Source organism: Holophagaceae bacterium, from assembly GCA_016720465.1.
GTDB lineage: Bacteria > Acidobacteriota > Holophagae > Holophagales > Holophagaceae > JANXPB01.
In genome coordinates, this window is sequence record JADKKO010000004.1 from 634388 (window position 1) to 859850 (window position 225463).

Sequence of the window (225463 nt, forward strand, 5' to 3'; positions counted from 1 at the left end):
TGGAGGCCCGCATCGTGCAGGACGCGGACCGCCTCGAAGCCATCGGCGCCATCGGCCTGGCGCGGGTCTTCGCCACCGGCGCGAGCTTCGGCGCGTCCCTCTGGCATCCCGGGGATCCCTGGGCCGAAAGGCGGGACCTGGATGACAAGGCCTTCAGCCTGGACCATTTCGAGCGGAAGCTCCTGAAACTTGCGGCAGGCATGAACACGCCCTCCGCGAAAGCCCTGGCCGCCAGCCGCCAGCAGATCCTCCTGGGCTTTCTCGCGGCGCTGCGCGAAGAACTGGGGTGAACGCGGCGCAGGATCGTCCCTGGCAACGGGGGGCCGTTTTCCTCCAGCCAAGGCCCTGGCTGCGCCTGGACTTGCAAGCATTGATGGGCAGGAATTGCACCACGACCTAGACTTGGAATGTGGACTCCTACCTATTCACGTTGCGCCGCCCTTTCGTGGCGGATCACTTCCACGATCTGCCGGGATTCGTGGAGGCGCGCCATGGCCACAATTGGGACATCGAAGCCACGGTCCTCATGGACGAGGGGGCCGGCCGCCAAGCCGAAGCAGCGTTTGAGGCTGCGTTGGACATTTGGGTCGCTGAAGTGGATTACACGCTCTTGAATGAGCAGCCCCGGCTCCAAGGCCTCAATCCCACGGCGGAATCGCTCGCGCGGTGGGCCTATCGGCATCTCCAGGAGAATGGCCTGGCGGTCGAAAGCGTCCGCATCCGCGAAAAGGCGAACTACTGGGCAGGCTGCCGGGGGGCCGCGTGAGGACCGGCGGAAGGGTGATTTTCCTGCTGATGGGTCTCCTGGCCTGCGGCAAGAAGGAACCTCCGCCCGCCGCGCCGCCGAAACCAGCCGCCGCCTTGAAACCGTGGACCTGCCAAGTCCTCAACGGCGTCCTGGTGGTGCAGGGGGAAGTGGATGGCCCCATGGACCTGGTGCTGGAGGGTCGCTCCATCCGCGAAACGCACCATGCGTCCTTCGGTCCCGTGCGCTGGGAGATGTTCCGGCCTCCGACGGGGGAAGTCGCGCACCTGCGGACGGCCGAAGGGCAGGTGTTGGCCCGCTGGCGTTTCGGGGCCGCGCCGCGCGTGGCCCCGGCCATGGAGCCGCGCCCTTCCCGGCCGCGGCCCCCGGAGCCTTCAAGGCCGCCCGAGGACGCATTGGACACGCTGCGTCACCAATTGGCGATGTCGGCAACGGCTGCGCCCGCCGAAGCGGCGGTGGTGGTGCCCGTATTGAAAGCCGAGTTGTCGCCCCCTACGAGGCGCCGCAGCCTGCCCGAACCGTCCAGGCCAGGACAGCCCATCGCCGTCGATGTCCGCGCCTGGCCCCAACCCCAACCGCTTCCCATTCCCTCTCCATGGCCCGCGCCACGGTCCGCGCCCGCCGCGGCCCTTCCGGGCGCGCCGCTCTGGGCCGGGGCGGGAGAAGGCTTCAACCTCGTCCGTGGACCCCGGGCGATCCAATCCGGTCAGCGGCGCATGGTGTTGAGTTTCGATGGTGGTTCCTCGGATGAAAGCGCCGAGGAGATCCTGGACACGCTGAAAGCGCGGAACGTGCGCACCACGATTTTCCTCACGGGGGTCTTCATCCAGAAATTCCCGGACCTGGTCCGGCGCATGGAGCAGGAAGGCCATGACCTGGGCAACCACACCATGAACCACCCCCATTTCGCGCCGGGCATGAGGCGCGACGCGAAGTGGACCAAGGAGAAATTCCTGGACGAACTGCTTTCCGCCGACCGCGCGCTCTACCAGGTGCTCGGACGTCCCATGGATCCGTATTGGCGCGCGCCCTACGGCGAACAGACCCGGGAACTGCGCGAATGGGCCGAGGAAATCGGATTCCGCCACGTGGGCTGGAGCGAAGGCGCCGACACGCTGGATTGGGCCACCTCCACCGAAAAGAGCATCTACCGCAGCGGAGATGCAGTGCTGGCACGGCTCCACGCCAGGCTTTCCAAGCGCGATTCCGATGGCCTGATCGTGCTCATGCACCTGGGCAGCGGACGGGCGGAAACGGACCGGCCCTCGAAGAAGCTCGGGGCCTTCATGGACCGAGCTAGGGCGGAAGGCTGGCAGTTCGTGAAGGTGGGCGACTACCTGGAAGACCTGCGCAAACCCGCCTGGAACCCCGACTCGCGGTTGGCGGTGCTCGAACAAAAAAGCCCTCGGAGCGGAGGTTCCGGCGGCCGTGCGGCGATGCGGAGATAGGCTGTCGGCCGTAGGCTCTGGGCTGTAGGGAAAACGCGGCCCTTCGGGCCGTTTCCAAATCACCTACGGCCTACCGCCCACAGCCCACAGCCTTCGGCTCAGATACACTAAATTGCGTATCCATGGAGATGATTTGAAGGGGTTGGGTCCGATCCTGGCGAAAGCGGTGGCATCAGTGTTCGCGCTGATCCTGCTGTTGTCGCTCCTGAGCTACCACCCCACGGACCCGATGCCATTCTCCTCGGGCAATCTGGGGCAGCCCGTGCACAACCTCTGCGGCACCTTCGGCGCCATCCTGGCGGGCATCATGATGACCTTGGTGGGCTCAGGCTCCTGGCTGGTGCCCGTCTACATCCTATGGGAGTGCTGGGTGCCGCCGGCCGATGGCGAAGATGCCCGGTGGCTGGCCCGCCTCGCGCCACGCCTCGCCTGGTTGTCCCTGGCCTTCGTGCTGTGGACCGCCCTCGGCGCGCTGGGTGTCCGGAAGTTTTCCCTCGGCGATGGCATGAGCCCCATGGACCTGCGATGGGGCGGCTGGCTCGGGTCGGTCCTGTTCCCGCCTTTGTACCGGCTCCTAGGTTGGGGCCTGCCCATCGTGTTGACGGTGCTGTTCCTGCTTTCGGCGCTCGTCCTTGCGCCCGCCCTCACCCGCGCCGGCGCCTCGCTGCTGGCCAGGTGGATGGGCGAAAAGGCCTGGCCTCTGCTGAAGCCGCTGCCCATGCGCGGCGCCAAGGGGGTCCACACGGGCGTGCGCGGATTCATCGGGATGGTGAAACGGCCCTTCCTGAAAAACGAAGGAGTGGAGAATCTGCCGGATTTCGATGTGCAGGATGCCCGGCAGCTGGCCTTCATCGCCGAGCAGCAGCGGCTGCTGGAAGAGCAATCCGCGGCGCTTTCGAGGGCCGAATGGGAATCCGCGGAATTCCGCCGGATGCATCCCGAGATCCCGCAGGAGCTCTCCTACCCCGTCATCCATTCCGTGAACCTGGAAGGGATGGATTTGTCGCCTTCGGACATTCTGATGACCCAATCGAATGAGCCGGTCGAGCGCCTGCCGCACCCGGTCAAACCCGCGCTGCTTCGGAACCTGCCGCCTCCCCCCACCCCGCGGAAACCGCTGGTGCAGGCCCGGACCATGACCGACAAATACGGCCGGGTCTCCGAGCAGCAGCCCCTGCCGCTGATGGAGCCCACGCCAGCCAAACCCCTGAATGGGCCCAACGGCGCGCTGCCGACCATCCACTCCATGACGGCCTCCGGGAAAGTGAAACCGGCTCTTAATTCCATCGCGGACCGCGTGGAGCTTCCGCCCCGCCGGCTCTTCGACCCCCCCGCCCTGCATCACCGGCTGGACCCGAAGGACCTGGAAGCCACGCGCGATCTCATCGGCCAGAAGCTCGCCGAATTCAAGGTGAAGGGGCTGATGGTGGGGATGCAGCCGGGTCCGGTGGTCACGGTCTACGAATTCCAGCCGGATCCTGGCGTGCCCCTGGCGAAAGTGCTGGGCATGGAGGACGACCTGGCGCTGGCGCTGAAGGCCGAAGCCGTGCGCATCGACCGCATCCCGGGCAAGAACCTCGTGGGCATCGAGGTCCCCAACACGCACCGGGAGACCATCACCTTCCGCGAGGTGCTGGATTCGCCCGCCTTCCGCGACCCCCGCAGCAAGGATGGCACGTCGCTCCTGCTGCTCGCCATGGGCAAGGACATCGCGGGCGCTCCGATCGTCGCCGATCTCACGCGCATGCCGCACCTGCTCATCGGCGGCAGCACCGGCAGCGGCAAGAGCGTCGGCGTCAACGCCATGATCTGCTCCATCCTGATGCGGGCGCTGCCCGCGGAGGTGAAACTCATCCTGGTGGACCCGAAGATGGTGGAGCTGGGCGTCTACGAGGACATCCCGCACCTCTGGGCGCCGGTGGTCACGGACATGAAGGAGGCGGGCCGGGTGCTGAAATGGGTCGTGGCGCAGATGGAGGACCGCTACCGGCGGCTGGCGCTCCTGAGCGTGCGCAACCTCGAGCAGTTCAATGCGAAGATCAACAGCGCGGGCGGCATCGTGGAGCTGGGCGACCGCACGCCGAACCCGCGCTGGCTGGACCGCCCGGCGGTGCTGGAGCCGCTGCCCTTCGTCGTCGTGGTCATCGACGAGCTGGCGGACCTGATGATGGTGGCGCGCAGCGAGGTGGAGGACAGCATCGCCCGCATCGCCCAGAAAGCCCGCGCCGTGGGCATCCATCTGATTTTGGCCACGCAGCGCCCGAGCGTGGACATCGTCACCGGCGTCATCAAGGCCAATCTGCCCTCGCGCCTGAGCTACCGCGTGAACACGAAGATCGATTCCCGCACCATCCTGGACAGCAGCGGCGGCGAACAGCTCCTCGGCAAGGGGGACGCGCTGTTCCTGGCCCCCGGGAGCGCGCGGCCCCACCGGATCCATGCGCCCTTCCTCACCGAGGAGGAAACCCTGGGCCTGGTGACCTGGCTCAAGGAGCGGGGCCGGCCGGCCTACAACCAGGCGCTCATCAGCGCCATGGAAACGGACGAGGAGCAGGTCGCCGAAGAGGGCGGCGAAGCGACCTTGAACGGCGACAGCGATATCTACCTGCGCGCCGTGGCCGTGGTGAAGCGAGAGCGCAAGGCCAGCACGAGCCTGCTCCAGCGGAAGCTCAACATCGGCTACGGCCGCGCCGCACGGCTCATCGACCGCATGGAAGATGAGGGCATCGTCGGTCCCGACCGCGGCGCCGGCAAGCCCCGCGAAGTGCTCGTGGGCGATGAATGATCCCGGGCCAGGAGCTATGGGCTGTCAGCCATGAGCCATGGGCTATCAGCTACTCTGGAGGCGCCTTCGGCGCTCCTTTAGTAAGGTCGCGGCCTGCGGCCGCATCCCCACGAAGCTCGTGGCTCATGGCTCATGGCCCATAGCTCATAGCTCATGGCTCATAGCTCATAGCTCCCAACTATTCCGTGGGCGCGGTGCTCGTGGCTTCGCCTTCGGGTTTCACGCGGCGCGGCGTACGCCAGGTGCTGCGTTCGTCCAGGGGCGCCTGGCCCTTGTAATGGCAGCCCATGCAGGTTTCCAGATTGGGATTCTTGCCGCGCCAGTAGGCCGAGGCCTCGCCACCGGTCTCGCCGCGCTTGGCCTCGGGGACCCGCGGCCAGTAATAGGCCAGGCTCGGTTTCCCGTCGGCCAGGGTCTCCAGCATGTAGAGCGGGCCGCTCTCGAAACTAGGCCGCCCCCAACGATCTTCCAGGCTGGTCATGACGGCGAAGGCGCCGGGCGGAAGCGGCTTGCCTGCGCGGTAGGCGTCGGAACCCGAAGGGGTCACCCAGACGCGGATCCAGCGATTGCCGTGGGTGGTGGAGCGGACAGGCTCCGGATGCATGGGTTCCAGGCTGCCGTAATCGAGCGCGCGCAGCGGCGCGTCCATTTCAGGATCCGTTGGTTCGGCCGCTGCAGCCACCGCCCCTTGCACAGGCGCCGTGCCGAGGGCCGGATGGGTCATCTGCCCGCCAAAGTACCCGGCGGTCAGCGAAGCGCCGCACCAAAGCAGGCCGAAGAAGAGCGCCAGCAATCCGAGCCCCTGGTGTTCCTGGCGTTTGCGGTAGGAGGCCATCAGGGTGAGCAGGCCCAGCACCACCGAGACGGATGCCGCCATCTGATGCTTCCAGATGGTGACCTGGAGCCATTGCTCGGCCGTGGGCTTGAGCAGATGCGGCGCCAGGAGCTTGCCCTGCGGAATGAGGCCCTGGTGACGGGCCCAAAGCCACCCGCTGAGCATGGCGCAGAGGAGCCCCAGCAGTCCGGTCCAGGCCAGATACCGGCAGGTGATCCACCAGGGCTTGATGCCCCGCCCCGGCCGCTGCGCGGCGATCAACGCCAAGGGGAGCAGCAGCGCGGCGCCCACGGGAACGTGGACCAGCATGGGGTGTTTCAGGGCGAGGAATTCGAGCATCAAGGGAGAGTTTGCCATCGGATGGTCCAAACGGCATCTGAAAGCTGCCACAATCCTGCCCATGCGTTCCCGTCTCATGCAGCAAGTCCAGGATTCCACGGCCCTGCGGCAGGGCTTTTTCGATGCGGAGCTGGACCATGTCCTGGCCCAGGCCGACGATATGGCCGAGCGGCTGCGGCGGGGCTGCAAGCTGCTGATCTGCGGCAACGGCGGCAGTGCGGCGGACGCCCAGCACCTGGCGGCGGAGCTTTCGGGGCGGTATTTGAAGGAACGGCGGGCCCTGGCCGGCCTCGCCCTCACCACGGACACCTCGGCGCTCACGGCCATCGGCAACGACTACGGGTTCGATTCCGTGTTTTCGCGCCAGGTGGAGGCGCTCGCCCGGCCCGGGGATTTGCTCATCGGCATCTCCACCTCGGGCAACAGCGCCAATGTCATCAAGGCCGTGGAATCCGCCAAACAGTTGGGAGTCCGCACCCTGGGCCTGCTGGGCCGGGATGGCGGCGCCCTGAAAAGCCTCGTCGACGATGCCTTGGTGGTGCCCTCCACCATCACCGCGCGCATCCAGGAAGTCCATCAGATGGTGTACCACTTCTGGTGTGAGATTCTGGACGAGCGCTTCGGGCGGTGACACGGATGATCAGGCGGCGGTTCTCCATCTTCATGCTTCTGGTTTCAGTCCTGGGATTCCCCGGTTCGGACCTCCACGCCCAGAAACCTGCGCCGGCCCAGTCCCAGATCTACCGCTGGAAGGACGCCAAAGGAAAGCTCTACATCACCACCACGCCGCCCCCGCCGGGGGCCAAGGCGCTGGATATCCCGCCCGAACAGAACACCAAGGCCCCGGAGCTTCCCAAGCCCTTGCCCAGACCGGGTCCGGTGCAACTCGCCGCGCCGCCGAACCAGCCGCTCTCGGAATCCCAGCGGGGATTCTGGGAGCTGCTCGCCCAGAGCCTCGGCGATGCGCGGGCGAAGGGCGACCGCATGGAACTGGAGGAAGCCGCGGACCGGATCTTCAATGACAGTTTCTGGGGCAACGGCCTTTGGGTGCTGCCTGTGCTCCCCTTGGCCTCGTTGCTGCTGCTGGTGCTGCTCGGCTGGCTCCTGGCTTCCAATTTGAAGGGAGCGGCGAAGGGCCTGGTGATGCTCCTTTTCGTGGTGCTGGGGTTCGGCGCCGCGCAGGTGACGCTGGCGCGCTTCGTATACAGGGCCCAGGTCCAGCGCCTGACCGGCAATCTGATGCTGCTGGAACTTAATCTCGGCGGCGGGAAGTCCCTCTCTCCGGAACACAAGGAGGCCCTGGATGCCCGGCTCCGGGACCTGAGCGACGGCACCCGTGCCACCGCCTTCCCCTGGAGGTACATCCAGGACGCGGTGGCCATGAGGCAGGCGCTGCGGCAGATGGTGGTGGATCCCTGATCGGGGCACTGGCTCCGCACCTCCCCAGGCTTCGCCAGGCTGCCCACGCGGAGCCGCTGGGGCTGTACCTGCATGTGCCCTTCTGCCGGGACCGGTGCACCTATTGTTCCTTCGCCACCACGCGGGATGAATCCCTCCAGCCGGCCACCGTGGCGCGGCTCGTGGCGCAGGTCCGGAGCTGGGGCAGCGCCCTGGAACGCCCGAAGCTGGACACGCTTTATCTCGGAGGCGGAACCCCCTCGTTGCTGGGCCTGGATGAATTGACCGCGCTCACGAAGGCCATCCGGGAAGCCTTTGATCTCTCGCCCCTGGCTGAGGCCACGCTGGAAGCCAATCCGGGAACCGTGGATCTCGCCTGGCTGCAGGGGGCTAAGGCGCTTGGATGGGACCGCATCAGCCTGGGCGTGCAGACGCTGGACGATGGATTGTTGAAACGGCTGGGCCGGATCCACGACAGCAGCGGCGCCCTGGAAGCGCTGGAACTGGCGCGGCAGGCGGGCTTCGAGCGGCGGAGCGGAGATCTGATGGTGGGCATTCCTGGCCAGGATCTTTCCCGCGTGCTGGAGGACGCCCGCCGCATGGCAGCCACCGGCCTGGAACACATGAGCATCTATCTTCTGGACCTGGACAAGAACTGTCCCCTGAAGGCGGATGTGGACGCGGGGCGCCTGGCGTTGCCCTCGGAAGACGAGGTGGCCACCGTTTTCGAGGCCCTGCAGGTCGAATTGCCCCGGCTGGGGCTCGAGCCCTACGAGATCAGCAACTACGCGAAGCCGGGGGCTGAATCCAGACACAATTCGCGCTACTGGGAACGGCGGCCATACGTGGGCATCGGTCCCAGCGCGGCGTCCCACCTGGGCGAAATCCGATGGACCGAAGCAGGCAATATCCCCGCCTGGGCGGAGGGCCGGGCCGGTGTCGACATCCAGGCACTGGACGAGGCGGAAGCGCTGGCCGAGATTCCCATGCTGGGCCTCCGGCTGCACCGCGGCGTGGACTGGAGCGCCCTCCGCGCCATCGCGGGAATGAAGAACCTGTTGCCCCTGGTCGATGCATGGGAAGCCCAGTTGGCGCCCTTCGAACGGGGCGGCCTGGTCCTCCGCGAAGGTGCGATGGCGAGGCTTTCGGAACGGGGCATGCTGCTCAGCAATGGAATCCTTTCCACATTCGTATAAGGAGTTTTCATGTCCCTTCGCAAAGACCCTCTCACTTGGCTCTATCCACCCATCGAGCCCTACAGGACGGGCCGGCTGAAGGTCTCGGATCTGCATGAGCTTTATTTCGAGGAAAGCGGGAACCCGGACGGCAAGCCCGTGATCTTTCTTCATGGCGGGCCCGGTGGCGGAACAAGCCCCAAGAACCGCTGCTACTTCGATCCCCGCCGGTACCGCATCATCCTCATGGACCAGCGCGGCTGCGGGCAGAGCGCACCCTATGCGGAGATCCGGGAGAATACCACCTGGGATCTGGTGGAGGACATCGAGGCCCTGCGCAAGCATTTAGCCATCGCCCGGTGGCAGGTTTTTGGCGGTTCCTGGGGCTCGACCCTGGCGCTCGCCTATGCGCAAAAATATCCAGGAGCGGTGTCGGAGATGGTGCTCCGCGGCATCTTCATGGTCCGGGACTATGAAATCGACTGGTTCTATCGGGGGGGCGGCGTTTCCAAAGTATTCCCCGAACTTTGGGAGGACTACCTCGCGGCCATCCCCGAGGCCGAACGCGGGGACCTGGTGGCGGCCTACGCCAAGCGGCTCTTCAGCGAGGATCCGGAGATCAACCTCCCCGCCGCCAAGGCCTGGAGCCTCTGGGAGGGCGCCACCAGCAAACTGCTTCCGGATGCGGCCTTCGCGGCGAGCTATGGACAGGACGACAGCACCCTGGCCTTCGCGCGCATCGAGTGCCACTACTTCGTGAACAAGGGATTCCTGGAACGCGAAGACCAGCTCTTGGCGGATGTCCCCAAAATCCGCCACATCCCTTGCGTCATCGTCCAGGGCCGCTACGACATGGTGTGCCCAATGCAGAACGCCTGGGATCTGCATCGCGCCTGGCCCGAATCCGAATTGATCATCGTTCCCGACGCGGGCCACAGCGCCATGGAAGCGGGCAATTCAAAGGCTCTGGTCGCCGCCACCGACCGCTTCGCGGGGTTTCATTCCTCGTAGCGCCCGTGCTAACCCGATGGGGCCGGCCAGCGTGGTGAGCAGGATGGCGCCTACGATGGCGGCCTGGACCGGAGCGCTCAAAAGGGGTGAACCGTTGAGCATCAGTTGCGTCCCCGCGGCCACGAAGATGAGGCCCACTTCGCCCCGCGGCACCATGCCCCAGCCGATGACGGAATGGCGAAGGCCTTTTCCGGCGCCATAGCCCGCGACCCACTTCCCCAGCGCACCGAGCGCTGCAAGGGCGAATGCGAAGAGCAGCGTCTTCGGCTGGAACAGCGCCCCGACATCCACCTTCGCGCCCATGAGCACGAAGAAAAGCGGGGCCAACACCGAAACGAGCGGATGCACCAGGTCCTCCAGGCTGTGGAGTTCGCGTTCTTCGAGGACCCTCACATGCGCGGGTTCCAGAATGAGCCCGGCCGCATAGGCGCCCACGATGCTTGCGAGGCCCGCGAGATTGCCCAGGTAGGCCAGCAGGAACGCGAAGCCGAGGCTGATGGGCAATAGCATCTGTTCGCTGCGGAAACGGTTGGCCAGGCGGAAGAGATGGGGCGTGGCGAAGCGCCCGAGGGTCAGCGCCACCGCAAGAAATCCCAGGGCCAAGGCCAACGTGCGCGCCAGTCCTCCCCATGGAAGGCCGCCGCCATCCGAGGCGGCCACCAGGCCCGACACCAGCACCAGCACGAGCAGGCCCAGGATGTCGTCCATGACCGCCGCGCCCACGATGATGCGGCCTTCTGCGGTTTTCGCAGCGCCCATCGAGCGGAGCACCTGGGCGCTGATGCCGATGCTGGTGGCGCAGAGGCAGGCGCCGATGAAAAGAGCCACCGCGAATGGCGTTCCCGCCGGGAGCAGCAGCACGGCGCCGCCGAGGCCCAGGGCCATGGGCGCTGCCACGCCGATGAGCGCCACCCTCAAGGACGCGACGCCGCTCCTCAACATCTGCGGCACCGTGCTTTCAAGCCCCACCGCGAACATCAGCACCACGATGCCCAGGTTGGCCAGCAAGTCCGCGGCTGCATTCGCGGTGACATCGGGGAACGCTGCGAATTGCCGGTGCAGGCCCGCCAACCCGAGGCCCACCGCCAGTTCCCCCGCCACCGCCGGGATCTTCATGCGGTTCGCCGCCTCGCCGCCCACCTTCGCCGCCAGCCACAGCAGCGCCAGCAGCCCGAGGGTGGAGGAAAGAGGATCAGCCATCAGCAGCGCGAAGGTCATGGGGCAATGATAGGAGACGGGTGTCTGAATCCGATCAATGCTGGGAAGATTTCTGGAAGAGGCACCTCATGATCCGTCCCTTCCAAGGCATGGCACCGAAACTCGGGCAGCGCATTTTCGTGGCGGAGAACGCGCTGGTGCTGGGCGACGTGGAGATTGGCGACGACAGCTCCATCTGGTTCAACTGCGTGGTGCGGGGGGATGTGAACTACGTGCGGATCGGCGCGCGCGCCAACATCCAGGACATGTGCTGCATCCATGTCACGAACCACCGGTGGCCGACGATCATCGGCGACGAGGCGAGCGTCGCCCACAATGTGATGCTCCACGGCTGCACCCTTGAAAAGGGCGTGCTGGTGGGCATGAGCACCACGATCATGGACGGCGCAGTGATCGGCGAAGGCTGCCTGGTGGCGGCCGGTTCGCTGGTGCGGGAGGGCTTCCAGGCGCCGCCCCATACCCTCGTCGCAGGCTGGCCGGCGGTCGTGAAAAAGGATCTCAGCCCGGAGCAACGCCAGCTTGTGGCGGGAATCTGGCCTCGCTACCTCCGTTACAAGGAAGCCTACTTCAAGGACGGCTGGCCCGTGGCCCAAGCGCCTGAAACCGCCAATCCGCAGCCAGGTTTCCAGGATGGGCACCCGTACCCCTGAAACGTCCCGGGCCCGGTTACTGCGGGGGCGCCCCGGCGGGTAGCTGCTCCGGAGTGGAGGCGCCCAGTTCGACCTCCTCTTCCCGGAGGGAGGTGGCATGGGGCGGGCCGAACTGGGCCCGCAGGATCACCGAGAACCGTGTCGTCCCATACTCTCCGGCTGCTTCGCGGCCTTCGAGGGCGATGGTGCCGGGACGGGGAGCGGGGCCGATGATGAGCACGGCATCTCCAGGATTCTGGGTGTTCTTCAGGGCCTTGAGGGAAGCGTCCGCCATCAGGAGTTGGATGGCTTCCGTTCCCGTGAGGGGACGGGCGCCGGACGTGCGCGACTCCAGGGCGATGGCCTCGGCCCTGGCCTGGACCTGGGCCCACTGGAACAGGAGGGCGTTGTCCCGGGCCCGGACCCGCTGGGAGAGCAGGGCGGGAATGGCGATGGCGCTGACGATGCCCACGAAGGGCAGCATCACCACCGGCAGGCAGAGGCCCACGATGCCCAGGACGAGGCCCACATTGGTCGGCATGTCGTAGGTCTCGGGGTAGCTGCGGGCCAGCCGCTTGGCCTTGCTGGTCTTCACGATGGCGACGATGCCGAGGATGATCGCGATGGGAATGCCCACGCAGGTGAGGGCCAGCACGATGGCCAGGATGCCGCAGATGCGCCCGGCCTTGGCGCCGGGGGCCGGTCCCCTCATGGGCGGCTCGTCCGGATTCAGATAAGGGTTGAAGGAGGGTGCGCTGGCCAAGGGATCTCCCGGAATGCAATGCTTCCACCCTAAGCCGTTTCAGCTAAAAACCTGATCATTTCCTTGGGAGGCCGCAGGAGGGACCTGCCTTAACGACCCCCCTTCCCGGATTCTCCGGTTTGGCTAGACTTGAGGAACCTTTTTCGGAACCCATGCAGCCTCGCCTGATCATCCGCGTCCACGCCGATCTCCGGTTGGGCCTTGGGCATGTGGCCCGGGCATTGGCCGTCGAGGAGGCCTGGCGGGCCCTGGGCGGGACCGTGACCATTGCCGCTTCCGGCGATGACCTGGCCCGCCGGGTGGGCTCCGGGCGGCATCCCTTCACCGGAGCCGAACTGCCCTGCGAGGCCTTGGATCTTGGCACCGCCTCCACTGCGCCGCTGCCGAAGGAGCTCCTGGCCAGCGCCAAGGTGGCCCTGCTGGACCTTTGGGACCTGGACCATGCCCAGATCGAAGCGTTCAGGCCCCTGAAGGTCGCGGTGATGGAGGACGACGGGGACGCGCACGAAAGCGCCGACCTGCTCTTCCAGCCCTTCCTGGAAGGCGTGGACTTCCCTGATCATCCGATGAAGCTCTTGAATGGGCGCAAAGTCAGGCCCTTCGAGGGCCAGCATGGGAATTGCCGGGTGCTCCGCGGCACCCGCTTCGCCGTGGTGGGCGGCACAGCCCTGGCGCTGAGGCCTAAGCGGCAACCCCTGCAGCCCCTGGCGGTGCACCGGCTGCTGGTGACCTTCGGCGGCAGCGATGGCGCCGGGCTGGCCCAGCGGGCTTTCAAAGTGCTGGAGCGGCTGGTGCAGGAGGACCGGTGGCGCGGGACGTGCACGATCCTGGCGCCCGTCGCGATCCCGGACCAACCCTTTGCGGGGTGTTCGATCCACAAGAGCCTGCCGAACCTGACCCAATCGCTGCCGGACTATGACGCCCTCTGGTGCAGCGCAGGCGTTACCTTGACCGAAGCCCTGTGCTTGGGGCTCCCGGTGGCCGCCTGGGGCCAGAACGAGCGGCAGCACCGCATCCTGGCGGACCTGGCCCAGGCCTCGGCCTGCTTCGACCTGGGCGTGGGGCCCGAGGCCGGCCTGGATATCACCACCAAGGCGCTCGAGCAGTGGTTGGGTCCCGAAGGCCAGGACAGCCGCAACGAGCAGAGCCGCGATGGCCGGTCCCTGGTGGATGGCCTGGGAGCCTCACGCATCGCCCAGGAATTATGGGTCTTGAGCGGTGGGCTTTAATCGCGGGCCATGGATGCCCGCGGCCTCCAGCCAGCCGACTGCCGCCCGGAGTGAAATCTCTCCTTGACCCTTGTTGTTACAAGCGATAATCTCATTTTCCTGCCTTCCCGCCGATCGGACGATTAGTGGGTTTGCCTGGATGCGTTGTCGTTGAAGGATTGTTGATTCGGAGCAGCAAATGAGCACCTATTTCCCTAAGGGCCAAGAAATCAAGCGCAAGTGGTTCCTGGTGGACGCCACCGGGCTGACCGTGGGCCGTCTTTCCTCGGCCGTGGCCGAAGTGCTTTCGGGCAAGAACAAACCCACCTGGACCCCCTTCCTGGACACCGGCGACCATGTGGTGGTGATCAATGCCGCCAAGGCCGTGCTGACGGGCAAGAAGACCACGCAGAAGATTTATCGCCGCGTCATGACCACCCGCCCGGGCGCCATGAAGGAGACCCGCGCCGACGTCATGCAGAAGACCTTCCCCAGCCGCATCATCGAGTCCGCCGTGAAGGGCATGCTGCCCAAGGGCCCCCTGGGCCGGGCCATGTACCGCAAGCTCAAAGTCTACGAAGGCCCCGACCACCAGCAGGCGGCCCAATCCCCGGAACCCATGCAGATCAAACTCTAAGCTCCAGACCCCAGAAAATTCGTCGAGGGAAACATGGCAATCAACCAGTACTACGGAACAGGCCGACGCAAAACCGCCGCTTCGCGCGTGTTCCTCCGCCCCGGCACCGGCAAGATCAGCGTCAACGGCCGCACGCTTGAGGATTTCTTCCCCAACGCCGTGCTCCGCATGATGGTGCACCAGGCGCTGGTGCTGAGCGACATGGACGGCAAGTGGGACATGCACATCACCGTGAGCGGCGGCGGTTCCGCCGGCCAGGCCTCGGCCATCCGCCTGGGCGTTTCCCGCGCGCTGCTGGTCTACAACGAGCAGTTGAAGGGCCTTCTCCGCGCCGCAGGCCTCCTGACCCGCGATCCCCGCATGAAGGAACGCAAGAAGCCCGGCCAGAAGGCCGCCCGCAGGCGCTTCCAGTACAGCAAGCGCTAATACCCTCAAAGGTCTTTTCCAACCGACGGGGAGACAGGATCTCCCCGTTCGCGTGTCACGGGTTCCGGATTTCCGGAACCGATTCGGGTCCCCTCCCAGGAGGCCGGACCTTCATCCCCAACCGCGCCCCCTCCCCAAACGACGGGCCGCGCAACGATTGAGGAGGCCATCATGGCTGCCATCCAAATGAAAGAACTGCTCGAAGCCGGCGTGCACTTCGGCCACCAGACCAAGCGCTGGAACCCGAAGATGAAGCCCTACATCTTCGGCGCCCGCAACAGCATCTACATCATCGACCTGCAGAAGACCCTGCGCCTGTGGAACACGGCCGCCAACTTCCTGACGAAGTCCGCCGCCGAGGGCAAGAGCTTCCTCTTCGTGGCCACCAAGCCCCAGGCCCAGGAGCTCATCGCGGAGCAGGCCGCCCGCTGCGGCGCCTTTTATGTGAACAACCGCTGGCTGGGCGGCATGCTCACCAACTTCTCCACCATCAAGAAATCCTTGGAAAAGCTTCGTGAGATGGAAGCCATCCTGGCGGATCCCATCCGCAGCGCGGCCATGAGCAAGAAAGAGCAGCTCACCCTCACCCGCCACAAGGACAAGCTCGTGAGCGCCTTCTCCGGCATCCGCGACATGCGCAGCCTGCCCGACGTGGTCTTCGTCATTGATCCGAACCGCGAGGACATCGCGGTCACGGAAGCCAACAAGATCGGCCTCAAGATCGTGGCCCTGGTGGACACCAACTGCGATCCCGACAAGATCGACTATGTGATCCCCGCCAACGACGACGCCATCCGCTCCATCCACCTGTTCAGCGAGCGCGTTGCCGACTCCATCCTCGAAGGCCGCCAGTCCTTCCAGGACAAGGGCGACAGCACCGCCATGAAGGAAATGATGGCGGAAAAGATGGAGCAGGAGGCCCAGTAGGGCGCCTGCGGATCCGCACCACCAGCACCTACAGGTAAATCCAGGAGATAGCATGGCGTATACAGCCCAGGACGTGAAAGCCCTTCGAGAGAAGACCGGCATCGGCATGATGGATTGCAAGAAGGCCTTGGAAGAGAGCAATGGCGACATGGAAGGCGCCATCGAGTACCTCCGCAAGAAGGGCCTCGCGGCTTCCGCCAAGAAGGCCGACCGCATCGCCAGCGAAGGCATCGTGGAGTCCTACATCCACCCCGGCGGCCGCGTCGGCGTCATCGTCGAAGTGAACTCCGAGACCGACTTCGTGGCCCGCAATGAAGCTTTCCAGCGCATGGTCAAGGAAATCGCCATGCACATCGCCGCCGCCGATCCGGCTCCGCGCTTCGTGACCAAGGAAGAAGTGACCCAGGACTTCCTGGAAACCGAAAAGCGCATCGCCACCGAGATGGCGCTGGCCACCGGCAAGCCCGCCAACATCGTGGAAAAGATCGTCGAAGGCAAGATGAACTCGATCTTCAAGGAAGTCTGCCTGCTGGAACAGCCCTTCATCATGAACGGCGACCTCACGGTGCAGCAGTACCTGTCCCAGAAGACCGCCGAAATCGGCGAGAAGCTCAGCATCCGCCGGTTCACCAAGTACGTCCTCGGCGAGGGCCTGCAGAAACGCCAGGACGACTTCGCCGCCGAAGTGGCCGCCCAGGTGGCCGCGAAGTAGTTCCGCCGCTCCAGCCAATCAAAAGGGCGGCCTTCGTGCCGCCCTTTTTTCAGCCAGTCAGTTGTAGGCTGATGAAAGTATTTTCGACCACGGTTCATCGCTCATTTCCACCGCCCGCCGCCCGCCCGGAGCTCCCCATGAAATACAAGCGCATCCTGCTCAAGCTGTCCGGCGAGGCCCTGATGGGCGAATTGAAGGGCGGCATCGACCCCGATGTGGTCCAGATGATCGCCGAGCAGGTGAAGGCCATCCGCGAATTGAATGTGGATGTGGGCCTGGTCATCGGCGGCGGCAACATCTTCCGCGGCGTGGCCGGCGCCACCAAGGGCATGGACCGCGTCACCGCCGACCACATGGGCATGCTCGCCACCATGATCAACGCCCTGGCATTGCAAGACGCCCTGGAACACAACCATGTCCAGACCCGGGTCCTCAGCGGCATGGAGATGCCGCGCATCTCGGAGAACTACATCCGCCGCCGCGCGGTCCGCCATCTCGAAAAGGGCCGCGTGGTGATCTTCGGCAGCGGCACGGGCAACCCGTATTTCAGCACCGACACCGCCGCGGCGCTCCGGGCCAACGAGATCAACGCCGAAGTGGTGATGAAGGCCACGAATGTGGATGGCGTCTACAACAGCGATCCCAAAAAGGATCCCAATGCCGTCAAGTTCGACCACGTCAGCCACCAGGAATGCCTGGAGAAGGGCCTCCAGGTCATGGACGCCGCCGCCATCGCCCTCTGCATGGACAACAAACTGCCCATCCTGGTCTTCAACATGATGAAGCCCGGCAACCTCATTTCCGCCGTCATGGGCGAGGTGGTCGGAACGCTGGTGAGCTGAGGGCGATGAGCTGTCGGCTATCAGCCATCAGCCATGGGCTTTTTGTGGAGGCGGCCGAAGGCCGCGACTTTACTGATGGCGAGCCGGAGGCGCTTCCAAATTTGCTGATGGCTGATGGCTCATAGCAGATAGCCCTTCAGTGCTTCAACCGCCAGATATCCAAGGCGAAAACAAGCACCATCAGCGAGGCCAGCAGTAGGAAGCCGCCGGTGAGGATGCGCTCTTTCACCGAGATGCTCAGATCCTTGCCCCGGATGCGCTCGAAGCCCAGCATGGCGACGTGGCCGCCGTCTAGGAAGGGGATGGGCAGGGCGTTCAACACGGCGAGGTTGATGGAGAGCAGCGCGCAGAGGGACAGGAAGTTCCGCCAGCCGGATTTGGCTGCCTGGCTGCCGATCCGGGCGATGGCGATGGGGCCGCCCAGCTCCTTGATGTTGGCCCGGAAGGTCAGCAGCCTCACATAGTCGCCGGTGATGCGCCAGGTGGCGATGGCAGTCCCTTTGGAGGCAAGCAGGAAGGCAGGACCGGCGTCCCTCACGGAGAGGGGGCGCCAGGCAATGGGTGTCCGGTCGACTTCAGGCAGGAAACCGACTTTCCCTCTCCCGCCTTCGTTGGCTGGAACCAGGTCCAGGGTTTGGGCAGCGCCGCCCCGTAGGATCTGGAAGGGCGTGTGGACCTCCGGGCGGGCCTGGATATAGGGAATGATGTCCCGTTCCCAGTCAGCATCCTTCAGGGGTTTCTCGCCGATGGCCAGGATTTCGTCGCCGACCTTCAATCCACCGCTCTCTGCCCGGGATTGAGGCACGACTTGGATCACGGTCCAGCGCGACTGGAACTGGGCCACGCGCGCCTGGTCCAGGTTCAGGGCGAAGAGCAGGACCACCGCCGTGGCCAGGTTGAAGATGATGCCGCCGGAATAGAAGAGCATCCGCTTCCAGGTGGGCTGCGACAGGAATCCGTTGGGATCGTCGGCGTTGGGGTCCTCGTCGTTGTAGCCCATCAGCTTCACGTACCCGCCCAGGGGCAGCGCCGAGAGGCGCACATCCGTCTCGCGCCACTTGAAGCCGACCAGCCTGGGGCCGAAGCCCAAGGAAAAAACTTCCACCGGAAGCTTCATCCATTTGGCCACGAGAAAATGCCCCAGCTCATGCAGGAAGATGAGTCCCCCGAGCATGATCACGGGGCCCCAAAAGCCGACGCCTGGCCAAGCAAGGCTGAAAACGATTATCGAAGGTGCGAGGTAGAGCAGACGCTTCATCAAGGATCCAGGAATCTGGATCACTTCAGCGCGATCCAGGACCTAGCATTGTCTCGCGCATTTCGATCCGCGGCCAGCACTGCCTCAAGACTGCCAGCAGCCTCCGAAGGAATCCGCGCCATGACCTCGGCATTGCAGGCCTGGATATCCCAAAAACCGATGCGGCCTTCCAGGAAGGCGGCGACGGCCACTTCGTTGGCGGCATTGAGAACCGTCGGCGCGGTGCCCCCGGCGCGGAGGGCTGCGTAGGCCAGGCCCAGGCAGGGGAATCGCTCCAGATCCGGCGCCTCGAAGGTCCACGACCGGGATTCCGCCCAGTCATAGCAGGGCACCGGGCCCGGCACATTGTCCGGGAAGAGCAGGGTGTACTGGATGGGCAGCTTCATGTCGTTGGCGGAAACCTGCAACTGGTAGGTGCCATCCCGGAAACCGACCATGGCGTGCACCTGGCTTTGGGGGTGGACGGTCACCGCGATCTGGTCCGCCGAAAGGCCGAACAGCACCGAGGCCTCGATGACTTCCAGGCCCTTGTTCATGAGCGTCGCCGAATCGATGGTGATTTTAGGGCCCATTTTCCAGGTGGGGTGGTTCAGGGCTTCATCCCGCGTGGCGGCCTGGATCCTGGCCATGGTCCATTCCCGGAACGGCCCGCCGCTGGCCGTGATGCGGACTTCCCGGATGCTTCCGGGGGCGCGGGCCTCCAGCAGCTGGTGCAGCGCGGCATGTTCGGAATCGACGGGCAGCAATTCGCCGCCCCCCGCTTCCATGGCGGCGCGCATCAGCGTTCCGCCCACCACCAGGGATTCCTTGTTGGCCACGCAGACCCGGTGGCCGGCCCGCAGCGCGGCCTCGGTGCTCTGCAAGCCCGCAGCCCCCACCACCGCCGCCACGACGGTATCCACGTCCGGGTGCAGCGCGCAGGCGAGAAGGCCTTCGGGGCCGGAATGGATCTCCGGTGAATACCCGAGGGCCGTCCGGAGCCAGGCCGCGTCCCTGGGATTGCCCACGGACACGCACGCAGGCTTGAACCGCTCGCACTGCATGCGCAGCAGTTCGCGATTGCGCCCGGCGGCGAGCGCGACGATGGACAGGCGCTCCCGGTGGGCCGCCACGACCTCGAGGGTGGAGGTTCCGATGGAACCGGTGGATCCCAGAATGGCAATGCGCCGGGTGGCCCCCGCCATCACCCGAGCCCATGCACGTAGTGCACGTAGGCGAACAGCGCGGGGGCGGCGAAGACCAGGCTGTCCACGCGGTCCAGCATCCCGCCGTGGCCGGGAATGCCCATGCCGATGTTGCTGTCCTTCACCCCGGCGCTGCGCTTCCAGGTGCTTTCCACCAGGTCCCCTAGCTGGCCCATGGTGCCGAGCAGCAGGCCCAGCGCCACCACGTCCACCGGGGACCAGTCGGGGCAGACCGTCGCCTTCATGAGCCAGGCGCCTAACACGTTGCCGAGATAGTTGCCTGCCAGGCCCTCCCAGGATTTCTTGGGGCTCACCTTGGGCGCCAATTTATGGCGGCCGAAGAGGCTGCCGATGAAATATGCCCCGGTGTCCCCGAGCCAGGTGATGACGTAGAGGGCCAGCACCATCCGCCCTCCGGTGTTGGTGACCGTGCTGGATCCCAGCATGAAAAGCCGCTGCTGGAAACCCAGGCCTAGGCCCAGGTACAGCGCGCCCATCCAGGTGATGGCCTGGCTCGGCAGGGCCTGCTCCATTTTCTGGTCGAAGAAAAGGGCGCCGAAGTGGATGAACCCGATGCCGAACGCCATCACGAGCCACAGGGGCAGCAGGTCAGGATCCAAGGGCCGATCGCCGATGGGCGCCCGGGCCGCCAGGAAGAAATGCATCAGCAGCAGCCAGGCCACCGCGGTGCCGGCGTAGAGGGAAGGATTGAATCCCATCTTCCGGCCCATGAGGGTCAGTTCGCGCACTCCCGCGAAGATCGAGACGCCCATCAGGCAGAAATACGCCAGGTTGCCCCAGGTGGTGCCGCCGCCCCAGTAAAGCAGGCTCAGGAAGAACACCGCGAAAACAAGGGCAGTGGAGATCCGCAGGACCATATTCCTGCGGTCGAAGGCGGGCCTCGCCGGGGCCGGAATCGCGGCCGGCGCCGTCATGGGGGCGGTGTGGGGGGCTTTGTATTTCGTCATGGGGTTCCCGCGATTTGATCCACCGGATGCTGGCACTGCCATTCTGACGGTACGTTCATTCTTCCGCGATGGCCAGCCCGCCGAACCGCCGTTCCCTCTGCTGGTAGGCATCGAGGGCTTCCCGAAGCTGCGCGGAACCGAAGTCCGGCCATAGGGTTTCAGTAACGTAGAACTCCGCGTAGGCGGATTGCCAGAGCAGGAAATTGGATAGTCGCAGTTCTCCGGAGGTCCGGATGAGCAGGTCCACGTCCGGCGCGCCGCCGGTCCACAGCCGGGCCTGCAGGGTCTCTTCGGTGATTGCCTCGGCCCTCAGCCCGTCCTCGACGCAACGCCGGGCCGCCTGCACCAGTTCCAGCCGGGATCCGTAGTTGAGCGCCAGATGGAAGACCAGACCCGGGTGCGCGGCGGTGGCCGCCTCCAGCCCGCGAAGATCCTCCTGGATGCCCGCGGGCATGCCCTCGATGGCGCCGATATGGTGGAACCGGATGCCCTTTTCGATGAAACGGCGGCGGAACATCCGCAGGTACATGCGCAGCAGGGCCATGAGGCTGGCCACCTCCGGACCCGGCCGTTTCCAATTCTCCGTGGAGAACGCGAACAGGCTCAAATGCCCGATCCCTTCGGCCACGGCGGCCTCCAGGATATCCTCCACGGCCTTGACGCCGGCCTTGTGTCCCTTGATGCGCGGCCACCCCCGTTGCGCCGCCCAGCGCCCGTTCCCGTCCATTATGATGGCGACGTGATGGGGAATGCTCAAATCGTGGCTCCAGCATGGGAATCATTACGTTTCTGGGTTTCATTTCCGCGGAATCATCCTAGCATGTGGCTCACGGCCGCCCGGATTCCACCGGTCCCTGTTAGTCTGTTTCCCTCAACTACAACCAAAGCCTATGGTCCAGTTCAATACACGAGCGAATGAGATTCTCCTGAAGCTGGTCTACTACGGGCCCGGCTTGTCGGGGAAGACGACGAATCTGCAGACGCTCCATGCGCTTTGCCAGGACCAGCAGCGCGGCGAGATGTTCAGCGTCAACACCCAGGAGGACCGCACCCTCTTCTTCGACCTGCTGCCCATCAACCTGGGCTACATCTACGGCAACTCCATCCATCTCCAGATCTACACGGTGCCGGGCCAGGTGCAGTACGACGCTTCGCGGCGGGTGGTGCTGGGGGGGGCCGACGGCGTGGTCTTCGTGGCCGATAGCTCCGAGTCCAAGATGCAGGACAACGTGGATTCGCTTTCGAACCTGTACCACAACCTCAATGCGAACCGCCTGAACATCAAGCAGATCCCCTTCGTGCTCCAGTACAACAAGCGCGACCTCTCGGATGCCATGCCGGTGGGGGTCATGAACCGCCGGCTGAATTTCCGCAATGTCCCGTATTTCGAGGCCGTGGCGAACCGCGGCCCGGGCGTCATGGACACCTTCCTGGCCATCACCCGCGAAACGGTGAGCAGCACCTTCAAGAAGTACCACCTGGACAAGAAGATCAAGGACTTCGATGAGATGCTGAACCTCATCGACTCCAATATCCGGTCCAACATGCGGGAGCTGCCGATTCCGCCGGACTCCCTCAGCCAGCCCGAGTCCACGGTGATGCGCCACAGCGACGTGAGCGTGTCGGACCTGGTTCCCGGCAAGGTGGTCGACGCCAGCGAGCTGCTCGAGGATGCCCTGAAATCGAACATGGAGACCGCGCGCCTCTATTCGGAGCTGAAACAGACCAAATCGACCCTGGAACAGAAGAACGCCGAGATGAACCAGCTCTACGCGCAGCTGGAGAGGGCCAACCAGGACAACCTCAAGACCCGCCGCTACCTGGAAGGCATCATCCAGGGCGTCGGCGAGGCCATCATCTCCTTCAGCTCCGACGGCAAGATCCTCACCTGGAACATGGCCGCGGAACAAATGTTCGGCCACGCCCGGGCGGACATTGTGGGCCAGACCATGCAGCTGCTCACCCCGGCATCGAAAAGCTGGGAGATCTCCCAGGCCGCCACCTTGATCAGCCAGGGGCAGTCCCTGCGCGACATGCAGACCACTCGGCTCCGCAAGAACGGCGAGGAGTTCCCGGTGAGCATTTCCTATGCTCCGGTGCTGGGCGCCGATGACCGCGTGCTGGCTTTCTCCGCCCTGGTGAAGGACCTGGGCGAACAGAAGGAGCTGGAGAAAAAGCTCGTGGATTCCCAGGGTCAATCGGGCATGGGGAGGGTCCTGCCCATCATCCTCGACGCGCTGCAGGCCCGCATGAACCCCATCGTGGTGCAAAGCCGGCTCCTGCAGGAAAGCGCGATCGATCCGGCCCAGGCGGCGCAGGCCCAAAAAATCATCCATGCCGTGGATTCCATGCAGGCCCTGATGCGGCCCATCAACCTGGTGCTGAATCCGCCCTCCCTGAAGCTGGAGGCCACCCAGCTGAACCGGCTGGTGCTGGAAGCCCAGAAGCGCGTCGAATCCGAAGCCGCGGCCGCGGGCGTGGCGCTGGATGTGAGCCTCGACCCCACCGCGCCCGACGCCAGCCTCGATGCCGAACAGATGAGGGAAGGCCTCGTGGGCCTGCTGCGGAACGCGATCTTCTCGGCGGCGAAAGCCCCCCAGAAACGGGTGCGCGTCGCCACCCGGCGGGTGGGCGAGGCCATGCAGCTCGCGGCGCAGGACTCCGGCCCGCTGTTGAGCGAGGCCGCCCAGGCGGCCGCCTTCGATCTCGGCTCGGTGCGGGACCTGGATTCCATGGGGCTCGCGGTGGCCGCGGCGGTCATCCGGCAGCATGGAGGACGCCTGGTCATGCGCAGCCAGGAGGGATCAGGCAACACCATCATGGCGGAGATCCCCCTCGTTGCAGGCGCCGGGCAGCCGGGTCCGGCCGGCTCCCAGGAATGATGCTTCGAAGCCAATTGCGATAGGAGTCACCATGAAGACCAAGCTCGCATTCTTTCTCGCAACCGGAGCCATGCTGCTGGCGCAGGCTCCGGCCTCCGACCCGATTCCCCCCGCGCCGCGCCCCGACCGCGTGGGCGAACTGGAGCGCCTGGGCGAAGGGGGCCGGGATCTCATGATCGTCGGCGTCGAGGCGCCAGGCTTCGACAAGCTGAAGGCCACGCAGCGCAAGTACGCCTACTTCCTGTACCGGGCGGCCATCGCGGGCAACGACATCGCCTATTTCCAGAACCACCGCGCCGCTTTCGAGATCAAGGAGCTGCTGGAGCAGATCTACCTCCATAGCGAGGGGATCGACGCCGCCGCCATGGCGGGGCTCGAGGAGTACCTTAAACTCGTGTGGGCCCACCATGGCCAGTACGGCCACGACAGCCATCTGAAATTCGTCCCCCGGCTGCTCACCTTCAAGCAGCTCGAAAAGGCCGCGAAGCAGGCGCAGAAGAACGGCGCGGAATTCAACCTGCGCCGCGAAAGCCTGGGCAAGCGCCTGGCGCGCCTGCGCCCCCATATCTTCGATGCCAAGGTGGAGCCCATCCAGGTGAACCAGGTCGCGGGCGCCGACCCGGTGGCTACCAGCAGCAACGGCCTCTACGATCCGGGCCTGACCTCGAAGGAGATCCAGGCCCTGCCTCCGGAACTCCAGGGCAAGCTGAACGTCCGCTTCCTGCTGAAGAAGGACAAGAAAGGCCGGAAGGCCGCCGAAGCCGAAGAATTCAAGATCGGCGGCGTCTACGGCGACCAGCTGGAGCTGGTGAACTACTGGCTGGAAAAGGCGCTCGGCTACGTGGACAACGAGCAGATCGAGGTCGTCAAGGACGGCGTGAAGAAGATCCGCTTCGAGCCCATCGCGAACCAGCGGAAAGCGCTCGTGGACTTGATCACCTATTTCCAGACCGGCGACGAGAAATCCTTCAAGGACCACAGCGTGGCCTGGCTCAAGACCAAATCCACCGTGGACTACCTCAACGGCTTCTACGAGGTCTACAAGGATCCCCGGGCCGTCATCGGCAGCTACGAAGCCAACGTGAGCTTCCGCTCGGATTCCGACAAGATCGAGAAGCTGAGCCAGAACGCCCTCTACTTCGAAGCCAAGATGCCTTGGCCGGAGCTGTGGAAGCGCGCCAAGGTGGAGCCGCCCGTGGCCTCCGTGGTGAATGTCATCGTCGAGACCGGCGACAGCGGGCCCATGAGCGCCGCGGCCTACAACCTTCCGAACTATTCCGATATCCGCAAGGAATTCGGCTCCAAGAACGTGGTGCTGCTGAACATTGAAAGCGCGCAGAGCGCCAAGGTGAAAGAGCAGATCATCCAGGCTTTCAATCTGCCTGAGGACCAGGAATTGATCACCAAATTCGGTGATCTGGCCCGCCAATGGACCGTCTACATGCACGAAGTCATCGGCCATGGATCGGGCCAGCCCGATGCGAAATTGAATGGGCAGGATCCCGCCAAGGCCATTGGTGGCGTTTATTCAGCCCTTGAGGAATGCCGCGCTGATTGCGTGGCCCTGTACCAGTTCTTCGATCCGAAAGTGGTGGAGATCGGCGCCGTGAGCGAAGCGGATCAGATGGCCGCCGCCAAGGCCATGTACCTGGGTTACCTGGGCGGCCAGCTGCGCATGAACGGTCTGGTGCAGGGCGATACCATCCGCGAAGCCCACTACCGCGGGCGCCAGTTGGTGCTCAATTACCTCACGCAGCCGGGCGCCGATTTCGGCGTGGCCCTGGCGCAGAAAGACGGCCATGCCTTCGTGCAGGTCAACGATGTGCAGAAGGCCCGCGCGGGTGTCGGGGAGATCCTCGTCAAGCTCCAGACCTTCAAGTCGAACGGCGACAAGGAGGGCGTGGAGAAACTCTTCGCGGACTTCGGCACCAAGGTGAACAAGGACTGGCAGGCGGATGCCAAGGGCCGCATGGACGCCCTGAACCTGCCCCGCGCCCGCGCCTTCGTCTTCCCGCAGCTGGTGCCGGTCGTGGACCAGAAGAACGAGCGCGACATGCTCAAGGACGTCACCCTGGAAACCAAGGAGACCTTCACCGAGCAGATGCTCCGTTTCGGCCGCTGGGCCAAGAGCCGGGAGCTCGCGCCGAAATAGGCCCGAAACCGCGAATGGCGCGAATGGGACGCGAATAAACCTGTAAACAAACGCTTAACTCTCCGCGGGGGCGACCTGCTGTGGCCGTTATTGAATTGGTCTCAATTTTTCTTTCTCCCGTACTTATCGTTTGCGGGTGGCTTGGACGGGACTTCCTCCGAACCTGGCTCACAAGGCGTGTCGAGAACGAGTTCAATCAAAAACTCGAAATTCTGCGTGCTCAGCTACGAGAAAGCGAAGAGCGTCTGAAGGCGGACCTTCACGCGAGGGAGGCAGAAGTCACAGCGCTTCGCAACGGGGCACTGACAGCTCTCGGCAGCCGTCAGATCGCGGTGGATTATAGGCGCCTTGAGGCTGTGGATCAGCTTTGGTCAGCTGTTCTTGCACTGCTTCCGGCTCGAAGTTTGATGAGAAGCATGGCCGTCATCGAGTATGAGCCAGCAGCCGAAGCTGCTGAGGCAGATTCGAAGGTTCGGGAGCTATTCAGCTCTTTCGGGAACGAAGAAGTCCTGTTGCACCTTGATACGAGTAGCGCGGGAAAGGCCCGTCCCTTTGTTTCACTGTCCATTTGGGCCACCTACACCGCGCTTAGTGCGTTGAGCCACCATGCCGTTGTTCGATGGCACACGCTTAAAAGTGGATTAGGTACAAAAGGGCTCGTCAACAACGACGCCGTTGCTAACCTCATCAAGGTCGCTCTTCCACACAAGGCCAGTCTCATTGACGATTGGGGCCCATCAGGGTGGCACTACCTTTACGAAGAACTTGAGGCCAAACTCCTACAGGAATTCCAAACTATGCTTGAAGGTAAAGAAGCTGATGCATTGAGTTTGAAGCAAACTGCCGAAATCATACGGCTTGCAAATGAGATCACTATCAGAGATTCCACCAAGGTGTAGTTGTCATGGAAAGTGAGAGTTCGTGACTGCTTGAAGGGCCGAGAATGGCAGTTCAATGGATTCGAATGGGACTCGAATGAAAATTTAGGGAAAGGACGATTTGTTAATTCGCGTTCATTCGCGTTTTTCGCGGTTCCAATTTTATTTATCCCAGGAAAACCCCCGGCTCTGCCGGGGTGACAGCAGAAGTTTGACATTCAAGGGAGTCCATCTCGGAAACTCATTCTTGTGAGCCGCCAAGCACACACAGGAGGAGAACCAAGATGGACCTGACTGAAAGTCTAAGCCACTCGAAATGGGAGTGTAAGTATCACATCGTCTTCATTCCGAAGTGTAGGAGAAAGACACTTTACGAAAAGCTGCGGCCACATCTGGGTGAGGTGTTCCGGAAGTTGGCGGAGCAGAAGGAGAGTCGAATCGAGGAAGGGCACCTGATGGCTGACCACGTTCACATGCTGATCTCGATTCCACCGAAGTATGCGGTGTCGCAGGTGATCGGGTTCATCAAAGGGAAGAGCGCGATCCATTTGGCGCGGGTGTATGGAGAGAGCAAGCGCAATTTCGTCGGGCAGCACTTTTGGGCACGAGGGTATTTCGTGTCAACGGTGGGGCGCGACGAAGCGGTGGTGCGGGATTACATCCGGCACCAAGAAAAAGAGGATCAGAGATTTGAACAACTTTCACTCTTTCGCTAAGGTCGCCACCGTAAGGTGGCTCAACGAAATGGGGCCGCGTTAGCGGCCCCACCCAGCCGCTTTGAGCGGCTCACTTGATAAAGCCCCCGGCTCTGCCGGGGGATATTTACTCTTCGCCCTTCCTCAGCTTCCCCTCCGGGTCGAACTGGTACCCCACGCTTCTTAGGGTGTGCACCCACCGCGGGTGATGCGCGTCCACTTCCATGACGCGGCGGAGGCGGACGATGAAGTTGTCCACGGTGCGCGGCGTGGGCTCGGCGTCTTCGCCCCACACGCGGTCGATGATCTCCTGGCGGCTCACCACCTGCCCGGCGCGCTCCATGAGGAGCTTCAGGATCATGCATTCCTTCACGCCCATGGTGAAAGGCCCTTGGGGCCCTTCGCCGCAGAAATTCTCGAAATCCACCCAGAAATCGCCGAATTTCTGGCGGCCGCCGAAGGTGCGGTTGCGGTACCAGGCTTCGCGGCGCAGGATGGCCCGCACGCGGGTGAGCAGTTCCCGCACCTGGAAGGGCTTGCCCAGGTAGTCGTCCCCGCCGGTTTCGAAGCCATGGACCCGGTCGTCCTCGGTGTTCTTGGCGGTGAGGAACAGGATCGGCGTGTAGTTCTTGGCCTCGCGGATGCGCTCGCAGACGCTGAACCCGTCCATGCCCGGCAGCATCACGTCGAGGATCACCAGATCATATTTTTCCGCCAGGATGCGCTTCAGGGCCTCATCCCCGCGGGTGATCCAGATGCAGGGCAGGCCCTCCATCTCCAGGTTCAGCTTGATGCCCTCGGCCAGGCTCAACTCGTCTTCCACCAGCAGGATGTTGGGGCCATCGTTCATATCGTTCTCCGAGGAGCTGACAGTAGAATAGCCTCATGAGCCCTTATCTATCTGTAGTCATCCCCATCTACAACGAGGAAGCCAACATCCCGCAGCTCTGGGAGCGGCTCGTCAAGGTCCTGGACGGGAATTTCGGCGGGGACCGGGACTGGGAGCTTATCTTCACCGATGACGGGAGCAAGGACCGTTCGCTGTCCATGCTGTTGGAGATCGCCAAGGCCGAGCCGCGCGTCAAGGTTGTGGAATTCAACCGCAACTACGGCCAGCACTCGGCTATTTTTGGAGCCCTGTCCGAGGTGGAGGGCCGGGTGGTGGTGACGCTGGATGCGGATCTGCAGAATCCCCCGGAGGAGATTCCGAAACTCGTGGCGAAGGTCGAAGAGGGCTACGACGTTGTGGGCGGGTGGCGCCAGGGACGGGAAGAGAATGATTCCATCCTCCGGCGCCTGCCCAGCAAGGTCGTGAATGCCATCACGCGCCGGACCACGGGCGTCAAGCTGCACGACTACGGCTGCATGCTGCGGGCCTACAGCCGGGAAGTGGTGGATGCGATGCTGCTGTGCAAGGAGCGCAGCAGTTTCATCCCCGCCCTGGCGAACTCCTTCGCCAAGCGCATCACCGAAGTGCCCGTGGCCCACGCGGAGCGGGCGGCCGGGGATTCGAAATACGGGCTATGGAAGCTCATCAACCTGCAATTCGACCTGTTGACCTCCTTCAGCCTGCTGCCTCTGCAGATGCTCTCCGTGCTGGGCGTCCTGGTGAGCGCCCTGGGCATGGGCTTCGGCGTGTATCTGTTGATCTACCGGGTGCTGCACCCCGACCGCACGGTGGAAGGGGTGTTCACCCTGTTCGCCATCCTGTTCATCTTCATTGGCGCCCAGTTCCTCGCCTTCGGATTGCTGGGCGAATACATCGGCCGCATCTACGTGGAAGTGCGGGACCGGCCACGGTACATGGTGAAGAAGGTGCATCAACAACAAGTCGAGGGTCGAGGGTCGAGGGTCGAGGGCTGAGGTGGGCATCATGTCAGGCCTGCGAGCCCTTGCCACGAGGACCCTGCCCATCCTGATCCAGGTCACGCCCTTGCTTGCCCAGGACAAGGTGGAGGCACCGGTCGGGAATGCTTCGCCTTCTCCGCAGCCCTACCTCTTCTATAAGCCCAAGGATTATGGTTCCGAATCCCAGTTCAATCCGCTGGCTTCGTTCATCACCTGGTCCTACGACACGCTGCAGGTGCCGGAGAGCTTCAACGATTTCAACATGTCGAAGCACTGGGAAACCGTGCGCTTCGACCTGCAGCATCCCAACAATGCCATCCAGCGCCAGGGCGGCTGGAATGCCTTCATCAACCGCCAGATCCTTCCCTACCGGGGTGGCCGCGCCGATTGGGTCCCCAATTATTCCCTGCATCTGCTGGGCGGCGGCATGGTGTACCGCAAGAACGCGGAGTGGTTCGAGGCCCATGGCGTTCCGTATCCCAAGCTCACTTCGGCCCTGATCGGAACCGCTGCAGAACTGCTTCAGGAAACGGTGGAGAAGACCTCCACCAAGCCCGACGACGAGATCGCCGATGTATATCTTTTCCGGCCCCTCGGAATGCTGCTTTTCAATTGGGATCGGTTCGCGCGCTTCGCCGCGGAAGACTTGCACCTGGCGGAATGGAACGGGCAGCCCATCTATGAGCCGGACTATGCGCGGCCTTCGGGCGCCAAGGGCCGGATCACCAATGTGAGCCAGAATTTCGTGGTGCGCCCGGTGATCGGCGGGCCCGATGCGGCGCGCCCCTTCATCTATTTCGGGCTCACGACCCTGGTGGGGCTGTCCCATTCGGTCACGAGGTCCGACAGCTTTTCATGGGGCTTCGGCGCCTCCATCCAGAAGGCCCAGGACCCCACCATCACCCATTTCAGCGCCGGTCTCTTCTACGACCGCAACGACTCGCTGCTGGCTTCGCTGATCTTCAACGGCACGGATGATCTCAAGGTGCGCCTGAACATCTATCCAGGCTTCGTGGGCACCGGAAAGTGGTGGTCGCCGGGCATCTACGTGGGCCTCGGCGGCAAGGGCCGCCTCAGCGCCGGCCTCACGCTCCGCGTGTTTCCGGTGGGCTGGGGCCGCACCCAGCATCCGACGCCGGCGATCCCGCCGCCGCGTTAGTCCCAAGTCTCAAGTCCCGAGTCGCAAGACCCAAGTCCCAAGCCCCAAGCCCGCACGAATGCTGCATCGGGCTTCCTTGAGACTTGAGTCTTGAGACTTGGGACTAATACGAGCCCTCGTCCTTCATGGGCGGATAGTCCTTCCCGAATTTGTTCTTGTGCGGCTCGAAGGGGGGGAGGTTCGCGCTCAGGGTCCACTCGCCGCGGACGCTGCCCTCGCCGATGGTGATGGGGAAGACCCTTTCGCCGGTCTCGGGATGCCAGAGCTTCAGCCGGTAGGTGCCGCTGGGGATTCCTTCGAAGGCCAGGCCCGCCTTGCCATCCAGCACTTGGGCGTAGGGGGTTTCCAGGACCCACAGGAATGCGTTCATCTTGTGGTGGACATTGCAGTACAGCTTCACCAGGCCTGGCTTGGCCAGCTTGACGGGCGGCGGCGTGTCGCCGGGCTCGTACTGGCCCGTGTCGAAGGGCACGGCGCAGCAGACGCTGAACACGTTGTGGACGATGGAGTCCTGGTTCGGAAAGGCGACCAGGCTGCCGGGCGTGGTCCAGGCCACGCGGGGGGAGAACCGCTTGCCTACCGTCCGGATGCGCAGCAAGGGGCGTTTCGACATGTTGGGCCTGGGCGCCGACAGCGGTTCCAGGATGGCGATGACATCCTTCAGGGTTTCCCGCGGTTTTCCAGTCTTATCCACCACCTTCACCGGGCCGGAGAGGCCCCCGGCCAGGAGGGGAATGGCCAGCAGCGCCAGCATGGATGACTTGAGGGGCATAGGGACTCCGTCAGGCGTCCCAGGAAGCCTACTCCAATTCATCGATCTGGCTGTAGAACCCGGCCGGCGCTTTCCCCAGGGCCGCGCGCAGGATGGCGGCATGGCTCACTTCATCGCCCATGATCCGGGCCGCGGCCTCCAACAAAGCCTTGGTCTTGAACTGCGATATCGCGGCCTGGTAGGCCCTGGCGGCCTTCATCTCCAGGAACAGGGCCAGCCGCAGCACATCGGCTTCGGATTTCAGTTCAAAGGCACTGAAGTCGTAGTCTTTCTTGGGGTCCGCAGGAGAACCGCCCAGGTTTTTAATGACAGCGCTGAGGGCTTCGCGGTGGCTTTCATGGCTGCCCTTGAAGGTGCCGCCCACGGCCAGCACGCCTTTGCTCAGCAGGCCCGAGCCGCCCGCCAGCCCGTAGGCGTAGATGGCCGTGTGCTCCAGCACCAGTGCGCCGTTGAGTATGCTCAGGTCCCCGGTGGGCCGGGCATCCCCGCCGGGGGCGGCCTCGGGTTTGCGGCAGCCCAGCAGGCCTCCGGAGGCGGTCAGCACGGCCCCTCCCATCAACGCGCTGAGGAACAAGCGGCGGTCGGACATGGTCGCTCCAGGCATGGACATCGAGGGTGAAGGTGGATTTTTAGGCACTCTGTATCGCTTAAAGGTTTGGATGCCAGGAACCCTTGGCACGTGCCACTCCTTTTGCGCATCGAAGGCAAGAACGGAAGGCCGCTAAGATTGTCCAAACCCGTTTCCCCTTCTCCGAGGTCCGCCATGAGCCGTGAAGTGCGCTGGTACCGCTCGCTCGCCTGGAAGTTCTTCCTCCGCACGAGCGTGACCATCCTGGTGATCATCGGCGTGCTGGTCTTCATCACCTCCACGGTGGCGGACCGGAAGGCGCGGGAATCCGCCGGGGCGCAGATGCTCTCCGCCAGCCAGGTGGTGGACCGCACCTTCGAGCAGCAGGGCAAGATCATGGACGCGGGGCTGGAGGTCTTCACCCAGTATTCGGCCAATCTGGCGAACATCGAAAAGGGCGATTACTCGTCCGTGCGCGACACCTTGTTGGACAACCTCTCCCGGCTCAATTCCCAGATCGCCGTGGTCATCCGCCCCTCGGGCGCCCTGCTCTCCTGCACCACCGACGGCGTCAAGCAGGACTACAACGACGTGGGGATCGTGCAGATGGCCATGTACCCGGATGAAGCCAGGAAGGCGGGCTATCCCGGCCCTTCCTACCGCGGCTTCTTCAAGATCGACGAAGGGAAATTCAAGGGCGTCTACCATGCGGTGGCCCGGTCCATCTCGACCCCCGGAGGCGCTTCCCTCGGCGTCATGCTGGTGGGCAACAGCCTCAGCGACGAGGCCGCCAAGGAGCTGCGGTTCGTGTCCCTGCCCCCGGGCCGGAAAGGCGACCTGCCGCCCCATTTCGGGTTGTTGAGCCAGTTCCAGATCCAGGGGCTCACGGTGGCGGATGCGAGCCAGCGCGATGCGCTGCAGCGGGCGATTTCCACGGGGGACGGCTTCAAGGCGGCCCAGGCCGGAGTCCTGGCCGGGCAGAGGTCCGCCACGATCCCCGTTGCCCTGGAAGGCAGGCCCTACCTCGCGGTCCTGGCGCCCTTGAAGGGAGTCAACGCTCTGGATCTCAGGATCGCAGACGTGGTGATGATGCCTCTCGAACCCTTCCTGGCGCCTTTCGTGACCATCCGCAACGTGATCCTCGCGACCGGGGCGGGCGGGCTGCTCCTCGCGATGATCTTTTCGCTGACCTCCAGCCGCGCGGTGACCTCGCCCCTGTCGGCCCTGGCCCGCGCCACGGCCCAATTGGCCGAAGGAGAAAGGCCCGAGATTCCGGCGCTCAACAGCCAGGATGAGGTGGGCTACCTCACCCAGGCCTTCCGGGCGATGCTCTCGGAGCTGAAGGCGAAGGATGAATTGCTGGCGGCCCTCGAGCACCTGGACCCGAAGGACGGTCGCCGGGGCATGGGTGCGGAGATGGAATCCGTGGCGCAGAGCCGCGTCAGCATGAGCGCCGTGGATGTGGACGCCACCATCATGCTGGCCACGACGTCCCAGGTGATGCGCGGCGAAGACCCCTCGCCCCAGCGGAAGCGGGTGACCCTGAAGGAAGGCGAGATTTTCGCAGGCCGATACCGCATCGAGAACATCCTGGGGAAGGGCGGCATGGGCATCGTGCTGAAGGCCCACGACCAGCAGTTGGACGAGGACGTGGCCCTGAAGATCATCCGGCCCGAACACGACCTTTCCACGGGCTTCCTGGAGCAGCTCAAGCAGGAGATCAAACTGGCCCGGAAGATCACCAACAAGTACGTGCTGCGCACCCATGACTTCGGCGAGTTCGAAGGCCTGCCCTTCGTTTCCATGGAATACCTGAAGGGCGTCACCTTGAAACAGCTCCTGGACGACCGGGGCAGCCTGCCCATCGGCCTGGTGCTCCGCATCGGCCGCCAGGTCTCGGAGGGCCTGGAGGCCGCGCACGGCGAGGGCGTAGTGCACCGCGACATCAAGCCGTTGAACATCCTGTTCGATGCCCGCGGCGACGCCAAGATCATGGATTTCGGCCTGGCCGCGCCGGTGGCCGCCAAGGGCTCCTCGGCCGAGGGCCAGGTCTTCGGCACGCCGCGCTACATGTCCCCGGAGCAGGTGAGGGGCGAACGGGTGGATCCCCGCACGGACCTCTACGCGCTCGGCGTGATGCTCTTCGAGCTCTCCACGGGCTTTCCGCCTTTCGAGCATGCGGTCATCACGGAGCTGCTGCGCATGCACCTGAGCACCCCGGTGCCCAGAGCCAAGGAACTGGCTCCGGACCTGCCCGAGGGCTTTTCCTTCCTCCTGGAGCGGCTCATGGCCAAACGCATCGAAGACCGGCCCGCTTCGGCGATGGAAGTGGTGGAAATCCTCAAGCTCCTAGCCGCCGGCGGTTCGGGCGAAACGAAGCGGGTGGCGTGATGGACCGCCGGGAGCTGCTGCTGGCCCTCGCTGCCGTGGCCGCCAGCGGGAGCCCCTTGCTGGCCGGGGGGAAGATCAAAAAGGGCGATTGCGCTTACAAGGGATTCAAGCTCCACGGGAAAGTCCAGATCGTGGACCATTTTCCGGACCTCAAGATCCAGATCGTCGACCATTTTCCCGACCTGAAGGTGCAGAAGGTGGAGCACTTCCCCAACGCCTGCGGCCAGTGGCAGATCGTGGAGCATTTCCCGGATTTCAAGGTGCAGATCGTCGACCATTTCCCGGATCTCAAGATCCAGTGGGTGGACCATTTCCCTGGCGTGCCCTGAATCCTAGCCTTCCTCGAAGCCCCGCTGCGCGAAGCGGCTCAGTTTTTCGTCCACATCCCGCATCTGCAGCGCCCGCGCCACGTAGCGGCCGATCGGGTCGGCCTCCAGGTTCACGGCGTCGCCGGGCTTCATGGACGCCAGGGCCGTGCGCTTCACGGTTTCCGGGATCAGGGCGACGCTGAACCAATCGCGGCCGCAGTCCACGACCGTCAGCGAGATGCCGTCCACGGCGATGCTGCCCTTGGGGGCCGTCATGGGCGCGAAAAAGGAAGGCATTGTGAACCGCCACAGCCCCTCGCCTCCGGGCCGCTCCAGCAGGGCGCCCAGGCCGTCCACGTGGCCGCTGACCAGATGCCCGTCCAGCGGATCGCCCACCCGGAGGCTCGGCTCCAGGTGCAGCGTGGCGCCGATGGACAAGCGGCCCAGGGTGGTCTTGGCCAGGGTCTCTTCGCTCAGCTCCGTTTCCCAGGCCCGCTCGTCGCAGAGCACCGAGGTCAGGCAGGCTCCGTTCACGGCGATGCTCGCCCCCAGCTCGGCGTGGTCCAGCACCTCCTGGGCGGCCGCGATGCGCAGCCGGGCCCCGCCGCTCCGGGGGCTGCGGGATTCCAGGGTGCCAAGGTGGCGGATCAGACCGGTGAACATGGGTGTCTACAGCCTAGCGCGTGGGTTCCAAGTCTCGAGTCGAAAGTCGAAAAGTCAAAAAGTCAAAAAGTCGAAAAGTTAAAGGGCTACGGCCTAGGCATCGCCGTTCTGCAGCGCGCTTTTCCGTGCGCCGTAGGCGAAATAGATGGCCAGGCCGATGGCGAGCCAGACCACGAAGCGGATCCAGGTGAGCCAGGGCAGGCCCAGGGCGAACCAGACGCAGCCGACGATCCCCGCGGGAGCCAGGACCCACATGGCGGGCATCAGGAACTTGCGGGGGGACTCGGGGCGGCGGTGGCGCAGGACCATCACCGCGACGCAGACCACCGCGAAGGCGAAGAGGGTCCCGATGTTGGTGAGTTCCACCACTTCATCGATGTTCAGCAAGGCCGCGGGGATGGCCACGATGAAGCCCGTGAGGATGGTCGCGTTGGAAGGCGTCTTGAATTTCGGATGGATCTTGCCGAACCAGGGGCCCAGGAGGCCATCGCGGCTCATGGACATGAAGATGCGCGGCTGGCCCACCTGGTAGACCAGCAGCGCCGCCGTGGTGGCGATGACGGCGCCGAAACTGATCACGGCGGCGATGGCGGCCATCCGGTGCTCGGTGAAGATGTAGGACAGCGGGTCGGCGATGCCGCCCAGCTTGGTGTAGTGCACCATCCCCGTCGTGACCAGCGCGACGGCCGCGTAGATCACGGTGCAGATGCCCAGGGACCAGAGGATGCCCAGCGGCAGGTCGCGGCCGGGGTTCCGGCATTCTTCCGCCGTGGTGCTCACCGCGTCGAATCCGATGAAGGCGAAGAAGATGATCGCCGCGCCGGCCTGGATGCCCTTGAATCCGTGGGGCACGAAGGGATGCCAGTTGGCCGGGGCGATGAACTGGATGCCGAGGCCCACCACCGTCAGCAGGATGACCACCTTGATGACCACCATGATGCTGTTGGCGCGGGCGCTTTCCTTGATGCCGATGTAGCAGAGCCAGGTGATGAGCACGGTGATGATCACCGCGAGCAGATTGATGGTGACCGGGAAGCCGCCGATGGTCGGGGCGTTCTTGAGCACGTCCCAGTGGGCGAAGGTGGCCGCCCCGTCGGCCAGCCCGGCCTTGGCATCCGCGATCACGTGCAGTTTGTCGGACAGGCCGAGTTTCTCCACGCCCGCGCCGAGCTTCAGCGCCGTGCGCGGATCCATGGCCAGCCAGCCGGGAATATCCACGTGGAAGACATTCGACAGGAAGCTCCGCGCATAGTCGCCCCAGGAAATGGCCACGGCGACATTGGAGACCGCGTATTCCAGCAGCAGGTCCCAGCCGATGATCCAGGCCATGAGTTCGCCCAAGGTCGCGTAGGCATAGGTGTAGGCCGAGCCCGAGACCGGGATCATGGAGGCCAGTTCGGCATAGGCCAGCGCCGTGAAGCCGCAGATGAGGGCCACCAGCAGGATGCTCAGCACCAGGCTGGGGCCCGCGGGCAGGCGGCCGTCGGCCATGTTGCCCGCCGCCGCGGTGCCGATGCTTGAAAAGATCCCGGCGCCGATGATGGCGCCGATGCCGAACATCGCCAGGTCGAAGGCGCCGAGATTCTTCTTGAGCTGGTGTTCGGGCTCATCGGCCGTGGCCTTGAGCTGTTCGAGGGATTTCGTGCGGAAAAAATTCATGCGGCTCATTCCTGGATTTGAATCGTTTCAAGGGGAAAGATCCAGGGTATCAGGTGGGCTTTGGGCGGTAGGCGGTAGTCTGTAGGCAGCGCCACCGACGCGGCCCCGGGCCGCACCCGCCACCCATCGCCCACAGCCCATAGCCAAGCCCATGTTCCTTTGGAAAGACCGCCGACTCCGCTTGAACCTGACCCGCCTGGGGATCCAGTACCTGGTGGCCCTGTTCCTCGTGGGCGCTTTCTCGGTGAACACCGGAAACAACCTGTTGTACGTGATCTTCTCCCTGATGCTCGGGCTGTTCCTGGTCTCGGGCTGGGTGAGCCGCGCGGCGCTCCGGGGCCTGGCCCCGGCCTCCCTGGAAGAGGGCAACCTGTTCGCGAGGGTGAGGGGCGGCCTGCGGGTCAGGTTCAAGGACAAGGCCCCGGCGCGCCTGCGGGCCCTGGAGGTGCATCTGGAAATGGAAGGCGGCCGGGTCGAGCCGGGCTTTCTCGCGGGGGGCGACAAGACCGCCGGGGAGCCGCTGCTCGTGCTTCATGCGCGTTGTGAAAAGCGCGGGTGGACCAAAATCAGCAGCCTGGAGATCCGCACCAGCTATCCCTTCGGCTTCGTCGAAAAAGCCCTTCGCTTCACCCTCGACCAATCGGTCCTCGTGTTGCCCCATCCCCGCACCAACATCCTGCCGCCGCGCGCGCCGAAAGGGGAGGTCCGCCGCAACATTCCGGTGGCCGGCGAGAGCAGCCCCGAGGGCTCCCGGCCCCTCCGCCCGGGGGACGCCCCCAGCCGCGTGCACTGGAAACGCACAGCCCAGCGGGGCCATCCCTGGGTCCGCACCTTCGAGGGCGAGCAGCCCGAAGGCCTGCACCTCCGGCTGGAATTGAAGGATTGGGCGTCCGGCCGGCCCTTCGAACGGGAATTGGAGCGGCTTTCCGGCGCCATCCTCCAGGCCAGGCTCCAGAAGCGGGATGTCAGCCTGGAGATCTTCGGCGAAGGGTTCCGCCGGGAGGCCTTCGGCCATACCGCATGCTGGCGGGCCCTGGCCGTCGCCGAGCCCGAAGGCGTGGTGAATGCCGCCCTCATCCTCAACCCCACCGGTCCACTTGCCATCCCGATCCCTGGAGGCGCCCATGCCTTTTGAAACCGCCCAAGCCCCTGAATGGACGCCTTTGCTGAAGGCCGCCTGGGAGGCCAGAGGCAGGGCCCATGCGCCCTATTCGGGTTTCCAGGTGGGGGCCGCGCTCCTCCGCAGAGGCGGAAGCGTGGTGGCCGGATGCAATGTGGAGAACGCGAGCTACCCCATGTGCACCTGCGCTGAGCGCACGGCGGTGTGCGCCGCCGTGGCGGCCGGGATGAAGGAGGGCGAGCTGGAAGCGATCGCAGTGGTGACCGGCGCCGAGGTCCTGACGCCTCCCTGCGGGGCCTGCCGGCAGGTGCTCGTGGAATTCGCGGACGATCTGCCCATCCTGCTCGACAACGGCCGCCAGAGGGTGCTGCGCCATTTGAAGGACCTGCTTCCGGATGCTTTCACAGGCCGTAATTTCACCCCCCCTGGGCAAGACTCGTCGCATCGCCAGTTGTAGTAATCCGGGAGCCTTCCTACACTGACAGTAACTTCTGCCAGGCCACCCATGTCCATCGATCGAGCCAAAGTCACCAAGGAAGCCGACAAGCTATTGGCGGCTGGCCGCATCGACAAGGCCATCGAGGAGTACCGCAAGCTTCTGGATGACAATCCCAAGGATCTGCCGCTGATGAACCGCATCGGCGATCTGTGCGTCCAGGCCAAGCGCATCGGCGAGGCCATCGACCTGTTCAAACGCCTGGGCATGACCTATGAACGGGACGGCTTCACCCAGAAGGGCATCGCGGTCCTGAAGAAGGCCACGCGCCTGGCGCCGGATGACCTGGACATGAGCGGCCGTCTGGCGGATATGTACCGCCAGGTGGGGATGATCAAGGACGCCCTGCAGGTGCATCTGTCCGTGGCGGAATTCTTCACCAAGAAAGGCCTCATCAAACGGGCCCTCGAGGAATTCGCCAAGGTCGTGGAACTGGACCCCAAGAACCTCAAGAACAAGGTGAAGCTGGCGGACCTCTACAACAAAGAAGGGATGAAGGACCGCGCCGCGGCCATCTACCTGGAAGTGGCCGAGGCCCTGGCCATCGAGCAGATGCACACCGAGGCGAACCAGATCCTCGAGCGGGCCAAGTCCATGGTCAGCACGCCGCAGGTGTTCCTGACGCAGAGCCGCCTGGCGGTGATCCAGAAGGATCTCAGTGCCGCGGCCAGCCACCTGCGGGAAGGCCTCAAGGCCAATCCACGCAGCAATGAATTGCTGGAGGCCCTGGCCGAGATCGAAATCCAGAGCAAGAATCCGGACCGGGCCCTCGAAGCCCTGGGACAGATCCCCCAATTGCCCGAGAAGGCGCTGCAGCTCTGCGAACGCGCCCTGCGCGATCTACTGAAGGCCAACCGCGGCGAGGAAGGCCTGCGGCTGTTCAAGCCCATCGGCCGCGAATTCGCGCGGCGGGGCATGGGCGACAACGCCGCCAAGGCGCTGAAGAGCGCGCTGCAGGGCCACTGGTCCAGCGAAGCCTACATCCAGCTTGCGGAGATCGCGCATCAGAGCGGGAACCGCCAGGAGCAGGGTGCCGCGCTCCAAAACGCGTACAACCTCGCCACCCAGCAGAGGGACCAGAACCTCGCCGCGCACTTGGCCGAACAGCTCAAGGCCCTGGGCATCACGCCAGGGGAAGCGCCGGATGCCCCGCCCTCTTCGCCGGGAATGCCGGCCTACGCAGGTGCCTCCGAGCACACCATGGGCGGGGGCCGGCCCACCGACACCACCGAGATGGACCCGGTCAAACAGCTGCAGATCCAGCAACTGGTCCGGGAAGCGGAAGCCTACACCCGGTCGAAGTCCACGGACCGCGCGGTGGAGGCCTACAAGAAAATCCTCGAACTGGATCCCGCCTTCGACATCGCCATCGACAAGATCGCCGAGATCCACAAGGCCTCCGGCATTCTCAGCCGGGTGCAGATGCACTACGTCCAGACCGCCCAGGTCCTGGTGGGAAAGGGATTCAGGAACAAGGCTCTCGAGTTGCTGGACCGCGCCGAACAGATGTTCCCGGGTTCCACGCGCCTCCACCGCCGGACTTTGGGCCTCGTCGATGTCGCCGCTCCGCCTCCGCCGACCGCCCCACCGGCCCCGCCCCGGGCGCCGGCCCCGCCCCGCCCCGATCCCTTTTCCGCGCCGCCTCCGCACATGGCGGATTCCATCGCTTTGGGGCCGCCTCCCAGCGAGTCGCTGGGCGGAGTCCCCTTCAGCACGCTGCTGCCCCCGGAAACCAAAGGCGCCCCGGCACCTCCTCCGGAGATGTTGATCTCGTTGGATCTGCCCGGGGGCCTGCCGGCCATCCCCGCATCGGCGGCTTTGGAACCCGGCGCGCCGCTTGCACCATTGGCTCCCGCGGGCCCCGCCGCCGTCGAATCCGCCCAATTCAATCTTCCGACTCCCACCGATTCCATGGATTTCATGGCCGATCTGGATCTGGGGGCAGCGCCATCCTTCGGCCCCATGGGCTCGTCGCCTTTCGATTTCATCCCCCCGGAACCGGAAGCGCCGGCTGCCCCTCCGGCCCCAGCCGCCGAAGCGCCCGGCACGCCGCCCGAAGCCATGTTGACCATGCCCATGCCGCTCATGCCCATGCCTGGCGAGGTTCTGGGGGTCGGCGGAGAGCCCCCGACGCTGCCTGGCTTCCCGGTCTTCGAACCCTTGCCGGGCGCCATCGCCGCCACCGGCCCGGTGGTGGATGATGAGCTCGCGTCCGTCCTTTCGGACATCGATTTCCAGATGGACTACGGCAGCCCCGAGGAGGCCAAGGAAGAGATCGTCGCGGCGCTCCAGCAGTACCAGGACCATCCGGAGCTGCTGTCCCGCCTGAACCGCGCCGACGAAGCCCTGCGCAAGATCGGCGTGGAGGCCACCTCCAAGGATGACGATGATTTCAGCCACTCCTTCTTCGACCTCACCGACGTGCTCGGCGACGCCTTGCTCGAGACCGGCGAAGGCGAGGAGATGCACGATGCCACCAACGTGGTGGAGAAGGTGCAGAGCGTGGACGAGCTGTTCTCCGCCTTCCGGGACGGCGTCGAAAAGCAGGTCCAGGGCGACGATTACGACACCCACTACAACCTGGGCATCGCCTACAAGGAAATGATGCTGCTGGAGCCGGCCGTCGAGGAATTCAAGAAGGCCATGGTCGATCCGGAGCGCACCCAGGAATGCTGCTCCATGCTCAGCATCTGCGAGCTCGAGCTGGGCAACCAGGAGGCCGCCATCGATTGGCTGAACCAGGGCATCCACGCGCCCGGCTTCCCCCCCGAGGACAGCATCGGCCTGCGCTACGACCTCGGCGAATTGCTGCTGTCCGCGGGCCGCCGGGATGAGGCCAAGATCGAGTTCACGGCTGTCCACGACATGGATCCGGACTACAGGGAAGTGGCGGCCCGGTTGGCCTGATGCCGGTTGCGAGGTAGAGGCAGCAGGCGCGATGGGCGAAGCTCTGGCCGAGCTTCACCCAGACCTCAGACCTCGTGCCGAATGCCCGAAGCGCCCCAGGGCTGCAAGGCCTGCAGCGCGGGCTGCGCGGCCTTTCCGGGGCGCTGGAGGCGCGTGAGTTCCAGGGCCTGCCCATCCCCTGCGGCGAACCAGGCGCCCCCCTTGTCCCATCGCAAGGTGCCCGGGGCGTCGCTGCTGGGTTTCAAGGAACCTGCGCCGAGGACTTTGATGGGCTGGTTTTCCAGCAGCAATTCAATGCCGGGCCAGGGCTGCAGGCCCCGGACGCGGCGATGCAGTTCCAGCGCGGGCCTGGACGGATCCAGGCGGGACATGGCCTTGGTGAGCTTGGGGGCGAGGGTGGCGCCCGCGGAGTCCTGGGCTGCGGGGCGGGCTGTGCCGTCCAGCAGGGCGGGGAGGTGCTGCTCCAGCAGCGCCGCCGCATCGCAGGCCAATTGAGCGAGCAACGAATCCGACGTGTCCTGCATCGTGATGGGCCGCCGGCTCATGGCCAGGACCGGACCTTCATCGAGCCCTTCGGTCAGCCGCATGAGGCTGACGCCGGTCTCCGGGTCCCCGGCCAGGATGGCGTGGTTCACGGGCGCGGCTCCCCGCCAGCGGGGCAGCAGGGAGAAATGCAGATTCCAGGCGCCCAGGCGGCAGGATTCCAGCATCCAGGAAGGCAGGAGGTGCCCGTAGGCCACCACGATGGCCAGTTCAATGCCCAGGGACTCCCAGAGCGATCGCGCCGCTTCCGTCTTCCACCGTTCGGGCTGGTGCACCGCGAGGCCCAATTCCTGGGCGGCCGCGGCCACGGGCGGGGGGGTGAGCGCGCGGCCTCTGCCAACGGGCCGGTCGGGGTTGGAGAAGACCGCCTGGACCGGATGCGCCGCTGCCAAAACGCGGAGGGCCGGCACGGCGGCCTGGGGCGTGCCGAGAAAGGCGATGCGGGTCACGAGGCTTTGTGCTGCTTCTGATACCGGCGCTGGATGACCTGGCGTTTCACCGGACCGAAGTACTCCACGAAGAGCCTCCCGCGCAGATGGTCGATTTCATGGCAGTAGGCGCGCGCCATCAAGTCCTCGCCCCAGATCTCGTCCCAGGTCCCGTCGGGCCGGCGGTTCTTGATTTTCACTTTTTGCGGGCGCTCCAGCACCTCATGGATGCCGGGAATGGACAGGCAGCCCTCGGGGCCGGTCTGGCTGCCTTCTGTTTGGAGGATCTCGGGATTGATCAGGACGAGCTTCTGGGATGGATCCTCCCCGCAGGAGCAGTCGATCACCGCGAGATTGAGATTCACGCCGACCTGGGGGGCCGCCAGTCCGACGCCTTCCTCGTCCAGGGCCGTCTCGAACAGGTCCGCCACCAGCTGCTCCAGCTCCGGCGACCAGGGGCCCACATCGGCGCTGTTCTTTTTCAAGCGGGGGTCGCCCCAGGTGAGTATCGGTCGGACAGCCATGCATTCCTCGATCTTTAAGTTTAGGGGGGGTTACGAAATAATCAGCGCTTTTCTGATTAGTTCGTTACCCCCCCTTATGCCGGTCCACCATGGCACCGATTGACGTTATTTCGTCATAACGGCTTAGAAGGGGAGCGAAGCTTTGATAAGCTTGAAGATTCGGGCCGATGGCCACCCGGCTCCGCAGTCCCGCGGGGTTGGCGGCTTCGGGCCCCGCACCTGGAGAGTCCCTTCATGCTCCGCAATTTCCGAAAAGCCTTCCAAGGCAACCAGACGCCCACCGCGATTTTGATGATGCTCACCTTGGTGGGCATGGTGGCCTACCTCGCACCGAGCGGCAATCCCGAGGCCCGGGACAACGTGGTGGCGCGGGCCTACGGCCGGGAGATCCTGAAAGGCGATTGGGACCTCAATACCCTCTACATCCAGCGCGGCATGGGGGAAAAGGCCCGGACGGACGAGGGGCTGGCCTACGCGCAGAGCACGGCCCTCAAGATGCTCATCGACAAGGCCATCAAGGAGGAACAGGCGGAGCGCCATCACGTGGTGGTGACGGACCAGGAAGTCCGCGAGGACCTCATCTCCACGCTCAAGCGCTATGAGTTCTTCAAGAATCCCGACGGCACGCTGCGCCCGCTGCCGGAAATCGACCGCATCCTCCAGGCCAGCCAGACTTCCCTCAAGGAGTTCGAAAAACAGTCCAAGGAGCGGTTAATCCAGCAAAAACTGAACTCCCAGTTGAGCCACGAGATGCCGGTGGATGAAGCCTGGATCAATCTGGAACACCGGGCCCGGAACGAAAAAATCAGCATCGAGGCCGTGAGCCTCCAGCCGGATCCAGCTGCGGTGGCGGATCCGGGCGATGCGAAGCTGGAAAGCTACCTCCAGGAATCCGGACCGCGGTTCCAGCAGGGGCCCCGCCGCCTGATCCAGTTCGTCTCCGTGGACATGGCTTCCTTCGGCAACACCTTGAATCCCGATGAGGCGGCGCTGAAGGCCGCCTATGAATCCAAGAAGGCCGAGTACTCCGAGCTGAAGGCCAGCCACATCCTGTTCAAGGCGAAGACGGACGAGGAATTCGCCGCGGCCACCGAGAAGGCCCAGAAGCTCCGCGAGGAGCTTGCCAAGGGCGCGGATTTCTCGAAGAAGGCCGAAACCCTGAGCGAAGATCCTTCCGCCAAGGACGCCAACGGCAATAAAGGCAACAAGGGCGACCTGGGCTGGTTCAAGTCCGGGCAGATGGTGAAGTCCTTCGAAGACGCCGCCGTGGCGCTGAAGGAAGGCGAATTCAGCCAGCCCGTGCGCACGAATTTCGGCATCCACATCATCCGGCTGGATGGGCGGCGCACCAAGTCCTTCGAGGATGTGAAGGAAACCCTGCGCAGCGAACTCGCGCAGGAGCGGTTCTCAAACCGGGCCAAGGAAAAGCTGGCCCAGTTGCGCAAGCGCACCGGCGAGCGCGGGGACCTGAACGCCGCGGCCCGGGCCCTGGACCTGCAGGTGAAGACCAGCAAACCCTTCCTGAACGAGCCGTCCGCGCAGATCGAGGGCATCGCCTTCGCCGGCATGATGGTGAACGAGGTCTTCAGGCTCAAGGTGGGCGACATTTCCAAGGTGCAGAGCGCGGGCGGCGCTTTCGTGGTCTTCAAGGTGCTCTCGGAACTGCCCAGCTCGGTGCCGCCCCTCAAGGAAATCCGCGCGAAGGTGCTGGATTCCTGGAAATCGGGGGAAGCCAAACGGCTGCTCCTGGAAACCGCCGCCGCGCAGCTCAAGGGTGGGGACCTGAAAGCCCTGGGCGAGGTGAAATCCAGTCCGGACACGACCGTGAGGGCCTACCCGGAAGCCGCGTCCATCGGCATCCGCAAAGAGCTGCTCGCCACGGCCGCCGGCCAGATCAGCGCGCCGGTGTGGGGCAACGACGGCAAGCTCTGGATCGGGAAGGTCACCGCCCGCACCCCGGCTCCGGAAATGAATTTCGCGCAGCGCCGAGCCCTCCTGGACGAACTGCAAAAACAGCTGGTCGCCAAGCAGCTCGACCACGAGGTCCAGTTCCTGGAAACCGAAGGCAGGCTGCGGCCAGGTTTCAGCTCCCTGTGGGGCCGCGTCAACGGCATCTGGATCAATCCCAAGGCGACGCCCGCGGAACAATCAGATCTCGGGGAGTGAGGCTCGAGGCTCGGCCCAAGGCCGCAAGCCTGCAGAACCCCGCCGCCCCGCTCCTCATGCCTGGCGGCCTGGCCAGGGATGGTGGCAACGCTCGTCCGCATCGAGCCCGGGCGCGGTTTTGCATTGGTCCGAGGCTTGCGGGCAGCGGTCCATCAGCAGGCAGCCGCCGGGTTCCAGATCCCGCACCCGCTCCACACCCCATCGCCGCGGATGGGAGGAGGCCTCCAGATCGGGGACCGCTTCCCAGAGGCCGCGCAGGTAGGGATGGCGGAGTTCTGAAAGCAGCGGCTGCGAAGGTCCCCTGACCATCATTTCGCCGCCGTACAGCACCAGGACCTGGTCGCACAGACGGCGCACCGCGGGCAGATCGTGGCTGACGAACAGCATCGCCACGCCTTCGGCCTTGAGTTCCAGCAGCAGCTCCAGCATGTGGCCGGCCAGGGTCGGGTCCAGCGCCGACAGCGGCTCGTCCAGCACCAGGAGGGCTGGCGAGAGCATCAGCGCCCGCGCCAAGGCCAGCCGCTGGGCCAGCCCGCCGGACCATTGGCCTGGTTTCTGGTCCAGCGCGCTTCCGGGGAACCGCACCTTCGCGGCCATTTTTTCCGCCGCCTGGCGCCGGGCCTTGGGATCTCCCCGCCGGTGGATGGCCAGCGGTTCTTCCAGGATTTCAAAGCCGGTCATGTGGGGCGGAAGGCTGGCCAGAGGATCCTGGAACAGCGCCTGGATGCGGGGCCTGCAGGGCCGGCGGGCCTTCTCGGGAATGCCCGACCAGGCTTCGCCCGAAAGCAGCACGCGGCCGGCCGTCGGCTCCAGCAAGCCGAGGATCAGATTCATCAGCGTGGTCTTGCCCGCGCCGCTCTCGCCCACGATGCCCCAGGCTTCGCCGGGCTGGACACCGAATGAGATTCCCCGCAGGTGCCAGCGCTCAGCTCGGTGCAGTGAAAGGTGTTCGACCCTTAAAAGATCCACAGGAATTCCAGCAAGAAAGATGAGGATGCTCTCAGGAGCATAGCCCTGAAAACATCCTCACGATCCATTCCTTCCCTTGATTTGATCCAGACTGCCGATCAGTACAGCAGGTAGTCCATGCCATATCCGAAGTGCACCACGCCGGGTACGGCCTTGTCCGGCTGGCGGGTGATGGTGCCGCTGAGGGCGCTTGCGTTGTAGAAGATGCGCACGTTCGTGGCGGAATCTTCCCAGAAGTAGAGGCGGTCCCCAGCATCTACCATCACGTTCATTGCGTTGAACAGGGGTATCCGCGCGGCGCTGGTTGTATCCGGATCGGCGATGGTGCCCATGAGAGCGGCGGCCCCATTGAAAGCGAAAATGTTGAAACCTGCGGGGGAACCGTTTCGGCTGGCCAAATATATGCGGTCGCTGGCCGGATCCACCCAGATCTTGCGCAGGGAGAGACCCGTGAAGGAAAGGGTGCGGGAAGGGGTTGCGCCCGTGGCCAAGGTGCTGGCGCTGTCGAATCGATAGACTTTGTCCGCCCCAATTCCGCCCTCGGAAGTGTAGAGGCGGTCGTTCACAGGGTCCAGGCAGAGCCAGACGCCCGGCGCATTGAGGAACGCGGTGGGTGTCACATTGCCGTTCAGCGTGCTGGCGGCATTCACCGCGCACACCGTTGCAGATCCAGCGATCCCAGCCACGTACAGGCGATCGTGGGCCGAATCGATGGTGACTCCCTCGAAACTGGTGAGGCCCTGAAGGGTGATGACGCGGTCCGGCGCCACATTCCCCGACACGGTGTCGGCGTTGTGCCAGACCAGGATCTTGGCGGGGTTCGTATTGGCCACGTAGATCATCTTCCGGGTCCGATCCACGGCCAGGTGGTCCACATGCATATTGTTGATCTGGGTGTTGGCTCCCTGGATCAGGCGAGGGGTGGCCACGCCGGGAACATTGAGCAGGTCATCGGTGATGCGGATGGCATTGTCTCCCCAGCTCGCGGAGAAGAACCGCACCTTGGCCAGCGCCCCGACCGTCAGGTTCAACGCTGCCGTATGGGTAAAGGTCCCGTCGGTGCCGCTGAGGACAAGGCTGAGCGGACCCGCCGCGACGCCCATGGGCACCGCGATGGTGAGGATTCCCGAGGAGGCCGAGGCGCCAATGGTCCCGCTGCCAGTGATGTTCTGGGCGTTGGCCTGGATGCCCAGGGTGATGGCCGCGGCGTGGCCGTTGGTGCGGGTGATGTTGATGGTCGCGGGCCCGCTGGCGCCCTCCACCACCGTCCCGGAGGCGGCGGCGAGGCTGAAATCCGGCACTGGCGGGGCGGCCACCGTCAGCGAAGCGGCGCTGCTCAGCACATTGCCCGCGGCGTTGCTGACGCGGACCGTGAACTGGCTGCCGCTGTCGCCGGTGGTGGTGGCGGGGGTCGTGTAGGAAGCACCCGTGGCGTATTGGATGTCGGTGCCGTTCTTGCGCCACTGGTAGGCCAAGGGCGCGTCGCCGGTGGCGGTCACCGAGAAGGTGGCCGTGGCGGGCGCGGTCACTGACTGGTTCTGGGGCTGGGCGCCGATGCTCGGGGGGACTCCCGGCGCGGGGCCGATGCTGCTCGTGGAGCCGCCGCATCCAAGCAGCAGCAAGAGCAAGGCGATGAGGGAATGGCGCATGGTTATCTCCTGGTTCAACCAAGAAAACGTACCAAACGATCCGCCAACGCCATTGGACCGGTTTTGACATTTCCCCATGGACCAGTCGGGGAAAACCCGCTCAGCGGATGCGCTCCGTCCCCAGGTAGGGCACCAGCGCTTTCGGGATCCTCACGCTGCCATCCGCCTGCTGGCCGTTTTCCAGAACCGCCACCCAGGTGCGGCCCACGGCGAGCCCGCTGCCATTCAGCGTGTGCAGGAAGGTGGCCTTCGCCTTCGCATCGGCGGGCTTGTACTTGATGTTGGCGCGCCGGGCCTGGAAGTCGCCGAACCAGCTGCAGGAGCTGATCTCGCGGTAGGTGTCCTGGCTGGGCAGCCAGACTTCGAGATCATAGGTTTTCCGAGACGAAAACCCCATGTCGCCTGTGCAGAGCAGCACGCGGCGGTAGGGCAGTTCCAGCTCTTCCAGGATGGCCTCGGCGTTGCCCGTGAGCCGCTCCAGCTCCGCTTCCGCCTGCTCGGGCGCGGTGAAGCTCACGAGCTCGACCTTGTGGAACTGGTGCTGGCGGATGAGCCCCTTCGTGTCGCGGCCATGGCTGCCCGCTTCGCTGCGGAAGCAGGGCGTCAGCGCGCAGTGGCGCAGCGGCAATTGGTCGAAGGCAAGCACCTCGTCGCGGTAGAGGTTCGTCACCGGCACTTCCGCGGTGGGGATGAGGTAGAGGCTGGATTCACCATGGGGCATCTTGAAGAGATCCGCCTCGAACTTCGGCAATTGTCCCGTCCCGTACAGGCTGTCGGCGTTCACGAGATAGGGCGGGATGACTTCGAGATACCCGCTGGCGGATTGGCGATCGAGCATGAAGGCCGCCAGGGCCCGTTCCAGTTTCGCGCCCCAGCCCATCAGCACGCTGAAGCGCGCGCCGCTCAGTTTCGCGGCGCGGTCCAGGTCGAGGATGCCGAGCTTGGTGCCTAGATCCACGTGGTCCAGGGGGTTCGCGATGTCCGGAAGCTGGCCCCAGCGCTTGATCACAACATTTCCTTCGTCACTCACACCAACCGGAACCGAGGCATCCGGAAGATTCGGGATGGTGGCAATGAAGGCGCGAAACTTGGCCTCAGCCTCTCTTTCAGCCTTTTCGAGGATCTTCAGCTTGTCGCCCATCTTCCCGTCGGGCGGCTTCTGGCACAGATTAGATGGCGCTCCGCGATCTCACCGCCGGCCCCTGCTTGGCAAGCTTGCCTACTTCTTCAGCTGCCTTGTTGCGCGCAGCCTTTAATAGCTCCGCTTCCTGGATCACACGACGCCGTTCGCTTTCAAGGATCTGGAAAGTGGCGTCGTCGAAGGCGGCGCCGCGGTGGGCGAGTCCGCTTTTCACGGCCTCCAGGTCGCGTCGGAGGAGCTGGGGATCAAGCATCTGGAATCCTGGAAAAACTCCAGTTTAGCGACCGTTACGAACTAACCAGCGCTTTTCTGGTGAGTTCGTAACGGACGCTTAGACCGGACAGCGAACGGCTTAGCGGCCTCGCCCGGAAGACCCTAACCGCCTTGCAAGGGCTTCTCCTCTGACCGAAAAAACTTCGAGCAAACTCTTCGAAGGCATCTATTGGAAGTGGCGGGCTGAAGAAATAGCCCTGATAGGCCGGGCACCCGCAACCGGCCAGGAAGTCTCGTTGCTCCGCTGTTTCAACGCCTTCCGCGATCACGCTCATTCCTAGGCTCCCGGCCAGTGTCACAACGGTTCTGGCAATTGCCGCATCGTTTGGGTCGTCAAGGATATCGCGCACGAACGACCGGTCTATCTTCAGTTGATCCACAGGGAGGCGTTTCAGGTACGACAGCGAAGAATAGCCAGTGCCGAAATCATCAATCGAAAACCTGACGCCATTTGCCTTCAATACGAACATTTTTTCGGCGATTTCGTCTACATCATGCACAAGTAGGCTTTCAGTCAGCTCCAGATCTTCCTCCAGGGCTGCCCGGGTCTTCACGGCCACCTCCATGGCCGGATCGAAGAAACGAAACGTATTGCGGCCCGCTGCCTTGGCTTTGTACATGCAAAGATCGGTTTCCTTCATCAGGTCCTCGATCGAAACCAGGGAACCAATGAAGAGGGTTGCGCCGATGCTTGCCGTGCTGCGGTAGGTGACATTGCCGATTCCGTAGCTCTGGCTGAGTGCCGAGAGGATCTTCAAAGCGACCGCCTCGGTATCGGCGGCGGCATTAAGCTCGGTGGCATCCAGGTTCGAAAGCACCACCACGAATTCGTCGCCGCCCAGCCGAGCCACGGTATCGCCCTCGCGCACGCACTTTTTCAGGCGCTTCGCGACCTCTTTCAGCAGCAGATCGCCCATGTAATGGCCGAGCGTGTCATTGAGTGTTTTGAAATCATCCAGATCGATGAACAGGAGGGCGCAATGGCAGCCGCTTCGTCCGCTGGCCGTCATGGCCTGGTTCAAGCGGTCCAGCAGGAGCGTCCGGTTGGGCAGCCCGGTGAGCTGGTCGAAATAGGCCAGCTCCTGGATCCTTCCTTCTGCTTTCTTCCGCTCGGTGATGTCGAAGTGCGTGCCGACATAATGGGTGACAGCCCCATCGTCGCCCCTTACGGCCGAGATCACGAGCCATTTGGGATACGATTCGCCGTTCTTGCGGCGGTCCCAGATTTCTCCCCGCCACCCCCCAGTGCGGTTGATGGTCTGCCACATTTCGCGGTAGAACGCTTCATCGTGATGGCCGGATTTGAGCAGCCGCGGAGTCTGGCCGACCGCTTCTTCGGCCGAATAGCCGGTGCTTTCGGTGAAGGCTTGATTGATCTGCAGGATCACACAGTTGGCATCCGTCACCATCATGCTTTGCTGAGACTCGAAGGCCACGGCCGCGATACGTAGCTGTTCTTCGGCTTGCTTGGGGGTGATGTGCGGCCGTGATCCCACGCCTGGCGTTCCATGCTCGTCATCGGCACGCGCTCAAAATGTGCATCAGGCCGCTTCCACGGCTCTCGAGAACAATGTCATTCGCGAGCTGCCCAGCCTTTCATCATCCGCCAACCGTTGCGACCGGGGTGAAGCTCCGATCCAATCGGTTTTCCGTACAGGGGATGTCGTGCAACGGACAACGTTTGGCCGTTCGTTGACAGCAAGCGGCCCTGGTGAGAAATCGGTGGGTCTCGATCAAGGGAAACGCCTCCTTCCCGCCTTCCATCCACCCAGTAGGTCTCGAAGCCATGGTAGAAAAGGGGCCAAGGACGGTCCTTCACGATCTGCCGCCGGAATACCTCCTCCGTGCCGAGCCATTTTTTGATCTGGACGGCCGATAGGCCTTCGGCTTGCAGGGTCTCATCCATGATTTTTTGGCGGCGGTCGAACTCCTCGTCCGAAATGACCATCCAGTGGTGGGCATTGCGGGGTCGCTGCCCCATGTATTGGCCGCGCTCTCCGGTGAACCGCATGCGCAGGAATCCGAACTGCTTGCCCTTGAGCGTGGCTTTGTCGTGGTCCGCGAAGAACGGAGCCAGGACCCGGTCGACAAAGACGCGGTCGTAGAAGGCGTCGAGGACGCGCCGAAGCGTCGCGTCGCCGCCAATTTCCGCATAGAAGCCAGGGTCGGCGGATCCGTCTTCGATCCTCCGGCGGGGCTGCGCGTCTGGATCCATGGGACCTCCAGGGCAAAAGGGGTGGACCGTTCTCCTTCAAACGAGGGCAGTCACGGGCAGCGGGCGGGGAATCGCTCTCAGGCAGATCACGACTGCCGCCAGGGCGGGCCAAGTCCATGGTCCTGGCAATAGGACCTCCACAATGGCGCCCCCCAAGCAAGCAAGTGAGAGGCAAGCTGTGTGCCCATGCCAAGCCCTCAATCCACGGCGGGGCGACATGGCGAGGAAGGGTGTCGCGATGGCGGCCACCAGGCACATCCCCGCCAGCCAAAGAAGCGTGAGCGGGGCCCGGCCGCTCAGCGCATGGAGCCCCCAGGCGCTGGCGCAGAGGGGAATCGTGGTCCCGACGTAGAACCTGCCAAGGCGGCGGTGGCGCGGGGTGCCCCGTGGGGTCCACCAGGTGCGGAGTCCGAGGAACAGCGCCGAGAAGGCCGAGGCCAGATGGAAGACCAGTAGAACGAGAGTCCATTTCATGGTTCAGCTGTCTCCGAAGGGCAAGCGTTTGATGGCGATGAATTCTTGGAAGGAGGAGATGAAGTCCTCCTGCGCCTTTGTCTGGATATAGCCGTTGTTCAGGCTCCGGACGCGCACGACCGCCCGGCCCGCAGCCTCTCCTCGCCATACGAGGAAGCACGCCAACAGAAGGCCCGTGCGGCCCATGCCGGCGCGGCAGTGGACCAGGACAGGCTGTCCCGAGTCGAGCCGGTCGGCGATCCACGCGCAGACTTCGGCGGCCTTCCTGGGCTGGGGGATGCCCATATCCGGAACGGGAAAATGGAGTCCGGTGAAATCTTCGGCTTCCAGAGGGAGGGCGAGGGGTTCTTCGGTCATGGAGACAAGGTGGCGGACTCCCTGCTGCCGGAGGTAATCCAGGTCGAGCTCGATGGCTTGAAGGAGGCCTGGTTGCGAAGCCCCGGCGAGCTGGCCGGGCAATACCCAATGGAAGCTCCTGGAGATCATCAACCGCCCCATTTTAAAAATTCTTTTACACGTGGATGGACTGGAGACCGGAAGAATTCATGACGTTCCGCCTGCAGCACATTCCGGCCATCTTCCAGGAATAGCGCGGTATCGCAGACCCGTTCCGCGAACGCGATGTTGTGGGTCACCAGCACAATGACGGTCTTCGGTTTGAGCCCAAGGATTTCTTGGGCCAGATTCTCAAGGGATGTATTTGGCACTCCTCCCTCGGGCTCATCCAATAGCAGCATGGGAGTGGGCATTCGGAGGGAATTCCGCAACAGGGCGGTCCAGGCCGTGGCGCAGGTTCCGGCGGATCCACCGGCGCCACCGCTCGCCCCGAATTACACTCTGGGGGGAGGGGCGAGGCGCAAGGTGGCGGTCCCGACGATTCCCGGCATCGCCCCTCGGATCTCCGCCGCTGGGGAACGAAAATGGCGTGCAAAGGGACGTCTTCCGCCTCCAGGCGCACATCCCAGTCGTGAGCGGCTGTGAGCCTTCCGGCCAAGGCCCTGAGCAGGGTGCTCTTGCCGCTCCCGCCCTTCCCCAGCACGGCGAGGACCCCGCGGGCCGGAAGCGCCACGCGATCGAGGCGCAGCACTTCACGGCCCTCAAACCGGACCCGCAGGGAATGGATGATGCCCATGGGGCTTCGATCTCAGACTTTGGTGTTCGCCGTGATCTCACGGCACTTCATGAGCACGAGGCCGAGGTTCACATCCTGGCGTGTGACGACGATGAGCACGATGGTGGGTTGCTGCTTCAGACGACCGAAGAAGTGCCAGAGGTTGGTGCTGGCGACGATGATTTCCTGGAAATAATGCTCCGCTGTCGTCACGCCCCGGATCTGCTTGAACATGTTCTCGATATTCATGACGTTGTCGCCTTGGAACAGGTCATGCGTAGCCGAGGCGACCATGTCCAGGACCGCTTGGGGGTGGCTATCCACGGTCTTCACGGCCAAGAGCATGCCGGAATCCATATCCACCAGGCCCGCGGCTACGGCCTTGGGAACTTCACTGATGCTCGCCTTGATCGCTGCTTCGGCATTCATGGTCTTGCTCCAAAAGAGGGCTCGGATCGCCGGGCCCGGATTAAACCTGGCTATGCAGTTCTTCCCCCATGAGGGACTGGAGCAAGGCGGTCCAGAGCCTCACAGGGATGCCGTGGGGTTGGCGGATCAGTTGGTCCAGGTCCGTGTCCCGACCGCGCAGCGGTTTGATGGCTTCCGTCCATTCCCGCGCGGGCGGCTCGTCCGGGAGCAGGCCACGCAGCGAATTGATGGCTTTCCTGGCCAATTCTTTGTCATGCTCCAGCAATTCCTCGCGTTGGTTGATGAGGGTGATCAGCTCCGCGAAGGCGGCGAGGTCGGCGAGGGTTTGCACCCCCAAGAGTTGCTGTTCCCGCCCGGAGGCGATGCCTGCCGCAAGGAGCTTTTGCTGCAAGGCGCGGATCTGCCGGCGGTCCCGGGCGCGCAGCAAAGGGTAGGCATCGCGTCCGACAAGCACAGCCAGGGCAGTGGATCCACCGAGGATCATCCGCTTGAGTTCAGCACCGCCGATTTCATGCGGCAGGGTGCTTTTCCCGAGGATTGACCGGACTGATTCCCGGAATTTCGCGAAAGCGAGCCTGACTTGGAGCGAATTTGCGAGTTCCGTCTGGTAGGTGAGCAGAGGTTTCGCGCCCTGGATCCCGCAGGCCACATGTTCCAGGGCGACCAGGGCCTTTCGCGCCCCGCGGAGCGAGCTATGGCAGGCATCAAGGAGATCCCACCGGTCCTTCTTCATGGCCGAATTCAGCAACGCCGTCTTCATGGAGAGATGGAATCCCGCCATTTCCAATAGATCCGAAAGCCGTACCGCATCGCCTTCCTGGGCGACCAGCGCATCGACCTGGAATGAAAAATCGTGCTCCTTCCGCTCATGGTGGTCAACCTCATCCGCTGCTGGGCGGCCGGGATCAGCTGGGCCTCCCAAATGCAATTGCTGCAGAAGCAGGCTGGACCGGTGAAGCAGATCCAGGGTCCGCGGTCCCAGTTCGGAATAGATGAGCTCATCCACCCCATTTTCAAAAACACGCAGGTCCACAGCGCTCGTTTCGTGGCAAATGGCGCGCAGCGAATCCAGCCAAACCGTGGAGCCTGAGCCGAGGGTCATGTATCGGACCGGTTGGCCTTTGGATCGGCGCCTTTTGTTGGGCCCAGTTCCCCTCCGAGGCAGATGCACCTGCGCTGGCCTGCGATCGCTTCCTGGGATGCCATATCAGTGCGCAAAGGGCACATTGTCCCGTCGCAAGGGGCGCACTGCTCCAGCAGGCCAACGATCTTGGTTTCGACCAGGACCAGGGAGCCGATCATTTCCCTGACCCGTTTCAGCTTTTCCTCGAGGAGATCCTGCAAATCCTTGCAAGAATCCGGTTCCCCCGAGTTCGCCTTCAATATGGTTTGGATCTCATCAAGGCTGAAGCCCATGCTCTGCGCTGTTTTAAGGGCGCGGATGGATTGGAGGGACTCTGGCGAATAGACTCGGTGGCCCTTCAATGTGCGGCCAACCGGAAGAATCAAGCCTTTCCGCTCGTAAAAACGGATGGCCTGATCGCTGATGCCGCAGAGCCGTGACACTTCTGCCATTCGAAGCGCTGAACGACTGCTCGGCATGAGCCTCCCTTATTACTGAGTGTGGAGATTGAATCTCCCCCTGTACCTAGCTACAGATGCAAGTGAATTTTTTGCACTCAGCTAGCCAAGCAAGCTTTCTCGCCGATCCATCGAAAACGGCGAAGCCACTGTCATTAGAAAAGTATAATTCCGATCAAACGGGTTCGCCCGCCCATGAGGTCGCGAAGGAACTACGGACTTCATCAAGCCCGCTGCCCGCGCCCAGCAGCAAGCCCAGCTTGGCCAGCGCCGCCCAGCGGGTGTGCTTGCCGGCGCTGATGCCGCCCTCGGCTCCCAGGGCCCGGCCCAGGGCGTAGGCCTCCAGGTCCACGGAGCCCGAGGCGCACTGGGTGGTGGCCACCACCGGCAGGCCGCGCTCGCGGCAGCGGCGCAGCAACCCCAGCAGATCCGCCCGTTCCATGGGCAGGTTGCCCGCGCCGTAGGTCTCGATGAGGACGCCCCGGGCGCCTTCGCCCGGCAGCTCCCAATGCATGCCGGGAAAGGGCCGGTAGACGGCGATGTCGCTGGCGAAGGCGGAGCCGTAGGCGCTCGGCATGCGCCGCTCGAATTTCCCCGCCTGGGGATGGATCGCCAGGTCCATGCCGATCTCGGCGAGCGGCGCCAGGTTCGGGCTGTCGAAGGCTTCGTAGCGGTGCACGCTCAGCTTGTCCGTGGCCACGCCCCGCAGCCACCGGGTGCCGAAGACGATGCCCACTTCGTTGACGCCCCGGGTGGCGAGATCCACCGCGTCCACCAGGTTCTCTCGCGCATCGCTGCGCACATAGGACAAGGGCCTTTGGGAGCCCGTGATCACCACGGGCTTGCCCAGGTCCGCCAGCAGGAAGCCCAGCAGCGACGCCGTGAAGGCCATCGTGTCCGTGCCATGGATCAGCACCACGCCATCGAAGGCCGCGGCGCGGCTGCGGATGTGCGCGGCCAGATCGAGGATCTGGCCCGGTTCCATGGATGCCGAGTCGCAATTGAAGGGCACTTCCACCTGCAGCTCCGCCAGGTCCCGGAGTTCCGGAACCCGCTCCAGCACATGGTCCAGGTAGGGTCCAGGCGCCAGTGAAGAAGGGTCGCCGCTGGGCGCCATGCCCAAGGTGCCGCCGGTATGCAGAAGAAGCAAGCGCGCCATCGTGATGGATCCTCATGCCGGCCTGCGGCCGGGGTCTCCTGTGATTCTAGGCAGTAAACCCGACGACGTCGCGGCCACGCCTTATTTTGAAACAGGCTCTAAAAGCCGTCACCCCACCACGTCCCGCAGTTTTGCAACCAGTTCCTTGATGGTGTAGGGCTTCTGCAGGAAGGGCCGGTTGCCAGTGGCGTCCGGGCCCTGGGAATCGCCTTCGTAGCCGGAACTGAAGATCACCGGCACTTCCGGCGCGATGCGCGCCATCTCCTCGAGCGCGGCTTCTCCGCCCATCACGGGCATGACGAAATCGAGCAGCACCGCGCGGAGTTCCGGAGCGTGCCGGCGGAAGGCTTCGATGCCCTCCTGCCCGTCGCTGGCCTCCACCACCTCGAAGCCTACCCGTTTCAGGGCCGCGGCGGCCATGGTGCGGATCGGCTCCTCATCGTCCACCACCAACACCAGGCCCGATCCGCGCCAGCCGTCCGGCAGGGCTGAAGCCTCGTCTGCCACCGCCACCGGCGCGCCGAGGGCGGGCAAGAGGACGCGGAAGGTGGTGCCCTTCCCCGGCAGGCTGTAGATCCAGATGCCGCCCTTGTGGCCGCGCACGATGCCCTGGATGGCCGCGAGGCCCAGGCCCCTGCCCGTGGCCTTGGTGGTGAAGAAGGGCTCGAAGATGTGGGCCTTGGTGGATTCATCCATGCCCTTGCCGCTGTCGGCCACATCCAGGAAGAGGTGGGGGCCTGGCTGGAGTTCCTGCCCGGCGTAGGCGCCCGCGATGTCATCCTCCTCCAGCTGCTGGAAGCCGGTGCTCACGGTGATGATGCCGCTGCCGTCGGCCATGGATTCCCCGGCGTTGGTGACCAGGTTCAGGATCACCTGCTGCAACTGGGCCCGGTCCGCGTTGATTCCCGGCAGATCCTGGCCCAGCTCGTAGCGCAGCGTGATGAGTTTCGGGAGGGCGGATTCCACCAGCGTCGCGATGCCCTTCACGGCGGTATTGAGATCCGTGGGCTCCACCACGAACCGGCCGCGCCCCGAGTAGGCGAGCATCTGGCGGGTGAGGTCCGAGGCCCGGTGGCAGGTGTCCACGACGGTCGTGGCGCAGGCCTGGAGCAGGCTTTTCTGCGGAGCCTCCTCCACGATGATGCTGGCGTTGCCGAGGATGACGGTGAGCAGATTGTTGAAATCGTGGGCGATGCCCCCCGCCATCAAGCCGAGGCTCTCCAGTTTCTGGGCCTCCAGGATCTGCCGCTCCATCCGCAGGCGGTCCTCCGCGGCCACCACGCGGTCCGTGATGTCGAAAGCCGTTCCGAGCCCGTAGACCTGGCCTCCGAGCTTCACCGCCCGGGCGATGAAATCCGTGTAGATCGTCGTCTGCCCGTCCTTGTGGAGCAGCTTCAGGGTGTAGCGGTCTGGCACCGCCTCGCCGCGGCGCCGGGCCTCGCCGCGCTGCCGCACTAGTTCCTGTTCGTCGGGATGCACCGGCGTCCAGATGGGCTGCCCCAGCAGTTCCTCGGCCCCGTAGCCCGTGATGGCTTCCATGCCCGGATTGATGTAATGGAACACATCCGTGTAAAGGAACACGCCGCAATTGATGTTGTCGGACAGGGTGCGGAATTTTTCCTCGCTGTCCTTCAGGGACTGGGCCACGGCACGGGCCTGGCTGATGTCCCGCACGATGGCCTGGATGTAGAGCGGATGCCCGGCGCTGCCCTCGATGGGCGTGCCGTTGAGCTGGATCCAGATTTCGCTGCCGTCCGGGCGCGGCACCCGAGCCTCCAGGGCGCAGGAGAGCCGCCCGCCGTTCAAGAGGTCCGCGCAATCGGATTTGCAGCGCGCCTGGTCCTCTGGATGCAGGCATTCGTAGACGGGTTTTCCCAGCAGCCCGGATTCCGCCTGGCCGAGCAGCCCGCAGAGCTCCGCAGGAACCTGCAGCCAGCGGCCCTCGAGATCCACTTGCGCGATGAGGAGCCCTGCGACATCCGCCACCCGCGCCAGGGTGGCCGCGGCCTGGTCACGCTCGAGGCCGCGCCGCCGGGCGGTCCAGGAGGACCAGAGCGCGGCCGCCGAGGCCAGTCCCACCACGATCCATGGGAGTGAATAAGCGGGCATTCCGAAGGGGGTCATAGGCAGGATCTAGATTGCCCAGTGTAGACCTTGGGGGCCCCCGCGAAATAACCAATGCGCTTCCGGCCTTTTATTCCGGTCCGTTGGGTGCCGGCCCACCCATGCAACGGCCGAGCGGGCATCATGGAAAACGATGTCTGCCTTCCCGGTATTCCGGCTGCCCCATGCCGAGGTCCTCGATCAATCCGAGAGCCTGGAGCCCTACCGCTCCGATGAATCCCACGTGGCGGGGGCGCTGCCCTTGGCTGTGGTGAAACCGAGGAGCCGGGAGGATCTCCGCGAACTCGTCCGCCTCGCCAAGGCAGAAAGCTTCGCCCTGGTCCCCCGGGGCGCAGGCACCGGCAAGGCTGGGGGCTGCGTGCCCGCGGGCCGCGCGGTGGTGGTGGACATGGGTTTATGGCCAGGGAAGATCCAGGTCTCGAACCAGAATCTGACCCTCTCCGCCCCGGCGAGCGCGTGGCTGCGGGACGTGAAATCGGCGGCGGAGGAAGCGAATCTCTTCTATCCGCCGGATCCCAATTCATGGCCCCTCTGCGCCTTCGGCGGGAGCCTGGCCACCAACGCCGGCGGGCCCAATGCCTGCAAGTACGGCATGACCCGGAACTGGGTCCTCGCGGTGGATGCCCTCATGGCCGACGGCGAAATCCACAGTTTCGGCATCGGCAGCGTGAAGGCCAATGCGGGGCCGAACCTCGCCCAGCTGCTCGTCGGCAGCGAAGGCATCTTTGGAATGATCACGGGCGCCACGGTGCGGCTCATTCCAAGGCCCGCGGAATTCCTGACGCTGCTGCTGCCGGTAACGGATTTCCACGATTTATTGGAACTGCCGGGAAGCCTTTGTGCGGCAGGATTCCTGCCGTCGGCCTTCGAGTTTTTCGACCCGGCGGTGCTGGATGAACTGCGGGAGGGCGGACCCGAAGAAGCGCGCCGCCTGCCTGGCCAGGCCCTTGCGATCCTGGAATTCGATGACCGGGGCTGCACATCGGAAGCCTTCATCTCCTCGCTCACCGATGCGCTGGGGCCGGCCTCGGAGCACCTGCAGCTTGCTTCTGATGCGCGGCAGCGGGAGCAGATCTGGAACATCCGGCGGCTGACCTCGGCCTTCCTGAAGGAACGCCATCCGAAAAAAATCAGCGAGGATATCGTGGTGCCCCGCAACCGTATCCCTGCGTTTTTCGATGGCCTCGAAAAACTGGGAATCCCCGCCGTGACCTACGGCCACCTGGGCGATGGGAATCTCCACGTGAACCTGCTGGCGGCGGGTGAAACAGAACCGGCGGAACTGGAACGGCAGTTGATGGAACTCTTCAAACTCGCTGTCGGGTTGGGCGGCGCGCTGAGCGGCGAACACGGCATCGGCCTGGCGAAGCGGGACGCTTTCCTGGCCCTGGGCGACCCGGTCCAGATCGAGCTGCTGCGCGGCCTGAAGCGCGCCTGGGACCCGGAGGGGATTTTCAATCCGGGGAAGGTGGTCTAGCTGAAGTTGAGGAGTCGAAAAGTCGAAAAGTTGAAAAGTCGGGAAGTTGAGGGCTGGGCAGCGGGGGCGTCTACACTGGAAGCTGTGATGACCGCACCTTCCGAAGCCCCGGCACAAACACTCACGCTGCTCCGCAACGCAGATACCTACGCGCCGGAGGCCTTGGGTCTGAAGGATGTCCTGATCGGCGCTGGGAAAGTGCTTTGGATCGGAAGGAGCGCATCCGATCTTGGCGCCTTCCAGGCTGATGAGGTTGATCTTGCAGGGCGTCGCCTGATCCCGGGATTGATCGATTGCCACGCCCACGTGACTGGCGGCGGCGGCGAGGCCGGTGCCCACACGCGGGTGCCCGCCGTGCCCCTCTCCCGCTTCACGCTGGGCGGCGTCACCACGGTGGTGGGTGTGCTGGGAACGGATTGCGCCACGCGCACCATGCGCGATCTGGTGGCCACCGTGAATGGCTTGCGCAACGAAGGCATGGGCGCTTACGCGTGGACCGGCGGCTATCCTGTGCCGCCGCTGACCCTCACCGGCAGCGTGCGCGACGACATCGCCTTCGTGGATTGCATCCTGGGCGTCGGGGAACTGGCCATCTCCGACCACCGCTCCAGCCAGCCCACCCTCGACGAATTCCTGCGCATCGCTTCGGACGCCCACCTGGGCGGCCTTTTCACCGGCAAAGCCGGCCTTGTCCATCTCCATCTCGGAAACGGGCCGCGGGGCCTGTCGCTGATCCGCGAGGCCCTCGCGGTGAGCGAGCTGCCGCCCCGCGTCTTCCATCCCACCCACGTGAACCGCCGCAAAGCCCTCTTCGACGAGGCGCTGGACTTGGCGCGATCCGGCTGCAGCATCGACCTCACGGCCTTCCCCGTGGAGGAAGGCGAAGACGCCTGGACCGCCGCCCAGGGGCTGCGGCGGTACCTCGACAGCGGCGCGCCCCGGGAACGGGTGAGCATCAGTTCAGACGGCGGCGGCTGCCTGCCCCGCTTCGATGGCGAGGGCCGCATCACGCGCATGGGCGTGGGCTCTCCCGGCTCCCTGATGGAGACGCTGCTGGAGCTGCTGGCTTCCGGCGAGGCCCTGGAGCGCGTGCTGCCCGCGTTCACATCCAATCCCGCGGGCCTGCTGCGGCTGCCCTCCAAGGGGCGGATCCGGGTGGGCGGCGACGCGGATCTCGTGGTCCTTGGACCCTCGGGCGCCGCGGATGTGATGATGAAGGGCGCCTGGTTCGTGCGTTCGGGCGCGGCGCTGCGGCGCGGCATGTTCGAGGAGCCGGTTCCATGAGTCCAAGCAAGGTGCCCGAGGGCGAGCAGCGCGGCTTCATCATCCCCATCGGCGGCGCCGAGGAGAAGGAGCACGACCCGCGCATCCTGAAGCGCTTCGTGGCCCTGTGCGGGGGCGGGGAGGCCGACATCGTGGTCATCCCCACCGCCAGCCGCCTCAAGGACACCGGCGCCCGCTACGAGGGCATCTTCAAGCATCTGGGCGCGGGCCGGGTCACGGCCCTGGATTTCGACACCCGGCGGGACTGTTTTGAACGGGGCCGCCTGGCGCGCATCGAGCAGGCCAGCGGCATCTTCTTCACCGGCGGCAACCAGCTGCGGCTCACCACGATCCTCGGCGGCACGCCCTTGGCCAAGCTGCTGCGCAGCCTCAACGCCCGGGGCGTGCACACCGCTGGGACTTCTGCGGGGGCGAGCTTCCTCAGCGAGCACATGATCGCCTTCGGCGAGGAGGGCGCCGTGCCCACCCTTGGCTGCGTGAGCCTGGCGCCAGGCCTGGGGCTCACGAACCGCTTCATCATCGACCAGCATTTCCGCCAGCGGGACCGGCTGGGGCGCCTCCTCTCGGCGCTCGCCTTCAACCCTTTCTCCGTGGGCCTGGGCCTGGACGAAGACACCGCCGCCTTCATCGGTCCTGACAATCTGCTGGAGGTCGAAGGCAAGGGCGGCATCACGGTGGTGGACGCCGCGAACATCGAATATTCGGGCATCGACGACACGGATCCAGGCCAGCCCATCTGCATGCTCGGCCTGACGGTCCACGTGCTGGTGTCCGGAGCCTCGTTCAACCTCAGCACCCGGGAGGCCTTTCCAGGCCCCGACGCGCGTTCCTGGACCAAAGCCAGCAACTGAATTCCGGAAACTACAACGGGCGCCCTTCGCGGGAGCGGGGTAAGATTCTGGCCACATCTCCTCTAGCGAGCCGGATAAGGAAAGTCCCATGCGCATCCTCGACCGATCCATCTACGTCGGCCCTTCGCTCTATGCCCATTTTCCGGTCATCCGCCTGGAACTGGACCTCGAGGCGCTGGAACTGTGGCCCACGGCGCGCTTGGGCAGCGGTTTCATCGACGCGCTGATCGAGGCCTTGCCGGGCCTCCAGGAGCATGGCTGCAGCTACGGCGAGCCCGGCGGTTTCGTGCGGCGCATGCGGGAGGACGAAGGCACCTGGATGGGGCATGTGCTGGAGCACGTCGCCATCGAGCTGCAGAACGTGGCGGGCGAACAGGTGACCTTCGGCAAGACCCGCGGCGCGGGCCGCGAGGGCGTCTACACGGTGGTCTACGAGTACGCCCAGAAGGAAGAGGGGGTCGAGGCCGGCGAGCTGGCCATGCGCCTCCTCTGCTCCCTCCTGCCCGAAGATATCCGGCCAGAGCGGAGCGTGCCCGAGGGCTGGGTCTGGGGCACGGCCCGGGACGAATACATCCGCTATGCCCAGCGCCGCGCCCTGGGGCCGTCCACCATGTCCCTGGTGCGCGCCGCGGAGGAGCGGGGCATTCCCTGGATGCGCCTGAACGACCAGTCCCTCGTCCAGCTCGGCCACGGCAAGTACCAGCAGCGCATCCAGGCCACGGTGACGGGGCGGACTTCGCACATCGCCGTGGAGCTGGCCGGCGACAAGGAGGAGACCAACAAGATCCTCGGCAGCCTCGGCCTGCCGGTGCCCCGCCAGGAGCTGGCCCAGACCGAGGAAGCGGCGGTCCGCGCGGCGCGGCGCATCGGTTTTCCAATCGTGACCAAACCTTACAACGGCAACCACGGCCGGGGCATCTCCATCCGCCTGACCACCGATGACGAAGTGCGGGCGGGCTTCGCCGCCGCGAAGGAACACAGCCGCTCGGTGATCGTGGAGACCTATGTGGAGGGCGACGACCACCGCTTGTTGGTGGTGAACGGCGAACTGGTGGCCGCCACGCGCCGCACACCGGGCCACGTGGTGGGGGACGGCGTCCGCACCGTCAAGGAACTGGTGGAGATCGTGAACGAGGATCCCCGGCGCGGCGTGGGCCACGAGAAGGTGCTGACGCGGCTGGTGCTGGATGCCCAGGCGGCGATGATGCTCGCCCGCCAGGGTTTCACGGAAGCCTCGGTGCCACCGGAAGGCCAGATCGTGCCCTTGCGGTCCACGGCGAACCTCAGCACGGGCGGCACCGCCACGGATGTCACCGATGTCATCCACCCGGACAACCGGGACATGGCCACCCGCGCCATCCGCGCCATCGGCCTGGACGTGGGCGGCGTGGACTTCCTCAGCCCCGACATCACCGAGAGCTACAAGACCGTGGGCGGAGCCATCTGCGAAGTCAACGCCGCGCCGGGCTTCCGCATGCACGTATCCCCCAGCGAAGGCACGCCCCGGGATGCGGCGGGCCCCGTCCTCGACATGCTCTTCCCGCTGGGCTCGCCTTCCCGGGTTCCCGTGGCGGCCCTCACGGGCACCAACGGCAAGACCACCACCGCCCGCATGCTGGCGCACATCACCAAGATGGCGGGCTACACGCCGGGGCTGACGACCACCGACGGGGTCTACATCGACGGCCAGCGCACGGTGGAAGGCGACATGACGGGTCCCGTGGCCACGCGCATGGCGCTCGCGGACCCGAACATAGACCTGGCCGTACTGGAGATCGCCCGGGGCGGGCTGCTGCGGGCGGGCATGGGCGTGCCCTTCGTGAACGTGGGGGCGGTCCTCAACGTGCAGGCGGACCACCTCGGGATGAAGGGCATCGACACGCTGGAACAGCTGGCGGAGGTGAAGCGCATCGTCGTCGAAGTCGCCAGGGACTGCGCGGTGCTCAACGCCGATGATCCCCAGGTGGTGAAGATGTCGGCCTACACGGACGCGAAGACCCTCTGCTACGTGACCATGAATCCCCAGCACACGCTGGTGCGGGAGCACATCCGCGCCGGGGGCCGCGCCTGCGCCCTGGAAGCCGGCGTCAACGGCCAGATGATCACCCTCTACGACAAGGGCAGCCATATTCCCCTGCTCTGGACGCATCTGGTGCCCGCGACCATGGAAGGCCGCGCCCTGCACAATGTGCAGAACGCCATGTTCGCCGCGGCCATGGCCTTTTCGCTCGGCCTCAAGCTGGACGCGATCCGAATGGGGCTGCGCACCTTCGACACGACGTTTTTCCAGGCGCCCGGCCGCATGAATGTGTTCGACGAGCATCCCTTCAAGGTGATCTTCGACTACGGCCACAATGCGCACGCGGTGGGCGCCATGGCGGACCTGGCCTGCGCCCTGGACGCCGCGGGGAAGCGCATCATCGTCCTGGCCGGCCCCGGCGACCGGCGGGACGAGGACCTTGTCGCCATCGCCGACACGGTGGCGGGCCGCTTCGACCACTATGTCTGCCGCCGGGACGACGGCCTGCGGGGCCGCGATGGGGACGAGGTGCCCCGCATCCTGGCCAAGGCGCTCCAGGCGAAGGGCGTTCCGTCCGAGGCCATCAGCATCATCCCCGATGAACAGGAGGCCATCGACGCCTCCCTGCGCATGGCTCAGCCCGGCGATCTGCTGCTGATCTTCGCGGACGCCCTGACCCGCTCCTGGAAGCAGATCATCAAGTTCCGCGCAGAAGGTGCCTCGCCATCAAAAACCGCGGCGGGCCCGCCCAGGCCATCTGATCACGTGGCCCAGCCGCCAGCGCCTCCGCGGGAAGACGCAGCCCACGACATGGAGGGCCTCATTAGGGACGAACGCGGCGTGCGCTTCGCCCGGGAGAGTGAAGACTGAGCGGAACGGTCCCCACTCCCTTCGAGGACAGCCGCCGCCTGACAGGTCCAAACCTCCTCTTCGGATCCTGCGGGGCCGTGCTGGAGGCGCCGCTGCCGGGGGGCGGCCGGGAGGAGGCCCATGCCAAGTGGGCGCGGCTGGTCGAAGCCATGCGCTCCCGCCTGGGGTGGCCAGGAGGGCCCGTGACCGCGCGGGTCCACGCCAGCGGCGCGACCCTGGCCTTCGCGGCGCCGGAGGACCTGCTCTTCGCGGCCACCGAGGTGAATGAATGGGCCTGGACCAGGGCCCTGGAGGAGACCACGGGAACGCTTTCCTTGAGGTTGTCCGCGCCGGGACACCCGGCGGTGTGGGACGAGGATTCGGCGGTGGCGACGATGCGGGCCATGTCCGCTGCGGAGGTCCGGCCCGGATTGATGGCGCTGCTCCGCGAAGCGCAACACCGGAACCTGCCGGCTTTTCTGGACGAGGAAACCCTCTCCATCGGGGCCGGATCCGGCCACATGGCCTGGCGGATGGACACCTTGCCCGCGCCGGCGGACGTGGCCTGGGGGCGGCTCCATGGCATCCCCACGGTCCTGGTGACGGGCTCCAACGGCAAGACCACTTCCGTGCGCCTGCTGGCGGCCATGGCCGCTTCCCAGGGATGGCGGCTGGGGCACACCTGCACCGACGGCATCTACATCGCAGGTGAACTCGTGGAAGCCGGCGACTATTCCGGGCCCGGTGGGGCCCGCGCGGTACTGAGGGATGTCCGGGTCGAGGCCGCGATCCTGGAGACCGCCCGGGGCGGCATCCTGCGGCGGGGGCTGTCGACGCGGCAGGCCGATGTGGCCCTGGTGACCAACGTCAGTCCGGAGCATTTCGGGGAGTACGGGATCCATTCCCTGGAGGACCTCGCGGATGTGAAGCTTGTGGTGGCGAAGGCGCTCGCCTCCGGCGGCCTGTTGGTCCTCAACGCGGATGACGGCGGACTCGTGGCCCGTGCGTCCACCTTGGCCTGCCCCATCGGATGGTTCTCCCTGGAGGACGGACACCCCCTGCTCCAACGGCATCGGGCCGCCAGCGGCGCCACTTGCGCTGTGCGCGATGGCCGCCTGCGCCTCCATTGGAAGGACCGATCCCACGATCTCGGAGCCGTGGCCTCCATGCCCCTGAGCGCCGGCGGCCATGCCGCCTACAACGTGTCAAACCTCGCGGGCGCGGCCCTGGCGGCGGCGGGCCTCGGCATCCCGCCTCTGGCCATCGCTGGGGTCCTGGCTGCCTTCGGCGCCTCCCGCGGGGACAATCCCGGGCGGCTGGAGATCTGGCGGTTCGGCGGCATCACGATCTTCATGGACTACGCCCACAATCCGGAAGGCCTCGAAGGCCTGTTGAAACTAGCTGCGCAGGTCCGGGGCCCGGGCCGGATCGGCCTCCTTCTGGGCCAGGCCGGCAACCGGGAGGATGGCGCCATCCGCGCGCTGGCGGCCACGGCGGCAGGATTCGACCCTGACTTCGTGGTGTTGAAGGACATCGAAGGATTTCTCCGGGGACGCGAACCGGGGGAAGTCGCAGCCTTGCTCTGGAAGGCCCTCGCCGCCGAAGGCGTGGAGGCGGAACGGCTGCGGACTGTGCTTCCGGAGGCGGAGGCCGCGCTGAGCCTCGTCGGCTGGGCCAGGGCAGGAGATGTGGTGGTGCTGCCGGTCCACGGGGCGAAGGCTCGGACTGCGGTGGCTGCCAAGTTGGACCGTCTTGAAGCCGGAGGCTGGAGGGCCGGGGATCCGGTGGGGTGTTGACCCCCTGGCGCCCATTTCGCCCATTCCCTTTTCTGCCCGTCGAGGAGTATCTTGCCTTCGACCATCCTGTTTTTTTTAGGAGAACCTCATGACGCGCACACCGCAGTTGAATTTCGTCGCCGGGCTCGTGGTTGCCGGCTGCTTCGTCTCGCTGGCTTCTCGACCCGCCTATTCCCAAGGCCTGACGCTTCCCCCCAGCGGGGACAACCAGAAGGCCTCGGTCACCCAGCACATCGGCCTGGTGAAGGTGACCGTGAGCTACAGCAGCCCGCGGGTGCACCGCGCAGGGGAAGACCGCACCGGGAAGATCTGGGGAGAACTGGTGCCCTACGGCCTCAGCGACCTGGGCTTCAACGACTGCAAGGAGTGCCCGTGGCGCGCCGGGGCCAACGAGAACACCGTCTTCAAGATCACCCATGACGTGAAGATCGAAGGCAAGCCGCTGGCGGCGGGCTCCTACGGGCTCCACATGATCCCTGGGCCCGAGACCTTCACGGTGATCTTCTCGAAGGATTCTTCCGCCTGGGGCAGCTACTGGTACACCCCGAAGGAGGATGTCCTGCGGGTGGACGTGAAGCCCGCCAAGGGCGAATTCCAGGAGTGGCTGACCTATGAATTCACCGAGCGCGAGTCCGCCAAGGCCAGGCTGGAATTGCGCTGGGAGAACCTGCGGATCCCCATCTCCATCTCCGTGGACGATCCCGACGAACTGTACTTCCAGAATCTCAGGAAAGAGATGCATGGCGCGCACGGGTTCCAGTGGGCCGACCTGATGGCCGCGGCGCAGTTCACGCTGCAATCCGGCAAGCACCTGGATGCGGGCCTGGACTGGGCCCAGAGGGCGGCGGGCGCCCCCTTCGTGGGCAACGAGAATTTCCAGACCCTCTCGACCCTGGGCCAAGTCCAGCTCCAAATGGGAAACGCGGAGGCGGCCCAGGCCACCTTCGACAAGGCCATCGCGAATCCCTCGGCCAAGCCCACGGACGCCCACCAACTGGGCCGCCAGCTGTTGCAGCAGGGGCGCAAGGCCGAGGCGTTGAAGATCTTCCAATCCAATGCGAAGAAGTTCCCGGGCCAGTGGCCCGTGAATGTGGGTCTGGCGCGGGGCTACGCCGCGGCCGGGGATACGAAAAAGGCTCTGGAACACGCCCGCATGGCGCTGGCCCAGGCGCCGGACGAACTCAACAAGAAAGCCCTGAAAGCGATGATCGACCAGCTGGAGAAGGGCACGGCTCCCCGCTAGGCCGTTGGAAAACATCAACCTTGTCAATTCGATGGTGCACCGGCATAAGGAGCCGTAACGAACTACCCAGAAAAGCACTGGTTATTTCGTAACGGCTCCTAAGGATTCCCAAGGGCCTGGCGGACTGCCGCCACGTCATTGGGGATTTCCTTCGACAGCAAGGGACGGTCCCGCAAGGCCTCGAGAGATTCTGGAATCGGGACCTGGATGCCCATGTGCTCGTAGACGGGCAGGAATTTGGCGGGGTGCGCGGTGCCCAGGAACACGCCGGTTTCGCAGAGGCCCAGGCGCTCCTCCAGCACCGCGTAGGCCACCGCCGCGTGCGGGTCCGCGAGATAGCCCATGCCCGTCAATTCGCGGATGGAGCGCTTGGTGTAGTCGTCGTTCTTGAAACCCCACCGCAGGGCCTGGCGGAGGGAATGGAGGTCGCCGCCGAAAAGGTGTTGGATGCGCTCCCAGTTGTTGGGAGCGCCCACATCCATGGCGTTGGAGAGCGTGGAAACGCTCGGCCGCGGCAGGTATTCGCCGCTGTCCAGGTAGTTGGGCACCGTGGCGTTGAGGTTGGTGGCGGCCACGAAGGCGCGGATGGGCAATCCGGTCCGCTTCGCCATGAGCCCCGCGCAGAGATTGCCGAAATTGCCCGAAGGCACCGCGATGACGACGCCATCCCGCACGTCCTGCTTGTGCAATTGGGCCATGGCCTCGGCGTAGTAGAGCATCTGGGGCAGCAGCCGGGCCACGTTGATGGAATTGGCGGAAGTGAGGCCGTGGCGGGCCGACAGGTCCGCGTCGTTGAAACAGTCCTTCACCAGCGCCTGGCAGTCGTCGAAGGAGCCATCCACGGCGAGGGCGGTGACGTTGTCCCCGAGGGTGGCGAACTGGCGCTCCTGCAGGTCCGAGACGCGGCCTTTCGGATAGAGCACCACCACGCGCACGGCGGGACGGTGCCAGAAGGCCTGGGCCACGGCGGCCCCGGTGTCGCCGCTGGTGGCGGTGAGGATGGTCAGGGGCCGCCCCGGTTCCCGGACCAGTTCCAGGATGTGGGCGAAAAACCGCGCGCCCACATCCTTGAACGCCAGCGTGGGGCCATGGAACAGCTCAAGGGCATACAGGCCGCGCCGCACCTGGGCCAAGGGAATGGGGAAGTCCAGGGCGCTGCTGATGGCCGCCGCCAGCGCATCCTGATCAAACTCTTCGCCGATGAACCGGCGGAGGATGATCTCGCTGCGTTCCACCCAACGGAGCTGCAGCAGGCTGTCCCAGTCTTCGAACACAGGCAGGGTTTCCGGCATCCAGAGGCCGCCGCCCGGAGCCAGGCCCTGCAGCACGGCTTCACGGAACGTGGCCGTGTCGCCGGGGTTTCGCGTGCTGACGAATTTCAAGGGAGCACTCGCGCGCCCAGCGGATCCACGCCGCAGAGCCGGGCTTCGGAGGCGAGTCCGGCGGCTTCGAAAGCCGCCTGGATGGCCGCCACGACTTCTTCTCCATGCTCGGTTCCCTCCGCGACCGCGAAGACCGAGGGGCCGGATCCCGAGAGCGTGCAGCCCAGGGCGCCGGCTTGCATGGCCGCTTTCTGGGCGGTGCGGAAGCCGGGCACCAGATCCGCGCGGCGGGGTTCGGCCAGCACGTCGCGCAGGCACCGGATGAAGATCTCCTGGTCCTTCGTGTGCAGCGCGTGGACGAAGGCCGCGAGGTTCTGCGCGAAGGCCAGGACCTCGGGCATCGGAAGCCTGTCCGGCATCACGCTCCGGGCGCGTTCGGTTGAAAGTTCGCAGTGGGGATGCACCACGGCGATCACCAGCTCCGCGGGCCAGGGCAGGGCGCGGGGTTTGGACCCCCCATCGCCGCCCGGCACCAGCAGCAGCAAGCCGCCGTGCAGCGAGGGCGCCACATTGTCCAGGTGCACCGAACCCGAAACCAGGGATTCGGCGCGGCCCGCCATCTGAAGCAGTTCGGATCTCGTGAATGGTTCCCCCAGGAGCATCTGGCAGGCCAGCAGGGTCGCTACGATGGAACTGGCGCTGGACCCCAGGCCGCTGGAGCGCGGGAGGTTCTTCTCGAGGGTGAAGGCCATGTCGGGGCAGGAAATCCCCTTGGCGGCCAGGCCGTCCCTCACGAAGTTGAAGGTGCGGAGCACCAGGTTTTGCGCCGGGTCCGGCGGCATGAGATGGGCATAGGGGCCCGTGGCGAGCAGGGTGGTTTTGGCGGCGGCTTTGACACTCACCACGTCGCCCCACAGGGAACCATCCAGGGGCGCCAGGGCGGCGCCCATCAAGTCGAATCCGGCGGCGAAATTGCCGATGCTGGCGGGTGCGTAGGCTCGGATGGCGCTGCTCATGGGAGCCCTTCGAAAGATGCGATCTTCAGGATATCCGCGAGCACGCCCGCTGCCGTCACCTCGCCTCCGGCGCCGTAGCCCCGGACCACCAGGGGCGTGGGCTGGTAGTGCTCCGTAAGGAAGGCCAGGGCGTTCTCGCCGCCCTTGACCGAAAAGAGCGGATGGTCCGGCCCCACGGCCTCCAGCCGGACGGAACAGCGGAAGCCATCCTCCACGGCCCGGATGCTCGCCACGTGGCGGAGCACCCGGCCCTCCTTTTTCAGGTCCGCCATGCGCTGGGCGAAGCCTTCATCCAGCGCCGGAAGCCTGGCCATGAAGGGCTCCACGCTTCCCGACGCATCGAACCCGGACGGGAGCACGCCCTCCACGTCGATGTCCGCCAGCTCCAGCTCGGCGCCCATTTCCCGGGCCAGGATCAGCAGCTTCCGCGCCACGTCGAGACCCGAAAGGTCGTCCCGGGGGTCCGGTTCGGTGAACCCCTTTTCCTTGGCGGTCCGCACGCTTTCAGAGAAGGCGGCGCCTTCATCCAGCAGGCCCAGCAGGAAGGAGAGCGATCCCGACAGCGTGCCGTCGAAGCGCAGCACCCGGTCCCCGCCCCGGAGCAGGTTCCTCAGGGTCTCGATGACCGGAAGGCCCGCTCCCACATTGGTTTCATATAAAAATTTCCGCCGCAGCATCTCCGAAGCGTGGCGCAGGGTCCGGTACGCTTCGAAGCCCGCCGTGTTGGCCTTCTTGTTGGCCGTCACCACGTGAAGCCCGGCTTCCATCAACCTTGGATAGGCTTCGGCCACCTCGTTGTCGGAGGTGCAATCCACGAACACGGGATTCGTGAACCGCGCTTGGGCGACGGCCTTGACCAGGGTTTCCAGGTCGGCGGGTCCAGCGGCGTCGGCGTCAAGGGCATCCCAGTCCGGCACTCCATCCACATTGAACGTGAATTGTCTGGAATTGGCCACGGCGCAGATTCTCAACTCGACCTTCCTCCGCGGATTGGTTTGGTGGCTCGCGATGGCTCGAAGCAGCTTGGAACCCACGTTGCCCTTTCCCCAGACCACCAATTGCAATTGCGGCAGGGAGCGGAAAAAGGCCGCGTGGACCTGGCGCAAGGCCCGGGCCTCGTCGCCCTCGCGGATGACCACGGAGATGTTGCGCTCGCTGCTGCCCTGCGCGATGGCCACGATGTTCACGCCCACCGCCGCGAGGGCTCCGAAAAAGGTCCCCGCGACGCCGAGCCGGTGTTTCATGCCGTCGCCGACGAGGGAGAGGATCGCATGGCCGGCGCGCCGCTGGATGGGATCCAGCATCCCGGCAGCGAGCTCCGCCACGAAAGCCGACTGCAAAGCCTCCAAGGCCTTGCCGCCCTCGGACTCGGCCACTGAAAAAGAGATGGCGCACTCGCTGGACCCTTGGGTGATGAGGATGACGGAGATGTTCGCCGCCGCCATGGTCTGGAAGACGCGCGCGGCGATGCCGGGCACGCCGGTCATGCCGGAGCCGCTCACATCGATCAGGGTGACGCCGCCGAGGAAGGTCAGGCCCCGCGCGCCATGGGGCGAGGGCTGGGAGCCTCCATGCACCAGCGTCCCCGGCCGCGAGGGCGCGAAGGTGTTGCGGACGCGCACGGGGATGCCCTTTTCACGGGCGGGCTGGATGGTCTTGGGGTGCAGCACCTTGGCGCCGAAATAGGAAAGTTCCATGGCCTCTTCGAAACTGGTTTCGGGCAGCGTGAAGGCTTCCGGCACCAGGCGCGGGTCGGCGCTGTAGATGCCGTCCACATCGGTCCAGATCTCCAGCAGGTGCGCGTTCGAGGCCCAGGCCGCGATGGCCGCGCTGTAGTCGGAGCCGCCCCGGCCCAGGATGGTGGTCTTGCCATCCGCATCCGATCCGAAGAACCCCGGCAACACGGAGAGCGGGGGCGGGTTTTCGCGGAATGCTCCGAAGGCCGCGGCCGTGGCCTTCCAGTCCGGCGATGCTTCCAGGGATTCGCGGCTGGTGCGGATGCAGGCCGCGGCATCCAGCAACCGGGCCCCGAGCGCCTTGGCCAGCAGCAGGCTGGAGGCCCGTTCGCCCAGGCTGTAAAGGCTTGCCATGACGCCGGGCGGGCATTCCCCCAGGAGCTTCACGCCCTGCAGGTATTGCGAAAGATCGTTTTCGAGGCCCCGAAGCTCCGCATCCAGAGGCGCCGGATCCCCAGGAAACAGCTCGGCGGCGGTGGCGCGGTGGAGCTCCGAAAACCGGGTCCGGCAGGCGTCCGTGTCCCGGCCGTCCACGGCGGCCTGGACCCCATCCCGCAGCAGGTTGGTGACGCCGCTCATGGCCGAGACCACCACCAGCACCGGACCCTCGGAGGCGGCCTGCCGCGCGATGTCCGCCACGGCGCTGATGCGGGCCGCCGAAGCCATGGAGGTGCCGCCGAATTTCATCACGCGCATAAAGGTCCCAAAACAAAAAGCCCCGCCTTGGGTGCGGGGCCGGGTCAGCAAAAAGAACGAAAGCTAGACCGGCCGCGCCTGGAAGGCCGTAGTCGTCGTCGACGTGGCGGAATCGAGCCGGACCGGGCCCAGGCCTAGGGACGGGCTGGAAGCCTTTCCGGTCTGGCTGGACGGTTTCGGTGCGAGGCGCATAGGAAAACCTTTCCCGAGTCTTTCCTTCCGGTCAACGGAAAATCTCAGCGAACTCAGCCACAATGGGTGGACCAGGAGCCTCCATGCCCTCTCCCAAACCATTGCGCCTAGGCCATCGGGGCTACTCCACGAAGCACCTGGAGAACTCCATGGAGGCTTTCCGCGCCGCGCTGGCGGCGGGGATGGACGGCTTCGAACTGGACGCGCAGCCCACGCGGGATGGCGTCTGCTGCGTGTTGCACGATGATGATCTGGCCCGCACCGCCGTGGGCGGCGGCATCCTGCGGCAGTTGAAAGCCAGCGAGCTGCCCAAGCTGAAGAATGGCGAGGACGTGCCGCGCCTGGGCGATGTGTTGGACCTGCCGGCGAAGCTCATCAACGTGGAGTTGAAGGGCGAGCCCGGCTGGAAGCAGGCCTTGGCGGCCGTGGATGCGGCGGATGCCCTGGACCGGGTCCTCTTCAGCAGTTTCGAGCCCAGCGAAGTGCTCCAGCTCTGGGCGGACTGCCACGAGGCCCGCTGCGGGTTCCTGTGGGATCTGGAAGAAGCCATGGCGCTGACGGAGGAGGAGCTGGCGGAACTGCCGGAAGCCCTCATGTTCCATCCGCCCATCGCCGCGGTGCTGGCGAGGCCGGAGCTGTGGAGACCCTACGCGCACCGCCTGGCGCTCTGGGGCATGAAATCCTTTTCAGCTGCCGAGGACCTGCCCTTCCAGCCGGCCATCCTGATCGCCGACGGGCCCTGAATCCCGATCTCCGCCCATGCCTGCCCGGCGCACGGCCAGTCGCGCGCCGGTCCAGATCCACCCAGCCCCCACAGCCATCCCCAGGACGCCCATAGGCACGGCCAGCAGGGCCGTGAGGGTGGGCAGCCACACGCCGACGGCGTCGCCGCCGCGGTAGATGAAGGTGTCGATGAAGGGCTTGGATTTGTACTTCTCTTCAGGCCCCAAAGGGATGTACAGCATCTCCCGAGCAGGTTTGTCCACGGCGTAGTGGAGGCCCCGGCGCACCACCTGCACCCAGGCCAGCACCGCGAACGTGGGCCAGATCCACAGCGCGCCGAAGCCCAGCACCGTGAGGAAGGGCACCAGGCAGAGCGCGCCCTTCATGCCCAGGCGGGTGAAGATCCGCCCGGCGAGCAGGAACTGGGCCGCCAGGGAGAGCACATTCACCCAGAGGTCGATGCGCGCGAAGGCCGCCGCGCGGGCCGCGGTGTCCTGGAACGCGCGCTCCACGATGCGCCCCTGGATCAGGTACAAGAAGGTCGAGGTAAGCGTGAACAACAGCAGGTAGAGGCAGATCAGCCGCAGGTAGGGAGAGCGCAGCAACAGCCGCAGGCCCTCCATCACGCCTGGGCCGGGCTCCCGCTGGAGCTGTTCCGCGCCTTCCAGTCCGAAGCGCCGGCCCAGCCGCTTCATGAATTGGCTCGCAACCTCCAGGCAAGCCGCGGAGAGCAGAAAGAGCGTCGCCGGCCGGGCCTGGACCTGCCAGGCGCCCAGCGGAAATCCCCGCATCAAGGCTTCGGTGAGAGCCGCCCCTGCGATGGCGCCCAAGGTCCCGCCAGCGGCGATAGGACTGAACAGCCGCTTCCCCTGGCCATCGTTGAAGATGTCCGACATGAAGGCCCAGAACACCGAGACGACGAACAGGTTGAACACGCTGAGCCAGATGTAGAAGCCGTAGCCCAGCCAGGCATTCCCGGCCTTCCAGCGGAAGAGCCCGTAAAAGACCAGCAGGTTCAAGGCGAAGAACCGGTAGACCATCGGGATGAACCGCTTGCGCGGGAACCGCGCCACCAGGGCCGCGAAGGCTGGGTTCACCAGCAGCATCGCCACCAGCGTCCCGGTCATGAGCCAGGGCAGCTTGTCGGCGCCCTTGGCGATGCCCAAGGCCTCCCGCAGGGGCCGCAGCAGGTAGAAGCTCAGCAGCAGGAAGAAGAAATAGGACCCGGCCTCCAGCAGCGCCGGGGCTTCGCCTTCTTCCAGCAGGAAGACGCGGCGCAGACTGTTCCTCAGGGCATGGCTCGAATTCATGGACATCTGGCTTCCTTGGGAGCTTGCGGAGGGCCTGGAACGATCCTACATTGTGTAACGATGTAATCCGCATTCTGTTTCATACCCATTCCAGGACAGGTTGTCCCGGCCCCCGAACCCGCTTCTTGGAGACGCCATGACCCTTTCACGCCGCACCTTCCTGGAACTCGCCGCTGCGGCGGCGGCCACTACATCCGCGGGCAGCCTGATGGGGCGCGGCCCTGCGGCCAAGCAGCCGAAAAAAATCCTCATCCTGGGGGGCACGGGCTTCCTCGGACCCGCCACCGTGGAAGCCGCGTTGGCGCGGGGCCACCAAGTCACCATCTTCCACCGCGGCAAGACGCGGCCGGGCTACTTCAAGGGCAAGGTCACCGAATTGAACGGCGATCGGGACCCGCTCAAGGGGGAGGGCCTCAAGGCCCTCGGCGACGGCGCCTGGGACGCCGTCATCGACAATTCCGGCTACTACCCGCGCATCGTCAAGGCCTCGGCCGAATTGTTGGCCCCCAAAGCCAAGCAGTACCTCTACATCTCCAGCATCAGCTGCTACAAGGAACCCAATCCCGAGAACGGCGACGAGGATGCGCCCCTGGCCACCATGGCGGATCCCGCCGCGGAGACCATGGGCAAGGACTACGCGAATTACGGCGCCCTCAAGGCCCTCTGCGAACAGGCCGCCGAGACGGCCATGCCGGGCCGGACCGCCATCATCCGGCCGGGCTACATCGTGGGCCCGGACGATCCCAGCGGACGCTTCACCTATTGGCCCGTGCGCTTCGACCGAGGCGGCGAGGTGGCCGTGCCCGGCAATGCCACCGATCCGCTCCAGCTCATCGATGTGCGCGACCTGGCCGAATGGCTCGTGAAGCTCGTGGAGGATGGCACCATGGGCCGCTTCAACGCCACGGGGCCGGACCGGCGCCTGGCCTGGGGCGATGTGGTGAAGGCCTGCCAGAAAGCCGGCGGCGCGGCGAGCGCCCCCACGTGGATAAGCCAGGCCTTCCTGGCCAAACAGGAGGGTCTGGAATTCCCCATCTGGGCGCCCTTCGAAGGGGACACCAAAGGCTTCCACACCTGGCGCAACACGCGCGCGCTCAAGGCGGGACTGCGCTTCCGTCCCGTCGGCGCCACGGTGAAGGACACGTTGGCCTGGTTCAAGACTCAGGAGAAGGTGGAGAAGGGCCGCACCAAGCTGGCGGGGCCGAGCGCCGAGGCCGAGGCCAAACTCCTGGCCGCCTGGCATGCGAGCCTGAAACAAAAGGCGGGCTGAATCCCGCTTGAATGCTGGATTCACGGGCCTTTCCGTGATGAACTATCCTGTTCTTCTCGGAGTGTTCCATGGCCAGGCAGCCCCATTTCCTGTCAATCAATGACTACTCCTCCAAGCAGATCAAGCAGCTGCTCGATATCGCCGACGAGATGAAGCGGCACCCCAAGCGCTTCAACAAGGCGCTGAAGGGCCAGGTCCTCGCGATGATCTTCGAGAAGTCCAGCACGCGCACCCGCATGAGCTTCGAAACGGGCATGTACCAGCTGGGCGGCATCGCGCAATTCCTCTCCTCCCGCGACATCCAGATCGGCCGGGGCGAGCCCATCTTCGACACCGCGCGCGTCATGAGCCGCTTCGTGCAGGGCATCATGGCCCGCACCTTCGCCCATCAGACCGTCACGGATCTCGCGAAATACGGCTCCATCCCCGTCATCAACGGCCTCACGGACCTCGAGCATCCCTGCCAGATCATGGCGGACCTGCAGACCGTGCGGGAGCACTTCGGGAAGCTGGCCGGGCTGAAGCTCGCCTACATCGGCGACGGCAACAACATGGCCCACTCGTACATGCAGGGCACCGGCAAGACCGGCATGGACTGCACCATCATCACGCCCAAGGATCCGAAATATTTCTGCAACGCCGCCATCGTCGAAGCGGCCCTGGAGGACCACGCGGCCCAGGGCACGACGCTGACCCTCACCGACAACGTGATGGAAGGCGTGGCGGGCGCGCACGTGGTCGCCACGGACACCTGGGTGAGCATGGGCATGGAGGAGGAGAAGGCCGAGCGCATCGCCGCCTTCAAGGGCTTCACCGTGGACAATGCCGTGATGGAAGCCGCCGGACAGGATGCCATTTTCATCCACTGCCTGCCGGCCTACCGCGGCTACGAAGTGCTTGAGGAAGTCATCGACGGCCCCCGCAGCCTCATCTACGACGAAGCCGAGAACCGCCTCCACGCGCAGAAGGCGATCATGTATTCGCTGATGGCGAAGTAGGGGGAGAGTCCAAAGTCCAAAGTCCAAGTCCCAAGTCCCAAGTCTCAAGTCTCAAGGCAACCCAGAGCGCGCCGCGAGGCGCGTTTTTTTTACTTGAGACTTGGGACTTGGGACATGAGACTTCATTCATTCCCCGGCTTTCCATGCCCCTGCCCTACGCCCCCGGACCCAAGCCCACGCTTCCATGGACCAACCTTCTGCGGATGCGGAAGGACACCCTGGGCTTTTTCACCGAACTCCACCGGACCTACGGGGATGTGGCGCATTTCCGCATGGGGCCTTCCCATTTCCATTTGGTGAACCACCCGGACCTCAATCGCGAGGTGCTGGTGACGCAGGCCAGGAAAGTCCGGAAGGGCCTGGGCCTGCAAAGGGCGAAGATCCTGCTGGGGGAGGGCCTGCTCACCTCCGAGGACCAAGCCCACCTCAAACAGCGGCGCATGATGCAGCCCGCCTTCCACCACAGGAAAATCGCGACCTACGCGGAGCTGATGGTGGCCCACACCCTTAGCCTGCGCGAGGCCTGGCAGGACGGGCAGGCGATCGACCTCTTCCACGAAATGACCGGCATCACCCTGGCGATCGTGGCGGAGACGCTGTTCGGGAGCGACGTGCGCGCGGAGAGCGACGAGATCGGCGAAGCCCTCACCACCGTCATCGGCGCCTTCAATGCGCTCACCAATCCCTTCGCCCAGGTCCTGCTGAAGCTGCCGCTGCCCTACACCAAGCGCATCGAAGGCGCCATCCGCCGCCTCAACGAGACCATCTACCGCGTCATCCGGGAGCGCCGCGAGTCCGGCGCCGAGGAGGGGGACCTCCTGGGCATGCTGCTTTCCGCCAGGGACGAGGATGGGGACGGCTCGCGGTTCTCTGATCTGCAGGTGCGCGACGAGACCATGACGCTCTTCCTGGCGGGCCACGAGACCACCGCCAACGCGCTCACCTGGACCTGGTATCTGCTCAGCCAGAATCCCGACGTGGAGGCGCGTTTCCACGCGGAAGTGGACGAGGTGCTGCGGGGCCGCACACCCACCTTCGAGGATGTGCCGGCCCTGAACTACACGGAGATGGTCTTCGCCGAGTCCATGCGCCTGCTGCCGCCGGTGTGGGGCTTCGGCCGGCAGGCGGTGGAGGATTTCGAACTGGGCGGCTACCGCATCAGAAAGGATTCGTTGCTGATCTTGTCCGAGTGGGTCATGCATCGGGATCCACGCTGGTGGCCGGATCCGGAGCACTTCGACCCCTTGCGCTTCACGCCGGAACAGAAGGCCGCACGCAACAAGTTCACGTATTTCCCCTTCAGCCACGGGCCGCGCAACTGCATCGGCGAGCCGTTCGCATGGATGGAGGGCGTCCTGATCCTCGCCACGCTGGCGCAGAAATGGCGCTTGAGCCTGGTGCCGGGCCATCCCGTGGTGCTAGACCCGCTGTTCACGCTGCGGCCCAAGCACGGCATGAAGATGGTGCCGCGCGCGCGAAGCTGAGCGGGCGCCTCCGCGGCCACGCCGCAAGCCGCGCCAGGCTTCGCTTTGCGAATGCGAGTGGCCGCCCGGCCCCTGGAACCGATGCTTCCTGATTCCCTTTCGGAGGCTTCCATGAACCAGGCGGTTCCGCGTTTCCAGTTCGTCCTCTCGTTTCTGGCTTTCCTGCGCCGGCGCCGGGCCATCCGCCTGGAGCCGGATACGGACCTGGAACACTACTTGTTCTGCCGCGACCTGCGCGCTTCGGGCCCGCCCCGCAGATAGCCGAGGATCATCCGGGAGGCCTCCGCCACGAAGACATCACCCTTCAGCAGCTCCGGGTGCTCCAGCACGGCGGCATGGGTCAGGGCTTCCACCGCGTGGACCAGCATGAAGGCGGCCAGATGCGGATCCATCGGCCGCAGTTCGGCCGCGCGCGCCTCCAGGAACCGTGACAGCAGGTCCCTTGCGGCGTCCTCCACGGCCCGTGTTTCCGCCAGGCCGCCGATGCCGGGCACGGTGTTCACCAGCACCCGGTGCAGGGCCGGATTCACGCGGTGGACTTCGACCATGGCCCGGACGATGGCGTTCACGGCGTCCTCCAAGGGCGCAGCCTGGACCTCCACGAACCGCCGGCGCAGAAGGTCCAGGATCTCCCGGGTATGCCGGTCGTTCAGCGCCCGGACCAGGGACTCCTTGTTGGGGAAGTACTGGTACAGGCTGCCGATGCTCACCCCGGCTTTCACCGCCACGCGGTTGGTGGTGGCGGCCTCGAAGCCTTCCTTTTCCAGAATGTGAGCAGCCGCGGTGAGGATGGCCTCCACGGTTTCCGCCGAGCGGCGCTGGCGCGGTGTTTTGCGGATCTGGGATGGGTTGGATGGGCTCATGGCGGATGCGAGTGGCAGATGTGAGTAAAAGCTCACATTCTTTTGGAGTGCTGACAAGCGCTATTTCGGGAGACCCCTATGAAAATCTTCGCTGCCCTTCTCATCGTCCCCGCGCTCATGGCCACCGAGACCGCCAAACCCGCGCCTATCGTCCTCAAGGCACCCACGGGGACTTTCCTCCTGAGCCAGACCCCCGATCTGCCCCAGGGCATCGAACAGGCCGCCGAGGGCGTCCCCTTTCTGATGCGGGGCTTCGCCGAGAAGCGCCTTTCGGATGTGAATCCGGCCTATCGCCGGGTGGTCCTGAGCCATGATGCGACGAGTGTCAGCATCCAGTTCGACGGCCGCAAGCCAGTCCGCGTGCCCCTGCAGGGCGGCACCGCCTGGACCCGCGAGGACGGCGAAACCTTCTGGGTGAATGCCACCGCCAGCCCATCGCAGATCGTGCAGACCTACAAGGCCAAGGATGGCGAGCGCACCAATGAATTCACCTTGTCTCCCAGCGGCGACTCCCTGCTGCTCAAGGTGAGCGTCCGCAGCCCCAAGCTCAGCAAGGTGCTGTATTACTCGCTGGTGTACAGCGCCGCGAAGTAGGCGGTAAAGGCCCAGGATCGTGAGCACTCCAACGAATCCACCCTAGTCTCCTGTGAGGGAAGATCCCAGTAGCTTCTTCCAGAGCTCCGCATTCAAAGAAATTCCGAAGGTAAGCGTTGTCAGCCTTCGGCCATCACCATCCAATTTGTATGAGGAAGATCCCACCTGAAGCGTGAACTCATGGTTGAGGTCATATCCCAGGCCGAAAGAATAGACGGGGCCGGAGAGTTTCTGGTCCTTTGCCCCTTCGGCGATGGAGGTCCCTACCCCGACCCAGAAGGAAATTCTGCGAATCAATCCGTCCCACAAATCGAGCTTCGAAGGGATGAAGCGATGCGCTGAAGGGTAGGCTCTAAGGGTAAGGGATCCGCACATGACACCGGGTTCCTGAGGTAGAACACGGTGGCACCGAACCGGATCTGCTCTTTTTTCCAGTCCGGATAGTTTAATTCACCAAAAAGTAAATTGATCTGCTCAGGTACATTCGTTTTGCACCAGTCGGGGTACTTGGGGCCGAGCTTGAGCCCATCCTTTACGGCAGTGAGCCTCGTCTCGGCTGCCTTGATTCGTTCTTCGGAAACGCTTTCTGTCTTGCCGTAATCCTTCTGGAATTTGAAGCCCTTGTCCAACACCGACACGCTTAAAAAATCCGTATCCGATTCAATGTTGATCGGACGAACTAATTCTTTTAACAGCGCATCAATTTCTAAAGTTAGGTTGGAGACTTGTTCCCTCAACCTTCGCCTGTTCCCCGGCCTGGATTTCCTTTCCTCCATCTGATGTTAGTTTTGCTTGCTCGTGTTTCAAAGCGGCCAAACGCAGTTGATAGTAGACGACTTGGTTGCGTGGGACCTTTGAGAAACGTGGGCTTGCAAGTAATCCCACGCGGCTTTCCAAACTTGTGAGGGGGGAATTTGTTTTCGAAGCGTCGGCCGGAAACAACGCAGCCGACATCGGCAGGGTGGTGAGGATTAGAATCGTCGGAAGGACATGGCATCTGAGCGCGCCAGCAGGAAGTCCTGGTGCCAAGGCTGAAATTTTGCACGAAGCTTTGTCTTGGTTCATAATCATACTCCATGGTTAGGGTTCTAAATATAATATTTTAATGATGTTAATATGAAATAAATTGACTTTATTATTCAAATATTTCGCCAGTTGAAATCAATGCATCGGCATTATCTATTCCACTAAAGATGAATGGCTTGCCATCGGAGAGGATGATCAACTCGGTAGCAGCCCGAACGTTGTGCATTGAGCTAGAGACAAACAGCGATCCGTTTTGCACATTCAATAAGGCAGAACTCGAGAACCCGATATTGCCTGAGAAATCTAAGCCTCCTGTCACAAGGAGCCAGCCTCCAGGAAGGGGTGCAAGCAAGGCAGAACTCCTGGGAGTACCCATTGCCCACGTGGCTGTTCGATTGGTTGCTGCTGCATCGAAGACATCCACGGTGGCCACGGGGCTACCCCCAGCATCCCTGCCACCTGCCACAACCACTTGCCCATTCATCAACTTGATCGCGTTCGTATAGCGCCTGGGTGCCGATAGGGTGGGCCCAAAGGAGACTTGAACACTACTGCCCGATTCAGCGAATAATAACGTTTTATCCGAATTAATAGGTGCTGAACGCTTTATCGGTTGAACATCATTTGCAACCATCAAGATTCGCCCATCCGTCAGCCTTACCGCAGAATTTATAGCCTCTTGATTGTAAATTGGGAAAGGAAGTACCCCTATGGACGTTACCGAATGACTTACTGGATCAAATACTTCAAAACTCAGGTTAGCGTTCGTACCGCTCATTGCGCTTGGCCATCCCCCGGCAACTAAAATGCGGCCGCTCGGCAGGAGCATAGCAATTGGACCCAACCTTTTGACTCCAAGTTGGCCCATGGTAGTCACAGTGAAAGTGACGGGGTCGATTTCAAGCACATCCCTTCCGAGGGACGCATCGGCATCGGGTCCATGTCCGCCAAACAGATAAACCTTCCCATTCAGGCCAAGCACCAAGCTGTAAGAACCGTCCATCAGCCGTGGCATTGAGCCAACGATGGCGTAAGTTCTTGTGATGGGATTAAAAACCACCATAGAGGTTTCATAGCTAGCGGGAGCATTAGGATCAAAAGCCGACCATATCTTCTGGCCCCCGAGAATAAGAACCCTACCGTCCTGAAGGAGTATTGAACGGTGGAAAATTCGTGCGGGCGCAGACCCTGAGACTAATTGCCATTGGGCCCCAATGATGGCTTGTACAGCCAAAACCGCATCTTGGCTAAGGGTCGATCCTCCAGCATTGGTCACACGAACAGAGAAGTGAGCCTGGTTGTCGGAGAGCGCTACCGAGGAAAGATTGAGTGTCATGGCTGTTGCACCTGAGATCTGGCCCCCATTCCGCAACCACTGGTAGGAAAGTGGACCCGTTCCCGTAGCTTCCACTGTGAATGACACATTGGCACCCTCAATGGCGGATTGGGTTAATGGTTGTTTTGTGATCATTGGCGCTGCAACGGCGGATAGTACTTGCACAGTTTTCATACCCGCGGCAGAAATCGAGCCTTTGTTGTCGCTCGCGATAACCAGGAGCGTGAGGGTCGACCCTGAATAACTTGCGGGTGCAATCAGGGTCAAATTGGAACCTTGAACGCTGGCGCCGGGGCTACTGCAACTGAAGGTGATGGCACCCCCATCGGGGTCTGTAGATTGGAGCGTGAACTGTGCAGCTACCCCCACTGTCACCGTTACCGGCCCATTAATCACCGGGACTTCGGGGGGGCGATTGGCCTGGGTCACCTGAACGACGATGGTGGAGGATTTGCTGGAATCCGCTTGGCTGATCGCAGTGATTATTGAGGTCCCAGCCTGGGCAGGGGCTGTGAAAGTCCCCCCTTGTGTGATGGCGCCATTGCTCGACCCCCATTGCACCGAAGTATTGGAAGTCCCGGTGACCGTGGCGGCGTAGGTGGCCGATTGTCCAGTTTGCAGGGTGGCCGGACCCTGGACCGTCAGGGTGATAAGGGGTGCCGGTTGGATAGCGGATGAAGACCCAGAGCACCCCACCTGAATACCCAGCGAACTGAGGATTCCGAGAGTTCCGAGAAAGAAGATTTTCCTTCCTGCTAGGTGGATACTTTTACGCATGCTGCCTCCTTGATCGGGATCGTTGACAGATCCTAAATTCAGTTGTGTTGATTGCCTGGATCTCCATACAGCGATGGTCATGCCAAGACTCCCTCATTGCCGAAAACCCGGTCATTGCTCTATCTGCCCGTTTTCATCGATAGCCGAGGCAGGCCCAACCCCTACGGATTTCGGAATCGTTCTGGAAACCGGAAGAGTGGTTATGCGAAATTCACGCACATTGCCGCACCAGGATGGGGTTGCATCGCTGATCGGGTTAATGCGGAGATAAAAGGAATCGGTTCCGATCGCCGAAACACGATTCCGGATTCAAGTCTTCACGCCTCCGGCAGCCAGATCCTGAAGTCCGTGCCTTGGCCCTCAGCGCTGCGCACTTCCACCGCGCCGCCGTGGCTTTTGGCAATGCCATGCACCACGGCCAGCCCTAGGCCGGTGCCTTCGCCGGGGGCCTTGGTCGTGAAGAAGGGTTCGAAGATGCGCGGCAACAGCTCGGGGGGAAGGCCACGGCCCGTGTCCTCCACCGACACGAATTGGTACGACCCCGGCGGCACACCCAGGGCCAGGGCGCGGCCATCATCCAGAAAGTCCTGCCCGGTGGAAAGCGTGATGCGTCCCTCACCTTCAATTGCGTCGCGGGCGTTCACCACGAGATTCAACAGGGCCTGCCCCATCTGCCCGGGGTCCAGGCGCAGGGATTCCAGGGAAGGCCGTGGGCTCCAGATGAGGCGCACCTGTCGGCTGCGGTCCCCTAGGGCGACGTTGAAAAGGCCCTCGGCTTCGCGCAGCAGGACGTCCAGGGTGTGCGGAATCCGCTGAAGTTCGGTGCGGCGGCTGAAGTTCATGAGCTGGGAGACTACGTCCCGACCCCGCCGCGCGGCATCGAGGATCACATCAATGGACCGCGCCTGGGTTTCAGAGAGGTCTTCTTTGCGCAACTGCAATACCTGGGCGGCCCCCAGCACCGCCATGAGCAGGTTGTTGAAATCGTGGCTCACGCCGCCCACCAGCGTGCCCAGAGCCTCCAGCTTCTGGCTTTGGTGCAGCTGGGCCTGCAACTCCCGCTCTCGCGTTAGGTCTCGGCCCAGCAGCAGCGCAGTTGCGCCACCTGGCCCAATGGGTCCAATGGGCTCGGGGATGGCGCGCACCTCGAAAATGCGCAAGTCCATGCCCGCGCCCACCCGCACTTCATCAGCCACGGGCCGGCGCTCCTCCAGAACCTTGCGGGCCAACCCTTTCCAAGGTTCGATGGATAACGCCCCGCTGCCGAACTGGGCGGCGGCCCGGGCGTTGGCGAGCACGATCGCCCCCTTCGCGTCCAGACGCAGGATCAGGTCCGGGCTGTGGTCCGCCAAAGCTTGGTACTGGGCGGCCGTGGCAGCCAGGGCTTCGAGCCTATCCCGCTCCGCCTTTTCCATGCGGCGATCGTGGATGAACAAGAAGACGAGCAGGGCCCCGGCCAGGAGCAGCAGGGCGGCGGTGCCCACCACGAAGACCCAGAATCCTTCTAAGTCGCCCGGCGACACGAACGTCCCTAACGGACCCGCCAGAAAAGCGCTGGCGGCTCCGTAAGGGCGCGCTAGGCGCGGGTCTGACATTTGAAACCCCGCCAGAGGACCAGATAGGCCACGAAGGATACAGCCGCGTTGAAGGTCCATGCGATCCGGAAATAGTGGAGTCCCGCCTTGAAAAGCTGGTTGCTCAGTGCCAGCAGTATCAAGATTGCGGGCATGTAGATGAGCAGGTGGACATGCACCCAGAACCAGGGTTCCCGGCGCAGGGGGCCACGCCGGGCGAGCAGCATGGCCGCCAGATCGGCCAGGACGCAACAGAGCACCACGAAATTGCAGGCGCTGAGCGCTGGGCCGTTGAAGACGCGCAGGGTCCCGGCGCGGACCATGAAGAAGCCCCAGAGGCCCGCCAGGCCCGCAGCGGCGATCATGAATCCTGATCGCAGCCGGGGACCCCGCAGGCCCATCGCCACAGGCCATAGCCCCAACGAAAGCCCATAGAGATTCGCGACCCGCACATTGTGGAGGTGGCTGGCGCGAAGCCCCTCGATCAGCAGGGTGGACAGCAGGGCGAGAAGGGCGGCTGCCCAAACCATCCGCAAGCTCCGGTCCAGGCGGCCCCAGCCCGCCAGCCCCGCCCCGATGGCGGCGGCGAGCGGAAGCATCGGGGCGAGGGAGACGAGGATGGTCCAGAACAAAGCCTAGTTCCGCTCAGCAATCGGGAGGACAGGGAAAACCATATTCGAAAAGGATTCCTGCGCCTGTCTGGCCGGCCTTCGCCTTCTTAGGCACTTGTGGCGGAAGAACCTTTGAGGCGGGACGCATCTCATTCCCCTGGTCATCAATCCCTACTGCGATCAGGGTGAGATGGGGCTTGATCTGGCCTGTGCTGTGGTCCTTCTTCTTCCCTGGGTAATCCTTCAGATGCAGCGCGAAGTAGAAACGGATATTCCTAGCGCCTTCCTGGGCCAAGATCTGCAACAGGTCGTTTCCTTCAAACTCGATGGAGCAGGTTCGATCATGGGGAAACAGCTCTCCTGTGTGTTTTACAATCTTATCTATGGCCGAATGGAAGTTCGTGATGAGTTGGTCCGGTTGGATCAATGGGCTCGGACGGGCCAGCTGGCTTTGTGTGATGCGAATTCCTTGGCTCAAGAGAGTCTCCTTTAGGTTCAGGGTGGTTGAGTTGTTTTGTTTAGGATGATGAATTGGGTTTCGCCGCGATTCCCAGATTTTTCATCTTGTCGTAGAAGGTGCTGAGGGGCAGATCAATGAGTTTGGCGGCCGCGGGGACACTGCCTTTTGTTTCCCTGAGCGCAGCCTGCAGCAACTGTTTTTCGGCTTCCTTGAAACTGGGGATGGCGGTGGTGCGGATCGCCAAGAAACCCATGGAGATTGGATTCGCGGGGAGCACATCGCCCGGTTCCAGGGAATCGCCATCGCTCAATACGAGCGCCCGCTCCAGGGCATGCGAGTCGCAATGGCGCAGGGATGGGACGCAGCAGATCGGGTGGGAAGGATGGGTGGGGCGCGGCCCATATCCGAAGCGAGGTTCTCAAGCATTGCCTGGGCCAGGGCCGGTATATCCTCCGCGCGTTCCCGCAAGGCCGGAAACCTGAGCTGGACTGTGTTGAGCCGGTAGTAGAGGTCCTCCCGGAACTGCCCTTTTTCGATCAGCGCATTCAAGTTCTGGTGGGTGGCGGAGATCAAGCGGAAGTCCACCCTGCGCTCTTTGGTATCCCCAAGGCGGCGCAGGCATCCCTCTTCCAGAACCTTCAAATGGCGTTCGCCTCGTCAGAACGGTGCCTGGTGGGCGACTTCCACAGGCCAGCTTTGGCTTGGCTGGCCCGGTGAAGGCGCCTTTTTCGAAGAGCTCGGCATCCAGCACTGCGTGAAATCACCGCAGTTCAGGGCTGAACCTGCGACCCGTTTTGGCGTCCCCAGCTAGCCTCCCTGTCCGGAGAGACGGGCCGGGGGGCGGGCTGTAAGGGACCAGGTGCGGGGCGCTGGTGCGTTCTGGCCCGCGGCGCGTTGCCCGGCGCTGCTCCGCAGGCGCTGGATCTGGGCAACAAGCATGGGTAATTCCACGGGTTTGGTATAGACGTGATCCGCGCCCAACTGCATGGCTTTCACCGCCATCTCCACGGTGCCGAAGCCCGTGATCAGGATGATGGGTAGACCGGGGTCACGGGCACGCAGTTTGGGCATGAGGTCCAGCGCGTCCCCATCGGGCAGCCGAAAATCCGTGAGGACCAGATCCGCCGGGAATTTTGCTGCGGTGTCGAGGGCTTGGGCTACGGTCGCCGCTTCCGCCACTTCGAAGCCGCTGCCGGAAAGGTATTCGCGGATGCCGAAACGGATGGAGGGCTCGTCATCCACCAGCAGGATGTTGGGGCGTCGCATGGGGTTACTCCCGGCCAGAGAAAATGGGAAGGCTCAATTCAAGGATGGCGCCCCCCTCCGGAGCATTCGCGCAGCGCAGAGAACCTCCGTGGGCTTCGGCAAATTTCTTGGCGATGCCCAATCCGAGCCCTGTCCCGCCTTGGCGCCGCGAGAAAAAGGGCTCGAAGGCGCGGGAAAGATCCTCTGGGGCGAAGCCGGGGCCCTGGTCCTGGAAGCGCAGCTGGATCTCGGTCACTGCATCGCGCACCTCCACCCGGATTTCGCCGCCTTTGGGGCTGTGCTGGATGGCGTTGTGCATCAGGTTGTCCAGGATCTGCCGGACCCGGCCTTGATCCCAGAAGACCTGGATGGGATTACCTGGCAGCTCAATGGTGAACTTCAGGCTCGAATCTAGGGCTGATTGCTGCAGCAATTGAAAGGCCGTTGCCAGGAAACAGTCCAGGTCGAAAGCATGAGGGCTCAGGACCACGGGCCTGCCGAGGTCCGTCAGATCGCTCAACATGTTTCGGAGCCTTTCGATTTCAACCTTCAAAACCGCAGTGGGGCTCCAGGTCCGGCCTTCCTTTCAACGAGGCCTGGACGGCTTCGAAGGTGGCGCTGATGCCAAAAAGCGGATTGCGGATTTCGTGGGCCACACCCGCCACCAGTTGGTTGATGGCTTCCTGGGCCCGCACCCGTTCAGTCACATCCACGCCTATGCTCCAGGAGGCCCAGCCAGGGATGGGGGCCAAGTCTGAAACCGATGAGAAGGCCAAAACACGCTTCTCGCCATCCTTGCGGGTCAATTCCAGTTCCCAATTCCGGTACTGGTTCCCCCGGAGGGCCCATTCCGCCATGATCTGCTCGCGGTAGCCACTGTCCGGATAGATGACGGGGAGGACGTATGGAAAATCCGGGGCTCCCCGAAGCTCCTCGAATGTCCAACCAGAGACGCTTTCGGCTTCGTGGTTCCAGTAAAGGGATCCCCCATTCTGATCGAAGGCGCAGAGCAGCACCGGCATATGTTCCAGCACGAGACGAAGGTGCTCCATGGGTCCATTCAAGGACATGAAGTCGTCACCAGGATTGGGATTTGAGGGTTCGATTTGAGTCATGGGGGTCAGCAGAGCTTAGACCAGGCAGCCAGGATCATGCCAGCGCGCAAATCCCCCCGTCTGAAGAGAATGTTCGGGCAATGTGCCGGATTTCGGAATCCGCACTCCGGGGAATTCCAGATCCCGGAATGGGGAAGCAGGCCGTAGGCAGTGGGCTGTGGGCAAGACAAAAAAGGCCCCGCGATGCGGGGCCTTTCGCTTTGGCCTGCAGCCCACAGCCCAGCGCCTACGGCCTAAAGATCAGTGCGCCCCGACCTTCGCCAATAACTGATGGCCGTTCACCATGCAGGTCTTGTGGGTGATGTGGTGCTCGAATTCGGGTCGGAATTTCTGGAGCATGGAGTCCATGGGGCCGCAGGCGGCATCGCCGAGGGGGCAGAGCGTCTTGCCTGCGATGTTGGGCGTGATGCTCGCCAGGAGGTCCAGGTCCTCCATGCGGCCGTGGCCGTGCTCGATGCGGTGCAGGATCATCTCCATCCAGTTGCAGCCCTCGCGGCAGGGTGTGCATTGGCCGCAGCTCTCGTGGGCGTAGAACCGGATCAGGCGCAGGCAGGCCTGCACCATGCAGGTGTCCTCGTCCAACATGATGATGCCGCCGGAGCCCGCCATGGAACCCGCGTCGCGCACGCTGTCGAAATCCATGAGCGTCCCGAATTCCTTCTCGCTGAAGACCGGCGCCGAGGCGCCGCCGGGGATGACGGCCTTGATCTTCTTCCCGGTGCTGGAGCCGCCCGCCAGGTCGTTCATGATGAAGTCCAAAGGCAGGCCCAGGGGCAGTTCATAGAGTCCGGGCCGCTTGACGTGGCCGCTGAGGCCGAACACGCGGGTGCCGGTGTTTTTCGGCCGGCCGATCTTGGCGAACTCGGCGCCGCCCATGCGCAGGATCGCCGGCACCGCTGCCAAAGTTTCGACGTTGTTGATGGTCGTGGGTTGTCCAAAAGCGCCTTTGACGGCGGGGAAGGGCGGTTTCACGCGGGGTTCGCCGCGGCGCCCCTCCAGCGAATTGAGCAGCGCCGTTTCCTCGCCGCAGATGTAGGCGCCGGCGCCGCGGTGGACGATGAGGTCGAAGTCCCAGCCGGTGCCCTGGATGTCCTTGCCCAGGAACCCTGCGTCCCTGGCCTCCTGGATGGCGTGCTCCATCTTTTCAATGAGCCAGAGGAATTCGCCGCGCACATAGATGAAGCCCATCTGGCACTGCATGGCCCAGGCCGCGATGAGCATGCCTTCGATGACCTGGTGCGGGTTGTACTCCATGATGGCCCGGTCCTTGTAGGTGCCCGGTTCGCCTTCGTCCGCATTGCACACCACATAGCGCGTCACCTTCCGCTCGGGGGTGTCCTTGGGCATGAAGGACCATTTCAGGCCGGCTGGGAATCCAGCGCCGCCGCGGCCTCGGATGCCGGAAGTCTTCACTTCTTCGGTGACCGCCACGGGCTCCATTTGAAGGGCCTTCTTAGCCGCCACGTAGCCCTCATGTTTCGAGACATAAACGGACATCGGCCAGTTGTTCAGGTCCCCGGCGCCCCGGAGCATCAGGTTCGGATATTTATCGGTGCCGAAGCCTTCGAAGGTGTACCGCTGGTGGTCGGGCTTGGTGCGAAAGTTCGCCATTTTGTTATCTCCGCATCCCGCCTATTTGGCCCATTCCCGGTATTCTCCGCGCTCGCAGGCCTGGAGAATTTCATTCAGCTTGGCATCGTCAATGTTCTCATCGTAGACGTCGGTGTTCACCTGCATGCAAGGCCCGCTGGCGCAGGAAGCCAGGCATTCAGCTTCTTCTACGCTCCACATCCCGTCAGGGGAAGGGCCGCCACCGGGTTTGCAGCCAGTCTTCTTACACACCTTCTCCAGGAATTCAGCGCTGCCATTCAGGGCGCAGCTGATGTTCGTGCAGACCTGCAAGTGGAATTTACCCACGGGCTTTTTTTGGTACAGAGTGTAGAAACTGGCCACCCCGAACACATGGCCTTCGGGAATGGACAGGGCCCGGGCCACGGCTTTCATGGCATCCAGGCTCACGAACCCGAAATCCCGCTGTGCGATGTACAGCGCAGGCAGCGTGGCCGCCAGTTTGTCCGGGTATTTCGCGGCGATGGCCTGGATTTCCGCCACGGCTTCAGGGCTGAATTCGGTGCGCTCGCTTTTTGGCAGGCGCTCTCCGGTTGCCAAAGCATGGTCGGCTGTCTCGGGAGGAAGAGGATGGTTCATAAGCTCGCTCGCGGTAGCGCTGGTTTGGGGGGCCCCGGGGGGGGGGGGCACGCCCTGGGTGGGGGTTGCGGGGGGGGGGGGGGGGCCAGCTCGCCACCGTTAGTTTAGCAGCCGTTGCGGAGTGGTCAGTGCTTTCCTGGCCAGTCCGTTAGGGCTGCTTATGCCGGCGAGGACGGCGTAGCGCCGTTGCGGAGTGGCCAGCGCTTTCCTGGCCAGTCCGTTAGGGCTGCTTATGCCGGCAAGGACGGCGTAGCGCCGTTGCGGAGTGGCCAGCGCTTTCCTGGCCGATCGATGTGGGAGGCCTGTGCTGATCGAGAGACGTCCCGAGCGGCGGTTCAAAACCACCGGCCGGTTTCGCCCCGGTGAAACCATCTGGGCCCTTTGCGGAGTGCCGGGATCAGCGACTTCCGTCACATTTTCTCGACCTCGCTAGTTTAATCCGCGGACCTTGGCGGCCCTGCGGCGAACCGGACGGGCCCTGGCCGGCGCTTTCCTTCTTCGGGCAATGCACCCACACTCCTCGGAAACCATCCGTTCGATCCTCGCGAGGTGCTTATGGAAGCATCCAGGAAACCATCGATCTTCAGCTTCCTCCTGATGGCGGCGCTCCTTCCCGCGATGGCCGGAAGCCCGGCTTCCGCTCCGCAGCAGAAACCCGCGCCGTCCATGCTCCTGGCCAACGTGCTGGGTCCGCACGTGGACCCGGCTAGATACCTTGTGAGCGAAAAATACGATGGCGTCCGCGCGATGTGGGATGGCAGGCTGCTCCGCTTCCGCAGCGGCCGGGAGGTCCGAGCGCCGCGTTGGTTCCTTGACCGGCTTCCGGCTCAGGCCCTGGACGGCGAACTCTGGCTGGGCCGGGGGCGCTTTGAGGAGCTGTCAGGTTTCGTGCGCAAATCGGAACCCGTGGAGGAGGAATGGCGGCAGATCAGGTATATGGTCTTCGAGCTTCCGGACGCCCCTGGCACCTTCACCGAACGGGCGCAGCGCCTCCAGGAAGTCGCGGCCGCAGCCCGCTGGCCTCAGCTCGTGGCCGTCCCGCAGAGCCCCGTCAAGGACCGCAGGACGCTGCAGGCGAGGCTCGACGAGGTCGTCCGCGGCGGCGGTGAAGGCCTGATGCTCCACCTGGCGGAGGCGCCCTACCTTACGGGCCGCAGCGACGTCCTGCTCAAGCTCAAACCCCTGATGGACACCGAGGCGGTGGTCGTCGGGCACATTGCCGGGAGGGGCAAGCACAAGGGCCTGCTTGGCGCCCTTCGCGTGGAAACGCCCGAAGGCAGGCGTTTCGACATTGGCACCGGCTTCAGTGATCAGGATCGGAAGCACCCGCCTGCCGTCAGTGCCACCATCACCTACACCTACCGCGGACTCACGCGCAGCGGGCTGCCCCGCTTCGCCAGCTACCTCCGGCTGCGGGAATCGTTCTGATCCGCGACGTCATTTTTTCGCTTCGGGCGCCTGCTTGACCGCCTCGATGGCGAGGTTGATGTCGATGTCATCGCTGAGCATGGTTCCGCCGGCATCCAGGGTCTTGTTCCATTTCACGCCGAAATCCTGGCGGTTGAGCTTGAGGCTGCCTTCGAAACCCGCGCGGAAATCCTTGAAGGGGGTGGCCATGCCGCCAAGGCTGGTGATGGGGATGGTGATGCTCTTGGTGACGCCGTGCATGGTGAAATCGCCGGTGACCTGCAAATGGCCTTTGGAGACCTCCTTGACCGAAGTGCTCTTGAAGGTGATGGCGGGGAATTTTTCGGCATCGAAAAAGTCCGCCGATCGCAGATGGCCGTCGCGGTTGGCGTTGTCCGTGTTGATGCTGGCGACGTCGATGCTCACGGACACGTTCGAATTTTCGATGCGCTGTTCATCGAGTTGGATCGTCCCGTTGAACTTCGTGAACCGTCCCGCGGTCCGGGAAATCAGGTGGCGGACCTTAAATCCGACCTCGGAATGGGAGGCATCGATCTTGTAGGTGTCGGTGGCGAAGGCCGGGGCCGCCAGCAGCAGGGCCGGCAGGACGAGGCGTAAAGGATTGAGGGCTGCGCGCATGCGTGACTCCGAAGGAGGCCAAGGGGCCAGATACAGTCTAGGTTTTAAAATAGATGTTGCAACATCTATTTTTATATCCCAATCTTCAGATACTCTTTAGGAGCCATGCGCCTGCGCGAAGAACTCAAGATCAGCAAACCCATCGAACCCGGACACGAGGTGGCCTTGGCCTTGCTGCTCACGCGGGAGTATGTTTCCAGGATCCTGGATGAGCAGGTCTTCAAGAAGGCCGAGATAACGGATCAGCAATTCAACGTGCTGCGCATCCTCAAAGGCGGTCCGAAGGAGGGCTACCTGATCGGCGAGATCAAAGGCCGCATGATCTTCCGCAACGCCGATGTGCCGCGGCTGGTGAACCGCCTGACCGGCCAGGGGCTGGTGAAACGCTGCGAGAACCCCCGGGACCGGAGGGGCAGCCGCATCCGCCTGACGCCCAAAGGGGACGCGTTCCAGGACAAGGTGAAGCCCATCCACGCCGTGGTCTGCGAACGGATCGACGGCTGCCTTTCCGATGAAGAACGCATCCAGTTGCTGGATCTGCTGGAGCGGCTGCGGGACCACTACCGGCTGATGCTTGCAGAGGGCCCTGAAGAGTAGCCGGCGCCTGCGGCATCGTGGGGGTGTCGCCTTGCTCGGCCTCATGGCGCCTCAGCGGTCGAGCTCACCCGCGATGATGCTCGCTCGCCGCGTTGCGGCTCGCCCTTCGGGCGGTGCCTGCGGCACCGTGGGCCTCGCGCTGCTCGGCCTCATCGCGCCTGAACCGGCCCAGCTTTGTCCGCCTCTTCGAACTCGGCGCCTCAGCGGTCGAGCTCGCCTGCAATGATATTCATCGCGCCGAGTTCGGCGACGGCGTCGGCGATCAGGCGGCCGCGGACCTTCTGGTCGAAGCTGCTGAAGATGGGCAGGCAGGGGGGACGGACCCGGATGCGGTAGGGGCTCTTGCCGCCATCGCTGACGATGTAGAAGCCGAGCTCGCCGTTGGCGGCCTCGGTGGCGCTGTAGATTTCGCCGACCGGCATCTCGATGCCGTGCATGACGAGCTTGAAGTGGTGGATCAGGCTCTCCATCCGGGTGTAGACCTTCTCCTTGGGGGGAAGGGCCACTTTGTAGTCGTCCACCAGAACCGGGCCCGGGCCGAACTCGCGCAGCTTGTCGAGGGCCTGGCGGATGATTCGGAGCGACTGCCTCATTTCCTCGACCCGCACCAGGTAGCGGTCGAACACATCGCCCGTGGTGCCTACGGGAATGTCGAAGTCGTACTGGTCGTAGCCGAGGTAGGGCTGGGTCTTGCGCAGGTCCTGCGGGACGCCGCAGGCCCGGAGGCAGGGGCCGGTGTAGCCCCAGGAGATGGCTTCCTCGGGCGCCAGCGCGCCGACGCCCTTGGTGCGGTCGTGCCAGATGGGGTTGCGGGTGAGCAGCCCCTCGAGTTCGTCGATCGTGGGGGGGCACTCTTCCAGGAAGCGCTCCGCCAGCGGGAAGAAGTCTTCCGGAAGATCGCGGAAGAGGCCGCCCACGCGGGTGAAGCTCGTGTGCAGGCGCTGGCCCGCGGCCATCTCGAACAGGTCGTAGACCGTCTCGCGCTGTCTGAACAAGTAGAGGAAGGCCGTGAAGGCGCCAATGTCCACGGCGTTGATGCCGATGCAGACCACATGGTCCGCCAGGCGCGCCAGCTCCGACACCAGCACGCGGATGATCTTCGCGCGCTCGGGGATCTCGATGCCCAGGAGCTTTTCCACCGCGTGGGAATAGCCGACGTTGTTCATGATCGAGGAGCAGTAGTTCAGGCGGTCCGTGAGGGTCACGAACTGGTGGTAGCTCAAGTTCTCGCCGAGTTTCTCCACGCCGCGGTGCAGGTAGCCGATTTCCGGGGTGGCGCGGGTGATGAATTCCCCCTCCAGCTCCAGCACGATGCGGAGCGTGCCATGGGTGGCCGGATGCGTCGGCCCCATGTTGACGACCATCCGGTCGCCGTCGAGCTGCTGGGCGGAGAGTGCGATGGATTCCATGGTTGCCATTGGTGTGCTCACGGGTTCGTCGTGGGAATGTGCTTCGCGTAGGGCGCGGTGCTGTCGGCCATGCAGAAGGAATCGCCGCCGTCGAGGGGGAAGTCCTTGCGCAGCGCGTGGCCCGGGAAATCCCGCCAGGTCAGCAGGCGCACCAGGTTGGGGTGGCCCTCGAAGGGGATGCCGAACAGGTCGAAGACCTCGCGCTCGAACCAGTCGGCGGTCTTGAAGGGGTGTTTGAGGCCCGGATCCGCGAGGCTCGGGACCGATTCGCCCTCCGCCACCGGGACCTTGATGCGCAGGCGTTCCTGGCTGGTCAGGTTGAGCCAGTGGTAGACGACGTCGAACCGCACCTCTCGGTCCCCCATCCGGCGCTCAGGCCAGTCCACCGCCGTGATGTCCACCAGGAGCTGGTAGCCGTCGTTGAAAATGAGGTCCACCACATCGAGAAATTTTTCCTTCACGACGACGATGGTCGAGTCGCCCCGGAATGCGTGTCGATCCGTGATGGCGCCCGGGAGCCGCTCTTCAATTTGTTCGAGGATCATGGAAACCTCAAAAGCCGTTAACCGCGAAAGGCGCTAAAAACCGCGAAAAAACCAGAAGCATGGCGTTCATTTTTAGCGTCCTTTCGCGATTTTCGCGGTTAAAAAATCGTCGCCAGACCGCGATCTCCCGCATCCAGGATCATTTCGCGGACAGCCTGGTGGGGGCTCAGTCCGCGGCTGGCCTCCAGTTCCTTCTGCCGTTCCAGGCTCTCGTAGAACCGCAAGATGTGGTCTTTGCGCATGGAAAGGGATTCCTTTTCGATCTTTTCCTGCAGCTTCATCAGGCCGTAGAGCATGCTTTCGGGGCGGGGCGGGCAGCCAGGCACGTAGACATCCACGGGCACCACCCGGTCGATGCCCTGCAGCGTGGCGTAGGTGCGGTACATGCCGCCGCTCGACGCGCAGACGCCGACGCTGATGACCCATTTGGGCTCTGCCATCTGGGCGTAGATGGTGCGGAGCACCGGCGCCAGTTTGTTGGTGACCGTGCCCAGGACCAGCATCATGTCGCTTTGCCGCGGGCTGAAGCGCATGGCTTCAGCGCCGAAGCGGGACATATCGTATTTGGAAGCCATGACGCTCATGAATTCGATGGCGCAGCAGGCGGTGCCGAAGGGCATGGGCCAGAGGCTATTCTTGCGGGCCCAGTTCACAACCGTGTCTAGCCGGGTGGTGAGCACCGCATCGTTGATGTTCAGTTCGGACGCCATCAACGCTCCCACTCGAAAGCGCCCTTGCCCCAGGCGTAGATGAAACCCACCAGCAGGGTGGCGAAGAAGGTCAGCATGGGAATGAAGGTGTTGAGGTGCGTTTTGTACTGCGCGGCCCAGGGCAGCATGAAGGCGACTTCCACATCGAACAGGATGAAGAGCATGGCCGTGAGGTAGAACTTCACCGAATACCGGTGCCGGGCGCCCTCCTGGAGGGGCGGGGCTCCGCATTCGTAGGGGATGAGCTTGTTGGCCTGGGGGTTGTTCGGCTTGAAGCGCGGCAGGATGACGCCGGACAGGATCAGCACGATGGCGGCGACCACGAGGGCCACCAGCAGGAGGATCAGGACGCCGAGAAAGGGGGAAAGGGGGCTGTGCATAGTGGTTTCCAGGACCCTTCATCCTAAGTCGTTGGGCCCAAATAAACTAGTCGATTCGATGATGGCCCGACGGAAGGGGCCGCAGCGAAACGCCCTAAACTGCACAAGTTATTTCGGCGCGGCCCCTGCCCGGGCCGGGCGCCGTGACCAAAGGCACTTTCAAGCTAGAATCAATCCAACGAGGCCTGCATGAGCGAATTGAAGACCGAAGTCAAAACCATGATCATCGAGCGCCTGAAGCTGGAAGGCATGACGCCGGATCAGATCGATGACACTGCCCCCCTTTTCGGCGAGGGATTGGGCTTGGATTCCATCGATGCGCTGGAATTGGTGCTCGGCATCGAACAGCATTTCGGCGTGAAGATCGAGGATGAAGCCGCGGGCCTGCAAGCCTTCAAGAACGTGGAGTCGCTGACGGCCTTCATCGCCGAACACCGGGCCGCGTGAGCGGGACCGGCGGCGGAATAAAAGCTGGGGCCCGAAGGACATGAACGGGGAGGCCGTCAAGGATCAACTGCCGCACCGCTACCCGTTCCTGCTGGTGGACCGGGTGCTGGAGCGGGAGCCGGGTGTGCGGGTGGTGGCGGAAAAACTGCTCACCATCAACGAGCCGTATTTCCAGGGCCACTTCCCGGACAAGGCCCTGCTGCCGGGCGTGCTGATGCTGGAGATGCTGGCCCAGGCCGGTGGCTTCCTGGAACCCGGGCCCCTGCGGGGCAAGGCGATCTTCCTGGCCCAGGTGCTTGACGCCCGCTTCAAGGGCGCGGCGTTTCCCGGCGATAAGCTTCGATTGGAAGTCAGCCCCGACGCGGGTTTCGGTGGCCTGATGCGGATCAAGGGGAGCGTCAGCTGCGACGGCCGCGTTCTGTGCACGGCCAAGCTGCTGTTGAAGAACGTCGCCAGCCCCACGGACCCGGCATGATCCGGCGCGTGGCCATCACGGGAGTGGGCTTCGTTTCGAGCCTTGCCCAGGATGCTCCTTCGACCTGGGCGAAGATGCTCGAAGGCGGCTGCGGGATAGGGCCGCTCACCAAATTGTCGATGCCAGGGGAGCCCGCGCAGCTGGCTGCCGAGGTGCGCCTGCCGTCGGGCCCTGACCGGGGCCGCAGGGTCACGTTCGGCGAACACATCGCGCTGGTGGCGCTGAGGGAAGCCCTGCGGACGACCCTGGGCCCCAAGGGATTGCATCCACGCCGCATGGGCGCTTTCCAGGGCGCCGGGACCTCGGGCCTGCCATCCGCCGAGGCCTTCGCGCAGGGCCGGATGGCGGGGCGGCGGCCGGGGGCCGCGGACGCGATCTACCAGAGCCCCACGACCATCACGGATGCGCTGGGCCGGGAGCTGGGCGCCATGGGGCCTCGAAGCACCGTCATGACAGCCTGTTCCTCCTCCCTGATGGCCATCGGGCAGGCCTGGGAGCGCATCGCCTCCGGGGAATTGGACCTCGCCGTGGCCGGCGGCGCCGAAACCCTGTGCATGACCACCTACGCGGGGTTTTCAAGCCTCAAGGCCATGGATCCTGGCCTTTGCCGGCCCTTCAGCCGGGACCGCGCGGGCCTGAACCTGGGCGAGGGCGCCGCGCAGTTCATCCTGGAACCCCTGGACCAGGCGCTGGCCCGAGGCGCTGAAATCCAGGCGGAAGTCTGCGGTTACGGAGCAAGCCTGGACGCGCATCATTCCACGGCGCCGCATCCCGAGGGCGAAGGCGCGACCATGGCCCTCCGCATGGCCATGGATTGCGCGGGCTTCAATCCGGAGGATGTGGACCTCGTGAGCGCCCACGGAACCGCCACCCCCGCCAACGACAGCTCCGAGACCGCGGCCATCCGGGCCGCCTTGGGCGGGGCCGCGGCGCGGGTTTCCGTGACCTCCACCAAGTCCCAGTTCGGCCATACCCTGGGCGCTTCCGGCGCCGTGGGCGCCTTCGCGGCGGTGATGGCGCTCAGGACGGGCAAGGTCAGCCCCACGTTGCGGCTGGAAAACCCCGACCCCGCCTGCGATCTGGATTACACGCCGCTCTTCGCGAGGGAACGCGTTGTGCGCGCGGCCCTGGTCAACGCCTTCGCCTTCGGGGGCAACAATGCCTGCCTCGCCCTCAAGCGCTGGGAGGGACGATGAAACCGCTTCCCGGAGAAGCCAGCATCGTCATCACGGGCATGGGCCTGGTGCTGCCCTGCGGCGACGGCGTTGAAGCCGCGCGCAGCTCCTGGGTTTCGGGGATTCCATGTTTCGCCGAACTGCCTCCCCATCTGGGGGCGGGACGCGGCGCCCTCTGCTCGGCCTTCAAGCCCGCAGGCATCATTCCGCCCATGCAGATGCGGCGGCTGGACCGGCCTTCCCGCTTCGCCTGGGGGGCGGTGCACCAGGCCTTGGCGGACGGCGGCGTAGACTGGACGGCGGGCGCCCTCGGGGACCGGGTGGCCATGACCGTGGGCACAGTCACCGGGGGCAGCGAGGCCGGCGAAGCCTTCATGCGGCCCTACTTCGAACGGGGGCCGGAAGGTGCCTCCCCGATGGTGTTCCCCAACTGCGTGGCCAACGCCGCCTCGGGGCACGTGGCCCTGGCCTTCGGCATCAAGGGGCCCAGCAGCACCCAGGTGGCGCGGGAGAATGCGGCCTTCATGGCCCTGGACCAGGCGACGCGGTGGCTGCGGCGCGGCGTCGCGGATGCGGTGCTGGTCATCGGCACCGATGGGCTTTTCCCCCTGCAGATGGAGTTGCTGCGCCGGGCGGGCCGCCTGGCCGTCCATGGCGACCCCATCGCGGAGGCGGGCACGGGCTACCTTCCGGGGGAAGGAGCCCAGGCTTTCCTGTTGGAGACCCGGGACCACGCCGAATCCCGTGGCGCCCGCATCCGCGCCGAGGTGGCGGCCGTGGCCTGCGCCGCCCCCGTCGAAGAGAGTTCCGAGGCCCGCGCTGCATCCCTGGCCATGGCGGTTTCAGAAGCATTGGGTTCCGAGACCCCAGCCGTGTGGATCGGCGGGAGCAACGGCTCCCGGCGCTTGGACGAACTGGAATCAGCGCTTCGGAAGCTCCACCCGGATTGGCCGGAGCCCCGGTTCCCCAAACTCATCTGGGGTGAATTCTGCGGTTCGGGGGGCCAGCTGCTCGCTGCCGGGATGCTGGAAGCGCAGGAAGGCCAAGTGCTCTTGAGCGGTCCCGGCTCTTTGGGCTGCCAGTGCGCGGCGGTGATCAGGCGGGTTAGGCTTTAGCATGGGCTTCCGCGACCCGCACGCCATCCTGCTCAACCGCTCCAGCATCCTGGTGGTGACGAGCGTCGGGGTGGCCCTGCTGACCTTGAGCTATGTGCTGGGCGTGCAGGTGGGCAAGCAGAGCGCAGCGCTGCATCTACCCGCTTCCAAAGGCGGCGGCGAGGATCTCAAGGCTTTGCCGGCGCCCATCCTGGAACAGTTGAAATCGTTCGACGGCGATCCGGAAAACGCGGCTGCCAAAACGGATTCCAAGAAAGACGCCAAGGCCGATGCCAGGCCCGAGACCAAACCGGAGCTGAAGCCGGAAGGCAAGCCGGCTCCGGCGACGCCGGCCGCAACGGCGCCGCCCACCAGCAAGTGGACCCTGCAACTGCTCGCCACCCCGGACAAGGCTGAGGCGGCCCGCCTATCGGCCAAGGCCAAGGCCGCAGGCTTTCCCGCCCAGATCGTGAAGGACAATGGCACCTACAAGGTTAGATGGAACCATGCGGGGGCCAAACCCGAAGTGGACGCCGCGGCGGTGAAAATGAAGTCGGCGGGTTTCAAGCCCTTTGCCGTGCCTGTGGAGTGAAGCGTGGATCCGACCGGACTGCACCTGCGCTGGCGCCTCTCGGTGCCCGATTCAATGGAAGAGGGGCTTGGCGACTGGCTCCAGGAATCCGGAGCGACGGCCACCTACCGTGATGCGGACCCTCCGAAATCTTTTTTCGCTTACTTTCCTCCAGGCTCTGAAGGCCCGGATCCGGCGGGCCTGGCGGCCTTTCCCGGCGTGGTTCTGGAATCCACCGAGCGATTTGGCGACGAGGATTGGATCGCCAAAAGCCGCGAGGGCTTCGGCTCCTTCGAAGTGGGTTCGCGCTTTTTCGTCAGGCCCGCCTGGGACCAAGGATCCATGCCCCTGGACCGCTTCGCCATCACCGTGAATCCAGGCCTGGCCTTTGGCACCGGCGGCCACGAGACGACGCGGCTCTGCATGGAACTCCTGGAGCAGCTCGCCCAGGAAGGCAAACTCAAAGGCCCCATCCTGGATGTCGGCGCCGGCACGGGCATCCTCGCCCTCACCGCCTACCTGTTGGGCGCGCGCGGCATCACGGCCTTCGACATCGATCCCGATTGCGGCCCGGCCATGGAGGAATTCATCGGGTTGAACGCAGGCCTGGGAGGACCCACGCCCTTCGACTACTTCGTGGGCGATCTGGAAGACGGGAGAATCCGGCCCCCCTACCACGGCCTGCTGGCCAACATCCTGCTGTTGACCATCCAGGACCTGCTGCCTCGCATGGCTGAAATCACGGAGCCCAGCGGGTGGCTCGTCGCTTCGGGCATTCTCGCGGAATGCCAGGACGAAGCCCTGGTGAGCCTGGCCGCCTACGGATTCAAGCCGCTGAAGCTGCTCACCGAAGGCGCCTGGGTGGCGATCCTGGCGGAGCGGCAGGCATGAGCGGCACGAACCCGGACCGTCCCATCGGCGTTTTCGATTCCGGCATCGGCGGCCTCACGGTGATCCATGCCCTGCGGCGCCTGCTGCCGGGCGAAGCGCTGGTGTACCTGGGCGACACGGCGCGCGTGCCCTACGGCACCAAGAGCCACGCCACCATCGAACGCTACACGCTGCAGGCCGGAGCCATCCTCCAGCGCTATGACCCGAAGCTGCTGGTCATCGCCTGCAACACCGCCTCGGCCCACGGCCTGCCGGCCTTGCAGGCCACCGCCAGGTGCCCGGTGGTGGGCGTCATCGATCCCGGCGCCGAGTCTGCCTCGAAAGCCCAGGGCCCCGTGGGCGTCATTGGCACCCTGGCCACGGTCCAGAGCGGCGCCTACGAAACCGCCATCCGCCGCCGCGCGCCCAATGCTGAGATCCACAGCCTCGCCTGCCCCCTGCTGGTGAGCCTCGCCGAGGAAGGCTGGCTCGACGATCCCATCACCACGGAAATCTGCGAACGCTACCTGAAGCAACTGCCGGACGCCGTGAAGACCATCGTGCTGGGTTGCACCCACTATCCCGTGCTGCGCCCCTCCCTGGACCGCGCCCGGCCCGGCACCACCTGGATCGACAGCGGCGATGTCACCGCCAGCGCCGTGGATGCCCTGTTGAAAAGCACCGTCGGCTATCGCACCGGAACCGCGTCCGGCCCCTTGCGCGTCCTCTTCACCGATGCCGGGACGCGTCTCAAAGAAGTGGGCTCCCGCTTTCTCGGCGAGAAGCTGGAGGATGTGGAGCTGGTGGAGCTTTGAAAGAGCGCGACTAGTTTTTCCCGCTTTCGGAACCGAAGCGGAGCACCCTGCTCCTCAAGGCGGATTTGGGCAGCGGTCCCCAGGCGCGGCCGTCGTGGCTCCGGGGGCGGTTGTCGCCGAGCACCAGATAGCCATCGCGGCAATCCCAGGCACCGGTGGCATGGTCCTCCAGCTCCACGTAGGGTTCCTGGAGCCGCAACCCGTTGATGAGGATCTCGCCGTCCTTCGCCTCCACGCGCTCGGCCGGCAGGCCCACGACGCGCTTCACGGACAGGCCTTCGGGTCCTTCCACCAGCCACTGGCCGCCGCGTTCCGGCGCGCCAGCGCACCAGGCCCGAAGCGCCCAGGCCAGCTCGCCGTTCCGCAGGGCGGGCTCCATGCTGCGGCCTGTGACGCGCACGGGATGGACCACCGCCAGGGGGCTCAAGGCCAAGGCCAGCGCAGCAACGGGGACCCACGGCCTCATTCCGGCTTTTGCCCAGGCGCCAGCAAGGCATGCAGGGCCAGCAAGGCGAAGCCCAGATCGCGGAGCATGGCCATCTTCATGTCGAAAAGCCGCTGGTCTTTGGTCTTCTGCACCTTCGACGCGCCGAAGCAGCCGCAGTCCACGGGATTCCCTCTGGCCAGGTTGAATCCGAGCCCGCCCAGGAAAGCCAGCATCATGACCAGGATCAACAGGGCCGCGCTGCGGCGGGCCACGCCAAGGACCAGGCCCAGGGCCGTGAGCGTTTCCAGCCAGGGCAGGGTGAGGGCTAGCGGCGCCACCAGCGCCATGGGCACGAGGTCGTAAGCGTAGATCGCTTGCGCGAATCCCGGCGGATCAGCGAGCTTGGAAACCGCCGCCAGGAGCATCACGACCGCGAGGGCCCCGCGCGAAAGGCGGAGCGCCAAGGGATGGAACAGCCAGGTCATGGTTGGTCCCCCTTGGCCAGGGGCAGGTTCCGGGCTTCCCAGTCCGGGTATCCATCCGTGTAGATGCGCAGGTTGCGGAAGCCCGCCAGCCACAGTTTCTGGGCCACGAGATGGCTGTCGTGGCAGTCGCCGCCCGAGCAGTAGACGACCACGGGCATCTTCAGATCCCTCGTGAAGAGGGAAAGCTGGTCGACCTTTTCCGCCAGGCCGTCTTCCCAGGCGGAAACGTTTTTCGAGCCGGGGATGTGGCCCGCCTCGTACATCGCCGTCCGCCGCGCGTCCAGGAACAGCGCGCCGTGGGCGTGGAGCCACACAGCCTCATCGCCGCTGATGGCCGCCTGCGCTTCATTCACCAGGGGCGGAAAGCGGGCCATCACCTCAGTCTTCGGATCGGAGGGCGAGGTGGAGCCCAGCGCAGCGGGTTTGGCCGCCGACATCGGATGGGCCACCAGGTCCGCAGGCTGGGCCGTTTTGGGCGGCGCGATGGCCGGCAGTGGCAAAGGCAACGCGGCCGATGGCGCCGGAAGGCTTGAAATGGCAGGTGCCGTGGGCTGCCTGAGCCGCCAGGAAAGCCGCCGCGCCGGGCCCGCCAAGGTGTTTGCGAACCATGCGCAAACGAGCGCCAGGGCCAGGTAGGCGGGCAGTTCCATCCAGGGCCTCATGCGCATCATCAAGGTCGCACGGCGATTCGCCGCCCGCGGCCATCCGTAAGCGCGACCTCGGAAAGCCGGGCCGGGCTGGGCACATTGGGGGCCAACTCATCGGCGAGTTTCCTCGCCAGTTCCAGTGGTCCCGCCAGGCCCAGCTCCGAGAGCAGCCGGCCTTGCAGCGGGGCGAGGATGCGATCCATCGCGGCTTCCAGTTCTCGGAAGTCCATCACCACGTCGAAAGCGTCCAGACCCTGCCGCGCGGTGATCACCTCCACGCGGTAGTCGTGGCCTTCCCAGGTTCCATCGGGAATTTGAAAACCACCGACAAGGGCCGCTCCACGGCGGCTTCAAACGTGAGGCTCCTGGAAGCTGGAGTGTCCATCCCCTGATTCTGACAGCCCTTCCAGGTCCGTGCGGCCCGAGCCTCACTCCAGGTAGCATCCCAAAATTCCTGGAGAGCGGTTCATACTCGTTGGAAACTCGGGTCCACGCCCATCAGCGGGACGAACGCGGAGGCACCATGAAACCGTTGGAGATCGGACTGTTCTGGCTGTTCATGGCCGGTGCCTTGGCCTTCTTCGCCTGGACCATCCGGCAGCGCATCGCCACCCTCAAGGCCGGCCTGCCCGAGAACCGCCTCGACCGTCCCATGGAGCGCCTGAAGGGCGTGCTGGTGCTGGTCTTCGGACAGAAGCGCCTGCTGCGGGATCCCTACGCGGGCTTCTACCACCTGCTCATCTTCTACGGGTTCTGCGTGCTGGCCCTGCGGTCCCTGGGGCTCATCCTGGAAGGCCTGTTCAACTGGCACATGACTGAAGCCCTCGGCGGCTTCGGCCTGGTTTACCAGGGGACCAAGGATCTGTTCGAGGTGCTGGTGCTGTTGGGCATCGGCCTCGCCATGGCCCGCCGCATCGTGGCCAAGCCCTGGCGCCTGGAGAACTCCATGGACGGCTGGGCCACCCTCAGCCTCATCGGAGGGCTGATGGCCACGGATCTGCTGGCGGATGGCGCCTTCATCGCCCTGCATGCCCCCGCATGGAAGTCCTGGGCCTTCGCCAGCAACTGGGTGGCGGGCTTCCTGGGCCAGGGCACGGGGATTCTCATCCTCTACAAGAGCATGTGGTGGCTGCACCTTGTCATCCTGTTCGGCTTCTTGAATTTCCTGCCCTACTCCAAGCATTTCCACGTGCTGACCTCGGTCTTCAATGTGTATTTCCGGGCTCTGGACCCCCACAAGAACCTCAAGCCCATGGATCTGGAAGCCGAGCATTTCGGCGCCAACCGCATCCAGGATTTCACCTGGAAGCAGATGCTCGATTTCTACACCTGCGTGGAATGCGGCCGCTGCCTGGAGAACTGCCCCACGACGCTCACTGGAAAGCCCCTGAGGCCGAAGCATTTCGGCAACGATCTGCGCCACTACCTCAGCGCCACCAAGGCCGATGAACTGGGCCAGGACAAGCCCGTGCCCGAGGGCCGCAAGCTCATCGGCGGCCCGGTGCCCGAGGGCTCCGTGTGGGATCTCAAGGCCGATCATTCCCCCTGGAGCGCGGAGCAGCTGGGCGGCGCCATCAGCACCGACACCATCTGGGCCTGCACCACCTGCGGCTACTGCGAGTGGGCGTGCCCGCTCCACATCACCTTCGTGGACAAGCTCGTGGAAATGCGGCGGAACCTCACGCTGGAAGAGAGCGATTTTCCCGCCGAGGCCCAGGTCGCCTTCAAGGGCATGGAACGCCAGGGCAATCCCTGGAACCTGCCCCAGGCAGACCGCGCCAAGTGGTCGGAAGGCCTTGAAGTTGCCACCATCGCGGAGAAACCGGATGCGGAGTACCTCTTCTGGGTGGGCTGCGCCGGCGCCTACGATGCCGCGGGCCAGCGCGTTTCGAAGTCCCTGGCGAAGCTGCTGAAAGCCGCCGACGTCTCCTTCGCCATCCTGGGCACCGAGGAATCCTGCACCTGCGAATCCGCCCGGCGCCTGGGCAACGAGTATCTCTTCCAGTCGGCCACCGAGGCCAATGTGGAAGTGCTGAAGGGCCACGGCGTGAAGAAAATCGTCACCAACTGCCCCCACTGCCTGAACACGCTGAAGAACGAGTACCCGGATTTCGGCGGGAATTTCGAAGTGGTCCATGGCACCGAGCTGGTGGCGGACCTGGTGGCGAAGGGCAGGATCAAGCTCGAGCAGAGCGTGCAGGCGGATCTCACGTACCACGATCCCTGCTACCTGAGCCGCTACAACGGCCAGGTGGACGCACCGCGCGCCATCCTCGACGCGATCCCCGGCATCAAGCTTACGGAGATGGAGAAGCACGGCGAGGCCACCCAGTGCTGCGGCGCCGGAGGCGGCCGCATGTGGCTGGAGGAGAAGCTGGGCACCCGGGTCAACCACGCGCGCCTGGAGCAGGCTGTGGAGACGAAGGCCACCACCGTGGCCGTGGCCTGCCCCTTCTGCAACGTGATGATGAACAACGCGGCCGGCGAGACCGGCCACGAATCCCTGGCGACCCAGGATGTGCTGGAGCTCGCGGCGAAGGCTCTGAAGTAGGATTGCCAGGACCTCCCTGGACCCCAGTCAGAAAAGCCCGCCCGCGAAGGGCCGCGAAAAAATAATGAAGGGCCGCGAATTTGCCTTCGCGAGGCGGATGGCCTGGTCACAAGACCCCGGAAGTCGATCCCGTCCGGATTGAAGCAGGAAGGGGTTGGGTATTCCAGGTTTCTTCGCGGTCCTTCTCCGGAGCGCAGCGGTTTCGCGGCCCTTCGCGGGCCAGATTCGGCCGCTAAGATGGAGGGACAACCAAGCTAGGATGATTCATGCTCGACCCCCGACTGTTGGAAATCCTCTGCTGCCCCGCCGATCACGAGGGCGCCCCCTGCCATGGCGACATCCAGGAATCGGCCGAAGGGCTGCTCTGCCTGAAATGCGGCCTGATCTATCCCATCGAGGACGGCATTCCGGTGATGCTCAGCGAGCACGCCAAAAAGGCCGACGCGTGAAGCTGGATCTGAACCACGCCAAGTCGCTGCTGGACCGCATCCGCGGGCTCAAGGTGGCGGTGCTGGGCGACCTGATGCTGGATGAATACCTGTTCGGCGAGGTGAGCCGCATCTCGCCGGAAGCGCCCGTGCCCATCGTGCGGATCGTGCGTGAGAAGGCGGTGCTCGGCGGGGCGGCGAACGTGGCCGCCAACCTTAAGGCCCTGGGCGCCGAGCCTCTGCTCATCGGCACGCTTCAGGCGGATGCGGCCGGCGGCCGGCTCTTGGAACTGCTGTCGCATTCCGGCATCGAGACGGCGAGCCTGGTGATGGATCCGTCGCGGCCCACCATCATCAAGACCCGCGTCATCGGCCAGACCCAGCAGATGCTGCGCATCGACCGGGAGGAGCCCCGGAGCCTGGATGCGACGGCCCTGGGGGGCCTTCTCGGCCAGATCGAGAACCAGCTTCCTGGAAGCGGAGCGCTCATTGTTTCGGACTATGCCAAGGGCATCATCGGGCCCCAGGTGATGGATTGCGTGCGCAAGCTTTGCGCCCGCCACCAGATCCCCTGGATCGTGGATCCCAAGCCGGCCCATCGCGCGCTGTACCAGGGCGCGACCTTGATGACGCCCAACCGCAAAGAAACCGCCGAACTGAGCGGGATGCCAGCCATCGGCGATGCGGAAGTCGCCGCCGCGGGCAAGGCCCTGGTGGCCGCCCTCGGCCTTTCGGGCCTGCTCATCACCCGCAGCGAGAAAGGCATGGCCCTGTTCGCCCCGGACGCCGAGCATGCGGAACCCTGGATGATTCCCACGATGGCGCAGGAAGTGTTCGACGTGAGCGGCGCCGGGGATACGGTCATCGCGGCCTTCAGCGCCGCCGTGGCCGCCGGCGCCGACTGGAAGGATGCGGCGATGCTCGCCAACGCCGCCGCCGGTGTGGTGGTCGCCAAGATGGGCACCGCCACCGTCACAGCAAAGGAATTGCTGGAGCATTACCACGACCAGGAAGCGGTGTGAGGGCGGGCTCTATGGGCTATGAGCTATGAGCCATGAGCCAACAGCTCTGAGGCACGAGTGAAAGAAGGTGCGCCAAGCGCATCCAATTCACGGATCGCCGATTGCTGATCGCCTCAGAGCCTCAACCCCGATCAGTTCCTGAGCTCCACGCTCAGCACGTAATGATCGCCCTTGGGCAGGCGGTCCTTCACCTGGAAGAAAGCCAGATCGAAAGTTTCGGTCGCGCCAGGCTTTACGGTGCCGACCTTGGTGCCCCCGTTGGCGGCGCCCAGCAGCCGTCCCTCCTTGTCGAACACGGCGATGGCGAATCCCGGTATGCGGGACCTCCTGGAAGTGTTGGTCACGTGGAGCAGGGCGCGGGTGCCATAGTCGGGACCTTGCAGGAGCTTGGTCTTGGGTTCCCGCTTGCCGATGGCGATGGACGTGACCTTGAGGCCGTCCACATCCACGTCCAGGGGCTGCGATTGGTTCCAATGGAACGGGAAAGTCCCGCTGAAGAAGCTCAACGGCTGGGGCTGCGCGGGAACCGGGGGTTCCTGCTTCGCGATTCCAGCCTCGGCTTTCACGGGCTCCGCTGGCTTCGTTTCCTGAGCGGGCTGGTTCTGGAACGCAAGCAGGAGGAGGAGGGGAAGAAGGCTCATGACAACTCCGAAAAGGCTAGCTGGCCCCGCAACCTTTGGTGCAGGCTGCGGAGCTTAAGGTTCCGGCGCGTGATTTGAGAGCGCTCAGTTCTTGCTGCCGAACAGACCACCGAAAAGGCTCTTCTTCACCGGCGCTGTTTCGTTGGCTAGGGTCGGCGCGGGGCCGATCTGGGTGATGCGGCGCAGACGCTCGAAGACCGGGCGCAGGGCCGGGACCTTGTTGGCCTCAAGCCAGTTCTCGCTGAACTGCCGGGCCACCAGGTGGTATTCCTTCACGCGGCCCAGCTCCACCATCTGGATCAATTGATCCATGGCCACGTTGGAAAGGGTCTCGGTTTCCAATTGGATCTTGAGCAGGTTCGGGTCCTTCGCCGAGGCTGGCTCGGGCTCCGGAGCGGGCATGGGCGCCGGCCTCGGCGCAGTCAGGAAGACCGTGGGGGCGGAGGCCGGGGGCGGCGGCACCAAGGCCGGCATCGGCATCATCATGGTCCTGGCCTGCGGGGACGATGTTTCCACCGGCATGTCTTCATGATGCATGAGCCTTGTGGAGGCGGAGGGCTCCGGCTCTGCGGTCTGGGCGGACATGGCCTGGTCGAGTTCCCTCGGCGAAAGCACCGAAGTGGAGCCAGGCTCCATGGAAGTGTCGAATTGAGGGGCGGGAATGCCGCCCAGGGTCAACTCGAGGGCGTCCAGGGTGGTTTCCACGTCCATGGGGGCGCCGCCCCGCATGCCCATGGAAACAGGCCGCGCCCGCTGTACGGAGGGCGTCCCGGCCATGAGCTTGTCGATGGCGTCCCGGGCGGAACTGTAGGTGGAAGTGCCATCGGGGGACATTTCCGGCTCCACCTTGGGCGCGCTGCCAACCAGGCTTTCGGGCATGGGCGGCGGTCCTCCGAGCCCCAGGGCTTCCAATTCCTCCTCCGAATGCGCCTGAAATGCCGGCATCTCCGAATACGGCCGATGTTCAGGGTGCGCCTCGGGGTTCAATACGAGGGTCCTCTCCATGGCGCTGTCGGGTTCTTCCAGATCCTGGAAGGTGAGCGTGGGAAGGTGGGTCAGCGGGCCCTCAGAGAAGGTTTCCGTGGCATCCGGAAGCAGCAGGGGCCGCTCCGCGGTGGTGGTGGCCGCATCCGCGTAGGCCGCGCGGATATCGTCCTCGGAGATGCCCGTGGTGGAACCGGCCTGGACCTCCAGGTCCTGGGCTTCGACGCCGATGGTGGCACCGCTCTGGTCGCCGAATCCGCCGATCCCGTCGAGCGAAGCCTCGTAGCCTTCGCCGAGAGGAGTCAAGGCCAGCAGACGCCGGACCTCCTCGGCGATGGGGAAGATATGGTCGCAGGTGAAGCATTTCGCCCGCCGGTGCCGGTGTTGCACGCGCGGCGGGCGGAGCGCGTAATGGGTCGCGCATTTCGGGCAGTGAACGGATTCAAGCACGGCGCACTCCGAATGGTTAGGGGGCGTTACAATCCCGGCTTTTTTTTGTTGGTTTGGGGGGGGGATATTGAAGACGGCTCAGGCCAATCTTAGGCCTAATCCCTGCCAGACTCCATCCTTTGGCTCCCGGTATCCTGAATAAAGATCGCAAGGAGGAAGGCGTGACAGGGGTGCTCATCACCGCGGAGGGCGTGGAAGGGTCCGGCAAATCGACCCAGCTCCTGCGCCTCTCGGAGCATCTCCGGCGGCTCGGCCTGCCCGTCGTGGTGTCCAAGGAGCCGGGCGGAACGGCCCTGGGCCGCGATATCCGGAGCCTGCTGCTGACGCGCCATCCCAGCGGGGAGGCCTGGTGCGCCGAAGCCGAACTGCTGCTTTTCTACGCCGACCGCGCCCAGCACCTGGCCCAGGTCATCCGGCCGGCCATCGAGGCCGGAAAAATCGTGCTGGTCGACCGCTTCGAGGACAGCACCCGGGCCTACCAGGGCGCCGCGGGCGTGTCCGAGCACATGCTGGACCGGCTCCATGAGCTGGTGCTCGGACGCCTGAAGCCCCATCTGACCCTGCTTCTCGACATGGATCCCCGTTTGAGCCTGCAGCGGGTGGAAGTCCGGAACCTCTCCATGGGCGAAGAGTTCAAGGAGACCCTTTTCGATGAACGGCAACTGGAATTCCACGCCCGGGTCCGCGCTCGGTTCCTGGCCATCGCCCTCGCCGAGCCGCTGCGCGTGGTCGTGGTCCCCGCCAGGGACTCCCCCGCCGAGGTGGAGGAAACCATCTGGCGCCGCGTGGCTCCCCTGCTCCGCAACGCGGGATTCGCGGTGGAATGATGTTTGACGGGCGACTGATCGGACACAGGGCCATCCGGGAAAACCTGCTGTCGCGCCTGCAGGCGGGGAAGCTGGCGGGATCGCTGATATTCGCGGGGCTGGATGGCATCGGCAAGCGCCGCATCGCGCTGGAGCTGGCGCAGCGGGAGCTCTGCTTCAAGGGCAGCGCGTGCGGGGCCTGCCAGGGCTGCAAAGCCTTCTGGACGGATCCGCTGCCCATCGAATTGCCGAACCTGCTGCGCATCGCGCCCGAGGGCAAGGCGGGGATCATCAAGGTCGGCGCCGTCCGCGATTCGGACCTCGTGGAGGGCGGCGTCATCGCCTGGGCTGCCATGGCTCCGCCGCCGCGGTGCCACCGCTGGATCCTGATCGAGGATGCCCACCGGCTCCACGGGGCCGCGGCCAACATGCTGCTGAAGACCCTGGAGGAACCGCCGCCGGGCACCCATGTGGTCCTGATCACCCATCGCCCCGATGCGATGCTGCAGACCATACGGTCCCGCTGCGAGCGGATCGCCTTCGCTCCGCTCTCGGGAGACGAAGCCTGGGCCGTGGCCCTCGCCAACGGCTGGGGCGAGGCAGAACGGGAAAGCTGGACGGCGCTCTCGGCGGGCTCGCTGCGGTTCCTGGAACGGGATGCCTTCGAGCGCGCCGCCGCGCAGGTCGATGCCTGGCTGCGGCTGAGTTCAGGAACCTCCTTCCGCGACGCGGCCGGGCCCCTGGTTCCGGACCGCACTTCCGAAATGGCGGTGAGCGAGCAGCTGCGCCAGCCATTGGAACTGCTCCTGGCGCTGCTCAACGATGCCGCCCGGTCCCGGTGCGGGGGAGCGCCGTCCCTGGCGCCGTGGAAGGCCGGGATCGGGAAGCTCGCTCAGTCCTCGGCGGATCTGAAGCTTTCCCAGGAGCTCGTCTACCAGGCCCTGCGCCATCTTCCCCGCAATCCCTCGCCAGAGCCCGTGCTGCGGGAGATCGGGATGACGCTGAGATAGGCCATTATTTTTTGGGGTCGCGCGGCAGTTCGCAGGTCTCGGCGCCGATGAAGCCCGCCAACCGTTCAAGCGCGGCCTCCAGGGCCTTCTTCCGGGGCCGGGTGGCCTTGACGCCGGGTTCCCACCAGAGCCCCTTCACTTCCAGCAGGCCCTGGTCCCGGTGGAATTTGGGATCCAGGCGGCCCACGATCCGCTCGCCTTCGAGGATCGGCAGGACGTAATAGCCATAGGCGCGCTTGCCGTCCGGCACGAAGGCCTCGAACCGGTAATCGAACCCGAACACGCGCAGCGCCCGGGAGCGGTCCCGGAGCACCGGGTCGAAGGGACACAGCAGCCGTGTGCGGTCCGGCGCATCCGGAAGGCGCTTCAGGCGCGCCTCCCAATCCGCCGCCGCGTAGGCGGCCCGCGGTCCGGAGCCATCGGCGCTTTCCACGCTCACAGCCGCGATGCGGCCGGCCCTGGCTTCCCGTTCGCACCAGGCCTTGACCTGGGCGATATCCAGGTCGGCCCAGAAATCCGCCAGTTCCTTCGGCGAAGCCACCGCCAGCCGCTCCAGCGCCGACGAGCAGGCCCAGTGGATGTGGGCTTCTTCATCGGGCTCGGGCTCAGCATGCGCATGGGGCAGCACCCGCTCGGTGAGATCGTAGACCTTGTGGAAATGGACCCGCTTGGCGATGGCCAGCTCGCCCGTGCGCCACAGGAAATCCAGCGCCGCCTTCTGGGGCTTCCAGCCCCACCAGGGCCCGCGTTTTTCCGGATGCTCGAAGTCCGCACTCTTCAGCGGGCCTTCCCGGGTGATGCGCTCCAGGACCTGGGCCACCACCTGCCCGCCCTCCACGCCGCGGAAATGGTACTGCCACCAGGCATTGCCCTGGATGCGCGCCCGGTCCTTCCGGAACCGCGGCTTCCAGTGGGAAAACCATTCCACCGGGATGGCCGAGGCGTCGTGGGTCCAATGCTCGAAAAGGGAGCGGTCCTGCTCCAGGGCGCGGGCGAACTGCTCCTGGCTGAACCCATCCAGGCGCGTGTGCAGCGTCAGGTTGTGGGCCCGTTCCACCACATTGATGGAGTCCATCTGCACGAAGCCCAGACGCCTGATGAGCTTCGCCAGGGAGGTCTTCGTGGCGCGCCCCTCCGGGTCGTCCAGCAGGCCCTGGGCGCCCATGAACAGGCGCCGGGCGGCATCAGGCGGGATCAATGCGGAAGGCACGGGTCAGAGCTGGGAATCGAATTCCACCCGGTCGCGCCCCAGGTTCTTCGCACGGTACAGCGCCACGTCCGCGCGCGCCAGCAGCGATCCGGCATTGGCGTCCGCATCATGGACCTGGGCCACGCCCAGGCTGACCTTCACGTAGAACGGCGTGCCGTCCGGCCGGCTCACGGGCTCGGCCTTGATCGCGTTGCGCAGGTTCTCGGCCACGCTCACGGCTTCGTGCCCATGGGTCTCCGGGAGCACCACCAGGAATTCCTCCCCGCCGATGCGGCCCACCTGGTCGCTCCCCCGCAGCCGCCCGAGCAGGATCATGCCGAAGGTCTGCAGCACGAGATCGCCCGTGGCATGGCCATAGGTGTCATTGACGGCTTTGAAGAAATCCAGGTCCGCGAGGATCACGGAGAGGGGCCGCTTGTAGCGCCGCGCCAGGTCGAAATGCTTCTCCAGGTGGCCCAGCACCGTCGCGCGGTTGCCCACGCCGGTCAGGGGGTCCACGGTGGTCTGGGTCAGGACCACTTCGTGGTAGTGGCGTTCCATGTCGTCCAGGCGCTTGAGCTTGAAGGCGTGGCTGCCGACCCGGATCACGTCGCCGTTGTTCAGCTCCGTGGGCTCGGCGCCGGCCACCAGGCGTTTTCCGTTCACGAAGGTGCCATTGGTGGAGCCCAGATCCTGGAGCGTCACCGAAACCGCCTGCCCCTCGTCCATCACCACATCGATCCTCGAGTGCAGGCGGCTCACCTCGGCCTCGGCCAGGCAGATGTCGTTTTCCGCGGAGCGGCCGATGACCATGCCCTTGGGGCGCAAGGTGATGACTTCGCCGATGGGATGCCCCACGTAGCGGATCAGCGCCCATTCCTCGAAAGGGGAATTCGAGCGCAGATAGGCCGAGCTGGCCGCCATGGTGGCGCCATCCAGGTCGAAGGTGTTGTCTTGGGTCGGGCGTTTCGGATCCATGCCGTTGTGGGGGAATACGCCAAGGGTAGCACCTCAAGGATTTCGGAGGCCCGAAGGATTGCCACCCCAGGCCGGCCTGCATCGGCCATGGATTCGGCAAAAACTTCCTGGCTTCCCAGGTCCGGAATCTGTCGTACCTTCAATTCAATTCCCAGGAGGTCCATTGGCGCCGCGTCCCCCGGAGATGCTCGAGGCTTTGTATGTGCACGCCTTCCAGTTCATGGGGGTGCTGGATGCCGGGGGAAGGGTGCTGACGACCAATCCCTCCGCCTTGGAGATCATCGGGATAGGGGAGGAAGAAGTCATCGGCCAGCCCTTCTGGGAAACGCCCTGGTGGTCCCACGATCCCAGGGCCCAGGCGGACGTGAAGGACGCCATCGCGAAGGCTTCCGCCGGGAGCTTCGTCCGCCTGGAAGCGACCCACCTTGGCGTGGACGGGAAGGTGCGGGTGGTGGATTTTTCCCTGACGCCCTTCAGGGACGGATCGGGGCAGGTCCGCTGGCTCTTCCCCGAAGGGCGGGACGTCACGGACCGCAAGCAGGCCGAGCAGGCCCTCCGGGAAAGCGAGGAGAAATTCCGCCAGATCTACCAGAGAAGCTACGACGGAATCCTGCTCCTCGACGGGGACCGGTTTGTGGACTGCAACCCGGCGGTGCTGGAGATGATGCGCTGCAGCGAGCCGGAATTGATGCGGATGCACCCCTGGGAACTCTCGCCACCCGCCCAGCCTGACGGCCGCCCCAGCCCCGAAAAGGCCCTCGAGATGATCCGCCTGGCCCATGCGAAGGGCGGCCACCGTTTCGAATGGATGCACCGGCGGACCGATGGGGAGGACTTCCCCGTGGAGGTCACCCTCACGCCCTTCCCGCTCAGCGGCCGGGAGATGCTCTACACCACCTGGCGGGACATCACCGACCGGAAGCGCGAGGAGCGGGAACGCATGGCCTTGGAGCGCCAGGTCCTGCATGCGCAGAAGCTGGAGAGCCTGGGCATCCTTGCGGGAGGCATCGCCCACGACTTCAACAACCTCATGACGGCGATGATGGGCCACCTCGACCTGGCGGCGCTCGAGCTGCCCGAAGGCCACAAGGCCCTGGGCCACATCCGGATCATGGAGGGCATCCTGGGGCGGGCCACGGACCTGACGCGGCAGATGCTCGCCTATTCAGGCAGGGGCCGCTTCATCGTAGGCCCGACGGATCTGAGCACAGTGGCCCGCGAGATGGCGACGCTGCTGTCCGCGTCCCTCTCGAAAAAGGTCGGCCTGGAGCTGGAACTGCCCGGGGATCTGCCGTCGCTGGAGGGCGATGCGGCCCAGCTTCAGCAGGTGCTGCTGAATCTGGTCACCAATGCCTCGGACGCCATCGGGGACCAGCCTGGACGCATCCGGATCGCCACCGGGCTGGCCAGGCTGGATTCCGAGGACGCCGCGGGCCTCCGCGCGGAGCTTCCGCCCAGGCCAGGGGACTATGTGTTCCTTGAAGTCAGCGACACCGGGTGCGGCATCGCTCCGGAATTCCAGACCCGGATCTTCGACCCCTTCTTCTCCACCAAGGATGCCGGGCGAGGCCTCGGGCTCTCGGCCCTGCTGGGGATCCTGCGAGCCCACCAAGGCGCGCTTGGGATGGACAGCGTCCCCGGCGAAGGCACCACCTTCCGCCTCTACTTCCCCAGCGCAGGGCGCCACGTCACCGCCAAGGCAGAGGCCGTGGAGATCCAGACCGCCTTGCCCCCGGGGCTCCGCGTGCTCCTGGTGGACGACGAGGAGAACATCCGGACCGCCACCCGCCATCTCCTGGAGAGCATGGGGTGCCAGGTGGCCGTGGCCGGCGATGGCGTCGAGGCCATCGAGAAGCTGGCCTCCAGCGAACCCTGTTCCATCGTGATCCTGGATCTCATGATGCCGAGGATGGATGGCCGGCAGACGCTCGCGGTGCTTCAGAAGGACCATCCGGACCTGCCCGTGGTCCTGTGCAGCGGCTACAGCGAGCAGGAGATCCTCGGTGAATGGAACGGGGTCTTCCTGGCGAAACCCTACACGCGCGAAAAGCTCAAGGCCGCCCTCCTGCGGGCCCTGGCGGATCGGAGCTGATCAAAGCTCCAGGCGCCGTTCCGTCTTCGGGCAAGTTTCGGGATGTCGGCCGGGCGGAGGTCCGTGGGTCAACCCACCCACCCAGCGGGCGGGGAGAGCGCGGGGGGGGGGCGGCGCCCGGGCGGCCCGGCCCGCGGCGGGGCCGGCCCCGCGGGGGCGGGGGCCCGCGGGGGGCGGGGGGGGGGGGGGGGGCCCCCCCGGCGGCGCCGCGCGCCCGGGTGAAGTGGCCATGGGCTTCTTCAGGTGGACCAATTTCGATGAGAAATCGATGGTGAATTCAAGGTTTCCTTCGCTCTCCGCGAGCTGCTTCAACAGGCCCATCGGTGAAGGGTCCACACCTGGACTTTCCGCTGCCTGCATGGCTATCGCGCTTCTTGGCATGGTGTTGGCCGCCTGCACAATGGCCGACCAGGGGACGAGGGCTTCGCCGCTGCGGGCAACCTGTGTGCGGACCTGATTCACGACCCCCAGCCAATCCATCGCGCCTCCGTGTTCGGTAGTTGCAGAGCGTGATCTGGCCGAACCTGGACATAAAAAAATTTCCGCGAACGGTAGAGGTTCGAGGGGCGAACGGCAGATGGATTCCCCAGGGATGGATACGAGCTGGATAGCCAACCCTAGCTCGGGGTCTTGGCTATCACTCCCCTTTAAACCGGAGTCCCTGCTCATGGAGATTCATTAGAAACGTACGGTCCTCCTTTTGGGCCGCGACACCTTCCGCTTTTTGCTTGCCGTCAAACCGGCGTCCTTCAGGCGTTGGTTCAGCAGAATGCGGACGCTGGCTCCCTCTGCATGTACCTGCCAAGTCAAGATCCTGAAGGGGCCGTCGATTTGGGTGGTGGGGACACGCTTTTCTTTTTTTCAGGCATGGGGTTTCTGCCGAGTTAAGGGTTGGCGAAATTAAGAGATGTTGCGCCTAACGAACAAAGTTAAACGGCCCACCGAGGGCCGGAAACCTAAAGCATGACGGTAGTCGAGCACGGTTGGGTCCGGGTTGAACGAGAGGTTAGAGTCCGACTTGAACGATGGGTTAGTTTTCGGGGGACACAGAAGGAGGTTGATCTTTTGACTGCTCTTCTTCCATTTTACGAGCTTCATCGAGTGACCTAACAGTTTGGAGCGCTTCATGGAACGAAGTGATGTCCTGGGCTCGTAGCAACCCTGGTAGAGAGGCTCCGCCAACACGATTGGAGATATATGCAGAAATAGAACCTACAAGCTCTGGTTGATTGCCAGTCAATGCATCGAAGACTGGACCACCACTGACCCCGTTGATCGCCACTCCATCAATTAGATAGCAATCGTCATTAAATAAAAAGGCACTGACAGATCCAGTGAAGAAGCAAAGTTCTGGATATGCAACGGACGGGAAACCGACCCAGGCCAAAACAACACCAACTTTCTTGATTTGTTTTACATCCATTAGAGGAAGAGGACTTTCCGGAAGAGGAAGAGTCCCGGTGGGGACTAGAATACTTGCGGAATCGCGTTTCCGATCAAGGAAGACAACGCGTTCATGGCCTTGTAGGAAGACTTCCTGACCAGAGGTGTGGTGAATTATTTTGATGGGTTGCTTCCAAGCGTGAGCTCTATCCACCACATGAGCAGCTGTGGCAATTGCCGCTAGTGACCTGTCAGCGTTATAACCAAATAAAAACCCAGTCCCTGCTCCATCTGGTGTCTCTATGCGAAGAATGTGTGGCAGTACCTTTTCGTATGCTTCGTGCCAATGCATGATCCGCACTCCTTGTGGAAGCTGACGAACAAAGTTAACCGGTCCGATCGCGAGCCGAAGATTGAAAGCATGACGGTATCAGACATGAGGTCTATGCATGAGGTCTATGCTTCCTGAACCTTCGTACAAAGGCTGTGACTCAACTCCCAGCCACATTCATGCAAGCAGGGGAAGAACAGTCGTTGCCAATATCCCCTTTTCTGGGATTCCGCCCCAGAGATGAGTTTCAAGAATTTCATCAATTATCGCCATCGCGTGACCACTTAACCGCCAGGGGGTTTTCTCGTAGAAATCTCGCTCCTTCGCCGGAACTGATTGGATCTGATCAAAGCGAAGGATAGATGGAAATCCTCCCGGGATTGGGAGCTCCTCATAAAAAAATTGTGAGAATCGAAGTCGCTGGACCATCTCCAATAATTCCGCAGAATACCTCGGAAGCTCCCCAGGCTTTACCACCGTGTAATAGGGTGCAACCTGAATGCATGGAACCGTTCGGGAATGAGGTTTTCCCTGAACCAGATTGTGCGGAATATCTTGGCCTGGGAGACCAAGAACCAATGCTGGCCGTTTTTTAACGACCCTCAAGGTGTAATGTCCATCTTCGACCGAAGGCAACATCGCGATGGGAAGATCCTGAGGTACATCAGGAGAGGTTAGTGTGTATTGTTCCGCCGTGATGAGCTTTGCAGCGAAGTGGTCGTTGGGCTCATTGGGTTTTCGCTGAACCACCAATCGGACGTGCATACCTGTGTGGAAAGGGACCAAAACCCAGACTACGCTTCCACGCATTACGCTTGGATTTGCTTCACGAATCCACCAGTATTCAGACCCTGCAAGAGCCTGCACAGAAAGTTCAGGAAAGGCCATGTTCGAGTCTGAAGTCGCTAGACCACAATTCATCACTGAAATGTACGTCCCCGTGGATGCCAACCGGGGCATGATCCTCATCATCTTCAAGCAGTTGGGTTAGTTCAGACAGCATTTCCTTTTCTCGTTCATTCAGCGAAGGCCACGGAAGATATCTCCCCCTCCGATGAGCGGCTGTCGAAACTATGGCTTCTCTTAAGTGTGCCCTTGCTTCCTCGGCCTTCCTCTGTTGGGACTTAGATTGCTCGACCAGTGCGCTCACAATAGCAAGTGACGGTAGCTGGCTTGACGATAACCCGCTAAACCTTAACTGTTCATTTGGAAGGGCCCTTAGCATGGGCTCGGTTTTGTAGACGTATTTCAGTAACCGATTCGTGTCTGTGCCGAACTCATGGACTGCGCGTCCGATTTCACGTGTAACCTCCACCGGAAGGCTGCTCGACAGTTCATCGTGCAGGGCATCCGCCGCCATTTCGAATTCAATTCGAAATGTTTTTCGTGAGCCGAATGACCGCTCTTCAATCTCCGGATCTATTACCTGTGCTTCTGTTTCAGCCCAAACAGCTCGATCCCATGGTCCAAAGTGGAAAAAAATCCAGGGGACCTCGGTGAAGGTTTGACCATCATGGGTTGCGGCGTATCCCAGGTCAGCGAGGTACATCAATTTTAGAAGATGGATGATCCCCAAGTCACCGAATCCATGATCCTCCCTCCTCGCGGAAGCTAGGGCGAATCGGATTAAATTGGCAACGCGGTCTCGCTGCATGTAGAGATGATGTCCTAAGGGATGGGCCGACTTCAAAGTTTGTCTCAAACAGAGAAAGGGCCGACAGTAAAATTATTAACGCTCCACAATCCTAAGCAATCCCTGGACCGATCCTCCTCCAGCCATGGTTTCAGGGTAAAGACAGCGCCGGAGATGCCAGGCCATCATCGCCGCCTTCAGCCGGACAGGATCCAGGCAAAGATCAGCGGGGCGATGGTCATTTCGGACATACAGGCTCCATTGGAAACGGTTGGACGGGAAGCCATCCGACTGCGCCCAAAGTTTCAGTGAGTCTGGCTTTGAAAGATTTTCATGCATTTGAAGAATTTCGATCGGCATCCCGACTAGGCGCCCGTGTCCCATCGATTCCCCGGGACAGGTTTGGAGGATCAGTGGAGGATGGAGCCACTGGGGCTTCAAGTGATACCGTTTAAATACAATTAGAGCCCCGTGTTTGCGGGGCTCTTCATTGGTAGTCCCAAGGGGAGTCGAACCCCTGCTACCGCCGTGAGAGGGCGATGTCCTAACCACTAGACGATGGGACCGCTGTGCTGCTGGTGATGCTGCCCTGGGCCGGAGCTTTGGGATCTGGCCCGGTTGCCGGGCTGGATTGGTTGGGGAGGAAGGATTTGAACCCTCACCTGACAGAATCAGAATCTGTTGTCCTACCGTTAGACCACTCCCCAGTGGGGATAACAGGATATCAGGCCAGGGGGGATTGGCAAGATTGGATCCTGCCGGCCAGGGGCCGGACCCGGCAGAATCCAGAAACCAGGGACGGCCGGGCGGGGGTGGACAGCGGCGTCCCGGCCAGGGCAGCCGCCGGCGCCTGCGGCCTTCGAGCAAGCCTGCCCGAGTGGTTCGCTACACTGGTGGACCATTGGAAGGTTGAAAAAGGAAGACGAGGGCCATGCGCTGCTTGGTGATCAAACTCGGGTCCAGCACCGTGACGTCGGCTGGGGGCGAGCCCAGCCCGGTGCTCGGCGCCTACGCGGCGCTGTGCGCGCGGCTCCAGGCCTTGGGCTGGTCGCCGGTGATCGTCACTTCCGGCGCGGTGGGCTCCGGGCGGGGCCTGCTCGGATTGACGAACAAGAAGCTGACACTCGTCGAAAAACAGGCCGCCGCCGCAGTGGGACAAAGCCGGTTGATGGAAACCTATCGCCAGCACTTCGAGGCGGCCGGGCTCACGGTGGCGCAGATCCTGTTGAGCCGGGCGGACATCTCGGAACGGGGTCGCTGCAACAATGCCCGCCACGCGCTGGAATTCCTGCTCAAGGCCAAGGTCGTGCCCCTCGTCAACGAGAACGACACGGTGGCCACCGAGGAGCTGAAGTTCGGCGACAACGATCTGTTGTCGGCGCTGGTGGCCAACCTGCTCGGGGCCGAGCGGCTGGTCATCATGACGGACACGGGCGGGCTCTACACCGCGGACCCGCGCCTCGATCCGGACGCGACGCTGGTGGCCCAGGTGGCCCAGGTGACGCCGGAGCTGCTCAGCACCGCCGGGGAATCCCGCTCGGGGGTCGGCACCGGAGGGATGGCTTCCAAGCTCATGGCCGCACGGATCGCGTCCGAAGGCGGCGTGCGCGTGACCATCGCCCACGGCCAGCACCCGGAGCGCATCCTCGATCTGCTGGACGGGGAGACGGTCGGCACCACGGTCCTGCCTGCGCCGAGCCGCCGGGTCAGCCGCAAGAGCTGGATCGCCTATGGGGTGGTGCCGAGCGGGAAGGTGATCGTCGATGAAGGCGCCGCCCACGCGATGGTGCGCGAAGGCCGCAGCCTGCTGCCGGTGGGCATCCACCGGGTGGAGGGGATGTTCGAGGCGGGCGAGGTCGTCCAGATCTGCCGGGCCGACGGGACGGAGATCGGCCGCGGCCTCGTGGCCCTGGATGCGGGCGATCTGCGGCAGGTCATCGGCTGCACGACCCCGGAGCTGCGGCAGCGGCTGGGCAGCGAAACTTCGTCCGAAGCGATCCACCGGGATGATCTGACCGTGACGGTAGTAGGTGTTTCCTAGGGCAGGCGAGAGGAGTTCGGCATGGAGCTTTGGGAAACCCCGGTCGATGCCCTGGCGAAGGCCGCCAAGGCGGCTTGGCCCGTGCTGGCCCGCACCCCGGGCGCGCAACGCGATCGCCTGCTCCGCAGGATGGCCGATGCCCTGTTGGAACACGCCGGGGACATCCAGGCTGCCAATGGCCAGGATCTGCTTGCGGGCGAGGCCGCGGGCTTAGGCGCAGCGCTGCTCGACCGCCTGGCCCTGACGCCGGAACGGTTGAGCGAAGCGGCCGAAGGCCTCCGTCAAATCGCCGGCCTGCCTGATCCCCTGGGCCAGGTGGCCGGTGGGTGGAAGCGCCCGGATGGCCTGGAAATCCGCCAGGTCACGGTGCCCCTGGGCGTGATCGGGATCATCTTCGAGGCCCGGCCCAATGTCACGGTCGATGCGGCGGGCCTGTGCCTCAAGAGCGGCAATGCCGTGGTCCTGCGGGGCGGCAAGGAAGCGATCCTGACCAACCGGGCGCTGGCGGCCGTTCTGAAACGTACGCTGGCAGACGAAGGGCTGCCGCCGCACCTGCTGCAACTGGTCGGCACGCCGGACCGGAGCGAACTCGACAAAATGCTGAGGCTGCGGGGCGATCTCGACCTCATCATCCCCCGCGGCGGCAAAGGCTTGATCGATCACGTCGTCCAGAACAGCCAGGTGCCCGTGATCGAGACCGGCGCCGGTGTCTGCCATTTGTACGTCGAAGCCTCGGCCGAGGTGCCGATGGCCGTCGCCATCGCGCTCAACGCCAAGACCCAGCGGCCTTCGGTGTGCAATGCGCTGGAGACGCTGCTCATCGCCCGTGCTGCCGTGGAGACCCACCTGGTGCCGATGCTGCAGGCTTTGCATGATGCTGGCGTGGCCCTGCGGGGCTGCCCGGAAACCGTGAAACGCTTTGCCGCCGCGGTCCCAGCGCAGGAATCCGATTGGGAAACGGAATACATGGACCTGATCCTGGCGGTGAAGATCGTCGAGGATGTGGACGAGGCGATCGACCATATCCGCCGCTACGGCACGCGGCACTCGGAGGCGATCCTGACGCATGATTTGCACACCGCCCGGAGGTTCCAGCAGGAGGTCGACGCCGCCTGCGTCTATGTGAACGCCTCGACGCGGTTCACCGACGGCGGGCAGTTCGGCTTCGGCGCCGAGATCGGCATCAGCACGCAGAAGCTGCACGCGCGCGGGCCCATGGGCTTGAAGGCCCTGACCAGCACCAAGTATCTGGTCGAGGGCGATGGGCATGTGCGCAGTTGAGGCTGCCGGTTCCCTTCGGGGCTTTCGGCGGTGGCTTGGGCTGGCATAACCCTTCAACTAGAATGGCTCCCAGGATTGTGGTTCGCGAACCGGAGACACGCCTCAATGCCATCCTCGATTTCCTTTGACGCAGCCTCGGGTTTCATCACGGTGGCCCACCATGGCACTGATGATGAAGCCTCCTTGAGGAACATCCTTTTCCAGGTCATCGGCCTCATCAAGGAACAAGGATGCTACCGCGTTCTCAGCGACTACCGCGATGCCCTGGTCCACATGCCGCCGGCCGCCATCTACGAGTATCCGAAAGAGGCCACCGAGGCCGCCAACGCGGCCGGGATCGACCCGCAAAAGATCAGGCATGCGGTCCTCATGTCCGCCCAGACGCCCAACCTGGCCGACTTCGAATTCTATGAGACCGTGTCGTTCAACCGCGGCCGCAAAGTGAAGGGATTCATAGACCGGGACCAGGCCATCGGCTGGCTGACCGAAAAGTGAAATTGCCGGACCCCGGTCACGGAACCGAGGTGTCGGCCCGGATCCAGTTGGACGACGGCTCCGTGGTAGGTAGATTTGGCCCATGCGTACCTGGACGCATGGACCCACTGCGGTCCAAGCACTGGGCTTCAGCGCCCATTCCCTTGCACGCGGAGGGATTCCATCGGAATATTCGAAGCAATCCTCCTGCAAGCCGCCACATCACTCCCAGGGAGTTCCCATGCGCCACAGGTTCGCCGCTTTCGCCTTCTCCGCCATCCCTCTACTCGCCCAGGCCCCCTGCGACTGCATCGACAAGGCGGACATCAAGGAGCGCATCAAGCGGGACAGCGCGGCCATCGAGGCCTACGGCAAGGAGATCGTCAAGATGGCCATGACGCCCTACACCACGCCGGGCCGGGTGGCCCTGCAAGGACGGGTGAACACCGCCATGAGCGCCACGAACACCCCAGGGCGCATCCCGCTCCAGGCCTCCGGGAGCACGGACAACAGCTGCAATATCACGGTGAACGCCCCCACCAAATGTCTGGAGGCGGCCATCCGCGCCCATGAGAAGGTGCACCAGGATGCCTGCAGGGCCACCTATGATCAGCACCATGTGATTTTCCGACGCAAAGCCATGGACCGTTTCGAGGCCCTGAACATGACCATGGCGGGCTACATCATGGAAGAAGTCAGTGGTTATCAGGCGGAACTCCTGTTCCTCCACAAAGAGTTAGCCCGCCTTGAGAAAGATTGCCAGCCCCCGCCCCCGCCGCCGCACGGCCGGGATTACAGTTCGCGCTCTTATACGCCCAATGAAGACCACGGCACGTCGCCATCCCCCGCGCCCGCCCCATCCCGTAATTCCGATCCCACCAAGCCAAAACCCATGGTGAAGCCCAAGCCCTTGCCGACGCCGAAGCCCATCTACTGACGCTGCCTCGAATTTCATAGCGCATTCCGCTTTCCCGTGCCTCAGGTCCCGAAATAGGAATACAGCCCCTCGGCCATGTTGTGCCGGATGGCTTCGATCTGCGGCGTGGTCTGGGGGGCGGTGCCCGTGGTCTTGTTGAGGTCCAGCAGGATGGCTTCGCCATTGTGGATCACGTAATCCAATTTGCCGTAGTCGAAGTTCAGGCGGTGCCGATGGGCGACGATGTCGGGGTGGGGGACCACGGATTCGCTGAAGACCTTGTTCCCGGATTTCACGATGGGGTCCTGGGCGCCCACCCGCGTGCAGCTGGCCCGGTCCCCGAGGAACTGGTACATGCGCACATGGAAGAGGCCGTCCTCCATCTCGGGGAGGAAGCGCTCGACCACCAGATCCGGACTATCGAAATCCTCCTCCGGCACCTCTTCGATCCGATCGAAAACCTTGTAGTCCAGGGTGGACTGGAAGGTGGCGCGCAGCCCTTTCCCATCCAGCCTGGGGATGCCTCGCACCAGCTCGGGGTGGCCGGCGTAATTGCGATCGGATTTGATGATGACCGGGCCCTGCCAATCATCCCCGCGCCGCAGCAGGCGGTCGCTGAAGGTCGACTTGCGGATGTCGCGGACCTTGCCGTTGAGTGCGATGGGGTAGCGCCCGGCAAAGGCGAGGTAGTCCTCGGGAACCACGGAGAGGTCCACATGCACGATGACCAGGTCCGCGGGCACGAATTCGCCGGTGCCGAACAAGGCGAACACCTCGTGCCCGTCCAGTTCCCAGTGGGGGGCGAGCCGGGCGATCGAGTAACCGGAGAGATCCATGTTCCGGTCGGATTCATGGAAGAGGATCGCGATCCGCTGCGGCCTCAACGGCTATCCCGCCTAGACGCTGCCACCGCCGACCCGCTCGATGCGGGCGCCGACGCCCTGCAGCTTTTTTTCAAGGCCGGCGTAGCCGCGGTCCAGGTGGTAGATGCGGTCCACGGTGGTCTCGCCCTCGGCCACCAGGCCCGCGAGCACCAGGGTCGCCGAGGCGCGCAGATCCGTCGCCATCACGGTGCAGCCGGTGAGTTTGGCAGGGCCCGCGACGATGGCCGTGCTGCCGCCGCCATCGATGCGGAGATTGGCGCCGAGCCGCTCGAGTTCCATGGCGTGCTGGAAGCGGTTCTCGAAGATGGTCTCTTTGATGACGCTGATGCCGTGGGCCTGGGTCATCACGGCCATCGCCTGGGCCTGCAGATCCGTGGGGAAGGCCGGGAACGGCGCGGTGGTGATGTCCCGGGCGCGGAGTTTCTGGGAGGGCTCCCGCTGGATGCGGAGCTGCCGGCCATCGGCCCCGTCGCGCTCGGTGATGAGGCATCCCATGCGTTCCAGCAGGTCGATGAGCGACCGCAGGTCGTCGGGCCGGACCCGCTCCAGCACCACGTCGCCGCCGGCGATGGCCACGGCGCAAAGGTGCGTCCCGGCCTCGATGCGGTCAGGGATCGTGGCGTGCGAGGTGCCGTGCAGGGCCTCCACGCCTTGGATGGTCAGCGTCGAGGTGCCTATCCCTTCGATGCGCGCGCCCATCTTGTTGAGCAGCTCAGCGAGATCGCCGATCTCGGGCTCCATGGCCACGTTGCGGAGGATCGAGGTGCCGCTGGCCAGGGTCGCGGCGAGCAGCGTGTTCTCTGTGGCGCCGACGCTCACCTTCTCGAAGGTGTGGTCGATGGCCTGGAGCCTGCCGCCCGGCACCCTGGCTTCCACGTAGCCCTGCACGATCTCGATGTGGGCCCCCATGCGGGCGAGGGCCTCCAGATGCAGATTGATGGGCCGGGCGCCGATGGCGCAGCCGCCGGGCAGGGAGACCGTGGCATGGCCGAAACGGGCCAGCAGCGGCCCCAGCACCAAAATGCTGGCGCGCATGGTCTTCACCAGGTCGTAGGGAGCCTTCATCCCGCCCGCTTCCAGATCCGCCGCGCGGATCAAGGCCGTGTACTGCAGGCCGTCTTCGTCGGAGGTCCGCTCCACGGCGCAGCCCAAGGCCTCCAGCACCTTCAGCATGGTGCGGATATCCGACACCGCGGGCAGATGCGACAGGGTCACGGGTTCCGGCGTGAGCAGGGCCGCGGCGATGCAGGGCAGCGCGGCATTCTTGGCGCCGGACACGCGGATGCGGCCTTTGAGCGGAGTGCCCCCGATGATGACAAGACGATCCACGCGACACTCCCCGAGAAGGCATGACAAACGGAAAGAATAGCGGGAAACCGGCGATAGACTTTCCTATCCCCATAGGAGGCTCTTGATGCGCCGATTGCTCTTTGGACTATCGTTCTCCGTCGCCCTGGTGGCGCAGAGCCCAAATGCGGCCCCTTCTCCCATTGCCATCGCCCTGGATGCCACCGATGCCACCCGCCACATCCTCCACGCCAAGCTCAGCATTCCTGCCAAGCCCGGACCCTTGACGCTGCTCTACCCCAAATGGATCCCCGGTGAACATGGGCCCACGGGTCCCGCCGCGGATCTGGTCAACCTGCGCTTCACCGCCAACGGCAAGATCCTGGCCTGGCGGCGGGATCTGGTGGATATGAATGCCCTCCATCTCGACGTGCCCCAGGGCGCCAGCGATGTGGAGGCGAGCCTGGATTTCATCTCGCCCACCAGCGCGACGGGCTTCTCCTCTGGCGCTTCAGTGACGGATAAACTGGCGATGCTGAGTTGGAATCAGGTGCTGCTCTATCCAAAAGGTGCGCAGAGCGATTCCATCACCTACCACGCGAGTCTCAAGCTGCCGGCCGGGTGGAACTTCGGCACTGCGTTGGAATCAGCCGGCAACGCGGGCGGAACGGTCACCTTCAAGCCGGTGAGCCTCACCACGCTGGTGGATTCACCGGTACTGGCGGGGGCGAATTTCAGGAAAGTGGACCTGGGTACAAGCATGGGGCGGGCCCATTTTCTCGACCTCGCCGCTGACAGCGCAGAAGCCCTGGCCATGACTCCAGAGACCACTCAGCACTTCAAGAATCTGGTGGCGGAAAGCGGCGTCCTATTTGGTGCGAGGCACTACGCCCATTACGATTTTCTCTACACGCTAAGCGACAATGTGGCGCATTTCGGGCTGGAACATCACGAGAGCAGCGACGACCGCACCGCCGAACGCTCTCTGATCGATCCGCAGCTGCTGAAGACGACCTCGGGATTGTTGCCCCACGAGATGGTCCATAGCTGGAACGGCAAGTATCGCCGGCCCGCGGGCCTTGCCACAGGCAATTTCGATGCGCCCATGAAGGGTGACCTGCTCTGGGTCTACGAGGGTCTCACGACCTACCTGGGTTCGATTCTGACCGCCCGGAGCGGCCTCTGGACGGCGCAGGATTACCGGGATGACCTGGCCATCCTGTCCGCGGCGCTGGACCGGTCTCCGGGCCGCTCCTGGCGGCCCTTGCAGGACACTTGCGACGGGGCGCAGATGCTGTATGGCGCAGCCGAGGCTGGCAGCTCCCTGAGGCGGAGCGTGGACTTCTACCCCGAAGGCCAGCTCATCTGGCTCGAGGTGGACACTTCCATCCGTGAACTCACCAAGAACCAGAAATCCCTCGATGATTTCTGCCGCGCTTTTTACGGGGCTCCCAGCGGAGCGCCCACCTTGAAGACGTACACATTCGAGGACGTGGTGGCCACGTTGAACCAAGTGGCGCCGCATGGCTGGGCGGCATTCCTGCGCAGCCGACTGGACAGCCTCGACGTCCGCGCGCCCCTGGGTGGCGTCGAGCGCAGCGGCTGGAAACTTACCTTCGCCGACGAGCCCACAGACTATTGGAAGGACAGGGAGCAGGCGGAGAAGTATTTGGATGTGAGCCATTCCGTCGGCCTTCTCCTGAGCATCGAAGGCATGGTCAGCGAGGCGCTTCCAGCCTCGCCGGCGGCGAATGCCGGACTCATCCCCGGCATGAAACTCCTCGCGGTGAATGGGCGGAAGTGGTCGGGCGAAGGGCTGCATCAGGCCATCAAGGATTCCAAAAGCTCCACCGCGCCGATGGAGTTCATCACGGAGAACGGCTCCTTCGTGAAGGTGTTCAAAGTGGACTACCATGGGGGCGAACGCTATCCCCGGCTCACGCGCATCGAGGGCACGCAAGACCGGCTGACGGAGATTTTGGCCGCGCAGAGCCACTGATTCGAAGACCCTAGACCAGGTACGGTTTCAAGTATTTTCCGGTCACGCTGAGCTTGCTCTTGGCGATCTGTTCGGGGGTGCCGGCGGCGATGATGCGGCCGCCTTCGGCTCCGCCTTCGGGACCCAGATCGATCACCCAGTCGGCGGTCTTGATGACATCGAGATTGTGTTCGATGACCAGCAGCGTGTTGCCTGCGTCGGTGAGGCGGTTCAGGACTTCGAGCAGCTTCTGGATGTCCTTGAGATGCAGGCCCGTGGTGGGCTCGTCCAGGATGTAGAGCGTGCGGCCCGTGGCGCGCTTGCTCAGTTCCTTGGCGAGCTTCACCCGCTGGGCCTCGCCGCCGCTCAGGGTCGTGGCGCTTTGGCCCAGGCGGATATAGCCCAGGCCCACGTCCAGGAGCGTCTGCAGTTTGTTGGCCAGCACCGGGATGGGCGCGAAGATCTCGAATGCCTCCTCCACGTTCATGGCAAGCACATCGGAAATGCTCTTGCCCTTGTAGTGAACTTCCAGTGTTTCGCGGTTGTAGCGCTTGCCCTTGCACTGCTCGCAGGTGACGTAGATATCCGGCAGGAAGTGCATTTCGATCTTGATGACGCCGTCGCCCTCGCACTTTTCGCAGCGCCCGCCCTTGACGTTGAAGCTGTAGCGGCCCGGCATGTAGCCCCGGGCCTTGCTTTCCGGAAGCTGGGAGAACAGCTCGCGCAGCGGCGTGAACAGCCCCGTGTAGGTCGCCGGATTGGAGCGCGGCGTGCGGCCGATGGGGGCCTGGTCGATGGCGATGACCTTGTCGATCTGCTCGAGTCCTGCGATCTTCCTGTGCTTGCCCACCACGTGGACGCCCTGGTGCAGCTTGTTGGCCAGGGCCTTGTAGAGGATCTCGTTCACCAGGGTGCTCTTGCCGCTGCCGCTCACGCCGGTGACGCAGGTGAACAGGCCGATGGGGAAATTCACGTCCACCTGCTTCAGATTGTTTTCTTCGGCGCCCAGCAATTCGATGTGGTCCCGCTCGGGTTTGCGCCGCTTTCGGGGCACGGGAATGGAATCCTTGCCCGACAGGAAATGGCCGGTGATGGAAGCTTCGTTTTTCGCCACGTCGCCGGGGGTGCCCTGGGCCACCACGTAGCCGCCGTGCTCGCCCGCCCCAGGTCCCATGTCCACCACGTAATCGGCGCTCAGGATCGTTTCCAGATCGTGTTCCACCACGAGCACCGAATTGCCGAGATCGCGCATCTCCATGAGGGTTTTCAGCAGCTTCTGGTTGTCCCGTTGATGCAGGCCGATGCTGGGTTCATCCAGCACGTACATCACGCCCTGGAGCTTCGAACCGATCTGGGTGGCCAGGCGGATGCGCTGGCCCTCGCCGCCGGAAAGCGTCGCGGCGCCGCGGTCCAGCGTCAGGTAGCCCAGGCCCACGTCATCCAGGAAGCCCAACCGTTCCCGGATCTCCTTCAATACCTTTTCGGCGATGATCGCGTCCTTGCCTTCCAGCCCCATGTCCGCGAACCAGACACGGGCATCCCGGACGCTCTGCTGCACGATCTCGGCGATGTTCCGCCCCGCCACGAAGACCGACAGCACTTCGGGCTTCAGGCGCTGCCCGCGGCATTTCTCGCAGGGCGTGATCCGCATGGACTGCTCCATTTCCTCGCGGATGTCCTCGCTGCTGGTCTCGCGGTAGCGGCGTTCCAGATTGCCGATGACGCCTTCGAAATGGTGCATGAATTCGTAGCGGTTCTTGCCCTTCTCGTAGATGAATTTCATCTGCTTGTTCATGCCATGCAGGATGATGTCGCGCACCTGTTCCGGCAGCTTCTTCCAGGGCGTGTCCAGGCTGAATTTCAGCGCCCGCGCCAATTGTTCCATGAATTGCGCGCGCCAGCCGTCCTCGGAAACGCTCTTCCACCCGCTCGCCTGGATGGCGCCGTCATTGATGCTGAGGCCCGTGTTGGGGATGATCAGCTCCTCGGCGAACTGGCGCTTGAAGCCAAGGCCATCGCAGGTATCGCAGGCGCCGTAGGGTGAGTTGAAAGAGAAACTGCGGGGCTCCAGTTCCGGCAGGCCCAGCCCGAAGCGGGCGCACTTCGCGTTGTTGCAGGCAAGCTTGGATGAGAACAACACTTCCCGGCCGTCAAAGTCCACCAGGGCCGCGCCTTCGCTCAGGTTGCAGGCGATCTCCAGCGAATCCGCCAGGCGCGTGCTGGTGCCTTCGGCCACCTTCACGCGGTCGATGACCACCTCGATGGTGTGTTTTTTCTGCTTGTCGAGATCAGGGACGCCATCCGTGAGGTCCAGCATCTTGCCATTCACGCGGGCCCGGATGTAGCCGCGCTTCATGAGGTCCTGGAGCATCTTCCTGAATTCGCCTTTCCGGCCCCGCACCACCGGCGCGAGGATCTGCAGCTTGGTGCCTTCGGGCTGCGCCAGGATCTGATCGGCCATCTCCTGGATGGTCTGGGAGGCGATGGGCTGGGCGCAGGCCATGCACTGGGGCTTGCCGGCCCGGGCGAAGAGCAGGCGCAGGTAATCGTAGATCTCCGTGACGGTGGCCACGGTGGAGCGCGGATTCTTCGAGGTGGTCTTCTGCTCGATGGAGATGGCGGGGCTCAGGCCCTCGATGGAATCCACGTCGGGCTTTTCCATCTGGTCCAGGAACTGCCTGGCGTAGGCGGACAGGGACTCCACGTAGCGCCGCTGGCCCTCGGCGTAGAGGGTGTCGAAGGCCAGGCTCGACTTGCCGCTGCCGCTGAGTCCCGTGATGACCACCAGTTGGTTGCGCGGCAGCGTCAGGTCGAAGTTCTTCAGGTTGTGCTCGCGGGCACCCTTGATGTGGATCGCGTCCATGGTTCCTTTGGCTCGGGAGAGAGGGCTCGTTGGCATGAGTGCCACTTTTGATCTTAGAAGAATCCAATCGGCACTAGAATTCCCCTATGCATGGTGTGGAGTTCGCTGTCCTGCTTCATCGGGCCCTGGAGGCCCGGGTGCAGGAACTGAACGATGCTTCGGCGGCCGAAGGCGGGTTCGGCGACCCCACGGTCGTCCACCGCGTCCGGGTGGCCTGCCGCCGCCTGCGGGCGGTAATCAGGCTGTTGGACGAGGAAGCCTATCCCCGCCTCCACGACCGTGCCCAGGCCCTGCGCGGTTTCACCAAGGCCCTGGGGGTGGTGCGGGACCTGGACGTCCAAATCGCCGGCCTGGACGCGCTCCGCGCGGCGGCCCCGCAACCGCTCCACAAGGCCGCCCTGGAGCACATGCTGGAGATCGCGGCCCGGCGACGCCGGAAGCGGCTGGAGGCCCTGGATGGCAAGGCGCCGGGCTTCGCCAAGCTCCTGAAAGTGCCCAGTCTGCCGAATCCATTCGAGGGGCCTTCGGTGGTGCTCTCCGCCTGGTCCCATCTCCAGCCTTCCATCAGCGCGGCGCTTTCTGGCCTTTCCGGGTTGCGGGAGCAGGAGGATATCAAGGCGCTCCATGAATCGAGGATCCAGGTGAAGCGCCTCCGGGACACCATGGAGGCCCTGGCCCTGGCCTTCCCCGCCGAGCCGACGGGGTTCCTGATGGAACTCCGGGCCATGCAGACCGCGCTGGGCGACCACCATGATCAGGCGGCCCTGGAAAACCTGCTCCGCAAGAACCAGGATCGGTTGGCGGGGGCCGATCGCCCGGTGCTCTCCGCGAGCCTTTTCGAAGTGCTCGAAACGGTGGTGGAGGCCCGGCGCCAGGCCTTTGAACGGTTCCGCGCCCTGGAGGGTCCCTGGGACGACGGGGAGTTCTCCGCCCGGGTTCAGGCGCTGTTGGGGGTCAACGCCGCATGATGTCCCAGCCCCTGAAATGGCTGAGAAGCCTCCACGCGAAACTGTTCCTGGTGATGGCGCTGGTGACCAGCGTGCTCACCGTGGCCGTGGCCTTCAACATCACCCGCAACAGCCGCCGGGAGCTGGAGACCTATTCGAAAAACCTCACAATAGAAGCGGCCCGGACCATCGAGACCGAAATCCTCGAGCGAGATCCCAACTTCAGGGACAAGCGCAAGGTCGAGGAAATGCTGGAGAGCATCGCCGGGGAGGACCGCAGCATCTTCCAGATGGATGTGTTCCAGCGGATCGATAAATCCGACAAGGTGGATCTCCTGGTCTCCAGCGGAGTGGATACCGAGATTAAGTGGACTCCGGACCTCGGCAGGTACATGAGCCTGGCGGGGCCGACGGTCGAGCCCGTGGACCTGAGCACCGGCAACAAGGGCTGGAAGGTCTACCTGCCCATCCACAACCCCAGGGCGGACCGCCCGCCCATCGGCCTCATCCGGGCCTACTGCGACCTGGAGCGGTGGGAAACGGTGTGGATCAACAATCGGAGGGGCACCTGGAAAATGCTGCCCTGGGTGATCCTCGGGGAATTCATCCTGCTGTGGGTGATCCTGGGCATTTTCGTGAATGATCCGTTGCGCAACATCACCCAGGCGATGGAACGGCTGGAACAGGGCGATGCGGCGGCCCGCGCATCGGTGGGCCACACGGATGAATTGGGTTCCATCGCCAACCGCTTCAATCAGATGGCGAGCCAGCTCCAGCGGGCGTCCGGCGAGCGCGAGTCCTTCATCGAAGAGATCCGCGGCCTCAACGCGAACCTGCAAAACCGCATCGACGCGGCGCTGGCGGACCTGCAGGCCAAGAACGCGGAGCTGGAGTCACTGGTGGAACGCAACTCCTTGCTGCGGGAAGAGCTCGGCCAGCAGGAGCGGCTGGCGGTGGCCGGGCAGTTGACGGCCACCTTCGCCCACGAGGTGGGCACGCCGCTGAACCTGGTGAACAGCCACCTCCAGCTTCTGGAACGGCAAGGCGATCTCACGGATAAAACCAGGGACCGCCTGGGGGTCATCCATTCGCAGATCCAACGGGTGGGCGAGATCGTGCGGCGCCTGCTGGACATGACCCGGCGGCCCCAGCTCAAGCAGGAGGCCGTGTCCCTCAACGGTCTGGTGGACGGTTTGCAGCAGCTCTGGCTGCCGACCCTGGCGGCGCATGGCGTGGATTTCGAGGTGGATTCGCCCAAGGATGTCGTGGTGAGCGCGGACCGCAAGCAGATGGAGCAGCTCTTCATCAACCTCGTGAACAACGCGGTGGATGCCATGCCCGGAGGCGGCCACATCCACCTGAAGGTCCGCCCGGCCGGGGAGGGCTGGAGCGTGGAGCTCAAGGACAGCGGGCATGGCATACCCGCCGATGTCCTGCCCAAGGTCTTCAAGCCCATGTTCACCACCAAGCCCGAAGGCAAAGGCACGGGCCTCGGACTCCCCATCTGCCGCGAGATCGTCCGCACCCACGGCGGCGAGATCCGCCTGGAAAGCGAAGTGGGCCAAGGCACCACGGTGATCTTCAGCCTGCCTGGCCTGGCAAGGGCTGTGGCCTAGCCTCAATCCCCGGCTTCGCCGCCGGGACTCCCGGCGTACAGGTCCGGCAGCGTGCCGCCCACGAGCTCAGGAGGCATGCCCGCCAACCGCTCCGGGACGTGCACCACGAAGTTCTGGAGCCGGCCCAGCCCTTCGATCTCCATCACCACCTCGTCGCCCGCCTTGAGCCAGAGGTTGTCGGTGATCTTGCTGCCGTTGAGCTCCAGCAGGCAGCCGGTCCCCACGGTGCCGCTGCCGATGACTTCGCCGGGCTGCATGTGGATGCCGTAGCTCGAGCGCTGGAGGATCTGGGCGAAGGTCCAGTTCATGGAATCCACGTTGCCGTTGGAGAGCCTGCGTCCGTTGACATCGCAGGCCATGGCCGCGTGGAGGATTTCTCCCCGCTCCGTCTTCTCGATGTCCAGTTCATCCTTGGTCACCAGCCAGGGCCCGAGGCTGGTCGCGAAGTCCTTGCCCTTGCAGGGTCCCAGATTTAGTTTCATCTCTTCCATCTGGAGCATCCGCGCGCTCCAGTCGTTCATGACCATGTAGCCGAAGATCGCGTCGTCGGCTTCCTCCAGCGTGGCGTTGTGCAGGGCGCGGCCCGTGACCACCGCCACCTCCAGCTCGAAATCCAGCCGCGCGAGATGGTGGTCCTGGACTTTCACCTCGCCGGGCCCCGAGACCGCCAGATGATTCGTGAAGTAGGTGACCGGGAACAGGTCGAATTCGGGAATCATGTCCAGGCCGCGGTTGCGGCGGGCGGTTGAGACATGCTGGCGGAAGGCATAGCCATCGCGCATGGAGACGGGGCGGGGCACGGGAGCGAGCAGCGCGACGCTGGCGGCCGGGAGCTTCGCCGAGGCAGGCGCCTTGGCTTCGGCCGCCCTGGCGGCCGGCAGCAGGGTGTCCTGCTGCCGGATGAGGGTGAGCATGTCCACGGCCAGGCGTGGATCCGCCGCCTGGAGGTCCAATATCTGGCCGTCCGGCAGCACGGCCCCGATCTTTTCGGCCCCTTGATGAAGGAATGTCACAAGCTTCATGGTCACCTCAGGTGTTGATTCTATCGGAGCCTAAAAAAATGCCCTGCCAGTGATGAAGGCAGGGCACTGGATGCAGGATCGGATCAGAACGTGAGTTTGACGCCCACCTGGAACTGGCGGTTGAAATCGCTGCTGGTGACGATGGGCGTTCCGAATGTCGGAGCGCCCGGAGGCGGTTCCTGGAAGTTCTGGATCTTGCTCACATTGTAGTGGTTGAAGACGTTGAAGACCTCAATGACGCCTTCCAGGTTCACGCCGCCGAAGTGGAAGGTGCGGGAGAGGCGCATGTCCAGGTTGTACACGTTCGGAGTGGTCTCGGAATTGCGGCCAACACCGGCGGGACGGTCGGCCGGGGCGGAGAGGCCTTCGCCGTTGCCGTAGTATGTGCGGTTGTCACGGGTGTCTGGAAGCGCCGCATTGTTCAACCGGTAGCCGTAATCTCCATCCACTCCGGCCCATAGGGAGTAAGGGCGGCCGGAAGTGAAGCGGCCGATGAAGGAGATGATCCAGTTCTTGGCCCAGGCACTGGAGGCGTTCTTGGTGTTGAACACCGCGCTGAAATTCAATCGGTTCTTCTGGTCCTGGTTGCTGGGGCTCATCTCCGACATGGGATCGAAGGTGTTCTGGGAGGCGAACTGCGTGAGCCAGTCGATGTAGTTGTCCTCGGCCTTGCTATAGGTGTAGCTGGTGTTGATGGAAATGGTGTCGCGCATCTGCCAGGCGAAGCCCACGGTGGCGCCGGTGTACTTGCTCTCGCCGGTGGAGTCGTAGCGGTAGATGGCGGAGTAGGGGATTCCGGTCGGGCCGTACAGGATGGGCGTGCGCAGGGTGGTGGTTCCGTTCACCGGGACCGTGGAATTGACGTCCCTCACGTTCATGAAGTTCTTGCCAGTCGAATGGACGGCGTCGAAGGTGAATTTCAGGTTCGGTTTGGGGCTGTACTCCAAGCCCAGGTTCGCCTGGTTGGTTTCCGGCGCGCTGTATTCACCAGGAAGCAGCATGACCTTGCCGCCCTTGGCCGGGCTTCCGACGGCCGTATTGAAGTTGTTGTAGCGGCGGTTGGAGCCGCCATCGGCGCTGGCCCAGGAGGCAAAGGCGTTGGGGGCGCGGCGTCCGACGGTCTGCAGATCCGTGCCGTTGCTCAGGTAGACGGCGGCATAGGGTCCAAGCTGGGTGCGGCCGACGAAGGTGCCGTAGCCGCCGTAGATACGGGTGATCGGCGTGGCCTGCCAGGTGAAGGCGAGCCGGGGCGATACCTTGCTGCTGCTCCAGTCGCGGCTCGTCTTGAAATTAGCCCCGAAGTCGTAGGGGCCCCTGCCCGTGGCGGTGGCGCCGATGGCGCCGAGGATGCTGCCGATGGTGCCGCTCGGGAGGAGTCCGGCGGAAGCGCCAGGATTGTCCAGCCAGTTGTAGTCGGCGGTGTTCTTGAATTCCGGCAGGACCTCGCGGTCGTAGCGCACGCCGAGCTTCAGGGTGAACTTGGGCGTGACCTGCCAGTCATCCTGGATGTAGGCGCTCTGGTAGTCCACGTCGAAGTCGAGGTAGTCGTCCCCGAATCCCTGCACGAAGGCGGCGGGCAACCCGTGGCCGCCGTATGGATTCACACCATTGAGGGCGGCGAGGCCATCCGCGAATCCCGGAATCGCCTGGAAGCGGTAGATGCCCGCGAAGTTCAATGGGAGCGTGCCCACCAGACCCGTGCGCATCACATCGACGCCGAACTTCAGGCTGTGCTTGTCGAAGAAGAAACTGGCGGTATCCACGAACTGGTAGCTCTTTTCCGAGCGGGGCTGGGGCAGGAAACGCTGGGTGCCGTAAGTGGCCGCCCCAAGAATCTCGGTGTAGGGGCTATGGGAATCATCGAGGCTGAGCAGCTCGTGGTCGCGGATGCTGTAGAGGATCCTGAAATCGTTCACGAACCGCGCGGAGGCGTTGAACAGGTTCGACACAGAGAAGGATTTGTCCTCGATGCGCCGCGCGCCGCCGGCGCTGCGGTCCACCAGGCCGCCCCACTCGAGCTGATTTTCGTTGTACTCCTTGGCCCAGGTCGTGCGCAGGCTCCAGCGGCTCACATCGCTCTGGTTCCAGTCCAGTTTCACAATGCCCGTCGTGACGTTCTCGACGTAGGGGATCTGGCCGAGCTTCACCTGGAACCCGGTGTTCAGCCGGATGGACTCGGCGACGCTGGGGGAGATAGTCACATTGTTGGTGTCGTCCTTTTCGAACCGCTCGACGCTCACGAAATAGAACAGCTTGTCCTTGACGATGGCGCCGCTGACCGTCGCGCCGTACTGGCTCTGCGAGAATTCCTGGTCCCCGGAGCTCAAGGGGCGCCGGGCGTCCAGGCTGCCTTCCCTGCGGAAGTAGAAGACCGCGCCGCCGAACTGGTTGCCGCCGCTCTTCGTGACGACGTTGACGGTGCCGCCTGCGGCCCGGCCGTACTCGGCCGAGAAGCCGTTCGCCACCACCTGGAATTCCTGCACCGCCTCCTGGCTGAACGTGGAGCGGACGGAGCCCGAGGATGCATCGTTGTTGTCGAGGCCGTCCACCATCACGTTGTTGGAACGGGGGTTCACGCCCGCGAAGGTGAGGCCGGAATTCGCCGCGGCCCCGCCGTTGTCCGGGCTGTTGGCCTTGGACACGCCGGGCGTCGTGAGGCTGAAGTCCTCGAAGCGGCGGCGGTTGATGGGCAGATTGTTGATGAGGTTGTTGTCGATGACCGTGGAAACCTGGGTCCGGGTGGGGTCGACGATGGTGTTCTCACCGACGACTTCAACGGTGGCGGACGCTTCCACCCCAGCCAGGTTCACGTTGAAATCCATGGTGCTTCCAAGGCGCAGCACGAGGTCCTTCACGCGCTTGCTCGAATAGCCGGCCGCTTCCACCAGCAAGGTGTAGGAGCCCGGCGGCAGCAGGCGGAACGCATAATTCCCGGACGCGTCGGTGGCCAGCACCCGGGTCTGGTTGGTGGCGTCCTGGGTGAGCCGCACGGTGGCCTTCGCCACAGGAACGCCAGCGGCGGTGCGCACCGAGCCCCTGAGATCCGCGGTGGTCACGCCGGTGCTCTGCGCCGAGAGGCTTAGGGAAAGCGTGGTCAGCGCGGCGAGAGAGAAAAGATGGAAGCGTCGAGTGCCCATGGTGGCTCCAGTCGAATGGGAATGCCTTTTAAGGAAGGGTGTCCCGAGGATAGAAACATTTCGGGGCCATGGCAAGCGAGGCTTATTTCAACAAGCGAGTGATAGTGTCCACGGCCTCTTTGGCACGGGATGGGGGCGTGCCCAGGGGCGGCATGAAGTATAGGCAATCGCCGATGGGCCTTATGAGCAGCCCCGCTTCAATGGCTTTGCGATGGAGTCGCCATCCGAATCGCGCATCCACCGGATGCGGCGCGCCCGTCGCAGGGTCCACCAACTGGGCCGCGGCCACCGTGCCGAGGATCCGCGGCCGCCGGACGGCGGGATGCTGCGTCAACTGGCTCCAGGCGGAGCGCATGGCCTCGCCCAATCGCGCCGCCTGCTCCATCACCGGCTGTTCATCGAAGAGCGCCAGGCTGGCGCAAGCCACGGCGCAGGCGAGGGGATTGGCGGTGTAGCTGTGGCCGTGCAGGAAGGCTTTTCCCTCGGCGTGGTCGGCCCAGAAACAGCCGTAGATTTCATCGGTGGCCCAGGTCAGCGACAGAGGCAGCACGCCACCGGTGAGGCCCTTGGAAAGGCAGAGCAGATCCGGCGCGACCCCCGCCTGGCTGTGGGCGAAGAAACTGCCCGTGCGGCCGAAGCCCGTCATGACTTCATCGAGGATCAGGTAGACGCCGTAGGCATCGCATTGGGCGCGCAGTTCCGCCAGGAGCTCCGGCGGCCACATGCGCATGCCCCCGGCCGCCTGCAGGAGCGGCTCGGCGATGAACGCCGCGAGCCCATCGCCATGGTGTTCAAAGAATAACTGGAGGCTCCGGCGCGCGGTTTCCAGCGCCTCGGGCCAGCCTGCCAAATCCGCATCCAATTCCCGGCGCGGGTCCTCGGGCACCGCCAGCCGCTCGCAACGCAACAGCAGCGGCCGGAACAGCCCAGTCATGAAATTATCCAGTTCGCCGACTCCGACCGCGCCCAGCGTGTCCCCGTGATAGCCCATGTGTAGGGCGCCGAAACGAATGCGCTGCGTCTGGCCTTTCTGGAACTGCGCCTGGAAGGCCATTTTCAGGGCCACCTCCACCGCGGTGGAGCCGTTGTCCGAGAAGAAGCAGCGCGTCAGCCCGTGGGGCAGCCTGGGACGCAAGCGCGCCACCAGCTCGATGGCGGGCTCATGGGTGAGGCCCGCGAACATCACATGGTCAAGCCTGGCGCCCTGCCGTTCCAGCGCCGCCATGAGCTTGGGGTGGCCGTGGCCATGGAGGCAGGTCCACCAGCTGCTGATCCCGTCTAGCACGCGGTCGCCGTTGGCCAGCACCAGGTCGCAGCCTTCGCCGCCGATGACCGGGATGGGCGGATCCAATTCGTGGTCCTTCATCTGCGTGAAGGGGTGCCAGACATGGGCATGGTCCAGGGCCAGGCGGCCGGGCCAGGATTCGGGCAGCGGGGAAGGCATGGCTCAGCCCCTTCCGGGAATCAAACCGGGGCGGCCGCCATCGCCACGCACGACCTCCACCCGAAGCGGGAGGAAGCGCCTGAGGATCCCGGCATTCCCCTCCGCGGCTTCGAAGGACCGGTCAAGGCCGGGGTTCAGGAGCACCGCCTCGATGCGCCAACCCCGGAGCATCAGGGCTTCGCAGCTCAGGAGCGTGTGGTTGAGCGTGCCCAGGCCGCCCCTGGCCACCAGCACGCAAGGGATTTGCAGCTCCGATGCCCAGGCCAGGAAATGCCGGTCTTCGCAGAGCGGCACCAACAAGCCGCCCACGCCTTCCAGCAGCAGGCGTCCTTCGCTGGGGTGGCGGCACCAGGCCAGGGCAGCGTCCAGATCGAGTCGCCGTCCTTCGGCTTCCGCTGCGGCCAAAGGGGACAGGGGCGCGAGGAAGGAAGCGAACGACTCCGCGCGGGCGCCTCTTCCCCGAAGGGCGGAAAGGTCCGAATCCGGGTCATCGTCCTCCGCGACCCCGCATTGGAACGGCTTGCGGTAGACCACCGGGCCCTCCTTCATCCACGCCTCGGCGATGCGCGCGGCGACCCAGGTCTTGCCTACGTCGGTATCCGTTCCCAGGACCCAGAGGGGCGAAGGCAGGGAGGCGGCGAGATCGTGGTTCACAAGCGGTCCCGGAGAGCCTGGATCATGGCGTCGACCTGGGCCTCCTCCAGGTGGGCGCCCGTGGTGATCCGCAAGCGCGAGGTTCCTTCCGGCACCGTGGGCGGCCGCACGGCGCGTACATCGAATCCCTCAGCCTGCATCCGGGATGCGAGGTCCATGGCGCGACCTTCCTCGCCCACGACCAGGGAACAGATGGCGGAATCCTGGTGCGGCTGCCCAAAGGCCCCCCGCACGCGATCGGCGAATTCCAACGCTCGGACGGAACGCCATCGCTCCGCCTGGGCCAGTTCTGCGGCCTGGAGGGCGGCGCCCACGACGGGCGGCGGCAACGCGGTGGAAAAGGTGAAGCCGCGGGCGGTGTTGAGCAGGTGGTCCACGAGCAGCGAGGGCCCCGCGACGAAGGCTCCGAAGCTTCCCAGCGCCTTGCCGAGGGTCCCCATCACCACGTGCACCTGGCCGTGGACGCCCTGGAGTTCTGCGAGGCCGGCGCCGGTGCGGCCCAGGAGTCCAGTCGCGTGGGCTTCGTCCACCACCAGGAGCGCGTGGTGTTTTTTGCACAGTTCGACCAAGGCGGGAAGATCCGCCGCATCGCCGTCCATGCTGAAGATTCCATCGGTGGCCACCAGGGCCAGGCCGGAGCTGGAAGCCCGCCAAGCCCGCATCTGCGCATCGAGATCCGACAGATCCAGATGGCGGTAGACCCCGATGTGCGCGCCGTTCGATTTGGCCATCCGGCACCCATCCACCAGGGAGGCGTGGTTCAAGGCATCGGAGAACACAGCGTCGCCGGGGCCCGCCAAGGCGGGAAGCATCGTGGCGTTGGCCTGGAAGCCGGTGTTGAACAACAGGCAGGCTTCGCAGGCCTTCCATGCGGCGAGCGATTTTTCCAGGGCATCGTGCAGAGGCGTCGTGCCCCGCAGCAGCCGCGCCGCGCCGCTGCCTGAACCGTGGGCCCGGGCCGCTTCAAATGCGGCCTGGGCCAGCCTCGGGTCGCGCCTCAGGCCCAGGTAGTCGTTGGAGCAGAAATCCAGTCCCGAAGCCGGGGTGATGCGCCGTTGGCGGATGGATGCTTCCCGGTTCCGGAGCGCACCCCTCAGACGGTCCAGCCAGGGGCCGGGAACCTCCGCCGCGGACGCCGCATTTGGGGAGGCCGGGATAGTCTGATCGCCTGAATTTCCGGAGGCTTTCATCGGTTCGCCATGATAAGATCTCTGTTTGGGCCGAAGGTCGTTTCTTTCATTCCGTATTGAAACTTTACCGGCATTCTCCCCTCCCCATGTCGCAACTGCGAAGTCCGCTAAATGGCACTTCACCCCTTTAGGAGTCCCCTGATGCTGCGAAGCACCCTCATCACCCTTGCCAGCCTGAGCCTCGTGGCCCAGACCTCCAAACCCGAAGCCAAGGCCGAGCCCAAGGCGCAGCAGAATCCTGGCATCGTGGCTGGTGTTTCCACCAATTCGCCAAGCCTCCCCGGGCCCGGCGCGAAGGCGCCCGAGGACAAGCTCATCGCCAAGGTCGGCGACGAAGTGATCCGCGAGTCCGACATCGAGCAGGGGCTCCAAGGCATCACGCCCCAGCAGCGCCAGCAGATGGAGTCGAGCCCCCAGGCCCGCCAGCAGTATGTCAAGAGCTACATCGAATTCCGCCTCCTGGTCACCAAAGGCAAGAAACTGGGCCTCCACCACACGGACCCCTTCAAAAAGAAACTTGCCTTCGCGGCCGACCAGATCGTCGCGACGGAATTGATGGCCAGGGACCAGGAAACCCTGAAGAAGAAGCTGGAACAGTCTGAAGTCGACCCCAAGGCCTACTACGAGGCCCATAAGGACAAGTTCCAGACCACCGTGGACACCTACTCCGCGCGCCACATCCTCGTGAAGGTGAAGGCCAACGAGCAGGACAAGGACGGAGTGAGCGACGCCGAAGGCAAGGCCAAGCTGGCCAAGATCCAGGCCGAAGTGAAGGCCGGCAAGAAGCTGGCTGATCTCGCCAAGGAATACTCGGACGACCCGGGCAGCAAGAACAACGGCGGCCTCTACGAGAATTTCGATCCGGGCCAGATGGTGCCTGAATTCGGGAACGCGGTGAGGACCCAGGCCATCGGCGTGGTGGGCGAGCCCGTGAAGACGCAGTTCGGATACCACATCGTGGAAGTCACGGCCAAGGCTCCGAAGGGCACCTTGAAGCCGTTCGAATCCGTATCGAAGGACATTCCTCAGATGGCCCAGGCCGAGCGCCAGGAAAAGGTCTGGAACGAATACCTGGATGGGATCAAGAAGGAGATCCCCTTCGAGGTCTACGGCGAAACGAAGGCTGGCGCCGTGAAGGCGGAAGCCCCGGCTGCCGCTGGGAAGGCCGCCCCGGAGACCAAGAAGGCCGATGCGGGCGCCAAGAAGGCTGATGCGGGAGCCAAGAAGACTGGCGCCCCCGCCAAGAAGGCCGACACCGCGGCCGCGCCCAAAAAGCAGAACTGAACTGAACCCATGTCGGCCCACCGGATCCTCCTCGCGCCAGTCCTGGCTTCCATCGCCGCCACCGGCGCCAGCTCCGCCACAGACATACGCGAGGAGATCCTGGTCATCGTCAATGGCCACATCATCACCCGCCACCAATTCCAGCAGGCGGTCGAGCAGGAGCATGCGGCGCTCTACCGCCAGTTTTCAGGCAAGGAACTCGACGACAAGCTCAAGCAGGGCCGGGGAAAGACGCTCCAGGGGCTGATCGACGCCTTCCTGGTGGAAGACAAGGCCAATGATCTGGGGCTCGCGCAGAGGGTCGGCGACGACTATCTCCACGCCTATGTCGAAGACATCAAGAAGCAGAACAACTTCGCGACGGACGCGGATTTCGAGAAAGCCCTGCGCGGGTCTCTGGGCATCGGGCTCCAGGAATACCTGAAGCGCACCAAGCAGCAGATCCTCCAGCAGGAGGTCCTCCGCTCGGAGGTCTACGCCAAGGTCGCCATCGAGGACCAGGAACTGCGGGCCTACTACGAAGACCACAAGGACGAATACAAGAAGGCGACCCGTTTCCGCATCCGCGAACTGGTGCTTGCCAAGGGCGCCACGCCCCAGGAGGGCGAAGCCGCCAAGGCCGCGCTGGCCAAGGTCCAGGAAGAGCTCAACGGCGGCAAACCTTTCGAAGACCTGGTGAAGCAGTACAGCAATAGCGCCAGCAAGGACACGGGCGGCGACCTGGGCTGGATGGAGAAGGGCCTGATGCGGCCCGCCATCGAACAGGCCGCGCTTTCCCTCAAGGCCGGCGCGGTCTCGGCGCCGATCGACACGGACAAGGACATCATCCTGGTGCAACTCATCCAGGCTGAGAAGGAAGAAGCGCTCCCCTTCGCCGAAGTGAAAGCGCAGATCATGGGGAAGCTCCAGGAGCCGAAGGCGCAGAACGCCATCGAGCAGTACCTGGCCAATCTGCGGACCCGCGGCAATGTGCGCTACATGGTCCCCAAGGAACAAATCCTCAAGGGATGATCCATCCCCTTGATTTCAGGCGTAGGATGGTGCCGTGCGCCTCGATGCTTTCCTCAAGAAGACCCATCTGGTGAAGCGCCGGGAACTCGCCCGGGAGCTTTGCGACGAGGGCATGGTGCGCGTCAACGGCGCGCCCAAGAAAGCGGCCTGGGAAGTGAAGACCGGCGACGAGCTGCAGTTCCCGCTGTACAACCGCCTGCTGAAGGTGCGGGTGCTGGCCTTGCCGGGCACAAGCGCCGCCAAGCATGATCAATGGAGCTTCGTGGAAGTGCTTGAAGAAAAGCGGCTCGCCTGGGAAGAGGGCGGCGGCGAAGAGCCCACGCTGATCCACCCCAAATCCCCGACGAACCATTAGGGTCCGTTGCGCCTCGGCCAGAAAAGCGCTGGCCGAGGCGTTACGGGCCCTAATGTCGGCCGTAGGCCGACGCGGCGGGTGGTGCTCCGAGCAAAATTGAGCGGGTTATGATTTCTCGACGGTTTAATTAATTTCAGGAGAAGCCCCTTGCCCACTTCGGCCCCCGACCAGCCACTCCTCCGAACACTGAAGGAGGGCGACGCCTTCACCGGGTTCCTGCTGGCCCAGGAAGCCGCTTTCAAGATCAGCACGAAGGGTTCCGAATACCTGGAATTGAAATTGTCGGATGCCTCCGGCGACCTCAAGGGCTTTCTCTGGGACGTCCGGGCCATCGAAGGCGACATGGACAGCATCGCGGCGGACTGCTTCCTCAAGGTGAAGGGTTCCATTTCGAGCTACAACGGCCGCACCCAGATGAAGCTCGACAAAGTCCGCTTCGCGCCGGATTCGGAAGTAGGAGACTTCTCGAAGTTCTTTCCGGTCAGCGCGCGGCCCGTTCCCGAGATGCTCGCGGAGATGGATGGCATCATCGCCTCGGTGAAGGATCCCTGGATCCGGCAGCTCCTCACGGGCTTCTTCGTGGACGACGCGGCGTTGCGCGCGGCCTTCGCCAAGGCCCCGGCCGCCAAAGGCCTGCATCACGTCTACCTGGGCGGCCTGCTGGAGCACACCCTGTCCATCCTCGCCATGGCGGAGCGGGCCTGCGGGCACTATGTGGCCATGAACCGGGACCTCGTGCTGGCGGGGGTTTTCCTCCACGATGTGGGCAAGACGGCAGAGCTGAGCTACCAGCGCAGTTTTGGATATAGCGATGAAGGCAACCTCATCGGCCACATCTCCATGGAATGCGAGTGGATCAACCGGGGAGCCGCAAAAATAAACGGGTTTCCCGAGGAGTTGCGGATGCAGTTGCTGCACATCGTGCTGAGCCACCACGGGAAACTTGAGTTCGGCAGCCCGGTGTTGCCCAAGACGCCCGAAGCCCTGCTCGTCCACTACCTTGATGATCTCGACGGCAAGCTGGAAGCCATGTTCCGGGGCATCAAGGAAGCCGGCGAGAACCACTGGACGCCCTATTCCCGCGCCATGGAGCGGATGATCTACACGGTCCGCTGGCCGGCTTCGCAGTGAGCCAACAGCCCACCGCTTGCAGCCTGCGGCCCGAGTTCACCCCATCGTGATCCACTGCCCGCTTTCGCCGCGCAGGGGGGCTTCGGGCATTTCGTTCTCCTTGAACAGGAAGTGGCTGCTGTTCCAGGCGGCGCAGTGCTCGCAGCGGTCGGTGTAGTCGGTGGTGCGGTTGAAGCAGACGCCGCATTCGAAGCGCAATTTCAGGACGCCGAGATTGCGGAGCAGTTGGCGGTATTCGTTCAGCGCGGCGTCCAGGCGTCCGCGCCGGCTGTGTATCTTCGCCATGTAGAAATACAGGATGGGCGAATAGACCACCTGGCTGCGCACTTCCAGGAATTGCTCCAGCGCTTCGTCCAGGATTTCCAGCCGGTAGAGCATCTTGCCGAGGAAGAACTTCGCCAGCACGGAGTGTTCGCTGATGGCGGAGATGCGGCGCAGCACCGCCAGGCCTTCCTCGGGCCGTCCGCTCTGGATGAAGTAGTCCTCGATCTCCTGGAGGAAGGCTCCTTCGCCGGTGCTGCGGAAGCCCTCGACCCAGATTTCCAGCCCCTGGTCTTCCTGGTCCTGGAGGATGCGGCACCGGCCCAGGGAAAGATAAGCGGGGATGAAGCTCGGATCGTCCTTCACGACCTGCTGGAAGGCCTGGGCGGCGTCCTTGTACTGATCCGCATCCACCTTCAACAATCCCACCTGATAGGCCAGGGCCATCCCTTGGGCCTTCTCTCCCGCGCTGAGCTCGCCCGAAAAATGGGCCACCAGCTTTTTATGCACCTCCAGGGCCTCGTCCCAGCGCTGGGCTTCGGTATGCAGGGCCCGCAGCCGGCGCAGCGCGCGCAGGGCCTGCTTGGGCGAGGCGGATACGATTTTTTTCAGCACGCCGAGGGCGCCGTCGGAGTTGCGCGAGGCCAGCAGGGCTTCCGCCAACTGGTAGCGCGCCTCCACATGGTCAGGATGCTTCAGGCAGAACTTCTCGAAATGCTTCGCGGCCGCCTCGGCATCGCCGCTTTTCAGCATCACGTCGCCGTAGAGCATCGCGGTTCCCACATGCTCGGGATGGTCCTCGTACATCTCCTCCAGCATCACCTTGGCCTTGGCGATGAGGCCGTGGGCGATGAGGGCCCGCGCATCGGTGAGGCGGCTGGAAAGGCGGCGGCCCATGCGGGTCGCGGCCGAAGCGTTCAAGCCCTTCACCATGTCCCGGAGCGCGGCGTAACCGTTGTAGAAGAGGTTGATGAGGAAACCCACCGCCAGGACCACGAGCGTGAAGGCCCACACGCGCATCTGGGTATCGCCGTAGAGCAGCACTTCCTTGTTGAAGAGGTTGTAGTTGCTGACGTACAGGTTGGCCAGCAGCACCAGCACGGCACCGATGAGCACCACCATCATGAAACTGAACAAGCGCATTGGAGAATCCCCCACTAAAAGCTTAGCGAGCGTTGCGAAATAACCAGCGCTTTTCTGGTTAGTTCGTTACGGTCGCTCCAGCTATCGGGCGCAGTGCGCCCTCCTGCTCACTAGGTTCGCAGAGCTGGAGCCTCTATGCCGGGCGCAGGACGACGTAGCGAGCGTTGCGAAATAACCAGCGCTTTTCTGGTTAGTTCGTTACGGTCGCGAATGCCGGGCGCAGGACGGCACTAAGCATCCGGCCACGGTTCAGGGATGCGCATCCAGCCAGGCACGGACCGCCTTCAGATCCGCCCAGACCGCGCCGCGGACTTCATTGGTGTACTGGCGCAGCACATAGGCCGGGTGGAAGGTCGGCATGACCGGGATGGCCCGGTGCAGTTCCAATCTCTGCCAGGTCCCGCGCACCTTCGTGATTCCGGTCGCAACGCCCAGCAGCTCCCTCAAGGGCGTCGCCCCCAGGGTGACGATGACGCTGGGGTCGATCAGCTCGATCTGCCGCTTCAGGTACCCCAGGCAGGTCTGGGCCTCCTGCGGGGTGGGCGTGCGGTTGTCGGGGGGACGGCACTTCACCACGTTGGCGATATAGACCTGGTCCCGCCTCAACCCGATGCCTCCGATCATCTTGTCCAGCAGCTCCCCGGCCTTCCCGACGAAGGGCCGCCCCTGCTGGTCCTCGTCCTTGCCGGGGCCTTCCCCGATGAACATGAGCCGCGCCTTGGGATCGCCCTCGCCGAAGACGAAGCGGAAGCGCCCGGGTCCGAGCGCGCAAGCCAGGCAGCCCTGGATGCAGTCTGCCAAAGCAGCCAGGTCCTTCGCGGAGGACCACTGGTCCCGCGCCGGGTTGCCCACAGGGTCGTCCGGAGGGGCGTAGCCCGGAGGCGGGGCGGCCGTCGGGCTCGGGTGGCGCGCAGCGGGAGGAGCGGGCGGCCTAGCCACGGCGGGCCGGGCCTCGGGGGCCGGAGGAGCTGCCACGGCCGGTTCCCGGACCAACCCCATGACCCCGAGCTCCCGGAGCGTGTCGGCCCAGGGCTTCAAGGGATTCGGCTGCGGGATTGGGTCCATGGTCCTAGACTATCCAAGCGGGGCGACATCCCCACCGGGAACCTTCCTTCCCGCCCGGGCATCCAAGCCTCGGAGCGACGCATGCAAAGCCCCAATGAGCCCATTGAACCACTCAAGCCCAAAGGCCATCTGGCCGAGAATTCCCCGTTCGGGACGACTGCGGATTATTACAGCGCCTTCTCGGAGCTCTATCCGAGGCTGGTGAACTATGGCCGCCGCTTCGGCGCGGTCTACCCGGAAGATATCGCCCAGGAAGCCTTTGTCATCCTGATGCAGCGGCAGGTTCCTGTGGAGCATCCCACGGCCTTCCTTTACGGCACGGTACGGACCCTGGCCCTCACCGAGCGCCGGCCCATGAAGAACCAGAACCTCAGCCTTGAGGTGGTCATGGAGCCCGGCCGGTCCGCCGACGCCGAGGATCAGCTGCTGAACCGGGAAATCCGGGAGCGCATGCGCACGCTGTCCCCGACCTTCCGCGAAGCACTGTGGCTCTTCGTGGTTGAAGGCCTTTCCATCCGGGAGATCTCCGACATCCTCAGCATCCCAGAGGCCACGGTGAAGACCCGCATCCATCGGGCCAAGGCCCAGCTCAAAGACCAATTGAATCCCGGAGGCATCCATGCCCTGGCTTGATCCCGCCCGCCAAGACGAATCCACCGAGGACCGCGAACTGCGTGCCGAGCTGCGGGGCCTCGTGGGCCTGCCCGTCGGCAGCTTCGAATCGAATTTCTTCGATGTGCAACCCACGCCCGAGATGGTGAAGCTCGCCGACAGCCTTCGGGCCGAAGCCCTGCGCCGGCGCAACACCGCCCGCAACCGGCCCATGCGGCTGCTGCTGGCCGCGGGCCTCCCCGTGGCCCTGGTCATCTCGGGGCTGGGAGCCTGGGGATTCCAGCAGAAGCAGCGGGCAGACAAGGCGGCGGCTGCCGCGGCCGCCGAAATAAACAAGACCGAGCGGGCCAATGAATCCTCCCAAGCCCAGGTGAGCCGTGACCGCGATGGCCGCGCCGGTTCCCGCAAGGGCGCCGTTTCGCCTGTTCCTGAATCCCCGGCGGTGCTCGCTTCCGCCAAGGACCGCCGGGCCACGGGCACCACGACCTTCACGCCGAACAAGCCCGCCAAATCCGACTACCCGGTCATCGAAGTGAAACAGCCGTTGGTTCTTCCGGCGGCCAGCCAGGAGCGGGTCAAGGCGCAGTAGGCCGAAGGCCGGACCGCTTTCAAAGGCCCCCGCATGGGGGCCTTCAGCTGTCCAGGCTCACCCGGCCTGGGCCTGCCCGGGATTCCAGCCGCGCTCATTGAGCAGCCGCGCGCCCTGGATGCGGGTCAGGCGGAAGGCCATCTCCTCCTGGTGCAGGTGGCAGAAGGCCTGCAGATGGTCGCCTTCCATGGACCGGGGCGTGACGCGGCGCAATTGCGTGCGGTGGGCGGCCGGCGGCAGGTAGGTGAGTTCCACCATGAGATTGCGGCCGGCGGCGTAATCGAGGATGAGGCGCATCTCCTCGGCAGCCTGGTTGCCGCCCCCGAGATGCAGCATGGGGACGCGCTTCTGCACTTCCTGGAAGAGGTTCGGGTCCTCGTCGTGGAGGCGTTGCAAGGCGGTGCGGACCATCTGCCGCACGGGCTCCAGATGGTGGTTCATGCCCTTCTCATCCACGAAGGAGAGGCAGGCCATGGACCAGAGGTAGAGGTCTTCTTCTTCATCGAGGCTCACGGGGAGGAAGCGGCCGGGCTTGGGCAGGTAGCCCGCGGCCTTCAGCAGGGCGAAGGCGTTTCCGCTGCCCTGGACTTCCAGCACCGTGTCGGAAATGGGGACGAGCTTGAGAGGGATGAGCTCCGGCCGGAGGCGCAGCTCATCGGCCAGGTGGGCGCTTCGTGCCCGCACCAGGCGTTTGCCTTGCTGCACTTCCACCTCGCCCACGCGTTGGCCGAGATCATCCAGCAGCTGGAGCAGGGTCGCCGGCATGGCCGCGGTGGCATCGCCGGTCCGGTTTCCCAACCGCTGCTTGATGTCGTCGAGGCTCTGGCCGAAATCCAAAGCGCGGACCAACGTATCGGGGCCGATGCGGAAGGTGACCATGGTGTCCAGGCCTTCGACTTCGGCCAGCTGCGCCAATTTGAGCAGGCGGTGCGGGTTCTGGAACATGGGCGTGAGCCCTTCCAGCGTGGGCTGCAGCACCAGGGGCGGCTCGGTCATGAGGGGCGCCCAGTGGGCATCGGTGCCGCGCAGATCGCGGAGCAGGTATTCCTGCGCCAGGGCCTCGCCGTGGGCCGTGAGGCTCAAGTGTTCCCGTGTCCCGTCCAGGGCGATCAGGCCCATCCGTCCAAGGAAGGGCAGGAATGAAGTGCGGGTGCGGCCTTCATCCAGGGAATGGAGTGTCTTCAGGAATGCGAGGAAGGGCTGGATGGCCAGCACCTGCCCGCGGCGTTCGAGCAGGTGTTCCATCAGGAACCTGCGGTCTTCCGCCGGAGGCATGTCCCACAAGGTGAGATCGTGTTCCAGGAGGCTGGCGAAAGCCCGCTCCGCCACCCATCGAGGCGGATGGATCAGCACTGCGGGCACCAGGGTGTCCACGCGGCCTTCGCGGCTCCACAGGAATCCAAGGCGGTGCAATAGGGTGAACAGCAGCGTGGCGTCCCGGTCCTCCTGCAGGAAGACATTGCGGGACAGCAGCTGCGAGAGATCCTTCTTGGCCGGGAGGCCGCCCTTGAGGACGCGGATGCCGACCACGCAGCGCAGCAGCACGGACGTGAGCGCCATGGAAAAGCCGTAGAGCGGAGCCGGCTGCAGCAGCGCATCGGGCTGCCCCTGGAAGCTCAAAGAGCAGTCGTCGAAATCGGCCAGGGCGTCCGCCACGCGCTCCGGCACCACCCAGCCGGTGCCTTCGGGCAGGATCAGTCCAAGGTCCGCCAGATGCCCTTCCATGCCGGGTTCGGGCAGGGCGCCGGATTCCACCAGATGTTTCAGGGCGAGCAGATCCTTGCTTTCAAGGTCCGCAAGGGTGTTGGAGAGCTGGGTGTAGTCCTCGAGATGGAAAACCATGGTCTTCAGCAGCCGCAGGCGGCCTTCGGGCTCTTCTTCCCAGCGCTGGGGCACCGGCAGCTTCCGGTAGTCGCAGATCCTGCGCAGCTGACCGTCGGTGCAACTGGATAGCAATTTGTACAGGGATTGCGGCATGGATCCTCGCGCATAGCTACAAGCACACGTGACCTTCCAGTATCTCACGGAACGGGAGGATGTTCACGCTTCAATTTCGATCACAGCCCAAGCAGCAGCGCCGCGAGATCCTCATCGTCCAAGTCGCCGTCGCCATCGAAATCCGCCCTGGTGTCCGCTGCGGGCGAGCCAGGGCCTTTGTACGCGGCCGCGGCGAGCGCCAGGTCCAGGATGTCCACGCTCCCGTCGCCATTGAGGTCCCGGGTTTTCACGAGGATGGCGGCGGAGGCGGAACGCGTGGGATCCGCCGAGCTGGTGGCCCTCAGCGTGTAGGTTCCCGGCGCGTCCGGCGCCTTATAGCGCAGGATCCGGCTGCCCTGGGGAGACAGGCTTCCACCTGTCGCGTCCCAGGCGACGCTCTGGTCGCTCGCGCCCAGGATGGCGGCGGTGAAGGTGCGCGATCCGCCGCTGGGCAGGGTCGCCTGGGAGGGGCCGATGCCGACTTCCACCGTGCCGCTGCGCAGCCCGATCTCCCACACGCCGCGGCCGAAGGTGGCCGCGCGGACGAAGCTCCCGTCTGGCGCCGCGTAGAGGTCCCTCACCGCGACGAAAGGCAGGCCGGTTCCGAAGCGGGACCAGGAGGCGCCGCCGTCCGAGGATCGGTACACCCCGAAATCCGTGCCCGCGAACAGCGTGTTGGAATCCGCCGGACTGTTCTGGATCACATGCACCGGAATGCCGAAGGGAAATCCGTTGGCGACATCCATCGGCGCGAAGCTGAACCCCGCATCCAGACTCTTCCACGCGTGGCTGCGGTCCAGGTCCGGCGACACCGAAGCCACGTAGATGATCCGGGCGTCCTGGGTGTCGAACCAGATGTGGCTCAAGTAGCGGTCGTTGTTGGGCAGGGGGCCGAACTGCCTCCAGGGGCCGCCGGTGGTGATGTAGCCGGTGCCTGAGCCCACCTGGAAATCCGAAGTGCCGCTGGCGGCGATGGCGAGCGTGGAGGCGTCTGTGCTCGCCGCGGCGACCGCGCGGATGTTGCGATCAGGATCGAAACCATCCATGGCCAGGGCTTGCCAATGGTCGGCGAAATCGCTGCTCCGCCACACCTTGTCGAAGGAGTGGTTGTAGACCGTGTTGCCCGTAGGGTCGGCGGCGCCAAGCACCAGATCGGTCACGAAGGGGGCGTTGGTCCCGGCGTCGGTGAGCCCGTTGAAGCTGGGCTTGAACGGCGTCGCTCCGCCGTCCGTGGTCTTCATGATGAGCGAAGTATAAAGGGACCCGAGCATCAGGTTTCCATTGGACGGATGGATGACCGTCCCGAACCCATCTCCGCCCACGCGGTCCTCGAAGGTGCTGCTCACGAACAGCCCCGCGCCCTCGTCCTGCCTTAGGCGGGTGCCATTGTCCTGGAGCCCGAGGCTGATAAGGTTCCGCGCGCCGGAGGGGATGGGCGCCAGGGTCGAACCCAGGCGGTAGACCAGGTGGGAGGACAGCCCGCGGTTGCGGCGGTTGTCGATGAAGGTGAGGAGGCTGGGCACCGTGGCGCCTGGGCCGATGCCGCTGGTGGGAACCGCGGCGCTGTCCAGCAGGGGACCGCGGACGACGCATAGCCCCCCGTCATTGCCCAGGAAAAGGGTCCTGGGGCCGGTCTTGGACCAGGCTCCCACATGGAAATCCGCGTGGGCGTAGACGTGGCGGTTCGCGTACCAGTGGGTGAGCTGGGTCCAGTTCTGTCCCCCGTCTTCGGTGCGGTAGAGGCAGGCCGTGGTCCCCACGAAAATGCGGTTGGCATGGTCCGGGTCCACCGCGAGGCCCTGGTTGTAGAACCCTTGGGTCCCGTCGTAGCCCAGGACATCCGCGCCGATGCCCTGGAAGAGCCCGCCGGCCTGTTCCGGCGCGGCCTGGAAGCTCCATGTGCGGCCTTGGTCCGTGGTTTTCAGCAGCCCCGGCGCCACGGTTCCCAGGACCTGCGCGAGGCCCCAGCCGATGCCCGGGTCGGCCGGGCTCGTGGCGAGGCTCATGCGGATGGGGACGATGCCGCCCACTTGGGCTTCAGTCCAGGTGGCGCCGCCATCGTGGGAATGCCAGATGCTGCCGGTGCTTTCCAGCCCTGCCGGTTCCAGGCTGCAGGCCAGATCCATGGCGGAGAACCGGACCAGGCTCCAGATCTTGCCGGTGGAATGGCCGCCCAGGTCCACCGGGACGAAGCTGCGGCCCCCGTCCCCGCTGCGCTTGAGGCCATCGTTTCCACCCACCAGGACGACCTCCGCATCGAGGGGCAGGATGCAATGGGTGCGTGTTGTGGCGCCCAAACCGGAGCTGGCGGTCCAGGTGGATCCGCCATCGCTGGATCTGAAGAAGCCCCGGGCTTCGGCCCCGTGGGCATCGCCCATCCCCAGGAAGATCACCTCAGGATCAACGGGACTCATGGCCACCGCGCCGGCCGCCAAGGTGCCCATGCTGCTGGCCCAGGGCAAGCCGTCGCTCACAGAGGTCCAGATCCAATCCCGGTCCGTGGCGGGATCGGCGTTCACGCACTTGAACAGCCCGCCGCCGCTGGTGGCCAGGTACAGGATGCGGGGATCGCCGGGATGGGTGAGGATGCCCGTCACGCGGCCGCTATCCACATCCGGGAAATCCGCGGTCACCAGGTTCGAAAAAGGACCGAGGTTCACCCAGGCCGCGGAATTGGGGATGCCGGTGGCGGGTACCGAAGGGGCTGGCTGAGCCAGGCGGACCCGGGCCATTTCCTGGGCCGCGAGCCTGGCTTTGCGGTCCAGGTCCGTGGGCCGCAGCCGTCCACCCATCCAGAATTGGTCCCACTGTTTGCGGAGATCTGGACGGTCCAGGCCAGGCCCTGGAAGCGTCGAATGCCGGGCGGGCAGATCCCTGCGCGGACCTCCTTGGGCGGGGGCCGGGAGGCACAGCAGGGCCGTCAGCAGGGCACACAGGCGCATGCCTCCAGGATAAGCGAACTCCGCGCACCCACCCCTGGCGAAGGCCATGGACTCTGTGTTTGGATGAAGCCATGACACGCGCCGAAATCCTGATTTCCATGCTGCCCGGCTTTCTGCTCGCCGCCGGGGCGGAGCCTCTGCTTGCGCGAATGCGGAGGGATCTGCCTCCCTACCGGCGGCACTTCCGGATCTTTATCATCCTGGCCATTTCAAGCCTGGCCGCGCTGTGGGCGCTGGATCGGGGCCACCTGGCCCCTGGCCGATGGACCACCTGGCTGTTGACGGTTCTGGGCTCCACGGTGGGCTTGGCCTTCGCCACCCTGAGCTTGGTGCGGTCCCGGAAACTCGCCTCCTGGGGCTGGCAGCGCGGCGGCGCCAAGAGGCCAGATCATGCCAGGCCTTTGATCCTGGTGGCTGATCCCCATTGGAGCGAGGAGCTGGTGGGGTTGCAGGCGGCGACCCGCGTGCATCCGGAAGCCGACTGGCTCTTCCTGGGGGATGTGTTCGATGTGTGGGTGGGCCTGCCGGGGATGACCTCCGACGCCCAGCGCAGCTTTCTGTCCTGGGCCCGGGAACGGCGCCGGGCGGGACGCTGGGTGGGACTCTGGATGGGCAACCGGGAATTTTTCCTGGATGGCCATGCGGGGCTGTTCGACCTGATGGGCGAAGGCGTGGGAGGCGGCCTGGAAGGCGAGGCGCTGGCCTTTGAACATGGGGACCTGATCAACGCCGGGGACTGGCAGTACCGGCTGTGGAACCGCATCTCCCGCTCAGGCCCCATGTGGCTGCTGTTCCGCCTGATGCCGAGCCGTCTCGCGGCCTTCATCGCCGCCAAGCTGGAACGGCAGTTGCGCACCACCAACCGGAGCTACAAGCTGGTGTTCCCGCGGCAAGCCTTCGGCGCCGCGGCGGCGGCCCAGGCGCCAGATGTCTTCATCACCGGCCACTTCCATACCCATGAAGTGGAAGGCAACGGCATCGCGCTTCCATGGGCCTTCGAAGGGGCTTTCATGGTGTGGCGGGACGGCCGGGTGGAATCCCTGGAGTCGCCCACGAAAACATGAGACGCGGTGTCCGGGCTTTGCCCGGAGACCACGTGGGGAGCACGAGGGGGACGCAGAGGAAGCGAAGCGACCGGGCGGTCCCCCTCGTTCATGAAGGGGACCCAACCTTCCTGGGCGGGAGGCATCCATAGCTACGAGCACCCAGCCAGGAGGATTCCATGACCCGCCTCAGGATGACCGCCACCGCCCTCGGGCTGGCCCTCTTCGCCGCCTGCTCCACCTACACGGTCAAGACCGACTTCGATCCCGCCATCGCCTACGCGAGCTACCAGACCTTCGATTGGTATGCGGCGAGCAAACGGGCCAAGGGCAAGGGCAGTGGCACCGATCCGATCATGGATAAGCGTGTGCGGGCGTCGGTCCAGGCCGTCCTTGAATCCAAGGGCTTCAAGCAGGAGGTGGTGGCCGAACCGGATTTCCTGGTGACCTACTACCCGGTCTATCGGAACAAGCGCTACCGCACGACCACCAGCTTTGGCGGCGGATATGGCTGGAGCCGCCGGCCTTGGGGCTACGGCGTGGGGACCCGCTTCAGCGCCAGTCAGGTGCACAACTACCGCGAAGGCACCATCATCCTGGAGATCGTGGACAGCAGGTCCAATCAACTGGTCTGGCAGGGGGCCGCGGAAGGCGCGCTGACGAACCTTGACAACCCCGAAGATGCCCAGGAAGAAATCCAGAAGGCGGTGCGGGACCTACTCGCGAATTTCCCCCCGGGCCTGAAAAAGTGATCCGGCCACGGGCCTGATCCGGCATCCGCTCAACGTCCGGCCTTGAAGACGTAGACCACTTCGATGGCCTCCCGCTGCGCGACGCCCCCCCGGGTGGCTGGCGCGAAGGTGGAACGTTTCGCCGCGGAAATGGCTTCCTCATTGAAGCCGTAGATGCCTGGCACGCCCTCGAGCACCGTGATGGCCGCAGGCCGTCCCCGTTCATCCACAGAGACACTGAGGCGCACCAGATGGTCCTTGCCGCTCTCGAACCGCATTTCCTTGGCGCGGCGGGGGAAATTCGCCGCGGCTCTGGAGAGGATCCGGGGCGGTGTGGAAAGCGCGGTCGAGGGAGATTGCGGCAGGGGAAGGCGCGTGACGGGAGGCAGGGCTGGCGTTGGGACTTGGTGTTCTATTTTCACTGGCTCCTGCCGGGCGGCTGTTTGCGCTTCCTGCGCCGCTGGTGGCGCAGGCGCGGCCCCGCCCCTGCTCTGCTTCAGCCTTTCAGCCTCCCTGGCGTTGCTTTCCCGCAACTCCTTCAACTGTTTCTGAAGCTGGTCCAGGCTCGGTTTGGCGCCAGCCGCGTCGGGGTTCCCGGGATTCGGGTCCGCGGCTGGAATGGTGCTTACGAGGCCGCTAGAGCCGGTGGCCGGCATTACCGGGGCAGCCGCCATGGAGGTTGTAGCGGGGGCGCCCGCGACGACCGGCGGCGCTGCGGGCCTTGCCTTCCACCACCGCCATGCGATAAAGCCGCCCCCGGTCATGACGAGACCGCCCACACCGGCGAAGACCAGTCCCAGGAGCTGCGAATTCCTTTGTCGGGGCTGCGTTTGCATGGCTGGCGGGTACGGCGCGACAGGCTCATCCGATGCGTAGACGGCGGCCGAGGGCTCCGGAAGCGAGGCCCTCGTCACATACGGGGCGGGCGGAGCCTCTCTCGCGGTTGGAGGGACCAGATCCGCAGCGGTCCGGAGCGGCGTGGGCGTGCGCGTTCCGCCGGCGCTCAAACCCGACAGGGAGACCTCGGTCCCTTCCATGGCCGCGTGCATCTTCGACTTGGCGGCTTCGGCGATGGGGGAAGCGTCCACCAAGGCGCCCATGAACTGGTACACATCGGAAAAGCGGTCGCGGGGCCGCTTGGCGAAGGCGCGCAGAAAGACCGCCTTGACCCTGGGGTCCATGCCGGGAGGAATGGTCGGGGGCTCGTTCACGATGCGCAATAGCGTGGAGGCGATGCTGTCGCCCATGAACGGCAGGGTCCCTGTGAAGGCTTCGAAAGCCGTCACCGCCAGGGCGTAGCAATCCGTGGTGGGGGAGGCCTCCGCATCCTGCAACAGTTCCGGCGCGAAGTAGGAGGGCGTTCCGATGATGCCGCCGACGGTGGTCAAATGCTGGGATTCGCTGGAGCGGGCCACCCCGAAATCCGTGAGCTTCACGCGCCCGTCGTTCCCCACCAGGATGTTTTCGGGTTTCACGTCCCGATGGGCGATGCCCGCAGTGGCCGCGGCCATGAGGCCCCGCGCGGCCTGGGTCAGCACATAGAGCAGAGCCTCCGGCGGGGAGGATTGGTCGTGGATGAGGCCCGCCAGGCTGGTGCCTTTCACGTATTCCATGGCGATGAAAGGCCCCTGCTCAGGATCCTCGCCCACGTCATGCACGGTGATGATGTTGGGGTGGTTCAGCCGGGCGGAAATCTCCGCTTCCCGCTGGAAGCGCTCCATGGCATGGGCATAGTGGCGCCCCCCTTCGTGGACCACCTTGACGACGAGCTGCCGCTTGAGTTTGGGATCCTCGACAAGATAGACCGCTCCCATTCCGCCTCTTCCCAGCAGGCTGAGGACTTGGTAACGACCGATGGACGCCGGGTCCTGGGACATTAGTTTCTCTATTTTTTACAATTATTGGATGGGCAGGCTGAAAAGCCAAGATAAATCCGCTGGCTCAAAAGGCAAGAACCTCCCCGTACCAAGATCGGCCGCACAGGAGGTCGGCGGAAGGATATTCTGAGAAAAATCCAAGGAGGCCCCGATGGCCCAAGTCACGCTCAAAGGCACACCCGTGAAGACCTCCGGCGAACTCCCGCGGGTGGGCCAGGATTCTCCCGGCTTCACGCTCACCAGAATGGACCTTTCCGAACTCAGCCTATCGGAGCTCAAGGGCAAGCGGGTGGTCTTGAACATCTTTCCGAGCTTGGACACCTCCACCTGCGCCACGAGCGTGCGGACCTTCAATCAAAAGGCCGGCGGCCTGGCCAACACGGTGGTCCTGTGCATCTCTGCGGATCTGCCTTTCGCCCAGAAACGCTTCTGCGGGGCCGAAGGGCTGGAGCAGGTGGTGCCCCTTTCGGACTTCCGGAACAAGGGGTTCGGGGATGGCTATGGCGTGACGATCCTGGACGGCGCCCTGCGGGGATTGCTGGCCCGGGCGGTGGTGGTGGTGGATGAGGGCGGAAAGGTGGTCCACACGGAACTGGTTCCGGAAATCGCCAATGAACCGGATTACAGCTCGGCCCTGAACGCGTTGCAGTAGAAGGACTGGTCCCTCAGCCGAGCCGTTTCAGCCGGCGCAGCTCCGGCATCCGCCAGGTCATCGCGCCCACCACGGCGACGGTCATCATGCCGCCCGCCACGACCGAGGGCACCAGACCCAGCAGCTTGGCGGCCAGGCCGCTCTCGAAGGCCCCCAGTTCGTTGCTGCTGCCGATGAAAAAGGCATTCACCGCCGAAACCCGGCCCATGAGGTGCGGCGGCGTGAGGGTCTGCACCAGGGTGGAGCGGATGACGACGCTCACATTGTCCAAGGCGCCGCTGAGCGCCAGCAGCGCGAGGGAAAGCCAGAAGGCCTTCGAGAAAGCGAAGGCGATCCAGCAGAGGCCGAAGGCCGCCACGCAGACCAGCAGGGTGCGGCCGGCGCGCTTCAACTCCGGCAGATGGGCCAGGGCGAAGGACATGGCCACGGAGCCCACCGCCGGCGCGGCGCGCAGGATCCCCAGCCCCTGGGGGCCGACCTTCAGGATCTGGTCGGCGAAAATGGGGAGCAGGGCGGGCGCGCCCCCGAAGAGCACCGCGAACAGGTCCAAGGACAGGGCGCCAAGCACGAGCTTCTGGTTGAACACGAAGCGAACGCCGTCGAAGAACCCGGGGCCTTGTGCGACCTGCTGGGCGGGCCTCGGCCGGGGCGCCAGGGCAAAGGTCGCGAGCAGCCCCGACACGAGCAGCGCCGCCTCCACCGAATAGGCCGATTTCGCGCTCCCGAATCCGTAGACCAGGCCGCCCAGCGCCGGGCCCAGCACCATGGCCGCATGGAACACCGAAGAGCGCCAGGCGGCCGCGTTGGCATAGATCTCCCTGGGCACCAGTTCCGCCGCCAGGGCCTGGGCCGCGGGCCGGTAGAAGGCCCGGCCCAAACCCGCCAGCACCTGCACGGCGTAGAAGGGCCAGACCTGGATGGGGGCGCCATGAAGGTTCAGGAGCAGCAGGACTGTGGCGCCGCCCAGCAGGGCCAATTCCGAGATCAGGCAAAGGCGCCGGCGGTCCCGCAGATCGGCCGCGTGGCCCCCGATGAGCGTGGTGGCCAGGAAGGGCAGCGCTTCGGCCAGCCCCACGAAACCCAGGGACAGGGGATCCCGGGTGATCTCATAGACCTGCCAGCCCATGACCACGGACTGCATCTGCATGGCCATGGAGAGCACCAGGGTGCCGACCATGAACCAGCGGAATTCGACGTGCCGGAGGGCGGCGTAGGCATCCCTCTCGAGTTCGGGCTCATTCATACCGCAGGGCGTCGATCACATCCAGCTTGGCGGCCTTCAGGGCCGGGAGGAAACCCGCGGTGATGCCCACCACGGCGCTGAAGACCAAGCCCAGCGCGATGGCGGAATTCTGGACCACGGCGGGAATATTCTGAAGTTTCATCACCCAGATCGCGCCCACCGCAAGGCCGACGCCGATGATGCCGCCGAGGGCCGCCAGCACGATGGCTTCCACCAGGAACTGCAGCATGACGCTGCGCTGCGTGGCGCCCAGGGCCCTGCGCACGCCGATTTCCCGGGTGCGCTCGGTGACGCTCACCAGCATGATGTTCGAGATGCCGATGCCGCCCACGATGAGCGAGATGCCCGCGGCCACCGCCAGCAGCATGGTGATGACGCCGCTCTGGGCCGCGGAGGCCTGGAGCCAGTCGTTCTGTTTGCGGATGGTGAAGTCGTTGTCAGTCCCCGGCAGGAGCTTGTGGCGCTGCCGCAGGAGGGCCGTGATCTCGGAATCCGCCAGGTCCACCGCGTCTTCCCGGAGGGCCGAGGCGATGATGAACTGGATCCTGGTGCGGCCCTGGAGCTTCCGCATCACGGTGGTGTAGGGCGCGTGGATGGTGTCGTCCTGGTCGCCCATGGGGCCGCCGCCCTTGCGTTCGAGGATGCCGATGATTTCGAATGGCATGTTGCCCAGGCGGATGGTCCGGCCGATGGGGTCTTCACCGCCGGGGAACAGGTTGTCCTGGACGGTTTTGCCGATCACGGCCACCTTGGCCTGGCTGCGCACTTCCTGGTCGTTGAAGTAGCGGCCCTTGTCCAGATTCCAGCTCTTGATCTGGAGGTAGTCGGGGTCCGCGCCGGCCACGGTTCCCACCAGCCAATTGTTGTTGCCGTACACGGCGGGTTTCGAGGCGCGCACGTAGGGCGTGGCCGCCGACACGCTGCTGGAGAGCTCCCGCTCGATGGCCGTGGCGTCCTCGTCTGAAAGCGTGGTGTCCATGCCGCCCATGCCCACCGGCCCGCCGGTCTTGGAGCTGGAGCCCGGGAAGATCATGATGAGATTGGTACCCATGCTGCGGATGATGTTTTCCGAGGCCCGCTTGGAACCTTCGCCGATGCCGATCATGGCGATGACCGCGCCCACGCCGATGATGATGCCGAGCATGGTCAGGAAGGCCCGCATCTTGTTGCGGGTGATGGCGAAGAAAGCCAGCTTGAGAAGCTCGATGATGCTCATGGTCCTGTACCCCTGCCTGACTTAACGCATCCGTGGCCCGCCCAAAGGCGCAGTGGCGCCTGCATTGACACGCTTGGTGTCCTCCACGCCGACCAGCACCTGCATCCCTTCGCTGATGCCCTCGCCGCTGATTTCCGTGGCCTGGCCATCCGTGATCCCCGCCTTCACGGTGAGGGCTTTCGGCTTCCCGTCGGCGCCGAGGATCCAGATGCGGTCGTCGCGCCGGGCGACCTGGCCCCGGGGAGCCATGTCAGCCTGGCCCCTCGGGCCGGATTTTCCGCCTTGGGCATTCGCGCCCCCGGGTCCCTTGGATCTGGCCGCGGCGGCATCATCGGCTGGCATGAAGGCCGATGGATTGAACCGCAGGGCGGCGGAAGGCACCTTCAGCACATCCTCCTTGGACATGGTCTGGATGGTCACGTTCGCCGTCATGCCGGGGCGGAGCTTCAACTCGTCATTGGCCACCTGCACCACGACCTTGTAGTTCACGACGTTCTGTACAATGACGGGCTCCAGCCGCACCTGGTTCACGCGGCCGTGGAATTGGGTCTCCGGGTAGGAGTCCACGGTGAACAGGGCCGGCTGCCCCTCCTTCACCTGCCCGATGTCGGCTTCGTCGATGCTGGCTTCCACCTTCATCTTGGTGAGGTCCTGGGCGATGACGAACAGGTTGGGCGTGCTGAAACTGGCCGCCACGGTCTGGCCGATGTCGATGCTCCGGCTCACCACCACGCCGGCCACCGGGGCCGTGATGGTGCAGTAGTTGAGATTCGCCTGGGCCTTCTGCAAGGTGGCCTTGGCGCTGGAGAGATCCCCGGCGCCGCGGTCCGCCACCACCTGGGCGGCGTCCAGTTCCTGCTGGGAGATCAGCTTGTCCGCGAACAGCCGCCTGGAACGCGCCAATTGGCGCTGGGCATCCGCCACGGCGGTTTCGGCCTTGCTCACATTGGCGGTGGCATCCTGCACGGTCGCCGCGTACACCGTCGTGTCGATCTGGGCGATGGGCTGGCCCTTCTTCACCTGGCTGTTGTAGTCCACGTAGAGATTCGAGATGGTGCCCGACACCTGGGACCCCACCGTCACCTGGATGAGCCCCGAGAGCGTTCCCGAAGCGCTGATGCGCTGCTTCAGGCTGCCCCTCTGGATCTGGGCGGTGCGCCATTTCACGGCCTCCTTGGGCTTGTTGAAGAGATAGATCGCTCCGCCGGCGGCCACGATGGCCACCCCGCCCAGCCAAATCCAAGTCCTGCCCTTCATGCGCACCTCACAGCTCTGACCCCGGCCAGCCTACCTTTACTTACGAGGGTCCAAGATCAATAAAGTTTACCAAGTGCTGAAATAATTCTCACATAATCCGTCGACAGCCGCCCAATCCGGACTCAGCGCAGGATTTCGATGCCTTCTTTCAAGGCTTTAGCTGCGAAGCCATCCACCAGGAATCGCTGGAAGAAGCCCCCGGCCAGGATGATGGCGGCGCAGACCAGGACGGTGGTGACGGAAAGGAACGACTGGATCTCCGGTTTCTCGGAAGCGGCCCGGTCCTGGGATTCCGATGGCTGATCGAGGAACAGGGCGATCACCACCCGCAGGTAGTAATAGACGGACACCAGGCTGGCCGTGACGCCCAGCACCGCCAATCCCACATGGCCGGTCTTCACGAGTTCCTTGAAGATGAAGTATTTCCCGAAAAAGCCGCCCATGGGGGGGATCCCCGCCAGGCTCAGCATGGTGATGGCGACAGCCACGCCCAGGGCCGGGCGTTTCCATCCAAGGCCCCGAAGATTCTCGAACTGGACGTGCTCGCCCACCAGGCCGTAGGCCGTCAGCATGCCGAAAGCGGCCATGTTCATGGCCAGGTAGATGACCAGATAGAACAGCACGCCCGCGTAGGCTTCCGGCGTTCCCGCTACGAAGCCCAGGAGCAGGTAGCCCGCATGGCTGATGCTGGAATAGGCCAACATGCGCTTGACGTTCGATTGAGGAAGGGCGGAGAGGTTGCCGACGATCATGGTCGCCGCGGCGAGCACGGCCAGGGCCATGCCCACGCGCTCGCCGACCGCCGTGTGCAGGCCGATGCCGCCCGGGAAGGCCCGCATCAGCGCGATCACCGCGACGCCCTTGGTGGCCACGGACATGAAACCCGCGATGGGGTGGGGCGAGGCTTCGTAGGCATCCGGCGTCCATTGGTGGAAGGGCACCGCGCTGATCTTGAACAGGAAGCCCATGAGCAGCAGGGCTGCCCCCACCAGGACCAGCGGGTCCGCGCCGGCGGCTTGGACCGCGCTTCCGATGCCGTCGAGCTCCAGGGTTCCGGTCAGGCCATAGAGCAGCACCGTGCCCATGAGGAAGCAGGAGGAGGCGACCGCCCCGGTGATGAAGTACTTCATGCCGCCTTCCACGGATTCCTGGCGGAACCGCACGGTGGCGGTGAGCACGTACAGCGGCAGGCTGAGGAGTTCCAGGCCGAGGAACATCATGAGCAGGTTCGTGGTGGCGGCGAACAGCATCATGCCCACCGCCGAAAACAGCAGCAACGACAAGGTCTCGCCCTTCAGCCAGCCTTCGTGATGCAGGTGGTCCCAGAGCTGGAGCAGCGCCATCATGGCGGCCACCGTCACGAAGATCCCCGAGAACTGTCCCAGGCGGTCCATCTTCAGGTGCGAGAAAAAGACGTTCTGGCCCGTGGCCCACACCTTCGTGAAATAGAAGAAGCTCACGCCCAGCGCGAGCAGGGCCATGCCGAACATGGCGGCCCGGACGGCTTTGACCGTGTCCTGGTCCTTGTCCAGGCTGGCGATGGGGATGAGGCAGGCCGCCGCGGCGGGCACCAGCAGGGGCATGAGCGCGGCCCAGTTCTGGGAGGTGAGATTCATTTATGCACCTCTTCACCGGCGCCGGCGTGGTGGATGGGGGCATCTCCGCCGGCCGCCGGCCCGTTGGGCGGGACAGGCGCGGATTCGGGCTGAGGCGGCATTTTCACGCGGGGCTCCGGCGCCTTCGCGGCGTCCAGGAGATGGGCGATGGGCCGTTCGGAGATCGCGATGAAGGATCGGGGGTGCAGGCCCATCCAGAAGATGAGCAGGACGATGGGCACCATCACCGCGATCTCCCGCACGGAGAGGTCCGAATGGAGGTGCTGGGTCCCGCTGTCTTCATCCTTGTTCTCTGGTCCCCAAAAGACCTTCTTGAACATCCAGAGCATGTAGACCGCGCCGAGGAGGACGCCCAGCGTCGCCACGCTGGCGAAGACCCGGCCCCAGGCGAAGCCGGCGATGTAGGTGCCGTTCAGGATCAGGAACTCGCCCACGAAACCGTTGGTGAGCGGGAGGCCGATGGAACTGAGGGTGACGATGAAGAAGAAGGTCGTGAATACGGGCATCTTGATTGCCACGCCGCCAAAGTCCGAGATCATGCGGGTGTGGGCGCGGTCGTAGAGCATCCCCACCAGGAGGAACAGCGCGCCGGTGCTGATGCCGTGGTTGAGCATCTGGAGCATGGCGCCCTGGGTGCCGATGACCGTCATGGAGGCGAGCCCCAGCATCACGAAGCCCATGTGGGACACGGAGCTGTAGGCCACGAGTTTCTTGACGTCCCGCTGCACCATGGCCACCAGGGCGCCGTAGATGATCGCGATGACCGAAAGCATGGCGATGGGTTTCGCGTAATTCAGGAAGGCGCCTGGGAACATCGGCAGGGCGAAGCGGAGGAAACCGTAGGAGCCAAGCTTCAGGAGCACGCCCGCCAGGATCACGGAGCCCGCGGTGGGGGCCTGGACGTGGGCGTCCGGCAGCCAGGTGTGCAGCGGGAAGAGCGGCACCTTGATGGCGAAGGCCAGGGCGAAGGCGAGGAAGAGCGTGCATTGGACGCTGAAAGGCAAGCCCAGGGCCGTTGCCGCCATGATCGCCGGCGCGAAAGTCCCGGCCTTGGTGGCGAGGTAGAGCAGGGCCACCAGCCAAAGCAGCGATCCCGACAGGGTGTACAGGAAGAATTTGTTCGCCGCGTATTTCCGCTCGTCGCCGCCCCAGACGCCGATCATGAAATACATGGGGATCAGCATGGCTTCCCAGAACAGGTAGAAGAACAGCAGGTCCTGGGCCATGAACGCGCCGAGCATGCCGGATTCCAGGATCAGGACGAGCGCCATGAACGCGCCGGAGCGCTGGGTCACGCTGCGGTAGGTGCCGAGCATGGTGAGCGGCGTCAGGAACGTGGTCAGCAGCACCAGCCAGAGGTTTAGGCCGTCGATGGACAGGGAATAGTCCACCGGCAGGCCCATCACCGAAAACCAGGGCATGTGTTCCGCGAACACCAGGTTCAGGGGGCCTTCGGGAGGCATGGTCAGCAGGCGCGCGGCGCTGATGAAGAAGAGGCCGGCGGCGCCGAAGAGCGCCAGAAGCTTGGCCAGCGGCGCCTGCTTCTCCGGGAAGCAGAGGATCAGCAGCCCCCAGATCGCCGGCGCGAAAACCAGGAAGGTCAGAAGGTGATTGCTCATCCACTCGGTCATCAGGGCCTACTTTAAGAAGATATAGAGCAGCGCGAGGACGCCGAGGCCCATGCTGAGCACATAGTTGCGGACCCGGCCTGTCTGCAGCAGCGCGGTGAAATCGCCGGCTACCCGGGTCAGCGCGCCCGGCAGGTTCACGCCGATGCCGTCGATGAGGATCACGTCGAAGAGCTTCCACAGCACGTTGCCGAACCAGCGCGTGGGCCGCAGCAGGTAGCCTTCCACCAGCTCATCCAGGAAATATTTGTTCAGCAGGATGGTGTGGGCGCCAGGGAATCTGGCGGCCAGCCGTTCGGATTTTTCGGTCCCGTCCTTGTAGAGGGACCAGCCGAAGAATCCGAAGCCGACGGCGGCGGCCACGGAGATGCCCATGAGCAGCATCGCCGGACCTTCGTGGACCGAACCTGTTTCCGCTTCCGCGCGCCCGAAGGTGAGCGCAGGTTCGAGCCAATGCTCGATGGCGAAGGTCCCGCCCAGAACTTTCGGGATGCCCCAGAACCCTGCCGCCACGGCACCGGCCGCCAGCACCACCAGGGGCAAGGTCATCGTCGCCGGCGCTTCGTGGGCGTGCTCGAAGGCATGGGGATCCCGGGGCTCGCCCAGGAAAGCCAGGGCCATGAGCCGCGCCATGTAGAAGGCCGTGCAGCAGGCGGCAATGAGTCCGATGGCCCACAGGGCGGGGCTCTTCAGGAAGGCCAGGTAGAGGATTTCATCCTTGCTGAAGAAGCCCGAAAATCCAGGGATGCCCATGATGCACAGCGTGGCGATGAGCATGGTCCAGAAGGTGATGGGCAGTTTTTCCTTCAACCCGCCCATGCGGAACAGGTCCTGTTCGTGGTGCATGGCATGGATCACGGCTCCCGCGCCAAGGAAGAGCAGGGCCTTGAACCAAGCGTGGGTGAATACATGGAAGAAGCCGGCCGCGAACCCCGCGGAACCGAGCCCCAGGAACATGTAGCCCAGCTGTGAAACGGTGGAATATGCCAGTACCTTTTTGATGTCCCGCTGGACCAGTCCGATGGTGGCCGCGAGGAGCGCCGTCAGGCCGCCGATCCAGGCGATGGTGGTCATGGTGATGGGAGTCAGGCCGAACACCGGCGCCAGCCGGCAGATCATGTAGATGCCGCTGGTCACCATGGTCGCCGCATGGATCAAGGCGGAAACGGGCGTCGGGCCGGCCATGGCGTCCGGCAGCCAGAGGTAGAGCGGAATCTGCGCGGACTTGCCGGTGGCGCCCACGAACAACATGAGCGTGGCGAAGGTCAGCACGCCGAATCCCGCCTCTGCGTGCATGTGTCCGGCCTGGTTCAGGATGTCGCCGATGGTGAGCGTTCCGAACAGCGCGAACAGGGCCATCATGCCGATGGCCATCCCCATGTCGCCGGTCCGGTTGAAGAGGAAGGCCTTCAATCCCGCTGCGGGCGCGACTTCAGTTTCGAAGGCGTAGCCGATCAGCAGGTAGGAGCAGAGGCCCACGCCTTCCCATCCCACGAAGAGCAGGGGCAGCGAATTGCCGAGCACCAGCGTGAGCATGAAGAACACGAACAGGTTCAAGTAGCAGAAATAGCGCGCGTAGCCTTCCTCGTCGGCCATGTAGCCCACCGAATAGAGATGGATCAGCGCGCTGATGCCCGTCACCACCAGCATCATCGTCCCCGACAGGGGGTCGATGGTGAGGCCGAAGGGCACCGTCAAGGAGCCGGTGGCCATCCATGTTCCGTAGACGAGTTCCAGCCGCTGCCCCGGCGCAGCCTTCATGGCGAAGAACACCCAGAGCGCGAAGAGGAATGAGGCGGCCACGGTGCCCACGCCCACGATGGACACGGCCTTCTTACCGGCCTTCTTGCCGATGAGGCCGTTGAAGGCGGAGCCGAGGAGCGGAAGGATCGGGATGAGCCAGGCTATCTTCTGCATCAGGTTCTCATTGCCTCAGCGAATCCGCGCGATCGGCGTCGGTGGTTTTGCGGTGGCGGAAGAGGGCGATGACCAGCGCCAGGCCGATGGCGGCCTCGCAGGCGGCGACGCCCAGGATGAACAGATAGAAGACCGTGCCCGTCACATCCCCGCCGCGGAAGCGCGCGAAGGCCAGCAGCGCCACGTTGGCGGCGTTGAGCATCAGCTCGATGCCCATGAACTGCATGAGCAGCGTGCGCCGCAGCAGCACCGTCGCCAGCCCGATGATGAACAGCAGCAGCGCGACGAGGATGTAGCCCTGCAGGGAACCGCTCAACCAGGCGCCCATCACAGTTCCTTTTTCGTCAAGGCCACGGCGCCCACCATGGCGGCCAGCAGCAGCAGGCCGATGATTTCAAAACCCAGCAGGTAGTGCCTGAATATTTCATCGCCAACCCGGAGCAGGTCCATGCCGGCCGCAGGACGGCCAGCGTCGTTGAGCTCCGCCAGGGACCTGGATCCTGCCACGACACGGAAGGCAAAAGCGCCCAGAACCGCGATCAGGGATGCGCCGACCCAGCGTTGGAGGGGCCGCGGCTGGACCGCCGCCTCTTCCTCGTGGGAGTTCAAAAGCATGATGGTGAAGAGCACCAGCACCATGATGGCGCCGCTGTAGACGATGATCTGCAGCGCCGCGGCCACCGGATTGGAGAGCATCAGGAAGAGCCCCGCGACGCCGAAAAAGGTGAGCACCATGCAGAGCCCGGCCACGATGACATTCTTCTGCCTGAACATGGCGAGCGCGCCAAGGATCGTGATCAGAGCAAACAACAAGAACATGCTCGGCTCCTATGCCGGATCGGAGGGTTGGCCGGATTGGCCTGAAGCGGGGCGTGAAGGTGTCGCCGGGCTCTCCTGGCCCTGGGTCAGCCGGGCCTTGCCATCCGCCTCGGCGTAGGTGTTGATGAGGTCCCATTTGCCGAAGTTCATGCTGACCCGGTCGTAGGCCGCCAGTTCGTACTCGTTGCGCAGCCAGATCGCGTCCTTGGGGCAGGCTTCTTCGCACATGCCGCAGTAGATGCAGCGCAGCATGTCGATTTTGAAGGCGGCGGGGCGCTTCTCCTCGAAGCCTTGGGTGAAGTTCAATTCGCTGAATTCCTCGGCCTCGATGCTGATGCAGCGGGCGGGGCAGGCTTCCTGGCACATGAAGCAGGCCACGCACTTGATGGCGCCGTCCTCGAACCGCTTCAGCTCGTGAAGGCCGCGGTAGCCGGCGGGCAGCGTCTTCTTCATGTCCGGATACTGGATCGTGAAGCGCTTTGAAGTCGGGGTCGCGATCTGCTTCAGGAAGTGCCGGAAGGTGATGAGCATGCCCTGGGCGATGGGCCACACATAGCTCCGGTCCAGCCAGGACAGTTCGACTTTCTTGACGATGACGCCCATTAGATCCCTCCCCGCGTCATCCACCAGGCATTCCAGATGAGGTTCACCATCGAGAGGGGCAGCAGGACTTTCCAGCCCAGGAACATGAGCTGGTCGTACCGGAAGCGCGGCAGGGTCCATCGCACCCACACGAAGACCCACAGGAGGAACAGCAGCTTGACCAGGAAGGACAGGATCGTCAGCAGCACCGGGGCTTCCGGCATGAAGGGCACGGACCAGCCGCCGAGGTAGAGCGTCGTGATGAGCCCCGAGGCGGAGATCATGTGGGCGTATTCGGAAAGGGCGATCAGCGCGAATTTCATGGAGCCGTATTCGTTGTGGAAGCCCACGATCTCCGCTTCCCCTTCGGCGAAGTCGAAGGGCAGCCGGTTGCTCTCGGCGAACATGCAGGTGAAGAAGACCAGGAATCCCAAAGGCTGGCGCCAGAAATACCAGCCGCCCGCCATCTGGTCCTTGATGATCTCGGACGGATCATAGCCGCCGACCCGCATGAAGATCGCCAGCACCGCCAGGCCCAGGGCGATCTCGTAGCTCACCATCTGCGCGCTGGCGCGCATGCCGCCCAGGATGGCCCATTTGTTGTTGCTGCTCCAGGCCGCCACCAGGATGCCGTAGACCGCCACGGCGCCGATGGCCAGGGGAAAGAGCATGCCCATGCCGTTGCCGGGTTCCAGAACGCTCAGATGGTACGGCATGCCTTGATAGGTGAAACTGCGACCGAAGGGAATGATCGCGAAACCGATCAGCGCCGGCACGAAGGCCAGCACCGGCGCGAGCCAGAAGAGGCTCTTGGTCACGTGGGGCGGGACCTGGTCCTCCTTGAAGAAGAACTTGATGCCGTCCGCCACGAGCTGGGGCAATCCGAGGAGCTGCCAACGGCCGAACAACAGGGCCCGGTTGGGCCCGATGCGGTCCTGCAGCATGGCGCTGCCCCGGCGTTCCACCCAGGTCCAAAGGGATCCGATTCCCATGACGGCGCTGAATACTATTAGAACCTTCAACAAGGTCCAGATCGTCACGGCCGATAGGCCTGTCAGATGGGCAACCGATTCCATGCAAGGCTTCCGCTGGCGGGAGAAAAATCCCTTCCCAGACCTTAGCAGGGCTTAGGAGCCGTTACGAAACAACCAGTGCTTTTCTGGGTGGTTCGTTACGGCTCCTTATGCCGGTGCGCCATCGAAATGACAAGGCTTTTCTTAAAAAAACGGCTTAGGCCGCGGCTCTAGGGAGTGACGTGGAGCACAAATGGATTGACGCCCTTTCGGGCCCTGGGATAGGGAATCCCTATCCTTTGCCCTGGGTGTCCGCTTTGGCCCAGGAATCCTTCAGGGCCACGGTGCGGTTGAAGACCGGGGCGCTGGGCTTCGCGTCGGCGTCCACGCAGAAATAGCCCAGGCGCTCGAACTGGAAGCGTTCGCCGGCCCCGGCGGCCCCCAGGCCGGCCTCCACTTTGGCGGCGCAGACCGTCAGGGATTCCGGGTTGAGCGTGTCGCGCCAGTCGCCGCCTTCGGGGACGTCCATCGGATTCTCGGCCGTGAAAAGCCGGTCGTACAGCCGCACTTCCGCATCGACGGCATGGGCGGCGGAAACCCAGTGCAACGTGCCTTTCACCTTGCGTCCGTCCGGCGCATCGCCGCCGAGGGAGGCCGGGTCCCAGGTGCAGCGCAGCTCAACCACATCGCCATTGGCATCCTTGACGACCTCCCCGCAACGGACCAGGCAGGCGCCCTTCAACCGCACCTCGGCGCCTGGGGCCATCCGGAACCACTTCTTGGGCGGGACTTCCTCGAAGTCCTCGCGTTCGATGTACACCTCCCGGGCGAGCTTCAGCTTCCGCGTTCCATGCGCGGGATCGGGGTGGTTGGCCACTTCCAGCTCATGGACCTCATCCTCCCCCATGTTGGTGAGCACCACCTTCAGAGGCCGCAGCACGGCCATGCGGCGCTGGGCGGTCTTCTCCAGATCCTCGCGGATGGCGAATTCCAATAGGCCCACGTCCGTCAGGCTGTCGCGCTTGGCCACGCCCACCCGCTCGGCGAAGTTCCGCAGCGAGGCCGGTGTGAAGCCGCGCCTCCGCAATCCGCAGATGGTCGGCATCCGGGGATCGTCCCAGTGCCGCACATGGCCTTCCTGCACCAGCAGCAGCAGGCGGCGCTTGCTCATGACCGTGTAGGTCAGGTTGAGCCGGGCGAATTCGATCTGGCGGGGCAGCGGCCGCTGGAAGAACTTTCCCTCGGTGTCCTGCTCCAGGAACCACTCGTAGAGCGGCCGGTGGTCCTCGAATTCCAGCGTGCAGATGGAGTGGGAGATGGCTTCGATGGCGTCGGACACGCCATGGGCGTAGTCGTAGAGCGGGTAGATGAGCCAGGCGTCGCCGGTGCGGTGGTGGCGGGAGCGGCGGATGCGGTACATGAGCGGATCCCGCAGATTCATATTGCCGCTCTGCATATCGATCTTGGCGCGCAGCACCTTCGCCCCGTCCTCGAATTCCCCGGCCTTCATGCGGCGGAAGAGGTCCAGATTCTCTGCGGCCGAACGCGTCCTGTAGGGGCTGTCCTTGCCCGGCACATGGAAATTGCCCCGGTACTCGCGGATTTCTGCTTCCGACAAATCGCACACATAGGCCTTGCCCGACTGGACCAGGTACTCGGCGTAGTCATAGAGCTTCTGGAAATAATCCGAAGCGTAGAACTCGCCCGCCCACTTGAAACCCAGCCATTCCACATCCTCGCGGATGGAATCCACGTATTCCACGTCTTCCTTCGTGGGGTTCGTGTCGTCAAACCGCAGGTTCGTGGCGCCGCCGTACCGCGTCGCCAATCCGAAATTCAGGCAGATGGATTTCGCATGGCCGATGTGGAGGTACCCGTTGGGTTCCGGCGGGAAGCGCGTGAGCACGCGGCCCGCGTGCTTTTCCGATGCGAGATCGGCCTCGACGATGTCTTCGATGAAATTGAGCGGGCGGGAATCAGGAGATTCGGACATGGTAGCCACCAAAAGATTAAGGACTACCGCCAAGGCGCCAAGGCCGCCAAGAAAAGAACAATATTTTTCTTTTCTTGGCGTCTTGGCGTCTTGGCGGTGAAAGATTTTTTTATATCCACTTCGAAACCCTTGCCACGACTTCATCTCGTCCCAGCAGCATCAGCGTGTCGAAGATCGGCGGGCTGACGGGTTTCCCGCAAAGGGCCACGCGCAGGGCCTGGGCCAGGTCCTTGAGCTTGAGGCCACGCTGTTCGAGGATGGCGTTGAAACCCGCATGCAGCGCCTCGCTGCTGTAGTCGCCGAGGGCGCAAAGGTCACGCAAGGCCGGCTTCACGGATTCAGTGATGAACTTCGCCGCGGCGGCCTCGTCGAAGGCGGCGGGCGGCGCCCAGGCGAATTCCAGGAAGCCCGCCATCTCCACCAGCGACTTGCCCTTCTGGGTGCACTGGATGGCGAGGGCTTTCCATTCATCGGGCTTCGCGTTCCAGGCTTCGGGAAGGAAGGGCCTGAAATGAGGCTCGATCTCCTGCCAGGTGGCGCGCTGGATGAGCTTCTGGTTCATCCAGTTGAGCTTGTCCATGTCGAAGCGGGCGGGGCTCTTCTGGATGTCGCCGAGATCGAAGAGCTGGATCATTTCGTCGTCTGTGAGCAATTCCTCTTCCACCGTGTCGATGGCGCGGCCGTCGATCTTGGGCGTCCAGGAGAGCCGCGCCAGGGCCAGCCGGACGGCCGAGGGCAGGAAGCCCATCTGCTGGTACTCGGTGATGCTGGTGGCGCCGTGGCGCTTGCTGAGCTTCGCGCCGTCCTTGCCCAGGATCATGGGGACGTGGGCGAAGGCCGGGGCCTCATAGCCCATGGCGTGGTAGAGCGCGATCTGCTTGGGCGTGTTGGCCACGTGGTCGTCGCCGCGGATGACGTGGCTCACTTCCATGTCCGTGTCGTCCACCACCACGCAGAAGTTGTAGGTTGGGGTGCCGTCGGTGCGGGCGATGATCCAGTCGTCCAGGCTGGAGGCGGGAAAGCGCAGATCGCCCTTGATGAGATCCCGCAGGACGATGTCGCCCTGCTCGAGCCAGGGCTCGGCGCCCAGCGGCATCTTCAGGCGGATGGAAGCGGGCTGGCTGCCGTCGTGGCCAGCGTCGCGGCAGCGGCGGTCGTACTGGAAGATCTTTCCGGCCTTTTCGGCTGCGGCCCGGCGCTCGTCCAGCTCCTCTTTGGTGCAGCGGCAGCGGTAGGCCTTGCCTTCGGCCAGCAGCTTCTGGATGGCGGGCTTGTAGTGGCTCTCCATGCGCTGCATCTGGCGGTAGGGACCGTGGGGGCCGACCCATTTCGTGGGATCGCCTGCCACCGGACCCTCGTCCCAGCGCAGGCCGCACCATTCCATGCCTTCTTCGATGATGCGGATGTTGTCGTCGGTGCTGCGGGTGAGGTCCGTGTCCTCCACGCGGAGGATGAAGGTGCCTCCGTGCTTGCGGGCGAAGAGCCAGCAGAACAGCGCGGTTCGGACTCCTCCGATATGGAGCATCCCGGTCGGGGAGGGAGCGAAACGCGTGACGACTCGGCGGGACATGGGGGCCTCGGGGATCAATAGCGAAAGGGGCGGGCCGAAGCCCGCCCCCTATCGTGCGTTGGTGCGCAAGCTGTGCGGATTAGTTGGCGGCGCCGGCTTTCTGGGCTTCGGCCATGGCGGCCTCGTACTCGGCCTGGAGGCGCTGGGCGTTGCTGATGGCGAACTTGTAGACGTATTCAAAGCGATCCGCGCCCTTGGTGAGGCCGATGATCACTTCAAAGACGCCCTCGGCGCCCACTTCGAAGGGGCTGGCGATGACATTGAAGGTGCCTTCCTTGGCGCCTTCGGGGATCTGCACGTCGCTGTCGCGGATGATGTCCTTGCGCTCGCCGTTCGGGCTCACGACCGAGAAGCTGAACTTGAACTGGCCGTCCATGCGGGAGAATTTGCTGAAAAAGCAGACCTTGGGAAGGACGAAGGGGATTTCGGGAACCACGATGTGGTGGTCGTAGAGGCCCATGAGCGAGGTCTTGCCGCCCATTTCCTGCCGGATGTCATCGCAAAGGAGGGTGAATTCGTGCTTGGGGGCCTTGATTTGAACTTCTTGCATGGACGCTCCATTGATGTGGTGGGGAGGTGGATGAGGTCAACAAAAGTTGAAGAAGTAGTTTATCTCCGAAGCGCCCGCCTTTCTAGCTAAGGTTTTTTCATGACTCATCGCCGCCTCGCCCGCCTCCTGCATGCCTGTTTCACACTCTGCTTCGCCGGGTTGCTGGGGGCCGGGGCGTTATTCGCACAGGAGTTGAAACTTCAGGTACTTGGCACCACGGATCTGCACGGGCATGTGCTGCCCCAGGACACCTATTCCCTGCAGCCGAGGAACAAGGGCTGGGCCAAGCTGGCCACGCTCATCCGGCAGGCCAAGGCCGAGAACCCCAATTCGGTGCTCATCGACAGCGGGGACACGATCGAGGGGGAACCCGTCAATTACGTCCGGACCCGGCTGCGGCCGGATATGGCGGAACCGTCCATCGCGGTGATGAACGCGCTGGGTTTTTCGGCGATGGCCATCGGCAACCACGATTTCAATTGGGGCCTGGATGCGCTTCGGGCGGTCGAGAAGCAGGCCAGGTTCCCGTTGCTTTCCGCGAACACGGTCCTGGCCAAAGGCGGCAAGGGCGCGTTCACGCCTTGGACCAAGGTGAACATCGGCGGAGCCACCGTGGTCATCGTGGGTTTCACCACGCCTGGGATTCCCCATATGGAGGAGCCCGGGAACTACGCGGGATTGGCCTTCCAGGACATTGTGGAAAGCGCCAAGGCCCTGGTTCCGCGACTGAGGGAAAAAGAAAAGGCGGACGTCATCATCGTCACGATGCATTCCGGGCTGGGCGCTCTGCCGGGGCAGGCCGGCGATGAGAACAGCGCGCTCCGGCTGGCGGACCAGGTGCCTGGCATCGACCTGATCCTCACCGGCCACACCCATGCGCCCATCAGCAGCCAGCACAAGGGGGTCCCCATCCTCCAGGCGGCGGCCCATGGCCGCGCGCTGGCGGTGGCGGATCTCACCCTGCAAAAAAGCCAGGGGCGATGGCGGGTGGCAGCCGTCCGCGGCCGCCTTGTGGAACCAGCCGACGACACGCCTCTGGACGCGCAGGTCCTGGAATTGACAGCCTCCCTGCGGACCGCCACCGATACCTACTTGAACACCGCAGCCACGAACCTGTTCACGGATCTGGACGGACGCTGGTGCCGCCTGGAGGACACGCCTCTGGCGCAGCTCCTCCACACCGTCCAGCGCCAGGCCACCGGAGCCCAGCTTTCGGTGGTGAGTTGGACCAGCGCCGGCATCTTCATTCCGGCCGGCCCCACCTCCGTCCGGCAGTTCTACAGCCTGCAGCCCTATGAAAACCAGGTGGCGCGCATCCGCATCTCCGGCAAGCAGCTCCGCCTGTACCTGGAATTCGCGGCGAGGGCCTATAACTTCAGCCACGAGCCAGAGCTCTTCAACAAGGCGGTGCCTTTCTATGAGGTGGACCAGATTGATGGCTGCGCCTACGCCCTGGACCTGTCCCAGCCTGCGGGGAAACGCGTGAAGAATCTCAGCTTCCAGGGGCGGCCCGTCCAGGAGGATCAGACTTTTTCCCTGGCGCTCAGCACGTACCGGCTGCGGGGCGGAGGCGGCTACATGGCCGCCATCGGATTCACAGGGCAGCCGGAATCCATCACGCCTGAGCTCGCCCGCAACCTGCTCCTGAGCTACGTGCTCAGCCGCCCCAGCCTGGCCCTGGCGCCCACTCACGCCTGGCGGACCATCCCGGCCCTGGACCGGGAGCGGATCATGCAGCAGGCCAGGTGACCCCCGCCTCGCCCTCCGCGCCGGACAGCCTACCTGATCGGCACGAAAACCAATCCGCCGCCCGGTTTCATGAGCACGGCTTCGGTTTCGATCACCCCGATGAGCTTGTGGTCCTCGGTGACCCCTGTCGGGAGGAATTCGGCGCTGCCCGCCGATAGATCCAGGCGCGCGAGCAGGAGCCCGGCCTTCTTTTCATTCGGAACCTGCGAGGCGGGCACGGAGGCCATCACCACGGATTTGCCCATCCACCAGCCAAGCGCGCCGCGCTCCTTGCCACGCAGGGACAGCGTTGGCGCCGCGACATTGTTCTGGGTGAATACAGTCTCGCCAAGGGGGGTGCCCTTGTTTCCATCGAAAGACAACAAGGAGAGGCTGGCGCCATTCGTCAGCATCACGTTGCCATCCTCAGAGACGATGAGCCTGTCCGCTGAGGCCGGTGCCGGGGTGGTTCCGTTTTCGCTGCCTTTGGGTTTCTTTCCCGAGGACCAGAGCAGGCCGGCTTTCGTGTAATCGCGTTTCTCCAGGTAGGTCTCCCCGCCGCGGTAGAGCAGGAAGAATCCCTTCGTGCTCCAGCCCAGGTCCACCACTTCTCCGGGCAGGCGGACGGTAGTTCCCGTTTTCCCGTTTTTATATACCTGGTAGAGCAGCGGACCGGACACGACCCAGGCATTGCCGTAGGGATCCAACACCCATTTTTCCGGCGGAACATCGAGTTTCGAAAGGTTCAGGCTGCCCGTGATGCCGATGTCCTTCATCCAGGTTTCAAGCGAGCGGGTGGCTTCGTTGAAGAAGGTGCAAGACCCGTCCTTGTCCGCCTTGGCCCAGCCGGAGGCAGATTTGATGGGATCGGAATCCTGGGGGGCGGCAGCCGCGGGCAGGCTTCCGGCCAGGGCACAGATCAAGACAGGAATGGACAGGACATTCCGCACGGCAGTACCCCGTATGTGAATTATCAAGGGTGGATCAGAAACAATTTAGTAACAAGGGATGCTTGGCACAAGCCGGAAAAAACTTCCCGGCTTCGTTTACCGGGCCAAGCGCTCCGCGAACCTCTTGATGCGATTTAACAGCGGATCCTGGCCCAGCCCCTCCTCATCCATCAGCCGCTTCGGATCGCCGTGGAGCACGATGTGGTCGGGGACGGCGCATCGGAGCACCGGTTTCGCGATGCCCTCATCCGCAAGGGTTTCCAGCACGGCGGCGGAAAAGCCTCCGGGAGCGCACCCTTCTTCCAGCGTCACCACGCCGCGGGTCTTTTCACTCCAAGTGGCCAACAACTCGGCATCTATGGGCTTTATGAACCGGGCATTGACCAAAGCACAGGAGACACCGGCTTCCGCAAGCTTCGCCGCGAGCTTTTCGGCGGGGGCCACCATGGCGCCGATCGCGAACAGCAGCAGGTCCGAGCCTTCGCGCAGCAGTTCGCCCTTGCCGATGGGCAGGGCCGTCATGGTCGCATCCATGGCCACGCCCAGGCCATTGCCTCGGGGATAGCGCAGGGCTGCGGGGTGGTCGCTGTAGATGGCGGTCATGAGCATCCGCCGGAGTTCGTTCTCGTCTTTCGGAGCCATCAGGAGGATGTTGGGGATGCAGCGCAGATAGGCCATGTCGTAAAGGCCGTGGTGGGTGGGACCGTCCGCCCCGACGATGCCTGCGCGGTCCAGGGCGAACGTCACCGGGAGATCCTGGATGCATACGTCGTGCACCACCTGGTCGAAGCCGCGCTGCAGGAACGTGGAATAGATGGCGCACACCGGGCGCATGCCTTGGGCCGCCAGCCCCGCGGCGAAGGTCACCGCATGCTGCTCGGCGATGCCGACATCGAACATGCGGTCAGGAAAGCTTTTTGCGAATATATCCAGACCGGTGCCCGTATCCATGGCGGCGGTGATGCCTACGATCTTGTCGTCGGTCCTCGCAAGCTCCACCATGGCCTTGCCGAATACGCTGGTGTAGCTGGGGGGCGTGGGCCTGGCGGGATCCACGGCGGCCTTCTTCATCTCGCCGGCTTCTGCATCGAAGGCCGTGACGCCATGCCATTTCATGGGGTCATTCACAGCAGGATCGTAGCCGAAACCCTTCTTGGTCTGGACGTGCAGCAGCACGGGGCCATCGGCCATTTTCACCTTGGCTTCGGCGATCGCTTTTTCGGTGGCGATCACATCGTGCCCGTTCACCGGGCCCATGTAGCGGAATCCCAGGTCCTCGAACAGGAGTCCCGGCACCATCATCCGCTTGAAGCTTTCTTCGCTCCATTTCGCGGCCTTGGCGACACCCTGGCTGACCTTCTCCAGGGGAATGGCCTTGATGGCGTGCTCGATGCGGTCCCGCCACAGGTTGTAGTACTGGCCGGACATGATCTGGTTGAGGTAGCCCTGCAAGGAACCCACATTCGGACTGATGCTCATGTCGTTGTCGTTGAGGATCACCAGGAAGTTCTTGGCCTGGAGATACCCGGCCTGGTTGAGGCCCTCGAAGGCCATGCCGGCGGTCATGGAACCATCGCCGATCACGGCGATGCAGGCGTGGTTCTGCCCCTGCAGGTCCCGGGCCTTGGCCATGCCGAGGACCGCGGAAATGGAGGTGCTGGCGTGACCGGCGCCGAAGTGGTCGTAGGGGCTCTCGTCGCGCTTGAGGAATCCCGCCAGGCCGTCGTGCTGGCGCAGGGTGGGGAAACGCCCCTTCCGCCCCGTGAGGATCTTGTGGGTGTAGGCCTGGTGCCCCACATCCCAGATCACGCGGTCGTGGAGGAAATCGAAGTGGTGGAACAGGGCCACCGTCAATTCGACGGTGCCGAGATTCGAACTGAAATGCCCGCCGGTGGCGCTGATGGAATCCACGAGGAATTGGCGCACCTCCTGGGAAAGCTGTTCCAGCTGCGGGCCCGTGAAATGCCTGATCTGCTGAGGGGCCACGATGGAATCGAGCAGCGGATAGCGGCTTTCGGTCGCTGGCCCCATCACACTGTCCTGGCCGCCAAGTAGCGCGCCCACGCTTCCAGCGATTCGGGTCTTGGGAGGGACTGAAGGTGGCATAACGCATTCTCCGTGGCCTCGGCGAGGGCCCGCCGAGCGCCATCCAGCCCTAACAGGGCGGGGTACGTGATCTTACCCTTTCCTGCATCTTTTCCGGCCCGTTTCCCCAAGGTGGCGGCGTCTGAAGTGGCGTCGAGGATGTCGTCCTGGATCTGGAATGCGAGTCCCAGCGAGGCTCCAGCGCTCCGCAGGGCCTCCCGGAAAGACGGTTCCGCTTCCCCGAGTACCGCGCCTATTTCAAGGGACGCCCGCAGCAGGGCGCCGGTCTTCAGGCGGTGGATGGTCTTGAGGTGGTCCAGGCCATAGGAATCCAGGGCCTCTCCCTCGAGGTCCAGGGCCTGGCCGCCCACCATCCCCCGCCAGCCGCTGGCTTCCGCGAGCAGGGCGATGGCTTCCACCCGGGCCTCCGGCGGGATGGCTGCGTCGGATGCGAGGACCGCGAAGGCCTCGGCCTGCAGTCCATCCCCGGCCAGGATTGCGTGGGCTTCGCCGAAGGCCACATGGCAGGTGGGCTTGCCCCGGCGGAGGTCATCGTCGTCCATGGCAGGAAGATCGTCGTGGATGAGCGAATAGGTATGGAGGTATTCCAGGGCCAGCGCGCCAGCCAAGGCCCGCTCGGCCGGCGCGCCCACGGATTCGGCCGAGAGGAGGCAGAGGATGGGCCGCACCCGCTTGCCCCCCGCTTCCAGGCTGTAGCGGATGGCTTCGCCGACCTTCATCGAATCGCCACCCTCGAAGCGGGACGCGAGGCTGGCATTCAACAGGGGGAGCAGGCGGTCCAGGTCCTTCCGGACGAGGGCTTCCGGGGTTGGACCGTTCACGCCGGTTCCTCAGGACCTGCTTCGACGTCCAAGGTCTCGGCGCGATATTCGCCGCCCAGGCCGCGCTTGAGCACCTCCACGCGGCGCTGGGCTTCGTTCAACTGCTCCTGAAGGGTTTTGCAGAGGCCAACGCCTTCTTCGAATTTCGAAAGGGCATCCTCGAGGCTGAGGCTGCCGGCCTCCAATTGCTGCACCAAGGCTTCCAACCGGTCCAGGCCGTCATCAAAAGAGGGGGCGGATGCGCTCATGGTTTCATCATAAGGCGGCCCTGGCGGTCGAGTTGTTTTTTCGCGGCTGGCCTACTACTTGAAGTTCTTCACCAATTTCGCGCCCAGGTCTTCGGTCTTGTAGCCCGCGGGGAGCGCGAAGACGGACTCCGGGATGGCGCCCTCCTTCACTTCCGTGGCCTCGGTGGTCATCTCGCCGATCATGGGCATCACCGTGCGCGTCTTCAGGGCCAGGCCCTGGATCTTGGCCATTTCCTCGCCGAGCTTCTTCATGTTCATGGCCGCCGGCCCGACCGCCCCCATCAGGTTCTTGACCCTGAGGAAGCGGGTGTAGCTGACCGCCGGGACAGGCGGTTTGAGCGTGGCATCGTTGCTGGTTTCGATGACCATCTTGCCCAAGGTGATGTTCCATTTCCGGCAGGTGCGGCCGGCGACCACTTCCTTGCCTTGGTCCTCCACGGAAACCTCGCCGCCGCCCCCGCCTGGCATCATCGCCAGGATCTGCGGAGGCATGTCCTTGAACTGTTTGGCCATGCCTTCGACGGCGGCCTCCAGATCATCCCAGCTGGTCTTCTGGATGACCTTCTTGCCGTGGTCGATGCTGTAGTTGATTCCGTTCACGTAATCCACCAGGGTGTCCTGCTTGGATCCGGGATTGTTGATGCGCATGTATTTGCTGGACCAGTAATGCGTCTGCGGGCCGTCGTTGTACTTGCCTTTGCCCGTCATTGTGACGGTCAAGTCGCCGGCCAGCGCCGCCGCGGCGGAGAAGACCAGGATCGCGGCGCATTTCAGGGTGGCTTTCATGTTGGCTCCTTGTATGGATGCACAAGAGGTTACATCGCCGGATCCCCGGCTGCCATCCATTGATGCGTTCAGTGCGTTACCTTTTTAGGATGAGGTGCCCATGACGCGTGTGCTGGTGGTGGATGACAGCCGTGAAACCTGCGATCTGCTGGAAGAATTGCTGGGCGGCATGGGACTGGAGGTGGCGAAGGCCACCAGGCCCGAGGACGCGTTGCAAAAACTCAACGGGGGCGGCTTCTCGCTCATGCTTTCAGACATCAATCTGGAGGCGCGGCTGGATGGGCTCGACCTGCTCCGGGCCGCCAAGCCGCTGGGCATCGAAGTCATCCTGCTTTCGGGTTTCGGCACCATCGAAAAGGCCATCGAAGCGGTGAAGGAGGGCGCCTTCGATTTCCTGTCGAAGCCCTGGGACAACGAGGAATTGAAAGCCCTCGTCAAACGGGCGCTCGTGCGGAAGGACGCCAAGGCTCCGCTGAACCATGCCCCGAAAGGCCCGCAGAGCGTGATGATCGGCTCGTCCGCGAAAATGATGGAGGTCTACAAGACCATCGCCAGCCTGCAGAACTCGCGCGCCACGGTGCTCATCGTGGGCGAGAGCGGCACCGGGAAGGAATTGGTGGCCAGCACGGTGCATCTCAGCAGCGACCGGAAGGACCGGCCCTTCGTGGCGGTGAACTGCGGCGCGCTGTCGGAAACCCTCCTCGAATCGGAATTGTTCGGCCATGTGCGCGGCGCCTTCACCGGCGCGGCCGGCGACAAGAAGGGGCTGTTCGAGGAAGCCCACGGCGGAACCATTTTCCTGGATGAGATCGGCGAGACCTCTCCCAGTTTCCAGGTGCGGCTGCTGCGGGTCCTCCAGGAACAGGAGGTCCGGAAGGTCGGCGGCAACAAGACCACCAAGGTGGATGTGCGCGTCATCGCGGCGACCAACAAGGATCTCACCCAGATGGTGAAGGAGGGCCGGTTCCGCGAGGACCTCTTCTACCGCCTCAGCGTCGTGGAAATCCATGTGCCGGCCCTCCGGGACCGCCGGACCACGGACCGGGACGGCCGCGTGGTCTCCGATGTCGGATTGCTGTTGGACCATTTCCTCGCGGAAGCCAGCCGCAAGGACCAGGTCGGCTATTCGCTGCGGGCCGATGCGCGGAAGCTGCTGGAGGCATACGGCTGGCCTGGGAACGTCAGGGAGATGGCCAATGTGGTGGAGCACCTCACCCAGTTGAGCCGCGGCCGCGAAATCACGCCAGACGACCTGCCCAGCAAGCTCACCCAGGCCGGACATCCGACGGCGAACCCGCCCACCGCCACCGGTCCCTTGGCCGAACTGGTCGACGCCTGGGACCATCTGCCCACGCTTGAGGAACTGGAGCGGCGGTATATCCAGGTCCTGCTCAAGCACGAGACCCGCAAGAGCCGCATCGCCGAGATCCTGGGAAAGGACCGGACAACCCTCTATCGAAAACTCCGGGATCTAGGGTTGGCCGACGGTTCCGATGAAGGATAGAGATGTGGGGAATTGCACCAATGTTGCAAATATCAACATTGTGAAAAAAGCTTCAAAACGATTAATGGTACATCTTTCAATATGTTAAGTATTGGCCTGGAAATTCCTTAATTGATGGTAGATATCCGGCCGTGCCGGACCCACCTCTATTCGGAGAACACAATGAAGAAACTCGCCGCCCTGCTCGTGGCCGCCGCGCTCATCAGCCCCGTCTTCGCCCAGGATGCCAAGAAGGCCGCCGCAGCCCCCAAGGCCGCTCCCGCCGCCAAGGCCGCCGCCGCTCCGGCCGCTGCCCCTGCGACCAAGACCGCCGCTGCCCCTGCCGCTCCCGCCGCCGAGACCGCAAAACCCGCCAAGAAGCACCGGACCAAGAAGTCCAAGAAGCCTGCCGAAGCCGCTCCTGCCGCCAAGACCGCCATGGTCCTGGGCGACGAGAAGAAGGCCGACGAGAAGGCCGTGAAGACCGAGAAGAAGGCCGCCAAGAAGGCCGCCAAGAAGGTCGAAGCCGCTCCCGCCGACAAGAAGGTTGAAGCCGCTCCTGCGGACAAGAAGGCCGAAGCCGCTCCCGCCGACAAGAAGGTCGAAGCCGCCCCGGTCAAGAAGCACGGCAAGAAGAAGGTCGTGAAGGAAGAGGCGCCGAAGAGCGCCATGCTGCTGAGCGACGAGAAGAAGGCCGACGAGAAGGCCGTGAAGACCGAGAAGAAGGCTTCCAAGAAAGCTGCCAAGAAGGCCGAAGCCGCTCCGGACAAGAAGGTCGAAGCCGCTCCCGCCGACAAGAAGGTCGAAGCCGCCCCGGTCAAGAAGCACGGCAAGAAGAAGACCGAAGCCAAGGAAGTGAAAGAAGTGAAAAAGGACGACAAGAAGGCCTAATCCCCTTCTTCTGCAGAAAGCGGGCCCTTCCGGGCCCGCTTTTTTTATGAGGATCCGGCCGAGGCGATGGCGCCTTGCCGCCTCGGCGGGATACTAGCTCGAAGAGCCTGTTATCCTCGAAGGAACGTCTCGGCCGTCGGAGGTTCTGTGTCCAAGCTCGATCTTGTCATGTTCGAGGAGGAGTTCAAGCAACTCCAGGACATCATTGGCCGCTTGCAGAAAGACGCTTCCGCCAAGGTGGTCTTTCTGGTGGACAAGAATGGGCAGCAGATCGCTTCAGCCGGGGAAGTGCAGAGCATCGACGCCACCAGCCTTGCTTCGCTCACCGCCGGGAACGTGGCCGCCACGGATGGCTTGGCCAAACTGATCGGCGAGAAGGAATTCAGCCTGCTGTTCCACGAAGGCGAAAAGGACAACCTGCACATTTCCATCGTGGGCAAACGCGGCATCCTGGTCGTGATCTTCGATCAGGGATCCAGCCTGGCCCTGGTGCGGCTGAGGGTGAAAAAGGCCTCGCGGGAACTCCAGGAGATCTTCGAGCGGGTCGAGACGCGGGCCAACGAGGAGAGCGGTCCCGGCACCAAGTTCGAGAGTCCCTTCAGCGAGATCACGGATGACGACATCGACAAACTCTTCGGCGATTAAAGATTGATGATGGACGAGGAACCCACGCCATGACCTTCATCAACTACGCCTCGCGCGAGATCAATTGCAAGATCGTGTACTACGGTCCGGGCCTCTGCGGGAAGACCACCAACATCCAGTGGATCCACCAGCAGGCCAACCCCGAAAAGCGGGGCAAGCTGGTGAGCCTCGCGACGGAGACGGACCGGACGCTGTTCTTCGATTTCCTGCCCCTGGACATGGGCACGGTCAAGGGTTTCAAGGTCCGGTTCCACCTCTACACCGTCCCTGGACAAGTCTTCTACGACGCCTCGCGGAAGCTCATCCTGAGGGGCTGTGACGGCGTGATCTTCGTGGCCGACAGCCAGCGACCCCGGATGGAGGCCAATATCGAGGCCATCGCCAATCTGGCGACCAACCTCAAGGACAACGGCTTCGACATCCGGACCATCCCCTACGTCCTGCAGCTCAACAAGCGGGACATGCCTACCGCCGAAAAGGCGGATGAGATGGAACGGCTCCTGCGCTTCCGGAACGAGCCCATGATCGAGGGGGTCGCCAGCCAAGGAGTCGGCGTGATTGAAACGCTCAAGGCCTGCGCCCGGCAGATCCTGATGGAACTCCAGAGGTCCTAGGGCGCCGCAATGAAAAAGGCCGCGCATTGGCGGCCTTTTCATCGCGTTATTTTTGGCTCCGGTGAGAGGACTCCGCTCCGCGCCGCACGAATGGCTGGCACGCCGCTTGTCGGCTCCGGCGCAGGCGCCTCCGCCGGCGGCGACCTGCCAGCAATTCTGTGATTCGAGCCCTCTCCCCTCCGCAAAAAAAGCCCCGCTGGCGCAGGGCGTTTTTTGGCTCCGGTGAGAGGACTCCGCTCCGCGCCGCACGAATTGCTGGCACGCCGCTTCACGGCTCCGGCGCATGCGCCTCCGCCGGCGGCTACCTGCCAGCAATTCTGTGATTCGAGTCCTCCCCCTCCACAAAAAAGCCCTGCTGGCGCAGGGCGTTTTTTGGCTCCGGTGAGAGGACTCCGCTCCGCGCCGCACGAATTGCTGGCACGCCGCTTGTCGGCTCCGGCGCAGGCGCCTCCGCCGGCGGCTACCTGCCAGCAATTCTGTGATTCGAGCCCTCCCCCCTCCGCAAAAAAGCCCCGCTGGCGCAGGGCGTTTTTTGGCTCCGGTGAGAGGACTCCGCTTCGCGCCGCACGAATTGCTGGCACGCCGCTTGTCGGCTCCGGCGCAGGCGCCTCCGCCGGCGGCTACCTGCCAGCAATTCTGTGATTCGAGCCCTCTCCCCTCCGCAAAAAAGCCCCGCTGGCGCAGGGCGTTTTTTGGCTCCGGTGAGAGGACTCGAACCTCCGACATCCAGATTAACAGTCTAGCGCTCTAACCAACTGAGCTACACCGGAACGGAAGTACCAGTTTACCTGGATCGGGTCTTCATTCAAGAGCCAACCGCGGATGGCGGCGCTCCTGAAAGGGAATGCCCAGGCCCGTCCGTCAGCCTTTGGCGTAGCGCTGCAGCTTTTCCGTATCCGTGATGCGGATGACCGGGAAGGTGCTGTGGATCAATTCAAGGTCCGAGAGCAGCCGGAGCGCCCGGGAGAAGGCCTCCCGGCTGGCGCCGATGCATTGGGCCAGGTCTTCCTGGGTCTCCTCGAATTCCACGAAGCGGCGCTCGGGATGCTTTTCGTGGGTTTCGAGGATGAACTGGGCTACCCGCTCGGGGACGCTGTGCAGGCTCAGGGCGTCCACCAAATCCACCAGGTGGCGCACCTTCGAAGCGAAATGCTGGATGAGGACTTCGGCGACCTCAGGCGTGGTGTGGGCGATGCGGTTCAACGGTTCCGCTGGGATGAGCCAGCAACTGCTGTCCCCTCGGGCTTCGGCGCTGGAGGCGACGGGGCCTTTGTCGAAAACCTGCACTTCCCCTACGCACTGGCCGGGTTTCATGAAGTCCAGGACTTGCATGTGGCCCCGTCCATCGGTGCGGAAGACCTTCAGGCAGCCCGTGGCCACCACGAACACGCCCGGAATCCGGTCGCCCTGCTGGAAGACCCGCTGGCCATCCTCGTAGCTCCGCAGTTCCGACTGCAGCACCAGTTCCTTCGCGATTGAAGGCGGAAGGCCTGAGAGAAAAGAGATGCTATGAAGGTTCAGAGCGGCGGTTGGCATGAGCACCCGTATCAACCAGTCATCTTAGCAATGGCCTGGAGCGAATGGGAGCAGAACAATTTGGAGGAGGGATTACTTCACCCGCTCCATGAAGGTCCGGTCCACCGTGTTCACGCGGATCCTCTCGCCGTTTTCCATATAGGGCGGCACTGCAACGATGATGCCGTTTTCCATCTTGGCGGGCTTGTAGGAGCCCGTGGCATTGGCATTCTTCATCACGGGATCCGTGTCCAGGATCTCCAGCACCACGCTGGGGGGCAGCGCGGCGGAGATGGGCTGGTTCTCGTAGAATTCAAGCTCCACCTGCATGTTGGGCGTGAGGAAGTCCAGGTCGTCGCCCAGGACGTCCTTGTTCACTTCCAGCTGCTCATAGGTCTCGTTGTTCATGAAGATCAGGTGGCCGCCGTCCTCGTAGAGGAACTCCATGACGTGCTGCTCCAGGGCGGCCCGGTCCACTTTTTCCGAAGATCCGAAGCGGTTCTCGCGGTTGATGCCGTCCTTCAGTCGCTTCATCTTGGTTTGCACGCGGGCCGGAAGGTTGCCCGGCGTCTGGTGTTCCACCGAGATCACGCGGCAAAGCTCGTTCTCGAAATTGATGATCATGCCCGCGCGGAGCTGGTTCGCATTGATGAACGCCATGGATTCCCCATTCAAGAAGCAAAGGCCCCGATTACAAGATCAGGGCCTTTGGGTGGTGGGCGTACCAGGATTCGAACCTGGGACTTCTACCGTGTGAAGGTAGCACTCTACCGCTGAGTTATACGCCCTGAGGCCCTCTAGAATAGCGGATATGCCCGTATTGTCTACAGGGATTCCTTGTAGGCCGTGGCGAATTGGGACGTATCCTGGACCCTCAGTCCGCAGAGCCCGACGCGCAGACCCTTGGGTATCGGGACCACAAAAACACCGCGGTCCTTGAGCCTGCCGGCCACGGCGGCGGGGTCCTCCGCGCCCAGCGTGACGAAGAATCCGCCCTGCCAGGCCACGCCCGGCAGCTTTTCCCCCCTCAGCGCGTCGCTGAGCGCCTGGGCTCGGGCATGGAGTTTTTCCGACCAGTGCCGGTGTTCGTCCGCCAGCCGGGCCTGGGCTTTCCCGTCCTTGGCCAATCGCACCACCAGGGATTGCGGCGCCCTGGGCGCGTTGGAGTAGATCCCCCGGCAGGACATGGCCAGCGCCGCCTGGAGCGATTCGTCCCGGGTCCAGGGGAATACCAGGGCTCCCGCCCGGGCCCCGTACAGCGTCAGAGCCTTGGAAACCGAGAGGGAGGCACCGACAAGCACCTGCCCCTCCGCGGCGAAGCGCGCGTAATCCTCCAGGGCTTCCAGCACCGCTCCGGGATTCGCGGCGTATTCCAGGTAGGCCAGATCAAGCAGCAGGGTGATGGGCCCCCGTTGGCACAGCTCGCGGAGTACTTCCATGATCGCCGCGCGGCCAGCGGGACTCATGCTCCGGCCCGTCGGGTTGTGGCAGGGGTCATTGAGCCAGATGAGCAGGCGCCTCTGCTTCTCCAGCAGCCGCCTGGCCTTCTCCATCAAGGCGAGGGGATCGAGGGCGTGGCCGGGTTCCGGAATCGGAAAGGCCTCCACGCGCGCTCCGTTTTCCTGGGCGATGGTGTCATAGGGACCCCAATAGGGCGCGAGGGTCAGGACCGCCTGGCCCGGCTCCAGAAAATTGCGGACGGAGAGGGCGAGGGCCCCGCTGCCGCCGGGCGTGGCGCAGCCGGTTCCGAAATGCGCGAGTTCGGGCCAGTAGCGCTGCGCCATGGCCGTCAGATAGGCCGGGTCTCCCGAAATGGGCGCGTAGGGTGCGATCTCCCTGGGGGTCAGTTCGCGCCACAGCTCCATCACGGTGTCGAGGACCACCATCTGGCCGTTGTCGTCCAGGAGCGCGCCCACGGTCGCGTTGATGATGGATTCGCCCTTCGCGGCCCGGCTCTGGGCCTCTGAATTCAGGGCGAAAATGGGATCGTCGGCGGGGAAATCGCGTCGGGTGGGCAGGAGATGGCGGAGCATCGGGTTTCCTTCGCTGGAAACTTCCAGCATAGCGATTCCTGCCGTCATGCTCAGAGCGTGTTTCAGAATGAGACGATGCCGCGCTGGGAGCGCCGGGCGAGCAGGGCAAGGCAGCCGACCACGGCGTATCGCCTATACGCCACGGGAGGGTAACGCAGCCCCGCGAAGCCCGCCGCCCCAGCCCGAAGGGACGGGGCCAGCCGCGCGCATCGCGGCGTCACGGGCCTTGAGCGTATGATCTATACGCCGCTGCGGCCCATTCCTTGCGCTGCATCGCGGCTGACCTCCGTCGCGGCACCGTTTCATTCTGAAACACGCTCTTAGGATGCATTCATTGGCCTGGACAGCTTGGATCGTCGGCGGCGGGTGGTTGGGCATGCTCGGCGTGCTGCGCCATAACGCGGCCAGGCTGGATCATCTTCCGGACGCTCCGCCCGATGCCCGCTCCCACGGCCCGGTCTGCCTCTGCATGCCGGCCCGGAACGAGGCCGATGAAATCGGGCCGGCCCTGGATTCCTGGCTGGCCCAGGACTATCCGGACCTCTTCATCCTCGTGGTGGATGATGGCTCCAGCGATGGCACGTCCGGGATTTTGCAGGAAAGATCAGAACGGAATCCCGGCCGCCTCCGGGTGTTGCGCAACGATTCGCTGCCGTCGGGCTGGCTGGGCAAGAACCATGCGCTGCACCTCGCCGTCCAGCAGCCCGAGGCTCTGCGCGCCGAATGGCTGCTCTTCGTGGACGCGGATGTGCATGCGGCGCCTGGGCTGCTGAGCCAAGCCTTCGCCTATCTGGAGGCCCGGCCGGCCGACATCCTGGCCTTGATCTTCGCGGCGGATGCCGTGGGAGTCCTGGAGCGGATCGCGGTGCCCCTGGCGGTGCCCGGTTTCCTGGTGCTGGTGCCGCCGCACCAGGTGCCGAATCCCCGGCATCCGGCCTTCGCGGGCATCGGTGCATTCACCTTGCTCAGACGCAGCGTCTACGACGCGGTGGGGGGGCATGCCGCGGCACCGCTGGAAGCCGTCGACGACATGATGCTGGCGCGCAGGATCAAGCAGGCGGGCTACGTCAACCGGATGGCCTGCGGCGGTCCCATGCTGCACCTGCGCATGTACCGGGGCCTGGCGGACCTCTGCCGCGGCATGCGCAAGAACACTGCGGCCTTGCCGGGCTGGTGGTTCATTCCCGCCTTGGTGCCGCTGCTGCTGGCGGGCTACCTGTCGCCGCTGTGGCTGCCCCTCGCGGGGCATCCCGTGCTGGGGCTCCTTCTCTGGCTGCTCACCCCGGCCATCGCCGGCGACGCCTCCCAGCGCATCACCGGGAAACCCATGGACTGGATCTGGGTCTTCTGGCCCGTGAATGGGTTGATCCTTTGCGTCGGGATGCTCTGGGCGTTCTGGGACCGGGTCCGCGGCGTGAACACCTGGCGTGGGCGGAAGGTGGTGCTGAAGGGCGGTTAGCGAGGGGGGGGGCCTGGGCAGAAAAAATTTCTTGTTTTTTTCGCTTTTTGCTCCATTCTTGTCCCATCGCACCACCGGAGTCGCCAGCGCCACCCGCCACACGGCTGTCTTTTCAATACCCCTCGCAGCGGTTCCGAGCGGAACCGGTTCATTCATACTTCATTTTTGCCCCGCAGGAGCGCCCATGGCCGCCAGCACCGAACAAGACGATCGCCTGAAAGTCCTCAACCGCACCTTGGCCGACATCGAGCGGGCCTTCGGCAAGGGTTCCATCATGAAGCTCGGCGACCGCATGTCCACCGCCGAGGGCATCGAAGTCATCTCCACGGGATCCATCAGCCTGGACTCGGCCCTCGGCGTGGGCGGCGTCCCCAAGGGCCGCGTGGTCGAAATCTATGGACCGGAGGCCAGCGGCAAGACCACCCTGGCCCTCCACATGGTGGCCCAGGCCCAGAAGAAAGGCGGCCTGGCAGCGATCATCGATGCCGAACACGCCCTGGATCCCGAATATGCACGCAAGCTGGGCGTGGATGTGGACAACCTCTTCATCAGCCAGCCCGACAGCGGCGAGCAGGCCCTGGAAATCTGCGACCAGCTGGTGCGCAGCGGCGCCCTGGACATCATCGTCATTGATTCCGTGGCGGCCCTGGTGCCGAAGGCCGAGATCGACGGCGAAATGGGCGACAGCCACGTGGGCCTGCAGGCGCGGCTCATGAGCCAGGCGCTGCGCAAGATGACCGGCACCATCTCGAAGACCAACACCTGCGTGGTCTTCATCAACCAGATCCGCATGAAGATCGGCGTGATGTTCGGCAGCCCCGAGACCACCACCGGCGGCAACGCGCTGAAATTCTACGCCTCCGTTCGGTTGGACGTGCGGAGCATCCAGAGCATCAAGGGCAACACCGGCGATCCGCTGGTGGCCGCCAAGGACGAGGACAGCTCGGTCATCGGCAAAAAGACCAAGGTGAAGGTGGTCAAGAACAAGGTCGCCCCGCCGCTCAAGGTCGCCACCTTCGACATCATGTACGGCGAAGGCATCAGCCGCACCTCCGAGCTGGTGGAGCTGGGCACCCAGCTGGAGATCATCCAGAAGAGCGGCTCCTGGTACAGCTACAAGGACTCGCGCCTGGGCCAGGGCGCCGAGAACGTGAAAAAGCTCTTCCTCGACAACCCTGAACTCGCCGACGAAGTCGAAGCCCAGATCCGCGAAAAGCTGGGGCTGAAGATCAACGGGAATTGATCCCGCCTCCCAGGACCAAGCTTTGCATTCGGCGCCTTAACGGACCGCCTGTCGTTTCAACTCCTTCGCCAGCGTCCTGGCCTGCGACGCATCCAACGCCGACAGCCTGCCGAGGGCCTGCTGCACCCCGGGTTCATCGTGGGCCTTGTCGCAGGCGCGGGCCAGATCGGCCCACCACTCGGTCCGGAATGGACTGAGCCCGAGGGCTGTGCGGTAGTGGCGGACTGCTTCTGCGGGCCGGCCGAGGCTCAGCCACGCCTCTCCCAGATGCTCCCAGCCTTCGGCATTGTCAGGCAGCTGCTCCAGACCTTGGGCCAGGGTTTCGGCGGCTTCCGCAGAGCGCCGCATATCCAACAGAAGCGCGCCGAGATTGAGCAAAGCCAAGCCGTAGCGCGGGCTGAGGGCCAGGGCCTGGCGGAAGGCAGCTTCGGCTTCCGGGAAACGGTTGACCAGGCCCAGGCTTGCGCCCAGGTTGTTCCAGGCCTTCGGCGATTCGCTTCTCAACTCCAGGGCCCGGCCGTAGGCCGCGATGCGCTCCTGGATGCGCTGTGGTTCCCGGCCCGGTTCCAGTGAATTCGCATAGGCAAACCAGGCATCGGGATCGCCCGGCGAATTCTGCACCCAGATCCGCGTGAAGGCATCCCAGGCGGGCTGGTTGGCCGGATTGGAGGCCAGCGTGTCGAGGAAGCCGGGCATCTGCAGGTCGGGCGCGATGGCTGTGGTAGCCGCCCGGGCCATTGGGTCATCCATCAGATCCCGGATCCAGCGCACGGGCACCGAGAAATGGATGGCACGGCTTTGGGCGAAGATGAAGGTGGTCAGACCCAGCAGGCGCCCCTGGGCGTCGAAGAGTCCTCCGCCGCTGGATCCTGGGGCGGTGGGGGCATCGCTTTGCACCACCTCGGCGCCAAGGTAGGCCCAGAGGCCGGTGATCCGCCCGGCCGAAACCTTGGGACCCTGTCCGGAGGGGAACCCGATGGCAGTGACGGGCTGGCCCAGGCTGGGCGCAGCCGGAGCCGGCGGCGCCACGGGCACCGAAAGGCCGGGCACCGCCAGCAGGCTCAAATCCCGACGCAGATCTTCCTTGCGGGATTGCACCTGCCAGGTCTGCGGGCCGGAGAGGATGCTCACGCTCAGCGCTCCCGCGGTGACATGGGCGTTGGTGGCCACGAGGCCCGGACCCACCATCACCCCGCTGCCCTGGCGCAGGGAACCATGGCCCTGATCGGCCACCACTTTCACGACGCTCAGGGCCGGAGCAGGCACCTCCTGGCCGAACAAGGCCGCTGTCCAGAACACAAAGGCGAGGAGCGAAGTTGGATGGAAGATCCGTTGTTTGAAACTGTCCATCTCGTCCCCCGGGCGGCTCATCGGAAAAGGCCGGAATCCCCTCCTATGATCTTGAACAAAATGATCCACCACGTCGCCGGCGGCCGACATAAGGGCCCGTAACACCTTGGCCAGGAAAGCGCTGGCCAAGGCGTAACGGGCCCTAATCGTCGCCCTGGACGCCGAGGGAGGCTCCTCGGAGATTCGCGGGCAGTGCGTTCTGGGTCTGGAGAGCATTGGCCGCGGCGGGGGTGGTGGGTTTCGGGGCGGGCTTGGCGGCCTTATCCTGGCCCATGGCCTTCATCTGCTCGGCGGTGGCGAAGACTTCCAGCCGTCCCAGCTGCTCCGCGGTGGGGAATCCCTCGAAACGGCTGCGGCGCGGACCCCAGATCGGAATCACCGTGCCGCGCAGCTCGTGGATGCGGGGCAGGGTCGGGCGGAAGTAGATGCCCAGGGGCTCTCCATCAGCCCGCACGAAGGCGATGAGATCCACCTCGGGCAAAGCGATGGCGCTGCCTTCGGTCCAGGTGGCGTAGGTCATCGTGCGGCCCTGGCTGTTCCGCAGGGTGCCTAGCTGCATGGGCCTGGCCATGCCCTCCACGGCCGGGTCGAGATCGCCATCCTGGGCCCGCAGCGCCTGCAGCAGATCCAATTGGCGGAGCTCCCGTTGCGGCTGGGCGATGGGGTGGGGATCCTGCATGTTGGCCACCACCAGCTTCTTTTCCACCTGGGTCAGCAGGGTCGCCAGCAGCACCCGATCGGCGGTGCCGATGATCTTCGTGGTGGCTTCCAGGAGCTTGGGCAGAAGCACTTGCGGCGCCACCAGGAGGGTGTCCGGGGTCGGGACGGCCAGAAAATGGTTCTGGCCCGGAAATAGGTGGTCCCAGAATTCCGGCAGCAGCAGCAGCGCGGACGGCCCCGCGAAAGGATGGCGGAAAGCGCTCTGGTAGATGCCGCTGGGCAGGCGGTCGAAGCTCGCGCCCTTGGCCTTCTCGCGGAGGTTGTACAGGGCCTGGTCGAGGATTTCGTCCATGCTGGTTTCGAAGAGCACGGCCCAGGCCTTGGTGAGCCGGTGGTCGCCGATGCGGACCCGCAGGGTGAGGCCCTCGCAGAAGGGCCGGTGGAAGAAGGCTTCGCGATCGCCCAGCCAGTGCGGCACCAGTTCCGGCAGCACCTCGTACTGGGCGAACTTCCATGGTTCAGGCAGCGCGACGCCCGCCCGGTGAAGCTCGGCCACCGCATCCAGGCAGGCCACACGCTCCTGCGAGCTGAAGTGAGCGAAATCCTTGATGAGCTCCGCCAGCCCGGGCAGATCTGAAGGCAGCGAACGCTCCGCCAGCAGGTCCCCCAGCTCGGGGCGGGGAGCCTCCTCGGCGTTTTTAAAGAACCTGGAAAACAAGGCCATGGCAGCAACTCATCCGAATCCTCCATGTTTGCGCGAATGGCGGCGCTTGTCAGCGCCTATTCTGGTATCCATGGTTTTGACGGACACCCTATCCCGCCCGTTGCGGGCCCTGCGCATCTCGGTGACCGACCGGTGCAATTTCCGCTGCCCCTACTGCATGCCACGGGAGGTCTTCGGGGCGGACTATCCCTTCCTGGACCGGAAGGAGATCCTCCGGTTCGAGGAGATCGAGCGGCTGGCGGCGATCTTCGTGGCCCAGGGTGTGCGCAAGGTGCGGCTCACGGGCGGCGAGCCGCTGCTGAGGAAAGGGCTCCCTGACCTGGTGGCGCGCCTCGCGCGGATTTCCGGCGTCGAAGACCTGGCCCTCACCAGCAACGGCGTGCTTCTGCCCGAACTGGCGATGGCTTTGAAAGCCGCGGGCCTGCACCGGCTGACCGTGAGCCTCGACACCCTGGATCCCGCCCGCTTCAGGATGCTCTCGGATTCCGAGATTCCGCTTTCCCGCGTCCTCGCAGGGCTCGAGGCCGCCCAGGCCGCGGGATTCGGGCCCATCAAACTCAATTGCGTGCTGCAGCGGGGCCTCAACGACGGGGAGATCCTGGAGCTGGCGGCCTTCGCCCGCAAGGCCGGGCACATCCTGCGATTCATCGAGTTCATGGATGTGGGCACGCAGAACGGATGGAAACTGGATGCGGTGGTCACCGCCGACGAGGTGCTGGCCAAGCTCTCGGAACTCGGAGAAATCGAGCCGATCCCAGAGTCCCTGGCCGGGCGCGTGGTGGAGCGCTGGCGCTACAAAGATGGATCAGGCGAATTCGGCGTCATCGCCTCGGTCACGAAGGCGTTCTGCGGCGGCTGCGACCGGGCGCGCCTCAGCGCCGAGGGATCGGTCTATACCTGCCTTTTCGCGGGCCAGGGCCTGGACTTGAAGACAGCCCTCCGTAACGGATCCAGCGATGCGGAGCTCGGAGCCCTCATCGCGAACGCCTGGAGACGGAGGGAGGACCGGTATTCCGAGCAGCGCGGCGCCGGGACCGCCAAAGCCCGCAAAGTCGAAATGTTCCATATCGGCGGATAGTCCCCGCGCGGAACCGGGATCACATGTTCAATTCCGCCCATGCTCTTCCGGGGAAATCGGGCGTGTCCAGATGGAACAGCCGGAGAAGCTGAATCATCTGCGCGCGGTGGTGGGTTTCTTCCAGGAGCATCAGGCGAAGGTAGTTTTCGGGCGTCGAGACATTTCCGAACTCGGTCTGGAAGGGCTTTCCAAGATCCGCGGTGTGGAGGTCCGCGAGCATGATCTGGCAGCGGCGGGTGTGGAGATCCCACGCCTGCATCAACTCGGCGGTGCCACCCTCCCCTTTCCAGGGTTCAGAGTCGAAGACCTGCTTCAGCGCCGCGGGATCGCGGTTCGTCAGGGTGCAAATGATGCTCTCCCGGATGAGCGCGATATGCGCGAGCTGCTCGCGCAGGGTCTTGAGGTGGGGCACGGGGTGCAGATCCCAGAGGTGGAATTCCGAGTCGGGCACGGCGCGGATCACGGCGGCGGTGTGGGCCGTGGCGACTCCGAAGGGCCGCAGCTCCATCCGGCTCATCCCAGGATTTCTTTCACGGATTTCAGGCAGGCTGCCCAGACCTCGTCGGAGGTCTCCTCCAGGAAGAACTCCACGGCGAGCCCTGCGGAATGGGCCTCCCCGTGGGCGGACCAGGCTTCGAAGAGCGCGTCCAGCTTGGTGGTGTCCATCTTCCCGCGGCGGAACTTGTGCGATTTCCGGACCCGGTCAGGGTCGGGCCCCCGCATGCTCACCCCATGCTTGGGCGACGCATGGAAATAGCAGACCTGGCACCAGTGGTCGGCGATGAACTGGTTGAAGTGCAGGAAGGCCCCGTGGGTGGATTGGGCCAGGTCCATCACGCGTTCCTTGCCTTTCCATGCGTCGGTCCACCGGCCGAGGAGCAACTCCAGCCGCCGCCGGTCTGCCGGATGGCGCAACGAGGCGCGGCCTGCGTCCAGGAAGTCTTGAAGGGCGGTCGCATTTGGATCCAAGGGCTGCTCCGGACCCCTAAGAATGGCTCCGATCGGAGGAGCCGTCCACCGCCAACCCGTTTGTCCGTGGCGCTGGCCGCCCGCTCTATACTTCTTCAAACAACCATGTGAGTCCATGCGCCTGCCTTGGTATTCAAAATCGCCGCCAGCCATGCGGGAGCATCCCGTCCTCGCGTCGCTCGCCATCCTCGCGTGCGGCCTCGGCCTCACGATCATCATCGCCGTGCTGGGCCATCACTACGCCAAGGACCGCATCCAGGCCCGGGTGGACCGGCAGGTGCAGCGCACCTACCTGTCCATGCAGGACCACCTCTTCACCTACGAGGGCCTGCTGCGCGGGGGACGCGGGCTCTTCGAAGTGCGCGAGAAGATTGCGGAGGACGAGTGGCGCCGCTTCGTGGAGGAACTGGATCTGCCCCACCGCTACCCTTCGGTGAAAGGCCTTGCCTATATCGAGCGGGTCCCAGGCGGAGCGGGCGAAAAATTCCTCATCCGGTACTCCGAACCGGCGCTCCTGAATCCCCACGCAGTCGGCTACGACATCGGGATCCACCCGGAACAGCGCGGCGCCGCGGTCCGGGCTATGGAATCCGGCATGAGCGCGATCACCGCGCCCATTTATTTCAACGAGACGGAACCCGACCGGCCGGCCTTCGGGCTGCTGCTGCCGGTGTACAAGCCCGGCACCATGGCCTTCACCACCGAAGCCAGGAAGGCCGCGCATGTGGGCTGGATCTCCGCGGCGATCTACCTGGACACCATGATGGACGAGGTCATGCGGGAGATGGATCCGGATTTCGCGACCCAGATCATCGGCGGCAACCACCCGGTGCGCGGCAGCTTGGCCTACCAGCACAACATGGGCTCCTTGAATGGCCATCGCGGCGCCACGCCGGCGCGGCAATTGGTCTTCAAATGGGGGGACCGGGCCTGGGCGGGGCGGGTGATCCCCTTGCCCAGCTTCGACCAGACCGCCGACTACCGCTGGCCGCTCTGGGCGCTGGTCGCCGGATGCACCATCAGTTCGCTGCTGGCGGGGCTGGCCTGGTCGCTCATCTCCACCCGGGCGCGGGCCGAGGCCATCGCGAAAAGCATGACCCTCACCTTGGAGGACGCCCTGCGCCGGCACGAGAGCCACGTGGAAAACACGCCGCTGGCGGTGATCGAATGGGACCAGGAACGGAAAATCCGCGCCTGGAATCCGGCGGCCGCCCGGATTTTCGGATACACCGAGACGGAGGCCCTGGCCCGGGGGATGGTGGATTTGTTGGCTCCGCCCGGAGGCAGTGCAGGCCTGGAATCAGCCCTGGAGCAGGCCGCTGGATCCAAGGCCGGCACGCACCGCACCCTGGAATGCCGGGCGAAAAACGGCCAGACGATCATTTGCGGCTGGCATTGCGCGCCCCTTCTGGGGGCGGAGGACGAATTCCTGGGCGCCACCACGCTCATCGAGGACCTCACCCAGGCCAGGCAGCGCGAGGCGGCGCTGCGCCAGGGCCAGAAACTCGAGAGCCTGGGCCTGCTGGCGGGCGGCATCGCCCACGACTTCAACAACATCCTGACCGCCCTGCTGGGGAACCTGGATGCGGCGGTCGAAGCCACGGATGAGCGGTCGCCCGCCATGGAGCACCTGCTCAAGGCCATCACCAGCGCGGAGCGGGCCGGGGATCTGTCCACGCAGATCCTCGTCTACAGCGGAAAAGGAGCCTTCACGACCCGGGAAGTGCTCCTGAACCAGATCGTGGAGGAAATGACGGAGCTGCTGGAAGTCTCACGCCCGCCGCGCGTCAACCTTCGGTTGCAGCTCGCGCCGGACTTGCCCTTCATCCAGGCCGACCCGGTGCAGATGCAGCAAGTGGTGCTGAACCTGGTCCTCAATGCGACCGAAGCCATCGAAGCCAATCAGCAGGGAGGCGATGCCGAGGCCAGCATCACCCTCACGACCTCCCACCGCGTGTATTCGGATGTGGAATTGGAAACGGCTTTTTCGGGCCAGGACCTGCTGCCCGGGCCCTATGTGTCGCTCCGCGTGAAGGACAGCGGGTGCGGCATGGATGAGGCGACCCTCCCCCGCATCTTCGATCCCTTCTTCACCACCAAGGCCACGGGCCGCGGCCTCGGCCTCTCCACCCTGCAGGGCATCGTGAAGGCCCACCACGGAGGCATGTGGGTGAACAGCAAACCCGGCGCGGGAACCACCTTCAACCTGCTCTTCCCGGCGGCCGAAGCCATGCCATCCATGCCCAGGAAGCAAGGGGAGGGCCATCACGAAAGCCAAGGCGCCGTACTGCTGGTGGAGGATGAGGAAGCCATCCGCACCATCACCGCCCTGGCCCTCTCGAAGGCCGGGTTCGAAGTGCTCACCGCTGCGGATGGCCTGGAAGCCCTGAGACTGTTCGAGGCCAATGCGGAGATCATCCGTTCCGCCCTGGTGGACAAGGTCATGCCGGGCATGGGCGGCGCTGAATTGATGCAAGCCATGCGGGCGCGGAAGCCGGGGCTGCGCGTCGTGCTGTGCAGCGGCTACAGCGAATCCGGTTTCGATGAGTCGGATCCGGGGATTCCCTCCTCCGCGGCGGATGCTTTCCTGCAGAAGCCCTACCGCACCGCGGACGCGGTGGAGCTGATCCGGAAATTGATGGGGCCGGCGGTCAAGGGCGAGGTGTCGCAGTGACCCCGCTGGCCGGTCAGGACTGGAGATAGACCTCGGCGCCCTTGTCCACGAAGGCTTTCGACATCTCCTCCAGGCCCTTGGCCACGGCTTCATCATCGCTCAGGCCTTGTTCGGCGGCGTAGCGGCGCACATCGTCGGTGATGCTCATGGAGCAGAAGTGCGGACCGCACATGGAGCAGAAATGGGCGTTTTTGGCGCCCTCGGCTGGAAGGGTCTCGTCATGGAATTCCCGCGCGGTGTCAGGATCCAGGCTGAGGTTGAACTGATCCTCCCAGCGGAACTCGAAGCGGGCCTTGGAGAGCGCGTTGTCCCGGGCCTGGGCGCCGGGGTGGCCCTTGGCGAGATCGGCGGCGTGGGCGGCGATCTTGTAGGTGATGACGCCGTCCTTCACGTCCTTCTTGTCCGGAAGCCCCAGATGCTCCTTCGGCGTCACGTAGCAGAGCATGGCGCAGCCGAACCAGCCAATCATCGCCGCGCCGATGCCCGACGTGATGTGGTCGTAGCCCGGCGCGATGTCGGTGGTGAGCGGCCCCAGGGTGTAGAAGGGCGCCTCGTCGCAGACTTCTAGTTGCTTCGTCATGTTCTCCTGGATCAGGTGCATGGGCACATGGCCGGGCCCCTCGATCATTACCTGCACGTCGTGCTTCCAGGCGATCTTGGTCAGTTCGCCCAGTGTTTCCAGCTCGCCGAACTGGGCTTCGTCGTTGGCGTCGGCGATGGAGCCCGGACGCAGTCCGTCGCCCAAGGAAAAGCTCACATCGTAGGCCTTCATGATGTCGCAGATGTCCTCGAAATGCGTATAGAGGAAATTCTCCTGATGGTGCGCAAGACACCATTTCGCGAGGATGGAACCGCCCCGGCTCACGATGCCCGTCACGCGCTTGGCGGTGAGCGGCACGTAGCGCAGGCGCACGCCGGCATGGATGGTGAAGTAGTCCACGCCCTGCTCCGCCTGCTCGATGAGCGTGTCGCGGTACAGCTCCCAGGTGAGATCTTCGGCCTTGCCATTGACCTTTTCCAGCGCCTGGTAGATGGGCACCGTGCCGATGGGGACCGGGCTATTTCGCAAGATCCATTCGCGGGTTTCGTGGATGTTCTTTCCGGTCGACAGGTCCATGACCGTGTCCGCGCCCCAGCGGGTGGCCCAGGCCATCTTTTCGACTTCTTCCTCGATGCTGGAGGTCACCGCGGAGTTGCCGATGTTGGCGTTGATCTTCACCAGGAAATTGCGCCCGATGACCATGGGCTCGATTTCCGGGTGGTTGATGTTCGCGGGGATGATGGCGCGGCCGCGAGCCACCTCGTCCCGTACGAATTCAGGCGTGATGCGGCTCTTGATGCTGGCGGCATCCAGGCCCAGGTTCTCCCGGATGGCGATGTACTCCATCTCAGGTGTGACGATGCCCTGCCGGGCGTAGTGCATCTGGCTCACGTTCCTGCCAGCCTTGGCGCGCAGGGGCTTGCGTTCGGCGTGGAAACGGATGGCATCCAGATCCGCATCGCGTTCGCGCAATTTACGGTAGAGGCTCGTCGCTCCAGCCAGCTCCTCCACGTCGCCGCGGCCCAGGATCCAGTTCTGGCGCAGGGCCGGAAGCCCTTTGGCCACATCGATGCTGGCGCGTGGATCCGTGTAGGGGCCCGAAGTGTCATAGACCACCACAGATTCATTTTCGATGAGCTTTCCATCGAAGTCCCGGGTGGGCTGGCAGGCGATCTTCCGCATGGGGACCCTGACGCCCGGAGCCTTGCCATCCACGAACACCTTTTCGGAGGCCGGGAAGGGCCGCAGGCAAGTCTCCAAGGCGGATTCGGTGATGGGGCTCTGATCGGACGACGGCATGGGGACTCCTAGGACCAGGCAAGGCCAGATGGATGGCCAAAGGCCAGTGGAGCAGTTTATCCCAAGCGGCCTTGGGCCACCCGGTTGTGGAACCGGCACTGGCACAGCCGCACTTATGGCGGTAGCGTTAGATTTGGGCTTCCGGAGTACCCATGGGAATGCTTAGGACAGTGGCGGTCATGGTTCTGGCGGGTGGAATGGCCTCCGCCTTGCAGGTTCCGGAAGATCCGGTGCTGAAAGCCAGGAGCCAGCGGGCCCAGGCTCTGGGCATCTCCGAAGGGGACCTTCCCCCGGTGCCCCGGACCATCTCCGAGCCGCCCCCGCTGCCGCCCCCCGAAACAAACTACAAGGACACGCGCAAGGGCAAGGCCGCGCGCAGGGGCCGGTCGGTGCGGACCGCCAAGAGCCGCCGCGCCGCGAAGAGCAAGGTCCGCGCGGCCGCGCAGCCTCGGAAGAAGAAGCAGCGTTGATGCGCGACCTGTGCCGGGCGCGCCAAGCGGGCCGATGATGCGGATCGGCCTCCTCACATCGGGCGGGGACGCACCAGGCATGAACGCCGCCATCCGCGCGGTGGTGCGGCAGGCGGATGCGCTGGGATCCGAGGTCATCGGCATCCGCAACGGCTTCCAGGGCCTGGTGAACCAGGACTGGAAGCCTCTGCTTTCCAGGGCCTGCGCCAATATCCTGCAGCGGGGCGGCACCATCCTGCACACGGCCCGCTGCGAGGCTTTCCACGATCCGGCGGTGCGGGCGAAAGCCGCGGCGGATCTGCGCCGCGCCGGCATCGAGGCCCTGGTCATCATCGGCGGGGACGGTTCGTTCACCGGCGCGGAACTGCTGAACCGTTTCGAGGGAATCCGGTGCGCGGGCATCCCCGGCACCATTGACAACGATCTGCCGGGAACCGAGCGGACCCTCGGGTTCGACACGGCGCTCAACACCGCGGTGGAGGCCATCGACCGCATCCGCGATACCGCGTCCAGCCACGAACGGCTCTTCCTCGTCGAGGTGATGGGGCGGCGCAGCGGCATGCTGGCGGTGCACACGGCCATCGCCTGCGGCGCCGAAGCAGTGCTGTACCCCGAAAGCGAAGAGGACAACTACGAGACCCTGGTGCGGCAGCTCAAGGCCAACTGGGACCGGGGGAAGCTCAGCTCCATCGTCGTGGTGGCCGAGGGCGACCAATCCGCCGGAGCGGCCCACCCCATCGGCGGCGGAGCGGCCTTCAGCATCGGCGAGCGGCTGAAAAGGGAGCACAACCTGGATCTGCGCGTGGTGGTGCTGGGCCACATCCAGCGCGGCGGCAGCCCTTCGGCCTTGGACCGCATCTGGGGCAGCCGCTGGGGTTGCGAAGCTGTGAACCGCCTCGTGGCGGGCGAAGACGCTTTCTACCTGGGCACCCATGCGGGACAGATGGTGGCGAGGCCGCTTTCCCACGTCCTGGAATCCCGCCCGGAACCGCCCAGGGAACTGAGTTCCATGGTGCGCGTGCTCTCACGCTGAAAACTGCCGACGGGATAAAGGTCCATCATGCGAAACCCACCCCAAAAAATAGCCGTCGTGATGGCCGGAGGCAAGGGCACGCGCTTCTGGCCCCGTTCACGGTCCTCGCGGCCCAAGCAGTTCCTGGCCATCGTCGGGACCGAATCGCTGCTCCACCAGACGGTGCGCCGGCTGGACGGCTTCTTCGAGCCGCGGCACATCTTCGTGGTCACCACGCGCGAACTGGCCGAAGAGACCCGCGCGATGCTCCCCGAACTGCCGCCGGAAAACATCCTGGTGGAGCCGGAGGGCCGCAACACCGCGCCCTGCCTGGCCTTGAGCCTGGTCGAAATCGAGCGGCGGATCCCCGAAGGCGTGATGGTGGTGCTCAGCGCCGACCATTGGATCGGAGACACGGAAGCCTTCATCCAGGATGTGGAAACCGCCGTGGACCATGCCGCCCGCAAGCGGGAGCTGGTGGTCTTCGGTATCAAGCCCACCTATCCCGAGACCGGCTACGGCTACATCGAGGTGGGCGCAGGCGATGGCGGGGCGGTGCAGAAGGTCCTCGCCTTCCGGGAAAAACCGCCCATGGACCTGGCGCTGGAATACCTCGAATCAGGCCGCCACTACTGGAACGCGGGCATGTTCGTGTGGACGCTCGCGGACTTGCGCGAAGGCCTGCTCCAGCACTGCCCCGAGGTGCTCGCACCTTTGGACGAATGGACGCGCCAAGGCGCCGACGAGGCAGCCCTGCCGGGCATCTACGGGCGATTGCCGCAGCTTGCCATCGACGTGGCGCTCATGGAGAAGGCCCGGAATGTGGCGCTTGTCTCCACGCATTTCCGCTGGTCCGATGTGGGCTCCTGGCCCGCCGCCATCGAATTCCAGGAGCCGGATGCGAACGGCAATGTGGTGCAGGGCCAGGCCATCCTGCTGGATGTGAAGGACTCCGCATTCTTCGGCGGCGCCCGGCTCATCGCCGCCAGCGGCGTGAGCGACCTCATCGTGGTGGACGAGCCCGACGCACTGCTCATCTGCCATCGCGACAAGGCCCAGTCCGTGAAACAGATCGTCGACCGGTTGAAGCGGGAGGGCCGGGAAGACCTTCTTTAATAACGGTGAGCTATGAGGAGTGCGTCCAGGCGCACCAGCTGGTGCGGTCTTCGACCACCACCCTTGCAGGGGGAATCCCGGAATTCGATTGAACCCGGGAGGCTTCGAACTCGGCCTTCACGCGCCATCCACCATAAAAGAGCATGGCTGTGGCCAGCGTGATGACCCCGACCCGGAAGGTCATGGCGGCCTTCCTCCCCGTCAAGGCGGGAAAGCGGCGATTCAGCCAGGGCGCGGCCGCGCCGACCATCGCCGCGCCATAGAGTGGAAAGGAAAAGGGATGCAGGCCCCAGGCTTCATGGAATTGGCCATGGGAGATGGCGCAAAAGGCCCGTGTGAGCCCGCAACCCGGGCAGGACAGTCCCGTGAACGCATGGAAGGAGCAGGTGTCGATTCCGGGGAAGCCCGCCGCGGGAAGCAGAAAGCTTGTGGCCAGGATCGCAAGGCTGATCAGCGATAAAAAAACCGCGCCGTCGGGGAAGCGGAGCTTCCCGTCGGCGCGGCGCGGAATTGAAAAAAACATGTCAGACCTGGAAGGCGGCCTTCACTTCGGGCTTCAAGAGCACGATGAGGGCCCAGATTCCGACGGGAAGCCCGAGGAAGCAGCAGCAGGGATGCCCGCCGAGGCAAGGAATGATGGCGAGGATGGCGGAGGCCATCGCAAATCCCCAGCTCTGGAGCGCTTTCATTTTCATGGCGCCAAGGAAGATGACCACGTCGACGATGACCCATAGAATCGCCATGATGATGCCCACGGCGCCGGACATCACTTGGAACATCTGCTGATCGCCGCCATAGCGGCCCATGTTCGCGGCGTTGAAACCAGTGCCTAGGAGGTTGGCCAGCAAAGCCAGCAGGGAAAAGCCCACGCTTAATCCCGCCACCACCATCAGGGCGATGGCCGGGGCCTTGACCCGCTCCATGGCCGCCGCGCGGTTGCTGTCCGGTTCATAGTTCATGGGGACTCCTGCGGGTTGCTATCGGTCCACCTTGATGACTTCGGATTTGGCGATCATGTCGCTCAAGCTGATGCGTTCCTCGCCCTTCACCGCCAGGACGATGAGGTTCAGCGCGAAGAAATTGCCCAACTGCCGCAGAATGGCGGGGCCGATGGGAAGGCGGCCATTGGGTTCGCCCAAGGGCACAACCCGGAGCTTCTGCATTTTCTTGCCAATGCTCGCGCCGTTCTTGGAAACGCAGAACGGGATGAAATAGAACATGTAGGCCAGCTGGACAGCAAGGTGGATGAGGGTGAGCGCGCATCCGGCGATGCAGCCGAGGAGCGGCACGAAGGCCAGCACCATCTGGATGATCCAGAAGGCGATGGCGATCACGATGGAGGGCACCATGTCGATGAGCGTGGCCACGAGGCGCTCGCCCAGTTCACCCCGCTGGCCGGTGGGAACGGCATCATCAGGAATCGGTGGAAGGTAAGCATCGAGCATGGCTATTCCTCTTCAAGCAAGCTTTAGGGCTGACAGATTGAATTGACGATGGCTAGATAAAGAGGCCTAGGCCTTGGAGCAGGTGGCGGTCTTGTCGATGATGCTCACGATCTTGAAGAGCATGGGCATGGAGTATTCGTTTTCGGGAATGGCTTCCCCGCTCTTCAGGCGTTCGGCTGTCTGGTAGGCGTCGATGATGCTCAGGATGGAGATGATGACGCCGGGCAGCAGGCAGAGGATGGAGCCAATGATGCAGGCGATCAGGGTGAAGAGCCATTTCCGCTGCTGGCCGTTGATGACCATGTGGCCGATGCCGAAGACCAGCCAGGTCAACAGTGCGGCTACTACGGGATTCGCATCGGGTTTGCTGATGGTGTTCTGGCTCATGGTGCCTCCGGGGAACGGGCGCTTAGGCCCAGGGTTGGAAACGGGCTATCGGTCGACCTTGATGACGATGGTTTTAGTGATCATGTCATGAACCGCCTTGCGCTCGGCGCCGAAAATCAACAGGTACCCGAAGGTGAAATTCGCGATATGGCAGATCTGGCGGATGAGGGCCTGGCCGAAGGTCAGGCGGCCGTGCGGGTCGTCTTCGGGCACGATGCGCAGTTTCATCATCTTCTTGCCGATGGTCGCGCCGTGCTTGGAGACGCATCTCGGGATGAAATAGAGGAAGTAGCCGAAGACCGCGACGATGTAAAAGATCATGCCCAGGCATCCGGCGATCATGCCGAGCGCAGGCACCTTGTTGGCCACGATGCCTACCACGAAGGAGAAGATGAACATCACGATCATGACGGGGATGATGACCACGCTGTCGATGATCACCGCGATGAGCCGGGTCACGAAATCCCCGCGTTCGCCCGTGGGCTGGGCATCGTCGGGGATGGGCGGCAGGAACTTGCCCAGGAAACCCGAGGACTGGGGCGCCGGGACCGGGTGGTAGCCGCCATGGGCCACCGGAGCCGGAGTGGGCGCCGGGTAGGGCCGGGCGGGGGTGGAAATGGGGAGGGGGACTGAGCCGGGCCGGGCGGCGGCGCCCGGATCGGTGAAATGTCCGAATTCAGGGGCCCTGGATTCGGGCATGTGCTGCATGGGGGCCGGCGTGGTGGCGATGGGCGACATGGCCGGGGGCGGCGGCGGTGCCGGGGATGGGGGCGGCGGGGGCACCGCAGGCGGGCCCGCAGGCACGCCGTGGGTCCCGTGCACCTGCGCCATCTGGTCCGGGCTCATGCGGACGGTCCCGGTGGAGGGGGGTTCCATGCGCTGCACGGCCACCGTGGCGTTTTCCTGGGCGGGGTCCATGAAGGTGATCTGGATCTGGCCGAGGGTCACCCGGTCGCCGTCCCTCAAGGGCGAGGTCTGGACCCTGCTGCCGTTCAACAGCACGCCATTGCTGCTTTGCAGATCCTGCACCTCGTAGCCGTTGGCGGTCAGGCGGATCACGCAATGGTGGCGGGAGATGCTCGGATCCGCCAGGCGGAGGGTATTGTCCAACTCCCGTCCTATGTGGACTTCATTGTCCACCATCTCGAATTCACGGACCCCCGCACTTTCGTGCACAAGAAGTTTGGCCATGATGTCCTCTGAAAAGCTTTAGTTTCACGCTGAAGTGTAGTTGGGCTGCGGCAAGGATGCAAAGGGGAAGGGCACTTTCATCAGAGCCCCCTGGAGGGTCCCGGCTCCAGCCCTGTTTCAAAGGCTTGACCGCGGCCCATATACTGCACCAATCTGGCGGAAACGAACCCCCGACCCGGAGGCAGCATGGTCCTCTTCAATGCGGCCACCAAAGAGCTCACCGCCAAGATCGTGTACTACGGCCCTGGACTCTGCGGCAAGACCACGAATCTCCAGAAGATCTATGATTCCCTGCCCGGCGATGGCCGCGGCAAGATGCTGAGCCTCGCCACCCAGACGGACCGCACGCTGTTCTTCGATTTCCTGCCCATCGAACTGGGCACGATCCGCGGCATGAAAACGCGCATCCAGCTTTATACCGTTCCCGGCCAGGTGTTCTATGACGCCACCCGGAAATTGGTGCTGCGCGGCGCCGACGCCGTGGTGTTCGTGGCGGATTCCCAAGCCCCGGCCCTGCTGACGAACAAGGAGAGCTTCCAGAACCTCATCGACAACCTGAAGGACCAGGGAACGGATCTGGAGAAGATCCCCCACGTCATCCAATGGAACAAGCGCGACACGCCCAATGCGTTGCCGGTGGATGCCCTGGACAAGGAGATCAACCGCTACCAGGCGCCCACCTACGAGGCCTGCGCCATGAAGGGCGAGGGTGTGCGGGAAACGCTCTCCGGGGTCGCCAAGCTGGTGCTGAAATACCTCGCGGACAAGTATGGCGGCGGGGTGGTGGAAGCCCCGGCCCTCGCGGCCATGGCGGCCATGACCGCTCCGGCGCCCGCACCCGCGCCCGATGCCGCGCCTCCGCCCAAAGAAGAATCCAAGCCCCTGGAAGTGGAAGAGCTTTCCGCGGGCGAGATGATCGAAGAGCTGGAAGAGACCCCTCTGGCCACCATGGGTGGCGGCCTGCCGGGCGACGCGGCCCCCATCCACGTGCCCCACACTCCCAATGTCAGCACCGTGGAGGTTCCCGTGGTGCTGGACCGAAGCCTGTTCAGCGGGGATTCGCCCGTGGAGATCCGGCTGAAGCTCTACATCAAGTGAGCCCCAGGCCGTGAGCTTGGCGCCATGAGCCGTTATTCGAAACAACGCATTTTCCTGGGAGCTGAGGCCGATGCGCTCCTGCGCTCCAAGCGGGTGGCCATCGTGGGCCTCGGAGCCTTGGGTTCGGTCATCGCACCCTGGCTGGCCCGCGCCGGCGTGGGGCATCTGGCCCTGATCGACCGCGACATCGCGGAGCGCAGCAACCTGCAGCGGCAATTGCTCTACACCGAAGATGATCTCGGCCGGCCCAAGGCGGAGGTGGCCGCGGCGAAGCTATCCCGGGCCAATCCTGAAATCGAGCTGCGGCCCCTGGTGGCGGACCTCACCTCCGGGAACGCGCGGGAACTGCTCGCAGGCTACGACCTGATCTGCGATGGAACCGACAATTTCGAAGCGCGCTTCCTCATCAACGACATGGCCATTCTCACCGGCACGCCATGGATCTACGCCGGGGCCATCGGCGCCGAAGGCGTGGTGTGGCCGATCTGCCCGCCCCGCACGCCCTGCCTGCGCTGCCTCATCGAAGAGCCGCCGGCCTTCGGCGACGTGGATACCTGCGACACCGCGGGCGTGCTGGGTCCCGCCGTGGGAGTGATCGCCTCCTGGGCCTCCCTGGAAGCCCTGAAAATCCTCACCGGCAAGGAACCTTCAGCCGAATTGGCGCGGTTCAATTTCTGGGATGGCGAGCGCCAGTTCCTGCGTCCGCCCCGGACCCGCTGCCGCTACTGCACCGAAAAGACCACTGAATTCCTGGACGCCCGCTGGACCCTGAAAGCCTCGGCGCTCTGCGGCCTGGAAGGCGTGCAGATCCGCGTGAATCCCCCGGGCGACCTGGACCTGGCCGCCCTGCAGCCCCGATTGGAGGCCCGCGGCGGGCGGTGGAAACGCAGCGCCCTGGCGCTGAAAGGCCGGGAGGGCGATTGGGACATCACCCTTTTCCGCGATGGCCGCGCCTTGATCCACGGCCCCGCGACCCCCGAACGGGCGAGGGGCTGGTACACCGAAGCGGTGGGATGCTGATGCGGGCGCTGATCGCCTCCCGCAATCCCGGCAAGCTGCGTGAATTGGCGGGGCTGCTGCCGGGCATCGAGCTGATCCCGTGGCCGGTGGATGCGCCGGAAATACCCGAGGACGGCGCTTTCTTCCGCGACAATGCAGGCCAAAAAGCGGCCTTCGCCCGGGCCTGGTGGCGGAGCCACGGCGTGGAAGACGTCGACGCCGTGCTCGCGGATGATTCGGGGCTATGCGTGGATGCGCTCTGGGGCGGTCCCGGCGTGCTTTCCGCGCGCTTCGCGGGCGGCCTTCCGAATGACGAGAAGAACCGCGCGCTGCTCCGGATGCTGCCGGCGGGCGCCGGCAGGACCTCCCGCTTCGTGTGCGTCCTGGCCCTGGCGCCGGTGCCGGAAGCCGAGCTGCTTTTTTTCGAGGCCTGCGTCGAGGGCTCCCTGGCGATGGAACCGCGCGGGCAGCGGGGTTTCGGCTACGATCCCATCTTCATTCCCTCAGGATTCGACCGCACCTTCGGGGAGCTGCCGGACGAGGTGAAGGCCCGCCTCAGCCATCGGTCAAAGGCGGCCCTGGCTCTGCGGGAAGCTCTGGCAGCGGGGCGCTGAACCCGCCCTCTCGGAGCGCGATGGCCCGCTGGTAGGCGAGCAGCACCGCGGTGCGCACCCGCAGGTAGCTGCTGTCGGTGACCTTGGAATTGAAGCTCAGGGTGGACACCACGTACCACCCTCCGGCGGGCAGTTGCTGCGGGGCGCTGATCTGGATCTTGGGCGGCAGGATCGCCGAGGAGCTGCCCTCCCGCAGGTCCAGGGAAATTTTGTCAGACCAGGCTTGGAGCGGCCCCAGCAGCAGGGCCGCAGCCTCTTCGGTCTCGGCGGTGACCCGCCCGTAGAGCGTGAAAAAGAGCCGCATCTGGGGCGGCTCGATATTCGAGTTCAGGAAGCCCGCCATGCTGGCGATCTGCTGGAAATCCTTCTGCAGCGCGAGCAGCTTGGGACTGGGTTGAAGAGGTTGCCGGGTCGCCATCCCTTCTAGAGTGTCACGAAGGGCCAGATGATTCGCCAACAAAGCGGCGCCGTGCCCGGCCATGATGGTCTGGTGATTTCCCTTTTCCTGATGAGGCACGGCCCCACGGAGGCATCCAGCCTTGGCGCGCCGCTGGGCCGGCTGGACCTCCCCGTGAGCGAGGCCGGGCTCCAGGCCTGGCCCGCCATCAAGCAGGAACTGCTGGCCTCGGGCATCCAGCGGGTGCTCACCTCAGACCTGGCGCGGGCAAGGGTCCACGCGCTGGATCTGGGCCTTCCGACCCTGGTGCTGCCCGATCTCGGCGAACAGGATTTCGGTTCCTGGGAGGGCATCCCCTGGCACGAGATCAAAGGCTCGGAACCCTTCTTCGCCAATCCGGTGATGGGCACGCCGCCCGGGGGCGAAAGCTTCGCCCACTGCGCCAGCCGCGCCCTGCTGGCCTTCCAGGGGGTCATCGAGGGCGAGGCGCCCACGCTGGTCTTCGCCCACGGAGGGCCCTTGAGGGCGATCCTTTCACATTTCATGGGGCTGCCCCTGGAGCGAGCCCTGGACCTGGCCTGGCAGCCCTTCGGCATCTCGAAATTGGAGATCCATGGCTCCAACCGCGCGGTGCTGCGGTACCACAACCGCGCCATGCCCACCGGGGCGCACCGGCACCCATGAGCATTGATCGCAGGCTTGCGGAAAAGCCCCGATCCTGAAACCCTGGTTCCGACAACGTGTGCTGGATGCACGGGAAGCCGGTTAGATTCCGGCGCTGCCCCGCAACGGTATGCACCCCGCGATACAAATCATTTCGCGGGAGGCCCGGCCCGGAGGCGATCTTCCGGGACCGGCTGGAGCCACTGGCGCGACGCGCTGGGAAGACTCCAGGGAGGTCGTGCGACCCCTGCCGTGTGCGAGCCCGGAGACCGATCCAGAACCAAGACCACCGCCGAGGGAGCGGAGGGATCGCGCCCACCCGGCGCAGCCCTCCCTTTCCTCCGCGATTCATGCGTGGAGGCGTGAATGAAGGCAACCCGAATCCTTTTCATCCTGGCTCTTGGAGCCAACCTATCGGCGGAGACAGTAGAACCCGCCGATCGTCCCAAACCCAAGGCCGACGCGGCCGCGACGGTGACCGTAACTGCGGAAGCCGCCCCGGTTGATCTGGCAAAAACTCCGAATCCAGTGAAAGTGCTGGATGGAGATGCCATCCGCCGCAGCGGCGCGCAGACCCTCGGGGATCTCCTGGCCCAGTTCTTCCCAGGCCAGATCCAGGCCTACGGAGGGCCAGGCACCGTCGCAAGCCTGTACCTGGGGGGCACGCGCGCGCGCGATGTCGTGGTGCTTCTGAACGGCATCCGCATCACCGATGCCTCCGGATTGAGCGCCGACTTCGGCACCATCGGCCTCGAAGGCATCGAGCGGGTGGAAATCCTGTCAGGGCCCGCCTCCACGCGCTACGGGAGCGACACCCACGGTGGCGTGGTGGCGCTCTACTCCGCGGGCCCGTCCACGCAGGGCCTAAGTGGCGAAGCCTTGTTGGGCCTCGGCACCCGAGGCGTGAAGCAGGGGCGGCTGAGTCCTGCTTTCGGGTGGGGCAACGGTTGGGTGCGGCTGGACCTGCGCACGGCCGGCGAGGAGCAGAGCACCGAAACCACGAGCCCCTTCCGCAGCAGCGGGGCCGCATTGAACTTCGGCCAGCAGGTTGGTTCAGAGGGCCTGGCGACCCTCACCTACCGCAACCATTCCCAGGGAACGCCACTTCCTTACGATGCTGATTATCCGCTTCCGAATTATGAATTCACGAAGGTCTACAGCCCGGACCGGGAATCCACCCTGCGCAATGAACAGCTCATCGGAAGCTACCGGCAGAATGTCGGCGATGCACTGCTGGCGGAATTCAGCGTGGGCCAGAGCCTGCAAGACCGCGTGGAACCTGGATATGGAGCCTACCCGGACCGCTACCACAGCCAGCGCAACCAGGGAGTCGCGATGCTTTCGTGGACACCGTCCGCGGGTCTCCGATTAAGCGGGATGCTGGATGCCAATGATGAAGTCTCCACCAAGCCCAATGGCGACCGCGCCGAAGGAAGGCACTTCGCTCTGGGTTTGGAGAGCGCCTTCGACCTGACGCATTCCATCCGGATCGTGGCGAGTCTGCGGAACCAGAAGGATCGCATCGCCTATCGCTTCGATGATGGCAGCACGGTACCGGAGCGATCGAGCAGCGCCACCGTCGGCAAGCTGGGCATCAACTGGTCGGTGGCCCCGGACGCCCGGGTCTTCGCCTCCTTTGGAACCAGCTATAACACGCCGGATTTGTACCCTCTCACTTTCAACTTGAGCAAAGGATTCGGCGACCTGCAGAACGAAAAGAGCAGGACCCTCCAGGTGGGCGCCGCGGTTGAACATGGGCCTTGGTCCGCAAGGCTGGAAGCCTCACGCACAGCCTACGACACCGTGGTTTATTACGTCCCGCTTCCCTGGCCGAATAGCCACTATGAAAACGGGACCAACCTGAGAGTCCAGGGCATCGAGGGATCGGCGTCGTTCAGATCCGTCGGCTGGATGATCCAGGCTTTCGCCCGCAGCCAGGAAGCCCGCAACGTGAGCCAGCCGGAGGAAAAACAGCTCACCACCGGCGGCGCCATCGGACGCCCTTTCTTCACGGGTGGACTGCGTGGTTCGGCGGCTTTCGGCGACTGGGATCTGTTCGCTCGCTGGTCGTGGGTGGGGTCCAGCTACCAGTACTTCGACGACCTGGGTGGCGTGAGCGGCGCCCGCACGCACTTCAACGACCTGGGGCTGGGCGCCACCCGCAAACTGGCGCAACGGCTCAGCCTGGAAGCCCGCGCCGAGCACCTGCTGCAGCCACGGTGGACCAGGGAGGACTGGCTCGAAGGCCGCCGATTCCGTGAAAACGACGCCTACCTCGTCCCCACCTTCCCCGCGCCCGGCCCCACGCTCACCGTGGCCCTGCGCTACCGTTATTGAAATGCGCCTGCTTCGTCATTTGCTTTTCCTTGTCCTGGGCGCCGCGATGCTGGCGGCGCCCCCGAGGCGCGTGGTCAGCCAGACCGTGGGCACCGACGAGCTGCTGCTGGCCCTCGCGGATCCTCGACAGATCGCGGCCCTGAGCCATCTCGCGAAGGATCCGATCTTCAGTCCCGTGGCCAAGGAAGCCGCGAAATACCCCGTTCTCCGCACCAGCGACGCGGAAAGCATCCTGAGGTTCCATCCGGATCTGGTGCTTCTCGCGAGCTACACCCGCGCCGAGACCAAGGCCCTTTTACAACACGCGGGTGTGAAGCTGCTCGTCCTCGAAAAATTTGAGGGCCTGGAGGATCTCTATGCCAATGCGCGGGCCATCGGTACGGCTCTGGGTCACCCGGACCGCGCCGAGGCGGCGATCCGGGACTGGCAGCAGCGTGTGGCCGCGCTGCAGAAAAGGTTGCAAGGCGCCCGGCCGGTGCGGGTTCTGCCCGCCAGCACCTTTCCCTTCACGGCGGGTGCAGACACGACCTTCCAGGATGTCTGCGAGCACGCCGGCGCCCTGAACGTCGCCGCCGAAGCGGGCCTGAGGGGGCACCAGCCCACGCCCACGGAGAAACTGCTCACCTGGAACGCGGAAGTCCTGGTGGCCAGCGGCGAGGAGGGGGCCAGGGTCATCGCACGGCTGCGGGAACTGCCCTCCTACAAGTTCCTGCCCGCGATGAAAGCCGGCCGCGTGGTGCTGGTGTCAGGGCCGCGCATGGCCTCCACGGCCCAGGCGCGGCTCGATGCCTATGAGGAGCTCGCCCGCGCTCTGCATCCGGAGCGCTTCCAATGAAGCGGTCGAGGGCCCCCGCGTGGCTGTTGGCGATGCTGGCCCTGTTGGCGGCCGCAGCCTTCGTGGCATCCCTGGCGTTGGGCGAGGTGCGCCTGGCGCCATCCGAAGTCCTGGGTGTCTTGATGGGGCGTGGCAATGGCCTGGCCCGCACCGTGGTGCTGGATTTCCGCCTGCCGCGCGCCCTGGTGGGCATGGCGGTGGGTGCGGGACTCGCGGCCTCCGGCGTCCTGATGCAGTCCTTCTTCCGCAACCCCCTGGCCAGTCCGGGCCTACTGGGCGTGAGCACCGGCGGCGCGTTGGGAGCCGTGGCAGCGCTTGCCATGGGCTGGGCGTCGAACTCGGTTTTCGCCCTTCCAGCCGCCTCCATCGCTGGGGCTTTTCTCGCCACCTTCGCGGTCATGGCCCTCGCCAAACGCGAGGCCAGCGCCGAACATCTGCTGCTGGCGGGCGTGGCGCTCAATGCGCTCTTCGGCGCGGCCACGAGCTTCATCCTGAACCTCACCGCGGGGCAGTTCGAGGTCACGGGCCAGATCGTTTTCTGGATGCTGGGCGGCCTGGAAAACCGCACCTGGGCCCACGTCTGGATGGTGCTGCCGGGGACCGTGCTGGGCTGCTTGCTGCTGCTGCCCTATGGCCGCGCGCTGAACCTCCTCTCTCTGGGCGAGTTGGGGGCCCAGAGCCTGGGCGTGAATGTGCGGCGGCTCCAGTGGGAGATCATCGCGCTCTCGACGATCCTTACGGCCCTGGCCACGGCGGTGGGCGGCGTCATCGGCTTCGTGGGCCTGGTGGTGCCCCACGTCCTGCGCCTAGGGCTAGGCCCTGACCATCGCCGTCTGCTGCCGCTTTCCATGATCGGCGGCGCGGCCTTCGTATTGGCCTGCGATCTCATCACGCGCTTCCTGCCTGGCGAACTGCGCCTGGGTGTGGTGACGGCCCTGATCGGCGGACCGTTCTTCCTGTGGATGCTGCGGAGGGGCCCGACTCTCGGGTTCCGCAGGAAGCCCAGGAACGAGCCACTTGATGTGGCTCGTGATAGTGGTGGACCGGCATGATCCGCGCGGAAGGCATCACGCTGGGGGCGCGCCTTCGCGATGTGTCCTTGCACCTGCCCAAGGGAAGCCTCACCGCGGTGGTGGGTCCGAATGGCGCCGGCAAGTCCACGCTCTTGCTCGTGCTTGCGGGCCTGCTCAAGGCCGAGGGTTCCATCGCCTGGATGGGCGAGGATCTGAACCGCATCACCTTCCCCGAACGCGGCCGGCGGCTGGCCTGGGTGGGCCAGGATCTCCAGGCGGACTTCGCGTTTCCTGTGCGCGAGGTGGTGGCCCAGGGGCGCCACACCTTCGGGGACGATGGAGAATTCGTGGACGAGGCCATGCAGGCGCTGGACATCGCCCACCTTGCGGACCGGCCCGTGACGCGGCTCTCCGGGGGCGAGCGCCGCCGCGCCTTCCTGGCCCGCGCCCTGGCCACGGATGCGAAGATCCAGCTCTGGGACGAACCCACCGCCAACTTGGATGTGCGCCATGGCCTGGATGTGCTCCAGCTCGCCCGGAAGCTGCGGGACGAGGGCCGTGCGGTGCTCATCTCGCTGCACGACCTCCGCGCGGCGCTCTGCTTCGACCAGGTGCTGGTGCTGGACCAGGGCCGTCTGGCCGCCAGCGGCAAACCCGAAGCCATGCTCAGTCCGGAACTCATCCAACGGGTGTTTGGGGTCAGGGCATACATGGGCCAGGAGATGATCCTGGAATTGCCATGAGGAACATCGCTGTTTAGGGTGTGAAGCGTGGTCCTTCACCTTCTTGGGGGTGGCGTTGCCATGCGCTGCAGGTGGAGTTCGTGGAGGTAGACCTCCAAATTCGGGTATCCGGCAACTCCAAGTTTTGGCAAGGAAAGCGTGGTCGCCTGGCCATCGTCGGGGTTGTTCGGATTCAAGCCGTTGCTCTGCTCCCAGGCATCCGGCATTCCGTCCCCATCCGCGTCCGCGGGCGCGGCCGGAGGCACCGCCCAATCAAAGAGCAGGGCATCGTTGTATGGGTTCTGGTCCCGTGGCGCGGGGTCGAAGACGCCGGATTGGACCGGCTGCATCAACCGCCGGTCCATCCGGTCGCGGGGGAAGGCGCCGGCGTTCTGATGGATGTGGGCCCGCACCTGGTTCGAGGAGAGGTAGGCCGGAGCCGGGAAGGCGTGCCGGACGCTCCGGGCGAAGGCCGGGGGCAGTCCTGGGTCCGGGTAGGGAAGCTGTCCTGGATTGCCGAGGGTGGCCGGGTAGTCGTTGCAGCAATAGAGCAGCTGGTAGTCGCGCCGCGCGGGATAGAGGTTCAGCTGGTTGTCATTGAAAAAGGTGGCGGTGGCTCCACCGGGGGAATTCACAGGAAAACTCATCATTCCGAACGGGAATTCTGGCCGTGCGTAGGCGTAATTTCCGATCCAGTTCAAGGCGTAGTAGATGGGTTGGCCGGTGTCCGCCCCGCTGACCGTGGTCTGGTTCACGTCCACGTAGAAACCAGGATCCCAGAGCAGATTGTTGGACAGTTCCAGGCTCAGCACGCTGGCCCCGGCCTGGGGGCTCTCCCGGCTCAGCTCCGGCATCCGGCCCAGCAGGCGGTTCCAGACATTCCGGACGATCGTGATGCGGTCGAGCTGGAGGCCGGCAGAAGGCACGGAGTAGTTGAGGAGCATTCCGCCCAGGTTGGCGTGGCCTCCAAGGGTTTCCGCCAGGATGGAATCCTGGATGGTGATGTCATTGCACTGGGAGACCTGCACGCACTCGTCCTCGGCATTGGCCATGGAACAGTGGTCCACGATTCCGCGGCGGGTGGAGAGGATGCGCAGGGCGTCATCGTATCCGCCGTTGGCGGGTCGCATCCGCAGGTGCCTCAGGATCCAATTTTCCGCTTTGTGCGTGGCGGGGTTGGCGAGGCAGGCAGGGTCCCCATCGCAGTATGGATCTTCAGTGGTGTGGAACTGGCGGACGATGATGCCTCCAGGACTCGTATGGCCCGCGATGGTGACATCCCCCCGGGTGAGCTGGATATCGCCGTCGATGAGGCCGCTGACCTTGAACAGGATGTAGCGGGAGCCGGCCTGATTGCAGGCCCATTGGAGCGAACCCTCCGTCGTCCCGTGTGGATCATGGGCCAGGGTGGTCACGTAGATCACGCGCCCTCCCCGGCCGCCGGTGGCGGTTCCGCCGAATCCCTCCGCGCCGGGGAAGGCGGCGAGCATTGGAACGCTTCCCAGCACCGTGAAATTCATGGTGGTAGCCACGGTGCCGCCGGGCGTGGTGACGGCGATGGGGCCGCTGGTGGCGCCCACGGGTACGGTGGCCGTGATCTGGGCCGCTGTGTCAGCGGTGAAGGCGGCGCTGGTTCCGTTGAATGAGACAGCCGTGGCCCCGGTCAAGCCTGTTCCTGTGATCGTCACCGTGGCGCCCGCTAATCCCGAGGCCGGGCTGAACCCGGTGACGGTCGGAGGCGAGGGCAGCACCGTGAAGGTCGCGATGCTGGTGGCAGTGCCGCCCGGCGTCGTCACCGAGATGGCCCCGCTCGTGGCGCCCGCCGGAACCGTGGCGACGATCTGGACCGGCGTGTTGGACGCCACCGCCGCGGCCAGCCCGTTGAACCGCACCGATGCGCCGCCCAGATTCGCACCGCTGATGGCGACCGTCCCTCCCGGCGCAGCGGAGGTCGGGGCGAATCCGCTGATGGCCGGCGCGGGTGTCTGAACGGGGGGAACCGTGTCGCCTCCGCCACCGCTGCAGGACAACCCGAGAGCAAGGCCGAGGCCGATGCAACCCGTGAGGAAGGCGCGGAAGCAGTTGATTTGCCGCATGGCGACCTCCTGGCGATTGTCCATCCTACGGGTCCATCCAATCTTATGGGTGTGAAGTTTGGTTAAGCCGCGGTTCAAAACAAGCAGCCACTGGAAAAAAGTTTCCTTTCAACCGTGGACTCCCGTCAGCCGCCGGCCGCTGACGTTCAGGGAGCAGGCCGGGATGCCTGGCTTCCACGGGGCGCTGTCCACCGGCTGGCGCTATCGGATTTCCAGTAGCGCGCTTTCGCTGGAAACGCCGTTGGAAGGCGTCAGTTCCAGCCGCTTGGCGGAAGTCTTGATGGCCACGCCGCCGCCCCGGGCGAAGCTGAGCACGTCGCCAGTGCCGGCGTCGCGCACCATCACCAGCGGATGGGCGTTGGCGTCCCAGACCAGGCGGACTTCGCCTTCGCCGGAGGCCCAGGCTTGCGGCATTTGAACCGCGCCGCTCTTCAACGGCAGCGCCTGGCTGCTCCAGCGGACGGCGTCAACCCCTGAGTCCCCGAGCAACCTCAATTCAGCCAAGGCAGCCATCGGAATTTCCTTTGTGGGGATGGCCGCCAGGAAATGCCGGTCCACACTTCCAGGGATGTCATCGGCCACCCGCGACAACGGCAGCCAGCGCTGGAAGAGCAGGGTGCCCGAAGCATCGCGGCCCTCGATCAGGCGGCTGCCGTGAGGGGCTTCGCCGCGCTGGGGGGTGGGTTCCAGTCGGACCCGCAGCGCAGGATCCAGTTCGGCATGGCTGTTGTGGATGCGGCCGGAAACCAGCAGGCAATCCTGGGCGCTGGCCGGCGCAGAACCGAAGGGGCTGGCCTGCCTGAAATCCAGGATGGAGTGGTAGACGTAGTCGCTGATCCAGACCGGTGAGCAATAGCCCATGATGTCCGTGTAGACCGCCGGGTCCTTGATGGACATGGCCGCCACGTCGAGGCCATAGATCCCGATGAGGCCGCCCGCATACGGATAGCCGGGATCCGCATCGGCGGCACCGCCGCAGGGAGAATGGAAGCGCCCCAGGTTGTGGCCGGTCTCGTGGGTGAGCACATCGAAGTAGAGGCCTCCATCCGCGTAGCCGCTGGTCTTGTCCCAACCCAAGGCGCTGCGGTGCGTGCTGGAACCGGAGGCTGGAACGTAGCCCAGGCCCGCCACGCCGCTGCCGTAGCTCACGTTCAGGGCGCCGAAGTAATAGCGGGTCGAGGCCTCGACCAGGCGCTTCGCCTCCAGTTCGCCCAGCAACGCGCTCCAGCCGCTGCCGTCCGAGGCCAGGACCTGGGAAGTGGTGTAGGTGGCGCCCAGCAGCACATCCATGCCCGCCGCGATGGGAAACATCTTCTGGAATTTGGCGTACCAGCTGGCCAGGTTGCCCGAGGTGGCGTTGCCGGTGAGGCCGCTTTGGGTGATGGGGATGAGCGTGCCGTGGAAGGTTTCGAGGGCGCGCACGTCCAGGGCCATCGGGGTTCCCGTCGAAGGCCAAAAGTTGTTGGTCTCATCGGCTTCGGCGATCGCGTTGGCAGGGTCCACGTCGATGAGCAGGCCCAGGCCCGGCTGGGTCGCCGCGCCGGAAAGCGGGTAGTTCCAGGACTGGTTCAAGGAACCTTCGGATACAGCCGTCGGCGCTGTGGAAAGCGTGGGCGCGATGGTCTGGGTGTCCGTCAGCGTGGCGCCGCTGTAGGTGCGCACCCGCACGGAGGGCGCCGTGATGCCCGCCTGGTTTCCCAGCACGAAAATCCGCAGGACGCTGGCCTTTCCACCCACCAAAGGCACGGCGCCCGCATAGTTCTGGGCGCTTTGGGTCACATAGGCGCCATCAATGAAGAGGTCCGCCGTGGGCCCGCTGGGTGTGACCGTGAAATTCGCCGCGGAGGTCGCCGTGCCGCCGGGGGAGGCAACGCTGATGGGGCCTGAGGTGGTGGCGGGCACCGTGGCGGTGATCTGGGTCGGGCTGTTGAGCGTGAAGACCGCTCCGGCTCCGTTGAAGGCCACATCAAAGACAAGGGAAAAATTCGTCCCGGTGATGACCACGGAAGCGCCCACGTGGCCTGAGGTTGGATTGAACCCCGAGATGGTGGGCGCTGGCGCTGTCACGATGAATGCGCTGGCGGACGTTGCCGTGCCGCCCGGGGTCGTGACAGTGATGGGCCCCGAAGTGGTGGCAGGCACCGTTGCGGTGATCTGCGCCGGGTGGTTGATGGTGAAGGGCGCGCCCACACCGTTGAATTTCACCGCGGAAGCCGACGTGAAATTCGTGCCGGTGATGACCACGGACGATCCGATGGATCCGGAACCGGGGCTGAATCCTGCGATGGTGGGCGCGGGCGGCGTCACGATGAACGAGCTGCTGGAAACCGCCGTGCCGCCGGAGGTGGTGACGGCGATGGGCCCGGAAGTGGTCGCGGGCACCGTGGCGGTGATCTGCGAAGGGCTGTTGATTGTGAACGGAGCGCTGACGCTGTTGAAGGCCACTGCGGAAGCCCCGGAGAAATTCGTCCCGGTGATCACCACGATGGACCCGACGCTTCCCGAAGCGGGGCTGAACCCCGTGATGGCGGGCGCAGGCACGGTCACCGTGAACGAGCTGGCGGACGTCGCCGTCCCCCCCGGGGTGGTGACAGTGATGGGGCCCGAGGCGGTGGCGGGCACCGTGGCGGTGAGCTGCGTGGAATCCTCGATCGTGAAGGACGCGGCGATGCCATTGAAGGTCACCGCGGAAGCCCCGGAGAAATTCGTCCCTGAGACCGCCACCGAAGTTCCCACCACCCCAGAAGTCGGATTGAACCCCGTGATGGTGGGCGCCGGAACCGCCACGATGAACGATGTGGAAGATGTGGCCGTGCCGCCGGGGGTGGTCACGGCGATGGGCCCGCTCGTGGCGCCCAGGGGCACGGTGGCTGTGATCTGGGTGGAGCTGCCCACCGTGAAGGAAGGCGCATTGGTTCCGTTGAACGAAACCGCCGTCGCACCTGTGAGATGGGTGCCGGTGATGCTGACGGCCGCCCCCACCAATCCTGAGGTTGGGCTGAAACCGGTGATGCCCGGAGACGGGGGCAGCACCGTGAACGTGGCAATGCTGGTGGCCGTGCCGCCCGCGGTGGTCACGGAAATGAATCCGCTGGTGGCGCCACCAGGCACCGCGGCGACCACCTGGGTGGAGGTGTTGGAGGAAACTGTGGCCGTGATTCCGTTGAATTTCACCGTGGCGTTTTCGAGGTTCGACCCGGTGATGGTGACGGGGGCGCCTGGAACGGCTTGCAAGGGCGCGAAACCGCTGATCACCGGCGCGGGCGTTGGTATCGGCTGGGTGCCGCCTCCTCCCCCGCTGCAAGCCATGAGCAGGCCAAGGGCTAAAGCTACGCAGCTCCTGAGAGCCGAACTCAACCAAGTCGCCGGTCGCATGGCAGCCTCCCAGACGCAAGGCCAGTATAGGTTTCTAGGCGGGATCAGCTAGGTGGAGGCGGAGGTTTGGCTGGACCGCACATTGTCCAGGCCTGGAAGCCCGGATCCATCAAGCAGAAGCCGGTCGGCTGGCGCGCGGCCGTCCTTAGGAATTGTTCCGCTGCCGCAAATGGCTGACCACGAACCAGACCACCCCTGCGAGCAGCAGGATTCCGATGGCCAGGTCGAAACGGTGGAAATAGGCGCCCAGGGTCGTCCAGTGCTCTCCCAGCTTGAAGCCGAGAAAGGCCAGGCCCAGGCACCAGGGGAGCGATCCCGCGAATGTGTAGATGTGGAACCGCGTGCGGTTCATCTCGGCGATGCCTGCGGGCAGGGCGATGAAGGTCCGCACCACCGGCAGCAGCCGCCCGATGAACACCGCCGCGCCGCCATGCCGTTCGAAGAAACGGTGGGCCATCTCGAGGTGGCCCCGGTTGAGCCAGATGTACTTTCCGAAGCGTTCCACCGCCGGATGGCCGCCCCAGGCGCCCACCTCGTAGGCGGGGATGGAGCCCAGGTTGCAGCCCAGCGCCCCGAACACGCCGGCGATGAGGATCTGCGTCGTGGGGCTGCCGGCTCCGAATCCGAAGAGCGTCAGTTTGTCCTGGTAGGCCAGGTAGCCCGCGAAGGGCATGATCACTTCGGATGGGATGGGGATGCAGGCGCTTTCGATGCCCATCAGCAGCATCACCCCGAAGGGCCCCATGGCCGCCATGACGGAAGTCATCCAGGCGACGATGGGAGCAAGGATTTTGGAAAGCATGGTGGGTTGTCCGAAGTTGGGGAAAAAACTGGAACCGCGAAAGCCGCGAAAACACGCGAAATCAAAATCGAGTGGAGCCAAGACTCAAGCGTATCAAGGGCAACGCCATTCACTTGGAAGAAAATGGCCGCGCTGTACCTCGGCACAACCGAGTGATTCAGGGAAAACCATAGGGATTGTTTCTCGCACCCATGGCATCCATTCTTTTTTCGCGTGATTTAGCGACTTTCGCGGTTGATTCATTGAAGGCAGGAGGCACGCCCCTTCAATCTTCAGGCTTTCCCGCTGTTTGCGTCACACTGGAAGCATGACCGCTGATGCCCTGGATCTTCCCTTCACCTACGTGGACACCCCCGAACTGCTGGCGGAGGCGCTGCCGGTCTGGTTCGCCGCGGGGCTGTTGGGCGTCGACATCGAGTGCAGCCTGACGGGCAACCATCATTGCGTGCTGGCCCTGCTCCAGATCGCCACCCACGACCGGGTCTGGCTGGTGGATCCGCTGCCGCTGCCGGACCTCATGAAACCCACCCTCGAAGCGTTGAAGGAAGTCCCCTGGATCGTCCACGATTTCAGCGGCGACGGCATCGTCTTCAAGCGCGTCTACGACGTGGTCCCGGATTCGGTGCTGGACACGATGCTGCTTTCGAAGGCCCTCGGCTATCCCCAGCCCGGCCTGAAGACCATGGCCAAGCTCAAGCTCGGCCTCAGCATTCCCAAAGAGGAACAGGATTCCAATTGGATGATGCGTCCCCTGCGCGATACCCAACTGGTGTACGGGGCCCGGGACGCGGCCTTGATGCTGCCGCTGCTGCGCACCTTGGCGCTCGAAGCGGAGGAGCGGCGCGCTGATCCGGAAGTGGCGAAGCGGCTCGCGCAGCTGCCCATCGAAATGCGCGGCATCTTCAAGCGCATCCGCGCCTACAAGAAACCGCAGGTGGACAGCCTGGTGGAGAAGATCCAGGCGATGGGGCTGGGGCCGCGCGCGGAAGCAAAAGCCCAGGCCCTGCTGGAGCTGCGGCACAAATGGGGCAACGAAGGCGATGTGGCCGCGGTGATGGAAATGGGCATGCGCTGGATCCTGGCGCGCATCCAACATCCCCCAACATCGCGGGAGGCCCTGGAGCGCACCATCCCCAATCCCCGCTTCCGCCGCAAGCGGCTGGAAGCGCTGTGGGAGATCCTGGGCGAAGCGCAGATCACAGTGCACAGCGAGGATTGAGGCGGGCGATCAGCCATGGGCTGACAAGAGCCAAAGAGAACGCGGCCAAAGGCATAGCTCAAAGCTCATGCCCGTTTCAATAGCCCCATGCATTCCACGTGGTGGGTGAGTGGAAACAGATCCAGCACCGCTAGGTCCCTGAGTTTCCAGGCGGGACCCAGGCGGTGGAGATCGCGGCAGAAGGCGGCGCCGTCGCAGCCCACCAGCACCATGGTTTCTGCCCTGGCGGTGAGGAGTTTCGCTGAGACTTCAGGCTCAAGGCCCGAGCGTGGCGGATCTAAAAGAATCACGTCCTCCGCATCGCCCAGGTATTCCGGCAGCCATTTTCCGATGTCCGAAGCGATGCAGTCCGAGGGCAGTTCCAATCGCTCGAGGTTCCGCTTCGCCCATTCCACCGCAGCGATGTCGTATTCCACGAGCACCCGGCGCTGAAAACGTTTTCCCAGCAGCGCCGAAAAAAGGCCCACGCCGCCGTAGAGGTCGAACAGCGTGCCACCTCCCAGATGCCAGCCTTCAAGCACCGATCGGAAGGCCTGGACGGCCCAGGGCGGGCTGACCTGGAAGAAGCCACCGGCGCGGTGCCGCAAGCTGAAGTCCTCGAAAATCTCGCTCATTTCTGACACGTCCCGATGCCATCCATCAGGATCCAGGAGCCAGACATGGCCTTGTTCATCGATCGCCACCACGCGCCCCTCGGGTGTTCCCGTGGCCAATTCCCAACGTTGAGGCCGTTGAGGCAGGATCTTTTCCTGGATCGCTTCCCGGAGGCGGGGAATCGCATTTGAGAGCGAATCGGCGGCGATGGGGCAGGCCTTCACCGGTACGATCTGGTGGCTGCCGCGGCCGTGGTAGCCCAGGGCCGTGCCGTCCCAATGGAGCTGGATGCGGTGGCGGCGAGCCTCCGCCGGGGCCGGCAGGTAGCGCCAGTCCTGGATCCCAGGTAGCTGCCGGTGCAGCAGGTCGGCGATCATGGAGCGTTTGAGCTCCGCGGCCGCCCCGCCCGCCTCCCACAGATCGCACCCGCCGCAGGTGGCCGCCACCGGGCACCCGGCCGGCACGCGCCGGGGGTCCCTCTTGATCCACCGGAGCACCTGCCCTTCGCCGTGGCGGGCCTTCCAGCGGACTTCGGCCTCGACCTCCTCCCCGGGGAACAGGGCCAGCGGCGAGCTGAGCAACAACAGGCGGCCATCCTCGGCCCGGGCCATGCCCTTGCCGCCCCAGGCCAATCTTTCAATTTCACCGCGCCAAATTTCGCCTTGCCCCTTTGGCTTTCGGTATTCTGTGAGTCCTTTTCCGGACCCATGACTCGTGCGTTTCACTGTTGCCATGCCTCCAGAGCACCGTAACACCCTCCAGGAGCGCCTGGGCAGGGAGCTTCGCTCGGCCATGGAATGGAAGGACCAGGGCCCTGCGGATGTGGTCGTGGGCGTCGAGGGAGCTGGTGCCCTGGCTGAATGCGCTGCGTGGCCGGGCCAGGAAGGCGCCCTGGCGCTCATCCAGGCGGGCTATGAGCGCATCCGGGACCGGGCCCGCATGGGCCGCCTGAACGAGGTGGGACGCGCCCTGGCCTCGGAACAGAACCTGGACCGGCTGCTGGACCTGATCCTGTCCCAGGGCCGTGAATTGCTGCGCGCCGAAGCAGGCTCGATCTACCTGGTGGATGACGGCGGGAAGGAATTGATCTTCGCCCACACGCAGAATTCGAAGCTGGATATGCCCTACCACCGCTTCCGGATGCCCGTCACGATGTCGACGCTGGCGGGCTTCGTCGCGGCCACCGGCGAGTCCCTGAACATCCCCGATGTCTATGCGATACCCGGCGACTCGCCCTACAGTTTTTCGGACTACTTCGACCGCCAGAGCGGCTACCACACCCAGAGCATGCTGGTGGTGCCCATGACGGACAACGAGGGCAAGGTCCTCGGCGTGCTGCAGTTCATCAACCGCGTCTGGGAGGATGGCGCCCAGCACGGCGTGGTGCCCTTCCAGCCGGAGCATCAGAACCTGGCGCAAAGCCTTGCGGGGCAGGCCGGCGTCGCCGTCAAGAATGCCGCGCTGCGGCAGGAGATCGAGCTGTTGTTCGAAGGGTTCGTCAATGCCTCGGTGACCGCCATTGAAAGCCGCGATCCCGTGACTTCGGGCCATTCCAGCCGCGTGGCCAGCCTCACCGTCGGCCTTGCGGAGGCCATCAATGCCACGCCCAACGGGCTGTATGGGGAAACCTTCTTCACCGAACGGCAATTGCGGGAAATCCGTTACGCCAGCTTGCTCCATGATTTCGGGAAGGTCGGCGTGCGGGAGCAGGTGCTGGTGAAGGCCAAAAAGCTGGATCCCCTGAAGCTGGAACTGATCCTCCAGCGCCTGCGGCAACGGGATCTGGAACAGGCGCTGGCCCTGCTGTCGGAATCTTGGAAGGGCGGAGAGCACTTCGATCCGGCCACCTGGGAATCCATCATCCGGGACCGCCAGACCGAGACCGATCGGCTCATCGCGTTGGTGCGGCAGAGCGATATGCCCACCGTGCTGCCGGAGGAAATCGCCGACGGCCTCGGCCTGGTCGGCGAGCTGGAATTCACTCACTGGAGCGGCGAGCGGCGGCAACTGGTGGAGCGCTCCGACCTGAACTGCCTGCGCATCCGCAAAGGCTCCCTTTCCGATTCCGAGCGGCTGGAGATCGAGAGCCACGTCACCCACACCTTCCGCTTCCTCAAGCAGATCCCCTGGACCCGGGACCTGGAAGGCGTGCCGGAGATCGCCTTCGCGCACCACGAAAAGCTGGGGGGCCGAGGCTATCCGCGGGGGCTCCAGGCCCCCGCCATTCCGGTGCAGAGCCGGGCCATGACCATCAGCGACATTTTCGACGCCCTCACCGCCCAGGACCGGCCCTACAAGCTCGCGGTGCCCTTGTCCAAGAGCCTCAACATCCTGAACGAAGAAGCCAATGACGGCAACGTGGACCGCGTCCTGCTGGATCTCTTCATCGAAGCCAGGATCTTCGAGCGCACCGCGAAGACATGAGCATCCGAACGGTCCTTGCCGCTGATCTCGATCCAATCCGGGCCAATGCGTGGCTCACGGGGAGCATCGCGCCGCGGCCCATCGCCTTCGCCTCGACGGTGGATGCAGCGGGCACGCGCAACCTCGCGCCGTTCTCCTTCTTCAACGCCTTCGGCTCCAATCCGCCCATGTTGGCTTTCGCGCCCAACCGCCGGGGCCGGGACGGCACCACCAAGCACACCTACCGGAACGTGGTGGCCACCAGGGAATTCGTCATCGCCACCGTGAGCCACGGAATGGTGCAGCAGATGAACGTGGCCTCGGCCGAATACGAAGATGGCGTGGACGAATTCCTGAAATCCGGCTTCACGCCCCTGCCCGCTACCTTCGTGAAACCCGCGCTGGTGGCGGAATCGCCGGTTCAGATGGAATGCCGGCTGCACCAAGTCCTGGAGCTGGGCAGCGGACCAGGCTCCGGCCTCATGCTCATCGGCGAGATCCTCTGCTTCCACGCGGACGAAGCGATGCTGACGAACGATCTACCCGATACGGGCAAGCTCGATCTTGTGGGCCGCAACGGAGGGGCCTTCTACACCCGCGCCTTCGGCGCCGCGCTGTTCGAGATCGCCAAGCCCGCCGGCAAACCCATCGGCTACGACCGGCTGCCCGAGGTTCTGAAGTCCAGCCGCATCCTCAGCGGCAACGATCTGGGGCGGCTGGCAAATACGGCGGAGATGCCGGACCTGAGTTCACCGGAATTCCGGTTTGGTGATCCCCTGTCCAGCCAGGAACTGGAAACCGCCATCCACAAGGCGCTCCAACGCGAAGACATGGCCGAGGCCTGGCGGCTGGTTGGGCTGCGGTTGCGCTGCTGATCAATCCGTGGATAAGGCCGCGGCGGCGCTCGCATCGCCTTCGGTCTTCGTATGCACGATCCGCTGGGGGATGGGGCTGGCGATGCCTTCTTCGCGGAAGCGCTCGATGATGCGCTTGCGGAGCAGGCGGGCCACGTCGAATTGTTTCCCTGGCGCGCTCTTGGTGAGGGTGCGGATGGTGCAGCCGTCCTTGCCGAAGGCCTCCACGCCCCGCACGTCCGTGGGCTCAAGCACCAATTCCGGCCTGGCCTTGCGCAAGTCTTCGCCGATGGCTCCGATCAGCGCGAAGATGCGGTCGAGATCCGTGTCATAGCCCACCTCGACATCCACCAGCGCCTTTGAGAATTCCTTGCTGAGCACCACCACCCGGTTGATGGATCCGTTGGGAACGTAATGGGCGCGGCCCTCCACATCGCGGAGCTGGGTGATGCGGAGCGTCATGCGCTCCACGGTGCCGACATGTTTCTCGTCGATGCTGATGAGGTCGCCGACGCCGAACTGGTCCTCCATGAGCAGGAAGAATCCCGAGATCACGTCCTTGACCAGCGATTGCGCGCCGAAGCCCAGCGCCACCCCGGCGATGCCCGCCCCGGCGATGAGAGGCGCGATGTTGACGCCGAATTCCTGCAGGGCCATCAGCAGCAGGAAGACCAGGACCAGCACCCGGGACGCGTTGTTCAGCACGGCCGAAAGCGTTTCCGCGCGGCGCTCGGCTTCGGAGGTGGTGCTCTCGTCGCCATCGTCCACCGCCCGCCGGACGGCCTTCCCGATGAGCTTCACCATCCACAGGAACAGGGCGCCGACCAGCAGCACCATGGCCAGGTGGTAGACCTTGGCCCAGCTGCCCGCATCGAGCCAGCGGGATAATCCTTGAAGGGTGGCGATGGGCATGGATCGGTTCCTGGGGTGAGGGCTATGGGCTATGGGCTATGAGCTAGAAGCTAGAAGCTAGAAGCTAAAGGCGCCTGGGGCGTCTTCAGCTTAGCGCGGCCGAAGGCCGCTTCTTGTTCGGCTCATAGCTCATGGCTCATAGCTCATGGCCGCAAGCTACTTCCAGGACGCCCAGTAATCCGGGTTCTCCACCAAGGCAGCGGCGGGTGTGGCCTTCAGGGGGCGGTAGGTATCCAGCATGACCGCCACCTCGTCCGTGCGGTCCTTGGTGCGGCTCAGGGGGATGGCTTTGGGGTGCGGCCCATGGTGGATGCCCTGGGGATGCCAGGTGACCATGCCTTGGCCGATGCCGTCGCGGCTGAAGAAATGGCCGTCGGAGTAGAAGAGCACCTCGTCGTAGTCGATGTTCCGGTGGTAGAAGGGCACGCGCATGGCGCCTTCCTCTTCCTCGAAGGGGCGGGGCAGGAAGGAGCAGATGACGAAATTCTGCGCCATGAAGGTGGTGTGCACGCTCGGCGGCAGGTGGTAGCGGTGGCTCATCACCGGGCGGATGTCCTTCACGTTGATGCGCCACACGGTGAGGTCGCCTTTCCAGCCCACCGCATCCAATGGATTGAAGGGGTAGAACACCTTCGTGATCTCGTTTTCGCGCTTGATGTGGACGGCCCATTCGCGTCCTGTGCCTTCGGCATATTCAGCCAATTCCGGCGTGTCGATCATGGCGGGATCGAAGAGCGCGTTGGGGCCCAGCGCGCCCCGGTCGGGGATGGTGATTTCACTGAAGGACTCGATCAGCAGGTAGCGCTGCACCTCGTCGTGGGGCCGGAACCGGTAGGTGGTGCCCCGGGGGATGACGAGGTAATCGCCTTTCGCGTAGTCCAGGTTCCCGAAGTCGCTTTCAAACCTGCCGCCGCCGGTCTGGATGTAGAAGACATCGTCCCCATCGGCGTTGCGGTAGAAGAAATCCATGGGGCCAGGCGCCACGTAGTGCATCGCCACGTCCTGGTTGTGGAGGATGCAGACCGGGGCGAAGGCCGGTTCCCGCGAGCCGGACATGGACTCCAGCAGCGCGCCGGCGCGGGCCTGCTGCAGCAGCGCATCGCCTTCCACGGCCGGGTCCACGGGGAAGATGTTGTTCAGGTCGTAGCTGTGGGGCGCGAGGGGCCCCTCGATGCGGGTCCACGCCGTGGGTGGGTGCAGG

At 64.5% G+C, this 225463-nt stretch carries 202 protein-coding genes, 4 tRNA genes, 2 pseudogenes and 1 riboswitch (2 of these 209 cut by a window edge); of the genes and pseudogenes, 92 read left to right on the forward strand and 116 right to left on the reverse strand.

Annotated features, from left to right (window positions below; translation table 11 throughout):
• From IPQ13_10100 to IPQ13_10115, 4 genes are all read left to right on the forward strand, one after another.
• On the forward strand, positions 1–290 hold the end of the coding sequence (locus IPQ13_10100) for an HD domain-containing protein (GenBank protein MBL0211244.1). 376 nt of this gene lie to the left of the window's left edge; only the last 290 of its 666 coding nucleotides appear in the window; its start codon lies beyond the left edge, outside the window; the stop codon is at positions 288–290.
• A 119-nt stretch (positions 291–409) separates the two neighbouring features.
• Positions 410–766 carry a 6-carboxytetrahydropterin synthase gene (locus tag IPQ13_10105; protein ID MBL0211245.1) on the forward strand — a complete coding sequence of 119 codons (357 nt, stop codon included), beginning with the start codon at positions 410–412 and terminating at the stop codon, positions 764–766.
• 14 nt (positions 767–780) lie between these two features.
• Positions 781–2214, forward strand: coding sequence for a polysaccharide deacetylase family protein (locus tag IPQ13_10110; GenBank protein MBL0211246.1), 1434 nt, complete (start codon positions 781–783; stop codon positions 2212–2214).
• A 166-nt stretch (positions 2215–2380) separates the two neighbouring features.
• Positions 2381–4999, forward strand: coding sequence for a DNA translocase FtsK 4TM domain-containing protein (locus IPQ13_10115; GenBank protein MBL0211247.1), 2619 nt, complete (start codon positions 2381–2383; stop codon positions 4997–4999).
• A 178-nt stretch (positions 5000–5177) separates the two neighbouring features.
• Here IPQ13_10115 and IPQ13_10120 read toward each other — a convergent pair whose 3' ends face one another.
• Complete coding sequence (locus IPQ13_10120) at positions 5178–6191, reverse strand: hypothetical protein (protein MBL0211248.1); 1014 nt, start codon at positions 6189–6191, stop codon at positions 5178–5180.
• 43 nt (positions 6192–6234) lie between these two features.
• On the opposite strand from IPQ13_10120, the gene gmhA reads away from it, so the two are divergent.
• The 4 genes from gmhA (at position 6235) to pip (ending at position 9757) form a co-directional block, all read left to right on the forward strand.
• Positions 6235–6804, forward strand: a complete 570-nt coding sequence (gene gmhA / locus IPQ13_10125; GenBank protein ID MBL0211249.1) for a D-sedoheptulose 7-phosphate isomerase — start codon at positions 6235–6237, stop codon at positions 6802–6804.
• Between the two features lie 5 nt (positions 6805–6809).
• On the forward strand, positions 6810–7592 hold the full coding sequence (locus IPQ13_10130; GenBank protein MBL0211250.1) for a DUF4124 domain-containing protein: 783 nt from the start codon (positions 6810–6812) through the stop codon (positions 7590–7592).
• Between the two features lie 74 nt (positions 7593–7666).
• Positions 7667–8767, forward strand: a complete 1101-nt coding sequence (gene hemW / locus IPQ13_10135) for a radical SAM family heme chaperone HemW (protein MBL0211251.1) — start codon at positions 7667–7669, stop codon at positions 8765–8767.
• A 9-nt stretch (positions 8768–8776) separates the two neighbouring features.
• A complete protein-coding gene (gene pip, locus IPQ13_10140; GenBank protein ID MBL0211252.1) occupies positions 8777–9757 on the forward strand; it encodes a prolyl aminopeptidase in 981 nt (326 codons plus the stop codon).
• Here pip and IPQ13_10145 read toward each other — a convergent pair.
• The gene (locus IPQ13_10145) at positions 9704–10975 is read right to left on the reverse strand and encodes a cation:proton antiporter (GenBank protein MBL0211253.1); all 1272 of its coding nucleotides are present in this window, start codon (positions 10973–10975) and stop codon (positions 9704–9706) included. The two genes, pip and IPQ13_10145, sit on opposite strands and share 54 nt — an antisense overlap.
• A gap of 68 nt (positions 10976–11043) precedes the next feature.
• On the opposite strand from IPQ13_10145, the gene IPQ13_10150 reads away from it, so the two are divergent.
• Positions 11044–11625, forward strand: coding sequence for a gamma carbonic anhydrase family protein (locus IPQ13_10150; protein MBL0211254.1), 582 nt, complete (start codon positions 11044–11046; stop codon positions 11623–11625).
• 16 nt (positions 11626–11641) lie between these two features.
• On the opposite strand, the gene IPQ13_10155 is transcribed toward IPQ13_10150, so the two are convergent.
• The gene (locus IPQ13_10155) at positions 11642–12316 is read right to left on the reverse strand and encodes a hypothetical protein (GenBank protein ID MBL0211255.1); all 675 of its coding nucleotides are present in this window, start codon (positions 12314–12316) and stop codon (positions 11642–11644) included.
• A 203-nt stretch (positions 12317–12519) separates the two neighbouring features.
• On the opposite strand from IPQ13_10155, the gene IPQ13_10160 reads away from it, so the two are divergent.
• The 6 genes from IPQ13_10160 (at position 12520) to IPQ13_10185 (ending at position 17119) form a co-directional block, all read left to right on the forward strand.
• A complete protein-coding gene (locus tag IPQ13_10160; GenBank protein MBL0211256.1) occupies positions 12520–13596 on the forward strand; it encodes a hypothetical protein in 1077 nt (358 codons plus the stop codon).
• 178 nt (positions 13597–13774) lie between these two features.
• Complete coding sequence (gene rplM, locus IPQ13_10165) at positions 13775–14212, forward strand: 50S ribosomal protein L13 (protein MBL0211257.1); 438 nt, start codon at positions 13775–13777, stop codon at positions 14210–14212.
• A 33-nt stretch (positions 14213–14245) separates the two neighbouring features.
• On the forward strand, positions 14246–14638 hold the full coding sequence (gene rpsI / locus IPQ13_10170) for a 30S ribosomal protein S9 (protein ID MBL0211258.1): 393 nt from the start codon (positions 14246–14248) through the stop codon (positions 14636–14638).
• Positions 14639–14809: 171 nt separating this feature from the next.
• Complete coding sequence (gene rpsB / locus IPQ13_10175; GenBank protein ID MBL0211259.1) at positions 14810–15565, forward strand: 30S ribosomal protein S2; 756 nt, start codon at positions 14810–14812, stop codon at positions 15563–15565.
• Between the two features lie 52 nt (positions 15566–15617).
• Positions 15618–16277 (forward strand): translation elongation factor Ts, encoded by a 660-nt coding sequence (gene tsf / locus IPQ13_10180; GenBank protein ID MBL0211260.1) that lies wholly within the window; start codon positions 15618–15620, stop codon positions 16275–16277.
• Positions 16278–16414: 137 nt separating this feature from the next.
• Positions 16415–17119 carry a UMP kinase gene (locus IPQ13_10185; protein ID MBL0211261.1) on the forward strand — a complete coding sequence of 235 codons (705 nt, stop codon included), beginning with the start codon at positions 16415–16417 and terminating at the stop codon, positions 17117–17119.
• A 136-nt stretch (positions 17120–17255) separates the two neighbouring features.
• Here IPQ13_10185 and IPQ13_10190 read toward each other — a convergent pair whose 3' ends face one another.
• The 4 genes from IPQ13_10190 to uppS are packed head-to-tail and all read right to left on the reverse strand — an operon-like array spanning position 17256 to position 21256.
• Positions 17256–18377 (reverse strand): site-2 protease family protein, encoded by a 1122-nt coding sequence (locus tag IPQ13_10190; protein MBL0211262.1) that lies wholly within the window; start codon positions 18375–18377, stop codon positions 17256–17258.
• A gap of 20 nt (positions 18378–18397) precedes the next feature.
• A complete protein-coding gene (locus IPQ13_10195; GenBank protein MBL0211263.1) occupies positions 18398–19561 on the reverse strand; it encodes a 1-deoxy-D-xylulose-5-phosphate reductoisomerase in 1164 nt (387 codons plus the stop codon).
• Positions 19561–20529: a phosphatidate cytidylyltransferase gene (locus tag IPQ13_10200; protein MBL0211264.1), complete on the reverse strand. Its 969-nt coding sequence runs from the start codon at positions 20527–20529 to the stop codon at positions 19561–19563. The genes IPQ13_10195 and IPQ13_10200 overlap by 1 nt, the downstream gene beginning before the upstream one ends.
• Before the next feature lie 55 nt (positions 20530–20584).
• Positions 20585–21256 carry a di-trans,poly-cis-decaprenylcistransferase gene (uppS, locus tag IPQ13_10205; GenBank protein MBL0211265.1) on the reverse strand — a complete coding sequence of 224 codons (672 nt, stop codon included), beginning with the start codon at positions 21254–21256 and terminating at the stop codon, positions 20585–20587.
• Between the two features lie 163 nt (positions 21257–21419).
• Between uppS and IPQ13_10210 the strand changes: the two genes are divergently transcribed.
• The 4 genes from IPQ13_10210 (at position 21420) to tnpA (ending at position 27157) form a co-directional block, all read left to right on the forward strand.
• Entirely contained in the window at positions 21420–23411 is a 1992-nt protein-coding gene (locus tag IPQ13_10210; protein MBL0211266.1) for a PAS domain S-box protein, read from the forward strand.
• 31 nt (positions 23412–23442) lie between these two features.
• A complete protein-coding gene (locus IPQ13_10215; protein MBL0211267.1) occupies positions 23443–25563 on the forward strand; it encodes a hypothetical protein in 2121 nt (706 codons plus the stop codon).
• Positions 25564–25643: 80 nt separating this feature from the next.
• Positions 25644–26462, forward strand: coding sequence for a hypothetical protein (locus IPQ13_10220; GenBank protein ID MBL0211268.1), 819 nt, complete (start codon positions 25644–25646; stop codon positions 26460–26462).
• 263 nt (positions 26463–26725) lie between these two features.
• Positions 26726–27157 (forward strand): IS200/IS605 family transposase, encoded by a 432-nt coding sequence (gene tnpA / locus IPQ13_10225; GenBank protein MBL0211269.1) that lies wholly within the window; start codon positions 26726–26728, stop codon positions 27155–27157.
• 106 nt (positions 27158–27263) lie between these two features.
• Here the strand turns inward: tnpA and IPQ13_10230 are convergent, their stop codons facing one another.
• On the reverse strand, positions 27264–27986 hold the full coding sequence (locus IPQ13_10230; GenBank protein MBL0211270.1) for a response regulator transcription factor: 723 nt from the start codon (positions 27984–27986) through the stop codon (positions 27264–27266).
• Between the two features lie 35 nt (positions 27987–28021).
• Between IPQ13_10230 and IPQ13_10235 the strand changes: the two genes are divergently transcribed.
• Complete coding sequence (locus IPQ13_10235; GenBank protein MBL0211271.1) at positions 28022–28999, forward strand: glycosyltransferase; 978 nt, start codon at positions 28022–28024, stop codon at positions 28997–28999.
• A gap of 10 nt (positions 29000–29009) precedes the next feature.
• Positions 29010–30143, forward strand: coding sequence for a hypothetical protein (locus IPQ13_10240; protein MBL0211272.1), 1134 nt, complete (start codon positions 29010–29012; stop codon positions 30141–30143).
• Between the two features lie 103 nt (positions 30144–30246).
• Here IPQ13_10240 and IPQ13_10245 read toward each other — a convergent pair whose 3' ends face one another.
• Positions 30247–30915, reverse strand: coding sequence for a hypothetical protein (locus tag IPQ13_10245; GenBank protein MBL0211273.1), 669 nt, complete (start codon positions 30913–30915; stop codon positions 30247–30249).
• A gap of 28 nt (positions 30916–30943) precedes the next feature.
• Entirely contained in the window at positions 30944–31504 is a 561-nt protein-coding gene (locus IPQ13_10250; protein MBL0211274.1) for a ferritin-like domain-containing protein, read from the reverse strand.
• A gap of 174 nt (positions 31505–31678) precedes the next feature.
• On the opposite strand from IPQ13_10250, the gene IPQ13_10255 reads away from it, so the two are divergent.
• Together IPQ13_10255 and IPQ13_10260 are read left to right on the forward strand one after the other, a co-directional pair.
• Positions 31679–33874, forward strand: a complete 2196-nt coding sequence (locus IPQ13_10255) for a protein kinase (protein MBL0211275.1) — start codon at positions 31679–31681, stop codon at positions 33872–33874.
• Positions 33874–34203 carry a hypothetical protein gene (locus IPQ13_10260; GenBank protein ID MBL0211276.1) on the forward strand — a complete coding sequence of 110 codons (330 nt, stop codon included), beginning with the start codon at positions 33874–33876 and terminating at the stop codon, positions 34201–34203. The genes IPQ13_10255 and IPQ13_10260 overlap by 1 nt, the downstream gene beginning before the upstream one ends.
• Positions 34204–34206: 3 nt before the next feature.
• On the opposite strand, the gene IPQ13_10265 is transcribed toward IPQ13_10260, so the two are convergent.
• Positions 34207–34845, reverse strand: coding sequence for a riboflavin synthase (locus IPQ13_10265; protein ID MBL0211277.1), 639 nt, complete (start codon positions 34843–34845; stop codon positions 34207–34209).
• Between the two features lie 93 nt (positions 34846–34938).
• A complete protein-coding gene (locus IPQ13_10270) occupies positions 34939–36504 on the reverse strand; it encodes an amino acid permease (protein ID MBL0211278.1) in 1566 nt (521 codons plus the stop codon).
• Positions 36505–36655: 151 nt separating this feature from the next.
• On the opposite strand from IPQ13_10270, the gene IPQ13_10275 reads away from it, so the two are divergent.
• The 3 genes from IPQ13_10275 to IPQ13_10285 are packed head-to-tail and all read left to right on the forward strand — an operon-like array spanning position 36656 to position 41027.
• The gene (locus IPQ13_10275; GenBank protein ID MBL0211279.1) at positions 36656–37639 is read left to right on the forward strand and encodes a DUF58 domain-containing protein; all 984 of its coding nucleotides are present in this window, start codon (positions 36656–36658) and stop codon (positions 37637–37639) included.
• Positions 37629–38081, forward strand: a complete 453-nt coding sequence (locus IPQ13_10280) for a cytidine deaminase (GenBank protein ID MBL0211280.1) — start codon at positions 37629–37631, stop codon at positions 38079–38081. Before IPQ13_10275 ends, IPQ13_10280 begins: the two co-directional genes overlap by 11 nt.
• A gap of 48 nt (positions 38082–38129) precedes the next feature.
• The gene (locus IPQ13_10285; protein MBL0211281.1) at positions 38130–41027 is read left to right on the forward strand and encodes a tetratricopeptide repeat protein; all 2898 of its coding nucleotides are present in this window, start codon (positions 38130–38132) and stop codon (positions 41025–41027) included.
• A 65-nt stretch (positions 41028–41092) separates the two neighbouring features.
• Here IPQ13_10285 and IPQ13_10290 read toward each other — a convergent pair whose 3' ends face one another.
• Together IPQ13_10290 and def are read right to left on the reverse strand one after the other, a co-directional pair.
• A complete protein-coding gene (locus tag IPQ13_10290) occupies positions 41093–42019 on the reverse strand; it encodes a methionyl-tRNA formyltransferase (GenBank protein ID MBL0211282.1) in 927 nt (308 codons plus the stop codon).
• Positions 42016–42522, reverse strand: a complete 507-nt coding sequence (def, locus tag IPQ13_10295) for a peptide deformylase (protein MBL0211283.1) — start codon at positions 42520–42522, stop codon at positions 42016–42018. The genes IPQ13_10290 and def overlap by 4 nt, the downstream gene beginning before the upstream one ends.
• A gap of 234 nt (positions 42523–42756) precedes the next feature.
• Between def and IPQ13_10300 the strand changes: the two genes are divergently transcribed.
• A complete protein-coding gene (locus IPQ13_10300) occupies positions 42757–44688 on the forward strand; it encodes a peptidyl-prolyl cis-trans isomerase (protein MBL0211284.1) in 1932 nt (643 codons plus the stop codon).
• 54 nt (positions 44689–44742) lie between these two features.
• Here IPQ13_10300 and IPQ13_10305 read toward each other — a convergent pair whose 3' ends face one another.
• The 13 genes and pseudogenes from IPQ13_10305 to IPQ13_10365 form a co-directional block, all read right to left on the reverse strand.
• Positions 44743–45657: an ABC transporter ATP-binding protein gene (locus IPQ13_10305; protein ID MBL0211285.1), complete on the reverse strand. Its 915-nt coding sequence runs from the start codon at positions 45655–45657 to the stop codon at positions 44743–44745.
• A 98-nt stretch (positions 45658–45755) separates the two neighbouring features.
• A complete protein-coding gene (locus IPQ13_10310) occupies positions 45756–47306 on the reverse strand; it encodes a hypothetical protein (GenBank protein MBL0211286.1) in 1551 nt (516 codons plus the stop codon).
• A gap of 100 nt (positions 47307–47406) precedes the next feature.
• Positions 47407–48700, reverse strand: a pseudogene (gene serS, locus IPQ13_10315) (serine--tRNA ligase).
• Positions 48701–48734: 34 nt separating this feature from the next.
• Positions 48735–50132, reverse strand: coding sequence for a diguanylate cyclase (locus tag IPQ13_10320; GenBank protein ID MBL0211287.1), 1398 nt, complete (start codon positions 50130–50132; stop codon positions 48735–48737).
• A 161-nt stretch (positions 50133–50293) separates the two neighbouring features.
• Complete coding sequence (locus tag IPQ13_10325; GenBank protein ID MBL0211288.1) at positions 50294–50935, reverse strand: group 1 truncated hemoglobin; 642 nt, start codon at positions 50933–50935, stop codon at positions 50294–50296.
• Positions 50936–50971: 36 nt separating this feature from the next.
• Entirely contained in the window at positions 50972–51409 is a 438-nt protein-coding gene (locus IPQ13_10330; protein MBL0211289.1) for a hypothetical protein, read from the reverse strand.
• Positions 51410–51412: 3 nt separating this feature from the next.
• Positions 51413–51895, reverse strand: a complete 483-nt coding sequence (locus IPQ13_10335; protein MBL0211290.1) for a dual specificity protein phosphatase family protein — start codon at positions 51893–51895, stop codon at positions 51413–51415.
• Positions 51895–52116: a hypothetical protein gene (locus IPQ13_10340; GenBank protein ID MBL0211291.1), complete on the reverse strand. Its 222-nt coding sequence runs from the start codon at positions 52114–52116 to the stop codon at positions 51895–51897. Before IPQ13_10340 ends, IPQ13_10335 begins: the two co-directional genes overlap by 1 nt.
• A 437-nt stretch (positions 52117–52553) precedes the next feature.
• On the reverse strand, positions 52554–52949 hold the full coding sequence (locus tag IPQ13_10345) for a hypothetical protein (protein MBL0211292.1): 396 nt from the start codon (positions 52947–52949) through the stop codon (positions 52554–52556).
• Between the two features lie 40 nt (positions 52950–52989).
• On the reverse strand, positions 52990–54051 hold the full coding sequence (locus tag IPQ13_10350; GenBank protein ID MBL0211293.1) for a hypothetical protein: 1062 nt from the start codon (positions 54049–54051) through the stop codon (positions 52990–52992).
• Complete coding sequence (locus IPQ13_10355; GenBank protein ID MBL0211294.1) at positions 54048–54551, reverse strand: MerR family transcriptional regulator; 504 nt, start codon at positions 54549–54551, stop codon at positions 54048–54050. The genes IPQ13_10350 and IPQ13_10355 overlap by 4 nt, the downstream gene beginning before the upstream one ends.
• Positions 54552–54705: 154 nt before the next feature.
• On the reverse strand, positions 54706–55689 hold the full coding sequence (locus IPQ13_10360; protein ID MBL0211295.1) for an asparaginase: 984 nt from the start codon (positions 55687–55689) through the stop codon (positions 54706–54708).
• Positions 55690–55797: 108 nt separating this feature from the next.
• A complete protein-coding gene (locus tag IPQ13_10365; protein ID MBL0211296.1) occupies positions 55798–57798 on the reverse strand; it encodes a PAS domain S-box protein in 2001 nt (666 codons plus the stop codon).
• A 148-nt stretch (positions 57799–57946) separates the two neighbouring features.
• Here IPQ13_10365 and IPQ13_10370 point away from each other — a divergent pair, with 148 nt between their 5' ends.
• From IPQ13_10370 to IPQ13_10395, 6 genes are all read left to right on the forward strand, one after another.
• On the forward strand, positions 57947–59290 hold the full coding sequence (locus IPQ13_10370) for an FAD-binding oxidoreductase (protein MBL0211297.1): 1344 nt from the start codon (positions 57947–57949) through the stop codon (positions 59288–59290).
• 87 nt (positions 59291–59377) lie between these two features.
• A complete protein-coding gene (locus tag IPQ13_10375) occupies positions 59378–60574 on the forward strand; it encodes a beta-aspartyl-peptidase (GenBank protein MBL0211298.1) in 1197 nt (398 codons plus the stop codon).
• Complete coding sequence (locus tag IPQ13_10380; GenBank protein ID MBL0211299.1) at positions 60571–61425, forward strand: cyanophycinase; 855 nt, start codon at positions 60571–60573, stop codon at positions 61423–61425. The genes IPQ13_10375 and IPQ13_10380 overlap by 4 nt, the downstream gene beginning before the upstream one ends.
• An 88-nt stretch (positions 61426–61513) precedes the next feature.
• Positions 61514–64315 carry a cyanophycin synthetase gene (gene cphA / locus IPQ13_10385; protein MBL0211300.1) on the forward strand — a complete coding sequence of 934 codons (2802 nt, stop codon included), beginning with the start codon at positions 61514–61516 and terminating at the stop codon, positions 64313–64315.
• Entirely contained in the window at positions 64312–66090 is a 1779-nt protein-coding gene (locus tag IPQ13_10390; protein ID MBL0211301.1) for a Mur ligase, read from the forward strand. Before cphA ends, IPQ13_10390 begins: the two co-directional genes overlap by 4 nt.
• A gap of 88 nt (positions 66091–66178) precedes the next feature.
• Positions 66179–67333: a DUF2911 domain-containing protein gene (locus tag IPQ13_10395; GenBank protein ID MBL0211302.1), complete on the forward strand. Its 1155-nt coding sequence runs from the start codon at positions 66179–66181 to the stop codon at positions 67331–67333.
• Between the two features lie 98 nt (positions 67334–67431).
• Here the strand turns inward: IPQ13_10395 and thrC are convergent, their stop codons facing one another.
• The 3 genes from thrC to thrA are packed head-to-tail and all read right to left on the reverse strand — an operon-like array spanning position 67432 to position 72103.
• Positions 67432–68715, reverse strand: a complete 1284-nt coding sequence (gene thrC, locus IPQ13_10400) for a threonine synthase (protein ID MBL0211303.1) — start codon at positions 68713–68715, stop codon at positions 67432–67434.
• Entirely contained in the window at positions 68712–69671 is a 960-nt protein-coding gene (gene thrB, locus IPQ13_10405; protein MBL0211304.1) for a homoserine kinase, read from the reverse strand. Before thrB ends, thrC begins: the two co-directional genes overlap by 4 nt.
• Positions 69668–72103, reverse strand: coding sequence for a bifunctional aspartate kinase/homoserine dehydrogenase I (thrA, locus tag IPQ13_10410; protein MBL0211305.1), 2436 nt, complete (start codon positions 72101–72103; stop codon positions 69668–69670). Before thrA ends, thrB begins: the two co-directional genes overlap by 4 nt.
• Before the next feature lie 275 nt (positions 72104–72378).
• Between thrA and IPQ13_10415 the strand changes: the two genes are divergently transcribed.
• Entirely contained in the window at positions 72379–73038 is a 660-nt protein-coding gene (locus IPQ13_10415) for a glycerophosphodiester phosphodiesterase (GenBank protein MBL0211306.1), read from the forward strand.
• Here the strand turns inward: IPQ13_10415 and IPQ13_10420 are convergent.
• Entirely contained in the window at positions 72982–74334 is a 1353-nt protein-coding gene (locus IPQ13_10420; protein MBL0211307.1) for an MFS transporter, read from the reverse strand. The two genes, IPQ13_10415 and IPQ13_10420, sit on opposite strands and share 57 nt — an antisense overlap.
• 130 nt (positions 74335–74464) lie before the next feature.
• Here IPQ13_10420 and IPQ13_10425 point away from each other — a divergent pair, with 130 nt between their 5' ends.
• From IPQ13_10425 to IPQ13_10435, 3 genes are all read left to right on the forward strand, one after another.
• A complete protein-coding gene (locus IPQ13_10425; protein ID MBL0211308.1) occupies positions 74465–75598 on the forward strand; it encodes an epimerase in 1134 nt (377 codons plus the stop codon).
• Positions 75599–75666: 68 nt separating this feature from the next.
• Complete coding sequence (gene argF / locus IPQ13_10430; GenBank protein ID MBL0211309.1) at positions 75667–76596, forward strand: ornithine carbamoyltransferase; 930 nt, start codon at positions 75667–75669, stop codon at positions 76594–76596.
• A gap of 143 nt (positions 76597–76739) precedes the next feature.
• Positions 76740–78080: a cytochrome P450 gene (locus tag IPQ13_10435; GenBank protein ID MBL0211310.1), complete on the forward strand. Its 1341-nt coding sequence runs from the start codon at positions 76740–76742 to the stop codon at positions 78078–78080.
• A gap of 212 nt (positions 78081–78292) precedes the next feature.
• Here the strand turns inward: IPQ13_10435 and IPQ13_10440 are convergent, their stop codons facing one another.
• Complete coding sequence (locus IPQ13_10440) at positions 78293–78943, reverse strand: TetR family transcriptional regulator (GenBank protein ID MBL0211311.1); 651 nt, start codon at positions 78941–78943, stop codon at positions 78293–78295.
• Between the two features lie 78 nt (positions 78944–79021).
• Between IPQ13_10440 and IPQ13_10445 the strand changes: the two genes are divergently transcribed.
• Positions 79022–79537: a hypothetical protein gene (locus IPQ13_10445; GenBank protein MBL0211312.1), complete on the forward strand. Its 516-nt coding sequence runs from the start codon at positions 79022–79024 to the stop codon at positions 79535–79537.
• A gap of 293 nt (positions 79538–79830) precedes the next feature.
• Here IPQ13_10445 and IPQ13_10450 read toward each other — a convergent pair whose 3' ends face one another.
• The 13 genes from IPQ13_10450 to IPQ13_10510 form a co-directional block, all read right to left on the reverse strand.
• On the reverse strand, positions 79831–80274 hold the full coding sequence (locus IPQ13_10450) for a hypothetical protein (protein MBL0211313.1): 444 nt from the start codon (positions 80272–80274) through the stop codon (positions 79831–79833).
• Positions 80237–80602, reverse strand: coding sequence for a hypothetical protein (locus IPQ13_10455; GenBank protein ID MBL0211314.1), 366 nt, complete (start codon positions 80600–80602; stop codon positions 80237–80239). Before IPQ13_10455 ends, IPQ13_10450 begins: the two co-directional genes overlap by 38 nt.
• A gap of 70 nt (positions 80603–80672) precedes the next feature.
• Positions 80673–82757 carry an immunoglobulin domain-containing protein gene (locus IPQ13_10460; GenBank protein MBL0211315.1) on the reverse strand — a complete coding sequence of 695 codons (2085 nt, stop codon included), beginning with the start codon at positions 82755–82757 and terminating at the stop codon, positions 80673–80675.
• A 236-nt stretch (positions 82758–82993) separates the two neighbouring features.
• Positions 82994–84271 (reverse strand): PAS domain-containing protein, encoded by a 1278-nt coding sequence (locus tag IPQ13_10465; protein MBL0211316.1) that lies wholly within the window; start codon positions 84269–84271, stop codon positions 82994–82996.
• Complete coding sequence (locus tag IPQ13_10470) at positions 84253–84882, reverse strand: hypothetical protein (protein MBL0211317.1); 630 nt, start codon at positions 84880–84882, stop codon at positions 84253–84255. The genes IPQ13_10465 and IPQ13_10470 overlap by 19 nt, the downstream gene beginning before the upstream one ends.
• Positions 84883–84895: 13 nt before the next feature.
• The gene (locus IPQ13_10475) at positions 84896–85339 is read right to left on the reverse strand and encodes a hypothetical protein (protein ID MBL0211318.1); all 444 of its coding nucleotides are present in this window, start codon (positions 85337–85339) and stop codon (positions 84896–84898) included.
• Positions 85340–85379: 40 nt separating this feature from the next.
• Positions 85380–85631, reverse strand: coding sequence for a hypothetical protein (locus IPQ13_10480; GenBank protein ID MBL0211319.1), 252 nt, complete (start codon positions 85629–85631; stop codon positions 85380–85382).
• On the reverse strand, positions 85628–85963 hold the full coding sequence (locus tag IPQ13_10485) for a sigma 54-interacting transcriptional regulator (protein ID MBL0211320.1): 336 nt from the start codon (positions 85961–85963) through the stop codon (positions 85628–85630). The genes IPQ13_10480 and IPQ13_10485 overlap by 4 nt, the downstream gene beginning before the upstream one ends.
• A 165-nt stretch (positions 85964–86128) precedes the next feature.
• Complete coding sequence (locus IPQ13_10490; protein MBL0211321.1) at positions 86129–86587, reverse strand: response regulator; 459 nt, start codon at positions 86585–86587, stop codon at positions 86129–86131.
• A 4-nt stretch (positions 86588–86591) separates the two neighbouring features.
• Positions 86592–87089: an ATP-binding protein gene (locus IPQ13_10495; GenBank protein ID MBL0211322.1), complete on the reverse strand. Its 498-nt coding sequence runs from the start codon at positions 87087–87089 to the stop codon at positions 86592–86594.
• Between the two features lie 19 nt (positions 87090–87108).
• Positions 87109–87618, reverse strand: a complete 510-nt coding sequence (locus tag IPQ13_10500) for a PAS domain S-box protein (GenBank protein MBL0211323.1) — start codon at positions 87616–87618, stop codon at positions 87109–87111.
• Between the two features lie 303 nt (positions 87619–87921).
• Positions 87922–89292, reverse strand: coding sequence for an NADH-quinone oxidoreductase subunit NuoF (gene nuoF / locus IPQ13_10505; GenBank protein ID MBL0211324.1), 1371 nt, complete (start codon positions 89290–89292; stop codon positions 87922–87924).
• Between the two features lie 21 nt (positions 89293–89313).
• Positions 89314–89889: an NAD(P)H-dependent oxidoreductase subunit E gene (locus IPQ13_10510; GenBank protein ID MBL0211325.1), complete on the reverse strand. Its 576-nt coding sequence runs from the start codon at positions 89887–89889 to the stop codon at positions 89314–89316.
• Between the two features lie 555 nt (positions 89890–90444).
• Between IPQ13_10510 and IPQ13_10515 the strand changes: the two genes are divergently transcribed.
• On the forward strand, positions 90445–91317 hold the full coding sequence (locus IPQ13_10515; GenBank protein ID MBL0211326.1) for a DNA ligase: 873 nt from the start codon (positions 90445–90447) through the stop codon (positions 91315–91317).
• Between the two features lie 9 nt (positions 91318–91326).
• On the opposite strand, the gene IPQ13_10520 is transcribed toward IPQ13_10515, so the two are convergent.
• Positions 91327–91935, reverse strand: coding sequence for a YceI family protein (locus IPQ13_10520; GenBank protein ID MBL0211327.1), 609 nt, complete (start codon positions 91933–91935; stop codon positions 91327–91329).
• Between the two features lie 105 nt (positions 91936–92040).
• Here IPQ13_10520 and IPQ13_10525 point away from each other — a divergent pair, with 105 nt between their 5' ends.
• Positions 92041–92532 (forward strand): winged helix DNA-binding protein, encoded by a 492-nt coding sequence (locus IPQ13_10525; protein MBL0211328.1) that lies wholly within the window; start codon positions 92041–92043, stop codon positions 92530–92532.
• Positions 92533–92732: 200 nt separating this feature from the next.
• Here IPQ13_10525 and nuoD read toward each other — a convergent pair whose 3' ends face one another.
• The 4 genes from nuoD to IPQ13_10545 form a co-directional block, all read right to left on the reverse strand.
• A complete protein-coding gene (gene nuoD, locus IPQ13_10530; protein ID MBL0211329.1) occupies positions 92733–93941 on the reverse strand; it encodes an NADH dehydrogenase (quinone) subunit D in 1209 nt (402 codons plus the stop codon).
• A gap of 17 nt (positions 93942–93958) precedes the next feature.
• The gene (locus tag IPQ13_10535) at positions 93959–94486 is read right to left on the reverse strand and encodes an NADH-quinone oxidoreductase subunit C (GenBank protein MBL0211330.1); all 528 of its coding nucleotides are present in this window, start codon (positions 94484–94486) and stop codon (positions 93959–93961) included.
• A gap of 98 nt (positions 94487–94584) precedes the next feature.
• Positions 94585–95196: an NADH-quinone oxidoreductase subunit NuoB gene (nuoB, locus tag IPQ13_10540; GenBank protein MBL0211331.1), complete on the reverse strand. Its 612-nt coding sequence runs from the start codon at positions 95194–95196 to the stop codon at positions 94585–94587.
• Positions 95196–95576, reverse strand: coding sequence for an NADH-quinone oxidoreductase subunit A (locus tag IPQ13_10545; protein MBL0211332.1), 381 nt, complete (start codon positions 95574–95576; stop codon positions 95196–95198). Before IPQ13_10545 ends, nuoB begins: the two co-directional genes overlap by 1 nt.
• A gap of 189 nt (positions 95577–95765) precedes the next feature.
• Here IPQ13_10545 and IPQ13_10550 point away from each other — a divergent pair, with 189 nt between their 5' ends.
• From IPQ13_10550 to IPQ13_10580, 7 genes are read left to right on the forward strand one after another with little or no spacing between them, the layout of a single operon-like run.
• Positions 95766–96023 carry an acyl carrier protein gene (locus IPQ13_10550; protein ID MBL0211333.1) on the forward strand — a complete coding sequence of 86 codons (258 nt, stop codon included), beginning with the start codon at positions 95766–95768 and terminating at the stop codon, positions 96021–96023.
• Between the two features lie 40 nt (positions 96024–96063).
• Entirely contained in the window at positions 96064–96498 is a 435-nt protein-coding gene (gene fabZ / locus IPQ13_10555; GenBank protein ID MBL0211334.1) for a 3-hydroxyacyl-ACP dehydratase FabZ, read from the forward strand.
• Positions 96495–97694 (forward strand): beta-ketoacyl-[acyl-carrier-protein] synthase family protein, encoded by a 1200-nt coding sequence (locus IPQ13_10560; GenBank protein ID MBL0211335.1) that lies wholly within the window; start codon positions 96495–96497, stop codon positions 97692–97694. Before fabZ ends, IPQ13_10560 begins: the two co-directional genes overlap by 4 nt.
• Positions 97691–98788 (forward strand): hypothetical protein, encoded by a 1098-nt coding sequence (locus IPQ13_10565; protein ID MBL0211336.1) that lies wholly within the window; start codon positions 97691–97693, stop codon positions 98786–98788. Before IPQ13_10560 ends, IPQ13_10565 begins: the two co-directional genes overlap by 4 nt.
• Before the next feature lies 1 nt (position 98789).
• A complete protein-coding gene (locus IPQ13_10570) occupies positions 98790–99359 on the forward strand; it encodes an SPOR domain-containing protein (protein MBL0211337.1) in 570 nt (189 codons plus the stop codon).
• A gap of 3 nt (positions 99360–99362) precedes the next feature.
• Positions 99363–100229 carry a 50S ribosomal protein L11 methyltransferase gene (locus IPQ13_10575; protein ID MBL0211338.1) on the forward strand — a complete coding sequence of 289 codons (867 nt, stop codon included), beginning with the start codon at positions 99363–99365 and terminating at the stop codon, positions 100227–100229.
• A complete protein-coding gene (locus tag IPQ13_10580; GenBank protein MBL0211339.1) occupies positions 100226–101023 on the forward strand; it encodes a glutamate racemase in 798 nt (265 codons plus the stop codon). Before IPQ13_10575 ends, IPQ13_10580 begins: the two co-directional genes overlap by 4 nt.
• Positions 101024–101033: 10 nt before the next feature.
• On the opposite strand, the gene lepB is transcribed toward IPQ13_10580, so the two are convergent.
• Genes lepB through IPQ13_10600 form a run of 4 tightly spaced genes read right to left on the reverse strand, consistent with a single transcriptional unit; the run spans position 101034 to position 102860 of the window.
• A complete protein-coding gene (lepB, locus tag IPQ13_10585; protein MBL0211340.1) occupies positions 101034–101489 on the reverse strand; it encodes a signal peptidase I in 456 nt (151 codons plus the stop codon).
• Entirely contained in the window at positions 101486–101935 is a 450-nt protein-coding gene (locus IPQ13_10590; protein MBL0211341.1) for a DoxX family membrane protein, read from the reverse strand. Before IPQ13_10590 ends, lepB begins: the two co-directional genes overlap by 4 nt.
• The gene (locus tag IPQ13_10595) at positions 101932–102585 is read right to left on the reverse strand and encodes a rhodanese-like domain-containing protein (protein ID MBL0211342.1); all 654 of its coding nucleotides are present in this window, start codon (positions 102583–102585) and stop codon (positions 101932–101934) included. The genes IPQ13_10590 and IPQ13_10595 overlap by 4 nt, the downstream gene beginning before the upstream one ends.
• A gap of 20 nt (positions 102586–102605) precedes the next feature.
• Complete coding sequence (locus IPQ13_10600; protein MBL0211343.1) at positions 102606–102860, reverse strand: hypothetical protein; 255 nt, start codon at positions 102858–102860, stop codon at positions 102606–102608.
• 245 nt (positions 102861–103105) lie between these two features.
• Between IPQ13_10600 and IPQ13_10605 the strand changes: the two genes are divergently transcribed.
• The 3 genes from IPQ13_10605 (at position 103106) to rfaE1 (ending at position 106583) form a co-directional block, all read left to right on the forward strand.
• Positions 103106–105133 carry a (Fe-S)-binding protein gene (locus IPQ13_10605; protein MBL0211344.1) on the forward strand — a complete coding sequence of 676 codons (2028 nt, stop codon included), beginning with the start codon at positions 103106–103108 and terminating at the stop codon, positions 105131–105133.
• A 266-nt stretch (positions 105134–105399) separates the two neighbouring features.
• Positions 105400–105582, forward strand: coding sequence for a Trm112 family protein (locus IPQ13_10610; GenBank protein MBL0211345.1), 183 nt, complete (start codon positions 105400–105402; stop codon positions 105580–105582).
• Positions 105579–106583: a D-glycero-beta-D-manno-heptose-7-phosphate kinase gene (rfaE1, locus tag IPQ13_10615; GenBank protein MBL0211346.1), complete on the forward strand. Its 1005-nt coding sequence runs from the start codon at positions 105579–105581 to the stop codon at positions 106581–106583. Before IPQ13_10610 ends, rfaE1 begins: the two co-directional genes overlap by 4 nt.
• A 131-nt stretch (positions 106584–106714) precedes the next feature.
• Here the strand turns inward: rfaE1 and IPQ13_10620 are convergent, their stop codons facing one another.
• Entirely contained in the window at positions 106715–107224 is a 510-nt protein-coding gene (locus IPQ13_10620) for a hypothetical protein (protein MBL0211347.1), read from the reverse strand.
• A gap of 84 nt (positions 107225–107308) precedes the next feature.
• The gene (locus tag IPQ13_10625) at positions 107309–108658 is read right to left on the reverse strand and encodes a hypothetical protein (GenBank protein MBL0211348.1); all 1350 of its coding nucleotides are present in this window, start codon (positions 108656–108658) and stop codon (positions 107309–107311) included.
• A gap of 161 nt (positions 108659–108819) precedes the next feature.
• Here IPQ13_10625 and tmk point away from each other — a divergent pair, with 161 nt between their 5' ends.
• Together tmk and IPQ13_10635 are read left to right on the forward strand one after the other, a co-directional pair.
• On the forward strand, positions 108820–109485 hold the full coding sequence (gene tmk / locus IPQ13_10630) for a dTMP kinase (GenBank protein ID MBL0211349.1): 666 nt from the start codon (positions 108820–108822) through the stop codon (positions 109483–109485).
• Positions 109485–110474, forward strand: coding sequence for a hypothetical protein (locus tag IPQ13_10635; protein MBL0211350.1), 990 nt, complete (start codon positions 109485–109487; stop codon positions 110472–110474). The genes tmk and IPQ13_10635 overlap by 1 nt, the downstream gene beginning before the upstream one ends.
• 4 nt (positions 110475–110478) lie before the next feature.
• Here the strand turns inward: IPQ13_10635 and IPQ13_10640 are convergent, their stop codons facing one another.
• The gene (locus IPQ13_10640) at positions 110479–111639 is read right to left on the reverse strand and encodes a YcaQ family DNA glycosylase (GenBank protein ID MBL0211351.1); all 1161 of its coding nucleotides are present in this window, start codon (positions 111637–111639) and stop codon (positions 110479–110481) included.
• A 48-nt stretch (positions 111640–111687) separates the two neighbouring features.
• Positions 111688–112641: a GGDEF domain-containing protein gene (locus IPQ13_10645; GenBank protein ID MBL0211352.1), complete on the reverse strand. Its 954-nt coding sequence runs from the start codon at positions 112639–112641 to the stop codon at positions 111688–111690.
• A gap of 163 nt (positions 112642–112804) precedes the next feature.
• Here IPQ13_10645 and IPQ13_10650 point away from each other — a divergent pair, with 163 nt between their 5' ends.
• The gene (locus IPQ13_10650) at positions 112805–114733 is read left to right on the forward strand and encodes a PAS domain S-box protein (GenBank protein MBL0211353.1); all 1929 of its coding nucleotides are present in this window, start codon (positions 112805–112807) and stop codon (positions 114731–114733) included.
• 1030 nt (positions 114734–115763) lie between these two features.
• Here the strand turns inward: IPQ13_10650 and IPQ13_10655 are convergent.
• The 5 genes from IPQ13_10655 to IPQ13_10675 all read right to left on the reverse strand — a co-directional run bounded on the left by IPQ13_10655 (position 115764) and on the right by IPQ13_10675 (position 118787).
• Positions 115764–116468: a trypsin-like peptidase domain-containing protein gene (locus IPQ13_10655; GenBank protein ID MBL0211354.1), complete on the reverse strand. Its 705-nt coding sequence runs from the start codon at positions 116466–116468 to the stop codon at positions 115764–115766.
• A gap of 156 nt (positions 116469–116624) precedes the next feature.
• A complete protein-coding gene (locus IPQ13_10660; GenBank protein ID MBL0211355.1) occupies positions 116625–117335 on the reverse strand; it encodes a hypothetical protein in 711 nt (236 codons plus the stop codon).
• Positions 117322–118101, reverse strand: a complete 780-nt coding sequence (locus tag IPQ13_10665; GenBank protein MBL0211356.1) for a hypothetical protein — start codon at positions 118099–118101, stop codon at positions 117322–117324. The genes IPQ13_10660 and IPQ13_10665 overlap by 14 nt, the downstream gene beginning before the upstream one ends.
• Before the next feature lie 470 nt (positions 118102–118571).
• Positions 118572–118646 (reverse strand) — tRNA-Glu (locus IPQ13_10670).
• 66 nt (positions 118647–118712) lie between these two features.
• A tRNA-Gln gene (locus IPQ13_10675) sits at positions 118713–118787 on the reverse strand.
• A gap of 224 nt (positions 118788–119011) precedes the next feature.
• Between IPQ13_10675 and proB the strand changes: the two genes are divergently transcribed.
• The 4 genes from proB to IPQ13_10695 all read left to right on the forward strand — a co-directional run bounded on the left by proB (position 119012) and on the right by IPQ13_10695 (position 122813).
• Positions 119012–120121 carry a glutamate 5-kinase gene (proB, locus tag IPQ13_10680; protein MBL0211357.1) on the forward strand — a complete coding sequence of 370 codons (1110 nt, stop codon included), beginning with the start codon at positions 119012–119014 and terminating at the stop codon, positions 120119–120121.
• Positions 120122–120142: 21 nt separating this feature from the next.
• Positions 120143–121402 (forward strand): glutamate-5-semialdehyde dehydrogenase, encoded by a 1260-nt coding sequence (locus IPQ13_10685; GenBank protein ID MBL0211358.1) that lies wholly within the window; start codon positions 120143–120145, stop codon positions 121400–121402.
• A gap of 105 nt (positions 121403–121507) precedes the next feature.
• Positions 121508–121897, forward strand: coding sequence for a hypothetical protein (locus IPQ13_10690; protein ID MBL0211359.1), 390 nt, complete (start codon positions 121508–121510; stop codon positions 121895–121897).
• A gap of 220 nt (positions 121898–122117) precedes the next feature.
• Positions 122118–122813: a hypothetical protein gene (locus IPQ13_10695; GenBank protein MBL0211360.1), complete on the forward strand. Its 696-nt coding sequence runs from the start codon at positions 122118–122120 to the stop codon at positions 122811–122813.
• Positions 122814–122854: 41 nt separating this feature from the next.
• On the opposite strand, the gene IPQ13_10700 is transcribed toward IPQ13_10695, so the two are convergent.
• Positions 122855–123676, reverse strand: coding sequence for a hypothetical protein (locus tag IPQ13_10700; GenBank protein MBL0211361.1), 822 nt, complete (start codon positions 123674–123676; stop codon positions 122855–122857).
• A 12-nt stretch (positions 123677–123688) separates the two neighbouring features.
• Positions 123689–125005, reverse strand: coding sequence for a UDP-N-acetylglucosamine 1-carboxyvinyltransferase (gene murA, locus IPQ13_10705; protein ID MBL0211362.1), 1317 nt, complete (start codon positions 125003–125005; stop codon positions 123689–123691).
• An 85-nt stretch (positions 125006–125090) separates the two neighbouring features.
• Here murA and IPQ13_10710 point away from each other — a divergent pair, with 85 nt between their 5' ends.
• Positions 125091–126962 carry a M61 family metallopeptidase gene (locus tag IPQ13_10710; GenBank protein MBL0211363.1) on the forward strand — a complete coding sequence of 624 codons (1872 nt, stop codon included), beginning with the start codon at positions 125091–125093 and terminating at the stop codon, positions 126960–126962.
• A 10-nt stretch (positions 126963–126972) separates the two neighbouring features.
• Here IPQ13_10710 and uvrA read toward each other — a convergent pair whose 3' ends face one another.
• Positions 126973–129804, reverse strand: a complete 2832-nt coding sequence (uvrA, locus tag IPQ13_10715; GenBank protein ID MBL0211364.1) for an excinuclease ABC subunit UvrA — start codon at positions 129802–129804, stop codon at positions 126973–126975.
• A gap of 86 nt (positions 129805–129890) precedes the next feature.
• Between uvrA and IPQ13_10720 the strand changes: the two genes are divergently transcribed.
• Positions 129891–130772 (forward strand): CHAD domain-containing protein, encoded by an 882-nt coding sequence (locus IPQ13_10720; protein MBL0211365.1) that lies wholly within the window; start codon positions 129891–129893, stop codon positions 130770–130772.
• Positions 130769–132367: a HAMP domain-containing protein gene (locus tag IPQ13_10725; GenBank protein MBL0211366.1), complete on the forward strand. Its 1599-nt coding sequence runs from the start codon at positions 130769–130771 to the stop codon at positions 132365–132367. The genes IPQ13_10720 and IPQ13_10725 overlap by 4 nt, the downstream gene beginning before the upstream one ends.
• Before the next feature lie 2 nt (positions 132368–132369).
• Here IPQ13_10725 and IPQ13_10730 read toward each other — a convergent pair whose 3' ends face one another.
• From IPQ13_10730 to IPQ13_10750, 5 genes are all read right to left on the reverse strand, one after another.
• Positions 132370–133389 (reverse strand): fumarylacetoacetate hydrolase family protein, encoded by a 1020-nt coding sequence (locus tag IPQ13_10730; protein ID MBL0211367.1) that lies wholly within the window; start codon positions 133387–133389, stop codon positions 132370–132372.
• 83 nt (positions 133390–133472) lie between these two features.
• Positions 133473–136526, reverse strand: a complete 3054-nt coding sequence (locus tag IPQ13_10735; protein MBL0211368.1) for a TonB-dependent receptor — start codon at positions 136524–136526, stop codon at positions 133473–133475.
• Between the two features lie 82 nt (positions 136527–136608).
• Positions 136609–137970 carry an adenosylmethionine--8-amino-7-oxononanoate transaminase gene (bioA, locus tag IPQ13_10740; GenBank protein ID MBL0211369.1) on the reverse strand — a complete coding sequence of 454 codons (1362 nt, stop codon included), beginning with the start codon at positions 137968–137970 and terminating at the stop codon, positions 136609–136611.
• 3 nt (positions 137971–137973) lie between these two features.
• Positions 137974–138624 carry a dethiobiotin synthase gene (gene bioD, locus IPQ13_10745; protein ID MBL0211370.1) on the reverse strand — a complete coding sequence of 217 codons (651 nt, stop codon included), beginning with the start codon at positions 138622–138624 and terminating at the stop codon, positions 137974–137976.
• Positions 138621–139814: an 8-amino-7-oxononanoate synthase gene (locus IPQ13_10750; GenBank protein MBL0211371.1), complete on the reverse strand. Its 1194-nt coding sequence runs from the start codon at positions 139812–139814 to the stop codon at positions 138621–138623. Before IPQ13_10750 ends, bioD begins: the two co-directional genes overlap by 4 nt.
• Before the next feature lie 141 nt (positions 139815–139955).
• Here IPQ13_10750 and IPQ13_10755 point away from each other — a divergent pair, with 141 nt between their 5' ends.
• The 4 genes from IPQ13_10755 to IPQ13_10770 all read left to right on the forward strand — a co-directional run bounded on the left by IPQ13_10755 (position 139956) and on the right by IPQ13_10770 (position 143595).
• Positions 139956–141098, forward strand: coding sequence for a peptidylprolyl isomerase (locus tag IPQ13_10755; GenBank protein ID MBL0211372.1), 1143 nt, complete (start codon positions 139956–139958; stop codon positions 141096–141098).
• A 9-nt stretch (positions 141099–141107) separates the two neighbouring features.
• Positions 141108–142109: a peptidyl-prolyl cis-trans isomerase gene (locus IPQ13_10760; GenBank protein ID MBL0211373.1), complete on the forward strand. Its 1002-nt coding sequence runs from the start codon at positions 141108–141110 to the stop codon at positions 142107–142109.
• A 34-nt stretch (positions 142110–142143) separates the two neighbouring features.
• Entirely contained in the window at positions 142144–142464 is a 321-nt protein-coding gene (locus IPQ13_10765; GenBank protein ID MBL0211374.1) for an RNA-binding S4 domain-containing protein, read from the forward strand.
• A 147-nt stretch (positions 142465–142611) separates the two neighbouring features.
• Positions 142612–143595 carry an HD domain-containing protein gene (locus IPQ13_10770; protein ID MBL0211375.1) on the forward strand — a complete coding sequence of 328 codons (984 nt, stop codon included), beginning with the start codon at positions 142612–142614 and terminating at the stop codon, positions 143593–143595.
• 36 nt (positions 143596–143631) lie between these two features.
• Here the strand turns inward: IPQ13_10770 and IPQ13_10775 are convergent, their stop codons facing one another.
• Both IPQ13_10775 and IPQ13_10780 read right to left on the reverse strand, forming a co-directional pair.
• A complete protein-coding gene (locus IPQ13_10775) occupies positions 143632–144999 on the reverse strand; it encodes a tetratricopeptide repeat protein (GenBank protein ID MBL0211376.1) in 1368 nt (455 codons plus the stop codon).
• Between the two features lie 249 nt (positions 145000–145248).
• Complete coding sequence (locus IPQ13_10780) at positions 145249–145998, reverse strand: uracil-DNA glycosylase (protein ID MBL0211377.1); 750 nt, start codon at positions 145996–145998, stop codon at positions 145249–145251.
• A gap of 147 nt (positions 145999–146145) precedes the next feature.
• On the opposite strand from IPQ13_10780, the gene IPQ13_10785 reads away from it, so the two are divergent.
• Together IPQ13_10785 and IPQ13_10790 are read left to right on the forward strand one after the other, a co-directional pair.
• Positions 146146–146697: an RNA polymerase sigma factor gene (locus tag IPQ13_10785; protein MBL0211378.1), complete on the forward strand. Its 552-nt coding sequence runs from the start codon at positions 146146–146148 to the stop codon at positions 146695–146697.
• The gene (locus tag IPQ13_10790; GenBank protein MBL0211379.1) at positions 146684–147265 is read left to right on the forward strand and encodes a hypothetical protein; all 582 of its coding nucleotides are present in this window, start codon (positions 146684–146686) and stop codon (positions 147263–147265) included. Before IPQ13_10785 ends, IPQ13_10790 begins: the two co-directional genes overlap by 14 nt.
• Positions 147266–147322: 57 nt before the next feature.
• Here the strand turns inward: IPQ13_10790 and IPQ13_10795 are convergent, their stop codons facing one another.
• A complete protein-coding gene (locus IPQ13_10795; protein ID MBL0211380.1) occupies positions 147323–149242 on the reverse strand; it encodes a helicase-associated domain-containing protein in 1920 nt (639 codons plus the stop codon).
• An 80-nt stretch (positions 149243–149322) separates the two neighbouring features.
• Positions 149323–152184 carry a hypothetical protein gene (locus tag IPQ13_10800; GenBank protein ID MBL0211381.1) on the reverse strand — a complete coding sequence of 954 codons (2862 nt, stop codon included), beginning with the start codon at positions 152182–152184 and terminating at the stop codon, positions 149323–149325.
• A gap of 71 nt (positions 152185–152255) precedes the next feature.
• Here IPQ13_10800 and IPQ13_10805 point away from each other — a divergent pair, with 71 nt between their 5' ends.
• Together IPQ13_10805 and IPQ13_10810 are read left to right on the forward strand one after the other, a co-directional pair.
• On the forward strand, positions 152256–153248 hold the full coding sequence (locus IPQ13_10805; GenBank protein ID MBL0211382.1) for a hypothetical protein: 993 nt from the start codon (positions 152256–152258) through the stop codon (positions 153246–153248).
• Between the two features lie 158 nt (positions 153249–153406).
• Positions 153407–153979 carry a DUF4136 domain-containing protein gene (locus IPQ13_10810; GenBank protein ID MBL0211383.1) on the forward strand — a complete coding sequence of 191 codons (573 nt, stop codon included), beginning with the start codon at positions 153407–153409 and terminating at the stop codon, positions 153977–153979.
• Positions 153980–154008: 29 nt separating this feature from the next.
• Here the strand turns inward: IPQ13_10810 and IPQ13_10815 are convergent, their stop codons facing one another.
• Positions 154009–155835, reverse strand: coding sequence for a TonB family protein (locus IPQ13_10815; GenBank protein MBL0211384.1), 1827 nt, complete (start codon positions 155833–155835; stop codon positions 154009–154011).
• Between the two features lie 151 nt (positions 155836–155986).
• Between IPQ13_10815 and tpx the strand changes: the two genes are divergently transcribed.
• Positions 155987–156487, forward strand: coding sequence for a thiol peroxidase (gene tpx, locus IPQ13_10820; protein MBL0211385.1), 501 nt, complete (start codon positions 155987–155989; stop codon positions 156485–156487).
• Between the two features lie 13 nt (positions 156488–156500).
• On the opposite strand, the gene IPQ13_10825 is transcribed toward tpx, so the two are convergent.
• The 13 genes from IPQ13_10825 to IPQ13_10885 all read right to left on the reverse strand — a co-directional run bounded on the left by IPQ13_10825 (position 156501) and on the right by IPQ13_10885 (position 171891).
• Positions 156501–157730 carry an MFS transporter gene (locus IPQ13_10825; protein MBL0211386.1) on the reverse strand — a complete coding sequence of 410 codons (1230 nt, stop codon included), beginning with the start codon at positions 157728–157730 and terminating at the stop codon, positions 156501–156503.
• Positions 157723–158946, reverse strand: a complete 1224-nt coding sequence (locus IPQ13_10830) for an ABC transporter permease (protein ID MBL0211387.1) — start codon at positions 158944–158946, stop codon at positions 157723–157725. Before IPQ13_10830 ends, IPQ13_10825 begins: the two co-directional genes overlap by 8 nt.
• Positions 158947–158967: 21 nt before the next feature.
• Positions 158968–160203 (reverse strand): efflux RND transporter periplasmic adaptor subunit, encoded by a 1236-nt coding sequence (locus IPQ13_10835; GenBank protein ID MBL0211388.1) that lies wholly within the window; start codon positions 160201–160203, stop codon positions 158968–158970.
• Between the two features lie 122 nt (positions 160204–160325).
• The gene (locus IPQ13_10840) at positions 160326–161819 is read right to left on the reverse strand and encodes an NADH-quinone oxidoreductase subunit N (protein MBL0211389.1); all 1494 of its coding nucleotides are present in this window, start codon (positions 161817–161819) and stop codon (positions 160326–160328) included.
• Positions 161816–163453 (reverse strand): NADH-quinone oxidoreductase subunit M, encoded by a 1638-nt coding sequence (locus tag IPQ13_10845; protein MBL0211390.1) that lies wholly within the window; start codon positions 163451–163453, stop codon positions 161816–161818. Before IPQ13_10845 ends, IPQ13_10840 begins: the two co-directional genes overlap by 4 nt.
• Positions 163454–163456: 3 nt before the next feature.
• Complete coding sequence (nuoL, locus tag IPQ13_10850) at positions 163457–165364, reverse strand: NADH-quinone oxidoreductase subunit L (protein ID MBL0211391.1); 1908 nt, start codon at positions 165362–165364, stop codon at positions 163457–163459.
• Positions 165365–165371: 7 nt separating this feature from the next.
• The gene (nuoK, locus tag IPQ13_10855) at positions 165372–165692 is read right to left on the reverse strand and encodes an NADH-quinone oxidoreductase subunit NuoK (protein MBL0211392.1); all 321 of its coding nucleotides are present in this window, start codon (positions 165690–165692) and stop codon (positions 165372–165374) included.
• Entirely contained in the window at positions 165692–166183 is a 492-nt protein-coding gene (locus IPQ13_10860) for an NADH-quinone oxidoreductase subunit J (GenBank protein MBL0211393.1), read from the reverse strand. The genes nuoK and IPQ13_10860 overlap by 1 nt, the downstream gene beginning before the upstream one ends.
• Before the next feature lie 9 nt (positions 166184–166192).
• Positions 166193–166786, reverse strand: coding sequence for an NADH-quinone oxidoreductase subunit I (locus tag IPQ13_10865; GenBank protein ID MBL0211394.1), 594 nt, complete (start codon positions 166784–166786; stop codon positions 166193–166195).
• A complete protein-coding gene (nuoH, locus tag IPQ13_10870) occupies positions 166786–167841 on the reverse strand; it encodes an NADH-quinone oxidoreductase subunit NuoH (protein ID MBL0211395.1) in 1056 nt (351 codons plus the stop codon). The genes IPQ13_10865 and nuoH overlap by 1 nt, the downstream gene beginning before the upstream one ends.
• Before the next feature lie 229 nt (positions 167842–168070).
• Positions 168071–169771, reverse strand: coding sequence for a glutamine--tRNA ligase/YqeY domain fusion protein (locus IPQ13_10875; protein ID MBL0211396.1), 1701 nt, complete (start codon positions 169769–169771; stop codon positions 168071–168073).
• Positions 169772–169880: 109 nt separating this feature from the next.
• On the reverse strand, positions 169881–171341 hold the full coding sequence (locus tag IPQ13_10880; protein ID MBL0211397.1) for a glutamate--tRNA ligase: 1461 nt from the start codon (positions 171339–171341) through the stop codon (positions 169881–169883).
• A 79-nt stretch (positions 171342–171420) separates the two neighbouring features.
• Positions 171421–171891 (reverse strand): hypothetical protein, encoded by a 471-nt coding sequence (locus IPQ13_10885; GenBank protein ID MBL0211398.1) that lies wholly within the window; start codon positions 171889–171891, stop codon positions 171421–171423.
• Positions 171892–171990: 99 nt separating this feature from the next.
• On the opposite strand from IPQ13_10885, the gene IPQ13_10890 reads away from it, so the two are divergent.
• The gene (locus IPQ13_10890; GenBank protein MBL0211399.1) at positions 171991–173640 is read left to right on the forward strand and encodes a bifunctional metallophosphatase/5'-nucleotidase; all 1650 of its coding nucleotides are present in this window, start codon (positions 171991–171993) and stop codon (positions 173638–173640) included.
• Between the two features lie 29 nt (positions 173641–173669).
• Here IPQ13_10890 and IPQ13_10895 read toward each other — a convergent pair whose 3' ends face one another.
• The 5 genes from IPQ13_10895 to IPQ13_10915 all read right to left on the reverse strand — a co-directional run bounded on the left by IPQ13_10895 (position 173670) and on the right by IPQ13_10915 (position 178530).
• Positions 173670–174569 carry a hypothetical protein gene (locus IPQ13_10895; GenBank protein ID MBL0211400.1) on the reverse strand — a complete coding sequence of 300 codons (900 nt, stop codon included), beginning with the start codon at positions 174567–174569 and terminating at the stop codon, positions 173670–173672.
• A 96-nt stretch (positions 174570–174665) separates the two neighbouring features.
• Positions 174666–176600 carry a 1-deoxy-D-xylulose-5-phosphate synthase gene (locus tag IPQ13_10900; protein MBL0211401.1) on the reverse strand — a complete coding sequence of 645 codons (1935 nt, stop codon included), beginning with the start codon at positions 176598–176600 and terminating at the stop codon, positions 174666–174668.
• Positions 176600–177394 (reverse strand): polyprenyl synthetase family protein, encoded by a 795-nt coding sequence (locus IPQ13_10905; GenBank protein ID MBL0211402.1) that lies wholly within the window; start codon positions 177392–177394, stop codon positions 176600–176602. The genes IPQ13_10900 and IPQ13_10905 overlap by 1 nt, the downstream gene beginning before the upstream one ends.
• A gap of 98 nt (positions 177395–177492) precedes the next feature.
• A complete protein-coding gene (xseB, locus tag IPQ13_10910; GenBank protein MBL0211403.1) occupies positions 177493–177744 on the reverse strand; it encodes an exodeoxyribonuclease VII small subunit in 252 nt (83 codons plus the stop codon).
• Positions 177745–177798: 54 nt separating this feature from the next.
• Entirely contained in the window at positions 177799–178530 is a 732-nt protein-coding gene (locus IPQ13_10915) for a hypothetical protein (GenBank protein ID MBL0211404.1), read from the reverse strand.
• Between the two features lie 100 nt (positions 178531–178630).
• Between IPQ13_10915 and IPQ13_10920 the strand changes: the two genes are divergently transcribed.
• From IPQ13_10920 to IPQ13_10935, 4 genes are all read left to right on the forward strand, one after another.
• The gene (locus IPQ13_10920; GenBank protein ID MBL0211405.1) at positions 178631–180034 is read left to right on the forward strand and encodes a sigma-54-dependent Fis family transcriptional regulator; all 1404 of its coding nucleotides are present in this window, start codon (positions 178631–178633) and stop codon (positions 180032–180034) included.
• A gap of 162 nt (positions 180035–180196) precedes the next feature.
• The gene (locus IPQ13_10925) at positions 180197–180904 is read left to right on the forward strand and encodes a histone H1 (GenBank protein MBL0211406.1); all 708 of its coding nucleotides are present in this window, start codon (positions 180197–180199) and stop codon (positions 180902–180904) included.
• Positions 180905–181051: 147 nt separating this feature from the next.
• Complete coding sequence (locus tag IPQ13_10930; GenBank protein ID MBL0211407.1) at positions 181052–181549, forward strand: roadblock/LC7 domain-containing protein; 498 nt, start codon at positions 181052–181054, stop codon at positions 181547–181549.
• A gap of 29 nt (positions 181550–181578) precedes the next feature.
• Positions 181579–182163 carry a GTPase domain-containing protein gene (locus IPQ13_10935; GenBank protein MBL0211408.1) on the forward strand — a complete coding sequence of 195 codons (585 nt, stop codon included), beginning with the start codon at positions 181579–181581 and terminating at the stop codon, positions 182161–182163.
• Positions 182164–182856: 693 nt separating this feature from the next.
• On the opposite strand, the gene IPQ13_10940 is transcribed toward IPQ13_10935, so the two are convergent.
• From IPQ13_10940 to IPQ13_10960, 5 genes are all read right to left on the reverse strand, one after another.
• Positions 182857–182933, reverse strand: a tRNA-Asn gene (locus IPQ13_10940).
• Positions 182934–183024: 91 nt separating this feature from the next.
• Complete coding sequence (locus IPQ13_10945) at positions 183025–183624, reverse strand: Crp/Fnr family transcriptional regulator (protein ID MBL0211409.1); 600 nt, start codon at positions 183622–183624, stop codon at positions 183025–183027.
• Between the two features lie 147 nt (positions 183625–183771).
• Positions 183772–184338: an elongation factor P gene (gene efp, locus IPQ13_10950; GenBank protein MBL0211410.1), complete on the reverse strand. Its 567-nt coding sequence runs from the start codon at positions 184336–184338 to the stop codon at positions 183772–183774.
• A gap of 53 nt (positions 184339–184391) precedes the next feature.
• A tRNA-Val gene (locus IPQ13_10955) sits at positions 184392–184466 on the reverse strand.
• Between the two features lie 36 nt (positions 184467–184502).
• Positions 184503–185741, reverse strand: a complete 1239-nt coding sequence (locus tag IPQ13_10960; protein ID MBL0211411.1) for an aminotransferase class I/II-fold pyridoxal phosphate-dependent enzyme — start codon at positions 185739–185741, stop codon at positions 184503–184505.
• A 304-nt stretch (positions 185742–186045) separates the two neighbouring features.
• Between IPQ13_10960 and IPQ13_10965 the strand changes: the two genes are divergently transcribed.
• On the forward strand, positions 186046–187170 hold the full coding sequence (locus tag IPQ13_10965; protein ID MBL0211412.1) for a glycosyltransferase: 1125 nt from the start codon (positions 186046–186048) through the stop codon (positions 187168–187170).
• 184 nt (positions 187171–187354) lie between these two features.
• Positions 187355–188413 (forward strand): recombinase RecA, encoded by a 1059-nt coding sequence (recA, locus tag IPQ13_10970; protein ID MBL0211413.1) that lies wholly within the window; start codon positions 187355–187357, stop codon positions 188411–188413.
• 36 nt (positions 188414–188449) lie between these two features.
• Here the strand turns inward: recA and IPQ13_10975 are convergent, their stop codons facing one another.
• Both IPQ13_10975 and IPQ13_10980 read right to left on the reverse strand, forming a co-directional pair.
• Positions 188450–189763, reverse strand: a complete 1314-nt coding sequence (locus IPQ13_10975; protein MBL0211414.1) for a serine protease — start codon at positions 189761–189763, stop codon at positions 188450–188452.
• Positions 189764–189905: 142 nt separating this feature from the next.
• Positions 189906–191147, reverse strand: coding sequence for a hypothetical protein (locus tag IPQ13_10980; GenBank protein MBL0211415.1), 1242 nt, complete (start codon positions 191145–191147; stop codon positions 189906–189908).
• A gap of 70 nt (positions 191148–191217) precedes the next feature.
• Here IPQ13_10980 and moaA point away from each other — a divergent pair, with 70 nt between their 5' ends.
• Positions 191218–192225 (forward strand): GTP 3',8-cyclase MoaA, encoded by a 1008-nt coding sequence (moaA, locus tag IPQ13_10985; GenBank protein ID MBL0211416.1) that lies wholly within the window; start codon positions 191218–191220, stop codon positions 192223–192225.
• A gap of 19 nt (positions 192226–192244) precedes the next feature.
• On the opposite strand, the gene IPQ13_10990 is transcribed toward moaA, so the two are convergent.
• Positions 192245–192742 carry a DinB family protein gene (locus IPQ13_10990; protein ID MBL0211417.1) on the reverse strand — a complete coding sequence of 166 codons (498 nt, stop codon included), beginning with the start codon at positions 192740–192742 and terminating at the stop codon, positions 192245–192247.
• The gene (locus IPQ13_10995; protein ID MBL0211418.1) at positions 192739–193194 is read right to left on the reverse strand and encodes a hypothetical protein; all 456 of its coding nucleotides are present in this window, start codon (positions 193192–193194) and stop codon (positions 192739–192741) included. The genes IPQ13_10990 and IPQ13_10995 overlap by 4 nt, the downstream gene beginning before the upstream one ends.
• A 115-nt stretch (positions 193195–193309) precedes the next feature.
• Here IPQ13_10995 and IPQ13_11000 point away from each other — a divergent pair, with 115 nt between their 5' ends.
• Positions 193310–195868 carry a CHASE domain-containing protein gene (locus IPQ13_11000; protein ID MBL0211419.1) on the forward strand — a complete coding sequence of 853 codons (2559 nt, stop codon included), beginning with the start codon at positions 193310–193312 and terminating at the stop codon, positions 195866–195868.
• Positions 195869–195881: 13 nt separating this feature from the next.
• Here the strand turns inward: IPQ13_11000 and thiC are convergent, their stop codons facing one another.
• Entirely contained in the window at positions 195882–197708 is a 1827-nt protein-coding gene (gene thiC, locus IPQ13_11005) for a phosphomethylpyrimidine synthase ThiC (GenBank protein MBL0211420.1), read from the reverse strand.
• 152 nt (positions 197709–197860) lie between these two features.
• Between thiC and IPQ13_11010 the strand changes: the two genes are divergently transcribed.
• From IPQ13_11010 to IPQ13_11020, 3 genes are read left to right on the forward strand one after another with little or no spacing between them, the layout of a single operon-like run.
• Positions 197861–198178 (forward strand): hypothetical protein, encoded by a 318-nt coding sequence (locus IPQ13_11010; protein MBL0211421.1) that lies wholly within the window; start codon positions 197861–197863, stop codon positions 198176–198178.
• A gap of 34 nt (positions 198179–198212) precedes the next feature.
• On the forward strand, positions 198213–199211 hold the full coding sequence (gene pfkA, locus IPQ13_11015; GenBank protein ID MBL0211422.1) for a 6-phosphofructokinase: 999 nt from the start codon (positions 198213–198215) through the stop codon (positions 199209–199211).
• A gap of 27 nt (positions 199212–199238) precedes the next feature.
• Positions 199239–200306: a mannose-1-phosphate guanylyltransferase gene (locus tag IPQ13_11020; GenBank protein ID MBL0211423.1), complete on the forward strand. Its 1068-nt coding sequence runs from the start codon at positions 199239–199241 to the stop codon at positions 200304–200306.
• Between the two features lie 10 nt (positions 200307–200316).
• On the opposite strand, the gene IPQ13_11025 is transcribed toward IPQ13_11020, so the two are convergent.
• The 5 genes from IPQ13_11025 to IPQ13_11045 all read right to left on the reverse strand — a co-directional run bounded on the left by IPQ13_11025 (position 200317) and on the right by IPQ13_11045 (position 203329).
• Positions 200317–200829, reverse strand: coding sequence for a DUF2752 domain-containing protein (locus IPQ13_11025; protein ID MBL0211424.1), 513 nt, complete (start codon positions 200827–200829; stop codon positions 200317–200319).
• 1 nt (position 200830) lies between these two features.
• Positions 200831–201265 carry a hypothetical protein gene (locus IPQ13_11030; GenBank protein ID MBL0211425.1) on the reverse strand — a complete coding sequence of 145 codons (435 nt, stop codon included), beginning with the start codon at positions 201263–201265 and terminating at the stop codon, positions 200831–200833.
• An 18-nt stretch (positions 201266–201283) separates the two neighbouring features.
• On the reverse strand, positions 201284–201751 hold the full coding sequence (locus tag IPQ13_11035) for an RDD family protein (GenBank protein ID MBL0211426.1): 468 nt from the start codon (positions 201749–201751) through the stop codon (positions 201284–201286).
• Between the two features lie 66 nt (positions 201752–201817).
• Entirely contained in the window at positions 201818–202138 is a 321-nt protein-coding gene (locus tag IPQ13_11040) for a hypothetical protein (protein ID MBL0211427.1), read from the reverse strand.
• A gap of 45 nt (positions 202139–202183) precedes the next feature.
• A complete protein-coding gene (locus tag IPQ13_11045) occupies positions 202184–203329 on the reverse strand; it encodes an FHA domain-containing protein (GenBank protein MBL0211428.1) in 1146 nt (381 codons plus the stop codon).
• Between the two features lie 186 nt (positions 203330–203515).
• On the opposite strand from IPQ13_11045, the pseudogene IPQ13_11050 reads away from it, so the two are divergent.
• The 3 genes and pseudogenes from IPQ13_11050 (at position 203516) to IPQ13_11060 (ending at position 206040) form a co-directional block, all read left to right on the forward strand.
• Positions 203516–204079 (forward strand): annotated as a pseudogene (locus tag IPQ13_11050) (gliding-motility protein MglA).
• 372 nt (positions 204080–204451) lie between these two features.
• Positions 204452–205447: a ThiF family adenylyltransferase gene (locus IPQ13_11055; protein MBL0211429.1), complete on the forward strand. Its 996-nt coding sequence runs from the start codon at positions 204452–204454 to the stop codon at positions 205445–205447.
• Complete coding sequence (locus tag IPQ13_11060) at positions 205447–206040, forward strand: non-canonical purine NTP pyrophosphatase (protein MBL0211430.1); 594 nt, start codon at positions 205447–205449, stop codon at positions 206038–206040. Before IPQ13_11055 ends, IPQ13_11060 begins: the two co-directional genes overlap by 1 nt.
• Here the strand turns inward: IPQ13_11060 and IPQ13_11065 are convergent.
• Positions 205982–206458 carry a hypothetical protein gene (locus IPQ13_11065; GenBank protein ID MBL0211431.1) on the reverse strand — a complete coding sequence of 159 codons (477 nt, stop codon included), beginning with the start codon at positions 206456–206458 and terminating at the stop codon, positions 205982–205984. The two genes, IPQ13_11060 and IPQ13_11065, sit on opposite strands and share 59 nt — an antisense overlap.
• A 27-nt stretch (positions 206459–206485) precedes the next feature.
• Here IPQ13_11065 and IPQ13_11070 point away from each other — a divergent pair, with 27 nt between their 5' ends.
• The 5 genes from IPQ13_11070 (at position 206486) to IPQ13_11090 (ending at position 212028) form a co-directional block, all read left to right on the forward strand.
• Positions 206486–207121, forward strand: a complete 636-nt coding sequence (locus IPQ13_11070) for a histidine phosphatase family protein (protein MBL0211432.1) — start codon at positions 206486–206488, stop codon at positions 207119–207121.
• A 27-nt stretch (positions 207122–207148) separates the two neighbouring features.
• A riboswitch (cobalamin riboswitch) is annotated at positions 207149–207393 on the forward strand.
• A 73-nt stretch (positions 207394–207466) separates the two neighbouring features.
• On the forward strand, positions 207467–209437 hold the full coding sequence (locus tag IPQ13_11075) for a TonB-dependent receptor (GenBank protein ID MBL0211433.1): 1971 nt from the start codon (positions 207467–207469) through the stop codon (positions 209435–209437).
• 1 nt (position 209438) lies between these two features.
• Positions 209439–210272: an ABC transporter substrate-binding protein gene (locus tag IPQ13_11080; GenBank protein ID MBL0211434.1), complete on the forward strand. Its 834-nt coding sequence runs from the start codon at positions 209439–209441 to the stop codon at positions 210270–210272.
• Complete coding sequence (locus tag IPQ13_11085) at positions 210269–211324, forward strand: iron ABC transporter permease (protein MBL0211435.1); 1056 nt, start codon at positions 210269–210271, stop codon at positions 211322–211324. Before IPQ13_11080 ends, IPQ13_11085 begins: the two co-directional genes overlap by 4 nt.
• Entirely contained in the window at positions 211321–212028 is a 708-nt protein-coding gene (locus IPQ13_11090) for an ABC transporter ATP-binding protein (protein MBL0211436.1), read from the forward strand. The genes IPQ13_11085 and IPQ13_11090 overlap by 4 nt, the downstream gene beginning before the upstream one ends.
• A gap of 35 nt (positions 212029–212063) precedes the next feature.
• Here IPQ13_11090 and IPQ13_11095 read toward each other — a convergent pair whose 3' ends face one another.
• The 3 genes from IPQ13_11095 to IPQ13_11105 all read right to left on the reverse strand — a co-directional run bounded on the left by IPQ13_11095 (position 212064) and on the right by IPQ13_11105 (position 218280).
• On the reverse strand, positions 212064–214103 hold the full coding sequence (locus tag IPQ13_11095) for an IPT/TIG domain-containing protein (GenBank protein ID MBL0211437.1): 2040 nt from the start codon (positions 214101–214103) through the stop codon (positions 212064–212066).
• A 201-nt stretch (positions 214104–214304) separates the two neighbouring features.
• Positions 214305–217478, reverse strand: coding sequence for an IPT/TIG domain-containing protein (locus IPQ13_11100; protein ID MBL0211438.1), 3174 nt, complete (start codon positions 217476–217478; stop codon positions 214305–214307).
• Positions 217479–217623: 145 nt separating this feature from the next.
• A complete protein-coding gene (locus IPQ13_11105; protein MBL0211439.1) occupies positions 217624–218280 on the reverse strand; it encodes a DedA family protein in 657 nt (218 codons plus the stop codon).
• 307 nt (positions 218281–218587) lie between these two features.
• Here IPQ13_11105 and IPQ13_11110 point away from each other — a divergent pair, with 307 nt between their 5' ends.
• Entirely contained in the window at positions 218588–219499 is a 912-nt protein-coding gene (locus IPQ13_11110) for a hypothetical protein (GenBank protein ID MBL0211440.1), read from the forward strand.
• 65 nt (positions 219500–219564) lie between these two features.
• On the opposite strand, the gene IPQ13_11115 is transcribed toward IPQ13_11110, so the two are convergent.
• On the reverse strand, positions 219565–220704 hold the full coding sequence (locus IPQ13_11115) for a class I SAM-dependent RNA methyltransferase (GenBank protein ID MBL0211441.1): 1140 nt from the start codon (positions 220702–220704) through the stop codon (positions 219565–219567).
• A gap of 103 nt (positions 220705–220807) precedes the next feature.
• On the opposite strand from IPQ13_11115, the gene IPQ13_11120 reads away from it, so the two are divergent.
• Both IPQ13_11120 and IPQ13_11125 read left to right on the forward strand, forming a co-directional pair.
• Positions 220808–222517 carry a GAF domain-containing protein gene (locus tag IPQ13_11120; protein ID MBL0211442.1) on the forward strand — a complete coding sequence of 570 codons (1710 nt, stop codon included), beginning with the start codon at positions 220808–220810 and terminating at the stop codon, positions 222515–222517.
• The gene (locus IPQ13_11125; GenBank protein MBL0211443.1) at positions 222514–223371 is read left to right on the forward strand and encodes a flavin reductase family protein; all 858 of its coding nucleotides are present in this window, start codon (positions 222514–222516) and stop codon (positions 223369–223371) included. Before IPQ13_11120 ends, IPQ13_11125 begins: the two co-directional genes overlap by 4 nt.
• Here the strand turns inward: IPQ13_11125 and IPQ13_11130 are convergent, their stop codons facing one another.
• Together IPQ13_11130 and IPQ13_11135 are read right to left on the reverse strand one after the other, a co-directional pair.
• Positions 223372–224262, reverse strand: a complete 891-nt coding sequence (locus tag IPQ13_11130; GenBank protein MBL0211444.1) for a mechanosensitive ion channel family protein — start codon at positions 224260–224262, stop codon at positions 223372–223374. It lies immediately after the preceding gene.
• Positions 224263–224418: 156 nt separating this feature from the next.
• Positions 224419–225463, reverse strand: the 3' portion of a protein-coding gene (locus IPQ13_11135; protein ID MBL0211445.1) for a homogentisate 1,2-dioxygenase. It continues 143 nt past the right edge of the window; 1045 of the gene's 1188 nt are visible here — the last part of the coding sequence; its start codon lies beyond the right edge, outside the window; the stop codon is at positions 224419–224421.

What these genes read in the sequence shown, in the direction of transcription:
- IPQ13_11065 (MBL0211431.1), bottom strand. Translation starts at nt 206,458, where the DNA reads ATGGCGACCCGGCAACCTCTTCAACCCAGTCCCAAGCTGCTCGCGCTG.
- IPQ13_10235 (MBL0211271.1), top strand. Translation starts at nt 28,022, where the DNA reads ATGAGCCCTTATCTATCTGTAGTCATCCCCATCTACAACGAGGAAGCC.
- IPQ13_11100 (MBL0211438.1), bottom strand. Translation starts at nt 217,478, where the DNA reads ATGCGACCGGCGACTTGGTTGAGTTCGGCTCTCAGGAGCTGCGTAGCT.
- IPQ13_11025 (MBL0211424.1), bottom strand. Translation starts at nt 200,829, where the DNA reads ATGTTTTTTTCAATTCCGCGCCGCGCCGACGGGAAGCTCCGCTTCCCC.
- IPQ13_10150 (MBL0211254.1), top strand. Translation starts at nt 11,044, where the DNA reads ATGATCCGTCCCTTCCAAGGCATGGCACCGAAACTCGGGCAGCGCATT.
- IPQ13_10805 (MBL0211382.1), top strand. Translation starts at nt 152,256, where the DNA reads ATGACACGCGCCGAAATCCTGATTTCCATGCTGCCCGGCTTTCTGCTC.
- IPQ13_10310 (MBL0211286.1), bottom strand. Translation starts at nt 47,306, where the DNA reads ATGCGCCATTCCCTCATCGCCTTGCTCTTGCTGCTGCTTGGATGCGGC.
- IPQ13_10335 (MBL0211290.1), bottom strand. Translation starts at nt 51,895, where the DNA reads ATGATCTCCAGGAGCTTCCATTGGGTATTGCCCGGCCAGCTCGCCGGG.
- IPQ13_10865 (MBL0211394.1), bottom strand. Translation starts at nt 166,786, where the DNA reads ATGGGCGTCATCGTCAAGAAAGTCGAACTGTCCTGGCTGGACCGGAGC.
- IPQ13_10915 (MBL0211404.1), bottom strand. Translation starts at nt 178,530, where the DNA reads ATGAAAGCCACCCTGAAATGCGCCGCGATCCTGGTCTTCTCCGCCGCG.
- IPQ13_10210 (MBL0211266.1), top strand. Translation starts at nt 21,420, where the DNA reads ATGGTCCAGTTCAATACACGAGCGAATGAGATTCTCCTGAAGCTGGTC.
- IPQ13_10465 (MBL0211316.1), bottom strand. Translation starts at nt 84,271, where the DNA reads ATGTCAGACCCGCGCCTAGCGCGCCCTTACGGAGCCGCCAGCGCTTTT.
- IPQ13_10250 (MBL0211274.1), bottom strand. Translation starts at nt 31,504, where the DNA reads ATGTCCGACCGCCGCTTGTTCCTCAGCGCGTTGATGGGAGGGGCCGTG.
- tsf (MBL0211260.1), top strand. Translation starts at nt 15,618, where the DNA reads ATGGCGTATACAGCCCAGGACGTGAAAGCCCTTCGAGAGAAGACCGGC.
- rpsI (MBL0211258.1), top strand. Translation starts at nt 14,246, where the DNA reads ATGGCAATCAACCAGTACTACGGAACAGGCCGACGCAAAACCGCCGCT.
- IPQ13_10325 (MBL0211288.1), bottom strand. Translation starts at nt 50,935, where the DNA reads ATGGATCCAGACGCGCAGCCCCGCCGGAGGATCGAAGACGGATCCGCC.
- IPQ13_10560 (MBL0211335.1), top strand. Translation starts at nt 96,495, where the DNA reads ATGATCCGGCGCGTGGCCATCACGGGAGTGGGCTTCGTTTCGAGCCTT.
- IPQ13_10635 (MBL0211350.1), top strand. Translation starts at nt 109,485, where the DNA reads ATGTTTGACGGGCGACTGATCGGACACAGGGCCATCCGGGAAAACCTG.
- IPQ13_10455 (MBL0211314.1), bottom strand. Translation starts at nt 80,602, where the DNA reads ATGAACCAAGACAAAGCTTCGTGCAAAATTTCAGCCTTGGCACCAGGA.
- IPQ13_10300 (MBL0211284.1), top strand. Translation starts at nt 42,757, where the DNA reads ATGCTCCGCAATTTCCGAAAAGCCTTCCAAGGCAACCAGACGCCCACC.
- IPQ13_10535 (MBL0211330.1), bottom strand. Translation starts at nt 94,486, where the DNA reads ATGATCCTCGAACAAATTGAAGAGCGGCTCCCGGGCGCCATCACGGAT.
- IPQ13_10260 (MBL0211276.1), top strand. Translation starts at nt 33,874, where the DNA reads ATGGACCGCCGGGAGCTGCTGCTGGCCCTCGCTGCCGTGGCCGCCAGC.
- IPQ13_10605 (MBL0211344.1), top strand. Translation starts at nt 103,106, where the DNA reads ATGAAACCGTTGGAGATCGGACTGTTCTGGCTGTTCATGGCCGGTGCC.
- IPQ13_10570 (MBL0211337.1), top strand. Translation starts at nt 98,790, where the DNA reads ATGGGCTTCCGCGACCCGCACGCCATCCTGCTCAACCGCTCCAGCATC.
- IPQ13_10840 (MBL0211389.1), bottom strand. Translation starts at nt 161,819, where the DNA reads ATGAATCTCACCTCCCAGAACTGGGCCGCGCTCATGCCCCTGCTGGTG.
- IPQ13_10130 (MBL0211250.1), top strand. Translation starts at nt 6,810, where the DNA reads ATGATCAGGCGGCGGTTCTCCATCTTCATGCTTCTGGTTTCAGTCCTG.
- IPQ13_10515 (MBL0211326.1), top strand. Translation starts at nt 90,445, where the DNA reads ATGGAAGCATCCAGGAAACCATCGATCTTCAGCTTCCTCCTGATGGCG.
- def (MBL0211283.1), bottom strand. Translation starts at nt 42,522, where the DNA reads ATGGCTGTCCGACCGATACTCACCTGGGGCGACCCCCGCTTGAAAAAG.
- IPQ13_10190 (MBL0211262.1), bottom strand. Translation starts at nt 18,377, where the DNA reads ATGAAGCGTCTGCTCTACCTCGCACCTTCGATAATCGTTTTCAGCCTT.
- IPQ13_10685 (MBL0211358.1), top strand. Translation starts at nt 120,143, where the DNA reads ATGGAGCTTTGGGAAACCCCGGTCGATGCCCTGGCGAAGGCCGCCAAG.
- IPQ13_10270 (MBL0211278.1), bottom strand. Translation starts at nt 36,504, where the DNA reads ATGAATTTTTTCCGCACGAAATCCCTCGAACAGCTCAAGGCCACGGCC.
- IPQ13_10900 (MBL0211401.1), bottom strand. Translation starts at nt 176,600, where the DNA reads ATGGGGCCAGCGACCGAAAGCCGCTATCCGCTGCTCGATTCCATCGTG.
- nuoF (MBL0211324.1), bottom strand. Translation starts at nt 89,292, where the DNA reads ATGGCGAACTTTCGCACCAAGCCCGACCACCAGCGGTACACCTTCGAA.
- fabZ (MBL0211334.1), top strand. Translation starts at nt 96,064, where the DNA reads ATGAACGGGGAGGCCGTCAAGGATCAACTGCCGCACCGCTACCCGTTC.
- IPQ13_10610 (MBL0211345.1), top strand. Translation starts at nt 105,400, where the DNA reads ATGCTCGACCCCCGACTGTTGGAAATCCTCTGCTGCCCCGCCGATCAC.
- IPQ13_10255 (MBL0211275.1), top strand. Translation starts at nt 31,679, where the DNA reads ATGAGCCGTGAAGTGCGCTGGTACCGCTCGCTCGCCTGGAAGTTCTTC.
- IPQ13_10445 (MBL0211312.1), top strand. Translation starts at nt 79,022, where the DNA reads ATGAAAATCTTCGCTGCCCTTCTCATCGTCCCCGCGCTCATGGCCACC.
- IPQ13_10835 (MBL0211388.1), bottom strand. Translation starts at nt 160,203, where the DNA reads ATGAAGGGCAGGACTTGGATTTGGCTGGGCGGGGTGGCCATCGTGGCC.
- IPQ13_10355 (MBL0211294.1), bottom strand. Translation starts at nt 54,551, where the DNA reads ATGCCGAGCAGTCGTTCAGCGCTTCGAATGGCAGAAGTGTCACGGCTC.
- IPQ13_10730 (MBL0211367.1), bottom strand. Translation starts at nt 133,389, where the DNA reads ATGAAGCTTGTGACATTCCTTCATCAAGGGGCCGAAAAGATCGGGGCC.
- IPQ13_10365 (MBL0211296.1), bottom strand. Translation starts at nt 57,798, where the DNA reads ATGCCCGCTTATTCACTCCCATGGATCGTGGTGGGACTGGCCTCGGCG.
- IPQ13_10860 (MBL0211393.1), bottom strand. Translation starts at nt 166,183, where the DNA reads ATGTTCTTGTTGTTTGCTCTGATCACGATCCTTGGCGCGCTCGCCATG.
- IPQ13_10980 (MBL0211415.1), bottom strand. Translation starts at nt 191,147, where the DNA reads ATGGCCTTGTTTTCCAGGTTCTTTAAAAACGCCGAGGAGGCTCCCCGC.
- rplM (MBL0211257.1), top strand. Translation starts at nt 13,775, where the DNA reads ATGAGCACCTATTTCCCTAAGGGCCAAGAAATCAAGCGCAAGTGGTTC.
- IPQ13_10370 (MBL0211297.1), top strand. Translation starts at nt 57,947, where the DNA reads ATGTCTGCCTTCCCGGTATTCCGGCTGCCCCATGCCGAGGTCCTCGAT.
- IPQ13_10780 (MBL0211377.1), bottom strand. Translation starts at nt 145,998, where the DNA reads ATGGGGTTGGTCCGGGAACCGGCCGTGGCAGCTCCTCCGGCCCCCGAG.
- IPQ13_11010 (MBL0211421.1), top strand. Translation starts at nt 197,861, where the DNA reads ATGGGAATGCTTAGGACAGTGGCGGTCATGGTTCTGGCGGGTGGAATG.
- gmhA (MBL0211249.1), top strand. Translation starts at nt 6,235, where the DNA reads ATGCGTTCCCGTCTCATGCAGCAAGTCCAGGATTCCACGGCCCTGCGG.
- thrA (MBL0211305.1), bottom strand. Translation starts at nt 72,103, where the DNA reads ATGCGCGTGATGAAATTCGGCGGCACCTCCATGGCTTCGGCGGCCCGC.
- IPQ13_10145 (MBL0211253.1), bottom strand. Translation starts at nt 10,975, where the DNA reads ATGACCTTCGCGCTGCTGATGGCTGATCCTCTTTCCTCCACCCTCGGG.
- IPQ13_10200 (MBL0211264.1), bottom strand. Translation starts at nt 20,529, where the DNA reads ATGACGAAATACAAAGCCCCCCACACCGCCCCCATGACGGCGCCGGCC.
- IPQ13_10265 (MBL0211277.1), bottom strand. Translation starts at nt 34,845, where the DNA reads ATGTTCACCGGTCTGATCCGCCACCTTGGCACCCTGGAATCCCGCAGC.
- IPQ13_10725 (MBL0211366.1), top strand. Translation starts at nt 130,769, where the DNA reads ATGATGTCCCAGCCCCTGAAATGGCTGAGAAGCCTCCACGCGAAACTG.
- IPQ13_10330 (MBL0211289.1), bottom strand. Translation starts at nt 51,409, where the DNA reads ATGAAATGGACTCTCGTTCTACTGGTCTTCCATCTGGCCTCGGCCTTC.
- IPQ13_10960 (MBL0211411.1), bottom strand. Translation starts at nt 185,741, where the DNA reads ATGCTGGAAGTTTCCAGCGAAGGAAACCCGATGCTCCGCCATCTCCTG.
- nuoK (MBL0211392.1), bottom strand. Translation starts at nt 165,692, where the DNA reads ATGGGCGCCTGGTTGAGCGGTTCCCTGCAGGGCTACATCCTCGTCGCG.
- IPQ13_10425 (MBL0211308.1), top strand. Translation starts at nt 74,465, where the DNA reads ATGACCCTTTCACGCCGCACCTTCCTGGAACTCGCCGCTGCGGCGGCG.
- IPQ13_10230 (MBL0211270.1), bottom strand. Translation starts at nt 27,986, where the DNA reads ATGAACGATGGCCCCAACATCCTGCTGGTGGAAGACGAGTTGAGCCTG.
- IPQ13_10775 (MBL0211376.1), bottom strand. Translation starts at nt 144,999, where the DNA reads ATGCGCTTGTTCAGTTTCATGATGGTGGTGCTCATCGGTGCCGTGCTG.
- IPQ13_10160 (MBL0211256.1), top strand. Translation starts at nt 12,520, where the DNA reads ATGCAGCCTCGCCTGATCATCCGCGTCCACGCCGATCTCCGGTTGGGC.
- IPQ13_10790 (MBL0211379.1), top strand. Translation starts at nt 146,684, where the DNA reads ATGCCCTGGCTTGATCCCGCCCGCCAAGACGAATCCACCGAGGACCGC.
- IPQ13_10890 (MBL0211399.1), top strand. Translation starts at nt 171,991, where the DNA reads ATGACTCATCGCCGCCTCGCCCGCCTCCTGCATGCCTGTTTCACACTC.
- IPQ13_10695 (MBL0211360.1), top strand. Translation starts at nt 122,118, where the DNA reads ATGCGCCACAGGTTCGCCGCTTTCGCCTTCTCCGCCATCCCTCTACTC.
- IPQ13_10510 (MBL0211325.1), bottom strand. Translation starts at nt 89,889, where the DNA reads ATGAACCATCCTCTTCCTCCCGAGACAGCCGACCATGCTTTGGCAACC.
- IPQ13_10755 (MBL0211372.1), top strand. Translation starts at nt 139,956, where the DNA reads ATGCTGCGAAGCACCCTCATCACCCTTGCCAGCCTGAGCCTCGTGGCC.
- thiC (MBL0211420.1), bottom strand. Translation starts at nt 197,708, where the DNA reads ATGCCGTCGTCCGATCAGAGCCCCATCACCGAATCCGCCTTGGAGACT.
- IPQ13_10830 (MBL0211387.1), bottom strand. Translation starts at nt 158,946, where the DNA reads ATGAGCATCATCGAGCTTCTCAAGCTGGCTTTCTTCGCCATCACCCGC.
- IPQ13_11080 (MBL0211434.1), top strand. Translation starts at nt 209,439, where the DNA reads ATGCGCCTGCTTCGTCATTTGCTTTTCCTTGTCCTGGGCGCCGCGATG.
- IPQ13_10905 (MBL0211402.1), bottom strand. Translation starts at nt 177,394, where the DNA reads ATGAAGGTCGGCGAAGCCATCCGCTACAGCCTGGAAGCGGGGGGCAAG.
- IPQ13_10460 (MBL0211315.1), bottom strand. Translation starts at nt 82,757, where the DNA reads ATGACCATCGCTGTATGGAGATCCAGGCAATCAACACAACTGAATTTA.
- recA (MBL0211413.1), top strand. Translation starts at nt 187,355, where the DNA reads ATGGCCGCCAGCACCGAACAAGACGATCGCCTGAAAGTCCTCAACCGC.
- IPQ13_10875 (MBL0211396.1), bottom strand. Translation starts at nt 169,771, where the DNA reads ATGTCCGAATCTCCTGATTCCCGCCCGCTCAATTTCATCGAAGACATC.
- IPQ13_10285 (MBL0211281.1), top strand. Translation starts at nt 38,130, where the DNA reads ATGTCCATCGATCGAGCCAAAGTCACCAAGGAAGCCGACAAGCTATTG.
- IPQ13_10815 (MBL0211384.1), bottom strand. Translation starts at nt 155,835, where the DNA reads ATGTCCCAGGACCCGGCGTCCATCGGTCGTTACCAAGTCCTCAGCCTG.
- IPQ13_10275 (MBL0211279.1), top strand. Translation starts at nt 36,656, where the DNA reads ATGTTCCTTTGGAAAGACCGCCGACTCCGCTTGAACCTGACCCGCCTG.
- IPQ13_10185 (MBL0211261.1), top strand. Translation starts at nt 16,415, where the DNA reads ATGAAATACAAGCGCATCCTGCTCAAGCTGTCCGGCGAGGCCCTGATG.
- IPQ13_10500 (MBL0211323.1), bottom strand. Translation starts at nt 87,618, where the DNA reads ATGGAGCACCTTCGTCTCGTGCTGGAACATATGCCGGTGCTGCTCTGC.
- IPQ13_10395 (MBL0211302.1), top strand. Translation starts at nt 66,179, where the DNA reads ATGACGCGCACACCGCAGTTGAATTTCGTCGCCGGGCTCGTGGTTGCC.
- IPQ13_10975 (MBL0211414.1), bottom strand. Translation starts at nt 189,763, where the DNA reads ATGGACAGTTTCAAACAACGGATCTTCCATCCAACTTCGCTCCTCGCC.
- uppS (MBL0211265.1), bottom strand. Translation starts at nt 21,256, where the DNA reads ATGGACGGGAACGGGCGCTGGGCGGCGCAACGGGGGTGGCCGCGCATC.
- IPQ13_10350 (MBL0211293.1), bottom strand. Translation starts at nt 54,051, where the DNA reads ATGACCCTCGGCTCAGGCTCCACGGTTTGGCTGGATTCGCTGCGCGCC.
- moaA (MBL0211416.1), top strand. Translation starts at nt 191,218, where the DNA reads ATGGTTTTGACGGACACCCTATCCCGCCCGTTGCGGGCCCTGCGCATC.
- IPQ13_10245 (MBL0211273.1), bottom strand. Translation starts at nt 30,915, where the DNA reads ATGCCCCTCAAGTCATCCATGCTGGCGCTGCTGGCCATTCCCCTCCTG.
- IPQ13_10415 (MBL0211306.1), top strand. Translation starts at nt 72,379, where the DNA reads ATGCCCTCTCCCAAACCATTGCGCCTAGGCCATCGGGGCTACTCCACG.
- IPQ13_10690 (MBL0211359.1), top strand. Translation starts at nt 121,508, where the DNA reads ATGCCATCCTCGATTTCCTTTGACGCAGCCTCGGGTTTCATCACGGTG.
- IPQ13_11130 (MBL0211444.1), bottom strand. Translation starts at nt 224,262, where the DNA reads ATGCCCATCGCCACCCTTCAAGGATTATCCCGCTGGCTCGATGCGGGC.
- thrB (MBL0211304.1), bottom strand. Translation starts at nt 69,671, where the DNA reads ATGAGCAGCGCCATCCGAGCCTACGCACCCGCCAGCATCGGCAATTTC.
- bioA (MBL0211369.1), bottom strand. Translation starts at nt 137,970, where the DNA reads ATGCCTTCCCCGCTGCCCGAATCCTGGCCCGGCCGCCTGGCCCTGGAC.
- IPQ13_11070 (MBL0211432.1), top strand. Translation starts at nt 206,486, where the DNA reads ATGATTCGCCAACAAAGCGGCGCCGTGCCCGGCCATGATGGTCTGGTG.
- IPQ13_11075 (MBL0211433.1), top strand. Translation starts at nt 207,467, where the DNA reads ATGAAGGCAACCCGAATCCTTTTCATCCTGGCTCTTGGAGCCAACCTA.
- IPQ13_10155 (MBL0211255.1), bottom strand. Translation starts at nt 12,316, where the DNA reads ATGAGGGGACCGGCCCCCGGCGCCAAGGCCGGGCGCATCTGCGGCATC.
- IPQ13_10215 (MBL0211267.1), top strand. Translation starts at nt 23,443, where the DNA reads ATGAAGACCAAGCTCGCATTCTTTCTCGCAACCGGAGCCATGCTGCTG.
- IPQ13_10825 (MBL0211386.1), bottom strand. Translation starts at nt 157,730, where the DNA reads ATGAATGAGCCCGAACTCGAGAGGGATGCCTACGCCGCCCTCCGGCAC.
- cphA (MBL0211300.1), top strand. Translation starts at nt 61,514, where the DNA reads ATGCGCATCCTCGACCGATCCATCTACGTCGGCCCTTCGCTCTATGCC.
- IPQ13_10360 (MBL0211295.1), bottom strand. Translation starts at nt 55,689, where the DNA reads ATGGCGCGCTTGCTTCTTCTGCATACCGGCGGCACCTTGGGCATGGCG.
- argF (MBL0211309.1), top strand. Translation starts at nt 75,667, where the DNA reads ATGGCCAGGCAGCCCCATTTCCTGTCAATCAATGACTACTCCTCCAAG.
- IPQ13_10645 (MBL0211352.1), bottom strand. Translation starts at nt 112,641, where the DNA reads ATGGATCCGAAACGCCCGACCCAAGACAACACCTTCGACCTGGATGGC.
- IPQ13_10925 (MBL0211406.1), top strand. Translation starts at nt 180,197, where the DNA reads ATGAAGAAACTCGCCGCCCTGCTCGTGGCCGCCGCGCTCATCAGCCCC.
- IPQ13_10440 (MBL0211311.1), bottom strand. Translation starts at nt 78,943, where the DNA reads ATGAGCCCATCCAACCCATCCCAGATCCGCAAAACACCGCGCCAGCGC.
- IPQ13_10640 (MBL0211351.1), bottom strand. Translation starts at nt 111,639, where the DNA reads ATGGGCGCCCAGGGCCTGCTGGACGACCCGGAGGGGCGCGCCACGAAG.
- IPQ13_10760 (MBL0211373.1), top strand. Translation starts at nt 141,108, where the DNA reads ATGTCGGCCCACCGGATCCTCCTCGCGCCAGTCCTGGCTTCCATCGCC.
- IPQ13_10550 (MBL0211333.1), top strand. Translation starts at nt 95,766, where the DNA reads ATGAGCGAATTGAAGACCGAAGTCAAAACCATGATCATCGAGCGCCTG.
- IPQ13_11045 (MBL0211428.1), bottom strand. Translation starts at nt 203,329, where the DNA reads ATGGCCAAACTTCTTGTGCACGAAAGTGCGGGGGTCCGTGAATTCGAG.
- IPQ13_10750 (MBL0211371.1), bottom strand. Translation starts at nt 139,814, where the DNA reads ATGAAAGCCTCCGGAAATTCAGGCGATCAGACTATCCCGGCCTCCCCA.
- IPQ13_11105 (MBL0211439.1), bottom strand. Translation starts at nt 218,280, where the DNA reads ATGCTTTCCAAAATCCTTGCTCCCATCGTCGCCTGGATGACTTCCGTC.
- IPQ13_10495 (MBL0211322.1), bottom strand. Translation starts at nt 87,089, where the DNA reads ATGTTGAGCGATCTGACGGACCTCGGCAGGCCCGTGGTCCTGAGCCCT.
- IPQ13_11110 (MBL0211440.1), top strand. Translation starts at nt 218,588, where the DNA reads ATGACCGCTGATGCCCTGGATCTTCCCTTCACCTACGTGGACACCCCC.
- nuoD (MBL0211329.1), bottom strand. Translation starts at nt 93,941, where the DNA reads ATGGAATCCATCGCACTCTCCGCCCAGCAGCTCGACGGCGACCGGATG.
- pfkA (MBL0211422.1), top strand. Translation starts at nt 198,213, where the DNA reads ATGATGCGGATCGGCCTCCTCACATCGGGCGGGGACGCACCAGGCATG.
- IPQ13_10420 (MBL0211307.1), bottom strand. Translation starts at nt 74,334, where the DNA reads ATGTCCATGAATTCGAGCCATGCCCTGAGGAACAGTCTGCGCCGCGTC.
- IPQ13_11000 (MBL0211419.1), top strand. Translation starts at nt 193,310, where the DNA reads ATGCGCCTGCCTTGGTATTCAAAATCGCCGCCAGCCATGCGGGAGCAT.
- IPQ13_10785 (MBL0211378.1), top strand. Translation starts at nt 146,146, where the DNA reads ATGCAAAGCCCCAATGAGCCCATTGAACCACTCAAGCCCAAAGGCCAT.
- IPQ13_10935 (MBL0211408.1), top strand. Translation starts at nt 181,579, where the DNA reads ATGACCTTCATCAACTACGCCTCGCGCGAGATCAATTGCAAGATCGTG.
- IPQ13_10380 (MBL0211299.1), top strand. Translation starts at nt 60,571, where the DNA reads ATGAGTCCAAGCAAGGTGCCCGAGGGCGAGCAGCGCGGCTTCATCATC.
- IPQ13_10810 (MBL0211383.1), top strand. Translation starts at nt 153,407, where the DNA reads ATGACCCGCCTCAGGATGACCGCCACCGCCCTCGGGCTGGCCCTCTTC.
- rpsB (MBL0211259.1), top strand. Translation starts at nt 14,810, where the DNA reads ATGGCTGCCATCCAAATGAAAGAACTGCTCGAAGCCGGCGTGCACTTC.
- IPQ13_10920 (MBL0211405.1), top strand. Translation starts at nt 178,631, where the DNA reads ATGACGCGTGTGCTGGTGGTGGATGACAGCCGTGAAACCTGCGATCTG.
- IPQ13_10795 (MBL0211380.1), bottom strand. Translation starts at nt 149,242, where the DNA reads ATGCCGCAATCCCTGTACAAATTGCTATCCAGTTGCACCGACGGTCAG.
- IPQ13_10595 (MBL0211342.1), bottom strand. Translation starts at nt 102,585, where the DNA reads ATGGAACTGCCCGCCTACCTGGCCCTGGCGCTCGTTTGCGCATGGTTC.
- IPQ13_11125 (MBL0211443.1), top strand. Translation starts at nt 222,514, where the DNA reads ATGAGCATCCGAACGGTCCTTGCCGCTGATCTCGATCCAATCCGGGCC.
- IPQ13_10545 (MBL0211332.1), bottom strand. Translation starts at nt 95,576, where the DNA reads ATGCACAGCCCCCTTTCCCCCTTTCTCGGCGTCCTGATCCTCCTGCTG.
- IPQ13_10620 (MBL0211347.1), bottom strand. Translation starts at nt 107,224, where the DNA reads ATGAGCCTTCTTCCCCTCCTCCTCCTGCTTGCGTTCCAGAACCAGCCC.
- proB (MBL0211357.1), top strand. Translation starts at nt 119,012, where the DNA reads ATGCGCTGCTTGGTGATCAAACTCGGGTCCAGCACCGTGACGTCGGCT.
- IPQ13_10435 (MBL0211310.1), top strand. Translation starts at nt 76,740, where the DNA reads ATGCCCCTGCCCTACGCCCCCGGACCCAAGCCCACGCTTCCATGGACC.
- tpx (MBL0211385.1), top strand. Translation starts at nt 155,987, where the DNA reads ATGGCCCAAGTCACGCTCAAAGGCACACCCGTGAAGACCTCCGGCGAA.
- IPQ13_10655 (MBL0211354.1), bottom strand. Translation starts at nt 116,468, where the DNA reads ATGCATTGGCACGAAGCATACGAAAAGGTACTGCCACACATTCTTCGC.
- tnpA (MBL0211269.1), top strand. Translation starts at nt 26,726, where the DNA reads ATGGACCTGACTGAAAGTCTAAGCCACTCGAAATGGGAGTGTAAGTAT.
- IPQ13_11055 (MBL0211429.1), top strand. Translation starts at nt 204,452, where the DNA reads ATGAGCCGTTATTCGAAACAACGCATTTTCCTGGGAGCTGAGGCCGAT.
- IPQ13_10520 (MBL0211327.1), bottom strand. Translation starts at nt 91,935, where the DNA reads ATGCGCGCAGCCCTCAATCCTTTACGCCTCGTCCTGCCGGCCCTGCTG.
- IPQ13_10720 (MBL0211365.1), top strand. Translation starts at nt 129,891, where the DNA reads ATGCATGGTGTGGAGTTCGCTGTCCTGCTTCATCGGGCCCTGGAGGCC.
- IPQ13_10990 (MBL0211417.1), bottom strand. Translation starts at nt 192,742, where the DNA reads ATGAGCCGGATGGAGCTGCGGCCCTTCGGAGTCGCCACGGCCCACACC.
- IPQ13_10590 (MBL0211341.1), bottom strand. Translation starts at nt 101,935, where the DNA reads ATGACCTGGCTGTTCCATCCCTTGGCGCTCCGCCTTTCGCGCGGGGCC.
- IPQ13_10280 (MBL0211280.1), top strand. Translation starts at nt 37,629, where the DNA reads ATGCCTTTTGAAACCGCCCAAGCCCCTGAATGGACGCCTTTGCTGAAG.
- IPQ13_10490 (MBL0211321.1), bottom strand. Translation starts at nt 86,587, where the DNA reads ATGCGACGCCCCAACATCCTGCTGGTGGATGACGAGCCCTCCATCCGT.
- IPQ13_11115 (MBL0211441.1), bottom strand. Translation starts at nt 220,704, where the DNA reads ATGGCCCGGGCCGAGGATGGCCGCCTGTTGTTGCTCAGCTCGCCGCTG.
- nuoH (MBL0211395.1), bottom strand. Translation starts at nt 167,841, where the DNA reads ATGGAATCGGTTGCCCATCTGACAGGCCTATCGGCCGTGACGATCTGG.
- IPQ13_10320 (MBL0211287.1), bottom strand. Translation starts at nt 50,132, where the DNA reads ATGATGGTGACGGATGCCAACTGTGTGATCCTGCAGATCAATCAAGCC.
- pip (MBL0211252.1), top strand. Translation starts at nt 8,777, where the DNA reads ATGTCCCTTCGCAAAGACCCTCTCACTTGGCTCTATCCACCCATCGAG.
- IPQ13_10665 (MBL0211356.1), bottom strand. Translation starts at nt 118,101, where the DNA reads ATGCAGCGAGACCGCGTTGCCAATTTAATCCGATTCGCCCTAGCTTCC.
- IPQ13_10660 (MBL0211355.1), bottom strand. Translation starts at nt 117,335, where the DNA reads ATGGCCTTTCCTGAACTTTCTGTGCAGGCTCTTGCAGGGTCTGAATAC.
- IPQ13_10525 (MBL0211328.1), top strand. Translation starts at nt 92,041, where the DNA reads ATGCGCCTGCGCGAAGAACTCAAGATCAGCAAACCCATCGAACCCGGA.
- IPQ13_10710 (MBL0211363.1), top strand. Translation starts at nt 125,091, where the DNA reads ATGCGCCGATTGCTCTTTGGACTATCGTTCTCCGTCGCCCTGGTGGCG.
- IPQ13_10375 (MBL0211298.1), top strand. Translation starts at nt 59,378, where the DNA reads ATGACCGCACCTTCCGAAGCCCCGGCACAAACACTCACGCTGCTCCGC.
- xseB (MBL0211403.1), bottom strand. Translation starts at nt 177,744, where the DNA reads ATGAGCGCATCCGCCCCCTCTTTTGATGACGGCCTGGACCGGTTGGAA.
- nuoL (MBL0211391.1), bottom strand. Translation starts at nt 165,364, where the DNA reads ATGCAGAAGATAGCCTGGCTCATCCCGATCCTTCCGCTCCTCGGCTCC.
- efp (MBL0211410.1), bottom strand. Translation starts at nt 184,338, where the DNA reads ATGGCGTTCATCAATGCGAACCAGCTCCGCGCGGGCATGATCATCAAT.
- lepB (MBL0211340.1), bottom strand. Translation starts at nt 101,489, where the DNA reads ATGAGGCCGTGGGTCCCCGTTGCTGCGCTGGCCTTGGCCTTGAGCCCC.
- IPQ13_10735 (MBL0211368.1), bottom strand. Translation starts at nt 136,526, where the DNA reads ATGGGCACTCGACGCTTCCATCTTTTCTCTCTCGCCGCGCTGACCACG.
- IPQ13_11035 (MBL0211426.1), bottom strand. Translation starts at nt 201,751, where the DNA reads ATGCTCGATGCTTACCTTCCACCGATTCCTGATGATGCCGTTCCCACC.
- IPQ13_10885 (MBL0211398.1), bottom strand. Translation starts at nt 171,891, where the DNA reads ATGCAAGAAGTTCAAATCAAGGCCCCCAAGCACGAATTCACCCTCCTT.
- IPQ13_11020 (MBL0211423.1), top strand. Translation starts at nt 199,239, where the DNA reads ATGCGAAACCCACCCCAAAAAATAGCCGTCGTGATGGCCGGAGGCAAG.
- IPQ13_10240 (MBL0211272.1), top strand. Translation starts at nt 29,010, where the DNA reads ATGTCAGGCCTGCGAGCCCTTGCCACGAGGACCCTGCCCATCCTGATC.
- IPQ13_11040 (MBL0211427.1), bottom strand. Translation starts at nt 202,138, where the DNA reads ATGAGCCAGAACACCATCAGCAAACCCGATGCGAATCCCGTAGTAGCC.
- IPQ13_11090 (MBL0211436.1), top strand. Translation starts at nt 211,321, where the DNA reads ATGATCCGCGCGGAAGGCATCACGCTGGGGGCGCGCCTTCGCGATGTG.
- IPQ13_10195 (MBL0211263.1), bottom strand. Translation starts at nt 19,561, where the DNA reads ATGGCGGGGGCCACCCGGCGCATTGCCATTCTGGGATCCACCGGTTCC.
- IPQ13_11030 (MBL0211425.1), bottom strand. Translation starts at nt 201,265, where the DNA reads ATGAACTATGAACCGGACAGCAACCGCGCGGCGGCCATGGAGCGGGTC.
- IPQ13_10565 (MBL0211336.1), top strand. Translation starts at nt 97,691, where the DNA reads ATGAAACCGCTTCCCGGAGAAGCCAGCATCGTCATCACGGGCATGGGC.
- IPQ13_10880 (MBL0211397.1), bottom strand. Translation starts at nt 171,341, where the DNA reads ATGTCCCGCCGAGTCGTCACGCGTTTCGCTCCCTCCCCGACCGGGATG.
- nuoB (MBL0211331.1), bottom strand. Translation starts at nt 95,196, where the DNA reads ATGGCGTCCGAACTGAACATCAACGATGCGGTGCTCACCACCCGGCTA.
- IPQ13_11060 (MBL0211430.1), top strand. Translation starts at nt 205,447, where the DNA reads ATGCGGGCGCTGATCGCCTCCCGCAATCCCGGCAAGCTGCGTGAATTG.
- IPQ13_10800 (MBL0211381.1), bottom strand. Translation starts at nt 152,184, where the DNA reads ATGCGCCTGTGTGCCCTGCTGACGGCCCTGCTGTGCCTCCCGGCCCCC.
- IPQ13_10120 (MBL0211248.1), bottom strand. Translation starts at nt 6,191, where the DNA reads ATGGCAAACTCTCCCTTGATGCTCGAATTCCTCGCCCTGAAACACCCC.
- IPQ13_10580 (MBL0211339.1), top strand. Translation starts at nt 100,226, where the DNA reads ATGAGCGGCACGAACCCGGACCGTCCCATCGGCGTTTTCGATTCCGGC.
- IPQ13_11085 (MBL0211435.1), top strand. Translation starts at nt 210,269, where the DNA reads ATGAAGCGGTCGAGGGCCCCCGCGTGGCTGTTGGCGATGCTGGCCCTG.
- IPQ13_10345 (MBL0211292.1), bottom strand. Translation starts at nt 52,949, where the DNA reads ATGAATGCCGAAGCAGCGATCAAGGCGAGCATCAGTGAAGTTCCCAAG.
- IPQ13_11095 (MBL0211437.1), bottom strand. Translation starts at nt 214,103, where the DNA reads ATGCGGCAAATCAACTGCTTCCGCGCCTTCCTCACGGGTTGCATCGGC.
- uvrA (MBL0211364.1), bottom strand. Translation starts at nt 129,804, where the DNA reads ATGGACGCGATCCACATCAAGGGTGCCCGCGAGCACAACCTGAAGAAC.